The sequence below is a fragment of the Steroidobacter denitrificans genome (genome assembly GCF_001579945.1).
Lineage (GTDB): Bacteria > Pseudomonadota > Gammaproteobacteria > Steroidobacterales > Steroidobacteraceae > Steroidobacter > Steroidobacter denitrificans.
On sequence record NZ_CP011971.1, the window covers coordinates 2,031,070 to 2,261,755 of the forward strand.

General features: G+C 61.6%; 196 protein-coding genes, 5 tRNA genes, 4 pseudogenes and 1 riboswitch (2 of these 206 running past the window's edge). Of the genes and pseudogenes, 54 read left to right on the plus strand and 151 right to left on the minus strand.

The window, feature by feature from the left end; translation table 11 throughout:
• The 22 genes from ACG33_RS09335 to ACG33_RS17055 all read right to left on the minus strand — a co-directional run.
• Positions 1–163, minus strand: partial view of a diguanylate cyclase domain-containing protein gene (locus ACG33_RS09335; protein ID WP_066920632.1) — the start only. It extends 821 nt beyond the left edge of the window; 163 of the gene's 984 nt are visible here — the first part of the coding sequence; it begins with the start codon at positions 161–163; the stop codon falls past the left edge of the window.
• The gene (gene nagZ, locus ACG33_RS09340) at positions 164–1,216 is read right to left on the minus strand and encodes a beta-N-acetylhexosaminidase (protein WP_066920635.1); all 1,053 of its coding nucleotides are present in this window, start codon (positions 1,214–1,216) and stop codon (positions 164–166) included.
• A 7-nt stretch (positions 1,217–1,223) separates the two neighbouring features.
• The gene (gene rlmD, locus ACG33_RS16745; protein WP_237392604.1) at positions 1,224–2,717 is read right to left on the minus strand and encodes a 23S rRNA (uracil(1939)-C(5))-methyltransferase RlmD; all 1,494 of its coding nucleotides are present in this window, start codon (positions 2,715–2,717) and stop codon (positions 1,224–1,226) included.
• A complete protein-coding gene (locus ACG33_RS09350) occupies positions 2,714–3,532 on the minus strand; it encodes a 3'-5' exonuclease (protein WP_066920637.1) in 819 nt (272 codons plus the stop codon). The genes rlmD and ACG33_RS09350 overlap by 4 nt, the downstream gene beginning before the upstream one ends.
• Positions 3,533–3,626: 94 nt before the next feature.
• Positions 3,627–4,007, minus strand: a complete 381-nt coding sequence (gene acpS, locus ACG33_RS09355; protein ID WP_066920638.1) for a holo-ACP synthase — start codon at positions 4,005–4,007, stop codon at positions 3,627–3,629.
• 13 nt (positions 4,008–4,020) lie between these two features.
• Positions 4,021–4,773: a pyridoxine 5'-phosphate synthase gene (gene pdxJ, locus ACG33_RS09360; RefSeq protein ID WP_066920641.1), complete on the minus strand. Its 753-nt coding sequence runs from the start codon at positions 4,771–4,773 to the stop codon at positions 4,021–4,023.
• A 7-nt stretch (positions 4,774–4,780) separates the two neighbouring features.
• Positions 4,781–5,557 (minus strand): DNA repair protein RecO, encoded by a 777-nt coding sequence (gene recO / locus ACG33_RS09365; RefSeq protein WP_066920643.1) that lies wholly within the window; start codon positions 5,555–5,557, stop codon positions 4,781–4,783.
• A gap of 9 nt (positions 5,558–5,566) precedes the next feature.
• Positions 5,567–6,481: a GTPase Era gene (gene era / locus ACG33_RS09370; protein ID WP_066920645.1), complete on the minus strand. Its 915-nt coding sequence runs from the start codon at positions 6,479–6,481 to the stop codon at positions 5,567–5,569.
• On the minus strand, positions 6,478–7,170 hold the full coding sequence (gene rnc / locus ACG33_RS09375; RefSeq protein ID WP_066920647.1) for a ribonuclease III: 693 nt from the start codon (positions 7,168–7,170) through the stop codon (positions 6,478–6,480). The genes era and rnc overlap by 4 nt, the downstream gene beginning before the upstream one ends.
• A 6-nt stretch (positions 7,171–7,176) precedes the next feature.
• Positions 7,177–7,542 carry a DUF4845 domain-containing protein gene (locus ACG33_RS09380; RefSeq protein WP_168160057.1) on the minus strand — a complete coding sequence of 122 codons (366 nt, stop codon included), beginning with the start codon at positions 7,540–7,542 and terminating at the stop codon, positions 7,177–7,179.
• Between the two features lie 161 nt (positions 7,543–7,703).
• Positions 7,704–8,495, minus strand: a complete 792-nt coding sequence (lepB, locus tag ACG33_RS09385; RefSeq protein ID WP_066920651.1) for a signal peptidase I — start codon at positions 8,493–8,495, stop codon at positions 7,704–7,706.
• Between the two features lie 2 nt (positions 8,496–8,497).
• Entirely contained in the window at positions 8,498–10,294 is a 1,797-nt protein-coding gene (gene lepA, locus ACG33_RS09390; RefSeq protein ID WP_066923126.1) for a translation elongation factor 4, read from the minus strand.
• Between the two features lie 299 nt (positions 10,295–10,593).
• Positions 10,594–10,902 carry a glutaredoxin family protein gene (locus ACG33_RS09395; RefSeq protein ID WP_066920653.1) on the minus strand — a complete coding sequence of 103 codons (309 nt, stop codon included), beginning with the start codon at positions 10,900–10,902 and terminating at the stop codon, positions 10,594–10,596.
• 13 nt (positions 10,903–10,915) lie between these two features.
• Complete coding sequence (locus tag ACG33_RS09400; RefSeq protein ID WP_210398988.1) at positions 10,916–11,917, minus strand: MucB/RseB C-terminal domain-containing protein; 1,002 nt, start codon at positions 11,915–11,917, stop codon at positions 10,916–10,918.
• 5 nt (positions 11,918–11,922) lie between these two features.
• Positions 11,923–12,540 (minus strand): sigma-E factor negative regulatory protein, encoded by a 618-nt coding sequence (locus ACG33_RS09405; RefSeq protein ID WP_066920657.1) that lies wholly within the window; start codon positions 12,538–12,540, stop codon positions 11,923–11,925.
• A 128-nt stretch (positions 12,541–12,668) separates the two neighbouring features.
• On the minus strand, positions 12,669–13,244 hold the full coding sequence (gene rpoE / locus ACG33_RS09410; protein ID WP_066923129.1) for an RNA polymerase sigma factor RpoE: 576 nt from the start codon (positions 13,242–13,244) through the stop codon (positions 12,669–12,671).
• 285 nt (positions 13,245–13,529) lie between these two features.
• The gene (locus ACG33_RS09415; protein ID WP_066923132.1) at positions 13,530–13,775 is read right to left on the minus strand and encodes an FAD assembly factor SdhE; all 246 of its coding nucleotides are present in this window, start codon (positions 13,773–13,775) and stop codon (positions 13,530–13,532) included.
• Between the two features lie 33 nt (positions 13,776–13,808).
• Positions 13,809–14,591 carry a succinate dehydrogenase iron-sulfur subunit gene (locus ACG33_RS09420; RefSeq protein ID WP_066920659.1) on the minus strand — a complete coding sequence of 261 codons (783 nt, stop codon included), beginning with the start codon at positions 14,589–14,591 and terminating at the stop codon, positions 13,809–13,811.
• Between the two features lie 63 nt (positions 14,592–14,654).
• The gene (sdhA, locus tag ACG33_RS09425) at positions 14,655–16,439 is read right to left on the minus strand and encodes a succinate dehydrogenase flavoprotein subunit (RefSeq protein WP_066920662.1); all 1,785 of its coding nucleotides are present in this window, start codon (positions 16,437–16,439) and stop codon (positions 14,655–14,657) included.
• An 8-nt stretch (positions 16,440–16,447) separates the two neighbouring features.
• A complete protein-coding gene (gene sdhD / locus ACG33_RS09430; RefSeq protein ID WP_066920664.1) occupies positions 16,448–16,843 on the minus strand; it encodes a succinate dehydrogenase, hydrophobic membrane anchor protein in 396 nt (131 codons plus the stop codon).
• Entirely contained in the window at positions 16,840–17,199 is a 360-nt protein-coding gene (sdhC, locus tag ACG33_RS09435; protein ID WP_210398989.1) for a succinate dehydrogenase, cytochrome b556 subunit, read from the minus strand. The genes sdhD and sdhC overlap by 4 nt, the downstream gene beginning before the upstream one ends.
• Before the next feature lie 160 nt (positions 17,200–17,359).
• Positions 17,360–17,587 carry a DUF1674 domain-containing protein gene (locus ACG33_RS17055; protein ID WP_066920668.1) on the minus strand — a complete coding sequence of 76 codons (228 nt, stop codon included), beginning with the start codon at positions 17,585–17,587 and terminating at the stop codon, positions 17,360–17,362.
• A 264-nt stretch (positions 17,588–17,851) separates the two neighbouring features.
• Between ACG33_RS17055 and ygfZ the strand changes: the two genes are divergently transcribed.
• Entirely contained in the window at positions 17,852–18,733 is an 882-nt protein-coding gene (gene ygfZ, locus ACG33_RS09445; RefSeq protein WP_066920670.1) for a CAF17-like 4Fe-4S cluster assembly/insertion protein YgfZ, read from the plus strand.
• A gap of 310 nt (positions 18,734–19,043) precedes the next feature.
• On the opposite strand, the gene lysS is transcribed toward ygfZ, so the two are convergent.
• From lysS to ACG33_RS09465, 4 genes are all read right to left on the minus strand, one after another.
• Positions 19,044–20,540 carry a lysine--tRNA ligase gene (gene lysS / locus ACG33_RS09450; protein ID WP_210398990.1) on the minus strand — a complete coding sequence of 499 codons (1,497 nt, stop codon included), beginning with the start codon at positions 20,538–20,540 and terminating at the stop codon, positions 19,044–19,046.
• Positions 20,540–21,635 (minus strand): peptide chain release factor 2 gene (gene prfB, locus ACG33_RS09455; RefSeq protein ID WP_157071736.1). Its coding sequence is split into 2 segments (ribosomal slippage): positions 20,540–21,562 and positions 21,564–21,635, totalling 1,095 coding nucleotides; the frame shifts between segments, so codons are not numbered across the junction. Before prfB ends, lysS begins: the two co-directional genes overlap by 1 nt.
• A 149-nt stretch (positions 21,636–21,784) precedes the next feature.
• Positions 21,785–23,554, minus strand: a complete 1,770-nt coding sequence (gene recJ / locus ACG33_RS09460; protein WP_066923140.1) for a single-stranded-DNA-specific exonuclease RecJ — start codon at positions 23,552–23,554, stop codon at positions 21,785–21,787.
• Positions 23,548–24,591: a hypothetical protein gene (locus tag ACG33_RS09465; RefSeq protein ID WP_210398991.1), complete on the minus strand. Its 1,044-nt coding sequence runs from the start codon at positions 24,589–24,591 to the stop codon at positions 23,548–23,550. Before ACG33_RS09465 ends, recJ begins: the two co-directional genes overlap by 7 nt.
• 60 nt (positions 24,592–24,651) lie before the next feature.
• Between ACG33_RS09465 and ACG33_RS09470 the strand changes: the two genes are divergently transcribed.
• Positions 24,652–25,038, plus strand: a complete 387-nt coding sequence (locus tag ACG33_RS09470; protein ID WP_210398992.1) for an Mth938-like domain-containing protein — start codon at positions 24,652–24,654, stop codon at positions 25,036–25,038.
• Between the two features lie 776 nt (positions 25,039–25,814).
• Here ACG33_RS09470 and ACG33_RS09475 read toward each other — a convergent pair.
• From ACG33_RS09475 to ACG33_RS09550, 15 genes and pseudogenes are all read right to left on the minus strand, one after another.
• Entirely contained in the window at positions 25,815–26,669 is an 855-nt protein-coding gene (locus tag ACG33_RS09475) for a peptidoglycan DD-metalloendopeptidase family protein (protein WP_083536665.1), read from the minus strand.
• Positions 26,670–26,695: 26 nt separating this feature from the next.
• Positions 26,696–27,391, minus strand: coding sequence for a protein-L-isoaspartate(D-aspartate) O-methyltransferase (locus ACG33_RS09480; protein WP_066920680.1), 696 nt, complete (start codon positions 27,389–27,391; stop codon positions 26,696–26,698).
• Positions 27,367–28,134, minus strand: coding sequence for a 5'/3'-nucleotidase SurE (surE, locus tag ACG33_RS09485; RefSeq protein WP_066920682.1), 768 nt, complete (start codon positions 28,132–28,134; stop codon positions 27,367–27,369). Before surE ends, ACG33_RS09480 begins: the two co-directional genes overlap by 25 nt.
• Positions 28,135–28,353: 219 nt before the next feature.
• Positions 28,354–29,490 (minus strand): tRNA pseudouridine(13) synthase TruD, encoded by a 1,137-nt coding sequence (gene truD / locus ACG33_RS09495; RefSeq protein WP_066920686.1) that lies wholly within the window; start codon positions 29,488–29,490, stop codon positions 28,354–28,356.
• Positions 29,487–30,035 (minus strand): 2-C-methyl-D-erythritol 2,4-cyclodiphosphate synthase, encoded by a 549-nt coding sequence (ispF, locus tag ACG33_RS09500; protein ID WP_066920688.1) that lies wholly within the window; start codon positions 30,033–30,035, stop codon positions 29,487–29,489. Before ispF ends, truD begins: the two co-directional genes overlap by 4 nt.
• 63 nt (positions 30,036–30,098) lie before the next feature.
• Entirely contained in the window at positions 30,099–30,827 is a 729-nt protein-coding gene (gene ispD, locus ACG33_RS09505) for a 2-C-methyl-D-erythritol 4-phosphate cytidylyltransferase (RefSeq protein ID WP_237392605.1), read from the minus strand.
• A gap of 272 nt (positions 30,828–31,099) precedes the next feature.
• Positions 31,100–31,366 (minus strand): annotated as a pseudogene (gene ftsB / locus ACG33_RS16965) (cell division protein FtsB); the annotation flags it as partial.
• Between the two features lie 48 nt (positions 31,367–31,414).
• The gene (gene eno, locus ACG33_RS09515) at positions 31,415–32,713 is read right to left on the minus strand and encodes a phosphopyruvate hydratase (RefSeq protein WP_066920693.1); all 1,299 of its coding nucleotides are present in this window, start codon (positions 32,711–32,713) and stop codon (positions 31,415–31,417) included.
• Positions 32,710–33,543, minus strand: coding sequence for a 3-deoxy-8-phosphooctulonate synthase (kdsA, locus tag ACG33_RS09520; protein ID WP_066920695.1), 834 nt, complete (start codon positions 33,541–33,543; stop codon positions 32,710–32,712). Before kdsA ends, eno begins: the two co-directional genes overlap by 4 nt.
• 48 nt (positions 33,544–33,591) lie before the next feature.
• Positions 33,592–35,238, minus strand: a complete 1,647-nt coding sequence (locus ACG33_RS09525) for a CTP synthase (protein WP_066920697.1) — start codon at positions 35,236–35,238, stop codon at positions 33,592–33,594.
• Between the two features lie 84 nt (positions 35,239–35,322).
• Positions 35,323–36,834 carry a tRNA lysidine(34) synthetase TilS gene (gene tilS / locus ACG33_RS09530; protein WP_066920699.1) on the minus strand — a complete coding sequence of 504 codons (1,512 nt, stop codon included), beginning with the start codon at positions 36,832–36,834 and terminating at the stop codon, positions 35,323–35,325.
• 36 nt (positions 36,835–36,870) lie between these two features.
• Positions 36,871–37,830 carry an acetyl-CoA carboxylase carboxyltransferase subunit alpha gene (locus tag ACG33_RS09535; RefSeq protein ID WP_066920701.1) on the minus strand — a complete coding sequence of 320 codons (960 nt, stop codon included), beginning with the start codon at positions 37,828–37,830 and terminating at the stop codon, positions 36,871–36,873.
• A 374-nt stretch (positions 37,831–38,204) separates the two neighbouring features.
• Positions 38,205–39,140: a spermidine synthase gene (locus ACG33_RS09540; protein ID WP_066920703.1), complete on the minus strand. Its 936-nt coding sequence runs from the start codon at positions 39,138–39,140 to the stop codon at positions 38,205–38,207.
• Entirely contained in the window at positions 39,133–39,678 is a 546-nt protein-coding gene (locus ACG33_RS09545) for a fused MFS/spermidine synthase (RefSeq protein ID WP_066923143.1), read from the minus strand. The genes ACG33_RS09540 and ACG33_RS09545 overlap by 8 nt, the downstream gene beginning before the upstream one ends.
• 108 nt (positions 39,679–39,786) lie before the next feature.
• Positions 39,787–40,377, minus strand: coding sequence for a hypothetical protein (locus tag ACG33_RS09550; protein WP_066920705.1), 591 nt, complete (start codon positions 40,375–40,377; stop codon positions 39,787–39,789).
• A gap of 163 nt (positions 40,378–40,540) precedes the next feature.
• On the opposite strand from ACG33_RS09550, the gene ACG33_RS09555 reads away from it, so the two are divergent.
• The gene (locus tag ACG33_RS09555) at positions 40,541–40,939 is read left to right on the plus strand and encodes an SUI1 family translation initiation factor (RefSeq protein ID WP_066920707.1); all 399 of its coding nucleotides are present in this window, start codon (positions 40,541–40,543) and stop codon (positions 40,937–40,939) included.
• Between the two features lie 248 nt (positions 40,940–41,187).
• On the opposite strand, the gene ACG33_RS16905 is transcribed toward ACG33_RS09555, so the two are convergent.
• The gene (locus ACG33_RS16905; RefSeq protein WP_257721735.1) at positions 41,188–41,316 is read right to left on the minus strand and encodes a hypothetical protein; all 129 of its coding nucleotides are present in this window, start codon (positions 41,314–41,316) and stop codon (positions 41,188–41,190) included.
• On the opposite strand from ACG33_RS16905, the gene ACG33_RS09560 reads away from it, so the two are divergent.
• From ACG33_RS09560 to ACG33_RS09600, 9 genes are all read left to right on the plus strand, one after another.
• The gene (locus tag ACG33_RS09560) at positions 41,306–42,529 is read left to right on the plus strand and encodes a CaiB/BaiF CoA transferase family protein (protein WP_066923147.1); all 1,224 of its coding nucleotides are present in this window, start codon (positions 41,306–41,308) and stop codon (positions 42,527–42,529) included. The two genes, ACG33_RS16905 and ACG33_RS09560, sit on opposite strands and share 11 nt — an antisense overlap.
• A gap of 42 nt (positions 42,530–42,571) precedes the next feature.
• Positions 42,572–43,864, plus strand: coding sequence for a cytochrome P450 (locus tag ACG33_RS09565; protein WP_083536669.1), 1,293 nt, complete (start codon positions 42,572–42,574; stop codon positions 43,862–43,864).
• Between the two features lie 102 nt (positions 43,865–43,966).
• Positions 43,967–45,103: an amidohydrolase family protein gene (locus ACG33_RS09570; protein WP_083536671.1), complete on the plus strand. Its 1,137-nt coding sequence runs from the start codon at positions 43,967–43,969 to the stop codon at positions 45,101–45,103.
• Positions 45,104–45,192: 89 nt separating this feature from the next.
• Positions 45,193–45,603, plus strand: coding sequence for a putative zinc-binding protein (locus ACG33_RS09575; RefSeq protein ID WP_066920711.1), 411 nt, complete (start codon positions 45,193–45,195; stop codon positions 45,601–45,603).
• A 205-nt stretch (positions 45,604–45,808) separates the two neighbouring features.
• Positions 45,809–47,584 carry a 2-oxoacid:acceptor oxidoreductase subunit alpha gene (locus ACG33_RS09580; protein ID WP_210398994.1) on the plus strand — a complete coding sequence of 592 codons (1,776 nt, stop codon included), beginning with the start codon at positions 45,809–45,811 and terminating at the stop codon, positions 47,582–47,584.
• A gap of 41 nt (positions 47,585–47,625) precedes the next feature.
• A complete protein-coding gene (locus ACG33_RS09585) occupies positions 47,626–48,441 on the plus strand; it encodes a 2-oxoacid:ferredoxin oxidoreductase subunit beta (protein ID WP_066923156.1) in 816 nt (271 codons plus the stop codon).
• A gap of 44 nt (positions 48,442–48,485) precedes the next feature.
• Entirely contained in the window at positions 48,486–48,968 is a 483-nt protein-coding gene (locus tag ACG33_RS09590; protein WP_210398996.1) for a ferritin-like domain-containing protein, read from the plus strand.
• Between the two features lie 163 nt (positions 48,969–49,131).
• On the plus strand, positions 49,132–49,341 hold the full coding sequence (locus ACG33_RS09595) for a 4Fe-4S binding protein (protein WP_066920715.1): 210 nt from the start codon (positions 49,132–49,134) through the stop codon (positions 49,339–49,341).
• A gap of 29 nt (positions 49,342–49,370) precedes the next feature.
• On the plus strand, positions 49,371–50,321 hold the full coding sequence (locus tag ACG33_RS09600) for a flavin reductase (protein WP_210398997.1): 951 nt from the start codon (positions 49,371–49,373) through the stop codon (positions 50,319–50,321).
• Between the two features lie 94 nt (positions 50,322–50,415).
• On the opposite strand, the gene dnaE is transcribed toward ACG33_RS09600, so the two are convergent.
• The 16 genes and pseudogenes from dnaE to rpsB form a co-directional block, all read right to left on the minus strand.
• Positions 50,416–53,961, minus strand: a complete 3,546-nt coding sequence (gene dnaE / locus ACG33_RS09605; RefSeq protein WP_066920719.1) for a DNA polymerase III subunit alpha — start codon at positions 53,959–53,961, stop codon at positions 50,416–50,418.
• 75 nt (positions 53,962–54,036) lie between these two features.
• A complete protein-coding gene (rnhB, locus tag ACG33_RS09610; RefSeq protein ID WP_066920721.1) occupies positions 54,037–54,675 on the minus strand; it encodes a ribonuclease HII in 639 nt (212 codons plus the stop codon).
• Complete coding sequence (lpxB, locus tag ACG33_RS09615) at positions 54,672–55,862, minus strand: lipid-A-disaccharide synthase (RefSeq protein WP_066920723.1); 1,191 nt, start codon at positions 55,860–55,862, stop codon at positions 54,672–54,674. The genes rnhB and lpxB overlap by 4 nt, the downstream gene beginning before the upstream one ends.
• A gap of 39 nt (positions 55,863–55,901) precedes the next feature.
• The gene (gene lpxA / locus ACG33_RS09620; RefSeq protein ID WP_066920725.1) at positions 55,902–56,690 is read right to left on the minus strand and encodes an acyl-ACP--UDP-N-acetylglucosamine O-acyltransferase; all 789 of its coding nucleotides are present in this window, start codon (positions 56,688–56,690) and stop codon (positions 55,902–55,904) included.
• A 32-nt stretch (positions 56,691–56,722) separates the two neighbouring features.
• Entirely contained in the window at positions 56,723–57,154 is a 432-nt protein-coding gene (gene fabZ, locus ACG33_RS09625) for a 3-hydroxyacyl-ACP dehydratase FabZ (protein ID WP_066920727.1), read from the minus strand.
• Positions 57,155–57,246: 92 nt separating this feature from the next.
• Positions 57,247–58,470 (minus strand): UDP-3-O-(3-hydroxymyristoyl)glucosamine N-acyltransferase, encoded by a 1,224-nt coding sequence (gene lpxD / locus ACG33_RS09630; protein ID WP_083536675.1) that lies wholly within the window; start codon positions 58,468–58,470, stop codon positions 57,247–57,249.
• Positions 58,471–58,521: 51 nt separating this feature from the next.
• Positions 58,522–59,064, minus strand: coding sequence for an OmpH family outer membrane protein (locus tag ACG33_RS09635; RefSeq protein ID WP_066920729.1), 543 nt, complete (start codon positions 59,062–59,064; stop codon positions 58,522–58,524).
• 57 nt (positions 59,065–59,121) lie between these two features.
• Complete coding sequence (gene bamA / locus ACG33_RS09640) at positions 59,122–61,689, minus strand: outer membrane protein assembly factor BamA (protein WP_066920731.1); 2,568 nt, start codon at positions 61,687–61,689, stop codon at positions 59,122–59,124.
• Between the two features lie 8 nt (positions 61,690–61,697).
• Entirely contained in the window at positions 61,698–63,101 is a 1,404-nt protein-coding gene (gene rseP, locus ACG33_RS09645) for an RIP metalloprotease RseP (RefSeq protein WP_066920733.1), read from the minus strand.
• Positions 63,098–64,345: a 1-deoxy-D-xylulose-5-phosphate reductoisomerase gene (ispC, locus tag ACG33_RS09650; RefSeq protein ID WP_237392606.1), complete on the minus strand. Its 1,248-nt coding sequence runs from the start codon at positions 64,343–64,345 to the stop codon at positions 63,098–63,100. The genes rseP and ispC overlap by 4 nt, the downstream gene beginning before the upstream one ends.
• Positions 64,342–65,154: a phosphatidate cytidylyltransferase gene (locus tag ACG33_RS09655; protein ID WP_066920735.1), complete on the minus strand. Its 813-nt coding sequence runs from the start codon at positions 65,152–65,154 to the stop codon at positions 64,342–64,344. Before ACG33_RS09655 ends, ispC begins: the two co-directional genes overlap by 4 nt.
• On the minus strand, positions 65,155–65,859 hold the full coding sequence (gene uppS, locus ACG33_RS09660) for a polyprenyl diphosphate synthase (RefSeq protein ID WP_083536677.1): 705 nt from the start codon (positions 65,857–65,859) through the stop codon (positions 65,155–65,157). It lies immediately after the preceding gene.
• A gap of 156 nt (positions 65,860–66,015) precedes the next feature.
• A complete protein-coding gene (gene frr, locus ACG33_RS09665; RefSeq protein ID WP_066920739.1) occupies positions 66,016–66,573 on the minus strand; it encodes a ribosome recycling factor in 558 nt (185 codons plus the stop codon).
• A gap of 45 nt (positions 66,574–66,618) precedes the next feature.
• A complete protein-coding gene (gene pyrH / locus ACG33_RS09670; RefSeq protein WP_237392724.1) occupies positions 66,619–67,284 on the minus strand; it encodes a UMP kinase in 666 nt (221 codons plus the stop codon).
• Positions 67,285–67,549: 265 nt separating this feature from the next.
• Positions 67,550–68,449 carry a translation elongation factor Ts gene (gene tsf, locus ACG33_RS09675; RefSeq protein ID WP_066920742.1) on the minus strand — a complete coding sequence of 300 codons (900 nt, stop codon included), beginning with the start codon at positions 68,447–68,449 and terminating at the stop codon, positions 67,550–67,552.
• 261 nt (positions 68,450–68,710) lie between these two features.
• A pseudogene (rpsB, locus tag ACG33_RS09680) lies at positions 68,711–69,484 on the minus strand (30S ribosomal protein S2); the annotation flags it as partial.
• A 407-nt stretch (positions 69,485–69,891) separates the two neighbouring features.
• Here rpsB and map point away from each other — a divergent pair.
• The 4 genes from map to dapD all read left to right on the plus strand — a co-directional run bounded on the left by map (position 69,892) and on the right by dapD (position 75,574).
• The gene (map, locus tag ACG33_RS09685) at positions 69,892–70,668 is read left to right on the plus strand and encodes a type I methionyl aminopeptidase (RefSeq protein WP_157071859.1); all 777 of its coding nucleotides are present in this window, start codon (positions 69,892–69,894) and stop codon (positions 70,666–70,668) included.
• Positions 70,669–70,686: 18 nt separating this feature from the next.
• A complete protein-coding gene (gene glnD, locus ACG33_RS09690; RefSeq protein ID WP_066920746.1) occupies positions 70,687–73,380 on the plus strand; it encodes a [protein-PII] uridylyltransferase in 2,694 nt (897 codons plus the stop codon).
• Positions 73,381–73,404: 24 nt separating this feature from the next.
• On the plus strand, positions 73,405–74,658 hold the full coding sequence (gene dapC, locus ACG33_RS09695; protein ID WP_066920748.1) for a succinyldiaminopimelate transaminase: 1,254 nt from the start codon (positions 73,405–73,407) through the stop codon (positions 74,656–74,658).
• 70 nt (positions 74,659–74,728) lie between these two features.
• Complete coding sequence (dapD, locus tag ACG33_RS09700) at positions 74,729–75,574, plus strand: 2,3,4,5-tetrahydropyridine-2,6-dicarboxylate N-succinyltransferase (protein WP_066920750.1); 846 nt, start codon at positions 74,729–74,731, stop codon at positions 75,572–75,574.
• A 105-nt stretch (positions 75,575–75,679) separates the two neighbouring features.
• Here the strand turns inward: dapD and pstB are convergent, their stop codons facing one another.
• From pstB to pstC, 3 genes are all read right to left on the minus strand, one after another.
• Positions 75,680–76,579 carry a phosphate ABC transporter ATP-binding protein PstB gene (gene pstB, locus ACG33_RS09705; RefSeq protein WP_083537234.1) on the minus strand — a complete coding sequence of 300 codons (900 nt, stop codon included), beginning with the start codon at positions 76,577–76,579 and terminating at the stop codon, positions 75,680–75,682.
• A gap of 83 nt (positions 76,580–76,662) precedes the next feature.
• A complete protein-coding gene (gene pstA, locus ACG33_RS09710) occupies positions 76,663–77,580 on the minus strand; it encodes a phosphate ABC transporter permease PstA (RefSeq protein WP_066923171.1) in 918 nt (305 codons plus the stop codon).
• A gap of 50 nt (positions 77,581–77,630) precedes the next feature.
• Complete coding sequence (pstC, locus tag ACG33_RS09715; protein ID WP_066920752.1) at positions 77,631–78,512, minus strand: phosphate ABC transporter permease subunit PstC; 882 nt, start codon at positions 78,510–78,512, stop codon at positions 77,631–77,633.
• 532 nt (positions 78,513–79,044) lie between these two features.
• Between pstC and dapE the strand changes: the two genes are divergently transcribed.
• Positions 79,045–80,184 carry a succinyl-diaminopimelate desuccinylase gene (gene dapE, locus ACG33_RS09725; protein ID WP_066920756.1) on the plus strand — a complete coding sequence of 380 codons (1,140 nt, stop codon included), beginning with the start codon at positions 79,045–79,047 and terminating at the stop codon, positions 80,182–80,184.
• A gap of 89 nt (positions 80,185–80,273) precedes the next feature.
• Here dapE and ACG33_RS09730 read toward each other — a convergent pair whose 3' ends face one another.
• The 7 genes from ACG33_RS09730 to ACG33_RS09760 all read right to left on the minus strand — a co-directional run bounded on the left by ACG33_RS09730 (position 80,274) and on the right by ACG33_RS09760 (position 87,096).
• Complete coding sequence (locus ACG33_RS09730; RefSeq protein WP_066920758.1) at positions 80,274–80,777, minus strand: disulfide bond formation protein B; 504 nt, start codon at positions 80,775–80,777, stop codon at positions 80,274–80,276.
• Entirely contained in the window at positions 80,777–81,523 is a 747-nt protein-coding gene (gene phoU, locus ACG33_RS09735; RefSeq protein WP_066920760.1) for a phosphate signaling complex protein PhoU, read from the minus strand. Before phoU ends, ACG33_RS09730 begins: the two co-directional genes overlap by 1 nt.
• A 62-nt stretch (positions 81,524–81,585) precedes the next feature.
• The gene (gene phoR / locus ACG33_RS09740) at positions 81,586–82,932 is read right to left on the minus strand and encodes a phosphate regulon sensor histidine kinase PhoR (RefSeq protein WP_066920762.1); all 1,347 of its coding nucleotides are present in this window, start codon (positions 82,930–82,932) and stop codon (positions 81,586–81,588) included.
• 3 nt (positions 82,933–82,935) lie between these two features.
• Positions 82,936–83,631, minus strand: coding sequence for a phosphate regulon transcriptional regulator PhoB (phoB, locus tag ACG33_RS09745; RefSeq protein ID WP_066920764.1), 696 nt, complete (start codon positions 83,629–83,631; stop codon positions 82,936–82,938).
• 138 nt (positions 83,632–83,769) lie between these two features.
• On the minus strand, positions 83,770–84,438 hold the full coding sequence (gene tsaB / locus ACG33_RS09750) for a tRNA (adenosine(37)-N6)-threonylcarbamoyltransferase complex dimerization subunit type 1 TsaB (protein WP_066920766.1): 669 nt from the start codon (positions 84,436–84,438) through the stop codon (positions 83,770–83,772).
• 25 nt (positions 84,439–84,463) lie between these two features.
• Positions 84,464–86,614: an ATP-dependent DNA helicase gene (locus tag ACG33_RS09755; protein WP_083536682.1), complete on the minus strand. Its 2,151-nt coding sequence runs from the start codon at positions 86,612–86,614 to the stop codon at positions 84,464–84,466.
• Positions 86,615–86,616: 2 nt separating this feature from the next.
• Positions 86,617–87,096, minus strand: a complete 480-nt coding sequence (locus ACG33_RS09760; RefSeq protein WP_066920768.1) for a DUF11 domain-containing protein — start codon at positions 87,094–87,096, stop codon at positions 86,617–86,619.
• A 241-nt stretch (positions 87,097–87,337) separates the two neighbouring features.
• Between ACG33_RS09760 and ACG33_RS09765 the strand changes: the two genes are divergently transcribed.
• A complete protein-coding gene (locus ACG33_RS09765) occupies positions 87,338–89,080 on the plus strand; it encodes a phosphoenolpyruvate carboxykinase (GTP) (RefSeq protein WP_066920770.1) in 1,743 nt (580 codons plus the stop codon).
• Between the two features lie 132 nt (positions 89,081–89,212).
• Here the strand turns inward: ACG33_RS09765 and ACG33_RS09770 are convergent, their stop codons facing one another.
• Both ACG33_RS09770 and dusA read right to left on the minus strand, forming a co-directional pair.
• Complete coding sequence (locus tag ACG33_RS09770) at positions 89,213–90,124, minus strand: adenylate/guanylate cyclase domain-containing protein (RefSeq protein WP_066920772.1); 912 nt, start codon at positions 90,122–90,124, stop codon at positions 89,213–89,215.
• 192 nt (positions 90,125–90,316) lie between these two features.
• Entirely contained in the window at positions 90,317–91,303 is a 987-nt protein-coding gene (gene dusA, locus ACG33_RS09775; RefSeq protein WP_083536686.1) for a tRNA dihydrouridine(20/20a) synthase DusA, read from the minus strand.
• A 259-nt stretch (positions 91,304–91,562) separates the two neighbouring features.
• On the opposite strand from dusA, the gene ACG33_RS09780 reads away from it, so the two are divergent.
• The gene (locus tag ACG33_RS09780; protein WP_066920776.1) at positions 91,563–92,471 is read left to right on the plus strand and encodes a LysR family transcriptional regulator; all 909 of its coding nucleotides are present in this window, start codon (positions 91,563–91,565) and stop codon (positions 92,469–92,471) included.
• Positions 92,472–92,546: 75 nt separating this feature from the next.
• Here the strand turns inward: ACG33_RS09780 and ACG33_RS09785 are convergent, their stop codons facing one another.
• Complete coding sequence (locus ACG33_RS09785; protein ID WP_168160058.1) at positions 92,547–94,961, minus strand: TonB-dependent receptor; 2,415 nt, start codon at positions 94,959–94,961, stop codon at positions 92,547–92,549.
• A gap of 23 nt (positions 94,962–94,984) precedes the next feature.
• Between ACG33_RS09785 and ACG33_RS16350 the strand changes: the two genes are divergently transcribed.
• Positions 94,985–95,227, plus strand: coding sequence for a hypothetical protein (locus tag ACG33_RS16350; RefSeq protein ID WP_168160059.1), 243 nt, complete (start codon positions 94,985–94,987; stop codon positions 95,225–95,227).
• 47 nt (positions 95,228–95,274) lie between these two features.
• The gene (locus tag ACG33_RS09790) at positions 95,275–95,817 is read left to right on the plus strand and encodes a nuclear transport factor 2 family protein (RefSeq protein WP_066920780.1); all 543 of its coding nucleotides are present in this window, start codon (positions 95,275–95,277) and stop codon (positions 95,815–95,817) included.
• A 48-nt stretch (positions 95,818–95,865) separates the two neighbouring features.
• Here ACG33_RS09790 and ACG33_RS09795 read toward each other — a convergent pair whose 3' ends face one another.
• The 4 genes from ACG33_RS09795 to ACG33_RS09810 are packed head-to-tail and all read right to left on the minus strand — an operon-like array spanning position 95,866 to position 102,436.
• Positions 95,866–96,564, minus strand: coding sequence for a TetR/AcrR family transcriptional regulator (locus tag ACG33_RS09795; RefSeq protein ID WP_083536690.1), 699 nt, complete (start codon positions 96,562–96,564; stop codon positions 95,866–95,868).
• Positions 96,561–98,012 carry an efflux transporter outer membrane subunit gene (locus ACG33_RS09800; RefSeq protein WP_157071737.1) on the minus strand — a complete coding sequence of 484 codons (1,452 nt, stop codon included), beginning with the start codon at positions 98,010–98,012 and terminating at the stop codon, positions 96,561–96,563. Before ACG33_RS09800 ends, ACG33_RS09795 begins: the two co-directional genes overlap by 4 nt.
• Positions 98,009–101,191, minus strand: a complete 3,183-nt coding sequence (locus ACG33_RS09805) for an efflux RND transporter permease subunit (RefSeq protein ID WP_066920783.1) — start codon at positions 101,189–101,191, stop codon at positions 98,009–98,011. The genes ACG33_RS09800 and ACG33_RS09805 overlap by 4 nt, the downstream gene beginning before the upstream one ends.
• Before the next feature lie 12 nt (positions 101,192–101,203).
• Positions 101,204–102,436, minus strand: a complete 1,233-nt coding sequence (locus ACG33_RS09810) for an efflux RND transporter periplasmic adaptor subunit (protein ID WP_066920785.1) — start codon at positions 102,434–102,436, stop codon at positions 101,204–101,206.
• Between the two features lie 489 nt (positions 102,437–102,925).
• Here ACG33_RS09810 and ACG33_RS09820 point away from each other — a divergent pair, with 489 nt between their 5' ends.
• Entirely contained in the window at positions 102,926–104,023 is a 1,098-nt protein-coding gene (locus tag ACG33_RS09820) for a carboxynorspermidine decarboxylase (RefSeq protein WP_066920789.1), read from the plus strand.
• A gap of 46 nt (positions 104,024–104,069) precedes the next feature.
• Positions 104,070–105,311 (plus strand): saccharopine dehydrogenase family protein, encoded by a 1,242-nt coding sequence (locus ACG33_RS09825; RefSeq protein WP_066920791.1) that lies wholly within the window; start codon positions 104,070–104,072, stop codon positions 105,309–105,311.
• A gap of 42 nt (positions 105,312–105,353) precedes the next feature.
• Here ACG33_RS09825 and ACG33_RS09830 read toward each other — a convergent pair whose 3' ends face one another.
• From ACG33_RS09830 to ACG33_RS09890, 13 genes are all read right to left on the minus strand, one after another.
• A complete protein-coding gene (locus ACG33_RS09830) occupies positions 105,354–106,394 on the minus strand; it encodes a MobA/MobL family protein (RefSeq protein WP_066920792.1) in 1,041 nt (346 codons plus the stop codon).
• Entirely contained in the window at positions 106,361–106,897 is a 537-nt protein-coding gene (locus ACG33_RS17060; protein WP_210398999.1) for a type IV secretion system DNA-binding domain-containing protein, read from the minus strand. The genes ACG33_RS09830 and ACG33_RS17060 overlap by 34 nt, the downstream gene beginning before the upstream one ends.
• Before the next feature lie 24 nt (positions 106,898–106,921).
• Entirely contained in the window at positions 106,922–108,079 is a 1,158-nt protein-coding gene (locus ACG33_RS17065; RefSeq protein ID WP_066920795.1) for a type IV secretion system DNA-binding domain-containing protein, read from the minus strand.
• Positions 108,066–109,181 (minus strand): P-type DNA transfer ATPase VirB11, encoded by a 1,116-nt coding sequence (virB11, locus tag ACG33_RS09845; protein WP_083537236.1) that lies wholly within the window; start codon positions 109,179–109,181, stop codon positions 108,066–108,068. Before virB11 ends, ACG33_RS17065 begins: the two co-directional genes overlap by 14 nt.
• Before the next feature lie 31 nt (positions 109,182–109,212).
• Positions 109,213–110,598: a type IV secretion system protein VirB10 gene (virB10, locus tag ACG33_RS09850; protein WP_066920798.1), complete on the minus strand. Its 1,386-nt coding sequence runs from the start codon at positions 110,596–110,598 to the stop codon at positions 109,213–109,215.
• On the minus strand, positions 110,595–111,506 hold the full coding sequence (locus ACG33_RS09855; protein WP_066920799.1) for a TrbG/VirB9 family P-type conjugative transfer protein: 912 nt from the start codon (positions 111,504–111,506) through the stop codon (positions 110,595–110,597). Before ACG33_RS09855 ends, virB10 begins: the two co-directional genes overlap by 4 nt.
• Positions 111,503–112,249 (minus strand): virB8 family protein, encoded by a 747-nt coding sequence (locus ACG33_RS09860; protein ID WP_066920801.1) that lies wholly within the window; start codon positions 112,247–112,249, stop codon positions 111,503–111,505. Before ACG33_RS09860 ends, ACG33_RS09855 begins: the two co-directional genes overlap by 4 nt.
• Before the next feature lie 322 nt (positions 112,250–112,571).
• Positions 112,572–113,531 (minus strand): type IV secretion system protein, encoded by a 960-nt coding sequence (locus ACG33_RS09865; RefSeq protein ID WP_066920803.1) that lies wholly within the window; start codon positions 113,529–113,531, stop codon positions 112,572–112,574.
• Positions 113,532–113,590: 59 nt separating this feature from the next.
• Positions 113,591–114,328 (minus strand): type IV secretion system protein, encoded by a 738-nt coding sequence (locus tag ACG33_RS09870; RefSeq protein ID WP_066920806.1) that lies wholly within the window; start codon positions 114,326–114,328, stop codon positions 113,591–113,593.
• Positions 114,329–114,448: 120 nt separating this feature from the next.
• Positions 114,449–117,037 carry a VirB4 family type IV secretion/conjugal transfer ATPase gene (locus ACG33_RS16545; RefSeq protein ID WP_066920808.1) on the minus strand — a complete coding sequence of 863 codons (2,589 nt, stop codon included), beginning with the start codon at positions 117,035–117,037 and terminating at the stop codon, positions 114,449–114,451.
• Positions 117,031–117,486 (minus strand): type IV secretion system protein VirB3, encoded by a 456-nt coding sequence (locus ACG33_RS09880; RefSeq protein WP_083536693.1) that lies wholly within the window; start codon positions 117,484–117,486, stop codon positions 117,031–117,033. Before ACG33_RS09880 ends, ACG33_RS16545 begins: the two co-directional genes overlap by 7 nt.
• Before the next feature lie 5 nt (positions 117,487–117,491).
• Complete coding sequence (locus ACG33_RS09885; protein ID WP_066920810.1) at positions 117,492–117,839, minus strand: TrbC/VirB2 family protein; 348 nt, start codon at positions 117,837–117,839, stop codon at positions 117,492–117,494.
• A 101-nt stretch (positions 117,840–117,940) separates the two neighbouring features.
• Entirely contained in the window at positions 117,941–118,402 is a 462-nt protein-coding gene (locus ACG33_RS09890; RefSeq protein WP_083536695.1) for a single-stranded DNA-binding protein, read from the minus strand.
• Positions 118,403–118,925: 523 nt separating this feature from the next.
• On the opposite strand from ACG33_RS09890, the gene ACG33_RS09900 reads away from it, so the two are divergent.
• Positions 118,926–119,366 (plus strand): CopD family copper resistance protein, encoded by a 441-nt coding sequence (locus ACG33_RS09900; protein WP_066920813.1) that lies wholly within the window; start codon positions 118,926–118,928, stop codon positions 119,364–119,366.
• A gap of 28 nt (positions 119,367–119,394) precedes the next feature.
• On the opposite strand, the gene ACG33_RS09905 is transcribed toward ACG33_RS09900, so the two are convergent.
• The 3 genes from ACG33_RS09905 to ACG33_RS09915 form a co-directional block, all read right to left on the minus strand.
• Positions 119,395–121,251, minus strand: coding sequence for an ABC transporter ATP-binding protein (locus tag ACG33_RS09905; RefSeq protein ID WP_066920816.1), 1,857 nt, complete (start codon positions 121,249–121,251; stop codon positions 119,395–119,397).
• Positions 121,252–121,376: 125 nt separating this feature from the next.
• Positions 121,377–123,533 (minus strand): TonB-dependent receptor domain-containing protein, encoded by a 2,157-nt coding sequence (locus tag ACG33_RS09910; protein ID WP_210399002.1) that lies wholly within the window; start codon positions 123,531–123,533, stop codon positions 121,377–121,379.
• Between the two features lie 161 nt (positions 123,534–123,694).
• Positions 123,695–123,973, minus strand: coding sequence for a hypothetical protein (locus ACG33_RS09915; protein ID WP_157071739.1), 279 nt, complete (start codon positions 123,971–123,973; stop codon positions 123,695–123,697).
• A 222-nt stretch (positions 123,974–124,195) separates the two neighbouring features.
• Between ACG33_RS09915 and ACG33_RS09920 the strand changes: the two genes are divergently transcribed.
• The 4 genes from ACG33_RS09920 to ACG33_RS16130 all read left to right on the plus strand — a co-directional run bounded on the left by ACG33_RS09920 (position 124,196) and on the right by ACG33_RS16130 (position 129,855).
• Complete coding sequence (locus ACG33_RS09920; protein ID WP_066920820.1) at positions 124,196–125,326, plus strand: metallophosphoesterase family protein; 1,131 nt, start codon at positions 124,196–124,198, stop codon at positions 125,324–125,326.
• Positions 125,323–128,031: an AAA family ATPase gene (locus ACG33_RS09925; RefSeq protein WP_066920822.1), complete on the plus strand. Its 2,709-nt coding sequence runs from the start codon at positions 125,323–125,325 to the stop codon at positions 128,029–128,031. The genes ACG33_RS09920 and ACG33_RS09925 overlap by 4 nt, the downstream gene beginning before the upstream one ends.
• Positions 128,032–128,340: 309 nt before the next feature.
• Positions 128,341–129,051, plus strand: coding sequence for a hypothetical protein (locus ACG33_RS09935; RefSeq protein WP_066920826.1), 711 nt, complete (start codon positions 128,341–128,343; stop codon positions 129,049–129,051).
• A gap of 24 nt (positions 129,052–129,075) precedes the next feature.
• Complete coding sequence (locus ACG33_RS16130; protein WP_066920828.1) at positions 129,076–129,855, plus strand: META domain-containing protein; 780 nt, start codon at positions 129,076–129,078, stop codon at positions 129,853–129,855.
• 59 nt (positions 129,856–129,914) lie between these two features.
• On the opposite strand, the gene tadA is transcribed toward ACG33_RS16130, so the two are convergent.
• The 8 genes and pseudogenes from tadA to ACG33_RS09980 form a co-directional block, all read right to left on the minus strand.
• Complete coding sequence (gene tadA / locus ACG33_RS09945; protein ID WP_066920830.1) at positions 129,915–130,382, minus strand: tRNA adenosine(34) deaminase TadA; 468 nt, start codon at positions 130,380–130,382, stop codon at positions 129,915–129,917.
• 47 nt (positions 130,383–130,429) lie between these two features.
• Positions 130,430–130,648: pseudogene (locus ACG33_RS17070) on the minus strand (type II toxin-antitoxin system RelE/ParE family toxin); the annotation flags it as partial.
• A 61-nt stretch (positions 130,649–130,709) separates the two neighbouring features.
• Positions 130,710–131,630 carry a nucleotidyl transferase AbiEii/AbiGii toxin family protein gene (locus ACG33_RS09955; protein ID WP_066920835.1) on the minus strand — a complete coding sequence of 307 codons (921 nt, stop codon included), beginning with the start codon at positions 131,628–131,630 and terminating at the stop codon, positions 130,710–130,712.
• Positions 131,627–132,364, minus strand: coding sequence for a type IV toxin-antitoxin system AbiEi family antitoxin (locus ACG33_RS09960; RefSeq protein WP_066920837.1), 738 nt, complete (start codon positions 132,362–132,364; stop codon positions 131,627–131,629). The genes ACG33_RS09955 and ACG33_RS09960 overlap by 4 nt, the downstream gene beginning before the upstream one ends.
• A gap of 94 nt (positions 132,365–132,458) precedes the next feature.
• Positions 132,459–132,719, minus strand: coding sequence for a DUF2274 domain-containing protein (locus ACG33_RS09965; protein ID WP_066920839.1), 261 nt, complete (start codon positions 132,717–132,719; stop codon positions 132,459–132,461).
• 32 nt (positions 132,720–132,751) lie between these two features.
• Positions 132,752–133,018: pseudogene (locus ACG33_RS09970) on the minus strand (tyrosine-type recombinase/integrase); the annotation flags it as partial.
• 28 nt (positions 133,019–133,046) lie between these two features.
• Positions 133,047–133,394: a hypothetical protein gene (locus tag ACG33_RS09975; RefSeq protein ID WP_210399003.1), complete on the minus strand. Its 348-nt coding sequence runs from the start codon at positions 133,392–133,394 to the stop codon at positions 133,047–133,049.
• A gap of 122 nt (positions 133,395–133,516) precedes the next feature.
• Positions 133,517–137,077 carry an EAL domain-containing protein gene (locus ACG33_RS09980; RefSeq protein WP_168160060.1) on the minus strand — a complete coding sequence of 1,187 codons (3,561 nt, stop codon included), beginning with the start codon at positions 137,075–137,077 and terminating at the stop codon, positions 133,517–133,519.
• Between the two features lie 586 nt (positions 137,078–137,663).
• On the opposite strand from ACG33_RS09980, the gene ACG33_RS09985 reads away from it, so the two are divergent.
• Both ACG33_RS09985 and ACG33_RS09990 read left to right on the plus strand, forming a co-directional pair.
• Positions 137,664–141,293, plus strand: coding sequence for a DEAD/DEAH box helicase (locus tag ACG33_RS09985; protein ID WP_168160061.1), 3,630 nt, complete (start codon positions 137,664–137,666; stop codon positions 141,291–141,293).
• Positions 141,290–142,549, plus strand: a complete 1,260-nt coding sequence (locus tag ACG33_RS09990; RefSeq protein ID WP_066920849.1) for a hypothetical protein — start codon at positions 141,290–141,292, stop codon at positions 142,547–142,549. The genes ACG33_RS09985 and ACG33_RS09990 overlap by 4 nt, the downstream gene beginning before the upstream one ends.
• Positions 142,550–142,624: 75 nt before the next feature.
• Here the strand turns inward: ACG33_RS09990 and ACG33_RS09995 are convergent, their stop codons facing one another.
• The 5 genes from ACG33_RS09995 to typA form a co-directional block, all read right to left on the minus strand.
• On the minus strand, positions 142,625–143,014 hold the full coding sequence (locus ACG33_RS09995) for a type II toxin-antitoxin system VapC family toxin (protein ID WP_066920851.1): 390 nt from the start codon (positions 143,012–143,014) through the stop codon (positions 142,625–142,627).
• Entirely contained in the window at positions 143,014–143,226 is a 213-nt protein-coding gene (locus tag ACG33_RS10000; protein ID WP_066920853.1) for an AbrB/MazE/SpoVT family DNA-binding domain-containing protein, read from the minus strand. Before ACG33_RS10000 ends, ACG33_RS09995 begins: the two co-directional genes overlap by 1 nt.
• A gap of 25 nt (positions 143,227–143,251) precedes the next feature.
• Complete coding sequence (locus ACG33_RS16135) at positions 143,252–143,494, minus strand: hypothetical protein (protein WP_157071742.1); 243 nt, start codon at positions 143,492–143,494, stop codon at positions 143,252–143,254.
• Positions 143,472–143,615 (minus strand): hypothetical protein, encoded by a 144-nt coding sequence (locus ACG33_RS17075; RefSeq protein WP_407696452.1) that lies wholly within the window; start codon positions 143,613–143,615, stop codon positions 143,472–143,474. The genes ACG33_RS16135 and ACG33_RS17075 overlap by 23 nt, the downstream gene beginning before the upstream one ends.
• 219 nt (positions 143,616–143,834) lie before the next feature.
• On the minus strand, positions 143,835–145,670 hold the full coding sequence (gene typA, locus ACG33_RS10005; protein ID WP_066920855.1) for a translational GTPase TypA: 1,836 nt from the start codon (positions 145,668–145,670) through the stop codon (positions 143,835–143,837).
• 391 nt (positions 145,671–146,061) lie between these two features.
• Here typA and ACG33_RS10010 point away from each other — a divergent pair, with 391 nt between their 5' ends.
• Positions 146,062–146,436 carry a DUF6746 family protein gene (locus ACG33_RS10010; RefSeq protein WP_066920857.1) on the plus strand — a complete coding sequence of 125 codons (375 nt, stop codon included), beginning with the start codon at positions 146,062–146,064 and terminating at the stop codon, positions 146,434–146,436.
• 155 nt (positions 146,437–146,591) lie between these two features.
• On the opposite strand, the gene ACG33_RS10015 is transcribed toward ACG33_RS10010, so the two are convergent.
• The 3 genes from ACG33_RS10015 to ACG33_RS10025 all read right to left on the minus strand — a co-directional run bounded on the left by ACG33_RS10015 (position 146,592) and on the right by ACG33_RS10025 (position 150,437).
• The gene (locus ACG33_RS10015; RefSeq protein ID WP_157071743.1) at positions 146,592–147,314 is read right to left on the minus strand and encodes a hypothetical protein; all 723 of its coding nucleotides are present in this window, start codon (positions 147,312–147,314) and stop codon (positions 146,592–146,594) included.
• 89 nt (positions 147,315–147,403) lie between these two features.
• Positions 147,404–149,374 (minus strand): hypothetical protein, encoded by a 1,971-nt coding sequence (locus tag ACG33_RS10020; protein WP_157071744.1) that lies wholly within the window; start codon positions 149,372–149,374, stop codon positions 147,404–147,406.
• 64 nt (positions 149,375–149,438) lie between these two features.
• Positions 149,439–150,437: a serine/threonine protein kinase gene (locus ACG33_RS10025; protein ID WP_066923180.1), complete on the minus strand. Its 999-nt coding sequence runs from the start codon at positions 150,435–150,437 to the stop codon at positions 149,439–149,441.
• A gap of 118 nt (positions 150,438–150,555) precedes the next feature.
• Between ACG33_RS10025 and galE the strand changes: the two genes are divergently transcribed.
• The 4 genes from galE to ACG33_RS10045 are packed head-to-tail and all read left to right on the plus strand — an operon-like array spanning position 150,556 to position 155,076.
• On the plus strand, positions 150,556–151,551 hold the full coding sequence (gene galE, locus ACG33_RS10030) for a UDP-glucose 4-epimerase GalE (RefSeq protein ID WP_066920863.1): 996 nt from the start codon (positions 150,556–150,558) through the stop codon (positions 151,549–151,551).
• Between the two features lie 56 nt (positions 151,552–151,607).
• Positions 151,608–153,062: a HAMP domain-containing sensor histidine kinase gene (locus ACG33_RS10035; RefSeq protein ID WP_066920865.1), complete on the plus strand. Its 1,455-nt coding sequence runs from the start codon at positions 151,608–151,610 to the stop codon at positions 153,060–153,062.
• Between the two features lie 3 nt (positions 153,063–153,065).
• Positions 153,066–153,770, plus strand: a complete 705-nt coding sequence (locus tag ACG33_RS10040) for a hypothetical protein (RefSeq protein WP_157071745.1) — start codon at positions 153,066–153,068, stop codon at positions 153,768–153,770.
• Positions 153,739–155,076: a sigma 54-interacting transcriptional regulator gene (locus ACG33_RS10045; RefSeq protein ID WP_066920869.1), complete on the plus strand. Its 1,338-nt coding sequence runs from the start codon at positions 153,739–153,741 to the stop codon at positions 155,074–155,076. Before ACG33_RS10040 ends, ACG33_RS10045 begins: the two co-directional genes overlap by 32 nt.
• A 129-nt stretch (positions 155,077–155,205) precedes the next feature.
• Here ACG33_RS10045 and ACG33_RS10050 read toward each other — a convergent pair whose 3' ends face one another.
• The 8 genes from ACG33_RS10050 to ACG33_RS10085 all read right to left on the minus strand — a co-directional run bounded on the left by ACG33_RS10050 (position 155,206) and on the right by ACG33_RS10085 (position 163,132).
• The gene (locus tag ACG33_RS10050) at positions 155,206–155,814 is read right to left on the minus strand and encodes a PEP-CTERM sorting domain-containing protein (protein ID WP_066920871.1); all 609 of its coding nucleotides are present in this window, start codon (positions 155,812–155,814) and stop codon (positions 155,206–155,208) included.
• Positions 155,815–156,099: 285 nt separating this feature from the next.
• Positions 156,100–157,212, minus strand: coding sequence for an NAD(P)/FAD-dependent oxidoreductase (locus ACG33_RS10055; protein WP_066920873.1), 1,113 nt, complete (start codon positions 157,210–157,212; stop codon positions 156,100–156,102).
• Positions 157,213–157,276: 64 nt separating this feature from the next.
• On the minus strand, positions 157,277–158,638 hold the full coding sequence (locus ACG33_RS10060; protein ID WP_066920875.1) for a glutamate-1-semialdehyde 2,1-aminomutase: 1,362 nt from the start codon (positions 158,636–158,638) through the stop codon (positions 157,277–157,279).
• Positions 158,607–159,269: a PIG-L deacetylase family protein gene (locus tag ACG33_RS10065; protein WP_210399004.1), complete on the minus strand. Its 663-nt coding sequence runs from the start codon at positions 159,267–159,269 to the stop codon at positions 158,607–158,609. Before ACG33_RS10065 ends, ACG33_RS10060 begins: the two co-directional genes overlap by 32 nt.
• Positions 159,270–159,284: 15 nt before the next feature.
• Complete coding sequence (locus tag ACG33_RS10070; protein ID WP_066920877.1) at positions 159,285–160,085, minus strand: sugar phosphate nucleotidyltransferase; 801 nt, start codon at positions 160,083–160,085, stop codon at positions 159,285–159,287.
• The gene (locus ACG33_RS10075; protein WP_083536698.1) at positions 160,082–161,491 is read right to left on the minus strand and encodes a DUF4910 domain-containing protein; all 1,410 of its coding nucleotides are present in this window, start codon (positions 161,489–161,491) and stop codon (positions 160,082–160,084) included. Before ACG33_RS10075 ends, ACG33_RS10070 begins: the two co-directional genes overlap by 4 nt.
• 14 nt (positions 161,492–161,505) lie before the next feature.
• Entirely contained in the window at positions 161,506–162,099 is a 594-nt protein-coding gene (gene rfbC / locus ACG33_RS10080) for a dTDP-4-dehydrorhamnose 3,5-epimerase (protein WP_083536700.1), read from the minus strand.
• Position 162,100: 1 nt separating this feature from the next.
• Positions 162,101–163,132 carry an NAD-dependent epimerase/dehydratase family protein gene (locus ACG33_RS10085; protein ID WP_066920879.1) on the minus strand — a complete coding sequence of 344 codons (1,032 nt, stop codon included), beginning with the start codon at positions 163,130–163,132 and terminating at the stop codon, positions 162,101–162,103.
• A gap of 690 nt (positions 163,133–163,822) precedes the next feature.
• On the opposite strand from ACG33_RS10085, the gene ACG33_RS10090 reads away from it, so the two are divergent.
• Positions 163,823–165,559 (plus strand): ABC transporter ATP-binding protein, encoded by a 1,737-nt coding sequence (locus tag ACG33_RS10090; RefSeq protein ID WP_210399005.1) that lies wholly within the window; start codon positions 163,823–163,825, stop codon positions 165,557–165,559.
• Positions 165,560–165,808: 249 nt separating this feature from the next.
• Positions 165,809–167,425, plus strand: a complete 1,617-nt coding sequence (locus tag ACG33_RS10095) for an Ig-like domain-containing protein (protein ID WP_168160062.1) — start codon at positions 165,809–165,811, stop codon at positions 167,423–167,425.
• 158 nt (positions 167,426–167,583) lie between these two features.
• On the opposite strand, the gene ACG33_RS16550 is transcribed toward ACG33_RS10095, so the two are convergent.
• Positions 167,584–168,513: a hypothetical protein gene (locus tag ACG33_RS16550; protein ID WP_210399006.1), complete on the minus strand. Its 930-nt coding sequence runs from the start codon at positions 168,511–168,513 to the stop codon at positions 167,584–167,586.
• 1,046 nt (positions 168,514–169,559) lie between these two features.
• On the opposite strand from ACG33_RS16550, the gene ACG33_RS10105 reads away from it, so the two are divergent.
• From ACG33_RS10105 to ACG33_RS10130, 6 genes are all read left to right on the plus strand, one after another.
• Entirely contained in the window at positions 169,560–170,642 is a 1,083-nt protein-coding gene (locus ACG33_RS10105) for a hypothetical protein (RefSeq protein WP_066920887.1), read from the plus strand.
• A 266-nt stretch (positions 170,643–170,908) separates the two neighbouring features.
• Positions 170,909–172,156: a class I SAM-dependent methyltransferase gene (locus ACG33_RS10110; RefSeq protein WP_066920889.1), complete on the plus strand. Its 1,248-nt coding sequence runs from the start codon at positions 170,909–170,911 to the stop codon at positions 172,154–172,156.
• A gap of 44 nt (positions 172,157–172,200) precedes the next feature.
• Positions 172,201–173,406 carry a glycosyltransferase gene (locus ACG33_RS10115; RefSeq protein ID WP_066920890.1) on the plus strand — a complete coding sequence of 402 codons (1,206 nt, stop codon included), beginning with the start codon at positions 172,201–172,203 and terminating at the stop codon, positions 173,404–173,406.
• A gap of 77 nt (positions 173,407–173,483) precedes the next feature.
• A complete protein-coding gene (locus tag ACG33_RS10120) occupies positions 173,484–174,815 on the plus strand; it encodes a polysaccharide pyruvyl transferase family protein (RefSeq protein ID WP_066920892.1) in 1,332 nt (443 codons plus the stop codon).
• 3 nt (positions 174,816–174,818) lie between these two features.
• Positions 174,819–175,811: a glycosyltransferase family 2 protein gene (locus tag ACG33_RS10125; RefSeq protein WP_066920894.1), complete on the plus strand. Its 993-nt coding sequence runs from the start codon at positions 174,819–174,821 to the stop codon at positions 175,809–175,811.
• A 47-nt stretch (positions 175,812–175,858) separates the two neighbouring features.
• Complete coding sequence (locus tag ACG33_RS10130) at positions 175,859–176,917, plus strand: glycosyltransferase (RefSeq protein ID WP_066920896.1); 1,059 nt, start codon at positions 175,859–175,861, stop codon at positions 176,915–176,917.
• Positions 176,918–177,043: 126 nt separating this feature from the next.
• Here ACG33_RS10130 and ACG33_RS10135 read toward each other — a convergent pair whose 3' ends face one another.
• Positions 177,044–178,036, minus strand: coding sequence for a glycosyltransferase family 2 protein (locus ACG33_RS10135; RefSeq protein ID WP_066920898.1), 993 nt, complete (start codon positions 178,034–178,036; stop codon positions 177,044–177,046).
• Between the two features lie 167 nt (positions 178,037–178,203).
• On the opposite strand from ACG33_RS10135, the gene asnB reads away from it, so the two are divergent.
• Both asnB and ACG33_RS16145 read left to right on the plus strand, forming a co-directional pair.
• Positions 178,204–180,231, plus strand: coding sequence for an asparagine synthase (glutamine-hydrolyzing) (asnB, locus tag ACG33_RS10140; RefSeq protein ID WP_157071747.1), 2,028 nt, complete (start codon positions 178,204–178,206; stop codon positions 180,229–180,231).
• 7 nt (positions 180,232–180,238) lie between these two features.
• The gene (locus tag ACG33_RS16145; RefSeq protein ID WP_157071748.1) at positions 180,239–181,207 is read left to right on the plus strand and encodes a glycosyltransferase; all 969 of its coding nucleotides are present in this window, start codon (positions 180,239–180,241) and stop codon (positions 181,205–181,207) included.
• 8 nt (positions 181,208–181,215) lie between these two features.
• Here the strand turns inward: ACG33_RS16145 and ACG33_RS15745 are convergent, their stop codons facing one another.
• From ACG33_RS15745 to ACG33_RS16150, 3 genes are all read right to left on the minus strand, one after another.
• The gene (locus ACG33_RS15745; protein WP_083536708.1) at positions 181,216–182,325 is read right to left on the minus strand and encodes a GNAT family N-acetyltransferase; all 1,110 of its coding nucleotides are present in this window, start codon (positions 182,323–182,325) and stop codon (positions 181,216–181,218) included.
• Between the two features lie 61 nt (positions 182,326–182,386).
• On the minus strand, positions 182,387–183,490 hold the full coding sequence (locus ACG33_RS15750; RefSeq protein ID WP_083536719.1) for a glycosyltransferase family 4 protein: 1,104 nt from the start codon (positions 183,488–183,490) through the stop codon (positions 182,387–182,389).
• 170 nt (positions 183,491–183,660) lie between these two features.
• A riboswitch (cyclic di-GMP riboswitch) is annotated at positions 183,661–183,755 on the plus strand.
• 25 nt (positions 183,756–183,780) lie between these two features.
• On the minus strand, positions 183,781–183,954 hold the full coding sequence (locus ACG33_RS16150) for a hypothetical protein (RefSeq protein WP_157071749.1): 174 nt from the start codon (positions 183,952–183,954) through the stop codon (positions 183,781–183,783).
• On the opposite strand from ACG33_RS16150, the gene ACG33_RS16155 reads away from it, so the two are divergent.
• Positions 183,953–185,050, plus strand: coding sequence for a hypothetical protein (locus ACG33_RS16155; RefSeq protein WP_157071750.1), 1,098 nt, complete (start codon positions 183,953–183,955; stop codon positions 185,048–185,050). The genes ACG33_RS16150 and ACG33_RS16155 overlap by 2 nt on opposite strands.
• A 92-nt stretch (positions 185,051–185,142) precedes the next feature.
• On the opposite strand, the gene ACG33_RS15755 is transcribed toward ACG33_RS16155, so the two are convergent.
• The 17 genes from ACG33_RS15755 to ACG33_RS10220 all read right to left on the minus strand — a co-directional run bounded on the left by ACG33_RS15755 (position 185,143) and on the right by ACG33_RS10220 (position 209,326).
• Positions 185,143–186,558, minus strand: a complete 1,416-nt coding sequence (locus ACG33_RS15755) for a glycosyltransferase (RefSeq protein ID WP_157071751.1) — start codon at positions 186,556–186,558, stop codon at positions 185,143–185,145.
• Entirely contained in the window at positions 186,551–187,918 is a 1,368-nt protein-coding gene (locus ACG33_RS15760) for an O-antigen ligase family protein (RefSeq protein WP_157071752.1), read from the minus strand. The genes ACG33_RS15755 and ACG33_RS15760 overlap by 8 nt, the downstream gene beginning before the upstream one ends.
• A gap of 71 nt (positions 187,919–187,989) precedes the next feature.
• Positions 187,990–189,027, minus strand: a complete 1,038-nt coding sequence (locus ACG33_RS15765; RefSeq protein WP_083536725.1) for a polysaccharide deacetylase family protein — start codon at positions 189,025–189,027, stop codon at positions 187,990–187,992.
• Positions 189,017–189,940 carry a glycosyltransferase gene (locus tag ACG33_RS15770; RefSeq protein WP_083536727.1) on the minus strand — a complete coding sequence of 308 codons (924 nt, stop codon included), beginning with the start codon at positions 189,938–189,940 and terminating at the stop codon, positions 189,017–189,019. The genes ACG33_RS15765 and ACG33_RS15770 overlap by 11 nt, the downstream gene beginning before the upstream one ends.
• On the minus strand, positions 189,937–191,277 hold the full coding sequence (locus ACG33_RS16160) for a phenylacetate--CoA ligase family protein (protein WP_157071753.1): 1,341 nt from the start codon (positions 191,275–191,277) through the stop codon (positions 189,937–189,939). The genes ACG33_RS15770 and ACG33_RS16160 overlap by 4 nt, the downstream gene beginning before the upstream one ends.
• 255 nt (positions 191,278–191,532) lie before the next feature.
• On the minus strand, positions 191,533–192,699 hold the full coding sequence (locus tag ACG33_RS10165; RefSeq protein ID WP_066920911.1) for a glycosyltransferase: 1,167 nt from the start codon (positions 192,697–192,699) through the stop codon (positions 191,533–191,535).
• Positions 192,678–193,829 (minus strand): glycosyltransferase family 2 protein, encoded by a 1,152-nt coding sequence (locus ACG33_RS10170; protein ID WP_066920913.1) that lies wholly within the window; start codon positions 193,827–193,829, stop codon positions 192,678–192,680. Before ACG33_RS10170 ends, ACG33_RS10165 begins: the two co-directional genes overlap by 22 nt.
• Before the next feature lie 18 nt (positions 193,830–193,847).
• Positions 193,848–194,681 carry an XrtA system polysaccharide deacetylase gene (locus ACG33_RS10175; protein WP_210399009.1) on the minus strand — a complete coding sequence of 278 codons (834 nt, stop codon included), beginning with the start codon at positions 194,679–194,681 and terminating at the stop codon, positions 193,848–193,850.
• Positions 194,682–194,714: 33 nt separating this feature from the next.
• Positions 194,715–196,076: an outer membrane beta-barrel protein gene (locus ACG33_RS10180; protein WP_066920917.1), complete on the minus strand. Its 1,362-nt coding sequence runs from the start codon at positions 196,074–196,076 to the stop codon at positions 194,715–194,717.
• A gap of 29 nt (positions 196,077–196,105) precedes the next feature.
• Positions 196,106–197,194, minus strand: a complete 1,089-nt coding sequence (locus ACG33_RS10185; protein WP_066920919.1) for an AAA family ATPase — start codon at positions 197,192–197,194, stop codon at positions 196,106–196,108.
• A 10-nt stretch (positions 197,195–197,204) separates the two neighbouring features.
• A complete protein-coding gene (locus ACG33_RS10190; RefSeq protein ID WP_066920921.1) occupies positions 197,205–198,797 on the minus strand; it encodes an XrtA system polysaccharide chain length determinant in 1,593 nt (530 codons plus the stop codon).
• A 27-nt stretch (positions 198,798–198,824) separates the two neighbouring features.
• Positions 198,825–199,469: an XrtA/PEP-CTERM system exopolysaccharide export protein gene (locus tag ACG33_RS16355; RefSeq protein WP_168160063.1), complete on the minus strand. Its 645-nt coding sequence runs from the start codon at positions 199,467–199,469 to the stop codon at positions 198,825–198,827.
• A gap of 211 nt (positions 199,470–199,680) precedes the next feature.
• Positions 199,681–202,644: a tetratricopeptide repeat protein gene (locus ACG33_RS10200; RefSeq protein WP_066920925.1), complete on the minus strand. Its 2,964-nt coding sequence runs from the start codon at positions 202,642–202,644 to the stop codon at positions 199,681–199,683.
• A 20-nt stretch (positions 202,645–202,664) separates the two neighbouring features.
• A complete protein-coding gene (gene xrt / locus ACG33_RS10205) occupies positions 202,665–204,431 on the minus strand; it encodes an exosortase (protein WP_066920928.1) in 1,767 nt (588 codons plus the stop codon).
• On the minus strand, positions 204,428–205,795 hold the full coding sequence (gene prsR, locus ACG33_RS10210; protein ID WP_066920930.1) for a PEP-CTERM-box response regulator transcription factor: 1,368 nt from the start codon (positions 205,793–205,795) through the stop codon (positions 204,428–204,430). The genes xrt and prsR overlap by 4 nt, the downstream gene beginning before the upstream one ends.
• Positions 205,792–207,915: an XrtA/PEP-CTERM system histidine kinase PrsK gene (gene prsK, locus ACG33_RS10215; RefSeq protein WP_066920933.1), complete on the minus strand. Its 2,124-nt coding sequence runs from the start codon at positions 207,913–207,915 to the stop codon at positions 205,792–205,794. The genes prsR and prsK overlap by 4 nt, the downstream gene beginning before the upstream one ends.
• 7 nt (positions 207,916–207,922) lie before the next feature.
• Positions 207,923–209,326, minus strand: coding sequence for a TIGR03013 family XrtA/PEP-CTERM system glycosyltransferase (locus ACG33_RS10220; protein ID WP_066920935.1), 1,404 nt, complete (start codon positions 209,324–209,326; stop codon positions 207,923–207,925).
• A 418-nt stretch (positions 209,327–209,744) separates the two neighbouring features.
• On the opposite strand from ACG33_RS10220, the gene ACG33_RS10225 reads away from it, so the two are divergent.
• Both ACG33_RS10225 and bfr read left to right on the plus strand, forming a co-directional pair.
• Entirely contained in the window at positions 209,745–209,933 is a 189-nt protein-coding gene (locus ACG33_RS10225) for a (2Fe-2S)-binding protein (RefSeq protein ID WP_066920937.1), read from the plus strand.
• Between the two features lie 184 nt (positions 209,934–210,117).
• Positions 210,118–210,591: a bacterioferritin gene (gene bfr, locus ACG33_RS10230; protein WP_066920939.1), complete on the plus strand. Its 474-nt coding sequence runs from the start codon at positions 210,118–210,120 to the stop codon at positions 210,589–210,591.
• Between the two features lie 68 nt (positions 210,592–210,659).
• Here the strand turns inward: bfr and ACG33_RS10235 are convergent, their stop codons facing one another.
• Positions 210,660–211,208: a putative Ig domain-containing protein gene (locus ACG33_RS10235; protein WP_168160064.1), complete on the minus strand. Its 549-nt coding sequence runs from the start codon at positions 211,206–211,208 to the stop codon at positions 210,660–210,662.
• Between the two features lie 689 nt (positions 211,209–211,897).
• Between ACG33_RS10235 and ACG33_RS10240 the strand changes: the two genes are divergently transcribed.
• The 3 genes from ACG33_RS10240 to ACG33_RS15775 all read left to right on the plus strand — a co-directional run bounded on the left by ACG33_RS10240 (position 211,898) and on the right by ACG33_RS15775 (position 212,372).
• Positions 211,898–211,973, plus strand: a tRNA-Ala gene (locus tag ACG33_RS10240).
• Between the two features lie 21 nt (positions 211,974–211,994).
• Positions 211,995–212,070: transfer RNA gene (locus ACG33_RS10245), tRNA-Glu, on the plus strand.
• 137 nt (positions 212,071–212,207) lie between these two features.
• Positions 212,208–212,372 carry an addiction module protein gene (locus tag ACG33_RS15775; protein WP_237392725.1) on the plus strand — a complete coding sequence of 55 codons (165 nt, stop codon included), beginning with the start codon at positions 212,208–212,210 and terminating at the stop codon, positions 212,370–212,372.
• Between the two features lie 325 nt (positions 212,373–212,697).
• Here ACG33_RS15775 and ACG33_RS10255 read toward each other — a convergent pair whose 3' ends face one another.
• The 3 genes from ACG33_RS10255 to npdG all read right to left on the minus strand — a co-directional run bounded on the left by ACG33_RS10255 (position 212,698) and on the right by npdG (position 215,643).
• Complete coding sequence (locus ACG33_RS10255; RefSeq protein WP_066923186.1) at positions 212,698–214,188, minus strand: alanine/glycine:cation symporter family protein; 1,491 nt, start codon at positions 214,186–214,188, stop codon at positions 212,698–212,700.
• Between the two features lie 60 nt (positions 214,189–214,248).
• Positions 214,249–214,884: a 2-phospho-L-lactate guanylyltransferase gene (cofC, locus tag ACG33_RS10260; protein ID WP_168160065.1), complete on the minus strand. Its 636-nt coding sequence runs from the start codon at positions 214,882–214,884 to the stop codon at positions 214,249–214,251.
• Positions 214,885–214,965: 81 nt separating this feature from the next.
• Positions 214,966–215,643, minus strand: a complete 678-nt coding sequence (gene npdG, locus ACG33_RS10265) for an NADPH-dependent F420 reductase (RefSeq protein WP_066920948.1) — start codon at positions 215,641–215,643, stop codon at positions 214,966–214,968.
• A 192-nt stretch (positions 215,644–215,835) separates the two neighbouring features.
• Between npdG and ACG33_RS10270 the strand changes: the two genes are divergently transcribed.
• A complete protein-coding gene (locus ACG33_RS10270) occupies positions 215,836–218,331 on the plus strand; it encodes a heavy metal translocating P-type ATPase (protein ID WP_066920950.1) in 2,496 nt (831 codons plus the stop codon).
• A gap of 168 nt (positions 218,332–218,499) precedes the next feature.
• Positions 218,500–218,781, plus strand: a complete 282-nt coding sequence (locus ACG33_RS17080; RefSeq protein ID WP_066920952.1) for a HigA family addiction module antitoxin — start codon at positions 218,500–218,502, stop codon at positions 218,779–218,781.
• Here ACG33_RS17080 and ACG33_RS10280 read toward each other — a convergent pair.
• The 10 genes from ACG33_RS10280 to gltX all read right to left on the minus strand — a co-directional run bounded on the left by ACG33_RS10280 (position 218,765) and on the right by gltX (position 229,942).
• Positions 218,765–219,754, minus strand: coding sequence for a ParA family protein (locus ACG33_RS10280; protein WP_066920954.1), 990 nt, complete (start codon positions 219,752–219,754; stop codon positions 218,765–218,767). The genes ACG33_RS17080 and ACG33_RS10280 overlap by 17 nt on opposite strands.
• On the minus strand, positions 219,751–220,953 hold the full coding sequence (locus ACG33_RS10285) for an ATP-binding protein (RefSeq protein ID WP_066920956.1): 1,203 nt from the start codon (positions 220,951–220,953) through the stop codon (positions 219,751–219,753). Before ACG33_RS10285 ends, ACG33_RS10280 begins: the two co-directional genes overlap by 4 nt.
• 95 nt (positions 220,954–221,048) lie before the next feature.
• Positions 221,049–221,279, minus strand: a complete 231-nt coding sequence (locus ACG33_RS10290) for a helix-turn-helix domain-containing protein (RefSeq protein WP_066920958.1) — start codon at positions 221,277–221,279, stop codon at positions 221,049–221,051.
• Positions 221,280–221,509: 230 nt separating this feature from the next.
• Positions 221,510–221,585, minus strand: a tRNA-His gene (locus ACG33_RS10295).
• An 18-nt stretch (positions 221,586–221,603) separates the two neighbouring features.
• Positions 221,604–221,680: transfer RNA gene (locus ACG33_RS10300), tRNA-Arg, on the minus strand.
• Positions 221,681–221,722: 42 nt separating this feature from the next.
• A tRNA-Pro gene (locus ACG33_RS10305) sits at positions 221,723–221,799 on the minus strand.
• A 234-nt stretch (positions 221,800–222,033) separates the two neighbouring features.
• On the minus strand, positions 222,034–224,307 hold the full coding sequence (locus ACG33_RS10310; protein ID WP_066920960.1) for a TonB-dependent hemoglobin/transferrin/lactoferrin family receptor: 2,274 nt from the start codon (positions 224,305–224,307) through the stop codon (positions 222,034–222,036).
• 112 nt (positions 224,308–224,419) lie between these two features.
• Positions 224,420–226,501 carry a cytochrome D1 domain-containing protein gene (locus ACG33_RS10315; protein WP_083536735.1) on the minus strand — a complete coding sequence of 694 codons (2,082 nt, stop codon included), beginning with the start codon at positions 226,499–226,501 and terminating at the stop codon, positions 224,420–224,422.
• Between the two features lie 252 nt (positions 226,502–226,753).
• On the minus strand, positions 226,754–228,370 hold the full coding sequence (cysS, locus tag ACG33_RS10320; protein ID WP_066923191.1) for a cysteine--tRNA ligase: 1,617 nt from the start codon (positions 228,368–228,370) through the stop codon (positions 226,754–226,756).
• Positions 228,371–228,517: 147 nt separating this feature from the next.
• Positions 228,518–229,942, minus strand: a complete 1,425-nt coding sequence (gene gltX / locus ACG33_RS10325; protein WP_066920962.1) for a glutamate--tRNA ligase — start codon at positions 229,940–229,942, stop codon at positions 228,518–228,520.
• Positions 229,943–230,089: 147 nt separating this feature from the next.
• Here gltX and ACG33_RS10330 point away from each other — a divergent pair, with 147 nt between their 5' ends.
• Positions 230,090–230,686: the 5' portion of a peptidylprolyl isomerase gene (locus ACG33_RS10330; protein WP_066920964.1), read on the plus strand. The gene runs 3 nt beyond the window's last position; only the first 597 of its 600 coding nucleotides appear in the window; it begins with the start codon at positions 230,090–230,092; the stop codon falls past the right edge of the window.

The window sequence follows — 230,686 nt, forward strand, 5'->3', positions numbered from 1 at the left end:
GGGCCGATGCCTCGCAGCCCATGAGGCGTTCCATGGCAGGATTGACGAACACCACCGGCCAGCGCCCATCGCGCGCCTCGCACACGACCACCCCCTCGGGGGCGCAATCCACGGCGGTTTGCAGCAGGCCCGCATCGATACGCAGGGTGGCGTTGGCGCTCATTCAGGCATCCAGTTCTAGATCCGGCCGCTCCAGGCAGCCCTGGACGGCCCGTTCGCAGCTCAACCACTGTGGCAATGCACGCAGCGCCAGCCGGTCCAGGCGGGACTCCCCCCGCTTGCCATGCAGGCGTGCCATGCGAATCTGGCTGGAAGGATTCCCTCTTCCCTGCATGGCGTCGATGACTTGCAGCACACCTTGACGATTATTGCAACACGACAGGACGTCACACCCCGCCGCCAGGGCCGCCTGTGCCCGGGCCACCATGTCCCCGGCCACGCCGGCGCCCGCCATGGACAGATCATCGCTGAATATGGCCCCCTGAAAGCCCAGCCGGCCGCGCAGTTCCTCTTGCAGCCAGCGCGAGGAAAATCCGGCCGGATGCTCATCCACTGCGGAGAACAGCACATGTGCGGCCATGATGGACGCCAGTCCGTTCTCGATCAGGCGCCGGTAGGGATACAGATCCTCGGCCAGATCCGCCAGCGTCCGCCGATCCACCGGCAGCGCCACGTGGGAATCCGCCACCACCGCTCCGTGCCCTGGAAAATGCTTGGCCGTCGCCATCATGCCTGCCTCGCGCATGCCTCCCATGAAGGCGATCGCCAGTTCCGCAACGATATGCGGGTCGCGATGAAACGCCCGATCGCCGATGACCGAACTCATTCCATAGTCCAGATCCACGCAGGGCGCGAAGCTTATATCGATGTCCACCGCCCGCAGTTCCGCCGCCATCAGCCAGCCACACTGCCGCGCCAAAGTCCGGCCCGCCGATGCATCCAGATCATAGACCCGTCCCAGGACCCGCATGGACGGCAGCACCGTGAAATCGTGGCGGAATCGCTGCACCCGCCCCCCCTCATGATCCACGGTCACCAGCAAAGCCGGCGTGCGCAGTGCGCGTATCTCGGCCACCAGGCGCTCCAGTTGCCCGATGCTGTCGAAATTGCGGGTGAACAGGATGACGGCGCCGATCGACGGATGCTGCAACAGTTCGCGATCCTCCGGCGTCAGCTCGACCCCTTGCACATCGATCATCAATGGACCCAGCGTCATTGACACCTCAGCGCGTGAACAAGGCCATGGATTCGACATGTGCCGTATGCGGGAACATGTCCATCACTCCCGCCGCCTGCAGCCTGAAACCATGCTCATGCACCAGGATACCGGCATCACGCGCCAGGCTTGCGGGATGACAGGAAACATACAGCACTTTGGCGGCGCCGCTCTGCGCGATGAGCGGCAGCACATCCCTGGCGCCCGCCCGCGGTGGATCGAGCAGGATCTTGTCATAGGAGCGAGCCTCCCAGGGCCGCGCGGCCCAGGCTGCCTGTATCGCCGCCTCGTCCTGCGATGACGATGCGCCGGATGCCGGCAAGCCGCCGGCCCGCGCATCACGGCGCGCGCCTTCCCGGACACGCGCCGCCAGGATTTCGTCGGCCAGATTCGCCACATGGAACTCAGCGCTCGACAACCCGTTCGAGCGGGCATTATCGCGCGCCCGCGCGATCAGTGCCGCCTCTCCTTCCACCCCTACGACCTGTGCGCCGCGGCGTGCCAGGGGCAGGGAGAAATTGCCGGATCCGCAGTACAAGTCCAGCACCCGCTCCCCCGGGGCGGGCTCCAGCAATGCCACGGCGCGCTCCACCATCGCGACATTCAACACCGTATTGATCTGCACGAAATCGGTGGGCAGGAAGCGCACGTTCACATCGAATCCCGGCAGTCGGTACGACAGCAACCCCTGGTCCTGCAAGGCATCGGCTCGCGGCGCAACCTCTGCGGAATCCGCAGCGGGCAGCGGCGTCACGGTGTCATAGCCGCCGGGCTGCAGATGGATGCGTACCTGATGTTCAGCCGCGAACTGCCGCAGCGACGCGAGATCCTGTGGATTCGGCTGGGCCAGCACACGGATCACCAGGGCCGCCGCCGAATCTCCCGCCGCCGCCTCGACCTGCGGCACCCGGTCACGAATGCTCAGGCTGCTCAGCAACTGCGAAAGCGGCTCGATCAAGGCATCCAGCGGCGGCTGCAGCACCTCGCAGCGCGCCAGGTCGGCGACATAGGATGTATTGCGTTCCCGAAAACCCACGAGCGTACGTTTTTTTTGGGGCACCCAGCGCGCGCCAAGCCGGGCGCGGCGGCGATAATGCCAAACCCCTGTTTGCAGCGGCGCCAGGGTCTGCGCCGCCGTGACCCGCCCGATACGCATGAGGGCCTCGGTCAGCTGGCGCTGCTTGAACGCGATCTGTCCCGCCGGAGACAGATGCTGCAGGGCACATCCTCCGCAGATGCCGAAATGCGCGCACTGCGGCGCCACTCGCTCGGCGGACGGCTCCAGCACCCGCACCAGGTGTCCCTCATCGAAGCTGCGTCCACGCTTCAGCCGCACCCACTCGACCCGCTCGCCCGGCAGCGCCTCGTCGATGAACACGGCTTTGCCATCTACATGAGCGACGCCGCGACCGTCGTGCGCCAGATCGGCGATGAGCGCCGTCTCCACTACCCGCGGCGTACGCGTGCGTACCGGGGTGGCAGCCCGATCGGAACGGTTCAAGCGCCCCGCTCCGCGCCTGCAGTACCCTGAACAAGACCGGCGGACTCCTCGGGCCAGGCGGCCAGAAACTCCTGAAAATGCACCTGCGGCTGCGCCTTCAGCATCTCCCGGACGCGCACCACCTCCATTCGATATTCATCGAAGGAGAAGCGGCCTCGCATGAGTTCGAAACGCAAATAGATCAGATACGTATTCAGGACATCGGTTTCGCAGTAATTGCGGATGTGCTCGATCTGTCCAGCCAGCCAGGCGTCCCAGACCTTGTCGCCGCTCATGCCCAGCTTGCCCGGCAGGCCCAGCAGCAGCGCTGCCGACTGCAGACTCACGCGGGCGCGCGGCTGGTAGCTCGCCAATACATCCATGAGATCCAGATGACGGCGATGATAGCGACTCAGATAATTGTTCCAGCGAAACGCCTGATCGTTCTCGCCGCTCTCCCAGTAACGCGGCGCGGCGATACCATGACGCAGCGCACGATAATGCAATACCGGCAGGTCGAAACCGCCGCCGTTCCAGGACACCAGGTCCGGCGTGTATTTCTCGATACCGTCGTAGAATCGCTGAATGATTTCCGCCTCGGGTGCCCCCGGCTCTCCCAGCGACCACACCTTGAATCCCTCGCGCATGCGCAGTCCGACCGAGATGGCCACGATACGATGCTGTTCATAGGAGAGGAACTCGTTGCCTACTTCCTCACGGCGCTTGGCCTGCATGACGTAGCCGACCTGCTTGTCACTCAAGTCGTCCAATCCGTAGATGCGCCGTCCCAGCTCCACGTCGGGAATGGTTTCGATGTCAAAGGCAAATACGGTCATATCGATGTCGGCGCCTGTAAGGAACGTCGGGCGGCCCGATTCTACAGCGCCGACCACTCACAGAGGACTTTCAAAGGGCATCGGCCATCCCCGCTCAGCGCCGCATCAGCACCGCCACTGCGATGATCAGTTCCGCCTCGTCGGTCAAGGTAACGTGCCCCTCGCCGATGCCCAGGCGCTCGCATACCTGCTGTCCCTGTGCCGACCAGATGATCTCCGGTTTGCCCCAGTCGTTCGGCGCGACGCCGCAATCACGCAGCCACATGCCGTGGGCGAAGCCCGTGCCCATCGCCTTGACGACTGCCTCCTTCGCCGCGAAACGCATCGCCAGGAAGCGCGCCGAGCGCGAATCGTGGCGATAGGCCTGCAATTCCTGCGGCATCAGCAGATGTTTGGCGAAACGTTCCCCATGGCGCTCCAGGATCCGCTGGATCCGCTCCAGACGCACCACGTCGGTGCCGATCCCATGGATCATCGCCGCACCCCGGTCACGAGCCGTTCCCGATGCCGGCGACGCGCGCCGCCAGCATCAGGCGTTTCATTTCCCGTACCGCCTGCGTCAGGCCATCGATCACGGCGCGCGCAATGATGGCATGACCGATGTTCAGCTCCACGATCTCATGGATGGCCGCGATCGCCTGCACATTGTGATAGTTCAGCCCATGTCCCGCGTGCACCCGCAATCCCAGCCGCGTCCCATGACGGGCCGCCTCCTGTACGCGCCGCAATTCCCGCGCCTGCCGCTCACCGCGCCCCTCGGCATAGGCGCCGGTATGCAGTTCCACGACCGGAACGCCCAGCGCGGCTGCCGCCTCGATTTGCACCGGCTCCGGATCGATGAACAGCGAGACCCGTATCCCCGCCCGCGCCAGGCGTACGCACGCCGGCGCCAGCACCTCGCGCTGCCCCACCACGTCCAGCCCCCCTTCCGTCGTCAGCTCGGCGCGCCGTTCGGGCACCAGGCAGCAGTCCGCCGGCCGCACCTCGCAGGCGATCCGCACCATTTCCTCGGTCGCCGCCATCTCCAGATTCACGCGCGTCTGCAGTGCTTCCTGGCACATGCGCACGTCCCGCTCGCGGATGTGCCGGCGATCCTCGCGTAAATGGATGGTGATACTGTCCGCGCCCGCCTGCTCGGCGATGAGCGCCGCGAACAAGGGATCCGGATAAATCGTGCCGCGCGCATTGCGGAGCGTAGCGACATGATCGACGTTGACGCCTAGATGCAGGATGGAATGCATACAAACCTCAATTGCCTCTTCTGAGCGCCATCATCACCTGGCGGCTCTTCAATTCACGGCCTTCCAGGCAGCGATCGAGCGCCATGCGCAACAACCGGCGCGCAGCAGCGCAATCCGCCTCGTGCAGATCCTCGCGTGCCAGCGACATCAGCATCGCGCCGGAGTAGAGCATGGTGCCCGCCGGCCCGTCGTTCTGCGCCAAGTGTTCGTCGTGACCTTCGTCCGCGCCGCATTCAGACGCCCGCACCGCGCCCTGTTCGATCCGGTAGTGGTACATCGCCTGTGGCTCGAGGGGCTCGCCTGAGACCGCGTCGCGATCGAGCGCCAGTCCATAACCCAGCGCATCGAGCAGACGCTTCTCGAACAACCGCAACGGGCGCAGTGCCTCGGACCCGCTTTTCAGGGCCGCGATCGTTTCGTCGTAGAACGCGAATACCTCGGCATGCCCGTCATGGCGGGCAAACAGCTTCATCAGCAGTTCGTTGAGATAGAATCCGCTCACCAGATGCTGCGGGGGCAGACCCGACACCGCGCCGTCGAACTCCGCGTCCGTCAACCGGCCTGCCTCGCCCTGCCCCATCCAGGACAGCAGCAGGCGATTGAACGGCTGCAGCGTGGAGATCAGCGCCGCGCCGGATTTTCGCGCACTGCGCGCGCCTCGAGCAAACACCGATACCCGTCCGAAATCACGGGTGAACAGCTCCAGGATCCGACTGGTATCGCGATACGGCCGATGATGCAGCACATAGGCCGGCTGCAGTTGCACTCGACGTGCATCCGGCATGGCCACCGGCTATTCCTCGTAACCCAATTGGCGCAGCGCCTTTTCGCTGTCGGACCAGTTCTCCTTCACCTTCACCCACAATTCCAGGTGCACCGGGCGCTTGAACCGTTCGCTCATTTCCAGGCGTGCCGCACGCCCCGTCTCCTTGAGCTGCTCGCCGCCCTGACCGATGACGATGGCCTTCTGGCCGCTGCGCTCCACCCAGATCACGGCGTTGATGTACAGACGCCCCTCCTCTTCCTCGAACCGTTCGATCCCCACCGTAATGCCGTAGGGCAGTTCCTGATGCAAACGCAAGGTGAGTTTTTCGCGCACGATCTCCGCCGCCTGGAACTCATCGGATCGGTCCGTATGCTGCTCGGGCGGGAAATGCGGCGGCGATTCCGGCAGATAGCGGGCAATCAGCGGCGCCAGCGTATCTAGATTGCTGTGCCGGCGCGCCGACACCGGAATGACCTCGACGAAATGCGCACGCCGGCTCATTTCCTCGATGAAGGGCAGCAGGCGCGCCCGCGGCGTCACCTTGTCGACCTTGCTGAGCACCAGGATGATGGGCCGACCGATGCGCACCAGTTCATCGAGCACGCGCTGGTCCGCATCGGTCCAGCGCAGCGCTTCGACCACGAACAAATTGACATCGGCATCCTGCAAGGACGTCAATGCCGCGCGGTTCATATGACGATTCATCGCGCGCCGAGCGCCGGCATGCAGGCCGGGCGTATCGACGAATATGATCTGTGCCTGGGGCTGGGTCAGGATTCCCAGAATGCGATGGCGTGTAGTCTGCGGCTTGTGACTGACGATACTGATCTTGCGGCGCAGCAGGGCATTGAGCAGAGTCGACTTGCCTACATTGGGCCGGCCGACGATCGCTGCGAAGCCGCAGCGGTGGCCGCCATCGGATGGGGATGAATCCTGGTTCACGAATCCTCACGAAGCTTACGATCCAGATCTTGCAACAACTGCTGGGCGGCGGCCTGCTCTGCGCTGCGCCGGCTGAAGCCGCTGGCCGCAGCGGCGAGATCCAGCGCGGCAACCGCACAACGCACCTCGAAACGCTGATTGTGCGCCTCGCCGCTGATCGCCTCGACCGTATATATCGGCAAAGGCAGGGCACGCGCCTGCAAGGCTTCCTGCAGACGGGTCTTGGGATCCTTCAATTCCGAGGCGCTGGGCAGGCGTTGCAGGCGCGGAGCCATCAGATGCTCGATCACTTCGGCAGCAGCTTCAAAGCCGCCATCCAGGCAAATCGCCCCGAACAGCGCCTCCAATGCGTCTGCCAGAATGGATTTGCGCCGCGTGCCGCCGGACTTCAGTTCGCCCGATCCCAGCCGCAGCTGCCCGCCGAGTTCGATCTGCGCGGCGATGGCCGCCAGTGCCTCCCCGCTGACCAGGCTGGCGCGAAAGCGCGATAGCTCGCCTTCGTCGGCTGCTCCGAATTCACGAAACACCAGCATGGCGACGACACAGTTGAGTACCGCATCGCCCAGAAACTCCAGGCGTTCGTTGTGCTGTCCGCCCGCACTGCGATGGGTCAGCGCGGCGCCGAGCAGCGCCGGATCACGACAGCGATAACCGAGCGTGTCGTGCAACCATTCAACCGCGGTCTTCAATACGCCCTACTGGTTTACGTCGACGGTCTTGTCGAAATCGACCACCAACGACACATTGCCGATGAACGGCGCCTCGGCGCGATACCAGGCGCGCATGCTGTAGCCGTTGCCGCTCCTGCGAATCTCGACCTCCTTGGGCTGCAGGCTGGTGATGTCCTCGATCGTCCAGCGCCGATCCAGCGAACTGCGCAGTTCTCCCGGGCTGGTACGACTCCCGGCGGCTTCCTTCGCCGTCTGGTCCAGGGCGCGCGCGACCGCCATGAATTCCATATACAGCGGAACCAGGCGAATGGCGCCATACAACCCCAGGCCCAGTATCGCGACGATGACGAGCATGCCGATGAACGTGGCGCCACTCTGATGATCTCGCATTTGTTTTGCTTCCTGGTTGGTCCTGGTTTTTTTGACGTTGTCTGGACGTCGAGGCCCGGTTCGCTGCACTCCGGTTTCCCCCAGCGCCGGATACAAGATACCGCAATCACCGGTCATTCATCACCGGCGGCCACCCCCGACCCTCGACAAGTTATCCTTCCCTACCCAATAGGCATGCCGATTCGTCCCCAGAGCGGCGCGGACGGAAGCTTCCAATTCAACCATATACGTACCGCCTTGCCGACGAGGTTGCCCTCCGGCACGAAACCGACTTCCGGATAGCGGCTATCGCGGCTATTGTCCCGGTTGTCGCCCATGAAGAAATAATGCCCCGCGGGCACCACGTCATCGTACTCGCGCGCATAGCGTTCCGGGATATAGAGCACCTCATGAGTGGCCTGACCCAGCTTTTCCACACCTATACGCGCACCGGTGTGGCCATGCCCCTGATAGACCCCGTCAAGCTCCAGCCGCACCGCCTCACCGTTGATGAAGACCTGCCGGTCGCGCACCACCACATGATCGCCCGGCAGCCCCACCAGGCGTTTGATGTAATTCGTCGCCGGGTCGGAAGGCAGCCGGAACACGATGACATCGCCGCGCTGCGGATCGCCGATCGATACGACCTTGGTGTTCAGCACCGGCAGGCGCAGACCGTAGGAGTACTTGTTGACGAAAATGAAATCCCCATCGAGCAAGGTCGGCATCATGGAATCCGAGGGGATGCGAAACGGCTCGAACAGGAAGGAACGGATCAACAGCACGATCAGGATGACAGGAAAGAACGAGCGCGCATACTCCACGATCACGGGATCGCGCGCTTCCTCGGCGGATGCGCCGCGCGCCGCCGCAGACTGCAGACGCCTGGCCTTGAACAGCCAGCTGTCCATGCCCCAGATGATGCCGCTCACCAGGGTGGCTGCCACGAGAAGGAATGAAAAATCGAAGATCATGCTTATTTTTCCTTGCCGATCTGCAGCACCGCCAGAAATGCCTCTTGCGGAATTTCGACCGAACCTACTTGCTTCATGCGCTTCTTGCCTTCCTTCTGCTTCTCCAGAAGTTTGCGCTTGCGTGAAATATCGCCGCCATAGCATTTGGCGGTGACGTTCTTGCGCAATGCCTTGACACTGGCACGCGCCACGACATGGCTGCCGATGGCGGCCTGAATCGCGATCTCGAACATCTGGCGCGGAATCAACTCCTGCATCTTGTCCACCAGTTCGCGGCCGCGCTGATAGGCATTGTCCCGATGCACGATGATCGACAGGGCATCGACACGATCGCCGTTGATCAAGACATCCAGCCGGACCAGCGGCGCGGTCTCGAAACGATTGAATTCGTAGTCGAACGAAGCATAGCCGCGGCTGACCGACTTCATGCGATCGAAGAAATCCATGACGACCTCAGCCATCGGGATTTCATACTGCAGGGACACCTGGTTGCCCAGATACTGCATCTTGATCTGCCGGCCGCGCTTCTCCGCGCACAGCTTCATGATTGCGCCGACGTAATCCGAGGGCAGCAGGATATTCGCCGTGATGATGGGTTCGCGCAGATCCTCGATCTCATTGCTGGGCGGAAGTCTCGCGGGATTATCGACGTACACCACGGTACCGTCGGTGCGTTCCACCTCATACACCACCGTAGGCGCGCTGGTGATCAGATCGAGGCCGTATTCGCGCTCCAGCCGCTCCTGCACGATATCCATGTGCAGCAGGCCGAGAAATCCGCAGCGAAAGCCGAATCCCAGCGCCGTGGATACTTCCGGCTCGTAATGCAGGGCCGAATCGTTCAACCTGAGCTTGGACAGGGCGTCCCGGAAGGACTCGTAGTCCTCGGAATTGACCGGGAAAAGGCCGGCAAACACCCGCGGTTGCACCTGCTTGAATCCCGCCAGCGGCGCACTCGCCGGCCGGCCGTCCAGGGTGATCGTATCGCCGACCGGTGCGCCGTCGATGTCCTTGATACCGGCGATGACGAAACCCACCTCGCCGCTTTCCAGCGATTCGGTGCGCACGGACTTGGGCGTGAAGCGCCCGACCTTGTCGACCTGATGGGCGCGGCCCGTCGACCATACCCGGATCTTCGCTCCGGTACGCAAAGAGCCGTTCACCACCCTCACCAGCGACACGACGCCGACGTAGTTGTCGAACCATGAATCGATGATCAACGCCTGCAGCGGCGCCTCGGGATCGCCCTTGGGAGGCGGCACCCTGCGCACCAGCTCTTCGAGCAATTCGGTGACATTCAGGCCGGTCTTGGCACTGACGCGCAGGGCATCATGCGCCTCGATACCGATGATTTCCTCGATTTCCTTGATGACTCGGTCCGGATCGGCCGACGGCAGGTCGATCTTGTTCAAGACCGGTACCACTTCCAGCCCCTGCTCGATCGCGGTGTAGCAGTTCGCGACGCTCTGCGCTTCCACGCCTTGGGCGGCATCGACCACCAGCAGCGCGCCTTCGCAAGCAGCCAGCGAACGTGATACCTCATAGGAAAAATCCACGTGTCCGGGCGTATCGATCAGATTCAATTGATAGGTCCGACCATCCCTGGAGAGAAACTGCAGCGACACGCTCTGCGCCTTGATCGTGATGCCGCGCTCGCGCTCCAGGGCCATGGTATCGAGTACCTGGTTTTCCATTTCGCGCTGCGCCAGCCCGCCGCACAGCTGAATGAACCGGTCGGCCAGCGTGGACTTGCCGTGATCGACGTGGGCGATGATGGAGAAGTTCCGTATGTGATTCATATATGACGGAAATTTACGCAGCACAATGGCGCCCGCAGCCCGTGACCGCAGGAGCATTCGCACTCTGGCGCTGAATCCTGAATGATACCTCACCGGCTGCGGTCACACGGCGGGAGATGCATACTCCGTATATGGAGAGCGTTGTCTCGGCCATGATGGATATTCTTCCCATTTTCACGGTGGCGCTCCATATCTAAAAATCGGCTTCATCAGTGGCGCCCGAGCAAAAGTCGGCGGCTCCAGGTAGAGGTAAGCGGTAACGGAGCAAGCAATCGCCGCTCCATGGACCGCCCCCGGAATCAGCCCAGATAAGCCCGGACGCGCTCTACGTCCAGCCGATAGGCGCAGACGAATTCTTCGTCGGCCATCAGCACGGGAATGCGGATGGCGTACCTGCGCTCCAGCACCGGATCCAGGGAGATGTCGACGATCCTGATCCGCTGCACATCCTGCGGCGGCAGCAGCTGCACCAGCTCGGCCAGCAGCTCGTCGCACAGGCTGCAGTCGGGGCGGCTGTACAGCGTCCATTGCGCGGGCCGCGACGAGGCGCCGTCCGGCACAGGATTGGCAACAGGCGGATCGGTGCAGGAAGGATCGGCGGAAGACATCGAGACTGTGGATTCAGGGAACCGGGGCCACATCCGGCGAGTGTACCGCCGTAGCGCCGTCCTTGGTCACCCCTGCCGCGATTGCCTCGACCGTGGCGGGCGGAACCTCACCCACCGCCGTCACCTGATGGCCGTCCAAGCGCCGGGAAAATGCGAATGCGGCACCCACCTTGCTCAGACCATTCATGGCCTCGGTGTCAGGATTGCGCGGCTCGATGAATACCGACACAGTGGCCAGACCGTCGGAATACACCAGATGCTGCACCGGCGTATTGGAGCCGGCGACGATCTGCAGGCGCCAGGCCGTGAGACGAAATCCTGCCGGCAGGCGCATCACGCTCCATTCCACGCTGCGCGACAAGCGTGGAGACTGCACATCCTGCCGGATCCAAGTATAGCCCTCACCCGACACGGCGGACTCGAGCGCCGCGGCGGGAATGCGCTCCTTGAAATTCACCTCGGCGAACAGGATCTGTTCGATCACATTGCCGTGGCTGTCGCACAGCTGCGATTTCAGCGGCATGGCGGTCTCGTGATCCAGCCACAGACGATAACCGTAGCGAAACTGATCGCGCGGCTGTACGGAGATGATCTGCGTGCGCCGCCCTAGCATCTTGGTGGAGGGTCCTCGCTCGATCTTGTAGTGGACCTCCAGATCCTCGCTGTAGCGAGGCACCGTCGAGATCAACGTGCCGGTCTCCTTGCGCCGGTCTACGAGCACCGTGCGCCGGTCGGGCAGATAACAGATGACCTCGTTCTGGGTGCGAATGACCTCCCGGCCGCTGCCATCCAAGGACACCAGCCTTTCGGTGACTCTACCCCGGTCCACACGGTGAATGATCCGCATGGTCTCGGAACTCGAACCGCGCAGATGAAAAAACCGCCCATCGTAATTGCGGGTGGAAATAGCCTGCGACATGCGCTCCAGCCAGGCGCGTGCCTCGCGATCCCCATCATCACCGCGTGCCCCTGCAGCCGACACCAGTAGCAGCAGCAGCAGAGAATACTTGTGCATGGACATCAAGGTGCCTGCAGCGGAGTATCGGCGATCGTATCGAATCCCGCGCCGCCCAGCCCGGCCTGCGGATAGCCGGCCTGGGAATCCAGATCGTCGGCCAGCACACCGGTCAGAACCGAGCGGCGCCCCAGGGGCGATGAATACTCGCTATGCGCTACCACGTAGTTCGTCAGGCGTGTCGCCGGGGCGGTTGCCGTGCCGCGTATCTGGGCGACCGGTTCAAAGACCTCGACCGGCTCGAAAACCGCGGCATCATCGAATACCGCCTGGCCCGGCATCCATCCCAACTGCTGTACGCCCAGCACGACCGCGCCCGCCACACCCGCCGCGACGGCCATGCTCATCACAGGCCGTATACGACGGACCAGCGCGGCGGACCAGCGCATCGAGGTGCGCAGCGTCGGTTCCTGTTCCAAAGCTGCCATGACATCCGCGGCGAAGCCGCGAGCCGCCGCCACCGGTTTATCGCTGCGCAGCGCCTCGCCGATAAGTGCGTAACGCCGCATGACCTCGCCCAGATCAGCATCCCGCGCCACGCGCTGCACCAGTAAATCGATCTGCGCCTTCGACAACTCGGCATCCAGGCAAGCGGAAACCTGTTCCTTCACCGCATCGCTCATGACTGCATCACCCGCTTCCGCAACATCTTCGGCTTCCTCGCGGCAAATCGCTCGCCAGGCCGCCCCCCGCGGTCCAGCACATTCCTGTTCATCGCTTCAGCCATCGCTCCGGCGTCAGCCTTGATTCTTCAGTCCAGCAAGGGTTTGAGCTTCTTGTCGATCGCCTCGCGAGCACGAAAAATTCGTGAACGCACCGTACCGACCGGGCAATCCATGGCATCCGCAATCTCCTCGTAGGACAGGCCCTCCAGCTCGCGCAATACGATGGCGGTGCGCAGATCCTCGGGTAATTGCTCCAATGCACGCTCCACCACCTCGCGGATCTCGTCCGTCAGCAGCACCCCTTCGGGCGTATCTGCCTCCTTCAATTTTGCATGGCGGTCGTACTGATCGGGATCCTGCAGATCCAGATCGAAATCCACCGGCCGGCGCCGGTTCGACACCAGCGCATTCTTGGCCGTATTGATGGCGATGCGGTACAGCCATGTATAGAAAGCGCTGTCGCCGCGGAACGTACCCAAGGCCCGGTAAGCCTTCAGAAAAGCCTCTTGCGCCACGTCCTCCGCCTCGGCAGGATCGTTGAGGAAACGTCCCACCAGCTTCAGTACCCGATGCTGATACTTCAGCACCAGCAGATTGAAGGCCGACTTGTCGCCTGCCTGTACCCGCTCCACCAACTGCTGGTCGGTGTCCTCCGCGGTCATCGGCCTGCTTCTCCGGGTGGCGCATGCGCAAGCCATATCGGCTGCCCGCGCACGCACAGCCGCTGCTCCATCCTCCTGCGAACCGAGCCGGCCGCAGCCCGCATGACTGATGGCCACGCCGAAGCGGTGCGGGCGGCACCCGTGAACAGATACTGGCTAGACTGATATCGAGTGGGAAAGTTCTGCGAAAAAAAACGGGCACCCGGGGTCGCGACGCGACCGCTATACCCCCGGCGGGAATCCCCGCCGGCCGGACCGCCGGGACACATCCCGGGCGCCGATCGTTCAAGTATGGGCTGCGCAGAGCTGGTCGATGACATGAACCCATTCCGGATCGGCCGGCACCTCACGGCGCACCAGGTAAGCCTGTAGTTGCGGATCCGGCAGGTCCAGCAATGCCTCGAATGCCTGTCGTTCGCCTTCCGGGGCGCAAGGATAGCGTTCCCGCAGATAGCGTTCGAGTAGAACATCGAGTTCGCGCATGCCGCGCCGGCAGCGCCAGCGCAACAAACCGATGGGTGTAGAGGTCATCTCGGCCCTGCCGAGAATACCGCCGGGCGGCACTCAGTGTTGCCGCTCGGCGATCTTTTTCTTGATTTCCGCGATGGCCTTGGCGGGATTCAGACCCTTCGGACAATATTGGGTGCAATTCATGATCGTGTGGCAGCGATACAGGCGGAACGGGTCCTCCAGATAGTCCAGACGCTCGCCGGTCGCCTCGTCGCGCGAATCGACGATCCAGCGATATGCGGCCAGCAGCACCGCCGGGCCGAGATACCGGTCGGGATTCCACCAGTAGCTGGGACAGGCCGTGGAGCAGCAGGCGCACAGGATGCACGCGCTGGGACGATCGATCAGTTCCTGATCTTCCTTGGACTGCAGGCGCTCGCGATCCGGCGGCGGCGGGCTGCGTGTTTGCAGCCAGGGTTTCACCGCCGCATATTGCGCATAGAAATCGGTGAGATCCGGGACCAGATCCTTGATCACGGGCATATGCGGCAGCGGATAGATGTTGACGGTGCCCTTGATGTCCTCGGTCGCCTTGGTGCAGGCCAGAGTATTCATTCCGTCGATATTCATTGCACAGGAGCCGCAGATGCCTTCGCGGCAGGAGCGGCGAAACGTCAGGGTCGAATCGATTTCGTTCTTGATCTTGATCAGTGCATCCAGAACCATGGGACCGCAGGCATCCATATCGATCTCATACGTATCTACGCGCGGATTGGCGCCGGAATCGGGATCGAAACGATAGATCTTGAAATTGCGGATATCCTTGGCCCCGGCAGGCGCCTTGAACGTCTTGCCAGGGGTGATTCTCGAATTCGCGGGCAAGCGAAACTGGGTCATTTTTGCTCTATCCTCGCCTTCGGCGTCTGGTCTCCGCTCCGGAGGCCGTGAGAACGCCCTGGTTCAGTACACTCGTGCCTTCGGCGCCACGGTCTCGACTTCGTCGGTCAACGTATTGAGGTGCACCGGCCGATATTCGAATCGCACGCCACCCTTCTCATCGACCCAGGCGAGCGTGTGCTTCATCCAGTTTTGATCGTCGCGCTCCGGATAGTCCTCGCGCGCGTGAGCGCCACGGCTCTCCTTGCGGTTGACGGCCGAGTTGATCGTGGCGACCGCCTGGCCCAGCAGGTTCTCCAGTTCCAGCGTCTCGATCAGATCCGTATTCCAGATCATGGAACGATCGCTGATGCCGACATCGGCGAACGACTGGAACACTTCCCCCAGCTTCCCGATGCCTTCCTGGAGGGTTTCCCCGGTGCGAAACACAGCGGCATGCGCCTGCATGACACGCTGCATGTTCAGGCGAATCTCGGCCGTCTTCAACGGCCCATTCGCATTGCGCAGACGGTCGATACGGCTGATCGCCTGTTCCCCGGCATCCGCGGCAAAGGGGCGGTGACGCATCCCTGGCTTGACGGTCTCGGCGCAATGGCGTGCCGCCTCGCGGCCGAACACGACCAGGTCCAGCAACGAATTGGAGCCCAAACGATTGGCGCCGTGCACGGAGACGCAGGCGGCCTCGCCCACCGCCATGAGGCCGGGCACGACACTGTCCGGATTACCATCCTTGTAGGTCACCACGTCGCCCTGCACGTTCGCGGGCACACCCCCCATGTTGTAGTGGACCGTGGGCAGCACCGGAATGGGCTGGCGGGTCACATCCACGCCGGAGAAGATCTTGGCCGTCTCGGCGATGCCCGGCAGGCGCTCGTGGATGACATCGGCCCCCAGATGTTCGAGATGCAGAAAAATATGATCCTTGTGCGCGCCGACGCCGCGGCCTTCGCGGATCTCGATCGTCATCGCCCGGCTGACCACGTCGCGGGAGGCAAGATCCTTGGCGTTGGGCGCATAGCGCTCCATGAAGCGCTCACCCTCCGAGTTGCGCAGGATGCCGCCTTCGCCGCGCACGCCTTCCGTGATCAGGCAGCCCGCCCCATAGATGCCGGTCGGATGGAATTGCACGAATTCCATATCCTGCAGCGCCAGGCCGGCGCGCAGCGCCATGCCGCCGCCATCCCCGGTGCAGGTATGCGCCGAGGTACAGGAAAAGAAAGCACGTCCGTAGCCGCCGGTCGCAAGGATAGTCTTGTGGGCACGAAAACGATGCACGGTACCGTCGGCCATATCGATGGCCACCACGCCGCGGCACTCGCCGTTCTCCATGATCAGATCGACGGCAAAATACTCGACAAAGAATTGTGCCTCGTGACGCAGCGCCTGCTGGTACAGGGTGTGCAGCATGGCATGGCCGGTGCGGTCCGCGGCGGCGCAGGTGCGCTGTGCGGTGCCCTTGCCGAAATGCGTGGTCATGCCGCCGAAGGGACGCTGATAGATGCGTCCGTCGTCGGTCCGCGAAAACGGCAGACCGTAATGCTCCAACTCGATGACTGCGCCCGGCGCCTCCTTGCACATGAACTCGATCGCATCCTGATCGCCCAGCCAGTCCGATCCTTTGACGGTGTCGTACATATGCCAGCGCCAGTCGTCCTCACCCATATTACCCAGCGCCGCGCTGATGCCGCCCTGCGCCGCCACGGTGTGACTGCGCGTCGGGAAGACCTTGGTGATGCAGGCGGTCGACAGGCCCGAATGTGCCAAGCCGAAAGTGGCGCGCAAACCGGCCCCGCCGGCGCCTACCACGATGACGTCGAAAGTATGATCGATGAACTGATACGCGCTCATACCGCCCCTCAAACCGTCAAGGGGCCCACGCCCGCAAAAGCGATGCGCAGCACCGCGAAAATACCGAAAGCCGCAACCACGACGTGCAGGAAGGCGGCCAGTAACAACGCTCCGACCTTCAACCCGCCATGGACATAGTCTTCGATGACGACTTGCACGCCGAGAAACGCATGCAGCGCAGCCGTGCCGGTCAACAACACCAGCAGCACGGCGTTCACCGGCGCACCGATCCAGGCGAGCACCGTCGCATAGGCGAAATCGGGCATGCGCAGCAGCGCCGTCACGAACCATAGTGCCAGGAGTGCCAAGGCGATGGCCGAGACACGCTGCGATGTCCAGTGCGCGACACCGCTCTTGGCCGAGCCGTTGCCCAGCGCGCGAGCCATGGGAGTGCGCAGACTCATGCCGCACCTCCACCCAGGCACAGCAGCGCCCAGAAGCAGATCGTCACCGTCACCGCGGCAATGAAAACGCTCCAGCCGCTGATCCTCGCGGTGCGTTTCTCGAAACCGCGGCCGGTGTCCCATACGAGATGGCGAAAACCGTTGAGCAGGTGATAGAAAAAGGCATAGGAGAATCCCACCAGTACCAGCTTCATCAGCGGATGGGCGAATACTCCCTGTAGCCGTGCATAGCTGTCCTCACCGCCGGCGGCGCTGATCAGCCAGCAGACGAACAACAACTGGCCGACGCTCAAGGCACAGCCAGTCACGCGATGCATGAAGGACAGCACCATCGTGTATTGGAAACGGTATGTCATGAACGGCGATAGGGGCCGTTGATGCCTGGTCGTGCTGCTCAAGTTCACCCCCATCCGGCCGCTGCTCGAGCGGCACCGGTACTCATCCTCTTAAAACCAGCCGATGCCGTACAAACCGGCAGGCTACGAATCACCCCAAAACCCAAAACCTTGATGGCCTTCAGAAATCGATGCAGCGGCCCGCCTTTTCCCAATCGCCGAAGCGCGTGGGCTCCGGTCCTTCCGGACCACCATGCTCCCGGCTCCGCGGAGCCTCTCCCGAGGCCGTCTGTGCAGCTATCGGGTCTTGCGCCGGCGCCGTGATGGGCGAAGCCGACATCTGCTCTGCAGGAGCTCCCCCGGGTATGATCGCCTTCCGGTCCCCGTCCTCGCTCACGGCATCTCCCATAACGCGAACATGGCACAAACGGCGGGATTTGTGCCGGCGAAGGATTCGGAGGATGATTGTCGATTACCCAGCGCCATGTGGGTAGTGTGCCAGATATGCATCGAGGGCGAAACCAGGCTACTTTCGTATGTGGCGAGGCCTGTATTCATATTTTGCGAACGACTTGCGGCGTACCGCATGTCGAGACCCGATGCCTCACGAACCGTCTGCGTGCGACGCCGCACCGATCATCCATGACCCGAACCGCTCCATGACCTGTCTGCCATGACATCGACCTCCAGGACACTGCTGGGCACCCTTGCAGTCACCGGCGCAGATGCACGCACCTATCTGCAAGGGCAACTCACCGCCGATCTCGATCGACTCGAGGCCACGCAGGTGAGGCTGGCCGGCTGCAACTCGCCCCAGGGCCGCGTGCAAGCGGTCCTGTGGATGATCGAGCGCGGCGATGACATCGTACTGATCCTGCCGGATGCGATGATCGACTCGACGGCGGCACGACTGCGCAAGTACGTGCTGCGCAGCCGGGTGAACATCCAGATGCGGCCGTTGCAAGTCCGTCCAGCCACGCTGCCCGCGCCGCTGGCGGCGTCCCTGCGGACGCCAGCAGCATCCATCACTGATGCATCTCGGGAACCCACGCATATCGAGCATGGGACCGACAGCTACGTACGTCTGCCCGGCCTGGAATCCTGGCTGAGACTAGCCGGCGAGGCGCCCATCGCACCGGATGAGGCGGCGCAATTCGATGTACGGCTGGCGTACCTGCGTGCCGGACTGCCGCAAGTCTATCCGCAGACCCACGAAGCGTTCGTTGCCCAGATGCTCAATCTGGATCTGCTCGATGGCATCAGTTTCTCGAAGGGCTGCTACACGGGCCAGGAAATCATCGCCCGGGCGCATTATCGCGGCGCCGTCAAGCGGCGCATGTTCCGCTTTCACGCCGCCTGTCCGCCGCCCGACCCCGGCACGCGCGTTCTCGCCGGCGCCAGCCATGCCGGTGATGTCGTGGACGCCGCCGCGGCAGGCGATGGCTGCGAGTTGCTCGCCGTGATCAGCCTGGCGCAGCTCGAGCAGGCACTGCATCTGGAAGGCCAACCCGCCGCCGCGCTGGAGCGCATGACGCTGCCCTACCCGGTCGCCTGATAGCGCGGCTCCCGCTCGAAGTCTGTGCCCTCCATGTCTTCAAGATTCCGAGGGCCCGATCCAGATGCTGAGAACCGTACGGTGGATGCGGCTCCGCTTGTGAGAATCTGTAACGATTGCGCGGCTCCCGCTCCAGGTCTTCGTCATCTGTGCCTCGAAATCTTGAGGGCACAGATGACGAAGACCTGGAGCGGAGCCGCATCCACCGTACGGCTTTCAGCATCGAGAGCAGGAGCAAGAACGGAAATCGGAAGCCGGATGGGGTGTGAGATGCATTGTCGACAAGCACCCTGGGCGACATCGGACCGGCCTATCCCTCCGGCCGCATGTAGGGGAACAGCAGAACGTCGCGAATCGATGCGGAGTTGGTCAACAGCATCACCAGGCGGTCGATGCCGACACCCAATCCCGCGGTCGGCGGCAGGCCATACTCCAGCGCACGCACATAGTCGGCGTCGTATTGCATGGCCTCCTCATCGCCGGCGTGCTTGTGCGCCAGCTGCTCCCGGAAACGGTTCGCCTGATCTTCCGGGTCATTGAGTTCCGAGAATCCATTGGCGATCTCCCGGCCGCCGACAAAAAACTCGAAGCGATCCGTCAGGAACGGATCGGCATCGTTGCGGCGCGCCAGCGGCGAGACTTCAGCCGGATAGGCGTATACGAAAGTCGGCGCGCTGAGGCGATGTTCGGCCGTCTTCTCGAAGATTTCGATCTGCAGCTTGCCGGCGCCGTGGCCAGGCGTATAGGCGATGCCCAGGCGATCGCAGTGTCCCCGCAGATACGCCACATCACGCAGCTTCGCGCGCTCGATGCCCTGATTGAAGTGCACGATCAAGTCCTCGACCGTCACGCGCCGGAAGGGCTGTGAGAAATCGAAGGTTTCTCCCTGATACTCGATGTACCGGGTGCCTTTCAGCACGTCGCACAGCCCCTGACACATGCGCTCCAGCATATTCATCAGGTCGATGTAGTCGGCATAGGCCTGATACAGCTCCAGCATCGTGAACTCGGGGTTGTGCCGGGTCGAGATACCTTCGTTACGGAAATTGCGATTGAGCTCGTAGACGCGCTCGAAGCCGCCGACGACCAGTCGCTTGAGATACAGTTCGGGCGCGATGCGCAGATACAGCTGCAGATCCAAGGCATTGTGATGGGTCACGAAGGGGCGTGCCAGCGCACCTCCGGCGATGGCCTGCATCATCGGCGTTTCGACTTCCAGGAAATCCATCGCGTCGAGAAAGCTGCGCAGGTATTTCACCAATTGGGTGCGCAGGCGAAACACCGCTCGGCTCTCGGGACTGATGATGAGATCGACGTAGCGCTGACGGTAGCGGGTTTCCTGATCGGACAATCCATGCCACTTGTCGGGCAGCGGGCGCAGCGACTTGACCAGCAGCCGCAGCTTTTCCACTCGCACCGACAGCTCGCCGGTGCGGGTCTTGAACAGCAGGCCCGCCGCGCCTACGACGTCGCCGACATCCCAGGTCTTGAATTCCTCGTAGGTCTCACCCAGCGCATCGCGCTGCAGGAACAGCTGGATATCTCCCGAGCGGTCCGTGATCTTGGCAAAGCTGGCCTTGCCCATGACCCGCTTGGCCATCATGCGTCCGCCCACCGCGACACGGACGGGATTGGCGTCGAACCACTCCGGGGCACGATCACCGTAGGCCGTCAGCAGCTGATCGGCGAGCGCGTCACGCCGGAAATCATTGGGAAACGCCACCCCGGCATCGCGCAGCTTCTGCAGCTTGGCGCGCCGCTCGGCAATCAGCTTGTTCTCATCTGCGGACATCACATCTGCGGACATTACAGCCCCTGCTTCAAGCTCGCTTCGAGAAATTCATCCAAGTCGCCGTCCAGCACGGCGGTGGTGTTGCCGACCTCGACGTTGGTGCGCAAATCCTTGATGCGCGACTGGTCGAGCACATAGGAACGGATCTGATTGCCCCAGCTTACATCGGACTTGGCGTCCTCCAGCACCTTCGCCGCGGCATTGCGCTTGTTCACTTCCAGCTCATAGAGCTTGGCCTTCAGCAGCTTCATCGCTTTATCGCGATTCTTGTGCTGACTGCGCTCGGCCTGGCAGGCTACGACGATGCCGCTGGGTTCATGGGTGATGCGTACCGCCGATTCCGTCTTGTTGACGTGCTGACCGCCGGCGCCGCTGGAACGATACACATCCACGCGCAGGTCGGCCGGATTCACATCGATAGCGATGTCCTCGTCGATCTCGGGCGAAATGAACACCGACGCAAACGAAGTATGCCGCCGGGCATTGGAATCGAAGGGAGACTTGCGCACCAGCCGATGCACGCCGGTTTCGGTGCGCAGCCAGCCGTAGGCGTGATCGCCGCCGAAGCTGACCGTCGCACTCTTGATCCCGGCGACCTCTCCCTCGTTGCAGTCGATGATCTCGGTCTTGTAGCCATGCGCGTCGCCCCAGCGCAGATACATGCGCAACAGCATGTGCGCCCAGTCCTGCGCCTCGGTGCCGCCGGCGCCTGCCTGGATGTCGAGAAAGCAGCTCCGGGAATCCATCTCGCCCGGGAACATGCGCTGAAATTCGAGCTTCTCGATATCCTTTTCGATGCGCGCGACGTCCTGTTCGATCTCGCCGATGGCGAGTTCGTCGTTTTCCTCCACCGCCATGTCCAGCAATTCGCCGGCGTCGGCCAGCGCCCGCCCGATCCGCTTCAGGTTCGCGACCACCGCTTCCAGGCGGGCGCGCTCGCGCCCGAGTGCCTGCGCCTTCTCGGGCGTATTCCAGATCTCGGGATCCTCCAGTTCGCGGCTTACCTCGTCGAGACGTTCGCTCTTGGTATCGTATTCAAAGAAACCCCCTGAGCGCCTCGCTGCGCCCGGCCAAGTCTTCGAGTGAACGGCGGATATGATTGATTTCCATGGTGCCTGGCTTGCTGGGTTGGTTGCGGGTTCATGCGCCGGTCTTGCCCGTCCGGCAGCGTGCCTGTCCGGCGCCGAGCAAGTCGTGGATCGCGATCCGAAACGGCAATGTTAGCATGCGGACATACAGGTACAGGCCGAAAGCGTCGATCAGCCCTCGTCTGCCAGATCCCGCGGTGTGCGCGTCCGCGACCTATCATCCAGGATGCGCAGATGCTCCGCGATCAGCTGCAGCCTGCCGGTGCCGCCATAGTGGTTGACATCCAGCCGATAGGCCAGCTCGATCCACGCGCCGAGCTGCACCTGCGGCGCATCCTCCTGGTCGAAATGCCGGAAGACGATCGCCTCACAGCAAGCGTCGAGTCCGTCATGCACCTCCAGTTTCAGGTGCCGTCCGCCGCCCAACACCCGCAGCCGGCGCACCTGGAAACGACCATCGAACAACGGCTCGGGAAATCCCTGCCCCCAAGGTCCCGACTCACGCAGCAGCTGCGCAATCTCGAGCGTCAGCTCATCGCTGCGCAGGGCGCCATCGGAATGCACGATGCCGACCGCCTGATCGATGCTCATCCACCGGCGCACCTCCGCATCGAAGGCCTCGCGGAACCGATCCAGACCCTGCGCCGGCAATGTCAGGCCCGCAGCCATGGCATGGCCGCCGAATTTTTCGATCAGCTCGGGATGCCGTACCGCCACCGCCTCCAGCACGTCGCGCACGTGGACCCCGGGCACCGAACGCGCCGATCCCTTGAGGGAGTCCGCGTCGGCGCGCGCCAGCGCAATCACCGGACGGTGCAGCTTGTCCTTGACCCGGGAGGCGACCAGGCCGACCACGCCCTGATGCCAATTTTCGTCGAACAGACACATGCCCAGCGGTAGTTGCGGATCTTCCGCGCGCATGTTCGCCACGCTCGCCATGGCATCCTGTTGCATCTGGCGTTCCAGTTCGCGCCGATCCTGGTTGAGCTGTGTCAGGCGCGCGGCAAGCTGGCGTGCCGTCTGCGCATCGTCGCTCAGCAGGCACTGGATTCCGATCGACATGTCGTCGAGCCGTCCGGCCGCATTCAGGCGCGGACCGACCTGAAACCCCAGATCCGCCGCCAGGACGCTCTCCGGGAGGCGATTGGCCGATTCAAGCAGCGCGCGGATGCCGGGCAGGCAACGGCCGGCACGAATGCGCCGCAGGCCTTGATATACCAGTATGCGATTGTTGCGATCCAGCGGCACCAGATCCGCCACCGTGCCCAGTGCTACCAGATCGAGCAGATCCGCCACCGGCTCGGGATGCAAACATCGTCCGCGCGTCTGCATTTCTCGAGTCAGCGCCGCCATCAAGTAAAAGGCCACGCCCACGCCTGCCAGCATCTTGCTGGGAAAACCGTTCTGCGCATTGGGATTCACGATCGCGTTCGCTGCCGGCAGGGTTGCAGCCGGCAGGTGATGATCGGTGATCAAGATATCGATGCCCAGCATGCGCGCCTGATCCACGCCGGCATGACTGGAAATGCCGTTATCGACGGTAATGATCAATCCCGGCTGCTGTTGCGCGGCCAGTTGCACGATCGGCGGCGTCAGGCCGTAGCCGTACTGGAAACGGTTCGGCACGATGAAGTCGACGTCCTGAAATCCGAGGCGCCGCAGCTGGCGTACCACCAGCGCGGTACTGGTGGCGCCGTCGGCATCGAAGTCCCCGACCACGATGATGCGGCTGCGTCTCGCGTGATGGACGCACAATAGTTCCACTGCGGTACCGATACCGTCCAGCCGGCCCACCGGTATGAGCCCGGTCAGTTCCAGATCGAGTTCTTCGGCCGCGCGCACGCCGCGTGCCGCGTACACACGCCGCAGCAGCGGATGCAGATCGGCCGGCAGGGTATCGCGCTCCGGCACCGACCGGCGCCGGATGGTACGTGTCAGCATGTCGGCCACTGCTCCGCCGCAAGCGGTCTGCGCCACAGCGCATGGCGTGCACCGCGCCCCACGAGGATCCGCCAGCGATCCAGTACCAGTTCCAGCCGCGAGATGCCGCCCGGCACCAGCGCAGCCGCAAGGGGGGCCAGCCAGGCGGATTCCAGGGTGTCCAGGTCGTCGGTATCCACGACCACCACTGCGCCGGCCTTGGACGGCGCCGGCAATGACGCCGCATCCATCGGCGCCGGCGCCACCGTCAGGCCATACAGGCGATACAGACCGCGAAGATAGGCATCCCGGCCAAACGCCAGCGGCAACGCCGTACGCCGCGGCAAGCTGTCCAGATCCAGGACACCTTCGCCGTGCAGCCAAAGCGCATTCACGGGCAGCGCGCCTCGCGCCTGGCGCTGCGCATTCACGGGATGCTCATGCAGCAGCATCTGCAGTTCGGTCATCAGGCGCCTGAGCATCGCAGCATCGCGTCCCTGCGGCATGGCCTCGTCCAGCGGCATGGACACGGCATGCTCGGGACTCACGCTCATGAATTGCCAGGCATGCGCGCCGCGTACCAGCCATTCGCTATCGCTTTCCTGTCTGCCGAGCAATTCGAAATCCGACGACTGCAGATGCGCCGCCAAAGATGGCATCAGTGCAGCTCGTTCGGCGGGCAGGAGGCGATTGTGTTCGCACAAGAGCATCGCCGACAAATGCTGCATGCCCGCGGCGAAATACAACGGCTGGGCGTGCATCCAGAAACCAGCGGCCGGCTCCCCGAGCTCACCGGTGCGGATCAAGGCGGCGCTGGGAAAATGCGCGGCCGCGCCGCCGAGTCCTACCGCCTCGAGCAGCGCGCTCTGCCAGGGGGCCAGGGCGCCGGGCCGGAACGGACGACAGGCCTGTCGCGATGCCTCATGCCCGGTTCCGTCCGCCTCCAGACAGCGGATCGAGCCGCGACCCGCGAGCAGTGCCAGCTGCCGCCAACGCACCTGGCGCTGCTCGCGGGCGCGAGCCAATGCGGGTCCGATCCGGGGGGCAATCAGGGTCAAGGAGCGGGATAGGGACATCTTCACGCGGCGATGGCGGCGGTAATGCGCTATCGTAACCGAATGAAGCTGACAGACGATGGAATTACGGGCGCGAACCTGGTGCACTCCTATGCGCGCGGCCAAGTGCGGGTGGCCGGCGAAGTGATTCGTGGCAGCTGCCTGATCAGCCGGGATCGGCTCGTGCGGGCATGGCGCCCTCGCTCGATCGCCCAACTCACCGAGGAAGACTTCGAGGCCGTGCTGGCGCTGGAGCCGGAGATCGTCGTACTCGGCTCGGGCGCAGACCAGCAATTTCCGGATTCGCGCCTGCTGGCCACGCTGATGTCCCGTGGCATCGGCTGCGAAGTCATGGAGACCGGAGCAGCCTGCCGTACCTACAATGTCCTGGTCAGCGAAGATCGCCGCGTCGTCGCCGCTCTGTTGCTGGAGGACGATGAGGAATCATGATGTATCGGCTGATCGCTGAGGCTCGGCAAAAACACCGGAATTTGCTTCTACCGGTGCAGGATCACCGGTAGGGCTCTTTGATTTGCTTCTACCGGTGCAGAATCACCGGTAGGGCTCTTTAGATTTGCTTCTACCGGTGCAGGACCACCGGTAGAAGACGCGAGGGACTGAAGTTCGTTCGACCCAACTCGTCATTGCCGGCGCATCAAGCGTCGTGCAGGTGACGAAATATTCTTGTTGTTCTGTTTTGTTCTTCTTCGCGCTGTTTCCTCGAATCCCCCTCCGCCCCCGCGTCTTCTACCGGTGATCCCGAAAAACCATCCGCTTACTCCCTCTCCTTAAGGTTCGCTCTCCTTGGACTCGCTTTCCTTGGACTGCCTCTCCTGGCTCCACTCTGCCTCCTTTCTCCTTATCTCCTTATCTCCTTATTTCCTTAATTTCCTTATTTCCTTTCTCCTCTCCCCCTTGGCGGCGACCAACCTTGTAGGCAGCTGCCGGACTCGGTCTTGATTTAGACAGAGTCCAGATTTATTCGTCGCCACACCGCGACATCGCGGGACGGATGTTAGACACACGATCGCATGCAGTGCAACTCTTTATTGACAAGTTTTTGCGGAATATATCCTCAGGGAGAACGTGCAATCCGCTCCCTAGCATCCATTGTCATTCATGGCTGTCACTCATGAATGCCGCGCGTGACCGCCGTTCATGAGTGCCTATGCGTACGACATGCGTCTCATCGCCGCCATTATTCGCATCATTGCCGCATCACCAAGCTATCGTTGCGGAAGCAACGTCAAGGGATTGTGCGGCTCGCCGTGAATCCGAATCTCGAAATAGAGCATCGGCGTTCCCTGCGGGCCCGCCCCCATCGTCGCGATACGCTGTCCCGAGGAAACGGTGTCGCCCTCTCGAATTTCGACCGAGCGCGTATGACCGTAGGCGCTGAGATACGTATCATTGTGCTTGATGATGACCAGCTGTCCGTAGCCGAGCAGGCCCGTACCGGTGTACACGACCTTGCCCGGACCGGCGGCGCGGATTTCATCGCCGAGGCGTCCGCTGATCGTCAGGCCATGTCCGCCGTTGGGCCGCGCCGTCAACGTAGCCGTACCGCTGCCGACCGGCCATTGCCATTTTACCGGTGGGCCGAGAGGCCGGGCTGCGGCTGACGGAACACCTCGCCTGGCAGCCGGACCGCTCGATCCCGGTCTGACGGCCGCACCGCTCCCGGTAGCGGCACGTGTATCGACGGCTTTCCTGCCGCGCGATGCGGAGCGCGGGTACAGCTTCAGCACCTGCCCCGGATAGATCACATAATCCTTTCCAATACCGTTCCAGCGAGCCAGATCCTTGTAGCTGTACCCCAGCCGCGTACCGATGGAAAACAAAGTATCGCCGCGCTTGACGGTATAGGTGCCGGCGCGTTCGGGCGTGGATGCGCAGGCGCCAAGCAGCAGCGACACCCACAGAATTACAATGCCGGCGCGCAGCGCACGATAAGGGACGTTCACGCCGCGGGCGGATCGGGCATCGGGTGCAGATGCCGCCGGAGCCTTGGCGATGGAAGACTGAAACCAGTGTATCCGTGGAGCATCCTGAGGGCATTCGAGATCGGACATCCGGGACATTCTGGCATCCGGGGCCGAGCGTGCCTTTAAGCCGTGCCCTTGACCAGGGGCACGAAGCTCACCAGCCCCAGAGTTTCGGTCTTCAGCTCATCGTTGTGTCGCGTGATCCGCAGCAACTGCTGATGCCCTTCAGGTCCCACCGGAGCGATGAGCCGCCCGCCCGGCGCCAGTTGCTCGAACAGCGTCTCGGGTATCGCCAGCGGCGCCGCAGTCATCAGGATACCGTCGTAGGGGGCATGCGCAGGCCAGCCCTCGAAACCGTCTCCATGACGTAAATGGACATTGGTGATCTTCAATTCCCGAAGACGCTGGCGCGCGCGATCCTGCAGGCTGCGGATACGTTCGACGCTGAAAATGAAACGCACCAGCGGCGCCAAGACTGCCGTTTGATAGCCGCATCCCGTCCCCACTTCCAGCACCTTGCCCAGCGTGCTCCCCTCGATGAGGGCTTCCGTCATGCGCGCCACGACGAAGGGCTGGGAAATCGTCTGCCCCTGGCCGATCGGCAGCGCCGTATCCTCATAGGCGCGCGTGGCCAGTGCTTCGTCGACGAACAGGTGGCGTGGAACATTGCGGATCTGCTCCAGAACGCGAGCATTGGTGATGCCTTGCTCGCGCAGGCGCTGCACCAGACGTTCGCGGGTGCGTGCCGAGGTCATGCCGATACCGGCACGCTTGCTGCCATCCTGAAATGATTTCACGGCTCGCGTCCCTGCAGCCATTCCCGCATGTCATCCAGCATCGAGTGCCGGGTGAGGTCGATTTGCAGCGGCGTCACCGACACTCGATTGTTCGCGATCGCATGAAAGTCCGTTCCCGGACCTGCATCATCGCCGCCACCGGCGGCGCCGACCCAGTACACCGGCCGGCCGCGCGGATCCTCGGAACGAACGATGGGCTCGGAACGGTGCCGAAATCCCAGGCGCGTCGCCTCGTAGCCGCGCAACTCCTCATAAGGCACGTCCGGCACATTGACGTTCAGGATGGTGGCCCGATGCAACGGGCTGCGCTGCACCCGCATGACCATCTCCACGGCGACGCGTGCGGCGGTCTGATAATGCCTGCCGGAATCCGCCCCCACGACCAGCGACATCGCGATCGCCGGCAGACCCAGGAAGCGCCCCTCCACGGCAGCTGCGACGGTGCCGGAATACAGCACATCGTCGCCAAGATTCGCGCCGTCGTTGATGCCGGAGACCACCATGTCGGGTTCCGGCTCGGCGGCGAACAGCCCGGAAATCGCAAGGTGTACGCAATCGGTCGGCGTACCGTTCACCACGAAATAACGGCGCTCGCCATACGGCAGCACGCGCAGCGGCACCTCCAGCGTCAAGGAATTGCTGGCACCGCTGCGATTGCGATCCGGCGCAACGACGGTAATCTGCGCCAGAGGGGCAAGCGCCTCGGTGAGCGCACCGAGACCGTCGGCTCGGTAGCCGTCGTCATTGCTGATGAGAATCTTCACGAATCCACTTGATATTAGCTGGAAATCATTCTGTACAGACCCCATGCCTGCGGCGCGGAACTATACTGCAATCCCCCCACGATCACATGGCCGGGGTCATTGTCATGAGCTATGCGGACGACGGCATGCAGCCATGCGCGGCCTGTAAGCCCTACGGCGGCTGCGGCACGCCGCATGTCGCTGGCCGCCGGTCCGCTCATGGCGGCACGCCGGGCGCCGCTATTCCTGATCCTCGGGCATATCCTGGATGAAAGCATTATCCAGCAGTTCATGCATGACGGCTGTCGCGAATGCGCCGCGCGGCAATCGAAAGGCGAGCCGGATCTGTGTCTTCGTAGTCTGCGTGTCCGTGACCTGCATATCCGCAGCCGGGTCGCCCGCAGTGTCGCAACGTGCCGCGGTGATGGACCAGGTCAGCTCGCCGACTCTCGCTCGCAAGGTGCGCCGCTGCGCTTCCATTCCTTCGCGAGCCAGGCCTTGCGCCAGTATCGGGTAGAGGGCGGCAACCTGCCGTTCCAGCGACGGCATCGGCTCCGGCGCGCCGCGCTCCGCACCCCATAATGGCCCCGTCGGGTGAATATCCAGCTGCCGGCAGCGCTCGCGCAAAACCTCATCGACGACGGGTACGGCAAAGATGCTGGCACTGCCGTCCAAACCGGCGATATCGCCATCGCACAGACGATTCCAGCTGCCCTCGGCCACACGTTGCGCCAGTACGGCATTGAAGATCGCAGCGCGCGCCGCCGACAGTGCGAAACCACGTTGGGTGCGATCCCGAGGTACGGCCTCACCTGCAAACCAGGCCTGCGCAAGTTTCAGGTTTTGTCCGGCATGGCCGAAGCGCTGGGGTCCGAAGTAGTTCGGGATGCCTTCCAGCGCGATCGTTCGCAGCCTCGCCTCCAACAGCGCGGCATCACCCGCGAAATCACGCACCAGGATCTCGAACTCATTGCCGCGCAAAGCGCCGCGTCTCAGCTTGCGACGCTGGCGGGCCACCGCGATCACTTCGAAACCCTCGCCCGAGACGGCCAGCCATTCCTGGATGTCGTCCCGGCCGATCGCCGAACGCGCCGGCACGGTGAACGACTGCTCGGCCACGGCGTCGCGATCCTTCAAGCCGGCGAAACCGACATCGCGAACATGGATCTTGGCGATGCGCGCCAGCTGTTTCGCAACCCACAGGGTATTGGCCCCACGCTTGCGCAGCTTCAGCAGCAGATGGTCGCCCTCCCCGTCTGCTTCGAAACCCAGCCATTCGCGCACCACGAAATCCTCCGGTACGGTGCGCAGACGCGCACGGCCCGCCGGTCCGCCGTGGGCGCGCGGCAGGTGGGACAGGGATTCCGGCTCGATCATACGGGTACGGCCTCCGAACCGGTCTCCGGACCGGCTCCTTCGCGCGGGCCGGTTCCTTCGGGAGCGTACTCGATCAGCGCAATGGCCTGGCAGGCAAGTCCTTCACCATGCCCGATGAAACCCAGGCCCTCGCCGGTCGTCGCCTTGATGTTCACACGCGCGGTCTCCAGACACAGGTCAGCAGCGATATTCGCGCGCATCGCAGCGCGGTGGGCGCCCAGGCGCGGCGCCTCTGCGAGGATCGTGGCATCGACATTCACAATGCGATAACCCTTTTGTTGCAGCAGTTCGCGCACATGGCGCAGAAAACCACGGCTGTCAGCGCCACGCCAGCGCGCCTCCGAATCCGGGAAATGGATGCCGATATCGCCCAGGCCCGCAGCGCCCAGCAAAGCGTCGCACAGCGCATGCAGCAGTACATCGCCATCGGAATGGGCCTGCACGCCGCGAACATGGGGAATCCGCTCGCCGCCCAGGGTTACATAACTGCCGGCAGTGAACGCGTGCACGTCATAGCCTTGACCGATACGCAGTGCAACGCTCATGCACCTGCCTTTCCGGATTCGTTCATTCCAACGCCTTCATTCATTCCAGATACGCTTGCGCGTTTACTCGGGTGTCGCATCCTGCCCGGAGGCGTCGAGGATCCGCGCAGCGCGTACCAGATCCTCCGGCAGGGTGATTTTGATATTATCGGCATCGCCGGCCACCACCTGCGGGCGCAGGCCCAGCGCCTCGATGGCCTGCGCCTCGTCGGTCACGGCGAACTGCCGCTTGGCACAATGCGTCATGGCACGCATCAGTATGCCGAATCGGAACAGCTGCGGCGTAAGCGCCCGCCACAAACGCTCGCGCGGCACGGTCTGCACGACACGCTGCGACTCATCCACTTGCTTGAGCGTGTCCACGACCGGCGTGGCGAGTAATCCGCCGACTTCGTCATCCTGTAGTTGCTCGAACAACCGTACCAGATCGGCAGCGGCCAGGCAGGGACGCGCGGCATCGTGCACCAGTATCCAGTCGCGCTCATTCGCCTGGACGCACGCCGCCGTCAGCCCGGCACGCACCGAATCCGCACGCTCATCGCCGCCGATGGCGATGGCGATCTTGGGATGATTCGCCACCGGCAGGCTCGCCCAGTGGACATCATCCCGGGACAGCACCACGATGATCCGCCGGCAGGCAGCATGATCCAGCAGCGGCGCAAGCGACCATTCGATGACCCGGCGGCCCGCCAGCGCCAGATACTGCTTGGGCATGGATTGCGGCCCCATGCGCCGCGACATGCCCGCGGCGGGAACGATCGCCTGATAGCCTGTCTGGCTGTCGGAGTCCACCGGTGTGCCTCGTCCTACCGCGTACCCACCGGTGGGGCGGCCGCGCGGCGCACATCCGCGCGATCGGATCTACCCGCACCCTCGCCGTCATCGCCTCGCGGTGCAGCGGGCGCCGGCTGCGCCCCCGGGCGCTCTTCATGAGACGGCAGGGATGGACTGGAACCAGGCATGCTACCTGGATGTCGTCCCGGCCGATCACGCTTCCGATCCTGTGGCCCCTCGTTCTGCGAAACATCGGCATCGGCGTGGGCATCGGCCGCCGCACGCCTGGGCTCGATGACCTGGTAGAAGGTCTCGCCCTGCACGATCATGCCTAAATCGGTGCGGGCACGCTCCTCGATCGCCGTCGTACCCTTCTTCAGATCCTGAACCTCGGCGGCCAAGGTGCGATTGCGCTCGCGAAGAACAACGTTTTCCTCGCGCTGCGCGGAGATTTCGCCGCGCAGTTGCTTCACCTCGCGCATCCCGCTTTCCCCCAGCCACAGCCGATACTGCAAAAATACGAGCAGCAGCAACAGTCCCGCAGCCAGGAATTTCATGCTTCAGTGCGGCACGTCGACCGAGGACCGTCAGCAGGCAAGGACGGGTCAGCTGGACAGGCCCGGAAGCGGCACGGGGAACGCCTCTGTACCGGCATAACGAGCCTCATCGCCCAATTCCGCCTCGATACGCAACAGTTGATTGTATTTGGCGATGCGATCCGATCGCGACATGGAACCGGTCTTGATCTGGGTGGCCGAAGTCGCCACGGCAAGATCCGCAATCGTGGCATCCTCGGTTTCTCCGGAACGATGCGAGACGACCGAAGCATAGTTTGCCGCAGTTGCCATCTCGATCGCCGCCAGCGTTTCACTCAGCGTACCGATCTGGTTGGGCTTGATCAGGATCGCGTTGGCGATGTGTTTATCGATCCCTTCCTTGAGTATTTGAGTGTTGGTGACGAACAAATCATCCCCCACCAATTGCACGCGACCACCCAGGCGCCGTGTCAGCAGCGCCCAACCATCCCAATCGTCCTCGCTCATGCCGTCCTCGATCGTGATGATCGGATAGCGGCCCACCAGGCCTTCCAGGTAGTCGGCAAACTGTGTGGCGGTGAATTTGCGATTCTCGGAGGCCAGATCATAGATTCCGGCATGGTGGAATTCGGTGCTTGCCACGTCCAGCCCCAGGAACACTTGCCGCCCGGCCTGGTAGCCGGCGCGCTCGATGGCCTCCAGGATGGTTTCCAATGCCGCCTCGTTGGACGGCAGATCCGGTGCAAAGCCGCCCTCGTCGCCGACCGCGGTCGACAGCCTGCGCTCGTGCAGCACCTTCTTGAGCGTATGGAAAATTTCCGCGCCGTAGCGCAGCGCCTCGGACAGCGAAGGCGCGCCGACGGGCAGGATCATGAACTCCTGGATATCGACGCTGTTGTCGGCGTGAGCCCCGCCGTTGATGATATTCATCATGGGCACCGGCAGGATCTTCGGACCCGGTCCGCCAAGACGGCGGAACAGCGGCTGCCCCGCTTCACGCGCCATCGCATGCGCATTCGCAAGCGACACCGCCAGCAAGGCATTGGCGCCCAGCCGCGCCTTGGTCGGCGTGCCGTCCAAGCCGATCATCAGGCGGTCGATCTCTTCCTGAGCGGACGCCTCGCGTCCCAGCAAGGCCTGGCGAATTTCCGTGTTGACATTGGCCACCGCCCGGGTGACCCCCTTGCCCAGGTAGCGGCGCGGATCACCATCGCGCAGTTCGACTGCTTCGCGCGTACCGGTGGACGCACCGGAGGGCACCGCGGCGCGGCCCATGGCGCCGGAATCCAGCAGCACATCGGCTTCCACGGTGGGATTGCCGCGCGAGTCGATGATTTCGCGCCCGCGGATGTCGACGATCTTGCTCATAACAGGCTTTCCTCATAAGGCTGACGTTTGACGATTCGATCGAGTTCTTTGAGCGTCGTCAGCAGCGCCTCCATGCGGCCCAGGGGCCACGCGTTCGGGCCGTCCGACAAGGCCTTGTCCGGATCGGGATGAGTTTCCATGAACAGTCCCGCCACACCCGCACCGATGGCCGCGCGCGCCAGCACCGGCACGAATTCGCGCTGCCCGCCGGAGGCACTGCCCTGTCCGCCCGGCAGTTGCACGGAATGGGTCGCATCGAACACGACCGGGCAGCCGGTGTCGCGCATCACCGCGAGCGAACGCATGTCCGAGACCAGATTGTTATAGCCGAAACTGAAGCCGCGTTCACAAACCATGATCTGCTCGTTGCCGGTCGAGCGCGCCTTGTCGACCACATTGCGCATCTCCCAGGGCGAAAGGAACTGTCCCTTCTTGATGTTCACGGGACGCCCCTGCGAGCAGACACTGACGATGAAGTTGGTTTGCCGGCACAGAAATGCCGGCGTCTGCAGCACATCCACGACCGCAGCCACCTCGGCAAGCGGCGTATCCTCGTGCACGTCGGTCAGCACCGGCACGCCAAGCTGCCGCTTGACCTCCGCGAGGATACGCAAGCCCTCCTCCATGCCCGGACCGCGAAAGCTCGCACGCGAGGAGCGGTTCGCCTTATCGAAGGAGGATTTGAAAATGAACGGTATGCCCAGATGCGCGGTCAGCTCCTTGAGCCGGCCTGCGGTCTCCAGGACCAAGGTCTCGCTTTCGACCACGCACGGGCCGGCGATCAAAAAAAAGGGCTGCTCGGCACCGACGGTATGATTGCAAAGTTGCATCGTGACTCGTATGCATGGCGCCAGATGCTGACGCCGGGAAGTCGTCCTTCAGGCGTTGACTGCCGCCGGCAATTGCTGATGGCGTCGAGCGCGCGCAGCCTGGACGAAATGTGTGAACAACGGATGGCCGTCGCGCGGCGTGGAGCGAAATTCCGGATGGAACTGGCTGGCCACAAAAAACGGATGCGAGGGCAGTTCGATCATTTCCACCAGACCATCGCGCGAGAAGCCGGAAAAACGCAGACCCGCATTCATGAGCTTCTGCAAATATCGGTTGTTGAATTCATAGCGATGGCGATGACGCTCCATGATCAGGTCCGCACCATAGATCCGATGCGCGAGCGAACCATGCGACAGCCGGACTTCCTGTGCGCCCAGGCGCATCGTGCCGCCCATCGCGGATTTATCGGTACGCTGCTCCAGCGTACCCTTCTCATCCTGCCATTCGGCGATCAGTGCCACCACGGGGTGGGCCGTGCTGCGGGCGAACTCGGTGGAATGCGCACCCTGCATCCCGGCCACGTTGCGGGCGAACTCGACGACCGCCAGTTGCATGCCCAGGCAGATACCGAGGTAGGGAAGCTGCCGCTCGCGCGCGAATTGGATCGCCTGCAGCTTGCCGTCGACGCCGCGTTCACCGAAACCGCCGGGCACCAGCACCGCATCGGCACCCTCCAGGCAGCCGACGCCGTGCTTTTCGATATCGGTCGCTTCCACGAATTGGATGTTCACCCGCGTGCGGGTGCGCACGCCCGCATGAGTCAGCGCCTCGGTCAGTGAAATATAGGAATCGCGCAGATTGACATACTTTCCGACCAGGGCGATCGTCACCGCCGCATCCGGATTCGCCTTCGCCGCCACCACCTCGCGCCATTCGTGCAAGTCGGCCGGCGGTACGTCCAGGTGCAGCTTGCGCACCACGATGTCATCCAGCCCCTGCTCGTGCAGCAACAGCGGGATCTCATACAGATCGTCCGCATCCACGGCCGTGATGACCGCGCGCTCCTCCACATTGGTGAACAGTGCGATCTTGCGGCGCTGCTCGTCGGGCAGCGGATCGGTCGAGCGGCACAACAGGATATCCGGCTGGATGCCGATCGAGCGCAGTTCCTTGACGGAATGCTGTGTCGGCTTGGTCTTGATCTCGCCTGAACTCGGTATATAAGGAATGAGGGTCAGATGCATATAGAGCACATTATCGTGCCCCAGCTCCACCCCCATCTGGCGGATCGCCTCCAGGAACGGCAGGGATTCGATGTCACCGACCGTACCGCCGATTTCCACCATGCATACATCGGCGTCGCCGGCACCCATGCGGATGCAATGCTTGATCTCGTCGGTGATATGCGGGATGACCTGGACGGTCGCACCCAGATAGTCGCCGCGGCGTTCCTTGCCGATGACCCGCTCATAGATCCGCCCGGTGGTGAAATTGCTGTTGCGCGAAGTCGTGGTGCGCACGAAACGTTCGTAGTGACCCAGATCCAGGTCCGTTTCCGTACCGTCGGTAGTGACGAACACTTCACCATGTTGGAAAGGGCTCATGGTGCCGGGATCGACGTTGATGTACGGATCCAGCTTCACCATGCTCACTCTGAGCCCGCGAGCCTCAAGGATGGCGCCCAGGGAAGCCGCCGAGATGCCTTTTCCGAGTGAGGAAACGACACCGCCGGTCACACAGATATAACGCGTCATCACAGGCACCGTCGCTTGAATAAGGCAGACTGGAAAAGGTGTCGCACCGCAGGTGCGGCACCGTCGTCACGACGGGAGAACAGTCTATCCGAGTCGCCCCGTCGATGAAAGCAGGTCGGGTCCCGCTTCCCATACGATTCTTGCCGAAGGTTCCCCCTCGCCGGCGGCGAATTCCTGTGCGATCCACAGATCGGCTACCGCCGCCAGACGGCCGGCACTGTAGATCAGCGGTACGTGCGGACGCCACCAGGGCAGCACGCCGCGCGACTGTAAGAGCTTCTTGAGGGTGCGCCGATGAGGATCGCCGGCAGGCCGCAGGAATTCTCCGCCGCGGCGGGCACGAACCTCCAGCGAGGGTGCAAGCCGGGTAACGGCCAATCCGGTAATAGGCGGTCCGGTGACAGGCGGTCCGGTGACAGGCGGTCCGACAAGGCCTGGTCCGGACATCCCGATCTCGGCCATGACGGTCTCGTGCCCGCCGTTCTCACGGCTGCCGCAATGCTCGAGACGCAGACGGCCCAGGCCGCCTGGCAGGACCAGCGGCTGCGTGGCCGGCCAGCGCACCGGCCAGCGCAGCGGTTCGAACGCCGCCGCGGGTACCTCGCCCGGGCGCAGTGCATGGATCAGGCCCGCATGCCGGCGCAGTTCCCCGCCCTCCCAGGCGACGCAGGGAACACGATCTTCGCGCGCCCGAAGCAGATCATGCTCGATCGCCGCAAGCTTGCGCGTGGAGGGTGCGAGCAGGCCCTGCTGACGGATCCAATAACGCAGCAGGTTGCGGCGGCGCGCCGGATCGAGCGAACGCAGGGCTTCGAGAGCCACGCAGGCCCCGACACCAGCCGCCGCGTAGTCCCGGGCCGCGAGCGCGTCCAGCACTGCGCCTGCCTCGCCAAGATGCGCAGCACTGCGTACGGCGCTGCGCGCCGCCGCGGGCCAGCGCTCTTGCAATGCCGGCAAAACACGGTGGCGCAGATAGTTTCGGTCGAAACGGGTATCCGTGTTGGACGGATCGGTGAGCCATTCCAATCGCTCCTGGCATGCCCACGCCTCCAGTGCCGTCCGCGTGAATCCCAGTAACGGCCGCACCAGCCAGCCTCGCGCGAAACGCTGGCCGGACGGCATGGCACTCAGGCCGCGCAGCCCGGCGCCGCGCATGAGAGCCAGCAGCACGGTCTCCAGCTGGTCATCGGCATGATGTGCCGTCAGCAGCAGCTCTCCCGGCGCCAGCAACGCTCCCAGGGCGTCATAGCGTGCGGCACGTGCCGCTGCCTCCAGCCCCTGGTCCGGCCGTCGCGGCACCTCGACCGTGACTTTCTGGAATGCCGCACCCAGGCGCCCGGCAAAAGCCTCGCAGTGCGTGCTCCAGCGCGCCGAGTCGTCATGCAGTTGGTGATCGATATGCACGGCGCGTAAACGATGACCGGGATGGTCGGCGCACAGGCGGGCCGCGGCATGCAACAGCACGGTGGAATCCAGCCCGCCGCTGTAGGCGATGCACAGGCGGCGTGCAGGGACGTCGCCGGCGACGTCCGGTTCCAGGCCCCGAAGGCCGGCCTCGATGCCGGCCAGCAGTGCCGATGGAGAGAATTGCAGCATAACCTAGCCGGGTGCCGTCGAGCCTCGCCGGCGCATTTACGCCTGGCTGAACACGCCGTAGGCGCGCAAGCGTTGCTCGCGGCTCCTGAGCAGTTGTTCCAGCGGCTGCAACTGCAGTTCGCCCAGATGCCGCAGCAGTGCGTCCTTGAGCGTATCCGCCATGGCCTGCGGATCCCGATGCGCGCCGCCGAGCGGTTCCTTGAGCACCTCGTCGATGACACCAAGCTTGGCGATGCGCTCGGCACTCACGCCCATCGCCTCAGCCGCCAGGTCCTTCTTATCGCCGCTGCGCCACAGGATGCCTGCGCAGCCTTCCGGTGAAATCACCGAATAAATGCTGTACTGAAGCATCAGCAGCCGGTCGGACACGCCGATCGCCAGCGCACCGCCGGAGCCGCCCTCGCCGACCACGACTGCAATGATCGGCACTTGCAAGCCCGACATCTCGAACAGGTTGCGGGCGATCGCCTCGCTTTGGCCGCGCTCCTCGGCGCCCACGCCGGGATAGGCGCCGGCGGTATCGATGAACGAGATCAGCGGCATCTGGAAGCGTTCCGCCAGATGCATCAGGCGCAGCGCCTTGCGATAGCCCTCCGGCTTGGGCATGCCATAGTTGCGGCGCACCCGCTCCTTGGTATCGCGCCCCTTCTGCTGGCCGATCACCATGACGGGCCTGCCCTCCAGTCGCGCCAGTCCGCCGATGATCGCCTGATCGTCGGCATACATGCGGTCGCCGTGCAACTCCTGGAAATCGGTGAACAGGGCTCCGATGTAGTCCATCGTATAGGGACGCTGCGGATGGCGTGCAAGCTGGGCGATCTGCCACTGCGTCAGGTTGGAAAAGATGCTGGTGGTCAGCGCGCGGCTCTTGGCGCGCAGGCGGGAAATCTCCTCGCCGATATTCACCTCGGTGTCATCGGAGACGAATCTCAGCTCATCGATCTTGGCTTCCAGCTCGGCGATCGGTTGCTCGAAGTCCAGAAAGTTCATCGCCATGCGGCATCAGGCTCCCATGAAAGAAGGCGGAACATAACGGCCGCTCCGCCCGAGAGCAAGACGATTGCAACTGGACACGACTCGCCGGCTTCCCGGATGAACGCGCAAATTGCCGTCGCGGCGCCGGCTCCCAATGATCTCAAAGCATTGCAGCGCGCACCGGAATGGATCAAATCCATTCTTGAGGCCGCGCTTCGGGGCTGATGGCGAGCGTGATCGATCTCATGATCGTCGTCAGCCGATCGAGGATGAGTTCGCCTTTCACCATGACTGCGCGCTACCGCGCTTGACCTCCCCAAGTTTTCGGCGATCTCGGAAACTTCTCCCATGCAGGCCTTCGCCGAGAGTTCAGAGAGATTCATGAATGATGCCCGCTAACGGCCGGGCGAATCCTTTTTGTACGGCCTGAGCCTGCGCAGATTGAGCAGATTGGCCGGTGAATACTGATCGGTCAGCACGCGGGCATTCTCATCCCAGTCGGCTTGCCTGGAAAACAAGGACAGCAGCCCTGGGGCATCCAGTCCGAACTCGGCAAAGGCATCTTTCAACTGCATGCTGTGGCGTTGCAGTACCGCGTCCTCCGGAAGATCGCCGTTGACCGCGATGATCACCCGGTTTTCACATTTCAGGTTGAAGAACTCGTTGAATTCGGCCGCATAGGTCACGGACTCATGATCGTACAGGCGGCTGGTCGAAAATGTATTCGCGGCCAGCACGCCCTGCGGCACCAGCAGCGATTTCACCTCGGCAATGAATTCACGCGTCAGCAGATGCTCGGGGATATATTCGTGGTCGAACGCATCGAGCATGATCAGATCGTAGTGCTGCGCCCGACGAATGGCGCGCTTGACGAAAACACGCCCGTCCATCTCGAACACCTGTATCCGCCCCGCATCGCGAAAGCCGAAGTATGCTCGTGCCACGCGCACGACGGCAGGATCGATTTCCACCGTATCGATGCGCGCCAGCGGGAACATCCGCGCCAATGTCATGGGCAGCGTACCGCCCCCCAGGCCGATGATCAGGATCGATTCGGGTGCGGGCTGCACATACAATGAAGCCAGCATCATGCCTATATAGCTCATGACGATGCGCTCGGGCCGCTGGCGGTCCATGCAGCTCTGGCGTCCGATACGGCAAGCACGAGTGAAGCACATGCAGCGTATGTGGCCGGCGTCATATACCATGACTTCGCGATACAGCGACCGCTCGGAGTGCAGCAGGCGCATCGCCTCCGCCGGCGCGGTCAACCCCAGCAGCAGCAACGCGAAGGCGACCGGCTTCAAGGCTGCCGGCAGCGGCTCACGCATGCCCGCGTCTTCCGCCGAACCAGGCCAGGATCCCGATGCATCCCGAAATCAGCAGCATGACCAGCAGGATATGATTCACTTCCATGATCAGCACCAGGTAGAAGGACGTCAGCAGGGTACCCGCCGCACTGCCGAACGTCGACGCGAAGTACAGCTGGCCTGCGTGACGTCCCGAACTGCTTCGATCCTGTACCAGCAGGCGCACGGCATACGGGGAGACCATGCCCGAGAAAAACGTGGGTACGAAGAACAGCAGGCTCGCACCCAGCAGCGAACCGAAGCGTGGATCCGGCACCCGCTGCGCGACGGCATCCAGTATGCCCTCTGCAAACATCAGCAGCGGCGACACGCTTGCCGCGGCCACCAGCAGGATGAGACCGAGCCGCCGCACGCTCGGAGCATGCACCGATAACCGGCCGCCCGCCAGATAGCCCAGCGACAGTGCCAGCATGAACACCGTGATGATGGCACCCCATACGTAGATGCTGCTGCCGAAGGTCGGCGCCAGCAGGCGCCCACCCAGCAATTCGATGGCCATCACGAAAAAGCCGGACCACCCCGCGATCAGGTAGCTCAGGAAGACTTGCACGCGAATCTCTACCTCTCCATATCCGCCGGCTCACGCGGCGGCGGACAGGTGCATTACTTACTCCGGATTCCGGGACCCGCCTGTCTCGGCCGGTACGGTCGGTGCGGCCGGTACGACCGGCTCGCCGGTCGCTGCGATGATCTCGAAGCGATCATGAATGGTCCCTCGCGCCCGGGGCGCGCCGCCGCGGCGCCAGATGGACGAGGCGAAGTCGCGCGACTGCTGCGGCGGCACCGACACCGCCGTCCAGTGCTGCTCCTGCCAGATCGGTTCGCAGCCGCTGGGATCCAGCGCTCCCTCGTAGCAATCCAGCCGTGTCAGCCGGATCGTTATCGTCTTCAGCAGCATGTCCCGGGTCTGGTTGCCGATGCGCCCATGCAGTTCGAAGGGCGCACCGCCGCCGGTCAACCGCATGCCGTCAAGGTGCACCGATTCCACCGGCACCGAGCGCAACTGCGCCGCCGGCGAACTCGGACGCCCACGCTCCTGCACGAGCGCCGGCGTGGCCGGGTCAGGGCCGCGCCAGCGCTGTACGATTCCCCACCCCAGCAGGATGCTCAGTACCACGAATCCAGCGATCGCCACCGGCCGCAGCCGCGGCACGGCGATCGCAACATAGAGAAATGCAGCTGCAAGTATCCAATACATGCGCCAAGGATAACCGCAGGCTGCCGCAACCAGACAGCTAAAACCGCCCGGATATAAAAGATACGCTTGATCCGTGCCGCGAACATGCCAAGATCATCGTTCCCCGCTCCCGCGAAAACGATGACCAACCCGCCACCGCGCGGATGATGAACGCTTTTCCACCATGAAACCGCGCCCCAGCCGATCCCGCAGCCGCGACGATGGCGGCATCGTGTACAGCACCGGCATCGGCGAGCGCTGCCCGAACTGCCTGCGTGCCCGCCCCGAATGCGTCTGCCGCAAAGGCACACCCGGTAAAGGCGCGTCCGGCAAGGCGGCTGCCGACGGCGTCGTACGCGTCAGCCGCGAGACTCAGGGGCGCAAGGGCAAGGGTGTTACCGTCATCGCCGGACTGGGCCTGCCCGAGCCTGAATTGCAGCTGCTTGCCACCGAACTCAAGAAGCACTGCGGCTGCGGCGGCTCGGTGGAGAATGGACGTATCGAGATCCAAGGCGATCATCGCGATCGCCTCGTCGAGGATCTCACCCGGCGCGGCTGGGCGGTGAAACGCGCGGGAGGCTGAGCATCTTTTGCTTACTGGTGCCGCTACTCGCGGTGCGGCGCCATCCGAGTACCTCATCCATCACTTTGGGCCAGGCCGGCCGGCTTCCGAATCGGAAAAAGCGTTGGAATCAAGGCGTGCATTGTTGCGGTGGAATGACAGTGTGTCGCACCTTGGAGTGCTTGTCAGCGGCTGGAGTTTATTCCTACACTTGGTCGTAGTTGATTGAAAATTATCCGACTTCATACGGTGGAGAAACTGCATGCAGCTTAACGACTGGGCGACAACCCGTCTTCGGGACACTCAAGCTCGATGCCAATGGCATGCTGGACGACCGGCAAAACCGCATCCGCCGAAATCGCTTCGTTGCGTGAGCGCGTGAAGACGATGACTGCCAAGAATCTTCCCCTCGCCGGAATCAAGGTCGTCGAAGTCTCCATGTGGGCCTTCGTGCCGGCGGCAGGCGCCGTGCTTGCCGATATGGGTGCCGAGGTAGTAAAGATCGAGCCGCATACCGGTGATCCGATGCGCGGACTCACTTATCAGGGCATCGCTCCTGGTACCGGAGGTTTCACCTTCCTCTGGGATATTTTCAATCGCGGCAAACGCAGCGTCGCGATGGACCTGAACGTCGAGGGTGCCACGGATGTGTTGCACCGGCTCTTGGAAGATGCCGATGTTTTTCTGGTAAGTCTACTGCCGTCGGCGCGCCGGAAACTGAAGATCGACATCGAGGATATCTGCAGCCGCCATCCCAGGCTCATTTATGCTGTGGGCAGCGGGCAAGGCGCCCATGGTCCCGAGGCGGACAAGGGCGGCTATGACGCGCTCTCCTTCTGGGCGCGCGGCGGTGTAGCCTCTGCGGTAACGCCGGACGACTCGCCGCACGTTCTCCTGCAACCGACCGGCGCCTTCGGCGACAGCATCAGCGGCGCGATCCTGGCCGGCGGCGTTGCAGCGGCACTCGCGCAGCGGGCAATGACCGGCAAGATTTCAGTCGTCGATACCTCACTGCTCGGTACATCCATGTGGGTGATGCAGACCGGCATCATCGGCGCAACGCTCGCCGGCGTAAACGAGTTGCCCAAGCTAAGCCGCGACATCGTGCCGAATCCGCTGGTGAATAGCTACCGCACATCCGATGGACGTTTCATTGCCCTCTGCATGCTGCAAAGCCAGCGCTATTGGCCGGGCTTCTGCAAAGCCGCCGGCCGTCCTGAGCTGATCAACGATCCACGTTTCGATACCGACGAGAACCGCACCGCGAACCTGAAGGCCTGTGTGACCATGCTCGATGAGCTGTTTGCAACACGCACGCTGGCCGAATGGGAGACGATCCTTGCAAGCCAGGAAGGCCAGTGGAACATCGTGCAGCAGGCCGGTGAACTTGCACGGGATCCGCAGGCAGTGGCCAACCGCTTCATCCAGGAGGTCGATTACGGCGACAGCCGGGCACTCAAGATGGTCAGCACGCCCCTGCAGTTCGACCGCCAGGCACTCAATGCCCGTCCGGCCCCCGATCTCGGGGCGCATAACGACCAGGTGCTCGCCGAGCTCGGCTATGACGAGGAACAGATTCTCAACTTGAAGATAGCCGGCATCGTTTCCTGAGACGGCAGCCGACGCACCGAAGATTCGCGTAAGGAGCATTCGATGGCTGAAAGCCTACGACGGTCGACCAGTCCTTTGGCCGAAAAGCTATCCCGAGAGGATTCCTGTCCGCACAAGGGAACTTCGGCATTGGCATCCAACCAGGCCGATCAGGCTGCATCGCATACGGCGGCCGGCGTTCCCAATGGGATCGAGACCGACTGGGATCCAAGGTCTGCCGAAGTTCTGCGCGATCAACGCGCCGCCTATGACTCCATGCGCGAACGCTGTCCCGTCGCCTTCAGCGAGTTCATGCACTGGTCTTTGTTCCGTCACGAGGACATCGAACGTGCGCTCCTGGATCATGAAACCTTCAGCAATGCGGTATCCCAGCATCTCACCGTACCGAACGGCATGGATCCGCCTGAACACACGGCTTACCGCGCCATCATTGATCGCTGTTTCACACCGGAACGCGTCGATGCATTTGCACCCGTCTGCCGCGGGATCGCTGCCGACCTGGTGCGCAACATGCTGGGACGCGACGAGGTGGAGTTGATAGCGGATCTGGCCTTGCCGTTCTCGGTATACGTGCAGTGCGCTCATCTCAACTGGCCGACGACCCTGCATGAGCCGTTGATCCGCTGGACGCGAAGAAACTACGAAGCCAATCTCAAGCGGGATCGGCATATCACCTCGGAAATAGCCCGGGAATTCGAGGCGCTCATCGACGACATGATCGAAGCCCGGTCGCAAGGACAGTCGAAGCCTGAAGACGATCTTACCGCCGTCCTGCTCAATGAGCGCGTGTGGGGACGGCCGCTCAGCAACGAGGAAATCGCCAGCATCCTGCGAAACTGGACTGTCGGTGAGATCGGTTCCATCTCAGCGGCAGTGGGCATCGTGGCCTACTATCTGGCGCAGCATGTCGACTTGCAGCAGCAACTCAGGACACAACCTTCCCTGCTGGATGCCGCTATCGATGAAATCCTGCGCATGTTCGGCCCGTTGGTGGCCAATCGGCGGATCACGACCCGTCCGGTAGAAATCGGCGGCCGGAAGATCGGCGCCGGTGAACGGATATCGCTCATGTGGATCGCCGGCAACAGAGACGGGCGCGTCTTCGATGATCCCGACAGCTTCCGTCTGGATCGCGACCCGGCAAAGAATCTCCTGTATGGGGCGGGCGTTCATGTCTGTCCAGGTGCGCCGCTGGCCAGGCTGGAGTTGCGGATGATCACCGAGGAACTGCTCAGACAGACCACGGCGATCGAGCCAGTGCCCGGTAAAACCCCTGTCAATGCCATTTTCCCTTCGAGTGGATATGCCACGCTGCCGCTGTGTATCAAACGTTGATTACAGAATTTGCTGGCTTGCCGAGCGAGCAGGTTTCCTGAAGTTCCAGATCCTGCAGTTCGGTGCAGGCAATTGTCAGTCAAAGATAGAGGAGTTTCTGAAATGAGTGCCATCCCCGTAAAACTATTATCGTGCGACACCCACCTTGAGCACTGGGGTACGGTGCTCGAGAATTACATTCCGCAAAAACATCATCCTCTGTTCGAACAGGCGCCCTACAAGATCAAGATTCACGGCCACACTCCCTGTTATGGGGACGATGGCGTGAACGTCGCGGCCATCGGCGGCTATCGCGACTACTGGAAGATCAGAAAGGGAACCATCGACATCAAGAAGGACAAGATTCCAGGAACCTATGGCGGACCGGATGAATATGCCGAATGGATGAAGATCGACGGCATCACGGCGGCCGTACTGCTTCCCGGCGGGCCGACGGGCTCTGTCATCGGCGTGGCCCGCGGCACGCTCGATCGGGCTGAATATCTGGACGTGCTGCGGGGTTACAACAACTTCGCCAGCGATTTCTCCAAAGCCTATCCCGATATGTTCCTTGGCGGCGCCTGTATTCCGACGACCGGAATCGATGATGCCATCGCCGAGTTGCAGCGGGTAAGCAAGTTGCCGGGTATTCGTACGGTCGCACCGGCTGCCTTCCCCAATGGTTCGGCCAGTCCGCAACCCGAAGACGATCGTTTCTACCAGGAGGCGATGAATCTTGGCATGCCCATCACCATGCACGGCGGCTGGTCCAGCCCGATCGGCGGCTGCAAGAACGACCAGGACGTGGCTGCCTGGATCATCGGTCATATCGAGGTCGTCACCGGCGGACCCTACAGCGCGACGCAGATGATCCTGTCAGGCGTGTTCGACCGTCTGCCGAACCTGCGCATCATCGTGCTTGAGGCCGGTGCCGGTTGGCTGCCCTTCTCCATGGATGTCATGGATCACTTCTACGATCGCCAGCGCCATTGGGCGGGTATCGACCTGAAGAATCCTCCCTCCTGGTACTGCACCAGCGGCAATTTCCTATGGAACGTCATTGCCGACAGGCACGCCATCAAGATGCGGAACTTCATCGGTGTCGACAACCTTTCCTGGGCATCGGACTTCCCGCATGGCAATTCCGAGTTTCCGGAAGATCGCGCCCGGGCCATGAAACTTGTCGCGGACTGCACTGCCGAGGAGCGTAACAAGATCCTCTGGAGCAATGCCGCCCAATTCTACGGGCTGGAGACCTGAGGTATTCCCTTGGCGGGAAGGCGGCGCCCGGACTTCATCCTATGATCCGGGCTGCCGCTCCCGTCTTCTGAACCTTGTGAGGATACTGTATGAACACCGTGCATAGTGCAGATACGGGTACGGCAACTGTCGATCGATCGAAGCTGCCGCTGGTTTATTCCTGTTCCGGTTGCTCGAGCGCAGCCCAGACCAGCAATAGCGTGGCAATCGCGCTCGATCGCCGCAACCTGGCGGAGATGTCCTGCATCGCCGGCGTGGGTGGTGATGTCAAGAAGCTGGTCAAGGTTGCCAAGTCCGGCCGGCCGATCATTGCGATCGACGGTTGTCCCTTGGCCTGCGTGAAGAACTCTCTGGCACGTCACGGGGTGGAACCGGCAGTCTGGCACGAACTCTCCCAGTATGAGGTGGAAAAGGTCTATCAGGCCGATCCGAATCCTGAACTGGTGAAGAAAGTGATAGGCATCGTGACCGACTCGCTGAGTTCGATACCGCAGAAGTAAGCCTTTGCCGCCCGGGATGCAGTCGCATCCCGGCCGGACTCGAGATCTCGCCGCCGGCATGAAACCCGTAAGCCGTTTTCGCTCCCAAGCTGTTTTCGCCATGAAAGATTCGAGTTCGAGGGCGAATATGCATGGGATCGCCGTGACCTGCACGGTCGCGGACAAGGGCTTATCAGACGAAGGAATCTGTTGCTAAACGACACTGATGATGACTACGAATATTCAGGATAGAAATTCAGCGCGTTTGGAAGGAACCGGTTCCTCGATTTCCGTCGCACTGGCCGGCAGCGGTGGAACAGGCGCCATCTCGGCAGCCACCATGCTGGTGGATGCCGCCGGAAAGGCGCAGTGGTACGCGTTGATGACCCGATCGGTCGGTGCGCAGATCCGGGGCGGTGAGACCGCTGCGCTGATCCGCTTCAGCACCGATCCCGTGGCGGGTCACGGCGATGATTTTCAGGTTCTGCTGGCCTTTGACTGGCAGAATCTCGAACGCTTCGCCAGTGAAATCCCCTTATCGGCGAACAGCCTGGTCATTGGCGATCTGGACCATGGAGCGGCGCCGGAGGTGATCGCCGCAACCGGCGCCCGCTATGTCGGGCTGCCGCTCAAACAGCTTGCCAGGACGATTCCCGGCGGGCGTCCGAATATGGTGGGCATGGGAGTCGTTGCCGGGCTGATCGGGCTGCCGCTTGAGCCCTTGTATTCCGTACTCGAGAATTTTTTCGCCGATAAAGGCGATAAGATCCTGGCCGTCAGCAAACAGACGGTAGCGGTCGGTTATGAAGCGGCGGCAGCGCTCGGCGATGAATATCGGCTGCCGCCGGCTCATACACCGTCATCGGGAAAACGCTGGAGTATCAGCGGCAATCAGGCTACGGGCCTGGGCGCCCTCAGGGGAGGCATCCGCTTCGTTGCCGCATATCCCATCACGCCGGCCACCGAAGTTCTGGAGTGGATGGCGGGGGCATTGCCCGGGGTCGGAGGCGCGCTGGTCCAGGTCGAAGATGAACTGGCGGCAATCAACCAGATCGTCGGCGCCTCATACGGCGGTACGCCGGCACTCACCGCCACCGCCGGTCCAGGCCTGTCATTGATGATCGAGTCGCTGGGTCTGGCCGTCGCTGCGGAAGTCCCGCTGGTCGTGGTGGATGTCATGCGCGGCGGTCCATCGACCGGCATCCCTGCGAAATCGGAGCAGGCGGATCTCAATATCGCGATTTACGGCCTGCATGGAGATGCCCCGCACCTGGTGCTGGCACCGAATTCCGTAACGGACTGCATCTTCACTACACAATGGGCCACGCATCTATCGGAGACTCTGCAGGCACCGGCGATCGTGCTTTCCGATCAATATCTCGGACAGACGAAAGCGGTGTTGGACAGGCCTCCCGATATCGTTTTTCCGACCCGGCGTGAATTGGCTAGCGAACCTGCCGACGGCCGGAAGTATCTGCGCTACGCGGATACGCCTTCCGGTGTTTCGCCCATGGCGACCCCGGGTATGCCGGGTTGTCAATATACGGCGGACGGTCTCGAGCATGATCAAAGCGGTGCGCCCTCCTCGCGTGCCGAGGACCATCTTGCTCAGATGAACAAACGTGCCCGCAAGCTTGCCGACCACGACTACGGAGACTACTGGGCGGATCTCGACGGCGAAGGGGATCTGGCCATCGTTACCTGGGGCTCATCCACCGGCGCGGTACGAGAAGCGGCGAGTAGATGGCGAAAGGAAGGCGGCAAGGTCAGAGTGCTCAGCGTTCGCCTGCTGGCGCCGGTACAGCCGGAAAAATTTCAGCAGGCCCTTGCCGGCGTATCTCGCATACTCGTGGTCGAGCAGAGCCACGGTGCACAGTTCTACCGCTACTTGCGGGCTTATTACGACCTGCCGCAGCAGACCAGGATCCTGCATCAACCCGGTCCGTTACCGTTTCGGCCGCACCAGATCTGCGAACAACTTTCCAGCTGGAGAGCGACGTGATTCATGAACCCTTGCTGCAGCAGAAAGAACCCGATGCCGTCATGAAGGATCCGGACAGCTATCGTTCCGGGGTCAAGCCGGTCTGGTGTCCCGGATGTGGCGACTATTCTGTGCTGAGCGCTCTGACCAACGCCATGAGTGCGCTGCAGCTGCCGCCTGAACAGGTCGCCTTGATTTCGGGCATCGGCTGCTCATCGCGAATACCGACATATGTCAACGTCTATGGTTTTCATGGCGTGCATGGGCGTGCCCTGCCGCTGGCCACCGGACTCAAGCTGGCGCGGCCCGATCTGACCGTACTGGCAGCCGGAGGCGATGGTGACGGTTTTTCGATCGGCGGCAATCATTTTCTGCACGCCTGCCGCCGCAATGTGGACATGACCTATATCATCATGGACAACGAGGTCTACGGCATGACGAAAGGCCAGGCCTCGCCGACCACCGCGCCGGACTGGACCGGAAGCGATCTAACCCCGGCGGGAACCGGCTTGACCGCTTTTCAACCCTTGTTGCTGGCATTGGTGACCGGCGCCAACTTCATCGCCCGCTGCTTCAGCGGCGACCCGGCCAATTTGGCGGAAATTCTGGTCGAGGCGATTCGACACCCGGGCTTCTCGGTCGTACAGATCCTGAGTCCCTGTCCGACTTTTCGCCCGGAGCAGCGCCAGTGGAAAAATCAGGTGCGTGAGATCCCCGACAGCGCAACAGCCGATTTTCGCAGCGCCGCCCGTTTTTTGATGGAAGATGACGGCCTGAGCGTGGGGCGGATCCTTTATCGCACAGATCGTAAGCCATTCGCGCTCTCGAAGAACCGGCGCGGTGATATCAGCGAGTTAGACATGGAATTCGTACTATGACTGCAAGCGGCAATATCAAACCGGAGCGTTCCCTCGAGGATCTGTTGGCCTATGCCGAGATCATGGAACGTGCTGCCGCCAATCGTTATGCGGAGTTGGCCGATATCATGACGGTCCACAACAACCCGGAGGTCTCGGAATTATTCCGCAAGATGGCTGCCATCGAATGGCTGCATGTGAATAATGTCAATGAACTGTCACGTGAACTGACGACCCCGGTTGATGCGGTGCAGGCCGGCGGCGGTGATCGCCTGCGCGGCGCCGAGATTCCGGATTCGGAAGACATGCATTATCTGCACACGCCGCACCATGCATTAAAACTGGCGCAGAAATATGAGCAAAACGCTCTGGATTTTTATCGCCAATTGGCCGAGTCGGCGAAGAGCGACGAGTTGCGTGCCGCGGCGCTGCGGCTGGCGGCCGAGGAGGAATCTCATCTGCGTGAATTGGATAGCTGGCTGCTTCAGTATCCCGAACCGGAACCCGGTTGGGATAAGGACTTTGATCCGCCGAATGCAATTGATTGACTCGTACAAGCACAGCAGGACAACACCGGCACCCGCTGTCCAGGTGATGATCTGCGGATACACTTGATGTTCATGCTGGATCGGCAGGCCAATGCGAAGTCTGTCGCAGCAAATCGCCGGGAACGCTCGGCATACTTCGATATTGACCGATAGGTGGCAAGTCATGAGTCTGAGAATCACGGAACTGTGCAGCGCCTGTGATGCGTGTCTGTCTGAATGCCCTACGGAAGCCATTACCGCCGGAAGACCCTACGTAATCGATCAGGACAAGTGCGTCGAATGCGTCGGCTTCTTCGATGAACCTCAATGCATGGATGTCTGTCCGGTCAACGGAGCAATCGTGCCGGCAACGATGCAGTCCGGTGCCGGTTGACGAAGATATCGCCGATGCAGGCAGTCGCCATGAGCACCGACCCGGGAGATCTGCGCCGGGCGTTCGGTACCTTTGCCACCGGAGTGACGATCGTTACCGCCCGCAGCGTGACCGGACAGGACGTAGGCTTGACGGTCAACAGCTTCAGTTCCGTTTCGCTGGATCCCCCGATGGTGCTCTGGAGTCTCGCCAAAACCTCGGGAAACCGTGCCACTTTCATGGAAACGGACTCTTTTGCCGTACATATCCTGGCCCAGGAACAGGCTGATCTCGCCGCGATATTCGCCCAGCGCGGTGTTGATAAATTCGCCGGGCTCGAGCTTGATCGCGGTATCGAACAGGTCCCTTTGCTCGATAACTGCAGTGCCCGCTTCCAGTGTAAGACGGTTTTCCGCTTCGATGGCGGCGATCATGACATTCTAGGCGGCGAGATCGTCGCCTATGAGCATTTCGAGCGCCCTCCCCTGGTCTTCCTCTCCGGCCGGTATGCGATTGCCATGGAGCATCCCGAGGAGGGCCCGGCAGCCGAGGATCAAGAGCCGTTCGCCACCAGTACACTGATGTCGTTGCAGTATCTGGTGGCCAAGGCGCACTATCAATGTCAGCTTGCTCTACGGCCCGAGCTGGCCCGGGCGGATCTCACCGAGGTCGAGTTCTATCTGCTGGCGGTTGTAGCAATGACCAGTCCCTGTACAGTGGATTATCTCCTGCGGCGGGTAGAAACCTCGGGGGCCGAGGTCAGCAAGGTGAATATCGACCGTCTCGTGAATCGAGGCTTTCTGGTCAGGCAGAGCGCGGCGCGGGAAGATTTACGTATCACTATCGAAGGCGGCAAAATTCTGATGCGGCTCGCCGCCGTCAGAAAGACCATCGAAAGCGATGCCCTCAAGGACTTCAGTTTGACCGAGATCGGCGTCTTCAAACAAATGCTGCGCAGGGTGGTCCAGCGAACCATGCCGGCAGAGCACAGCCTGGCATGACGGCTCCCGCCGGAAATCGCCGTTCCCGATCCTCGGCGATCCCTGCCTCCTCGACCTCCCGCCCGAACCGCTGATGCCGCCGCGAGGTTGGATGCTACGCATCCAACCTCGATGCATACACCAGCCGCAGGCCGTCATGGCCGAATAATCGACTCAAACGCTCGGTCAGCTCGCAGGTCGGCGTCACCGACCATTCATCCGGCAGCACCACTTCCGCGCGCGCCTCGATATTTCGGTAGCGTATCGCCACTTGGCAGCGTCCGCCGCGAAACGGCTGCAGCGTCTCGTGCAATGACTCGACGAACCGGCGATCGACCCCGCGGTCGGCCTCGCCATCGGCATTGACGGGCCAGCGCAGCACCAGGCGGCGGCCATATCGTTCACGCGCCTGATCGATGTCCATCACGTGTTTGGCAGTCAGGCGCCAGTCCTCAATGTAATCATCGAAGCGCAGCGAGCCTTCGACTATCAGGATCGCACCCTTCGCGACCCGGCTGCGGTACTCCTGCCAGACATCCTCGAACATGGAGACCTCCATGCGGCCGCTGCGATCATCGAGCGTAAAAGTCGTACGCTGGCCGCGCTTGCCGGTTTCGAACACCATGCCGGCCACGGATACGGGTCTGCCCTTGAAATGAAATCCCTCGTTGCTTCCGGGTGCCGGCCGCTCTCCGATGATATCGGCGATGCGGCCGCTGATGATGGGACGCAGTTCGGCGGCGAATTCCTCGAATGGATGTCCGGTGAGATACAGCCCCAGAGTCTCGCGCTCCCCCTCCAGGCGCACGCGGGAACTCCAGTCCGGCAGCACCTCCACCGGCACCGGCGCCTCGCTCTGTGTATTCGTATCCAGGAGGCCGAACATATCGTCCTGGCCGACGGCGCGTGCACGCAGAGTCTGGTCCGCAAGCTGCATCGCCGCCGGCAGACTGTGCATCAAGGTGGCACGGTTCGGCCCCAATGAATCGGCGGCGCCGGCGCGGATCAGCGCCTCCAGCACGCGGCGATTCATGCGATTGATATCGGAGCGCCGGCATAGATCGGCCAGGTCGCGATAGGGACCGCCGCTGTCGCGTTGGGCAACCAGCATTTCCACGACGCCCTGGCCGACGCCCTTGATCGCACCGAGTCCATAGCGAATACGGCGTTCGCCCGATACCGTGAACATGTAGTGCGAAGCGTTGACATCGGGCGGCTCGACCTCGAGCCGCATACGGCGCGCCTCATCGATCAGAGTCACGACCTTGTCGGTCTTGTCCATGTCCGCCGACAACACCGCTGCCATGAAGGCGGCTGGATAATGCGTCTTGAGCCAGGCGGTCTGATAGGACAGCAGCGCGTAAGCGGCGGAGTGGGACTTGTTGAAGCCGTACCCCGCAAATTTTTCCATGAGATCGAAGATATGTTCCGCCGTGCGCTGTGCGACACCACGGCCGGTCGCGCCGGTCACGAAGATCGAACGCTGCTGCGCCATTTCCTCGGGCTTTTTCTTGCCCATCGCCCGGCGCAACAGGTCGGCTCCGCCCAGCGTATAGCCGGCCAGCACCTGGGCAATCTGCATGACCTGTTCCTGGTACAGGATGACACCGTAGGTCGGGGCCAGTACAGGCTGTAGATCGGGATGCAGATAGTCGATCGGCCCGGTGATCTTGCCATGCTTGCGGGCGATGAAGTCATCGACCATGCCCGATTGCAGCGGTCCCGGCCGGAACAAGGCCACGAGCGCGATGATGTCCTCGAAGCAGTCCGGCTGCAGACGCCGGATGAGATCCTTCATGCCGCGCGATTCGAGCTGGAATACTGCAGTGGTTGTACAGCGCTTGAGCAGATCGTAGGTGGCCGTATCGTCCATGGGCAGTGCGGCCATGTCCAGCAACGCTTCGCCGTGCTGCAAGCGCTGCGCATTGATGGTCTTGACGGCCCAGTCGATGATCGTCAGGGTGCGCAGGCCCAGAAAATCGAACTTGACGAGCCCGACTGCTTCCACATCATCCTTGTCGAATTGGGTGACGACGCTGCCGCCGGAGGCATCACAGAACAGCGGGGTGAAATCCGTCAGCATCGAGGGCGCGATCACCACGCCGCCGGCATGCATGCCGGCGTTGCGGACCAGGCCTTCCAGCGACATGGCCATATCCAGCAGTGCGCGCGTCTCCTCCTCCTCGCGATAGCGGCGCCGCAGTTCCTCCTCCTTCTCCATGGCTGCCTTCAGCGTGATGCCGAGTTCAAACGGTATCAGCTTGGCGATCGAATCGGCGTAGCCGTAACTCTGGCCGAAGATCCGCGCGACGTCGCGCACCACCGCCTTGGCGGCCATGGTGCCGTAGGTAATGATCTGGGAGACGCGCTCGCGCCCGTAGCGCTGCGCCACATAGTCGATGACCCGATCACGGCCGTCCATGCAGAAGTCGATATCGAAGTCGGGCATGGAGACGCGTTCCGGATTGAGGAAGCGTTCGAACAGCAGATCGTAGCGCAGCGGGTCAAGATCGGTAATGCCAAGGGCGTACGCCACCAGGGATCCGGCGCCCGAACCGCGGCCGGGGCCGACCGGCACACCATTGTCGCGTGCCCAGCGAATGAAGTCCGCTACGATCAGAAAATAGCCGGCGAAGCCCATCGGGCAGATGACGCCGAGTTCCGCATCCAGGCGTTCCTGATATTCCCGCGGGGTGATCACGCGCGCCTTCATGGGTGCGGCACCGAGCCGGAGCAGTCTTTGCTGCAGCCCCCGCTGCGACTCCTCACGCAAAAAATCCTCCATGCTCATGCCGGAAGGCACGGGATACGGCGGCAGCACCGACTTGCCGAGGGTCAGTTGCAGGGTGCAGCGCCGGGCGATCTCGACGGAATTCGTCAGCGCCTCGGGCAGCTCCTTGAACAAGGCCGCCATTTCCTGCGGCGACTTGAGATACTGCTCGCGGCTGTAATGCCGCGACCGCTTGGGATCATCGAGCAGGCTGCCTTCCTGGATGCATACGCGCGCTTCATGCGCATCGAAGTCCGTGGGCCGCAGAAAACGTACGTCGTTCGTGGCGACGATCGGCACACCCCGCTCGCAGGCGAGTTCGAGCGAGCCCTGGATGAGCCGCTCTTCCGCCTCGCGGCCGGTACGCTGTAATTCCAGATAAAAGCGATCGCCGAACAGATCGAGCCAGAAGCCCAGTGCCGTGCGGGCGTCCTCGGGACGCCCGTTGACGATTGCCCGGCCCACATCTCCCGCGCGCGCGCCCGACAAGGCGATCAGCCCGGCCAGGTCTTCGCGGGTCAGCCAGCCGCGGTCGACCATCGGTATGCCTTTGCTTTGCCCTTCCTGCCAGCTGCGGCTGACCAGGCGCGTGAGATTGCGGTAACCGGTCTCGTTCTGGCACAGCATGACCAGCGTCGAGGGATCCGCGCGCTCGTCCGGTTCGCGCACTCGCAGATCGACGCCGATGAGCGGCTTGACGCCGCGGGCGAGCGCCGCCTTGTAGAACTTCACCATGGCGAACAAATTGCCCTGGTCCGTCAGCGCTACCGCAGGCATGCCGGCGGCTGCGACCGCGTCCATCAATCCGCCCTGTTGACCCTCGCTCGTGATCCGCACCACGCTGTCGGCCAGCGAGTATTCGGTATGCAGATGCAAATGGATGAAGTTCATTTCATATCGTCGTTACTGCTCATGGCCATCATCTTCCCGGGTATGCGCCGGATAACGGTGCCTTGCGAGCGAATCTCAGGCGCCAGGCCAACTCGCGGGTCTTCCCTCCAGAGCAAGCCTGACAGGCGCGAAACTGCGCCGGTGTATCGGACTCGCGCCCCAGCGCGCCAGTGCGCGATAATGCATTGCGGTACCGTAGCCCTTGTGCTTTGCCAATCCGTAATGCGGATAAATCGTATCCAGAGCCGTCATCATGTGATCGCGGGTGGATTTCGCAAGAATGGAAGCCGCGCTGATGCATTGCTCCAGCCGATCGCCGCCGACGATCGCCTCGAAGCTGCAACCCAGCGCCAGACCCGCAAACGACGGACAACGGTTACCGTCGACCTTTACATGTGCCGGACGCACCCGTAGCCCCAGCAGCGCCCGTCGCATCGCCAGATGGGTCGCCTCCAGGATATTGAGCGTATCGATTTCCTCGACATCGGCCCACGCCACCGACCAGGCCAGCGCCACGCTGCGTATCTTGCCGGCCAGATGCCGGCGTGCCTGCTCGCCGAGCTGCTTCGAGTCACGGATGCCACGAATACGCCGGCGCGGATCGAGGATCACCGCCGCCGCTACGACCGGTCCGGCGAGCGGACCACGGCCGGCCTCATCGACACCGGCCAGCAGCCCCTCGCGAGCCCGATCCAGCGCCCATTGAGAGTTCATGCCCGCCGTTCCCCGTGCGCCTCGCACTCGGTCCCATCATCGATCAGCGCAACGATCGCCGCCGCCGCGCTGGCGCTCGCGTCACGCCGCAGCATGCCGTGCATGTCTGTGAAAGTTTGCATCAGCTGCTCGCGATCCGCACGCTCGAGCTGTGCCAGCAGGGCCGGTCCGAGCACCTCCGCGCGCACTTGCCGGTTGAAGTACTCGGGAACGATCTGCCGGCCCGCCAACAGGTTGGGCTGAGCAAAGAAAGGAGCCCTGAAAAGCTGCAAGGTCTTGAGCAAAAAGCTGGTCGGCCAGCCCAGGCGATAGGCCACGACCATCGGTCGCTTCACCAAAGCAGCCTCCAGGGTGGCCGTGCCGGACGCCAGCAGCAGCACATCCGCGGCGGCCATCACCTGCTGGGCCTGCCCGTCCGCCAGGCGCACCCGCTCCGCCACGCCAGCCTCGGCCAGTGCGGCGGTCAGGATCCGGCGGGCCGGTTCATTCGCCGGCGCCGCGATGAACTGCAGCTGTGGCCTTCGCTCCAGCAGCCACTTGACGGTCGCCGCGAAGGGCGGTGCCAGACGTGCCACCTCCCCTCGCCGGCTGCCCGGCAAAAGACCGATGCAAATTTGCTGCCGGACCAATCCCAGCGCATCGCGCGCCTCGTAAGGGTCCAGATGCAGGGGAATCCGGTCGGCCAGTGGATGACCGACGAAAACCGCGGGTACACCATGCGCGTCATAGAATGGCTTCTCGAACGGCAGCAGGCACAGGATGAGATCCACGGCGCGTCCGATCGTGCGTACCCGGCCCTGACGCCAGGCCCATACCTGCGGGCTGACATACTGGACGGTGGGGATGCCATGCGCCTTGATGACCGGTGCCAGGCGAAGATTGAACTCCTTGGCGTCCACGCCGATGTATACGTCGGGGCGCTGCTCCAGCACACGTGCCCGCAGCCTGCGGCGGATACGCAGCAGGCGCGGCAAATGCGGAACGATCTCGAACAGCCCCATCAGGGCCAGTTCCTCGGCGCGTTCCCAGGGCTCGCAGCCAGCCGCAATCATCCGCGGTCCGGCAATGCCGGCGAAGCGGGCCTGCGGCAGCCTGGCGCGCAAGGCATCGATCAGCTGGGCTCCGAGGTTGTCGCCGGAGGCCTCGCCGGCCACCAGAACGATGAACGGCGCTGCCCTACTGGACACGGTCGCAGAGGTGCCTGTCGAGGCCGGGGGAACCTGTGTTCACCGAACGATTCCGACCCGCTCACGCCGGGGCGTGGAGTCGTTCAGGAAGTCCACCAGGGGCAGGAGCTCCGGCTGGCGGGCGCTGCGCTGTACGAGTTCGGCGCTCGCCTGGGACAACTTGAGTTTCGAGCGATAAAGGATCTTGTAGGCATCCTTGATGTTGCGGATCTGCTCCGGCGTATAGCCGCGCCGCTTCAGTCCTTCGGCATTGACGCTATGCGGCTCGGCCGGACGTCCGACCGCCATCACGAACGGCGGCACGTCCCGCGTGACCGCCGTATTGTTGGCGATGAATGCATGCGGTCCGACCTTGCAGAACTGATGCACACCGGAGAACCCGCCCATGTGCACCCAGTCGCCTAACTCGACATGCCCGCCCAGAGTCGCATAGTTCGCGAACACGCAATGCGAACCGATAACGCAATCGTGTCCCACATGCGCCCCCGCCATGAACAGATTGTCATTGGCGATGCAGGTGACCAGCCGGTCCTTGGTCGTGCCGCGGTTGATCGTGCAGTTTTCGCGAAAACAATTGCGATCGCCGATTTCCAGGCGTGTCGGCTCGCCGCGGTACATCAGATCCTGCGGCGCCGCGCCGATCGAGGCAAACTGGAAAATCCTGTTATCGCAGCCGATCGTCGTGGGACCGTCGATCACGACATGTGCGCCGATCCAGGTTCCCGCGCCGATCTTCACGCCGGCACCGATCACCGTGTAGGCTCCGACCTCGACTCCCTCCGCCAGTTCGGCGTCCGGGGCGATCAATGCAGTCGAATGGATCGGCATGTAGCTGTCTCGATATTTCGCGAACGGCGCCTTCAGGAACCCAAAGCGATCATGATTTCCGCGCTGGCGACTTCCTCGCCGTCGACATCGGCTATCGTGGAAAATTTCCAGATGCCGCGCAATGAGCGCTCCAGCTTCGCCTGGAGAATCAGCGAGTCGCCCGGCACCACGGGACGCCGGAAACGCGACTTGTCGACACCTACGAAATACAGCTGGCTCTGTCCATCCGGATAGATTCCGGCGGTGACGAAACCCAGGATGCCCGCGGCCTGGGCCAGCGCCTCCAGAATGATGACTCCCGGAAACACGGGACGATTGGGGAAGTGGCCGGTAAAGAACGGTTCATTGAAAGTCACGTTCTTGAGCGCACGGATGCTCACGCCCGGTCGGCATTCCAGCACTCGATCGACCAGCAGGAAAGGATAGCGATGCGGTAGACGCCGCATCACTTCCTGGATATCCATGGTCAAGACTTCTGACGTCAAGGCTTCTGACATTATGACCTCGTGTCTGATCGTTGAGCCGGAGGGGCCAAGGCTCCGGCCATCGGAACCGTTCATCGGCGGCGACGGGCGATACGATTTCGCTTCCTGCCCTTGGGATCGGCTCCCGCGCCCGCAGAGGGAGCAGCGGGCGGCTCCGGCGGCGGTTCGAAGAGCGGTCGATGCGATGATTCCGGCGAGGATTCCTGGGACGATACGGCCGGTGATCCACGGGGCGTGGCGCGAACCGCATCATCCGGAAGATCCGTGGGTGCATCCTGAAATCGCGAACGCAGTTTGCGCACGGTGCGCGCCAGTTCATCCAGTTGATAGAACCGCGCGGCATTCCGTCGAAAGCGGCTGGTGGGCTCCACCGGCAAGCCGCTCGAATAATAGCCTGGCTGATGAATGCTGCTGGAAACGAACGACCGGCCGGTCAGCACCACATCGTCACAGATGGTCAGGTGTCCGGCGATGCCGACCTGTCCGCCGACCATGCAGCGCCGCCCGATGGTGGTACTGCCCGACACTCCGGCGCAACCGGCGATGACGGTGTGTGCACCGATGCGTACGTTGTGCGCGATCTGGATCTGATTATCCAACTTCACCCCATCCTCGATGACCGTATCTTCGATCGCGCCGCGGTCGATCGTGGTATTCGCGCCGATCTCGACATCGTCGCCGACACGCACGCTGCCTACCTGCGGCACTTTGATCCACTCGCCTTGCTCGGGCGCCAGGCCGAAGCCGTCGGCACCGATCACCGCCCCCGGATGCAGCAGGCAGCGCTTTCCGAGCCGCACGTCCTCGCACACGGTCACACGTGCGACCAGACGAGTATCCGCACCGATGCGCGCATCGTCCAGAACGATACAGCCCGGACCCAGGACGACATGCGCCCCGATCACCACCCGTGGCCCCACCATGCAATGCGGACCGATCGATGCACTGGGATCGATGCTCGCCGATGGATCCACGATCGCACTGGGATGACGGCCTGCCGGACGCGCTGCGGGAGGATGCAGCCACTGCGCGATGCGTGCATACACCGCACGAGGATTGGAGCAAAGCAGTGCCGGCACCGGACATTCGTCGGCATAGCGTGGCTCCAGCACGACGGCACCGACGCCGGTGGATGCCAGGACGCGGCGATGACGTGCCTCCGCCAGAAAACTGATCGCATCGGCATCGGCGCTTTCCAAGGTAGCCACGCGTCTGACGCGTGCTTCCGGATCGCCTCTGAGCGTGCAGCCGAAGCGGACCGCCAGTTCTCCCAGGCTCGTACCCGTCTCGGTCATGAGGCGCCAATCATGAAGGTTACTGCCCGCGCCGATGGCACGGGGTGGATATCAAGGCTTCGATGCGGGCTTGGCCGCGCCGGAGCGAGCCTGCAAGGCACTGAGCACCTGCGGGGTGATATCCAGGGATTCGTTCACGTACAACACGCCGTCGCCGACCACCAGATCGTAGCTGGAAGAGCGCGCGAACGTCTGCACCTCCTGCAACAACGAACGCTGCAGCTTACCGAGTTCTTCATTACGGCGCAGATTCAGATCCTCGACATACTCGTTCTGTTTGCGCGCCAGATCGCGCTGCCCATCCCGCAGTTCCTTCTCTGCATTGCGACGCTCGTTCTCGGCCATGACCGCGCCGTCGCGCTGCAGTTTTTCCTCCTTTCCCTTCAGATTCTTCTGCTGCGCAAGGATGTCGCGCTGACGGGGAGCGAACTCGTCCTGCAGCGCCTGCATGGCCTGCTTGGCCTGCGGCGCTTCCTCCAGCAGCCGCGGGATATTGACCACTGCGATCTTGGTCTGCGCGGACGCGGTACCCCCGGACGCCAGCAGCACCGCCGAAATCAATGCGACCGTACCCAGTCTGCTCAAACGTGCCATAAGCGATGGACCTCGAAGTTCGATATTGAGAAATAACCTAGTCCAGATGGCCCGGATTCAAAATGCCTGGCCGATCGAGAACTGGAAACCTTCACGCTCATCTCCATACTTGATGCCATCGCCGCTCTTGGCATTGAGCGCGACGGCATAGCTGAAGCGAAACACGCCCAGCGGCGCCAGCCATTGCACGGCGATACCCGCCGACTGCTTCAGATCATCATAACTGAACTTGTAATCCACCGGGGTGCCGACCCGGTTCCCATCGCTGTCGATCGTCTGATCGGCACCGAGAAAATTGATGTGCTGGTCGGAGAATACGTTGCCGATATCGAAGAACAGGCTGAAACGGGCGCTGTTGGCCCATTTATCGGGCATCGGCAGCAGCAATTCGGTCTGTGCCACGAGCTTCATGTTGCCGCCGTAGGGCCGGCCGAAGCTGTCCTTGGGTCCCAGGCGCGACTCGCGGTAGCCGCGTACCGAGTCCGGGCCGCCGGCAAAAAACTGGCGATACGGCGGCAACGCCGTGGCATCACCCAGCGCCCTGCCGTAAGCCGCCTCGAAATTGAACATCAAGGTGAGGCCGCGCCAGACCGGTACGAACTGCAGATAGTCATAGGACGTCGTCCAGAACTCCACCTCGCTGCCGGGCAGCGTATAGCCCACGTTGAAGCGATGCCGCGCCCCGCGCGTGGCGAAAATCGCCCGATTGCGCGAATCGTAACGCCAGCCCAGGTTCAGCTCGAAGGTGTCGAACTTGCTGCTGACCACCTCGTAGTCGTACTCGTCGTCGCAGTCACCGTCGATCGTCACATATTCGATGCAGCGTGAACGCGGATTGCCGTTGTTGCGCACCCAATCGACCGCCTCCATGGCGCTGCCGCCTTCCGTGGTCGCCAGTTCGGCGCGCTGAGCCGATACGCCGATGCCCAGATACTGGAATTCGGTAATCGGCCAATCATAATTCAGCCCCAGAGTAATCGTCTCGGTACTGAAATCCGAGGCTGCGGAAGTGAACTGCGTCACGTCACGATAGCCCAGGGAAACGGAGCGCTGCATTTCATCGATCGTGGTATAGCGATCGGTGTGCGAGAAGCTGAAGGACTTCGCGTAGCGGCCTGAATTGATTTCCGCAGCGATCCGATTGCCCGTGCCCATGAAATTCGAATGCACGAAGTTGCCGTTCAGGATGACGGACTGGGATTCGGAATAGCCCACGCCGCCGCCGAACTGGCCCGGCAATCCCTCTTCAATCTGGAAGTTCACGTCCACCAGGTCGGCTGCGCCCGGCACCTGAGCCGTCTCCACATCCACCTTCTGGATGAAAGGCAGCCGTTGAATACGCACCTTGGAGCGCTCCACCGCCGCATTGGACAGGTAGGCGCCTTCCAGCTGGCGCATTTCGCGCCGGAAGACTTCGTCGTTCACGCCGCTGGTGCCGTTGAAGTTCACGCGCCGCACATACACCCGGCTGTGAGGATCGACGACAAAGGTCAGCGAGATCTCCTTGGTTTCCGGATCGCCCTGAGGCACCGGATCGATCGTCGCGAACGCGTAGCCATCCACGCCCAGGCGCAGCTTCATGGCCTCGCTGGAGCTGGTGATCTGGCGCAAAGAATAAGTGTCGCCGGGCTTGATGAAAATCAACCGACGCAGCTCTGATTCCGGCACGACCGTGTTACCGGCGATCTTGATGTCCGAAATCCGGAATACATCGCCTTCATGCACGTTGATCGTGATGAATATGTCGTCCTTCTCCGGTGCGATCGCCACCTGTGTGGAGGTTACGCCGAAGTTGGCATAGCCGCGATCCATGTAGTAGGAGCGCAGCTTCTCCAGATCGCCCGACAGAGCCTCGCGCGCATAGCGATCGTTCTGTTTGTACCAGGAGAGCCAGTACGGGGTTCGCAGTTCGAACTGTTCCAGGAGCTCCTTGTCGTCAAAGGCAGTATTGCCGGCGATATTGATCTGGCGAATGCGCGCACGCTTGCCTTCGTTTACATCGATCGTCAGTTTCACCTTGTTGCCCGGAACCTCCTCGACCGTCGTATCGATGCGCACGGCATACTTGCCCCGGGAGAAATACTGGTCCGTGAGGTACTGCTTGACCTCATCGAGCACCGACTGGTCGAAGGTCTTGCCGGTCGCCAATCCCACGTTGCGCAAGGACTTCTGCAAGTCCTCGGTCTTGATATCCTTGTTGCCCTTGATCTCGAAGCTTTCGATCGAAGGCCGTTCGAGAACCGCGATCACCAGGGTGCCGCCGTCGCGGCGAATCTCCACGTCGCGAAAAAATCCGGTCGCGTACATCGCTCGCAAGGCTTCGGCGATACGGCGCTCATCCAACCGATCACCGATATTGACCGGCAGGTAGTTATAGACCGTACCTTCCGAAATACGCTGCAGACCCTCGATGCGGATGTCTCCCACGACGAAACCGGGCGCCGCGGGAAGCGGCGCGGCGGGCGCCGCAGATCCCTGGTCGGATATTTGGCCGGATATTTGGCCGGATGTCTGGCCTGATATCTGCTCCGGACCGGCAACGATGCTTTGCGCAAGCGTGCTGTCGGCACACGCGCCCGAGGCGGCGACCGCCAGCGTCGCGTGGATGATGGCTCTCAAACGCATGCGGCGCCTTAGTTCAAATGTCTTGCGATATCGTTATAAAAGGCCAGGCTCATCACCAGTATCAGCATCATGATGCCGATCTGCTGACCTAGCAGCTGTGCACGCTCTGAGACCGGTCGCCCCTTCACCAGTTCCGCGAGTTGGTAGACGATCTGTCCGCCGTCCAGAATCGGTATCGGCAACAGATTCAGCACGCCCAGGCTGATACTGATCAGTGCCAAGGTACTCAGGAAAATACGCCAGCCCTGACGCGCGGCATAACCTGTCGTTTCGGCGATACTGATCGGGCCGGAAATCGCTTTCAGCGATACGTTGCCGGTCACCATGCGCCCGATGATGCGCAGCGTGAACAGGGAGGTATCCCAGGTCTTCGCCGCCGCCTGCCTAACCGCCGCCAGCATCCCATATTTTTGCACGGCGAGCATATCCTGTACCGTCAGGCCGCTTTCGCTGGGCAACAGCTGGTTGGCCGGCGCAATGCCGATACGCCCGACCGGTCGGCCGGCCACGAAGTCCTCGCCGATGGTGATCGGCAGTTCCAGGATCCGGCCATCCCGGCGCAGTTCGAGTTCGACGGTCCGGCCCATACCGGGTTCGACCAGTCCGACCAGGGCTGCAAAGTCGCCGACCGGCTCGCCGTCGAACGCCAGGATTTCGTCGCCCTCGCGCAAGCCGGCGCGCTCCCCTGCGCTTCCCGGCATGACCCGCCCGACGATCGCCGCCACGCGCGGACGCCAAATGTCGAATCCCAGTCCAGCCAGCAGCGCGCCGGGCTGGGTCAGTTCGCGGCTGCGATCCCCCGCATACAGCGTGAGCGTGCGCTCCTCGCCTGCCTTGCCGCGAACCCGCAAACGAATCGTACCGTCGTCGATCAAGTCCTCGAGGATGCGCAGCCCGACGGCCTCCAGGGTCGGCGTGGGTGTTCCTGCAACCGCCAGGATCTCGTCTTCTTCGCGCAGGTCGGCGCGCGCGGCGATGGAATCCGGCGCCACGACCCCCACGATCGGCCTGAGTCCAGGCACGCCCGCCGCGAACAGCACCCAGTACAGCAGTATTGCGAAGATCAGATTGGACGCCGGGCCGGCGAGCAGCACGATGATGCGCTTCCAGACAGGCTGACGATTGAATGTTCGCGGCAATTCATGCGGCGCGACATCACCCTCGCGCTCGTCCAGCATCTTCACGTAACCGCCCAGCGGAATCGCCGCCACGACGTACTCGACCGCATCCCGGCCATGGACGCGTTTCCACAGCGGCCTGCCGAAGCCGATCGAGAATCGCAGTACCCGGATCCCCAGGCGGCGAGCGGCCCAGAAATGTCCGAACTCATGCACCGCCACGAGCACGCCGATCGCCACCACGAACGTGACGATCGCGATCAAAAATTCCAGCGGACTATCGGTCGATATCATGCACTTACTCCTGCCGCGGCGATCACCGCGGCCTGCGCCTCGCGCCGTGCCCAGGCGTCGGCGGCCAACACGTCGTCGAGCGAATGCGCCGCTGCCTCATCATGGCGTTCCAGGACCGTCTCGACCACCACCGGGATATCCATGAACGCGAGGCGCCGCTCCAGGAAAGCTCCCACGGCGATCTCATTGGCTGCATTGAGCGCCGCCGGCGTGGTGCCTCCAGCCTCCGCCACCGCCCGCGCCAGCCGCAGACTCGGAAAGCGCTCGAGGTCCGGTGCCTCGAAATCCAGCGGCGCCGCTCGCAGGATATCCAGGGATTCTACACCGGAGGCCAGCCGTGACGGCCACCCCAGCGCGTGAGCGATCGGGGTGCGCATGTCGGGATTGCCCATCTGCGCCAGCACCGAGCCGTCCACGTATTCGACCAGCGAGTGCACGATGCTCTGCGGATGCACGACGATCTCGATCTGCGCGGGCGGCAGGTCGAACAGCAGACAGGCTTCGATCAGTTCCAGCCCCTTGTTCATCAGAGTCGCAGAATCCACCGAAATTTTGCGGCCCATGACCCAGCGGGGATGTGCGCAGGCCTGCTCGGGCGTGACCGTGCGCAGCGCCCGGACCGGGGTGCGCAAAAAAGGTCCGCCGGAAGCCGTCAAGAGAACCCGGCGTACCCCTTGCGGTGCCCGCCCCGAGCCCGGCAACCCGCCGGCCATGCATTGAAAGATGGCATTGTGCTCGCTGTCCACCGGTACCAGGGTGGCGCCGCCTTCACGCACCGCCTGCATGAACAGAGGGCCGGACATGACCAGCGCCTCCTTGTTCGCCAGTAGGATGCGCTTGCCGGCGCGTGCCGCGGCCAAGCTGGACGCCAGCCCCGCTGCGCCCACGATGGCGGCCATGACGATCCCGACATCCTCATGCGCCGCGATCTGGATCAGCGCCTGGGCGCCCTGCAGCACCTGGGTGCCGGAACCTGCAGCACGCAGCGTCTGCGCCAGGACATCGGCGGCGGCGGCATCGACCACTACCGCAAAGCGCGGCCGATACATCAGGCATTGCTGGCGCAGACGCTCGACATTGCTGTTCGCCGCCAGCGCCACGACACGATAGCGGTCACGATGCCGCCCCAGCACGTCCAGCGTATGTACGCCGATGCTGCCCGTCGATCCCAACACGGCGACGCCGATGGGCTCCGCTGGATCGGCCGGCTCCGGTACGGTGGACAGGATGCGATTCGGCTTCACTTGAGCAACAGCCCCAGCCGTTCCAATCCCAGCAGGAACATGGGTGCGGCCGCCGTGATGCTGTCGATGCGATCCAGGACGCCTCCGTGTCCCGGCAGCAAGGTTCCGCTATCCTTCAATCCGGCGTGCCGCTTGAACATGCTTTCAGTCAGATCTCCGATGATCGAGGCCGCCACCACCGCCACGCACAGGCCGATGAACCCGGCCGGATTCGTCAAGCCGGGATCCGCCGAGAACCATGCCACGCCGATCGCCGCCATCCCTGCAGAGGCCAGCAACCCGCCGCACACGCCTTCCCAGGTCTTACCCGGACTGACCTGCGGAGCCAGCTTATGGCGCCCATAGCGGCGGCCGACGAAATAGGCGCCGATATCGGCGGACACCGCCAGCAGCAGTAGAAACAACATCAATGCAGGCGCCATCGCATGCAAGCGAACCAGTGCCAGCCAGGCGGGTACCAGCACGAACAGTCCGGCGACCCCGGCGCTGAGCCGGTTCACGCGGCGCGGCGCCACGACCACCCAGATCAAGGCAAGCAGCCACCACGCCAGCGTGACGTACAACAGCCCGTGCAGCGCTCCGCCGCGGTCCAGCCACCACCACGCGGCTGCCAGACAGACGGCGATGCAGCCTACATAGGCCCATCGAGCTGAATGCCGCGTGAAGCCGGGAAACACGGACCATTCCCATGCGCCGGCCAGCACTGCCGCCGCCAGTACCGCCATCAATATCATCTGCGGCAGAAACAGGATCGCCAGGACAGCCGCGGGTCCCAGGATCAGGGCCGTGATGACGCGTTGGCGCAGCATCTAGGGGTGCTCGTCCGCACGGCGGACGGAGGGTCCGGGAACACGTCCGAAACGCCGCTGGCGCCCGCCAAAGTATTCGATCGCGGCATCCAGTTCCTGTTCGTCGAAATCCGGCCAGAGCGTGTCGCAAAAATACAGTTCCGTATAAGCCAGATTCCACAACAGGAAATTGCTGATACGCCGTTCTCCGCCGGTACGGATCAACAAGTCCGGATCCGGCAGTCCGTGCAATGCCAGTTGTGCCTCCAGGCAATCCTCATCGATCGCCTCGATCGCCAATTCGCCGGCCACGCAGCGGCGCGCCAGCGATCTGGCCGCCTGGGTGATATCCCAGCGTCCTCCGTAGGCGATCGCGACGACCAGGATCATGCGCCGGTTGCCGGCCGTCAGTGCCGCCGCCGCCGCCATGCGCTCGCGCAGTCCGGCATTCAACTGCTGCGCATCACCGACAAAACACAGGCGGATATCGTTGCGATGCAGTTGTTCGACTTCCTGATCCAGCGCTTCGAGAAAACGCCTCATCAGCATGGAGACTTCGTCCCGCGGCCGTTGCCAGTTCTCACTCGAAAACGCGAACAGGGTGAGTACCTCGACGCCGCGTCGAGCGCAGTTCTCGACGATCCGCTTGACCGCCCGCACCCCCATGTGATGACCGGCGGGGCGAGGCAAGGCGCGTGCCGCGGCCCAGCGGCCGTTGCCGTCCATGATGACCGCTATATGCCGCGGTAGCGCGCGTGTCCTGCCAGTCACCGTACGGGATCCGCTGCTTCGAGCGCTGGGAGGATCTGCCTCGGTGAGCTGTTTCGGCCGGAATTCGTCATGAGAATCCTCGGGGAGGGAGGCGAGCGGAAGTGCGAGCCTTCAAACCTGCATCAGTTCTTTTTCTTTCTCTTCCAGAACCTGCTCGATCTCGGCGATGTGCTTGTCGGTCAATTTTTGTACATCTTCCTGGGCTCGCCGTTCATCATCCTGCGACAGCAGCTTCTCTTTTTCCATTTCCTTGAGATCGCTCATCACGTCCCGGCGTACGTTACGTACGGCAACGCGAGCATTCTCCGCCTCGTGGCGCACGACCTTGGCCAGATCGCGGCGGCGCTCCTCGGTCAACGGCGGCATGGGCACGCGAATGACCGTGCCCGCGGTCGCCGGCATCAATCCCAGGTCCGATTTCATGATGGCTTTTTCGATGGCCTGCACCATGGTCTTCTCCCACGGCGTGACCGTCAGCGTCCGCGCGTCCTCCAGTGCGATATTGGCGACCTGTGTCAGCGGAACGTCGCTGCCGTAGTAGTCCACCCGGATATGCTCGAGCAGGCTGGTGTGGGCCCGGCCGGTACGCAGGCGCTTCAGTTCGTTGCGCAGGGAGGTCACGCACTTCTGCATGCGCTCCGCAGCGTCTTTCTTGATGTCATCCAGCATGACTGTTCTCCCGGGGCGTTCGGTGGGGGCGTTCGGTGAGGGCGTTCAGGCGTTGGTGACGAGCGTGCCGACATCCTCGCCGCGCACGATGCGCAGCAATTCCCCTGGCGCCGTCAGGTCGAACACTCGCAGCGGCAGATCGTTGTCGCGGCACATGACGATCGCGGTGGCATCCATGACATCGAGACGATCGGCCAGCACCTGATCGAAAGTCAGGCGCGAGTAGCGTGTGGCGGCCGGATTGCGCATGGGATCATCGGAATAGATGCCGTTCACCTTGGTCGCTTTCAGCAACAGATCGGCATTGATCTCGATCGCCCGCAGGCTCGCCGCGGTATCGGTGGTAAAGAAAGGATTGCCGGTTCCTGCCGCCATGATGGTGACCCGGCCTTTTTCCAGATGCCGTACGGCGCGGCGGCGAATATATTCCTCGCATACCTCGTTGATGCGGATCGCGGACATCACTCGCACATATGAACCCAGGGCCTCGAGAGCATCCTGCATCGCCAGGGAATTCATCACCGTGGCCAGCATGCCCATGTGATCGCCCGTGACCCGGTCCATGCCGACGCGGGCCAGGCCGGCACCGCGAAAAATATTACCCCCGCCGATGACGACGGCCACTTGCATGCCCAGGCGGGTGACCTCGCGGATCTCCAAGGCGATACGCTTGAGCATCTTGGGATCGATGCCGTAATCCGCCTCCCCCATCAGCGCCTCGCCGGACAGTTTGAGCAGAATGCGCTGCAGTCCCGCGCCCCCTGCGGATCCCGACCGCGATCCCTTGCTCGGCTGCGTACCGGTCTGTCCTGCCTGGACCGTAGTGCTCATCGTGAATGCCCGCCCGACCTGTGAATCATTGCGCCATGGTATCCCCGTCATTATATGAAGAACCCCGCCGCGGCGGGGTTCTTCATATCGGTTGCGGCTCGCAAGGTCGCTCTTCCGAGGCGCCGTCCGCCGGCCCCGTGAGCCGCTAGGGCGTCGACTTCGCGCTTTCCACCTGTTTGCGGACTTCCTCGGCGAAGTCCTCCTGTTTTTTCTCGATGCCGGCACCCACCTCGTAGCGCACGATCGATGCGACTTCTCCGCCCGCGTTGCGCAGGTATTGTTCGACCGTCTGCTTGTCATCCTTCACGAAAGGCTGGCCGAGCAAGGTGATCTCGCCGAGCCACTTGCGCACCTTGCCCTCGACGATCTTGTCGACGATCTCCTGGGGCTTGCCTGCGCTCTTGGGGTCGTTGCGTGCCTGTCCGGCAAAGATGTCCCGTTCACGGGCGATATCCTCGGCGGGTACTTCGGCGGCGGAAACGCGCAGCGGATTGGTCGCCGCCACGTGCATGGCAATGTCCTTGGCCACGGCGTCATCGCCGCTCTTCATGGCGACCAGCGCGCCGATACGCGTACCGTGCAGATAGCTGCCGACGATCGCCGCCTCCACCAGTTCGAAACGGCGCACGCTCATGTTCTCACCGATCTTCGCGATCAGCGCCCGGCGCGTATCTTCGATCGAGGACCCGCCGTCGACGGGCAGTGCCGCGAGCGCCTCCAGATCCGCCGGCCGGCTCGCCAGCGCCGCGCGGGCAACGGCCGCGGCGAACTGGATGAAGTCGTTCTCGCGGGCGACGAAGTCCGTCTCGCAGTTGACCTCGACGATGGCGGCACATTTGCCGTCCGTGGAGCGTTCGATGGCGATGACGCCTTCGGCAGCGATCCGCGAGGCTTTCTTGTCGGCTTTCGCCAGGCCGGCCTTGCGCATCATCTCGGCCGCGGCATCGAGATCGCCCTGGGTTTCGACCAGCGCTCTCTTGCATTCCATCATTCCTGCGCCGGTGCGTTCGCGCAGCAACTTCACCGCTTCAGCTGTAACGGCCATGGATCACTCCGCTCCCGCATCACCGCCGGCCGGAGCCGCGGGGACGCTCTCAGCTGCCGCGGCCTCAGCTGCCGCGGCGGCCGGCTTGTGCTTGGCCAGCGCCGCCTGGCGCCGCGCCATGAACTCTTCCGGCGAGACATCCGCCTCGACGTCATCGACTTCCGCCGCCACGACCGCCTCGACCGGCTCACCGACCGCCAGTTCCGGCGTCTTGCGGCGCGTCGGCGTTTTCTTTTTCACGGCGGCGGTCCTGGCCGGCGCGGCACGGCGTGCCGGGGCACCCGGCTTGGCCCTGGGCCGACCTTCCTCGTCGAGCTCGACAAATTCATCCTCGCCCGCCGGCACTTCCGGCAGTGCCGAACGGCCCTCCAGCACGGCATCCGCCATGCCTTCGGCGTACAGTTGGATGGCGCGCATGGCATCATCGTTGCCCGGTACGACGTAGTCCACATCGTCGGGCATGCAGTTCGTGTCGACGATCGCAACGACTGGAATGCCCAACTTCCTTGCTTCGTGGATCGCAATGCGCTCGTGGCCGACGTCGATCACGAACAACACGTCGGGCAGGGATTCCATGGCCTTGATGCCGCCCAGGCTGCGCTCGAGCTTTTCGCGCTCGCGGCGCAGGCCCTGTGCTTCGCGTTTGCTGTGCTGCTCGAGCAGGCCGTTGCTGGCCATCTCGTCCAGCGTCATCAGGCGCTTGATGGACTGACGCACGGTCTTGAAGTTCGTCAGCATACCGCCCAGCCAGCGATGGCTGACATGGGGCATGCCGCAGCGATTCGCCGCTTCCCGAACGGCTTCGCGCGCCGAGCGCTTGGTGCCGACGAAAAGAATCCGTCCGCCGTCGGCGGCGACCTGGCGAATGAAAGCCGCGGCCTCGTTGTACAGCGGCAGGGATTTTTCCAGATTGATGATATGGATGCGATTGCGTTCCCCGAAGATGTAAGGCGCCATCTTGGGGTTCCAGAAGCGGGTCTGGTGTCCGAAATGGACACCCGCTTCCAGCATCTGCCGCATGGACATGCTGGCCATGAGAAAATCTCCTTGCAGGGGTTGAGCCTCCACCCGCCCCATGCGACGACCCGTCCGGATTCGCGCGTTCGAACCGCGCATTCCAGGGTGGGCACCCCGTCGCATGTGCCGGTCAGGTGTGAGAGTTGATGAAGTGAGAATTCATTGCGAAAAAAGCGCGCGCTTTATACCATGAACTCCATGATCATCCAAAAGTTTTTTGAGTCGGACGGCAGCGGCCCGCCGGGGTGGGCCGATAGCTGATGCGCGATCTGCTGAAATCTCTCTCGCGCCGGTCCGGCGCCTTGCCCGCCGAGCAGGAATCCCAAGCCGTTGCGGCCCGGGCAGGTGAAATTCGAACCGGCGCAGACGCACCGGCGGGCTCACCGGTGAACGACCCGGCAATCGTCTCTCGCCCAAGAACCCTGTTGGAGACGATGATCAAGACCGATACCGAACAGGAGCAAATGCGCCTCGCCGGACGCCTGGCAGCCGACGTCCTGGATATGATCACGCCCCATATCGTCCCGGGCGTGACGACGGAAGAGCTGAACACCCGCTGCCACGACTATATCGTCGGGGTGCAGCAGGCCGTCCCTGCGACGCTCGGCTATCGAGGGTTTCCCAAGTCGATCTGCACCTCCATCAATCACGTGGTCTGCCATGGCATTCCCAGCCCGGACAAGCGCCTGAAATCCGGCGATATCATCAATATCGACGTCACGGTCATCAAGGACGGCTGGCACGGCGACACCAGCCGCATGTATACCCTCGGCAAGGTATCCCAGGCCGCCCAGCGGCTGGTGGACCTGACTCGGGAGGCGATGTGGCTGGGTATCCGCGAGATCCGCCCGGGCGCGCACCTCGGCGATATCGGCGCGGCGATCCAGGCATTTGCCGAACCCCGGCACCTGAGCGTCGTGCGGGAGTATTGCGGGCACGGTATCGGCCGCGCCTTTCATGAGGATCCGCAAGTGCTGCACTATGGACAACGCGGCCAGGGTATGGAACTGCGGCCAGGCATGATTTTTACGGTCGAGCCCATGCTGAATGTGGGCAAACGCCATGTGCGCCTGCTGCCGGACGGCTGGACGGTCATTACCAAGGATCATTCTTTGTCGGCGCAGTGGGAGCATACCGTGCTCGTCACCGACGCCGGCTACGAAGTGCTCACGCTCGGCGCGGCCGAGCGTGAGCAGTCGTAGCCGCAGTTCTTCTCCTGCATGCCCGCCGTCACTCCCGAGGACCTGGAAGATCCGGTCCCCGCCTGCGGTGACCCTCCCTGGGACTACCTCGCCTCGCTGCAATCGCTCACGGCGGCGCCGGCCCGGAACGTAGCGGCCTTTCGCCAGGCGCTGCAGGAAGGCGCCGAGCGGCTCAAGAAGCGTTTCGGCGACGACGAACCGGTGGAACGGCTGGTGCGCGACCGTGCCTGCCTCGTCGACACCCTGCTGAAAAGCGCCTGGACACTGCATGTCGGGGAGTACGCCCAGGAAGTGGCGTTGATCGCGGTGGGTGGCTATGGCCGCGGCGAGCTGAACCTGTGCTCGGACATCGACCTGATGATCCTGATGCCCAAGAGCGCGGCCTGGCCCTGGCAGTCGCGCATCGAGCAATTCCTGGCCTTCACCTGGGACATCGGGCTGGAGATCGGCCACAGCGTGCGCACGATCGACGATTGCCAGCGCGAATGCGCCGCCGACGTCAGCGTGGCGACGACCTTGATCGAGGCGCGTCTCCTGACCGGCCCGCAAGCTCTGTTCGAGGCCATGCGGCGTGCGTTGGCGCCGGCACGGGTATGGCCGACTCGCGAGTTCTTTGAAGCAAAAGTCGCCGAGCAGGCGGGCAGGCATCGCCGCTACCACGACACCGCCTACAATCTGGAACCGAATGTCAAATCCAGCCCCGGCGGGTTGCGCGACATCCAGACGATCGGCTGGGTCGCCAAGCGGCATTTCGGCGCGGAATCCCTCGATGAACTGGTCGATCATGGTTTTCTGACTCGCGCCGAACTGCGCAAACTGAAGACCGCCCAGGCTTTCTTGTGGAAAGTTCGCTTTGCGCTGCATGTGCTGACCAACCGGCGCGAGGACCGGCTGCTGTTCGATCATCAGATCCGGCTGGCGGCCATGTTCGGCTACGAGGATGCCACCTACACCCTGGCGGTCGAGCAGTTCATGCAGCGCTATTATCGCACGGCCATGGATGTGAGCCTGCTGAACGAAATGCTGCTGCAGCTGTTTCGTGAGGCGATCCTCTCCGCTCCCAACAGCGCACCTCGGCCCGTCAACGCACGCTTCCAGATCCGCAACGATTTTCTGGAGATCAGCAGCGAGGATGTCTTCGACCGCTATCCGTCGGCACTGCTGGAACTGTTCGTGATCACCGGGCAGCATCCGGAAATTCACGGTGTGTGCGCCCAGACCGTGCGGCAGGTGACACGGCATCTATGGCTGATCGACGAAGAATTCCGTCAGCATCCGAGAAATCACCGGCTGTTTTTCGAGGTCCTCAGCGCGCCGACAGGTGTGACGCACGAACTGCGACGCATGAATCTGTATGGCGTACTGGGCCGCTATATCCCCACCTTCGGCCGTATCGTCGGCCGCATGCAGTATGACCTGTTCCATGCCTATACGGTCGATGCCCACACCTTGTTCGTGGTGAGCAACCTGCGGCGCATGGCGATGCCTAAATACGATCATGAGCTGCCGCAGCTCTCGCGGGTCATGCAGTCGCTCGAACAACCCGAGCTGGCCTACATGGCGGCGCTGTTCCATGACATCGCCAAGGGCCGCGGCGGCGATCATTCCGAGCTCGGAGCGGTCGATGCGGAAGCCTTCTGCCTGGAGCAGGGGCTGTCCCGATATGATGCCCGCCTGGTCGCCTGGCTGGTGCGCCATCATCTGGTCCTGTCGGTGACCGCGCAAAAGAAGGATATTTCCGCTCCCCATGTGGTTCATGAATTCGCGCGCCTGGTCGGCGACCAGACGCACCTGGACTACTTATACGTGCTGACCGTCGCCGACATACGCGGCACCAACCCGAAGCTGTGGAACAACTGGAAGGCATCGCTGTTCGCTGAGTTCTATGAACGCGTACGCCAGGCGCTGCGGCGTGGACTGGAACGCCCGATCGATCAGGAAGAGTTGATCGCCGAGATACAGGCGCGCGCCCATGAACTGGCCGCCCGGGAGAACCTGGATGAGGCCATCCTGCAATCGGTATGGCGGCACTTCACGGACGCCTACTTCCTGCGCCACACCCCCGGGGAAATCATCTGGCACACGCGCATGCTGGCTGGACGTGCCGCCGGAGACACCAGCGCCCTGATATCGGTACAACAGCAGTCCGGGCGCGGCGGCACCGGCATCTCGACCTATACGCCGCAATCGCAGCACAGCTTCGCCCGCACGACGGCCCAACTCGACCAGCTCGGACTGAACATCGTCGATGCGCGCATCACCCCCATGGCGGACGGCTTCAGCCTGGACGTCTACCACGTCCTGGAGGATACCGGCGCGGCGATCACCGATACGGCTCGAATCCTGGACATCGAACAAAAACTGACTCGCGCCCTGGAAAGGCGCGACGATGACGATGCGCCCGTCAATCGCCGCACACCGCGTCAGGTACGGATGTTCTCGACTCCGACCCAGATTTCTTTCAGCGAGGATCCGGACAACCAGCGTACGATCCTCGAACTCATCGCGGGTGACCGCCCTGGACTGCTGTCCAGGGTGGCGCGTGTCTTCATGGCGCAGCACATCGACGTGCATGCCTCGAAGATCATGACGGTCGGGGAACGCGCCGAGGACGTGTTCTATGTCGCCGATGAATCCGGCCGTCCGCTGAGCGAGGAAGCGCTCGGGCGCCTCTCGCTCGGCCTGCACAAAGCGCTCGATAACGACGCCTGAATCCTGACCGATGACCCCTGACCGATGAATCCCTTTCTACAGAAACTGCACCCCTATCCTTTCGAGCGCCAGCGCGCCCTGCTTGCCGGTGCGAACCCGCCGCACGATCTGGCGCATATTTCCCTATCGATCGGCGAACCGCGGCACGCGCCGCCGGAATTCGTCCTGCGCAAGCTCATCGACAGCCTTCAAGGCCTGGGCAGCTACCCTCAGACCGCCGGCATCGCGCCGCTGCGCGCCGCGATCGCCGCCTGGCTGACGCGCCGTTTTCATCTGCCCGCCGGTTCCTTGGATCCGGAAACCATGGTGTTGCCCGTCAACGGCACGCGCGAGGCCTTGTTCGCCTTCGCACAGTGCATGGTCGATCCTGCGGGAGGAACCGGCCGGCCCGCCGTGGTGATGCCCAATCCCTTCTATCAGATCTACGAAGGCGCAGCGCTCCTGGCCGGTGCGGAACCCTGCTTCATGGCCAATCCAGGCACAACCGGCGCCGCCTCCGCACAATGGTTGCCCGATCTGACATCGGTGTCCGAGGCCATCTGGCGGCGCTGCCAATTGCTGTATCTGTGCTCACCGGGCAATCCGACCGGTGCGGTCGCCGGCATCGATTATCTGCGCCAGGCATTGGCACTGGCGGACCGGTATGACTTCGTCATTGCCGCCGATGAATGCTACAGCGAAATTTTCATGGACGAATCCCGGCCGCCGGCCGGTCTGCTGCAGGCGGCACTCGCAGCCGGACATACGGCCTACGAGCGCTGCATGGTTTTCCACAGCCTCTCGAAGCGTTCCAGCGTTCCCGGTCTGCGCTCAGGATTCGTTGCCGGCGATCCTGCACTGATCGCCGCCTTTCTGCTCTATCGCACCTATCACGGCTGCGCGATGCCGCTGCCCACGCAGATGGCCAGCATGGCAGCATGGAACGATGATCAACATGTCATCGACAACCGCGTTCTATACCGGCGAAAGTTCGAACAGGTGCTGCCGATTCTGCGCAGCGTCATGCCGGTCGAAGCGCCGCAGGCAGGCTTTTATTTGTGGCCTGATATCGGTACCGCATCCGGGGCCGGTATCGAAACCGGACTCGGGGATGACGAACGCTTCACGCGCGAACTGTTCGAACGCAAGCATGTGACGGTGCTGCCGGGCAGCTACCTGGCACGCTCGACCCCGCATGGCAACCCGGGACGCGGGCGGGTACGCATCTCGCTCGTAGCCACCCTGGAGGAGTGTGTAGATGCCGCAATGCGCATCCGGGATTACATGATGGAGCGTTGAACGGCTACACTCCTGCTTCGCAGCCGGCTTGCGCCGCCGACCATCCACGACCGACGATAGTTTCAATACCATGCCCGATACCGCCGCTCATTCCGTTCATGCCGCCCTGGCCGATACGATCGGCTCCGCTTTCGAAGATCGCGCACGATTCAGCCCCGACAATGCCCCACAGGAGGTGCGCACCGCGGTCGAACAGGCCCTGGATCTGCTCGACCGCGGCCAGGTACGCGTCGCCGAGAAGCGAGATGATGGTTGGCAAGTCAATCAATGGCTCAAGAAGGCCGTACTGCTGTCGTTTCGGCTGCAGGACAACCGGCCGGTCGATGCCGGTTTCACCCGTTTTTTCGATAAGGTGGCGTTGAAGTATGCCGACTACGATGAGGCTCGCTTTCGCGCCGACGGCGTTCGCGTCGTGCCGCACGCCATAGTGCGTCGCGGTGCATTCGTCGGCGCCAATACGGTATTGATGCCCTCCTATGTCAATGTCGGCGCCTATGTCGGCGAGGGCACGATGGTCGACACCTGGGCTACCGTGGGATCCTGTGCGCAAATCGGCCGGAATGTCCATCTGTCCGGCGGTGCCGGCATCGGCGGCGTACTGGAGCCGCTGCAGGCGAATCCGACGATCATCGAGGACGATTGTTTCATCGGTGCACGCTCCGAGGTCGTGGAAGGCGTCATCGTGGAACAGGGCGCCGTCATTTCCATGGGCGTATTCATCGGCGCCAGCACCCGCATCTATGATCGCGAACGCGATGAGGTGCTCTATGGCCGAGTGCCTGCGGGCGCGGTCGTCGTACCGGGCAGCCTGCCTGCCGCCAACGGCAAGTACGGCTTGTACTGTGCCGTCATCGTCAAGCGAGTCGATGCTCAGACACGCGCCAAGGTCGGTATCAACGAATTGCTGCGTGAATGAGGCCGAGTCTGGAGGACGGCGGTACATTGTGCATCCAGTTGCGAATCCCGGTTGCGCACACCCCGTGCCGGGGATTCGCCGGCCTCATCGAATGTACCCCTCCGCTCAGCCATAGCGCCCGGTAATGTAATCCTCAGTAGCCTTCTTGCTAGGGTTGGTGAAGATTTTCGCCGCCTCGTCGAATTCGATCAGCTCACCGAGATACATGAAGGCCGTATAATCGGACACCCGTGCAGCCTGCTGCATGTTGTGAGTGACGATCAGCACGGTGACCTGATCGCGCAATACGGAAATCAATTCTTCGATCTTGGCCGTCGCAATCGGATCGAGTGCGGAAGTCGGCTCGTCGAACAACAGGATTTCCGGTGTCGTAGCCAGCGCCCGGGCGATGCACAGACGCTGCATCTGTCCGCCGGATAGTGCCAGTGCGGAATCCTGCAGACGATCCTTGACCTCGTCCCACAAGGCCGCTCCGCGCAAAGCCTTCTCGACCTCGTCCGCCAGGATCGCTCTGTTGCGCACCCCGCGCAGGCGCAGGCCGTAGGCGACATTCTCGAAGATCGACTTTGGAAAGGGATTGGGTTTCTGAAACACCATGCCTATACGCATGCGGACCTCGATGGGATCCACACCGCTGCCCACCAGGTTCAGATTATCCGGGTGCAGCATGATGCTGCCCTCGTAGCGTGTTCCCGGCTGCAAATCGTGCATCCGGTTGAAACAGCGCAGGAACGTGCTCTTACCGCAGCCCGACGGGCCGATCAGCGCGGTCACCTGACGGTCCGCGATCGGAATCGTCAGATTCTTCAGTGCCTGAGACTGTCCATAATAAAAATTGAGATCCTTGACGGCCGCCTTGATGGCGAACGGACGCGATTGGCGCGCTTCCCCCACGGTCACGGAGATGCGTTGCGGTGCGCCGGGCGGCGGTGCGGAACCATCGCCGCCGGTGCGCGGCGTGCCCGGGGATGCCTGAGCGATCGAGGAGCGGACGGTGGATTCCATGGGCAGGACCTTCAGCACAATCAAAGACTCTTCGGCAGCGAGCCGTCACCCGGTGAGGCTTGCGGACCAGCCTCATTCCGGCCTCACCAATTGATCTTTTTTCGAAAACGATAACGGATCCAGATCGCCACACCGTTCATGATCAAGGTCATGCCCAGCAGGATCGCACCGGCAGCCGCCGCATTCGCCTGAAACGCCTGGTCGGGCCGTGAAATCCAGTTAAACATCTGAATCGGCATGGCCGTGAAGGGATCGTTCAGCCAGTCGAAGGAAATGAAGGGAAACTCGCTCTTGAACGGCGACTCCGGCAGGAAGGCGATGAAGCTCAAGGCACCGATGGTAATGATGGGAGCAGTCTCGCCGATGGCACGCGATAACCCCAGGATCATGCCGGTGAGAATGCCGCCGGTGGAGTACGGCAGGACATGATCCTTGGTCACTTCCCAGCGAGTCGCGCCCAGTCCATACGCCGCTTCCCGGATCGCCTTCGGCACCGCACGGATGGCCTCGCGCGTTGCCACGATCACGATGGGCAGGATCAGCAGCGCAAGTGTCAGGCCCGCCGCCGCGATACTTTGACCAAGATCGAATTGATAGACGAACAGGCCCAGCGCCAGCAAGCCGAAAATGATGGACGGCACGCCGGCAAGATTCGTCACATTGATCTCGATGATGGCGGTCATCCAGTTTTTGGGCGCGTACTCCTCCAGATAGATCGCCGCCGCCACCCCGATGGGCACGGCGCATATCGCCGTCACCGCCATGATCAGGGTGGTGCCGACCCAGGCGGCGAGAATGCCGGCACGCTCGGCGTGCCTGGAGGCGAAATGCGTGAAGAAATCCCAGCTGAAGCGTTCCCAACCATCGCGCACCAGGTCGATGAACAGCACCGCCAGGATCATAAGACAGGCAAGCATCACTACCAGGCCGGTCAACACGAATATCCGGTCGAGCACCTCACGGCGCGCAAGATCCCGCCGCATGCCTTCCATCGTCACCATCGCGGCGATACCTGCCGGTTGCTGCGCGTTTGGGAACGCCTGGCGGCTCATCAGTAGGCCTCGCGGAAACGCCGCGTCAGGAAGAACCCGACGACGTTGAACACCAGGGTCATCAGGACTAGAACCAGACCCGCCGCAAAAATACTTTGATAGCCGATACTGCCGTGCGGCAGATCGCCCAGACTCACTTGTACGATGTACGCCGTGATGGTCGCGGCGGGCTCGCGCGGATCGAACGTGAAATTCGGCTGCATGCCGGCAGCGATGGCCACCACCATGGTCTCGCCCACGGCACGGGAAATGCCGAGAATGAAAGCCGCCGCAAGGCCGGAGAATGCGCCCGGCACGACCACCCGCAATGCCGTCTGCAGGCGTGTCGCACCCATCGCATAAGATCCTTCGCGCATATAGCGCGGCACCGCACGCATGGCGTCCTCGCTCAACGAACTGACATAAGGCACGATCATCAGGCCGATGACCAGGCCGGCGCTGAGCATGTTGAAGCCCGGCAGTTCGGGCATCAGCACCCGCAACGCAGGCGTCACCATCGTCAAGGCGAAATAGCCGTAGACCACGGTCGGCACGGCGCCCAGCAGTTCGAGAATCGGCTTGACGGTCTCGCGCACTCGGTGCGGCGCGAACTCACTCAAGTAGATTGCGATCGTGATGCCCAGCGGAACGGCCACCAGCAGCGCGACCAGCGTGGTCGTGAGCGTGCCGGCCACCAGCGGCAGAATACCGTAGTGCGCATCGGCAAACAGCGGCGTCCACATCGTGCCCGTCATGAACTCGACGATCGAGACATGCGCAAAGAACGCCATCGATTCGTACAAAAGCACGGCCACGATGGCCAGCGTCGTAAAGACCGCCACCAGGCCTGCGACGAGCAGCAATGTCTCGACGATGCGATCACGCAGCCTGCGATAACGCAAGACATTGCGCGAAACGACCGATCGGAACGCCGACTGATCCGTAAACGGCCCCGGCGGCGAACCGTGAGGCGAACCGTGAGGCGAACCGTGAGGCGAACCATGGGATGAACTCAGCGATGAATTCAAATGCTTGCTCTTTCGTGCGGGCATATCCCGTGCGGCGTTTCACACCGGCGCGGCGGACGTAAACGCAACCGGAAACGCAACCGGAAACGCAGCCGGAAACGCAGCCGGAAACCCAGCCGGTCCGGCACCGGAAAATCATGCTGCGCGGGTACGGCTGGCGCAGCACCGGTTCGCCCTGTACCTGGTGCTTCCAGTGTGCCGCGGCCGGATGACAGTATTGTTACAACGCGGCCGTTACGCCGCGGAGGCGCCGTAATGAATTTTCACGCAACGAGCACCGATTCCTTCGCCTGGCACCGGCAGCCGCGCGGCCGCGCGGCGCACGACCGTGCCATTCTCGCGTAATATAAGCAGCCCGCTCGGAGCAATCTGATCGATCGTTCCCTCGCCCCTGGAGCCGATACCCTTGCCGACCGCCGATCCCGCGCTCGAACTCACCCAGGAACTGATCCGCCGCCCGTCCGTCAGCCCGGAGGATCATGGCTGCCTGGAAATCATTGCCGAACGGCTCCAGGTGCTGGGTTTTCGCCTCGAACGCATGCCTTTCGGCCCGGTTGCGAACCTGTGGACCATGCACGGCGAGGCGGCACCCTTGCTGTGTTTCGCCGGCCATTCGGATGTGGTGCCCAGCGGACCGCGGGAAGAATGGAAAACCGATCCCTTCGAACCGGTCGTCAAGGACGGCATATTGTACGGACGCGGCGCTGCCGACATGAAAAGCGGCCTGGCCGCCATGGTGACCGCCGCGGAACGCTTCATCCAGGCGCACCCCCGGCACAACGGCACCCTCGCCTTCCTGCTGACCAGCGACGAGGAAGGCCCGTCCGTGGACGGAACACGGCGCGTCATGTCGGTCCTCGAGGCGCGCGGACAAAAAATCGACTGGTGCGTCGTGGGTGAGCCGAGCAGCAGCGAGATTCTCGGTGACACCGTGAAGATCGGCCGCCGCGGCTCGCTATCGGGAAAACTGACGGTACATGGAGTCCAGGGCCACGTAGCCTATCCTCATCTGGCCGACAATCCCGTGCATGCCCTGGCGCCGGCACTGGCCGAACTCAGCTGCCGGACCTGGGATCGGGGCAACGAGTATTTCCAGCCCACGACCTTGCAGTTCTCGAATCTCAATGCCGGCACCGGCGCGCCGAACGTGATCCCCGGGGAGCTGCGGGCACGGTTCAATGTGCGCTTTTCGACCGAACAAACCGTCGAAAGACTACAAAACACCATCACGGAAATCCTGGATCGCCACCAAGTGAACTACACCCTGGAATGGTTCATCTCCGGACTACCCTTTTTCACTCCCCGGGGCCGGCTCTCGGAGGCGGTGGAACGCGCCGTGCGGGAGATCTCCGGCATCGAGCCGCAGCTGTCCACCACGGGCGGCACCTCGGATGGCCGCTTCATCGCACCGACCGGCGCGCAAGTCGTGGAATTAGGCGTATGCAACGCCAGTATCCACAAGGTCAACGAAAACGTACGCGTGGCCGATATCGGCACACTGTCCATGATGTATGAGCGCATCATGGAACTGCTGCTCACACCCTGAAATCCGCCGGATCCTGCGGCCGGGCCGCGCCATGCAACGAGTGCGGCGCTCGAAAGGTGCATACCGGCAAGGCCGGCAGCCGGGCGAAATCAGCGGGATGACAGGCGGCGTAAATTCAGCCACAACGCCCAGATGCCCAACCCCGCCAATGCGATCAGGACCCACCAGGGCATCGACAAGCCCAGCAGGGTCCAGTCGATCTTGCCGCATTCACCCGAACCGGTGAGCACCTTGGCGATCACTTCGGTGACCGGCATGATTTCCAGTAGATAATCCAGATCCGCGCCGCAGGCGGCCACGCTGCCCGGCGGCTGCGCCTGAATCCAGACATGGCGGCCCGCGACCAGCATACCGGCCAGCGCCGCCAGCCCCAACAGGACTCCATAGATGCGCGCACCGGCCCGCCCGGGGTTCTGCAGCGCAGCGAGCAGAAACAGCACACCGAGCACGATCACGGCCACACGCTGAAAGATGCACAGCGGACAAGGCGCCAGCCCCAGCACAAGCTCGGCATACAGTGCATAGGCCAGCAACACGACGCAGGCAAGAAAACCCAGGGCATTGCCCAGGCGGCGAAAGGATACGGCAGCCATCAGCTGGACGCCGCTTCGTCGCCGCTCTGGGTACGCGTGCGCAGGTGACGTTCCACCTCGTCCACGGACAAGTGCCGGATATCCTTGCCATGCACCATGTAGACGACGTATTCGCAGACATTCTTGGCGTGATCGCCGATACGCTCCAGTGCCCGCGCCACCCACAACACATCCAGCGCGCGCCGGATGGTGCGCGGATCCTCCATCATGAACGTGATGCACTGGCGCTGCAGCGCCTCGTATTCCTCGTCGATCAGCCGATCTTTCCTGGCCACCTGGACCGCACCTTCCGGATCCAGCCGCGCGAATGCGTCCAATGCCTCGTGCAGCATCTCACCCACCAACCGGCCTAGATTCTTGATCTCGCGATACCGGTCCGCAGGCCGTTCGACCGTTGCAAGCCGCGAACCGATGTAGCCGATCTTCTCCGCCTCGTCACCGATGCGCTCCAGGTCGGTGATCGTCTTGATCACCGCGACGATCAGGCGCAGATCGGATGCAGCCGGGTTGCGAGTCGCCAGGATACGGCTGCAGTCATCATCGATCGCCACCTCCATGGCATTGACTTGAGCGTCACCGCGCGCCACCTGTTCGCCCAGGCGGCTGTCGCCTTCCACCAGCGCGGCCACGGCCTGTTTGAGCTGCTCCTCCACGAAGCCGCCCATCTCCAGCACATTGGTGCGCACCCGCTCCAGATCATCGTTATAGCGGCTGAGGATATGATGTGACAGATCGGATTTTTCCATGATGCATCCAGTATGGCCTGACGTATGGTTGCACAGGATCGCGCGGCCAGATATCGGATCCTTCAGGAATCCTGTTTCGCGCCGCGTGTTTGCACGGGCGCCGGCAGGACGCGCTGCACGGGAAAATGGCAGGTGAAGGTGCTGCCCCGCCCCTCCTCGCTTTGCACCTCGAGCACCGCACCGTGGCGCTGCAGCGCATGCTTGACGATGGCCAGCCCCAGGCCTGAACCGCCAAGCTCACGCGAGCGGCCCGAATCCACCCGATAGAAGCGTTCGGTGAGCCGCGGAAGATGCTCTGCCGCGATACCCGCGCCGGTGTCTCGCACCGCCAGATGGCCGCCGAGTTCATCCGTCCACCAGCGCAGTTCCACCGTACCCTCCGGCGGCGTGTATTTCACCGCGTTCGACAATAGATTCGCCACCACCGAGTGAATGTCGCTTTCGGCGCCCTCGAGCCAGGCATCGCTGTCCAGCCTCAGGGTCAGCTCGCGCGGATGATGCTCCTGGGCCATCAGGTCCCGGCGCATCAGCGTCAGCATCGCAGCAATATCAACCGGCCGATCCTCGGGCCTGTTGTCGTTGGATTCCAGCTTCGAGAGCTCCAGCAGATCATCGATGATGGTCTGCATGCGGACCGCCTGGCGGCGCATTTCCATGACCGGCGGGCGCCATGCCGGATCCAGTGCTTCATCATCCGCCAGGGTGTCCAGATATCCGCTGATCACGGTCAACGGCGAACACAGTTCGTGCGAGGCGTTGGCAACGAAATCCTTGCGCATCGATGCCAGCCGATGCTCCTGAGTGACATCGCGGACGATCAGCAACTGACGCAATTTTTCATCGGTGCGCACCAGATGAAACGAAAACCAGCGCGAACGATCGCCGCCGGCTCCCTGTATGACGACGCCCTCGGCCGGCAGCCCGGTACGCAGATAGTCGACGAAATCGGGGTGCCGCACCAGGTTCTCGATCCGAAAGCCCAGATCACGCTTGCGCCGCAGCCCCAGCCAGGCGGACACACGAGGGTTGAACCAAAGAATTTCATGCTCCGGTCCCAGCAATACCGCACCCTCGGGCATGGCATGGGTCAAGCGCCGGAACTCTCGCAGCAGATCCGTGACATGCGCCTTGTGGTATTGCTTGCGCCGATCGATGCGCCCGACGATCGCCACCACCTCTGCCCATGAGCCGCGCATATCCGGCGCCGCCTCGATACGCCGATGGCTCAGCCAATATTCCACACGCAGTAGATTCACGATTTGCGCCGTCAGGTAGATTGCCAGAACCATGGCAAGCACCGCGGCAGTCCGGCCTATGATCAGGCCGATGAGCAGCGCGACGAACAATACGACGCCCAGCCGCAGGATCGTGCCCCAGCCTGCCGGGGATATCGCACCGATAAACTTCAAGGCTTACTCCATACGAGTGGAAAACCGATAGCCGGCTCCGCGCACGGTTTGAATGAAACCATCGTAATCGAAGGCTTCGAGCGCCTTGCGCAGACGACGAATATGCACATCTACGGTGCGCTCCTCGACATAGACATTGCCGCCCCAGACCCGATCCAGCAATTGAGCACGACTGTATACCCGCTCGGCATGTGTCATGAAGAATGCCAGCAGGCGATACTCGGTCGGTCCCAACGGGATCGATCGATCCCCGACACTCACCCGGTGACCCGCGGTGTCCAGCACCAGACCCTGCGCCTCGATCAGTTCCTCGCCGCCGCCCGGACTCGAACGGCGCAGCACCGCATTGATACGAGCCAGCAGTTCCCGGGGCGAAAACGGCTTGGTGACATAGTCGTCCGCGCCGCTGTCCAGACCCATGATCTTGTCCTGTTCATGCGCACGCGCCGTCAGCATGATGACCGGGATGTCCCGTGTTTCCCGGTCACGCTTGAGCAAGCGCGTCAGCTCCAGCCCGCTCATCTCCGGCAGCATCCAGTCGATCAGCACCAGGTCGGGATGCCGATCGACGATGCTGGCGCGTGCCGCGCCGACATCCGCGGCCTCACGGACTTCGAAGCCGCCGCGGCGCAGGCCAAAAACGATCATATCGCGTATGGGGCGTTCATCCTCGACCACCAGAATTTGCTTGGCTGACATTATCCTATCGAATTCAACGTGTTGGTAAATCTCGTTAGATTGCACCGCAGCATTATTGCAGTTCATGTCATGGCATTCGTGAAAATGCCTTCCGAGCCGGTACGGATATCGAATATTCATGAATGATCCAGTTCAGGATCAGCCCGGCGGCTTGGGAACGGCGACCCGATCTCGTAGATACACCGGTGCAGCCAGGTGCGCCGGCTCGCCCTGGCCGGCCCGCAGCTTCGCCACGGCAAGTCTGGCGATATCGCCGGCCAGCGGCAGCACGGCATCGTGGATGGGTGCGCCTTGGGCGAGCAGGCGCAGTTCCGGATAGACGGCGAAACCGCTGCCCGCGAACATGTCGGCGCCCGCCGCACTCACCGCGGCGGGAGAATCCACCCGCTCGGGGCCTGCCGCCTGCACCAGAGCGCTGTCATGCGGCTGCTCGAACAGGCCCCGGTAGACCTCCGACATGCGCGCATCCATGCACACCAAGATTCGCGCCCCGGGCGCCGAGACCTGCTGCGCGACCGCCGCCAGATCGGAAATACCCACCGTCGGCAAACCGGCTCCGAACGCCAGGCCCTGCGCCACGCCCACGGCGATACGCACCCCCGTGAAGGCGCCCGGTCCCCGGCCATAGGCCAGCGCATCCAGATCGCGTAGCCGCAGCCCCGCCTCCGACAGCACCGAGGCCACCATCGGCAGGATCAGATCCGCATGCCCGCGGGGCGCATCCGCACGGCGCTCGATGAGGCGATCATCCAGCTGCAACGCGACGGAACAGCGCTCGGTCGCCGTATCGATGGCGAGAATTCTCATCCGCTCTCCCGGGTTCCCATCCTCATCATCCCTGCTCCTGGCCATTCTCGTTGCCGCACTGCGAGTCGCCATTCGGCCTCAAGCCTGGCGTATCCGCCGCGATCGGCACCGCTGCGGAAGGCGGCGAGTCCACTGTATGCTGAAAAAACCGCTCGACATCTTCGAGCCGCCGCGTACGCGGCATCGGCGGCAGGCTATCCAGGAAGATTCTCCCATAGGCACGGGTGTGCAGCCGCTGATCACACAGCATGATCACACCGGCATCTCCCGTATCGCGGATCAGGCGCCCCACACCCTGCTTGAGGGTGATCACCGCCTGGGGGATCTGTTCCTCGAAGAAGGGATTGCCGCCGCGCCGTTCGATGGCCTCCAGGCGGGCCTTGAGCACCGGATCATCCGGCACCGCGAACGGCAGCTTGTCGATCACCACCAGCGACAGCGCCCCGCCCTTGACGTCCACCCCCTCCCAGAAACTGCTGGTGCCCAGCAATACGGCGTTGCCTAAATCCCGGAAGCGGGCCAGCAGGGCTTCACGCGGCGCATCTCCCTGAACCAGTATCGGGAAGCCCGGCGGCGGCGGCGTCCGGCCGCTCAGATGCTGCGCCGCCTGGCGCAGCGCACGATGACTGGTGAACAACAGGAATGCACGGCCGCCGCTGGCCCGCAGCACCGGCAGCACCGCCTGCATCAGCTGCTGGGTGTAACGCGGCGAGGATGGTTCGGGCAGGCCGCGCGGCAGGTACAGCAACGCCTGGCGCGCATAGTCGAACGGACTGCCGAAACGTACCGTGCGCGGATCCTTCATGCCGATGCGACCGATGAAATGATCGAAGCGTTCGCCCACCGCCAAAGTTGCCGAGGTACAGATCCAGGTGCCGGCCTGTGTTTCGATCAGCTCACCCAGCTGTTGCGCCACATCGACGGGCACATAGTGCAGCGAGGTGCCCTGGTGGCCGCTTTGCGCCCAGCGCACGCCGGCAGCCTGCCCGGCCAGCTCCGTCTCGTTCGCCAGCATGGCCCTCAGCCGCGTGGAGGATTCGAGGCTGCGCCGGCGCAGACTCGCCAATCCCGCATGATCGTGGGCCGCCTCGGCCAGCGCATCCGACAACTCATCCAGCAACCTCTGCAGCCGCTCCAGGGATTCGATGACGCCTGCCGGCCAATCCTTGAATTCGATACGGCTACCCGGGGATCTACCGGCTCCCATGCCGGCATGGGACGATTCGCCCGTCCCGCCTCCAGGCGCCCCCCGGCCGGATGAGACATCGCCGCGCCAGGTGCTGCCCGAAGGCCGCCGCTCTCCCAGGGCATCCTGCAGATCGGCCAGGCATCGATCCATGGTCTGCGCAAAGCTGGCCGGAATCTCGCCGCGCACCTGGCCACTGACGACCTCCGAGGCCAGATCCCGCCCCAGGGATTGCAGCTGGCGGCTGGAGACCATGAACCCAAGAAAGCCTGCGGCCACCTCCGGCAGCTGATGAGCCTCGTCGATGATGATGGCATCCGCCCCAGGCAACAGGTCGCCGAAACCCTCCTCCTTGAGCAGCAGATCGGCCATCAACAAATGATGACTCACGACCACCACATCGGCGGCCTGGGCTTCGCGGCGTGCCTGTACCAGGTGGCAGCCATCGAAAGACGGGCACTCCGGTCCCAGGCAGTTCTCCCGGGTCGAGGTCACCCAGGGCCACAGCGGATCCGCATCGCCGAGACTGCCGAATTCGGCGATATCCCCCCGACGGGTGAATTGCGCCCACTCCCGCAGCCCGGGCAAGGCCAGGGCGACCTCCCGGGGCAGTCCGCGTGCCACCGCCTGCTGTTCGGCCAGTGCCAGCCGGTGCAGGCACAGGTAGTTGGCACGCCCTTTCAACAAGGCGACATGCACCGGGCGGCCCAAAGCGCGGGTCACCACCGCCAAGTCGCGATGAAACAACTGGTCCTGCAGGTTGCGGGTACCGGTTGCGATGATTACGCGCCGTCCCGACAGCAGTGCCGGCACCAGGTAGGCGAATGTCTTGCCGGTACCCGTGCCGGCCTCGACGATGAGCCGCCCGCGCGTGCGCAGGGCGTGCTCCACCTCGATCGCCATATCGATCTGCTCGCGGCGCACGGCGAATCCGGGAATCGCGGCCGCCAGGGGGCCCTGCGCGCCGAAGATATCCGCCAGATCGACCATACTCAGTTGAAAATCGCCTGGAAACGCGCCAGCGCCACGGCCCCCGGCGCCAGCGGGTGACGCAGCTGCCAGCGGATATGGGTATAGCGCTCGGGCGGCGCGAGCCGTGTTCCGCCCTCATCCGTCACCTGCAATCCCCTGGGCACGGCGAAGCTTTGTCCGCCATCGATCGAGAACTCGACCTGTGCGCCGGGCGCCGCGGCGGAGCCGGCGACATAGGCTGTGTTGGCGGGGATCTTTTGGACCACCATCACCTCGGCGGCGTAGACTATGGAAGGGTTGCGTATCCGCAAGGTGTAATACACGACGTCACCCTGGGATAAATGGGTCGCAGGAACGAACGGACGAAATTGGCTGCCCGGTGGGCCGTCCAGTGGTGCGAGGGGATCGCGGCGCACCTCGGCCACCAGTTCGCATTCCAGTTGCACGCCCCCGGCGGCAGTACTGTCCGCAGCCTGCGCCAAGGGTATGAAAGCAGACATTAACCCACTTAGAAACAATAGCTTTGCTATCATATATAATCTATTTTCACACTAAATTTCCGACCTAGACAATGATCCAGGGCAATGTACCGTGCTGGCGCTGCAGACTGCAGCAGACGTGAGCAGGTCGTCATGACAGGCCGCCGCAGCACGGTATAATTTGATGTTTCCACTTGATCGACTTGAAGACCATGCATCCTGCCAGAACGGGTGCCGGGTATTGCTGGAGGATGCAGTTGTAATGAGTACGTCCAACGTATCGCTGAAAAATTGGGTAGATGAGGTCGCGCGGCTGACCCAGCCGGCATCGATATACTGGTGCACGGGATCGGATGCCGAGAACTCCAACCTGATCGAGGCGATGCTGGAAAGCGGCGATCTTATCAAGCTCAACCAGACCACCCACCCGAATTGTTACTTGCATCGATCCGATCCCTCGGATGTTGCCCGCGTCGAGCATCTGACTTTCGTATGCACCCGCTCGAAGGAGGATGCCGGGCCGAACAACAACTGGATGGAACCCGGCGAAGCCCACCGCAAGGTAGACGCCTTGTTCGCAGGTGCGATGCGCGGACGCACGCTGTATGTCATTCCCTACTGCATGGGGCCGATCGATTCCCCCTATTCGCGCTGCGGCGTGGAGATCACCGACAGCCCCTACGTGGTCGCAAACATGCGCATCATGACCCGTATGGGTACCGAGGCGCTGCGCCGGATCGAGCGCGAAGGTTCATTCGTGAAGGGCTTGCATTCCATCGGCGATCTGAGTCCCGAGCGCCGCTACATCATGCATTTTCCCGAAGAACTGACGATCAAAAGTATCGGCTCGGGCTATGGCGGCAACGCGCTGCTGGGCAAGAAATGCCATGCTCTGCGCATCGCCAGCTGGCAGGCGCGTGACGAGGGCTGGCTGGCAGAACACATGCTGATCATGGGCCTGCAAAACCCGGAAGGCCGCACGCATTATATCGCCGCAGCCTTCCCCTCGGCCTGCGGCAAGACGAATCTGGCCATGCTGGTGCCGCCGGCAAGCATGCCCGGCTGGAAGATCTGGACCGTGGGCGACGACATCTGCTGGATGCAGGTCGACGATGAGGGCCGGTTGCGCGCCATCAATCCGGAAGCCGGCTATTTCGGGGTTGTACCGGGCACGAACAGCAAGACGAATCACAACGCCTACGACATGATCCGGCGCGACACGATCTTCACGAACGTCGCTGTGACGGCCGACGGCCAACCCTGGTGGGAAGGCCTGGAAGAAGGCACGCCGACGACCAACTGGAAAGGTCAGCCCTACACGCCCGGCGATGGTCCTGCGGCGCATCCGAACTCCCGCTTTACGGTATCGGCAAAACGCAATCCCATCTATTCCACCCTGGCGGACGCGCCGGAAGGCGTACCCATCTCCGCAATTCTGTTCGGCGGCCGACGCCGCGAAGTCGCCCCCCTGGTGTATGAAGCGCATGACTGGGCGCACGGGGTGTTGGTCGGCGCCGGCATGGCCTCGGAAACCACCGCCGCCGCCGTAGGCCAGACAGGCGTAGTGCGTCGCGATTCGATGGCCATGAAGCCTTTTTGCGGCTACAACTTCGGTGATTACTGGCAGCATTGGCTGTCGTTCGAGCACAAGGCGAAACAACTGCCGCGCATTTTCCATGTCAACTGGTTTCGCCGCGATGCCCAGGGGCGGTTCATGTGGCCCGGCTTCGGCGAGAACCTGCGCGTCCTGCGCTGGATTACCGAGCGCTGCGAAGGCAAGGTCGGCGCACAGGAAACGGCCATCGGCCATCTGCCCCGCCGGCAGGATTTCGATCTCTACGGCCTGGATGTCGACACAGCGACTCTGGACGCGCTGTTGTCGGTCGATGCGGCCGCCTGGCGCACTGAAATGCAGGAAATCGGCACCTACCTCGATCAGTTCGGAGCGCGGGTACCTGACGCCTTGCGGGCACAACAGCGCAAGGTACTGGCGGCATTGGGCTGATACCGAAAGTGCTTCCGGCTCCGGGAGGGGTTCGCCTCCCGGAACGGTTCTTTCCCGGAACCGGTGCCAGGCACCCTTCCCCGGGAAAACACCCTTCCAAGGCTCCGCAGGGACCGGCCACAGCCGGCCGGCTCATTCTTCGCAGATGTATCGCAAGATCAGGGACGAGCCGCTCTCGGGCGCGCGGCCGAAACCGATCAGACCCTCTCCCTTCAACTGCGCCGTGTCGCGGCGGACGAAGGACTCTTCCCCCTCATGCGTCGTCACAAAAGTGCCGTTGGTACTCTGGTCGACAAGCACGAACTTGTTGCGGTTCAGCTCGATACGCGCATGCAGACGCGAGATCAGATTGCCCTTCACGACCACATCGTTTTCCTCGGCACGTCCGATCGCCAGCGTGGGGTTGGCGTCATCCACCAGCACTTCGCGTCCCTGGAAGCGTATCCTCAACCGGCGGGGCCGCTGCCTCTCGCGCGCGACGCCCGAGCCCAGGGCGATTGCCGGCAGCATGCTCGTGGCATCTTCCTTCTGCCACAATACCTCGAACAATTCGTCCTCATTGCTCTTGCCTTTGAGTGTGGCCACGTCGATCTGGCGCACCGCGGACCTCCACTCCGGCGCCAGACGCTGCACCACTGCGCTGGTCACCATGATCTGCCCGGCCTTCGCCTGGCTGGTCATCCGATTCGCCGTATGCACGGCGGCACCGAAGATATCGCGGTTCTCCAGCACCACCGGGCCGAAATGCCCGCCGATGCGGATCGCCACGGCCTGACCTTCGACCTTGAGCTCGCTGCGGGAGTTGATGTCGTGCTGCATCCTGCTGGCGGCGTTCAGCGCATCGTTGGCGGTTGGAAACGTCGCCATGATCTCATCGCCGATCGTCTTGATGACCGTGCCGTGATTCTGCTCGGTCGCCGAGCGCATGATCTCGACGCAGGTCAGCACCATGTCACGGGCGAGCAGATCGCCCATGACTTCATAGATACGAGTGCTGCCGACCACGTCGGCAAACAAAATGGCCAGTTCTATGTCTTTGCCCATGTGCCCTTATGCGCTCGCCGCCATCCTGGTCCGCCGATGCGGGAGGAACCGCGCGAGGATATTATATACACACCGGACGCTACATAATGCCGCAGCGCTCCCGGTCAACGGAGTCTTTTGCGCCACCTTGGCATACACCCCAATTCCGCCCGACATGACCGGCACCGGCCTTGCTGCGGTCTGCCTCCGCCCTTATGCCGCCGCCCGCACGATACGCAAAGAATCGACCAGCACATCCGTGTCGGCTGCCGGGCGGGCTGCCTGCTCGACCAGAAAACGGCGCCAGGAACGCGCCCGCGGCAGGCCCGCATACAAGCCCTGGATATGGCGGATCATGCCGCTCAGGCGATGGCCCTCTTTCAGTCGCGCTTGCACATAGGGCACGAACTGCTCGATCACCTGCTCCCGCGAGGGCGCCGTCCATTGCGGATCACAGACCGCCTGGTGCAATTGCGCCATGAGGTAGGGATTCTGATAGGCCTCGCGTCCGATCATCACGCCATCGAATACCCGCAGGTGCTCGCGCACCGCCTGAAGCGTACGCACGCCGCCGTTGAGGATCAGCGTCAGCGCAGGAAAGTCCGCGCGCAGACGCTCGACCACGTCGTACTGCAACGGGGGAATCTCGCGATTCTGCTTCGGACTCAGGCCTCCGAGCACCGCCCGGCGCGCATGAACCACAAAAACATCGCAGCCGCTCTGCGCGACACGGTGTATGAACCGCGTAAGGAAACCGTACTCATCGGCGGCATCCGCAGGCATCGGATCGATGCCGGTACGGCACTTCACCGTGACCGGAATGTCCACGGCCTCGCGCATCGCCTGGATACAATCCGCGACCAGCGCCGGCTGGCTCATGAGACAGGCGCCGAAACGGCCGCTGCGCACCCGGTCGCTCGGGCAGCCGCAATTCAGGTTGATCTCATCATAGCCGAACTGCTCGCCGATGCGCGCCGCCTGCGCCAGTTCGCGCGCATCGCAGCCGCCCAATTGCAGTGCGAGCGGATGTTCGGCCGGATCGAACGCCAGCAGGCGCTGCGCATCGCCACGCACGATGGCTGCTGCCGTGATCATTTCCGAGTACAGCAAGGCCCCGGGAGTGAGCAACCGTAAAAAATATCTGCAGTGACTGTCCGTATACGCCAGCATGGGCGCGACGCTTATCTTCGGTCGTGCCATGGGGCATGTTGACTTCCCTATCGATTTTCCTGCATCGATCCAGGAGGCCGCGAGTTTCACCGGTATTTGCATGCTGTCATCCACGACGACATTATAGCGATTAACCGTGCTACCGGCCTTCCACAGGAGTCGTTTTCCAGCCGCAGCGGCGCTGGAATTCGCCAGCCGAACAATTCGCTTCCCGGTCCAGGCATGCCGCCTGGCTGAAAACCGCCGGTGAGTTGCACCACCGTACAATCAGCCGCTACCATCGCCTGACATGTTCCACTGGGATGATGTTCGTTATTTTCTAGCACTCTATCGTGCAGGAACCGTTTCCGGCGCTTCCAAGCGGCTATCCGTCAACTATACGACGATCATGAGGCGGATCCGTGTGCTGGAAGCCTTCGTCGGCGCACCGCTGTTCAAGAAACAGGCTTCGCATTACTCGCTGACGGGTAAGGGGCAGGAACTCCTGTCGACGTTCGAAGAAATCGAAAGATCGTTCACGCGGCTTGAACAACATGCGATCCAGCCCTGCACATCGCTACGCGGCGTAGTGCGGATCTCGCTGTCGGAATCCATGTTGAGGCTGATCGCCCTGCAGCTGGCCGGATTTCAGCAGCTGCATCCGGAAATCGTCTGGCAACTCGACATGACCAACGATTTCGTGGACGTCAACAAGGGTCTCGCCGATCTTCACATATTTCCGCGCTTTGCTCCGTTTGAAAACATCGACCGCTTCGAGCGTATCTCGCTCGGCCGCTACCGCGTCCGACCCTACATTCATCGCAACTATCCCGGCCGCCGCAGCAAACCGCTTTATGCGCACGATGTGGACTGGATCGCCTGGGATACATCGCAGATCACCGATGAATTGTCGCGGCGGCCTTCTTCCTCACTCGACGTCGGCCTGAAGATCGTCGCCATGGCATCTTCCGGCACGGTCACGCTGCAGTTGGCCCGTGCCGGCCTGGGCGCCGCTCTGGCGTGGGACTTTCTCGCCGGTGACGATCCAGAATTGGTGTCACTCGATCTTCCGGAACTCACCCGCAGCGTGGAGATCTGTCTCTACGCGCTTCCCGAGACGCTGCGTCGAGCCGCAGTCCGCGCCTTTGCGGACTACCTGACCAACGAACTCGCCACAAGGAATTCACCGGGACATCCAACCGCCGCCAGCGGCAGCTGAGGACATTCGTGCGGCCGCCTATCAGGTCCATACCGCAGCGTTCGATGCCGCAGCGGCTCGACAACAAGGCGACGCTCAGAACTGGTATCCCGCCTCGATACCGAAGGTGCGTTCGGGGCCGAAGGTGCTGATAGCCCAGCCCATGGTGCCGAAGTCGATGCTCCATTCGCGCACCTTCTTGTTTGCCAGGTTGCGGCTCCAGAGCGCAACGAGCAGATTGCCTTTTTGCAGCGGAATATCACGCAACGTCAGGCGCGCATCGATCAGGGTATGCGCCGGCGTCGCGGTGTACAAATAAAGCAACGGATCGAAGTCCCGGTGGCTGGCGTAAGTGGCCCCCGCCCACAATGCCCAGGTACCGTAGCTGGTCAGAGGAAATGTGTACTCGGCGCTTGCCGCCCCGGTATGCTCCGGCGCGTGCACCAGCGTCGATGCGCTGGCGGAAACATCGGCGGTGACGCCGGTACCGAGCCCGGTCACCGGATCGGAAATCGCAGTGATGTATTCATCGTACTTGACATCGAGGTAGCCGTAGCTCAACCGCAGTTCCAAGCCTTCGACAGGCAGCACTGTGAAGTCCATCTCCACTCCTCGTGCGCTGCTCTTGCCGGCGTTGACGAAGCGCTGCGATGAGCCGCCGGTACCGGCCTCGAACTGCTTCACTTGACGATCCTTGTAGTCCATGTCGAACAGCGCCACATTGAAGCGGGCGCGGCGATCCCAGAATTCGGACTTCAAGCCAAGTTCATACGCCACCACCGTTTCGGCATCGACCGGAGACAGGAACGAGGCCACGGTCGTCGCGCGGGCATTGAAGCCGCCCGAGCGATAGGCGCTCGAAACCTTGAAATAAGTATTGAGGCCATCCCTGATCTTCCAGGACAGATTGCCGCTCGGACTGAAGTCGCTCCAGGATTTGCTGCCTGCCACCGTCTCTTGTATGCCGCCGAACAGGGTGGTCAGGGTCGCGGACCTGCGGTCCCTCGACCAGCGGCCACCGAGCGTGAAATCGACGGCATCATTGATCCCCCAGGTCGCCTGCCCGTAAAGCGCATAGGCTTCATTGTCGACCGCATAACGAAACACCGGATTGCCCAGACGTACGCTCTTGCCCAGACACGGCGTCGCCGAGACGAAATCCGCACACAGGAATCCCTGGGTTGCGGGCGGCTGACTGCCGAAGGCGAACTGTGCGGGCAGCACGTACGCCGTCGGATTGAATTCCTTGCCGTCCTCGCTGAAGTAGTAGGCTCCGAGGGTATACGTCAGCCGATCTTCGAAGGCCGAGCCCAACAACTGCAGTTCCTGGCTCCACTGATCCTGATCGTCCCGGCGCGTGGAGTAGAAGCTCGAAACCCACTCTCCGGCCGGGATGTAGGTTCCGGTCGAGCCATTGAGCACGGTATCGGCCTCGGCGACGACATCACCGAAACTGCTGCCCCGCTCGTTTTCTTTCCAGGCCCGGTATGAACTGATCGATTTCACGGACAGGTCGGCTGTCGGGCGCCATTCCAGAGTCAGCGCATGGCCATAGACATGAGACGAATTTTCATCATCGCTGTCCTGGATCAGGGGCAGCCTTTGCATGCGCCGCGGCGATGAGACGGCTGCAAGCTGCTCATAGAAACGGCCGCCGAGGTTGATCTGCAGCGGCCGCACATGCACCAGCTGCGCGAATGCGTTGTTCGCCTGACGCTGCGACCAGTCGAATGCATAGTCGGCCGTGAAGCGCTCACCCGGCGTCCAGCGTAGAGCAAGGCGTGCAGCATCGGATTTGAAACCGCCGAGATCCTTGCCGCTGTACAGACTGTCTACATAACCGTCACGCTGCGTGTGGTTGTACGACAGCGAGGCGGCCAGCTGTTCAGACAGCGGCAGATTCACCCGGGTCGTGCTGCGAAGGAAATCCTCACTGCCGTAAGTCAAGGTTTGCGCAAACGCCAGTTCGTCACCCGGCCGGCGCGTCACCAGATTGATTGTACCGCCCGTCGAGTTGCGCCCATAAAGAGTGCCCTGGGGGCCGCGCAGCACCTCGATCCGCTCGAGATCGACAATATCGAACACCGCGCCGGTATGCCGGCCGATATATACGCCGTCGAGATAGATGCCGACCGCGGGATCCATGGCGAGCTGGGTATCCGTCGCCGAGACGCCCCGGATGCCGATGCCGATGTTCGACTGCGATCCGGCGACCGAATTGATGCGAACATTCGGTATCTGATCAGAGATGTTGCGGATCTCGAATGCGCCTATCGCCTTGATCTGATCGACTCCCATGACAGCGAGCGAGATCGGCGTATCCTGCAAGGCCGTCTCGCGCCGTTCGGCGGTAACGACGATCTCCTCGAGCACCGCCGAGCCGGCCGAACCGGCTGGAATCGAGGTCTGCGCCTGCGCCGCCATGCTAGTGGCAGCCAGCGCCAGCGCAAGCAGTGACCTTAGAAGCTCCGGACTCGTGTTGCAACTGGCGCTTGGGCGATCGTTGATCATTACGTCAGCTCCTCGGTAACCCCATGGAAAACGGCATCGCGGAGATGCTCTATCGTCGCCGAAATCAGCATCGGCGCCTGACCCGCGGCATGGAAAGGCTATGCCGGGCATATTGCCGCGCCAGCCCCTTTACCGTGTTCTACCGGCAGCTAAGCTTAAGCAGCCGCCACAAGGTCGAAAACAGGAATTTTTGCAGAAATTCACTGCAGAATTGCTTGATGGACTGCATTCCATCCGCGGCGCTTCTGCCTCATTCTGATGAGTGAACGGACCTGGTCCGATGGCACGACGATGATTCGAAGCGCTCCTGGCGATGAATAGCAGATATCTGTGGGCAATCACGGCGGTGCTCTGCGCCGTCATAGGCTATGCGGCCGCCGGCGTCGATCGGGAGAGCGTAGAGGAGCGGCTACGCTCGGAAGCCGAGATAGGACGGCTAGCCGTCAACTATGCCTGGGCCGTCGACGAGAAAAAGATCGATGCCATGATGGCGCTATTCGCCGAGAACGCCGTGTACGATCTGTCCGCCTACGGACATGCGAGCGTAGCCGGACGAGCGGCCATCAGGGAGCTTTTCCTGCAGTCGGTCTTTCGTGCGGAACAATGCTCCTTCAGCAGTATTTCGAACCTCAGAACCGATATCCAAGGAACGCGGGCGAGCGGCGCCGACTACTTTGTGCACCTCGGCTACAACAATCCGAACCACGGCGCCAACACCCGGCACTATGTGGAAGGCCGGCACTATTACGACTTCGTCAAAGAAAAAGGCGAATGGAAAATCTCGCGCATGCAGGGTCAGCCAACGTTCGAGAGGATCGAAAGTTTCCCTCCTGCCGCCATGAAACACTGTCCGTAGCAGCCGCGCGGGATGCAGGCGGTTACGGCCGACGCAGACCGCGGGTCGTTACGGCCGGCGCGAGCTGCCGCGACAGCGGCGTGTCAGCGGCGCGGTCTTCGATACGGTGCCGGCAGGAACGAGCGGTCCCTCCTCGGGCTCCAGCAGCGCCGGCAGGATGAGGTGCAGCGCATCCTTGAGCAAGGCCTGATCGATCTGGGGCTCGCGGATGAGCCGCATCTTGATGCCCTCGAGCAGGCAGGTAAACAACAATACCCGCGTCGGCAAGGTGCTCTTCGGCAAACCGTACCCGCCCTGCGCCGGGCTGCCGCTCAGCCAGTTGCCGATTTCCACGCCCAACACGGTATCGAATTCGGCGAGCGCGGCGGCGGTCTGCGGATCGCGCGTGGCCTGCGCGGATATCTCCAGGAACAATGTGGTGCCCATCGAATCCTCATCGACGGATTTGCGCTCGGCCAAAGACTCGACGATGCTCTCGGCCAGGTCGCCGGAGGGAACATGGACCTGAGCTAGTTCACGGCGAATCACTTCGAGCTGGCGCTCGATGATCGCCTGGATGATCTCGCTCTTGCTCTTGAAATACCGATAGATGAGCCCAGCGCTCATTTCCGCGGTATCGGCAATCATCGCCATGCTGGCGGCGTGAAACCCATGCTCGGTGAAACACTTCTGCGCAGCGGTAAGAATCCGGCGGCGCTGTGCTTCAGCCCTGGCGTCGATTCTGGACGTCTGCGAGTGCGACGTCATATGCTGTTCTCGTTCCACCCGCCTCCCAGCACCTTGTACAGAACGACCCGATTGGATTGCTCGGCGAGCTGAGTGGCGATGAGCGACTGCTGGGCGGCGTACAGGGTGCGCTGCGCATCCAGGAGCACCAGGTAGCTGTCGCTGCCCGCCTCATAGCGTGCCCGCGACAGCTCCTCGCCGCGCGTCGCAGCAGCCACCAGCGCTTCCTGGGATGCCTTCTGCTCGGCCAGCGTCCGGGTCAATGCGAGCGCATCAGCCACTTCGCGAAAACCAGCCTGAATCGACCTTTCGTACTGAGCCAGCGCGATGTCGCGATCCACCCTCGCCACGCCAAGACTGCCGCGCAGACGGCCGCCCTGGAATATCGGCAGATTGACCTGCGGTGAGAAGCTCCAGAATTTCGTGCCGTCGTCGAAAAGATCCGACAGCTCGTCGCTGGCATGGCCGACGGCACCGGTCAGCCTGATCGAGGGAAAGAACGCGGCGCGAGCGGCGCCGATGCTGGCGTTGGCCGAGCGCAGCAGGTATTCGGCCTGCAGCACATCGGGACGGCGCAACAACACCTCCGACGGCAGGTTGGCCGGCAACGGACTCAGTCCGCTGACCTGCAGTTCGAATCGGGTCGGCAGCGACGCCGCTTCGATCGGGGCGCCGACGAGCAGGCTGAGCGCATTGATGTCCTGCGCCACGAAGCCGGCATAGCGCGACAAGTCGGTGCGTGCGGTCTCCACCGAAGTCTGCGCCTGGCTCAGATCCAGCGCCGATACCGCCCCCAATTCGTAACGCTTCTCCGTCAAGCTCAGCGCCTGCTGGCGGTTGATCAACGCTTCACGAGCGACACGCTGCAATTCCTGGTCGGCGATCAAGGTCAGATAGGCGTTGGCGATCTCCGCCACCAGGCTGAGCTGCGCGCTGCGGCGCGCTTCCTCTTGGGCAAAGTATTGCTGCAGCGCCGCTTGACTGAGGTTGCGCACACGGCCGAACAGATCGAGTTCGAAATCGACGATCCCGACGCTCGCGGTAAACTCGTTGCTGGGTGAACGATCGTCCCCGCCGATGCGTGTCATCGTCCCATTGATGCCTACCGACGGCAGCCGGTCGGCACGTTGGATCCGGTAGCGTGCGCGGGCGCGCTCGACATTGAGCACTGCTGTGCGCAGATCCCGGTTGTTCTCGAGGGCCCGCGCAATCAGTTCCTCGAGCCTGGCATCGACGAAGAAATCTCGCCAGCCGATGTCCGCGGCATAAACCTGAGTGAAATCCTGCGTCTGGACGGCTCCCGGCGTCGCCGCCATCGCCGTGGTCGGCGGCAACGGCCATTGTGCCGGGATCGCTGCATCGGCCTCGGGCAGTTTGGGTTCAAGGATACCGCAGCCCGCGACAGCCAGGCTCGCCAGCATGGCGAGCATCGGCACGGGAGCACGCTTGATCGTCAGCAAGTCACTCATGGGGTGTTGCCTCCTCCAGCCGGCGAACCTGCCGGGGCGGCACTCGCACCGGCCGATACGGCCGTGTGACGCCCGCCGAACAGACGCTGCACGACCACGAAAAACAAGGGGACAAAAAACATGCCCAGCAAGGTGCCGACGATCATGCCGCCCAGCACACCTGTACCGATCGCGCGCTGCGCGCCGGAACCCGCGCCGCTGGCGATCGCCAGCGGCAACACGCCGAGGCCGAAGGCCAGCGAAGTCATGATGATCGGGCGCAGACGGATGCGGACCGCCTGCATGGTTGCCTCGATCAACCGCATGCCGCCTTCCAGATTGGCCTTGGCGAATTCGACGATCAGGATGGCGTTCTTGCTGGTCAGGCCGACCGTCGTGAGCATCGCCACCTGAAAGTAGACGTCGCGCTCCATGCCGCGCAAGGTATTGGCCAGCACCGCGCCGAGGATGCCCAGCGGCGCTACCAGCAGCACCGCGGAGGGCACCGTCCAGCTCTCGTACAGCGCCGCCAGACACAGGAACACGACCAGCAGCGACAAGGTATACAACAGCGGTGCCTGCGCGCCCGAGCGGCGTTCCTGATACGACACGGCAGTCCACTCGATACCGAAACCCGCCGGCAGATCGGCCACCAGCCGCTCGATCTCCGCCATGGCGTCACCCGAGGCGACGCCGGGTCTGCCCTCACCCTGAATCTCCATCGCCGGCACACCGTTGTAGCGTTCCAGCCGCGGCGAGCCGTACTCCCAGCGATAGGTGGCAAATGCCGGAAAGGGCACCATTTCGCCCTCGTCGTTTCGTACCGACCACAAGTTGAAGTCCTCGGGGACCATGCGGTAGGGGGCATCGGCCTGCAGATAGACGCGTTTCACGCGGCCGCGATCGATGAAATCATCGACGTATTGGCCGCCCCAGGCCGCCGCCAGCGTCGTATTGACGTCGGCGATCGACAACCCCAGCGCACTGGCCTTCGCCTTGTCGACTTCGATCCGCAACTGCGGCGCGTCCCCCTGCCCGTTCGGGCGCACATTGACGATCAGCTTGCTGCGGGCCGCGGCGCCCAGCAGCTGGTTGCGCGCGCTCAGGAGTGCCTCATGACCGAGGCCGGCATTGTCCTGCAGGAAAAAGTTGAATCCTTGGGCGGTGCCGAGTTCCGGCATAGCCGGCACATTGAACGCAAAGGCGAGCGCATCCTGGATCCCGCCCAGGGCCCGCTGGGCTCGTTCGACCACGGCATCGATGCCGAGTTCTTTCGAGGTGCGCTCGCTCCAGTCTTTCAGGTCGATGAAGGCCATGCCGTTGTTCTGCCCCATGCCGGCGAAGCTGAAGCCCTGGATCGCGAACATGGATTTGACGGCATCCTTCTCGTTCTCCAGGTAGTGCTGCTCGATCTTCTTGATCGATTCCATCGTGCGCTCCTGGGTGGCGCCGACCGGCGCCTGTAGCATCGTCATGAATACGCCCTGATCCTCCAGCGGCAGGAACCCGCCGGGCAGGCGCATGAACAGAAGACCGGCCACGACGGCCAATGCGCCAAACACGGTCATGAAGCGCGCTGGCCGGCCGAGGATGCCATGCACGCCGCGCTGATACCTGCCGCTGGCATCGTCGAAGGTACGGCTGAACCAACCGAAGAACGTCCCGAGGAGACCTTTCTCGTCATAGTGTCCGACGCTGTTCGAAGGCTTGAGCAGGGTGGCGCACAATGCCGGCGTCAGCACGATCGCCACCAGCACCGACAAGGCCATCGCAGTCACGATCGTGGCCGAGAACTGCCGGTAGATGATGCCGGTGGAACCGCTCATGAACGCCATCGGTACGAATACCGCCGACAGCACCAGACCGATGCCGACCAGCGCCCCGGTGATTTGATCCATCGACTTGCGGGTCGCCTCCAGCGGCGAGAGCCCCTCCTCGCTCATGATTCGTTCGACGTTCTCGACCACGACGATCGCATCGTCGACCAGCAGGCCGATAGCCAGCACCATGGCGAACATGGTCAACATGTTGATCGAGAAGCCGAGTACGGCCAGTACGCCGAAGGTTCCCAGCAGAACCACCGGCACCGCGATCGTCGGGATCAGGGTGGCGCGAAAATTCTGCAGGAACAGGTACATGACCAGGAACACCAGCACGATCGCTTCTATCAGCGTCTCGACCACGTTCTTGATCGACACCTTGATGAAGGGCGTCGTATCGAACGGCACGATCGCTTTCAACCCGGGCGGGAAGTAAGGAACCAGTTCATCGAGAGCGGCGCGCACATTGGCGGCCGTCTCCAGCGCGTTGGCGCCGCTCGCCATGGCGACACCGATACCGCTGGCGGGCTGGCCGTTGAAGCGGCTCAAAATATCGTAGGTTTCGGCGCCGAGTTCGACTCTGGCGACATCGCCGAGCTTGAGCACCGAGCCGTCGCGGTTGCTGCGCAAGATGATGTCGCGGAACTGTTCGGGCGTATGCAGGCGATCCTGCGCATTGATCGTGGCGTTGAGTTGCTGTCCCGCGGCTGCCGGCGTACCGCCGAGCTGACCGACAGCGACCTGCGCATTCTGGCTGCGCAGCGCGGCAATCACGTCGGTGATCCCGAGCCGATAGGTATTGAGCTTGTTCGGATCCAGCCAGATGCGCATGGCGTAGCTCGAACCGAATACATGCAGATTACCGACGCCGGGAACACGACTGAGCGGATCGACCAGATAGGTGGCGGCATAATCGGCGATATCGCTGCGCATCATGTCGCCGTCTTCGGAAACGAAGGCCAGCACTATCAGGAAGCCCGATCTGGTCTTGGTGACACTGATGCCCTGGCGCTGCACTTCCTGCGGCATCAGCGGCATCGCCAGCTGCAGCTTGTTCTGCACCTGCACCTGTGCAATATCCGGATCGGTGTCGTTCTCGAATGTCAGCCTGATCGTGGCCTGGCCATTGGCAGCGCTGTTCGAGGAGAAGTACATGAGGCCGTCCAGGCCCTTCATATTCTGCTCGATGATCTGGGTCACGGAGTCTTCGACGACTTTGGCCGAGGCACCGGGATACAGCGCATGGATCTCGATCGAGGGCGGCGCGATGGTGGGATACATCGACACCGGCAGGGTAAAGACCGCCAGCGCGCCGGCCAGCATGATGACGATCGCGATGACCCAGGCGAAGATCGGGCGATCGATGAAGAAGCGTGCCATGGGGACTCCGGATCAGCGTCGAGGGGCCGCTGCGACGATCGTCGGGTCGATCCGGGATCCGCCGGCGTTCAGCGCCCTGGGCGTATCCTCCGGCATCTCCATTTCGGTGGCCTGCACGAGTGCGCCCGCCTGAACCTTCTGCAGGCCCGCGACGATCACCCTGTCCCCGGCCAGCAGACCACCCTCCACCAGCCACTGATCGGCGATCGCGCGGCTGACCTGCACCGATCGCACCTGGACCGTGTTGTCCTCGCCGACCACCATGGCCGTGGTGTTGCCGCGCGGATCGCGCGCCACGGCTCGCTGCGGCACCAGCAGTGCGTTCTGACGCACGCCATGACCGATGATGGCACGTACATACATGCCCGGAAGCAACACATGGTCCGGGTTGGGCACCACGACCCGCAGTGCAAAACTTCCGGTCGAAGGATCGACCGTAACCTCGGAAAATGCCAGCTTGCCGTCATGTGCGTAGCGCTCTCCATCCTCCAGCAGGATCGTCACCGGAAGATTCTCGGTACTTTCCAGCCGGCCGGTATCCAGCGCCTTGCGCAGTGCCAGCAGTTCGGCGCTGGACTGGGTCACATCGACATAGATCGGATCGAGTTGCTGAACGGTGGCCAGGGGAACGGTCTGATTGGCGGTCACCAGCGCACCTGCGGTGACGGATGAGCGGCCGATACGACCGCTGATGGGCGAGTCGATCCGCCCGTAGCCGACCAGGATCTCGGCGCTGCGCACCGCCGCCTTGGCAACCTCGACATCGGCCTCGGCCTGGCGCAATGCCGCGATCGCATTCTCCTCGTCCTGCTGGCTCACGGCATCGATCTTGGCCAGCTCCTGTGAGCGCGTGGCCGTGAGGTGTGCAGACTTCAGCGTCGCCTCGGCACGGGCAAGCGATGCCTTCGCCCTGGCCAGATCGGCACGGTAAGTGGCGTCATCGATCTGGTACAGCCCCTGACCCGCCTTGACCCGGCCGCCTTCCGTGAACAGGCGCTGCTGCACGATGCCGGTGACCTGGGGACGCACCTCGGCCACCAGGAAGGGATGGGTTCGCCCCGGCAGTTCACGGGTCAGCGTAACCGAGGCCGGCTGTAGCGTCACCACCGTGACGGGGATGGCGGCGGGCGTCCGGGCATCCGGCGCCTGCCGGCCGCAGGCGCCCAATACGGCAAGCGCGACGCCGCTCGAAAGGACGAAGACTGTGCGGCGCAGGAAAAGGCGCCAGGACGTTGAACGTGACATGGGGGTCTCGGAGCTATGGACAGGGACAGAGGGCATCGGAATTCGATGAATTGCGCGAACTCAAACTGCCGCCGATGCAAAGAATGAACGATCATTCTCCCTTCTGTCAATCGGCTGTCGGTGAATATTCGCCGGATCTTGGTTCAAGCAGGGCTTTCGGCACCGCCGGATGCGAATACAGTGATCGGCTTCACACTGAAAGGCCGCCGGCCGGGATCGGGCCGGAGCCGCGGCGGGGCCGGCTCGAGACCCGTCATACCGGGAAGACGTGTGCTTGTATTTGCATCGAATACCCCCAGATTGTAACCTTCGCGCCCCCGAAGGGCCGCGGATTCCGTGGAGTCGACCGAACTCACCACAGCGTGAGTTTTCTGGGCCTTTCATTCAGGGCCCGCAAGAGCCGCGGTACGCATGATGTACCGGGCACGGTTTCACCCAGATCCCCAGCCGAATCCTGGTGGATCGCGTAAGAGATCCTCCGGCGCCGAAATGATTCAGACCCCGTATTACCTCATCGACAAGCAGGAGCTGCTGCGCAATATGCGCATCCTGCAGCTCGTGCGCGAGCGTTCCGGCGCGAAGCTGCTGCTGGCCCTGAAATGCTTTGCGGCCTGGTCGGTGTTCGATCTCATGCGCCGGCACATGGACGGCACCACCTCTTCTTCATTGTATGAAGTCAGGCTGGGCCGCGAGAAATTCGGCGGCGAGACGCATGCCTACAGCGTGGCCTATGCGGATCATGAAATCGACGAAGTGATCTCGTACGCCGACAAGATCATTTTCAATTCCATCGGCCAGCTGGAGCGTTATATGGATCGCACCGGCGAGCTGCCGCGCGGTCTGCGCCTGAATCCCGGCATGAGCAGCTCCAGCTTCGATCTCGCCGATCCCGCGCGCCCCTACAGCCGTCTGGGGGAGTGGGATATCGCCAAGGTCGAACCGTATTGCGAACGGATTTCCGGCTTCATGATCCACAACAATTGCGAAAACCGCAGTTTCGAGCTGTTCGATGACATGCTCGGCCGGATCGAGGCGCGCTTCGGCGCCTTGTTCGAGCGCGTCGAGTGGGTCAGCCTGGGCGGCGGCATACATTTCACCGGCGCGGATTACCCGCTGGAAGCATTCTGCGAGCGGCTCAGGATGTTTGCACAACGCTATGGCGTACAGGTCTATCTCGAACCCGGCGAGGCGGCCATCACGCGCAGCACGACCTTGGAAGTGAGTGTGCTGGACACTTTGTACAACGGCAAGCACCTGGCGATCGTCGACAGTTCGGTCGAGGCGCATATGCTCGATCTGCTCATCTATCGGGAACGCGCCAGAATCGAGTCCGATACCGGTGCGCACACCTATATGGTCTGTGGAAAATCCTGCCTGGCGGGAGACATCTTCGGCGAGTTCCGCTTCGAGAATGCGCTGCAGGTGGGTGACCGGCTGTCCATCCAGGACGCTGCCGGTTACACGATGGTAAAAAAGAACTGGTTCAACGGCGTTCGCATGCCGGCGATCGTAGTTCGCGAACTCGATGGCACCCTCGAGGTACAGCGGGAATTCTCGTTCGAGGATTACGCGGCCAGCCTTTCCTGAAGACTGGCCGGCTTTCGTCAACTCCCAAAGGAGGTTCACACACGAAATGAAAAAGAATGTTCTGATCATCGGCGCAGGCGGAGTCGCCCAGGTCGTGGCTCACAAGTGCGCACAGAACAACGATGTGCTTGGCGATGTGCATATTGCTTCCAGAACCGTGGAAAAGTGCCGCAAGATCGTCGAATCCGTCCACGAAAAGAAGGCTCTCAAGGTGGACGGCACGCTCGCGGCGCATACGCTCGATGCGCTGGATACCGAGGCCGTCAAGGCGCTGATCCGCTCCACGGGCAGCCAGATCGTGATCAACGTAGGCTCGGCCTTCGTCAACATGTCGGTGTTGTCCGCCTGCATCGACACGGGCGCCGCCTATCTGGATACCGCCATTCACGAAGATCCTCTCAAGATCTGTGAAGCACCGCCGTGGTATGCCAACTACGAATGGAAGCGCCGCGAGGAATGCGCGCGCAAGGGCATCACCGCCGTGCTAGGCGCGGGTTTCGATCCGGGAGTCGTCAACGCCTACGCGGCCCTCGCGCGCGATGAATATTTCGACAAGATCGAATCGGTGGACATCATCGACGTCAATGCCGGTGAGCATGGTCGTTGGTTCGCGACCAATTTCGATCCTGAAATCAACTTCCGTGAATTCACCGGGCAGGTCTGGTCCTGGCAGAACCGCCAATGGGTTTCGAACCAGATGTTCGAAGTCAAGAAGGTGTGGGACTTGCCGGTGGTGGGCGAGCGTACGACCTATATGACCGGCCACGATGAAATTCATTCCTTGTCGAAAAATCTGGACGTGCCGCATGTGCGCTTCTGGATGGGTTTCGGCGAGCGCTACATCACTGTCTTCACGGTGCTGAAGAATCTTGGTCTGCTATCGGAACAGCCCATCACGACCGCCGAAGGCCAGCAGGTCGTGCCGCTCAAGGTCGTCAAGGCCGTACTGCCCGACCCCTCCTCGCTCGCCCCCGAGTACAAGGGCAAGACTTGTATCGGCGATCTGGTCAAGGGCATCAAGGACGGCAAGGAACGCGAAGTGTTCATTTACAACATCGCCGATCACGAGGAAGCCTACAAGGAAGTCGCCAGCCAAGGCATCTCCTATACGGCCGGTGTTCCGGCCGCCGCCGCCGCCATCCTGATCGCCCGGGGAGACTGGGACGTCAAGACGATGGCGAATGTCGAGGAACTGCCGCCACGGCCCTTCCTGGGTCTGCTGGACAGGATGGGATTGCCGACCTGCATCAGGGATGAACAGGGCGAACGTCGGCTTCATTTTGCCTGACGCGCCGCCGTACGAGCAGCGATGGCAGTGCATCACCACGCGTCACAAGGAAAAGTCGTCGCCGCGCCGCGGTCCGGCACTCATGGAGCGCGAACGCTCTTCGCTCGCATTCCTTTGTGCCGCTCCCTGGCCAGTTGCCGCCGACCCGGCGCGCAGGCGCAGCCAGGCCTCACGCGCCTGCCGGCGAATGGTTTGCGGATCCCTGGTATCGGACAGCGCAGCGCTGCGCTCCAGACGGGCCCGCACCCTGGCGTGATAGGCCTCGCGCAAGCGTTCCGCCGCGACACTGCGCACCCCGCGGCGCTCCATCTGGAAGGCGGCGAATGGAATCCTGACCTGCGGCTCCCGGTCGATGCCCTGGGCCTCCAGGGAGCGATGATCGATGCGCACATCGATATGCGCTTCGCGCAATGCCTCGTTCGCCAGATTCGCCCATTGTTCGCGAACCACACGATACTCGTCTCCGCCGGCCGGCAGCCCCAACTGACGTCGCCGGCCCCAACTCATATCCATTCCTGTCTTGGCGCCCAGTCCTCGCTCGGTCAGCTCCCGCGTCGTCGTCAACAGGTGTGCATGGTGATTGCGCGGATCGGCGCCCTCGCGCGGCATATGGACCGCCAGATCGACCGCCACGTTGTAGCGGTCGGCCAGCAGACTCGAGAAATTCCGTGCCAGCACGATGCGCTGCCGAGTATTCAGTTCATACGGTAGCGCCACCATGAATTCGCGCGCGACGCGCGAATCGCTGCGTTGCTCGGCCCATTCCACTGCGTTCCACAAACAGGAGCGGTTGCGCGCCCAGTCCATGTCGGAACCGGATTCATACGCCGCCGCACGCACACCGGTCCGGGTATCGATCCGGGCATGAATTTCGGCAACGGCCCCGTGAGCCTGGACGGGAACGCCGAAGCAAGCAGGCAATACGATCTGCGAGTGATATACATCAAGGCGTGCGGAATGATCGAACCAACGGCTGCTGCGCTCATCGCGGATGCGCTCGCCGGCACGATACGCCGCGGCAGCCGTGGCACGGCGCCCGGCGCTGCGGCTCAGGGACCGAATATCGAGCTGATAGATGGCCATGCGCCCACCTCCTGTGCTGGCTGCCGCGATCCGTTCGGCGGCTGCAGTGCGACCCGTAGCCACTGCGGACGGGAGGCGAACTTCAGATAACCCTGCAGATCCGCCAACTGCTCGATCTGCGAATCCATCACCGCCGGTTCGATGGCGAAGTGTTCGGCACGCGTCGTCGAGCCCGTCCACTGTGCCGAATGACGCGTGTGCGACACCGATATGCGCCGGATCTCGCGCTGTCCGATGAGCCGTGATGCAAAGTGAGAGGTGCCGCCATGCTCGCTGCCCGAACAGCGCAGAATGAGCGTGTTGCCGCAATTCTCCACGATGGTCTGCGCCTCGCCGGCGCCATAGGTGCTCGACACCTGGGCGATGGATTGGAAACCCAGCACGCAGCGGCCGCCGAATTTGCGCAGCCGCGCCAGCGCGTCCTTCAATCCATCGATCTGGCCGATCGCATCGAGTTCATCCACGACGAACCACAGACGCTGATCGCCTTCCCCTTGATTCATGGCTTCAAAGATGGCGAGCCGCATTCAGGCCGATACCGCCGAACGCAAGGCGGCGATCTGGCCGGCCCGATAGGGAATGAACAACACGCCCGAGCCGTCCACAGCCGCCCCCGCGACCTCCCGTGTCACTCCCCGTGCCACCCCCCTTGCTACCCCCCTTGCTACCCATTGCCGCACCGAGAAGGGCTGCGCATCCTGTGCGGCGACATGCTCCAATGCATCGACCGCCGAGCTGGTGACCGAACGGATCGAGTCGAACATGCGCCCGTTGTGCTCCTCCAGAAAGGGCTGTGCCGGCGTCCCGGCCACCAGGCCTTTGAGCTCCGCAGTATCGGCGCTCACCAGCAGACGATAGAGTTCGGCCGTGTCACTTATGCCCGCGGCGTGCGCCTGGCGCGTCACGGCGCAAAAGAACGTGCGTGCATATGCTCGCCAACTCCGATCCGGACCGCCATGATCGGGGATCAAGGAACGTGCCAGTTGATCGATGTCGTAGCTGGTCTGGATTTCTCCGAATAGATCCCACTTCACCGAAGCCGGCTCGAAGGGGTTGAGAATCACATCCCCGCGCCGCGGATCATGAAAACGCCGGAGGTAGCCGCCATCCGGATCGGCGATCACCGCGCGGTCCCCGCGGGCAAGCGCCCCCTGCAATAGTTCGCGAATCGCCGTGCTTTTGCCGGTACCCGTGGTGCCGATCAGCTTGAAATGCTTGGTCTCATCCATCGGCGCCAGCGCAAACCCGGCCAGGGTGACCGGTGTATTTCGCTCTGCCCGGGCGCGAGAGTGCGCGGCGCGCTCCTCGATGATCGTGCCGCGATGATGCCGGTCTACCCCGGCCTCGCCGCCGCGTGCCCAGCGCAGGCCGCCGGCGTAGCCCACACCGGCGCTCAAACAGATGCCCACCGAGAGCGACCACAGGCTGCTGCCGGACAAGGGGGGCAGAAACGAACCGACAGCGGCCAATCCGGCTGCGGTCACGCCGGTCAAGGGCGCCGCCAGGAGCGGCGAGAGCAGCCAACGGCGCCAGGATGCCCGGGCACGCATCAACCCCACCAGCATGGGGCCCTGAACGCTGGCATAGGCCAGCGCCAGCGCCGGCCCGCCGCGCAGCTGTGCAGCCCACTCGGCCATGCCGGTCAATCCTGCACCGAACACCGCCGAGGTTTCAGGGATGAGCATCGACCTGTTCCTGTCGAGCGCCCCGGATGCGGCGACGGCGCTCGCAGCGGCGGCAAGAGCGTGTACCTGCCGCCGCCGCGGCATATTTGCGCCGGGGCTCATACCAGATCTCGCGAATGAAACGCTCCTGGCGCTCCACCGCGCACTGAATGACCACATCCACCAGCATGTACAGCAGACTCTTGATGGCGCCTCTGGCGAGCGAACGTCCGCCACGACTTTGCTTGACCAGCAATACGAGCTGTTCGAAGGCCAGTTCGGCGCTGCCGGCATGGATGCTGGTAATGGATCCGGGATGTCCCGAGTTGACGTTACGCAGGTAGTCGAAGGCCTCTTCGGCACGCAACTCGGCCAGCAAGATCCGGTCCGGTCTCATGCGCAAACAGGATTCCAGCAATTGTCGCGGCACCACCCGCGCCAGTCCCTGATCCTCCTTGCTGTAGAACAGCCTGACATGATTGGGATGGCGATCGAGCACCAGTTCGCGCGCATCCTCGATCGTTACCAGACGTTCCTGCGGCGGAATCTCCTGGATCAACGCCTTGGTCAACGTGGTCTTGCCCGAGCCGGTCGGTCCCGATACCAGGATGTTCTTGCGGCTGCGCACGGCCAAACGCATGAAGGCTTCGTAGCTGCGCGCGGCAAGCAGTTTCTGCAAGTGGGTTTCCGTGTCATCGGGCGCATCGTCTGCACTCCGGGTGGCGCGAAACATTCCGCGGCCCGCCAGCTCGCCGACGGACCACACTTCCTCGGCCGGGCGGCGCAAGGTGATGGCGACGCAACCCGGGGTGGTTGCCGGCGGAATGACGATTTGCACCCGCTCCCCGCTGGGTAGCGAGGCGCACAACAACGGAGAGGTTGCATCGACGCGCTGACAGGTGGCATTTGCAACCAGCTTGGCAAAGCGCAGGCACCAGTCGAAATCCGCGAACGCAAGTATCTCGCGACACCATCCCGAGCGAGTCTCGATGAAGGCCTCGCCGGGCCGATTGATGCACAGCTCCGTCACCTCCCGGTTCGCCAACAAAGGACGCAGCGCATCGAGCGTATGATCCAGGGAGGAGAATGCCGCCCTGGATTGCGGCCGCTGCACGGCAGGCATGGCACATCCGCGGTCGGTACCTGCCTTCATGTCACCCCTCCCCAGCCGCACCGGGTTCATACGCAGGCGACTGCGGGCGTTGCCGGCGCACCTGCAGGTCATAGACCGTGCTGAAATCCAGATCGCGCGCGACCAGCACCTGGATGCGCTCGCCCTGTGCCTTGGTAATGGTGGGTGGGATATCGATCGTCCCTCTGAGCACCTCGGTGAGGATGTCGCGCGAGGAAGAAGGGTTGTAAATGACCGTTGCATTGCCGGAACCGGCAGACTGCACCGCCGCCTGCATGGCGCCATCGATCATCGAGATCAGGATCGCGGCGCCGAACCGGTCCCAGAAATGCCGCTCGACCTTGCCGGGCAATCCGGAGCGCCCCAACTCATCGGTGCCCGGAGAGTCCAGGGCGACGACTACGCCGGTCGGAGTGCGTGCCTCGGTCCAGACCACGAACACGCGCGCGGCGCCCTGGCGGACCTGCCCTCGAGTTTCCCCGACCAGCTTCGTGCCGCGCTCCAGCAGTACGACCTTGCCATCCGCGCCGAAGGTATCGATCGCGGTGATGCAAGTGGTCATGCCGGGAAGCGTGGAATCGATCGCCGTCTCCAGGGTGCAATCGATGAACGCTCCCTTGGGCAGCAGCAGCCTGCGGGTCGGCAACACTTGGGCACGGACCACGGCGGCGACATCGTGCCGCAGCAGCTGGCTCATGGCGCCGGATTCCCTGCCCCTTGCAGACGATGCGTCGTCGGCGCGCAGACTGCCGCCATCCGGGTCATCGAAAGGATCTGCCGCGGCGCCCCGCGCAGAACGAAGCATGAACGGCGCGCCGGCCAGTCGACGCTCCAGCGCACGGCGCGCCGGCGTCATGGTCTCGGCAGCGCATGATCCAGCCTCCGGGAGGCAGGCCATTCCCACCGTTCCCGCAGTCGCCTCCAGCGCCATGCGCGGCAGGGAACCCAGGTCGATCCCGTTGTCGCCAGATGGATGCGCCGTCTCTGCGGCATGGGCAACGGCCACCATGCGCGGCGGTTCGATGGGCGCCAGCGGCGGCAGGCTCGGCGTATCGATCAGTTCCGCCGAGGCCGGCGCCTGGGCGTGCGCATGCCGGGTGATCACTCGTGTGTAATACCAGCCCAGCAGACCCAGTCCCATGGCGATCATCAAGGCCGCGCTCATCATGCTGCTGGTTCGCGACTGCAGAGAAACGGCCTGGCTGACGGACGGCGTGCCTCGTTCGCCCGCGACAAAACCGCGCCGGATCCAACCGGATGCTGCCGACTGCGTCTCGGGCTGCGGCGGCCGGCCGGAACCTGGTAAACCGGAGCCTGGCGAAGCCGCCTGCGCGCCGTGTTCTCCGGCCGGTTCTGGAGCCGTGAATCCATCGGTCTGGAGCTTCGGATCCTGGTCGGCCGGATTCATGGCCGCGCGCTCCGCGTCGAGCGAGTCACCTCGGCGGCTACCGTACCGGACTGCAATCGCTCACTGGTACCGCCGAAACGCTTGTTGACGATGCAGCCGGCGAGCTTTCCGCGCCGAACGATGAGCCGCCGGACGACGCGATGCAGTATCACGTCGCTCGCGTCCATGCTGAAATTCAATAGCGACTCTGTTCCATCGTCGTTGCGAACGAAGATCGCCGGCTGCTCGGAGCGCGCGCCGAAGCGCAGGCGCGTGTGGATACCGTCGTCGGACGCGGCATCGGGCCTCAGGGCAGGATGACCGCAGTACCAATAATCCAGATTGACCGCGCGGACACTGTTGCGCAGTTTGGCATCCGTATCGCCAGCCTCACGCGGCACACCGCCGGACGGACGGTTCGCCGGCCGCCCGGAGGAGTCTTCCCCGATGGCGGACGGATAAGCGAAGCGCAGCACATAGGTCACCTCTTCCCGGGCGGGATCGGGCGGCCTGCTGCCGGCAACATAATCGAATTGATAATGGCGCCGGTTGGTCAAAACCGTCAAATTGGTGCGAACCTGCGTCGCGCCGGGCTTGAGAAACAAATGATTGTCCTGCGCACTGAACGACAGCCCTTCCAGATCGCCGGCGCCCAGACCGATGAAATATTCACCGGCCTCGAACTGCAGGTCGATCTGGTAGCCGACATGGCCTAGAAGACGGTAGACCTGATCATCGCTGTAGACAGCGGTGCGAATCCGGCTATCGAGCCGGCCCCGGCTCGGCCAGGCCTCGGCGGCCGCCTCGTAGGCGCTCAGGCACATGCCGAACAGCAGGATGGCGCCCAGAAAACCTCCCGGCGCCGCAAGGCGATACACCCGGCGCAGCCTGCGGCGCGGCGCCGACCCCGGACTTGGAGACGCGATCATGATGTCTCTCCGCCGGCTGCGGCTGTAGATACGGCCGGCGATGCATCGCGCGGGCGCGCCAGCACTTCCGGCTCAGCGACGAACTCCATGATCTTGAAACCCAGCGGATTCCATCGGCGTGCACGGGGATCCTTCGGCACCTTGCCATAGGTGTATTGCAGTGTCGCAATCCAATGAGTGAACTGCGCCTGGCTGCCGTTGCCCGGGCGCTGTGCCTTGACGTAGCGCACTTGCGCCAGGTCCGTCACGCCGCTGCCGCGCTCGAAAAAACTGATGGACTCCACCTGCGTGTGCACCGTGCCGCCGTCCTTGTGGACGTTGAGCGGCGAATCGGGATTGGTCAGGCTCCATTGCGAGGACCATTGCTGATTACGCCGGGCTGCATGGAACGCACCGCATTCCTCATAGTCGCTTTCGGCCGTGGCAAAATTGAATCGCTCGCACACCCTGATGTAGTGCGATAGAAAATAACGGGTCACCGCCTCGTCCATGGTCGCCTCACCCGTATACACCGGTACGACATCGACGATGCCGGTGCTCTTGTCCATCCGTACCACGAAAGGTTCGACGCGTTTGAGCGGCATCAGCAGCATCAATGCCGCAGCAGCGGAAATCGCGCATATCCACCCCGCACCTGCCACCCTCCAGGCCACGCGTGCATCGCGCCGCAATGAGGCGGCACGGTCCTGGTCCCAGGACATCGCGTTCCTGAAATAATCCTGCAGCGGCTCATCCGCCTTCATGGCTGATCCGACACGCGGCTTACCGCCCGCACCGTCCTTTCATCCCGCCTGTCGAACGTAGCGGCGGCCGGCGCCGAGCCAGTGCCGGATCTTTCCGCGGCCGGCGTTGCGGGCGGGTTGATCGGCCGCAGCGCGCGTTCGCATTGAGGCGCAGGCGATGCACAACCGCCGGCCATCCATAGACTCAGAAACATGGGCGTACAAAGGTTCATCCCGCGCCGGCGCGGCCTCCCCCCGGAAAGCCTGGCGATCCATGTCCTAATCATCGGCATCCCTCCTTGTTGGACCTGCAGCCGCCCTCAGCCGGCGTTCCCGGCATTCTTCATCCACTCCGACGCCAGGCCGCCGCCGGCGATTTCGGCTGGACGGCGCCGCTTCGTGCTCCATCGCCCAGCTGCATCGCCACGGCGCCGGCACCGCTCATCAATGCCGTACCTCGATGCATGCTCCAGGCGGCGAGCCGGCTCATGCTGCCGAAGGTGCTGAGCGCCACTCCGCTGGCCAGCCCTGCCGCGACCGGCATTACTTGACGCATCAAAAGAAACACCAGGGCGGCCACCAGCACCATGTTCAAGGCATCGACGGTAACGATCGTGTCGCCGCGCGCGGCGGTCTGCTCGGCGTAGGATTGAACGATCTGCAGCATCAACGCCGCGACCAGCACCGTCATGATGGTGATCAAGGCATAGTTGGCGAGTTGCGCCAGCCAGGCATGAAAAAACCGGCGCGTAGCATCGAAAAACAGCATGGCAATGAACAACGGCCCCAAGGCCAGCAATACCGCCAGTGCGACACTGGACAAGGCGATCAGAAACATGGTGTAGATGCACAACAACCCCATGAGCACCCACACCACCGCACCGGCGACGTAGTATCCGACATCGCCGCTGAAGACTCCGCCGTTGTCCCACAGAAATGCGGCGACCGCACCGCCCCGCGCCCAGATCGTATCGATGACGGACACCGGATCGGAGGTGCCCGCGACCGCCGCCGCCAGCTGCGCCGGTGCCTGGTAGAACGTGTTGACGATCAACGTGTTGTAAAGCCACAGCCGCAACGACACCGCCATGACCACGACCAGGGTGATGATGCGTTTCAAGCCCGTGAGGAGCGGGGCTTCCAGCTGGCCGGTAAGCTGCAGATAACCCCAGATCATCACATACACTACAGCGACGGTGACGATGGCCGGCTCCAGAGCACCGGCGACCCGCGCTGTGTTCTCGCCGATGTAGCCGGCAAGTTGTGCATTCAACCATACCCAGAATGTTGCGAAGAATCCCATGGAAACTCACCCGGTATTACATCAGCCTCGTTCCGTGAGGGTCGATACCGCATCAGGTGTCACGGCGAGGGAAAAGAATCGGGTGTCGGCTGAAAACGCCGTTCGAATCGGCCATGTCCGGCAATCACGTTTTCCCGCTGTCGCTGGCGATCCACCAGTGTCTGGGCATGCGCCGCCTGGTAGAGCGTCTGCAGCTTGTTCTGCTCGTTCTGCAGCATGCCCTGTTCCGCGCCGATACGCGCCTGCAGGTCCAGGATGGCCTTCGGATCGGCTGCATCGGGAATCGCATCGATCAGACGCTGGAGCGACAGGAACCGGCCGCTGATCGTTGCCAGCGCCTCATGCGTCAGCACCTGCAGCACCGCGGCTGACCAGCGCACCGCCTCGATGTGTTCGCGCGTGTTGCCCGGAAAATCTGCCAGCCGGGCCTCGGGCAGCAGCGTATTGGCAGCGAGCGTCTGGCGCAAATGAAGGGAGAGCGACGTATACGCCGGCTCTCCCGACGACAAAAGCGCCTGGATCTGACGCCAATCCTCTGGCAGATAGTTGCGCTCCGTACCGGCCAGAAGCCGCTCCATGCCGCGCGTGCCGTGCAGGGATCGCAGCTGTTCTTCGGCGCGCGCCAGATGATCGCGCGCGGTCGAAAGCTGATCCTGCAGCATGCGCGCCTGGGTGATGAGCTGGGACACGGAGGCTGTGTCGATGACCGACAGCTGCGCATCCGCGGCGGGCGTACCCAGCAGGCATACAGCACACAAACCCAGGTGGAAATGAACGGTACGGCGCTGTTTCGGCATGAGATCCTCCCTGACCCGTCACGGCAATGAAACATCCCTGAGTGAAACAGGCAGCGCGGCGCATGCGCACGGTATCCCGCGAGGCAGCGCCGATGCTGCGGTTTGATCATGTCGATGCTTCTATTCATGCGCAGCATTTGTCGCCATGAACGCCGGCAGCCATCGTCCGGGCGCGGCGCCGCGCGCGGCGATGAGCCGCTGCATGTATTCCAGCTGCCCGGCCCGGCCGGAAATCACCGCCAATTCCGCATCGAAACCCTTGAGGTCCAGCTGGCACACGACACCATGGCGTCCCTGCTTGACCAGGAACATCCGCGAGCCGGGTTCCAGCCCTTCCTTGATGAGCAGATGCTCCCGTCCGCTGAGGCCGAACCCCTCCAGGTGCTCCACCTCGCTGGCGTTCGGATTGGGGAAGTACACCTTGGTCGGCGTCTGTTCGATGATCGTACGGCTGATCGGACTGCTCAATACATCGCTGGCGCTCTGGGTCGCCAGACACATCACGGCATTCAGCTTGCGCCAGGTTTTCGGTCCATCCTTGGCGAAGCTTTCGAATGCGGGATCGGCGAGCAGCCGCCAGAATTCGTCCATCCAGCACACCAGCCGGCGGCCGTCCAGGAGCCGGCGCACCAGGTGAAACAGATAAAGAGTGACCGGCGCACGCGTCAGCTCATGATCCAGAAACTCGGTGACATCGAACCCGATGAGCGCCTGGGCATCCAGGCGCGCCACGACCGTATCCCGCGCATTGTCGAAGACCCAGGCATAGTCGCCATGGCCGGCCTCGCACCAGCGCGCCAGGCGCGCATGGACCCCTTCCGGATCCGTGGGGTCCAGGAACTCGATCAGCCGGGACAGACGCCTTGCACGCGGTGCCAGCGCCAAGGTGCCGCGCAGCGCCTGATCGAGATCCGCCTGCTCGCGTGCGCTGAGCGCCTGCCCGGGCGCACGGCGCACCAGCATGCGCAGCCATCCTTTCAGGAACTCCAAGTGGTCCTCGAACGGCGTGAGCTGCAGCGGATTGAAACCCGTCGGCCTGCCGTTTCTCAAGGGCAGATATTCACCGCCCATGGCGCGCACCAGTATCTCCAGCCCTCGATCCTTGTCGAAGATGATCTGAGTCGCCCCCTGGCGCTGGAGCATCGCCACCAGGAAGCCGATGAGCACCGTCTTGCCCGAACCGGTCGGACCGCAGATGAACGTATGCCCCGTATCCTTGCGGCTGCCGCCATCGGGCTCCCTGGGATCACTGGCGTGCAACGAGAAATAGTAGGGAGAACGTGCGCGGGTCATGAGCAGCGTGAGCGCATCCCCCCAATGGTTTCCGGCGGCGCGGCCGGCCGGGTAGTTGTGGAACGGAACCATCGCCGCAAAATTATGCGAGGTGATCGGCGCCTTCCTGGGACGCAGCGGAAAATTGCCGGGCAGTTGCGCCCAGAAGGCCGGTTCCAGCGCCAGATCCTCGCGCGCCACCGTCATGCCGGTGTCGGCAAGAATACTGCGCGCCAGGGCGATGTGATCGTTCAAGACGCCGAGTTGGCGGGATGCCAGGCCGCACGGCGTCCCCTGGCCGAGCGCCCTCTTCCGACGTCCTGTAACGCGGCGTGCGCCGTAAGGGACGGGAGCGTTTGGCGTGCGATATGCCGATCCTTGTTCGCAAGTCTGCTCCGCGGAGGCATCGGCCAGTACCTGCAGCGAAAAATGGTGATCGCCCATGACAAACTCGTTGCTGGTCAGCGCATCCAGCGCCTCCTGCAGCAACGCCGCCTGCGATACGGCGAAATCCCCAGCATTCGCCATGCGAAGATACTGGCGCTGCAGCACTCCTTGCGCGGCCGCTTTGCTGAGAAATGCGAATGACTGCGTCAGCACGAACGGAAACGGCGCTGCGAGCAGCCGGTTGTACATGCCGGCGACACAGGGCGTCGAGTATTCCTTGATGCCGAGCATGGCGCCGAAGCGGGTCCGCGTAGGCGTGCGATACTCGATCGTCTCGGCGCCGAACAACAGCCGGCTCGTCGCCAGCACCTCATCGAGCGGCGCTGTGGGAAGCGGCATGCGCTGCGATTCGCCATTCACCAGCAGCCCGAGATACTCCAGCAGGGAAGAACATCGCCGGCCCTCCGCCATATAGGTACCCAGCAGTTCGGGCTCGTAGCGGGACAGCGAGGCCAGCAGTATGCGAGCGAGTTTTCCGCAGGCGTCCAGCGCATCCATCAACGCCAGGTGCGATTCGCCCGGCTGCCCTCGAGACAATATTCGGGCCGCGGCACTGCTCGCCAGGTCCGCGGCGGGCCGATAAACGACCGCCAAGAACAATTCATTCATCATCAGAGCCTCACCCGCCAGGTATTCCTGGTACTTGCGGCTCAGTGCATCGGCAAAGCCGGATTCCGCGGCGAGCGTTCCTGCAGCACCTTGCGCCTGCCGGCCGCGCAGGGTGTCGCGCTCGCGGCGCCGAATCACATGAGTCCACAAGGCCACCTGGGGACTGGCGATGTTGCGCCACAGAACATTGAGGCGTTCATGCCAGGCGTTGATCTGCTCATCATCGGCGCTTTCGAAACTGGCGCCGCCGATGCGAAAGGCCTGCAGATAGTCTCCGAACGAGGTTCTCAGGACATGCTCGGAGACATGGGCGCTGAACGGAATGCGCTCCGCGGCCATGCGCTCACGCCTCCATGCGGTCTTCCGGGCTGCTCTCAACATGACGGCGCTCCTTCGCCGGCACGCCGGCGGATCGGACCGCAAGAGGATGCCGCATCCCAGTCCACGATCCGTCCGCTCATTACCTGAGCCGGCATGCAGCGAAGGCGAAGGCGAAGGCGGCCGCGCGCGTCCGGCAAATCGATTTCCAAGGGGCTGTAACTACCGGCCTGCCAATAGCGCAGATTGCCGAGCAAGGCAGGCAGACGCACGCGCCCCCACAGCACGATCAGATCGAAGTACCTGGCATCCCGTGCGCACAACAACATGCAAAGGCCATGGATCGGGATGCTCAATAGCAGAGTCAACAGGTTCCTGGTGAGCAGGAACACCTCCATGGTGAAAACGAGATTGAACAGCAGCGCGGCATAGGTCACGCCCCAGCGCATGGGAGGCCGCGTCGCCGCCACGAACAGCGGCACGGCAGTCAGACCGGCATTACGAGTTTCCATGAGCGCTACACCCCGAACATGCCGCGTACCCAGGTCACGATCTGGGGTGCGCCAAAGGCGATGGCGATACCCAGAATGGCCGCAATGCACCATGCCCATGAAATACGATTGGCCATCGCCATGGCGCCGAGCGCCATCACCAGGATGATGGCGATCGGCGTCAGCCACGCCAGGATGTTCGCCTGCAGCGCGGTTGCTCCGGTCAGGAAGGGCGATGTTTGCGAAAACGCCGGCAGAGACACCGAAAACAGCACCGCCGCCAGCGCGGCACACCAGCCGCGGCGGCGTGGATCCGGATGACGAAAAACGATGCGACAGACATCGAGGCAAATGGATTCGAAACCATCTTTCATGACCAACCTTCCTTGTCCGAGACGAACCTTCCTTGTTCGATATGACTGCCGGCTTGCCGGCTTGCCGGCTTGCCGGCGGAATCCGGTGGATCGATCGATAATCAGGCTGAGGCGCGATCCAAGTGCTCGCGCCGGGCATCCAGTTCCCCGCGCTTCATTCTTCCCGGCGCACCGAACCGGAAACCCTGTACGACGAACGAATAGTCGTACTGTTTTTCGCCGTGACGATCGATCCAATTGTTGGCCCGGATACGGGCATCGATGATGAGCTGATCGCCCTTGCGCGCATTCCGGGCAATGGCCTCGCCGAGCGTTCCAAATGCCACGAACCACACGCTCGTGACGGCCTCGCGCACGCCGCCGCCCTCGTCCCTGCCGGCATAGTCGTTGCCCACGAGGCAGAAGCGTGTATAGAGGGTATCCTCCCTGGCGGCAGGCTCCCTGGTCGTATCGTTCCTGGCCGTATCGCTTCCGGCCGTGTCGCCTTTGGCCGTATCGCTTTTGGCGATCAGTTCCGGATCGGCAGCCAGGTTACCGATCGCCGTCAAAGTGAAGCTGTTCATACCAAATCCTCCGTGAAGCCCCGTAGCGGCAAAAATCCGTTTCCCTTCCGGATGTTTCCTCATCCGGCGATCGCACTGAAGTCGATAACCCGGCGAACCGCTCGCAAGCAGTCTACTCGCTACAGATGACAGGGGAAGTCGATTTGACTGCGAATTCGACCAGAAACATCCACTGGACAAACATCTCGGGCAGGTATATGCGGCCGGTGCATGGCGATCTTCCAACCACAGGCAACCGCGGATACGCACCGCTTGGGACCCGGAACGACACCGCGCCCCTGTTCCAATGCCCGCGCCTTCGTGTATCGTCGCTTTCGCGCGCGGCTTACCGCATCGCCCAGGAGACATGGATGTCGATATTCGAAACGGATCCTGTCTCGGAATGCATCGACACAATCGACGAGTTCATCACCACGACGCTCGCAACAAGAAACTCCGCAGATTTCACGGCAGTGGCCAACTCGATCGTGGATCCTTGGAAGTCATCGGACGACGCGGACACTGACAGATCCGGAAATTCCACATGAGCTACCTGCTGCTGCTTATCCTGCACCTGCTTGCCGCCATCGCCTTCATCGGTACGGTGTTTTTCGAAGTCGTCATGCTCGAGGGCATACGCAGGCATCTGCCGCGCGAAACCATGCGCGAGGTGGAGCGGGCGATCGGCAATCGCGCCGTGCGCATCATGCCCTTCGTCCTGCTGGTGCTCTATGTTGCCGGCTTCGGGCTGGCCTGGCGGCATCACGGCGCGCTCTTCCAACTGCAGCACAACAGTTTCGGACTGCTGCTGGCGATCAAGATCCTGCTGGCCCTCAGCGTGCTCGGCCATTTCGCCGCCGCCATGATCTGGCGGCGGCAAGGCCGCCTGGGCGGACAGCGCTCGCGGCGGCTGCATCTGAGCGTCTTCACTCATGTCATCGTCATCGTGCTCCTGGCGAAAGGCATGTTCTATCTGCAATGGTGAGCGCTCGGCGGCAGGTGTTCTCCAGGCACTAGCGATAGCCGGCCGCCTGCAGCTCGAACAGCTCGGCGTAACGTCCCTGCTGCGACACGAGTTCTTCGTGCGTGCCCGCCGCTTCCACCTGCCCATCGGCCAGCACCAGGATGCGATCGGCCATGCGCACGCTGGAGAAGCGGTGCGAGATCAGGATCGCCGTCTTGTTGTCGCTGAGTTCCTTGAACCGCTTGAACACTTCGTACTCCGAGCGGGCATCCAGTGCCGCGGTGGGCTCATCCAGGATCAGCACCGCCGCCTCGCGCATGTAGGCGCGGGCGATGGCAATCTTCTGCCATTCCCCACCGGATAGCTCGACGCCGTTCTTGAAGCGCTTGCCGATCATTTGCTCGTAGCCGCCGGGCAGCCTGGCGATTACCTCGTCGGCCTGGCTGCGCGAGGCGGCCCGCTCGATCCGCGCGCGATCGTGCCGTGCGTCGATGCGCCCGACGGCGATGTTGTCGGCGGCGCTCAGGTTGTAGCGCACGAAATCCTGGAAGATGACGCCCATACTGCCGCGCAGCGCCTCCAGGTCGTATTCGCGCAGATCGTGCCCATCCAGCAGGATGCGGCCTTCATCGGGATCGTAAAGACGGGTGAGAAGCTTCACCAGGGTGGTTTTTCCCGCACCGTTTTCCCCCACCAGCGCCACCACCTCTCCGGCACGCAATGAAAAGCTTAAATCGCGCACGGCCCAACGCTCGGCGCCGGGATAGCGGAAGCCGACACCCTCGAAAACGAAGCCTGCGCGGATCGGCCGGGGAAACGATCGCGCATGCTGCGGCGACAGAATTTCCGGTTCGACCTCGAAAAACGTGAACAGGTCATCCAGGTACAGCGCCTGTCCCGCCGTGGTGGAAAAGCTCGACAACAATCCTTCCAAGAGATTGCGCAAGCGCCGGAACGAGCCGGCCAGGAAGGTCAGGTCGCCGATCGAAAACACCCCCGCCAAGGTGCGCCAGGCGATGAAGGCATACGCGCAGTAGTAGCCTGCCGTGCCGATCGCCGCAAACAGCCCGCCCCAGCCTGCCCGCCGGCGCGCCAGCCGGCGATTGGCCGCATAAAACGCCGTGGCCAGCTGGGTGTAGCGATCGATCAGAAAACCGTGCAGCCCGAAGATCTTCACTTCCTTGGCGGTTTCGGCGCTGGCCGCGGTCTGGCGCACATAGTCGAGTTCACGCCGCTGCGGCGTGCGTGCATAGTCGAGCGAATAGCTTTGCGCATTGAAATGCGCCTCGCCCAGAAAGGCCGGCACCAAGGCCAGCAGCAACAATACGATGAGCCAGGGTGCATAGATGATCAGGCCGGCGGCGAAGCTGACCACCGTGACGATATCCTGGGCCTGGCCCAGCAACTGGCCCAGCAGGGACATGCGCCCGCTGGTCTGGCGCCGCGCACGCTCCAGCCGGTCCTGGAACTCCGCATCCTCGAAGTCTTCCAGATCCAGCGTGGCGGCATGCTGCATCAGGCGAATGCTCGAGGCATTGGAGACGCGTTCCGAGAGCAGGCTATCGATGAGCGAGACGACCCGTCCGAGCACATCCGACAGGACGGCCAGCGCAAACTCGATCAGCAGCAGCAGGCCCAGCCCGGTCGCCAGGCCGCTGTCCAGCCATCCCTGCAGCGTCCCCGGCTTGTTGGACAGCTGCACCAGCAGGACCACCTCGTCGATGATCAACTTGCCGACATAAAGCGTCGCGACCGGCAGCAGCGCTCTACACAGGCGCAGCACCAGCGAGGCCGCCGTCAGAGATGGGCTGGTGCGCCAGACCATCGACAAGAACGGCCCCAGGTTCTTGAGTGCTCCCAGCCGCTCCCGAAAAGAGCGAACCTGCGGCAACGGCGGCCCATGCATCCGCGCCGTACTTCCCGGAGACACCCGGCCCCCATGGCTATAGTGTCGTGGCATCCACCCGGTCCTTTGCCTGTCAGCGAATCTCCTAGTAGATGCCGGGACGCCGCAAAGAACAAGCGTCGCTTTCAGAAGGCCAGGCGCATGCCGATGCTCAGACTGCGGCCGGGCAGCGGCACCACGTTCGCCAGGAACGAGCTGTGATTCCAGATCTGCTCATCCAGCAGATTGCTGCCGCGCAGGAAAACGCTGTAGCCCGTGTGATCGCGCGGACTGTAACTTACACTCAGATTGAGCATGTCGTAGCCCGGCGTGACCGTTTCGTAGTCGGCGATATCATCCTGGGCCTCGACCCGATAGTACTCCAGCTCGGCGCGGTAGCGGCCGGCGTTCAAATCGATGCGGCTGCCGTGGCGCGCGGCGGGGATGCGCGGCAGATCACCGCCGCCGGCCAGCTCGGCACGCACATAATCGCCGAACAACGTCGCGGAAATACCGGCGCCGAAACGATAGCTCGCCTCAACTTCCAGACCCATGAATCTGGCGTCCTGCTGGGTGTACTTGATCAGGCGAAAATCCTCGAATCGATCGAGGGTACGCGCATAGATGTAATCCTCGACATCGTTGTAATAGCCGCCGATGCTGAACGTCAGATCGCCGGTGGACTTGCGCAGCGACAGTTCCACATTGTTGGACGTCTCCACTTTCAGGCCGGCGTCGTTCTGCACTCCGCCACAGGTCAGGGTATGCGGCATGAGACCGCACTCATAGGTGTTGCTCGCCAGATGAATACCGCGCGCATACAGTTCCTGCACATGCGCCAGGCGCTCCGAGCGTGCCGTGGACAGCGTCAGGAAATACTCCGGTGCCACCTCCCAGATGGCGGCGGCGGACAGCGACGTCGCCGAATCGCTGAATTTCGGCCGGCCGTACGAATCGTTCGACGGCCGGTATTTCTGCCACTCCTGGCGCAGGCCCGCCTCGAAATGCCAGGCGCCGTCGAGTTCGTAATGCTCCACGACGAACAGGCCCAGCGTGCCGCTTTTCGTAGCGGGAATGAAGGCCTCCGCACCGATGACGCTGGATTTCGTGTTGCTGTACTGGATGCCGCTCACGCCGCGCCAGCCCAGCAGCGCGGCATGCTGCACCTCGATACGAACTTCATACCCCTCATTGAGGAACGTGGCACTGATCTCGTCCGCCTCGATTTCATGATGACGATAATCGGTATGGTTCGCCCGCAGACGAATCCGCTCCACGCCGGCGAACGGCTCATGGATCTCACCGCGCAGATCCACTCGCTTGTTCAGCAGCGCGACCCGCGGCACCGCTTCGTGCTCAGGGTCGTGATCGTGATCCTCGCCGTCTTCATCATGACTGCCGCAATGCAAGACACTGCCGTACGGATGACACTGTTCATACTCATGACTGTGGCCCGGCAGCCCGTAATCCTCGTCGCGATACGAATAGGCGAGGCCTAGATAGCCGCTGTCGGCCACCCAGGATAGTCCTACGCCGGCGTTACCCGCTCTGGCGTACGTACCCTCGATCCGCCCTCCTGGCGAGCCCAGGGCGGGCGCCCGATAGTCGCCGGCATCGCGAACAGCGCCTTCCGTATGCATCACCAGATGTTCGCCGGCCTGCGCCGTAAGCTCCACCAGCGCCGCCTTCTCGCGCGCGGCGCTGGCGCCGCGGACCGCCATCGAACCCTCGAGGCCATTCTCCGGCCGCGCATCGGGAATCTTCTTGTCGAGCACATTGACGACGCCGCCGATCGCGCCGCTGCCGTACAGCAGTGTCGCCGGCCCGCGCAGTATCTCTGCCTTCTTGATCAGGAGCGGCTCGATCGTCGTCGCGTGGTCGGGGGAAATATCGGACACATCCAGCAACGAACTGGAATCCGACAGCAACTTGATGCGCGAGCCGCTTTGGCCCCGGATCACCGGACGCGAGGCGCCGCCGCCGAAGGTATCCGCATGCACGCCCGGCAGCCCGGCAAGCGTATCGCCAAGCGTCGCCTGCGTACGCTGGAAAAGCTGCCGGCCGTCGACGATGCTGAACGAGGAGGCGATATTCCAGGGATCCTCATCCAACGCCGTTGCCGATACCCGTACCGTCTCCAGCACCGGGCCGGCATCGTCGGCTGCAACAGACGCGCTTGCGAGGATGCTCGTGAACGGCACGCCGAGCATCAGCCGGGCAACCCATGCCAGGCGCATTAGAGAATACATGCCTGAGCCGGGGCGCATCCCCGGCTTGATACGGAAATCGATATCAAAGTTCATGCTCAGTTCCCAACCGGCGGCCGCACCGCGCTGCGCCCAAACGGCAGGTATCGTGCTGTGCACGCGGCACAAGTCGGTAGGCCGCAGACGCGCGCAGAATCTTTCCGCATCTCGCGTTCGACGCGAGGCGCGAAAGTGCTATAGAAGCTCAACGAGGAGGGTCAAAGCGCCGGTGGAGCCCGGCTGAGATAGAACGAGTGGACGTATCGGGCGGGCAGTGGCGCGATGCGCGCCGCGATGAGCTTGCCTGCAGTCCACACCGCGGCGGGATTCGCGCATCGCGCCGGCGGCGGCGCTCCGGCAGACAGCGACAGACAGACGCCGCAAACAGCCGGCGGCTTGCCTGCATCATGCGCATCGCCGGCGTGGATGTGCATCGCGGATACCACCATCCACAGACACATGGCACCCGCCAGCAATAGAACATTACCGGCGCGCACTCTGCGAGACGTCCTGAAGAGATGTGCGAATGCGCCTGGCATCCTTGTTACTATGTTGTTGCTGGCGAATCGAGTCAAGCCGGATATCGGCAAGGCATGGCCCTCATACCGATCGATGCGATCGTTCGCCATGCGGCAGCGATATCAAACAGACAAGCAACACGGATAAACGAAACAGACCGGCGCGCCGGATAGGGCAAGTCGAACAGGCGAACGATTCCATTGCTCAAGCTATTGCATACCGCCGATTGGCAGATCGGCAAACTGTTCGGGCAATTCACACCCGATGTGGCGGCACTACTGGCCGAAGCGCGCTTCGAGACCATCGAGCGGCTGGCGCAACTGGCGACGCAACGCGGCGTCGATCTGGTGCTGGTGGCGGGCGATGTATTCGACCTGCAGGGCGTCGCGGACAGAACCCTGTATCGCCTTTTCAAGGCCATGACGGGCTTCGCCGGACCCTGGGTGGTGATTCCCGGCAATCATGATGCGGCGCTGGCCGAGTCGGTGTGGACACGGGCGCTCAGGCTGAAGGCGATTCCCGACAACGTGATGCCATGCCTGCAGCCGCAACCTGTGCTGCTCGAATCGCCGGGTGTGGCCGTGCTGCCGGCGCCGCTGACCCAGCGCCATACCTACACCGATCTCACCGAATGGTTCGCCGGCGCCGAAACGCCGCCCGGCATGCTGCGCATCGGCCTGGCGCACGGCTGTGTGCAAGGTCTGCTCGCAGCGGATATCGACGCGGCCAATCCGATTGCCGCCGGACGCGCCGCCCAGGCACGCCTGGACTATCTGGCGCTGGGAGACTGGCATGGCGCACGCCGGATCGATGAGCGCAGCTGGTATGCCGGCACCCCCGAAACCGATCGCTTCAGGAACAACGACTCAGGGCATGCGCTGTTGGTCGAGCTGGCCGCGCCAGGCGGCGTACCCCAGGTGGAGGCCGTCGCAACCGGCCGATACCATTGGCACAGCCTGGAACCGGTGCTGCAGGTTCCCAGCGATCTGACCGAGCTCGTGCAACGTTTGGCGGCCTTTGCCGCCAATGACGTGGTGAACCTCTCCGTCAGCGGACGCATCGATCTGGAAGGTCATCGACGCTTGCACTCGGCGATCGAACAGGCACGCGGCACGGCCCGTGGCGTACTTGTCGACCTGACCGGGCTACAGCTGGATCCCAGTGTCCAGGACATCGAAAGCCTGCAGGCCGACGGCTACCTGGGGTTGACCATCCAGGAACTGCGCGCAGCACAGGATGGGCCGAATGCCGCACTGGCTCGCGACGCCCTGGTGTTGCTCACCGGCCTCCTGAGCGACCGGCGAGCCGCTGCGGCACGGACGCGTCCATGAAACTGACCCGCATTCGTATCGAACAGTTCAAGCAATTCCGCCAGGCCCTGGAAATCGACGGGCTGGCACCCGGCCTCAATATTTTCACCGGTCCCAACGAGGCCGGCAAAAGCACGATCGCCGCGGCCATCCGCGCGGCGTTCTTCGAGCGGCATCGCTCCGGCAGCGTCGGGGATCTGCGCCCCTGGGGCGATTCATCGGCCTCTCCCAAGATCACGCTCGAATTCCAGACCCGCAAGCAGCATTACCGGCTGACCAAAAGCTTCCTGGGCAGCAGGCGCTGTGAGCTGGAGGCCGGCACGTTGCGGCTGGATGGTGCCGAAGCCGAGGATCATCTCGCCTCGCTGCTGCGCTACGAGCATGCCGGCAAGGGTGCCAGCAAGGCGGAGCACTGGGGCATTCCGGGTTTGTTGTGGATCGAGCAGGGCCGTACGCAGGAATTGCGCGAAGCGGTCGCATACGCCGCTGATCATTTGAGTGCCGCCCTGAACGAATCCCTGGGGGAAATCGCCGGCACCGGTGGCGATGAGGTGCTGGCCACGATCGAAGCCCAGCGCAATGAACTGCTGACACCCAGCAGCGGCGCCGCCCGCGGCGCCTATGCCGAGGCTCGCAGGCACGAAACGGCATTGGCGGGACAGATTCGGACGTTGACCGAACGAATCGATGTTTATCGGCACAATGTGGACACCTTCGCCTCGATGCGCCAGGCGCATGCCAGCGATGAAGCCGGCAAGCCCTGGGAATCCCTGCGCAAACGTCAGCATGAAGCCGAAGAGAGCCTCAAGGCCATCACCGGCATGCAGCAGGCATTGAATACGGACAGGCAGCGCGCCGCCGAACTCGATGAGCGCCTGGGACTGTTGCGTGCGCAGCTGGAAGCGTTCGACAACGAGGTGCAGGACCTCACCCGGCGCCGCGAAGCCCGCGATGCGGCCATGCAACTGCAGGCAAGCGCCGCCGAGCAGGTCAGGCAATGGCAGGAAAAGAACGCCCAGGCGCTGCTGCGCGATACCCGGGCTCGTGCCGCGGCGCGCCTGGCACGGCAGGAACATGCACGGCACGCCTTGAACCGGGAAGCCCGGGAGGCGCGCGCAAAAGTGGCCGAGCTGGCGGCGATGTTGGCGAAGGCCGATGCGCAGTTGGCAAGCCGGCTGGCGCTGCAAGCGCAGGCTGCGGCAAGCGAGATATCGAGCCAGGATCTGGAGAGGCTGCGCCGGCAGGCGGACCGCCGGCGCGAACTGCGCATCCAGCAACAGGCAGCCGCCACCCGGATGCATTTCGTGCTTGCACAGGACTGTGTCATCCATCTCGGTGAGGAGATCCTCAGCGGCGAAGGCGAGCGTCTGCTGATCGAGCCGGCTTCGCTCGCGCTGCCCGGCCTGGGCACGCTGCAAATTACGCCCGGCGGCATGGACCTGGCGCAGCTGGAGCGGGAGGCTGCCCGTTGCGAGGAACAACACGCCGCTCTGCTGCGACACCTGGCCGTCGACTCGCTCGAGGCCGCGCAAGAACGTCACGACCAGTATCGGCAACTGGGAGCCGATATCAAGTCGGCGGATATGACCCTCAAGGCACTGGCGCCGCAGGGGATCGATGAATTGCGCGCCCGGCTGCTCAAGCATCAGGCGCGCGCCGCGGACATCGACACGGCGCTGGGCAAGCTGCCGCCGGCACCGGCGATGATTGCCGGGGCGGCCCCCGGGATAATTTCCGGGGCAATTTCCGGCGCTCCCTCCGAAGCGCCGATCCCCGGAGTCGAGGATGCCGAGGCGGAAGAAGAAGCATCGCGACACGCGCTCGAGCAGTTCGCCCAGGCGTTGAACCAAGCGCAGCTCGCGGCCGCCGGCGCCCACCATGTGCTGGAGTCCGCGCAGCACGAACTGGCGCGTGCCCAGGCGTTGTTCGAGGCTCCACAACGCGCCGACCGCATCCGCGAAGTCAATCAGCAACTGACCGATACGCGCGCGGAGCGTTCGGCCCTCGATGAGCGCATACACCAGCGTACCCTCGCCATCGAGCAGGCACGCCCGCAGATCCTGGAGCAGGATGTGGATCGATACCGGCGCAGTGCCGAACAGCAGGAGAAACAGTTTCGCGAACGCCGCGAGGCGTTGCTGCGGCTGGAAGTCGAACTGCAATCCGCCGGAGCCCTGGGACTGGAAGAACACCGTGCCGAGCTCGAACGCGACCACACCCAGGCACTGCGCCGGGTCGAGGAACTGCAGCAACGTGCCGCCGCGCTGGATTATTTGCTGATATTGCTGAGGGAAAAACGCAGTACCCTCACCCGCCGCCTGCGCGCGCCGCTGCAAAAACATCTGGATCATTATCTGCAGCTCCTGTTTCCACAGGCGCATGTGCAGATCGACGAAAATCTCTCACCGGGAATGCTGACGCACACCGACGGCCAGGGTACCGGCGGCGGCGATTTCGAGTCCCTGAGTTTCGGGGCGCGCGAGCAGATCGGCCTGATCAGCCGACTGGCCTATGCAGACTTGCTGAAGGAAGCCGGCAATCCGACCTTGATCATCCTGGATGATGTCCTGGTGCACAGCGATGAGGCCCGCCTGGTCCGCATGAAACGGATCTTGTTCGACGCCGCCACCCGGCACCAGATTCTGCTGTTCACTTGCCATCCCGAACGCTGGCGCGACATGGGTGTGACGGCGCGCGATCTGGACATGCTGCGCAGACAGACCTGAGGCCCCATACGCCCGAACCGCGAGTCGCTTGCTGACGCCTCACTGACGATGCATGACGGGTTTACGTCAGCAGGACGCGACTACAGTCAGCCATGACCGCAACGGCCATCACCCAAACGCATCGCAAGAGTCACGATCGGAACGACCGCCCGCCAACTGTCACCCATGACCATTACCACCCTAGTATCCATCGCCGCACCCACCGCATCGTACCGCGCACATCCGCCATCCGGCGGCCAGCCTGCCGGACCCGCGGCCGACCCAGCCGTGTCAGGCCGATCCAGCGCCGCATGGCTGGTCATATCGGGCATGGCCGCGCTACTGGCATGCGATCCCGCCACCGCGGCACCGTTCACGGTCAGTTCGACCTCCGTCAGCAAGGCGCCCAAGGTCAAGATGACTTTCGAGGAAAAGGACAGCAGCGTGAAGAGCAAGATCGCGATGCCGAAGCTGGGTTTCGAAACGCCAGTCATCGACGGCGTGCTGGAGTTCAAGATCGCCGCGACCTATGCTCGGCTCGAACAGCACGACACCTCCGTGGAAGGACCGGGCGACTCCGAAGTGAAACTCAAATGGGCCGTTGCGCCGGGCGATGCCGCGCGCGGCATTCCCGCCTTCGCCATGGAACCCAAGCTGGTACTGCCGACGGGCGATGAGGCACGCAGCCTGGGCAGCGGTTCCACGACGCTGGAGATCCCCTTCATTCTCGGCTGGAAACTGGGCAAGACCGATCTGGGTATCGAGTTCGGCTACAGCCATACGTTCGGCGAGCACGACGGTACCGTGCCGCTGGCCATCCTGGGCATGCGTCAGATCGCCCCGCGGTTGCGCCTCGGCCTGGAGTTCGTGGCGGAAGCTCCCACGAATCGTTTCAGCGACTACGAACTGGAGTGTAATGTCGGCTTCAAATGGAAACTCGCGAACGACATCGAGATCGACGGCCTGTATGGACGTACGACCACCACGCCGGACGACCACCGAACCAACAAGGCCAAACTGGTATTCACGAAATCCTTCTGAAAGACCCGCTAAGGAGTGGATTCAATGAGGTTCGACGCCATGAACATGCCTACGGCCTTGATGCTGGTCACAGTCCTGATCGCAGGCGGATGCGCGGCACCCGCGACGAACACGGCCGTTCTCAATCCCGATCCCGCACACAATGCGCGCAATTCACTCGACTGGGCAGGCGCCTATCGCGGTGTGCTGCCCTGCGCCGACTGCCCCGGAATCCAGACCGTCGTCGTGCTGAAGAACGACGGCACCTACCGCACGCAGTCGAGGTATCTGGAACGGGGCGACCAGGTATTCCCGGCGCGCGGACACTTCACCTGGAACGAGGCGGGCGACACCGTCACCCTCGATGAGCAACCGCCCGAGCGGTATTTCGTGGCTGAGAATCAGCTCCTTCGCCTCGCTCTGGACGGCTCGCGCATCACCGGCGGTCTCGCCGGGCACTATGTCCTGACCAAGCTCGCCGGCATAACGAAAACATACTGGAAGCTGGTCGAATTGAACGGCCGGCCCGTACCGGCGCTGAAACGCGAACCCTACTTCATCCTCAAGATCGAGGATGGGCGCGTGAACGGTTTCGGCGGCTGCAATGGCTTCACCGGTACCTATGAACTGGATGAAGCCGCCTCCCGCATCCGCTTCGGCCATCTGGCCTCCACCATGATGGCGTGTCCGGACATGGAGCTGGAGACCGCTTTCCATGAAGTGCTGCGCAGTATGGACAACTATTCGCTCGACGGCGACAGCCTCACTCTGAATCGCGCGCGCATGGCTCCGCTGGCACGCCTGGAGGCGGTGTATCTGCGTTGACCGGGATCCGCGCCGAATCGACGAGCGACGCCGGAGCGTCGTCAGGCGAAAAGCGAGCTTCAGCGCCGCGCCGCGAAGAATGATCGCAGCATGGCCGAGCACTCCTGGGCGAGGACGCCGCCGGTACATTTCAGCCTATGGTTCAAGGCAGGGTGCTGGACGATGTTGAATACCGAACCCGCCGCCCCCGCGCGCGGATCGGTCGTGGCGTAGACCAGCCGCTTCACCCGCGCATGGACCATGGCTCCGGCGCACATCGCACAGGGCTCCAAGGTGACATACAAGGTGGTATCCAGCAGCCGGTAGGTGCCCAGGGCCGCGGCGGCGGCGCGCAGCGCAATGATTTCGGCATGCGCGGTCGGATCCGACGTGCCGATGGGCCGATTCCAGCCCTCCCCGACGATAGTCCCGTCCTTGACCACGACCGCGCCCACGGGCACTTCGCCGGCCCGCTGCGCCTGGCGCGCCAGCTCGCAGGCACGAGACATGAATTCGATATCGAGAGAGCTTGGATCGGGGACGGACATCACGCACCTGGCAGCGGACCCGCGATTTTAGCCGATGCCGCTGCACCTCAGGGCGAGTCATCCTCCGGCACTTCGAACGAGCACTCGCTACGCCACGCTCGGACGATACGCACGTGCTTCGGATCACGACGGTAGACGATGCGAAACGGCGGCCGGATCAGTTCGCGCAGAAAGGGCTGGTCAAATTCCGGGACGATTCGGCCCATACTCGGATAATCGGCCAGCGTCTCGATGCTGGCAACGATCTCACCAAGCAGGCGCTCGCCAGAAAGACACGCCCTTTGCTAGCGCGGGTTTGCACGGCATCGGCTCATCATCAATCACCTCTTAGGATAGCGCAGCCAATCGCGTGGCGAGCAAGTCGGCCTGCTCGGCGAACTTCCTCGCATCGGCCTTCTGCAATTGCGCCAGGTTGTGCAGCTTCCAGCGGAGGCCCGGCAGTTGTTCGAGGTGCGCGATACCCAGCAGCGACCACTCCGGCGTGCCGGCGGCCAGCGACAGCAGGAAGCGTCGCTCGTTGTTGTCCAAGCCCTGCTGGAGTTCGCGCACCATGCGTTCTCGTGCGGCGAGCAGCGCGTCGAGCGGCACCGGTTCGGCCGTCATGCCTTGGAAGTTGTGGTCGTAGTCGTACTGGATGTCCCGCAGCGGCGTGAACAGCACCTCATGAATCGGCCGGTTGCTGCTGGACAGATAGACTACGAACGCGCGCCGGATGCCGGGCGTGATCCCTTCGTGTGCAAAGAGCTGCATCACGTCGAATAGGTCGCGCGGGTGCTGCCGATCCAGCGCCGCGACAAGCTTGCCGCCGTACACGTCCTCCAGCGATACCACCGGGATTTCCAGGTCGACCATCAGCACGTCGCGGGCGACCGGCGTGAGCGAAGCGCGACGCACCGGCTGCACGGTGCCGCGCATGACAAAGTTGGCTTCGACCTTGACCTGGATCGAACCTCGGCGCATCAGCAGCTTCGTCTCCCCTGCCGCTGCCGCCGGCGCATGCGTCTGGAATCCTCGCTTCTTCAACCGCTCAGCGGCTTGCCTGACGGCTTCGTTGATGCGCGCCAGCGCTTCGCCGCGCGGCAGCGTGTGATCGAGAAAGACCAGATCGAGGTCCACCGACAAGCGAGGCATGTCGCGCACGAACAGGTTGATAGCCGTGCCGCCCTTCAGCGCGAAGGTGTCGTCCATGAACACCAGCGGCGCCACCTGCGTCAGCAGGCGCGCGGTGTCGAGATAGGTCTGGTTCATGGCTTGAGCACCAGCAAGCCATCGGCCGATCGAGACACCCAGGGCCGGCCGCTGCCCGTCGGCAGCGCGGCCGGGTCGAGCTTGGCCGCCCAGGGCAACGACGCCTCGCGGCCGAGTTGCAGGCACAGCCGCACGGTCTTGACGCTCGTGCAGTGCTGCAACAGCTCGTGCAGCACGCCGGCGCGCAGGCTGTACGCGCTTTCGACGAGTTCGCGGGCTTCCTGCAAGGGCTGGCGCACACCGACTTCGCTCAACAGTTCCAGCAATGCGCGCTCCGGCGACGACACCTGTGGCGCCCCGCTGCGTTGCTCGAACGGACCGACGTGCAGCAAGGCGTCCGGCTGCTCGTCGAACAGACGCTTGCGGTGGTATTCAGCCGGGAAGCGTTCAGCGAACCATTCCGGTAGACGGGCCGCCGTCCAGCCATACAGATGCAGAACGGGCTGCTGCGGCACATAATGGCGCAGGCCGTACCAGTCCAGCGCCGACTTGCCGCCGACGTGCAGCCCCTGGAACCGGCGCTGCAACAGCAGCAAGCTGGGATGGAGCGCCAAGTCGTCGTTTGGACGGCCGTACACCCCGCGGGCCAGGCGCGTGAGCCAGCCCGCTCGGACGTAGTGGACGGCTAGGTCGGCGGAGATGCCCAGCGCCGCCAAGTCCTCCGAGGTCAGCGGCGTTCCCGGTGCCAGCCGGGTGTAGAGGGCATTTAACTTGCTGGAAGTAGTCGTAGCCATACTACGATTTCTACAACTTTTCCAAGAATAAGTCAATTTAATATTACGTCTACAGTCGTAGTCTGAGTACGACAGTGACAATATATCCAAACGATCACCCCTTGGGCGTAGCAGCGCGGGAAGACGCTCGGGTGTCGTCTCCCCTGCCCCGCCTGAACCCTCGATCGCCGGCCATGAACGCTTCAAGCATGTGCGGGATCAGTGTCGCCGCGTCTGTCGCCTCGCCATAGGTCTGCGCGTGCAGCGCGACGTAGCGGTCGAGGTCGGCCTTGAGGCTGGCCGGGCACGTGAAGGTCAGCTTGACGCTCTCGGTCTTGGGCAGCGGCCCCAGCCGCAGCTTGCGTGTCGTGCTCATCGTGGTGTCCCTCGATCGAAGAACAGCGGTTGATAGACCATGTGCGGGTTGCGCCCCTTCATCCGCTGCTTCGGGATCGTCCAGGTCTTGCTCTCGAAATCGACCTCATCCCAAGTGGCCTGGATCAGTTCGCTCTTGCGTACCAGCGTCAGCAGGATCAGACGCAGCGCCAGCTTGATGGTGGGATAGGTCGCCACCGACCCCATCTGTTGCACAAACAATCGGATTTCCAGCGGCGACAAGGCGCGGTCCTTCGGGACGAAGGTGGCGATCGACGCCGCGCCCACGCTGTTGGCGGGGATGCGGCCAGCAGCACGCAGGACGTGATCAAGCTGCCGCTTCTTCATGGAGCCTCTTCACCTCATCCTGCGACAACAGGTCGACAAAAGGCATCGATTGGCGCAGCCGGTTGGCATCCTCGTCGTGCCCGAGCATCGCCGCGAACAATGCACCATCGTCATCGCAGCGAGCGATCTCCTGCCACTCTTCGTATGCCGGCCCCCAGACACCCTGCTTCCGCCAGCGATACAGATTCGCGAGGATCAGCGTACGGTCCGTATCGCAGCACACTCCGATCCGCTTTTGAGTTCTTCTAGTCAAGTGGTGGAACAGATCCGCCCATGATCCTGCGCCAGCCATGCATTTGCCCGGGATGCATGGCCGGCGCAGGATCATGGGCGGACCCCCAACTCCACGACGAATTTATGCCGGATGCCTGCCGAACGGGGGTGAATCCCGTCCCGCGCCGCGGATTGCGCGGACGGATCAGGACGGGCCGTTGCGGCCCTTTGCTTTTGCTATGCCGAATGCACCAGAGGCAGCTGCGGATAAGTACGGGTGATGCGGCTCAAAGCCTCCACGGACTGAGGCACGGCGATATAGAAGCCCTGGGCGTATTCGATCCCGATCTGCGCCAGGCAGGTCAGCACCTCCGCCGACTCCACCCGCTCGGCGATCGTCTTGATGCCCATCGCACGGCCGATCCGGCTGATCGCCTCGACCATGGTGCGATCCACACGATCGGAGGACATGTTGTGGATGAACTGGCCATCGATCTTCAGATAGTCGACCGGCAAGGTCTTGAGATACATGAACGACGACAAGCCGCTGCCGAAATCATCCAGCGAGAACAGGCAGCCGCGCGCCCGAAACTCCTGCATGAAATGCACCACTTTCGGCAGGTTGTAGATCGCTGCCGTTTCGGTGATCTCGAAGCACACCGCTCCCGGGCTCAGATCGTAGGTCTGCAGTTCGTTGATGAGGAATTCCAGGAAACGATCGTCGTTCAACGACGTCCCGGATAAATTGATGGACAGCGTGTACCCGAAACGCGCATCGCCGTCGGTGCGATAGTGCGCCAGCGAGCCCAGCGCCTGGCTCACCACCCAACGATCGATCATGGGCATGACATTATAGCGCTCCGCCGCCGGAATGAACTCCGCCGGCAGGACCAGCTGGCCGTTCTCGCCGCGCATGCGCACCAGCAGTTCGTAGTGTCCGCGGGTATCATTGTTGGTGCCGATGGGCACGATGGGCTGGTAGTACAGCTCCAGCCGGTTTTCCTCGCAGGCACGCGTCAGGCGCGAGACCCACTGCATTTCCCGATGCCGCTCAGGGGCCGTGCCATGCTGATACATGTGCACCCGGTTGCGTCCCGAGTCCTTGGCCGCATAGCAGGCCACGTCCGCCGCGCTCATCACGCTGCCGATGCTGTCGCTGCCGGCGCTGATTTCCACGATGCCGATGCTGACGCCCACGTTCATCGCACCATCGTCCCACTCGAAACGATACTCGTGGATCGCCTGGCGCATGCTGTCGGCGATCTTCACGGCCCGCTCCGCCGTGCAGTCCTGCAACAGCACCCCGAACTCATCGCCTCCCAGGCGCGAGATGGTGTCGCTGGTGCGTATGCAGGTCTGCAGGATGCCGGTGATCTGCTTGAGCAAACGATCTCCCGCCTGGTGCCCGCAGGTATCGTTCACCAGCTTGAACTGGTCCAGATCCAGATAGAGCAACACATGCGTGGTATTTTCATCCGACCGCGCGGTCAACAAGGCCTCGTTGAGACGGTTCTCGAATTCGCGGCGGTTGATCAGTCCCGTCAGGGCGTCGTGGCTCGCCTGGAATGCCAGCGCACGACGCAGGCGACGCTCCTTGCTCACATCATGGAACACCATCACCGCGCCGATGATCGTGCCGGCGCGATCGCGAATCGGCGCGGCGGACTCCTGGATCGCGATCTCCTGGCCGCGGCGATTGACCAGGATCGTCTGGTCCGTCACGGTGACCATCTGTCCTTCGCGCATCAAACGCGCCACCGGATCCTCCAGCGGCTCGCGCGTCACCTCGTTCAGAATCTTCAGCACTGCATCCAGACGCTTGCCCTGCGCCTCCGCAGACTCCCAACCGGTGAGATCTTCGGCCACCGGATTGAGATATTCGATACACCCCTGGGCATCGGTGGTGATGACCGCATCGCCGATGGACTGCAAGGTGACCTGCGCCTTCTCCTTTTGCTCGAAAATCGCCGTCTCGGCCTGCTTGCGTTCGCTGATGTCGGCGATCGTGCCCTCGTAGCCCACCAGCTTGCCGCCGGCGTCGTACACCGCCCGGGCATTCTCGATCACCGTCAAGGTCGTGCCATCGACGCGCTGCAGCTGGAATTCCGCATTACGAATCTCACCCTGGCGCTCGATTACCGCCAGGATGGCCTGGCGTTCCTTCGGGTCGTGATAAATGCTGGCATTCGGCCGCGCCAGCAGCTCGGCGGGCGTCGCATGGCCCACCATGCGCGCCAGTGCCGGGTTCACGGACACGAACCGGCCTTCGCGGGTCGAGCTGTATACGCCCTCCATGACATTCTCGAACAAGCGCCGGTAGCGTATCTCGCTGGCACGCAAAGCCATTTCCGCCCGGCTGCGCTCGATGGCGATGCCCGCCAGTTGAGTCATGCGGGACATCAATTCGAAATCCCGCCGCTGGGGACTGCGCGTGCCGTGAAAATACAGGGCCAGAGTGCCCAGCGTGCGCCCGTCCGCTGCATGGATCAGCGACGACCAGCAGCTGTGCAGCCGCGCCGCCAGCGCCGGTCCGCGCAGATTTTCCCACAAGGCATCGCGCGCAATGTCCGCCACGATGACCTGCCGGCGCAGATAGACGGCGGCGGCGCAGGAGCCATTGCGCGCCGCCACCGTGATACCGTCGGTGGCGGCCACATACTCGGCCGGCAGCTTCGGACCAGCGCCCAGCCTCAGGTGCTTGCCGCTCTCGTCCAGCATGCGGATCGCACAGATCGATTCGGGGCACACACGCTCCACGGCATCGGTGATCGCCTCGAGCGTGACCCGCAGTTCCACGTTGGCCGCCAGGCGCTCGAACACCCGGCGTTCACCCGCCGCCAGCGTCTCGCTGCGCTTGCGTTCGGTGATGTCGGTGATGCTGCCGCGGATCAAGCGGGCATTGCCGGAATGCAGCCGCACCCAGCGTACCTCGCAGGAAATGTCCGTGCCCGCCCCGTCCCGAAACACCCACTCCAGGACCGGCGTCTCCCCCGCCAAGGTGCGTTCGAACTGCGCCCGATGGGCATTGGCGGACAATGAACCATCGGGTTGATGCGGCGGACTGAGGCTGTCGGGGCTGTTCGCCAGCAGCGCCTCGCGGGTCATCCGGAAAAAGCGCACCGCATTCTCGTTGACGTCGACCAGACGGTTCTGGTCCAGGTCCGCCACCACGATGATTTCCGGCGCCTGCTCCACCAAGGTGCGATAGCGCGCCTCGCTGTCGCGCAAGGCGGCCTCGGCCAGCTTGCGCTCGCTGGTATCGCGCAGACACACCACGAAGACCGTCTTGCGATTGACGCGCGTCTTGCTGACCGCGATCTCCGCTGCGAACGATGTGCCGTTGGAGCGCAGTCCCAGCGTCTCATGCGGCGTCAAGTCGATCTGGGTGTCATCCTGGCGCGCCGCCATCCGCTCCAGGATTTCCGGCAGGGGCTTTTTCTCGGCCAGCCGCGGCAAGAGGAAACTCAAGGGACGCCCATCGACATCCGGTTCGGTATGGCCGAAGACGCGCTGTCCCGTCACGTTCAGCGAAGCGATATGCCCCATTTCATCCACGGTCAGGATCACATCCTTGACGTGGTCCACCACGGCCTGCAGCTGGCTTGCAGTGCTTTCCCGCAGTTCGCGCGTCAGCGCGGTCGCCTCATCGGACATGAGCTGCATCGAACGCACGATGCCGCGGCGCTCCTGATCGGTGCGTGCATAGGTATCAGCGACCGATGCCAGAAAACTGGCGAGATCCAACTCGCCGTTCACACCGGTGGCGTCTTTGAGTTGCTTATCCAGCAACCGATGCATGATCTCGCGTCCCATCATCCTGGTACTTCGAAGCTGCATCCCTCCGCGGCGCCGACGGTGCCGCCCCATCCGCCGACGGCGCTCTCCAGACGGTCAGCGGCTGTCGGCGGCACAAGCCGCCAAACGAAGGGCAATTCCCCGTGACAGGCGACACCCCTCAAGGTGGTTCGGCAAAATCGGGCCGCCCGGCCTTCGGCCAGCCTCATTGCCGCCTGCCGTCATCTGTGTGTCGATACTAGGAGGCAGGTCGTTCCCGGGGTGTGAAACAGCTCGCGGTTTTATGTGAAAGTCGAGCGGTTTTCCCCGAAGAAACCAAGGCTTATGTCATATAGCTAAGCGAAAATACTCACGCTCACGGCCAAGTGATAGCGACAATGACGAAATCTATACCATGCTTTAAATATTAAACCTTTTAATATCAATAATATGTGATATTTAATTAATGTTTAATGTAAATATACAATGAGGCTCGATCACGCCGTACTGCCGGCCGGGCGCAACTGAATCAGCCATCGGTGTGTTGTTGATGCCGCGGCCAGCCGAGACACCTGTAAAATGGATCGTTTCGACTGCAGGCAGCGACGCCGTGACCGATCCCTTCTCCAGCGATGCCGACTCGCCGCAGAATTTCCTTCTGCGGCCGGATTGGCTGCGGACGCTGTTTGGCGATCGTCTGTATACCCAGGCCCAGCGGTGGGTCGAGGAAGGCCGGGTCTACGGGTTACGCATCGCCCAGGCCGGCCGCATCATTACCGGCTTCGCGGCCGGTGCCCCATCTCCCGATGACACTGCCGGCGATGAGCGCCGCGAGCCGATTCGCGAGCCAGGCGATGGCGCCGTTCGATGCGATGCCAGGAGGGTTTACATCCGGCTGACACCCATGCCGCCGGTGTCCCGTGCCGCCGTATCTCAGGCGCCGGCCTCCCCCGCCCTCCGAGCGGGGGGCACGGACCGTGAAACATTCCAGGGTGAATGCAGCTGCGGGGCGCGCAGTCCCTGCGTGCATATCGCCGCGGTATCGATTGCCGCGGCCGGCCGATCCGCCGCAGCATCCGATCCCGGCCGACACTCCGGCCTGTCTCGTGCGGCGGATACGCCCGCGCATCCGATACCGGCCGAAGCCGCGAAGGCGATGGCACTCCATGCCAACATGCCTGCCGGGACAGCCCCACAGCAACAGCTGTGCTATCTGCTTCAGCCCGGCACCGGCGGCACGCAGCTGTCGCTCTGGGTCGGTCAGCGGCGGCTGGAATCGGATTCGGCTCGCCGTGCCCGCGCCGAGGAGCGGCGCATCGACGCCCGCGGCGCCTGTGCGTTCGTGCCTCGCCCCACCGGCGCCACCGGCGAGTTTCCACGCTATGTCGATGCACAGGATCGCGCACTGCTGCGCGAACTGCTGCATGTGGATACCGACGGTCCATGGCCGCTGGGCGATCGTCTCGGCGGAAAATCCGGCGGCGTCCTGCTGCAGAGGATACTGGCCACCGGACGGGTCTGGTGGCGATCCCTGAACGGTCCACCGCTGCGTGCCGGCAGCCCGCGCACCTTGCCGCTGGTTTGGGAAGTCCTGCCCAGCGGGGATCAGCAACTGCGCCAGCGCCCCGACGGCACTGCCCGGAGCTCCGGGAACGAGGCCGGCGAGCACCAGGCAGCGCTGGAACTGCTGCTGGAAGTCACCCCCGCGTTGTGCATCGACCCCATCCGTAATGAATGGGCCGCCTTGAGACTGCCCTACCCCGAGGCATTGCTGCGCGAACATTGGAACCGCCCCATGCGCGCGCAAGACGTCGAGATTCTCAACGAGGATATTGCGCGCCAGGATCCCCACGCGCACTTCCCGAGGCTGCGCATCCTGGAGGTGCGGCGCGAGCCGCTACAAGAAGTACGTGCCCGCTTGCTGCTGGGACCCGGCGAGACGCATCCGGCCTCGATCCATCTGGAATTCCTGTACAACGGCCTGCCGGTGGACAGCCGCCAACTGCGGCAGGGACAAGCCACGGTGCGCTGTGTCGTACCGGCGGCGCGGAACGCCGCGGTTGCGGAACATGGATCCGGCATGATTCTCGAGATCGACCGCGACCCGATGCTGGAACAGCAGCTGCAGGAGCGGCTGGAACAGGCGCTGGCGCAGCATGCGCCCGGACTCGCCGCGGCGGATGATGCATCCTGGTTGGCGTTCATGATGACGGGTGTCCCCGCTCTGCAGGCTGCCGGCTGGGAGATCGTGCTCCTGCCGGGCTTTCCCTATCGGCTCGCCGATGGCCAGGGCTGGTATGCCGACATCGATGCGCAGCGCAAGGAGGCCTGGTTCGACTTGCGGCTGGGCGTGGTGGTGGACGGCCGGCAGATCAATCTATTGCCGGCGCTGGTCGATTATCTGCAGGGCCGAATAGAGGCGCCTTGCGCCCCAGGCGCCTCTCCAGGCGGCTCTGCCACCATCGCTCATTGCCGCAGCGGCGGACAGGTACTGATCCGCATGGAGGACGGACGCTGGTTACCGGTGACCCTGGAACGCATCGAACGTATCGCGAACACCCTGGTCGAGTTGCTGGATCGCACGGCGTTGAACAAGCGGCAGGCCTTGTCGCTGCCCGTGATACAGGCCGGCCGCCTGGCTCAGCTGTCCATGGCGCTGGATGGTCCGGCGGTACGCTCCAACGAGCGTTCCTTGCTGAGATTGGTCGAGGATCTGGCGAATTTCCAAGGCATCCGGCCGCTGCCTGCGCCGGCGGGATTTCGGGCGGCCTTGCGCGGCTACCAGCAGGAAGGCCTGGGATGGCTGCAGTTCCTGCGCCGCTACCGGCTCGGCGGCGTGCTCGCCGACGACATGGGACTGGGCAAGACCGTGCAGACCATTGCCCACCTGCTGCTGGAAAAGGCGGCGGGACGCCTCGACAAGCCGGCGCTGATCGTCGCGCCCGTCAGCGTCATCGGCAACTGGCAGAACGAGTTGCGGCGCTTCGCCCCGCAACTGAAGGTGCTGACCCTGCACGGCCCGCGGCGCAAGGCCCTGTTCGCGGACATCGGCTGCAGCGATATCGTCATCACCGGCTACCCTTTGCTGGCGATCGACGCGGAGGTTCTGTGCGCGCACGAATTCGGCTTCGCGATCCTGGATGAAGCCCAGATGATCAAGAATCCGCGCGCCAAGGTCTCGCAGGCCGCACGCCTGCTGCGCGCCGAACATCGGCTGTGCCTGACGGGCACGCCCATGGAGAACCATCTCGGTGAATTATGGTCGCTATTCGATTTTCTGCAGCCGGGACTGCTGGGGCAGGAACAGCAGTTCCAGCGCCACTACCGCTCGCCCATCGAAAAAAGCCGCAACGAGCAGCGGCGCGAGGCGCTGGCTCGACGTATCGCACCCTTCGTGCTGAGACGCACCAAGGACCAGGTAGCCAAGGAACTGCCGCCGAAGACCCAGATCGTCGAAACCCTGGTGCTGGAAGAACGTCAGCGCGACTTCTATGACGGCATCCGGCTGGCGATGCATCGGCGGGTGCTGGAAATCATCGAGCGGCGGGGTCTGGCGCGCAGCCGGATCACGGTGCTGGACGCCCTGCTGAGACTGCGCCAGGCGTGTTGCGATCCGCGCCTCGTCGGCACCGGCGCCCCGAACCAGGATCGGAGCGAGGGTCCGGACAACCTCCAGAGCCGGAACACGGATCCCTCCGCGGAGCATGCGCCTCCCGCCGACCAGGAGCATATCCCGTCCGCGAAAATGGACTGGCTGCGCACAGTATTGCCCGAACTGGTGGCGGAAGGCCGGCGCATCCTGCTGTTCTCGCAGTTCACCGCCATGCTGGCGTTGATCGAGGACGCCGTGAAGGAGCTGAACATTCCCTACTGTCTGTTGACCGGCGCAACGCGCGCGCGCGATGAGGTCATCCAGCGTTTCCAGGCGGGCGACGCGCCTTTGTTTCTGATCAGCCTGAAGGCCGGGGGTACCGGTCTCAATCTCACGGCCGCCGACACCGTCATCCATTATGATCCTTGGTGGAATCCGGCGGTGGAGACCCAGGCCACCGATCGGGCGCATCGCATCGGCCAGGACAAGCCGGTATTCGTCTACAAGCTCATTGCCCAAGGCACGGTGGAAGAAAAAATCCTGGAACTGCAAGCCGGCAAGCATGAACTGGCCAGCCGGCTCTACTCCCAGCGCAATGCCTCCCCGGCGCAGCTGAGCCGCGCGGACCTGGAGGCCTTGTTCACTTGAGCAGACCCCCGATCGATCCCGAACTGCAGGCGCAGATCGATGCACAGTTGCTGGAGCAAGGCGCGTTCACACCGCTGGACCTGCTGTTCAACAGCGGCCGCTTGTTCTACGAGGACTATGAGCGCTGGCGCCGCCGCGAGATCGATCTGCTGGAGACGGCCTTGATGGGCGCGATCGACAAGATCAAGGAGCAGCTCAGCCACGCTGCCGGCTATGCCCGCAGCATCGGCCTGCAGGAACAAACTCAGGAGTTCACCGCCTGGCTCGCGGCCGAGACGCATCCGTTACGCATCAGCGCCGACGCACAATTGCAGCGCCTGATCGCGGCGCGCTATGTTCCGGCGCAGAACGCGCCGCAGATGGACCTGTTCTTCGACAACCCCGTCGTCGCCCTCATCAACGGCATCGCCGCGGCGCTATGTGCACGGGATGCCGTTGAAGCACGCCGGCGCCTGGATCGGCTTTATGTTCAGGCACCCACCCATGCGGATCTCGCCACGTTCGATCAGTTGCTGGCGGCCCTGGAGCATCTGGAAAGTCCTGTGGCATCGCCCCGGCAAGAGATGCAGGCGCTGCTGGGGATCACCCCCGGCGCCAAACGCCTGCTGGGCACGCAGGCGCGTGACCTGCTGGCGCCGCTGTGGAGCCGGATCGGCCAGTCGCTCGCCACCGTGGCATTCGCACCGCAAGAACCCGAACTGCATGCCAGCTTCGCCTTTGCGCAGGCCCAGGACTGGCGCAACGTCGAGTTCAGCATCCTGGGCGAGCCGCAATGGTGGCTGTACGCGCCGCTGTGCCTGCACCTGGCGTACAGCGCCGTCCATCGGGGTCGGCGCATCGAGGCCTTGGCGGCCTGGGCACAACTGTGCTGGCTGGCACCCGAACATGCCGCCGCGGAGTTCGAACGGCGTCAGCAGCCCGACCGCGGCATCGCAGCGCTGTGGCAGCGCTTCCTGGAAATGGAGGATGCGCTGGAGCGCCAGACCGGGCGCTCCGGCAATGATTCCCTGTGCCTGGAGGAATGTCTCGACGCCCGCGATTTTCCGGCCTGGCTGTTGATGCACGAGCCCGGACTGGTCCAGCAGCTGCCCGAGGATCTGCCGCGCAGCGACGGTCCCGGCGAACGGCATTATCGCTGCGTCCATCGTCTGATCCAGGCCCGGCGCGCCGAACGCGCCGATGAGGAATTGGCGCTGCGCACGGCGCTGCGCCATGCCCACCCCGCGCTGTTCGCCTGCCTGAAGCGGCTGGTGTGATTTGCCGGGCGCAGCACGAGGCCGTGCTGCCGCTGCGGAACGAACGTTGACGGACCGAGAACCCCCTTCGCGCGCTCAAGCGTTCTTGGCGAATAGCGCTACGCCAGGCAGACCCTCGAAATGAGCATCGCAGGTAAGTAGTACTGCGTCCTGGTGGCGCGCCGTCGCGTAGACGATGGCGTCGGCGGTGGCCAGCTTGTGTTCGCGGTGCAGGTCCGCCGCGAGCAGTGCAAGGGTGGTATCCAGAGGCAAAACGACGCACTTCTGCGTGTAGGCGATCACCTGGTCGGCTTGATCCTCGCCCACTTCACGCACCAGCCACTTCGACAGTTCGAGTTGCACGATGGTCGGCACGATGCACTGCGGCTTGTCCGGGAACTGCTTGCCCAGCTTCTTGCCGAGCGTGCTGCCCGCGAGCCATTCGATCCAGGCCGAGGTATCGACCAGCCGCAGCGACGCCGCCATCAGTAGCGGTCCTTGCGGTCGCGGTAGTCGTCCTTGCGCGCGCCCTTGGCGATACCGGCCAACTGGTCCAGTTCGGGTACCGGCATCACCAACACGCCCTTGCCCTTGGGGATAAACACGAATTCCTGTCCGGCCTCCCAGTGCTGTTCCTCGCGAACGGCCTTGGGAATGGAAATCTGGAACTTGCTGGACAGGGTGGCGGTCGCAGTCATTTTCGTACCCTCATAGTATCGATTACTATTTGGTAAGAATACACTGTTCTACCTTGGAAGGCCACCCACTTTTTCGTCGCGGTAGTCGTCCTTGCGCGCGCCCTTGGCGATACCGGCCAACGCTGATCGCGCGTGCTGCCTGCGCTGCAGACAATCCATTGCGTTTCATCCATTCGTTGAAGCGCGCCACCGGGAACGCCTTGCTACTGGCCAACGTGACGCGCAGGCGGGCATCGGACAGGGCTTCAACAGCAGTGACCTTCATCATCGTGCCATCTTCGCAACGTCGGGTTGTGTTCTTTCCACTGCGCCTGTGCGGTCTCGCGGTTGGCGGCTAGCCACTTCTGCGCTTCGGCCAGGATCACCGGTGGAACAGAACCAGCCAGCACCGTGCCCGTGGCAATCTCCAGCGTCGCGGCAAAATCTGGTCCGGTGACATGTGCGCAGAAATGCGACTTCTTAATCGTTTCAAGCGAGTGCGGCGGTCAGATGGCGCCAACCTGAGACTCGACGCGGATCGGCACGAGGCCGTGCTGCCGCTGCGGAACGAACGTTGACGGCCGAAAAACAGCGCTCAACCGACCGCCACCGCCCTTGCCGCCACCTGCTCAACCCACGCTTTCTTCGGCCATCCTGCCGCCGGCGCGCTTGCGCTCGTGCTCCTTGAGCAAACGCTTGCGCAGGCGAATGTTGTTGGGCGTGATTTCGACCAATTCATCATCGGCGATGAATTCCATCGCCTGCTCCAGGGTGTAACGGATCGGCGTGACCAGGATCAGGGCTTCGTCCTTGCCGGCGGCACGGATATTGGTGAGCTTCTTGCCCTTCAGCGGATTGACCACCAGATCATTGTCGCGGCTGTGGATGCCGACGATCTGGCCCTCGTACACCTCATCGCCATGCGACACCATCAACTTGCCGCGCTCCTGCAGGCTGAACAGCGAATAGGCCAGTGCCTTGCCCTGTGCATTGGAAATCAGCACGCCGTTGCCGCGTTGACCGATCTCCTTGTCCAGCAACGGGCCGAAGTGATCGAAAATGTGATGCATCAGGCCGGTACCCGAAGTCAGAGTACGAAAATCGGTCTGAAAACCGATCAGGCCGCGCGAAGGAATCACATAGTCCAGGCGGACCCGGCCCTTGCCATCCGGATGCATGCCGGTGAGCTGACCGCCGCGCTCTCCCAGCGCCTGCATGACCGCTCCCTGTGAACTCTCGTCCAGATCGACCGCCAGCGTCTCGAACGGCTCGCTGACCACCCCGTCGATGCTCTTCACCACGGCGCGTGGCCGTGAGACGCCCAATTCGTAGCCCTCGCGGCGCATGTTCTCCAGCAGCACGCCGAGATGCATCTCGCCGCGCCCGAACACCCGGAACTTGTCAGGATCATCGGTATCCTCGACACGCAGTGCCACGTTGTGCATCACTTCACGCATCAGCCGTTCGCGGATCTGGCGACTGGTGACATATTTGCCGTCACGACCGCAGAACGGCGAGTTGTTGACCTCGAAGGTCATGCTGATGGTGGGCTCGTCCACCACCAGCGGCGGCAGCGCCTCGGGGCAGGCGGGATCGCAGATCGTATCGGAAATTTGCGGCCGCTCGATGCCGGCAAAGGCGACGATGTCGCCGGCGCTCGCCTCCTCCACCTCGATGCGCTCCAGGCCCAGAAAGCCCAGCACCTGCATGATGCGCTCGTTGCGCACCTTGCCGTCGCGATCCACGACCGCCACCGGACTGTTGCGGCGAAGCCTGCCGCGCTTGATACGGCCGATACCGATGGCGCCGACATAGCTGGAATAGTCGAGCTGACTGACTTGCAGCTGCAACGGTCCGTTCTCATCGACTTGCGGCGGCGGGCAATGCTGCACGATGACCTCGAACAGCGGCGTCATGTCGCCGGCGAGATGCTGCGGATCCAGGCCGGCGAAACCGCGCAGCGCCGAGCCGTACACCACCGGGAAATCCAGCTGCTGCTCGCTCGCCCCCAACTTGTCGAACAGATCGAAGGTCTGATCCAGCACCCAGTGCGGACGAGCCTCCTCGCGATCGATCTTGTTGATCACCACGATGGGGCGCAGCCCATGCGAAAACGCCTTCTGGGTGACGAAGCGCGTCTGGGGCATCGGCCCGTCGACCGCATCCACCAGCAGCAGTACACAGTCCACCATCGACAGGACGCGTTCGACCTCGCCGCCGAAATCGGCATGCCCGGGGGTGTCGACGATATTGATGCGATAGTCACCCCAGCGCAGCGCGGTGTTCTTGGCCAGGATCGTGATGCCGCGCTCGCGTTCCAGAGGATTGGAATCCATCACCCGCTCGGCGGCGACCTTGCGCAGGTCCAGGGTGCCGGATTGGCGCAGGAGCTGATCGACCAGGGTGGTCTTGCCATGATCGACGTGCGCGATGATGGCGATGTTGCGTAGCTTCGAAGTAGACACAGTCGAGACCTAGGGCGGCAAGCCGCAGCGGACAGGATGACTCCCTCGATTGCGACCGGATACCCCAAAGACCATCTCGGACGCTCGCCGGAGACGGCACGATCTGCCAGACAGGGAGTGAAAAACAAACGAGCCGAGTATTGTAGCGGTTCTGACTTCTTACAGCCAGAAAACTTCTTACAACCAGAAAAATCCGGATACATGCCTCCAGCTTCGCCAGATGCATGCTCCCGCGGTGATGCGCAACATGGGAAGTGCAGGGTATTCACGCCGGCCGGGGAAGGAGTCCGTGCGGCATGTCGAATTTCATTCTTGCAAGATTTATATTGTTCGCTAATATACGAATAATTATCATTACCATTCAATCCACGGACTGCTCGACGGAAAATCGATGAAGAATTTGTCCCTACTGTTCGCCGGCGCCCTGCTTGCCCTGAGCCTGACAGGCGCCGCACAGGCGGAGCGCCCGGATCATTTTCGCGGCAAGCCCGCCGCGACACTGAGCGAGGCGGTGAGCAACTTCTCGGAATACAACCAGAAGCTTGCCGCCCTCGTGGCGCAGAACGACCTGACGCCGGCGGACATGGTCAAGGTACATGAGCTGACCTACACCCTGGAAAATGCGTTGAAGAAAATCAATGCGGAGCTGGCCGGTCTGGCCGAAGCCCTGGAAGAGGTGCACCTGGCCTCGGAACGGCTGGACGCCGAGACCCTGAAGACCCAGGGTCAAAAATACTTGCAGACGGCTGGCGAGATCATCCGGTAGCCCGGTCGTCCTGGACTGCTGCCCGAGGCCGCAAACGGCCAGGGTCGCGGATCATCGGGGACGGCTGGGCTCTCGGACGGCAGGGAGCGGCTCGGCACGGGACGGGCCGGCGCGCGGCGGACTCGCTGCAAGCCGCACCGCCGGACCCCCCCCCCCTATTCGCCCCGGTTCTCCTGAGCCGGCATCGACTCGATCGTCTCGCCGGTGGTATCCCGGAAGGCATTTCCGGTAGCCTCTGCAACAGGCGCCGATGCCTTTTGTTGCGCCACAGCCTCGCCGACGGCGAAGGGAATGGAGAATGTCCGGGCCAGGTCCTGGCCGTGAATCTGGGTGGTGGCGGTCACCGTGACATAGAAGATTCCGGTGCGATCCGGCAGCAGTGACACGGTATGCCGATAGGACTGGCCGGGCTCCACCTGCTCGAAACGCACGCTCAGATCTCCCGCCAAGGTGATCCCATCCATGCCGCCGATCTTGGCATCCAGCGAATCCACTCCGACGCTGGGCACCAGCGCGATCTGCATTTCCACCGGCACGCCCACGGCCGGCTTGTTCAGGATCTCGTAGCGTATATCCACGGCAGCCCCCGGCTTGGCCGCACCGACCGCCCGGGCCATCCGTGAAGTCGTCTCATCCACCCCGGCATCGGACCGCGATGCGCTCGCGCCATCCCTTGCCCCCGCCGGGCCCGCCGCGCCATCGGTGACCGAGCGCGCCGACCCGGCGTCGGCGCCGACGCCGGCTCCGGGTCCGGCCTCGGAACCAGAACCGCCGCCGCAGCCCGGCAGGGCTGCCAGGGCAGTCAAGGCAGCCAGCATCAGCAGCCTGTTGGCCGATGCGCGACGCGCCTTCCCGATCATTGCTGTCTTGTCATCCACGAACGAATCCTTCCCGGCCTTTACGGCCGCGGTCCCGACCCTCATGCAACGATTCATTCTGGTCATGCCTGATGCACTGTTGCAAGCCGCTACGACTGACCGGTGATGGACACGGTCATGCAGCGCGGCGGTGTGTTGGTCCCCGTCAGGTCCCAGTCATGCACCTCGATAATATAAGTACCGACGCTCAGCGGCAGATGGGCAATCGTCTCCGCACCGACCGTATCACTGAGGCCCATCGCGACCGGCGCGCCGCGGCGATACACGTAAATGACCGGATCGGTGGCTGCAACCGTGGACGGATCGAGCGCCGCGCCCACGGCCTGGATGGTCACGATCCGCTCGGCGCCGTTATCGAAACGCAGGAAACGGTTGTTGCCTAATTTGTTGCCATCCTCGCTGCCCGCCGTGGCACGGCTGCATAGATTCGTGACCGGCCCATCCAGGGTGATGTCCCGGTAGATCGGCAACACATCCACATCCCCGCCGGCATTGGTTTCATTCGAGCCGAAGGCATCGGTGCCGGAAATTCCCTTGGTGGACAACAGATCGCGGATGGCCGTGGAGGATGCGGGATTGGCGCGGCGCAGGGCGTCAGCGAAAGAGAAAATGCTGGTCAGCGCCTCGGTATTCACCTGTGCGCCGGTCATCACGGCATGAATGGGCGTAAAGCCCAGCGCCACCGGATCGCGCAGTTCGGCATCGTCGTCGAACACATCCCACAGGATCTCACCCACCGACATTTCGGAAAACCATCCCTGCGGCGCAGGCGCAAAGCCGCTCTCCAGATCGAAATAGAAATCCCGTGTCACTCCCGAATGGGAATCCCGGTAGACGGGATCGTTCAGAGCCATGCCCGCGAACGCGTTGCCCCAGCCCTCGCTGAACGCCACGCGCAGATCCAGACGATCCAGCGGGCCATGCGCCCCGCCGATGGAATCCGAACGCGACAGGCGATCCTCGTAGTAATGCCCGAATTCATGCGCGATCACGTGCGGGTCGAATTCGTCGGTGTCGCCGGCACCGCCGTCGAAGGCGCCCAGCAGATAGATGCCGGCGGGCAGTTCGCCCGGCGTTGCGCATCCGTCCCTGAAGCCCGCTCCCACATAGAACGACGTGCCGATCGAGCCGGTGGCCGGACAGAACTCGCCCACTATGCCACGGTTATCCGGACTCCAGTAGAAATTCAGGGCGGGCAGCACCGCCGCGGGGGCGGCCGACAGGATCAAGGCCTTGGCTTGGAACGCCGTATCCAGGATGGCAAACGGGGCCGCCGCGCGCACGCCGGTGTAACTGCTGCCGTCCCAGCCGGAGGACGCGTGCAAATCCAGCATGCCGCCGCTATCCCCGGTGTCGAATGTACTGCTGTCCAGGGCATACAATCGATCGTTGGTATTGTTGCGCACGGCAAAATTCCAGCTCGAAGCGCCGGCCGTGCGCAACATCTGCGCCTTGACGCGTACCAGGATGCTGCGATTGACCGGAACACGCAGCGCATAGTGTCCGTCCAGATGCGATAGGGTCGAAGCGAGAATTTCATTTCCCGCCAGTGCTTCGACGATCGCCTGACGTACCGGTGAGACGACGGCAGCGGCAGGATCGAGTCCTGAACCGACCGATTTGAACACCACGCGATCGAAGGTGATTCGTCCACTGACGAGCGCCATGCCGGGCGGCAGCGGCTCGATCTCGATCCTCAACGAACCGGTACTGTTTCCGCCCGGCCCGTGACAATCCAGCGCGAAGCTCGTTGCAGCACTCAACGGGCCGACCGTCTGTGCTCCAGCAAGACTCTTCGGCCCGCTCCAGCCACCGGAGGCCGAGCAACTGGTGGCATTGGCAACCGACCATTCCAAAGTCGCGAATTCGCCGGCAACGACGGTCTTGTGCTCCGAGCCGATGGAGATCGAGGGTGGTGACGATCCATCTCCACCCCCGCCATCACTGCCGCCACCACCGCCGCATCCCCACAGGCCCGCGGCGAGAAATATCGTAACGGCGGCCCGTCGAGACCGGTTCCCGGATATCCTGGTCAGAATGAAGTCCACGTTCGGCGTCATAGGTATACTTCGACGGGTTCGCCACACCGCACGAACGCTATCACAGACCCGCAGCACGGCGCGCCTACAGCTCCAGCGGCCCTTCCGCCAGCGCGCCCAGCTGCTCGCGCAGGGCCAGCACCTGTTCCTCCCAGTAGCGCGGCTCGATGAACCAGGGAAAGGCGGCGGGAAACGCCGGATCGCTCCAGCGCCGGGCCAGCCATGCCGAGTAATGAATCATGCGCAAGGTGCGCAGGCTTTCGATCAAGCCTGTTTCACGATAATCAAAGGGAGCGAACTGCGTATAGCCCTCCAGCAGATCCGACAACTGCTGCGCCATCTCGGCGCGCGATCCCGACAGCAGCATCCATAAGTCCTGGATGGCCGGTCCCATCAGGCAATCGTCCAGATCCACGAAGTGCGGCCCCGCGTCGGTCCACAGCACATTGCCCCGATGACAGTCCCCGTGCAGCCGCAGGGAGCCGGGCTCCGTCTGTTCGAAAGTCGCCGTGATGACCTCCAGCAGGTCGGCGGTCAGGGTATCGTACGCCGTCTGCAGATGCGCCGGTATCCAGCCGGACTCCAACAGGAAATCACGCGAGGCGCCCCCCAAACGCTCGATGTCCAGCCACTCGCGCTGCTGAAACGCCCGCCGGCGCCCCACTGCATGGATGCGTCCCAGGAAGCGCCCCATCCAGGCCCGCTGCGCCTGCGTATCCAGTTCCGGCCAGCGCCCGCCGCGGCGCTCGAACAAGGCAAAACGAAATCCCTGGTACTCGAACAGGCTGCGTCCCTCCCGGAGCAGCGGCGGCACCACGGGTATTTCCGCCTGCGCCAGTTCCAGTGCGAAGTCATGCTCCTCCAGGATCGCCGCCTCGCTCCAGCACCCCGGGCGATAGAACTTCGCGATCAACGGCGCCCCCGTCTCCATGCCCACTTGATAGACCCGGTTCTCGTAGCTGTTCAAGGCCAGGATGCGCCGGTCGGACAATCCACCGCAGGACTCGACCGCGGCAATGATCACATCGGGCGTCAGGCGATCGTAGGGATGCGCGGAGGTGGTCAAGGCGTCACACGAAATCATGGAATCGGAGCCATCACGGTAGCGAAATGCCTGCGAGCGCACAATTTGCACTAGAGCGGACTGCTAGAATTTCCTGGAATCAGTCATTCCTGTTCATTCTGAAGAGCCCATCGAATCCATGTCCATCCTCATTACCGGCGGCGCCGGCTATATCGGCAGCCATGTGGCTCGCCAGCTCGGCGAGCGCCAGGAAAAGATCGTGATCCTGGACAATCTGTCCACCGGCTTTCGCTCCGCGGTCCTGCACGGCGAACTCATCGTGGGCGATACCGGCGATCGCGAACTGGTGGCGCGCGTGCTGCGCGAGCATGACATCGACACCGTGATGCATTTCGCCGCCCACACCATCGTGCCCGAATCGGTCAGCGATCCGCTCAAGTATTACGGCAACAACACCTGCTCGACCCGCAATCTGTTGCAGTGCAGCCAGCAGGCCGGCGTGCAGCATTTCGTGTTTTCCTCCACGGCCGCCGTGTACGGCATCCCGGAAGGCGGCATCGCCGCCGAGGACAGTCCCACCCAGCCCATCAATCCCTACGGCACGTCCAAGCTCATGAGCGAATGGATGCTGCGCGATCTGGCCGCCGCCAGTACGCTGCGCCATGTGGTGCTGCGCTATTTCAACGTCGCCGGCTCGGATCCCGGCGGCCGCATCGGCCAATCCACGCTCAAGGCGACCTTGCTGACCAAGGTCGCCTGCGAGGCGGCGGTGGGCAAGCGCGCCCACATCTCGATCTTCGGCACCGACTACGACACTCCGGACGGCACCGGCGTGCGCGACTACATCCATGTCGAGGATCTGGCCGCCGCCCACGTCAAGGCGCTGGACTATCTGCGTGCCGGCGGCGCTCCGGTCACCCTGAACTGCGGCTATGGCCACGGCTACAGCGTGCGTGAACTGATTGCCACCGTCGATCGCCTCAACGGCACGCCGCTGAAAACCCTCGAGGAACCACGCCGGGCCGGCGATCCTCCCACGCTGATCGCCCGCGCCCAGCGGGTGCGCGAGGTTCTGGGCTGGATTCCGCGGCATGACGATCTGGATACCATCGTGCGCTCCCAGCTCGCCTGGGAACGCCGGCTCCTGGAGACGCCCGAACTGCAAAAAAATTGAGGTGTCGCGCGAAGGTCCGGGAGGCGGCCCGCCGGAAACGGCTAGAATAGATTTTCATGCGCTGGCCTCGCCCCAAATCCCTGACCGCCCTGCTGCTGAGCGGCTTCGCCCTGGTCTCCGTTCCTTTGCTGCTGGCCGTGGTCATCGGCGCCACCAAGGTCCGTCATCTATCGGATGAAAGCACCATACTGGTGCGCTCGGGCGTGGAGATCACCCACCACACCCAGCAGCTGTTCCAGCAGATCGCCTCCGTGGAGCGCAGCGTCAAGCTCTACCAGGTGCTCAGCGACCCCGGCCTGCGCGAGGTCTACCAGGACAGCCGCGAGCGCCTGCGGGTCACCCTGGGCAGTATCGAAAGCATGACCGACGATCCGCTGCGCCACACCCAGGTGCAGGCGCTGCGCGTGGCGCTGCGGCGCATCGATGCAGCCTTCTCGGCATCCTCGCCGGCCTCCGTCGAGAGCATGCGTGCAGCTGTCGACTCCATCGCCTCCATGTGGGAGGCCGCCTTCGCCCTGTCCGCCGCCACCGGCGAGCAAGTGGAGTCCGGTCTGTCCCGGCTCCAGGCGTCCACCGTGGAGACCCAGCAATACTTGATCTGGCAGTCTGCAGGGCTGATCCTGCTGACCGCCGCGCTGGTGACGATCTTCACGCTGCTGCTGATGCGTCCGATCCGTCAGATCGATCGCGCCATCAGCCGGCTCGGCAAGGGCACCTTTTCCCGGACGATCAAGGTACGCGGCCCGACCGACCTGGTGCATCTGGGACGACAACTGGAATGGCTGCGCCTACGGCTGCTGGAACTGGCCCAGGAGCGCAATCGCTTCCTGCGCCACATGTCACACGAACTCAAGACGCCGCTGGCAAACATCCGCGAGGGTACGGAACTGCTCATGGACGGCGCCGTCGGTGAACTCGACAGCGCGCAGCGCGAAGTCGCCACCATCCTGCGCGACAACGGCATCAAGCTGCAGCAGCTGATCGAGAATCTGCTGTCCTTCAGTGCCTGGCAAACACGCCATACAGGGCTGGAAATCAGCGAGTTCCGGCTGCGCCCGCTGGTCAAGTCGACGCTGGAGACGCATCAACTGGCCTTGCTGGCCCAGCGCGTACACCTCGACCTGAAGGTGCAGGACATCGAACTGCGTGCCGATCGCGCAAAATTGAAATTGATCCTGGATAATCTGTTGTCGAATGCACTCAAATATGGTCCGCGAGGCGGTACGATCTACATCCATGCCCACGCCGATCAGGAAATGCTCGTGCTCGACATCGCCGACACCGGACCCGGAGTCTCGCAGGAAGAGCGCAAGGCCATTTTCGAGGCCTTCTACTCGGGGCGCGCGCCCATGGCGGGACACTTGAAAGGCACTGGTATCGGGCTGTCGGTGGTCTCCGAATTCGTCCAGGCTCATGGAGGCTCGATCGAGATCGTGAACGGCAAATTTCCAGGGGCGCATTTCTGCGTCCGGCTGCCGCTGGCACCCCAACTCGAGGCGGAGCCGGCCTAGCTCATGACGCAACCTCCCACCGAATCAGCCGCCGATGCAGCGACGCTCCCAATGAGCTGGATGGGACTTTCACCGCTGGTCTTGCTGATGGTCTTGCTGGGCGGCTGCACGTTGACCGGTCAGCTGGGCCGCCCGACGACAGCCTACGCGCCGCCCGCCGCGGATGCCGGCGCCCTGTACATCTACCTGGAAACCATGAATGCACTGGGCAACGCCGATCCGGCCCGCCAGGCCACCATGTTTCACGAGGTGGAGCATGACTTCATCCATGCCCCGACCACCGCCAACACCCTGCGTTACGCGCTCGCCTGCGTGACACCCGGCCACCCCGCCACGCATCCGGACGAGGGCAAGCGCCTGCTGGAGACCCTGCTCGCCGCGCCCGAACACATGACCCAGGAGGAACGCACGCTCGCCGCGGTAGCGCTGAATGAAACCAATGCCCGCCTGAAACTGGAGACCGAAAATCGTCGGTTGACGGCGACACTCGACGGACAGAGCCGCTCGCAGGCAAACTTCGACAAGCGTGTCCAGGCCCAATACGACGAGAACATCCGATTGCGCCGCGCCCTCGCCGAGGCGCAGCAAAAGCTGGATGCCATCAAAGAGATCGAGAGGTCCATCATTGAACGTAGTTCCACGCCCTCTGGCAATCGTGACGCCACCACCCACCCTGATGAAGCGCAAAGCTCGTCTACTCGTCGTTGACGATGACCCCGGGTTACTGCGACTGCTCACGATCCGCCTGCGCGCCGAAAATTACGAGGTCGAGGCTGTAGAAAGCGCCGCCCTGGCGCTCGCCGCCCTGGCGCGCGTGCGTCCGGACCTGGTCATCACCGACCTGCGCATGGATCAGATGGACGGCATCGGCCTGCTCAAGGAAATCCAGAGCCGCGCACAGGGACTGCGGGTCATCATTCTTACCGCGCATGGCACCATCCCCGATGCCGTGCAGGCCACTCAAAGCGGTGCCTTTGCCTTCCTGACCAAGCCGGTGGACAAGCAGGAGCTGCTGGACCAGGTGCAAAAGGCCCTCAAGGTTTCCGGCTTTGCCGATACCAGCGAAGACTGGCGCAGCGAAATCATCACCCGCAGCGCCGTCATGGAGGAACGTCTCGCCCAGGCGCACATGGTCGCCGGCACCGATGCCCGGGTCATGATCACCGGCGAGAGCGGCACCGGCAAGGAATTGCTCGCTCGCGCCATCCATCGCGCCAGCCCCCGCCGCAATCGTCCCTTCGTGGCGATCAATTGCAGCGCCATGGCCGAGAACCTGCTGGAAAGCGAATTGTTCGGGCATGTCAAAGGCGCCTTTACCGGTGCGATCCGCGAACATCGCGGCCTGTTCCAGGCCGCCGACGGCGGCACCTTGATGCTGGATGAGATCGGCGACATGCCGATGCGCCTGCAGGTCAAGCTGCTGCGGGTATTGCAGGAGAACCAGGTGCGTCCCGTGGGCAGCACGGAGGCGACCATCGTCAATGTACGCATCATTTCCGCGACCCATCGCGATCTGAAGCAGCTGATCATGGGCGGGCTGTTCCGCGAGGATCTGTACTATCGTCTGAACGTGGTGCACATCGACATTCCGCCGCTGGCGCGCCGCCGCGAGGATGTGCCGCTGCTGATATCGCATTTTCTGGAAAAGATCGCCAAGGAAATCGGTGCACAGCGCCACATCTATGCCCCCGAGGCCGTGGAACTGCTGGTCAGCGCCGAATGGCCCGGCAATGTGCGCCAGCTGGAAAATGTGGTGCGTCAGAATGTGGCGCTGGCCACCAGCCCCATCATGAGCGCCGAACTGGTTCAGGCGGCCCTCGGCGGGGGGCCCTCCCGGCTGCCCTCCTTCGATGAGGCGCGCGACGAATTCACGCGCAACTACCTGTCGCAGATCCTGCAGATCACCGGCGGCAACGTCAGTCAGGCCGCGCGCCTGGCGAAGCGCAACCGCACCGATTTCTACAAGCTGCTGGCCCGGCACTCGCTGACGCCGGAGGATTTCAAGCAGCGCTGAGGCAGCGAAACTCGAGTAGAGACCGGACACTGACCGGCAGGCATATTGAATATCCGAAAACGAACAAGCCCCGCATTGCGGGGCTTGTTCGTTTTCAAACCGGCGTTTCGAGAAACGTTAGGCAGCCATCTAGCGCCGCCGCCGGCGAGCCAGGAAACCGACCGCCAGCAGGCCCAGACCGAACAGGCTCAGAGTACCTGGTTCGGGCACGCTCACCGCGCTGGCACCCTGCAGCAAGGTGATCGTGGCGCCGACCACCGCGGAGCCGACGGTCAACCCCGACAGGTTGGCAAAGGTCACCGAGTACTGGCTGCCATCACTCAGCGAGAACGCGCCGGGCTGCGTCATCCAGGTCAGGCTGCCACCGGTGATGAGGCCCAGGAAGGTGCCGAAGCCGCCCTCTCCCGTACCCGCCGCCACCGGCGCATCGGTGGGCAGGTCGAAGCCCAGGCTGGCCGAAATGGTGCCGGTACCACTACCTAGACCTTGAAAATCCAGTGTGAAGAAATTAAAGCTCCAGGACTCACCGACATCCAGCGTGCGGTTGAGTGAGCCCAGCAGAGGATTCAACGTCGCCGTCACGCCACAGCCGCTGATATCGCACAGGAAGCCGCCATCGAAGTCGACGACCTTCACCGACGAGGTCGGCGCACCCGCCAAGTCGAAGGTGACCGGCGTAGCCTGGGCCGACAATGAAAAGCAGGCCAAAATTCCAGCTGCCAGTAATGCTCTGATCATCAATGCATCTCCCTAAAGGGCACATCCTGCATGTCGACAAATATCAAAGCAACTTCCATGCCTCTAAAGAATTCATCTCTATAAACAATTACTTGCTATATATATTTTCTTAAGCATACGCTGACAGGAGCCTCAAATGTAAACTCTACCGACATATCACCTCGTACAGTTCTTGCCACCGGCTCCTGGCCGCATGACGATGCGAATGTGCAGCGCCTGACACTCAGCAGACGCATTTCCGTAATGCCATCAGCCTAGCCCAGTGAACCAGCCGGTGCAGCCGGATCAGTTCGGTTTCCCGGAAATGATGAGAGCGACATGCTCACCGATGGCCAGCGAAGACGTCAGGCCGGGAGACTCGATACCGAGAAGATTGATGAGTCCTGGAATGCCATGTGCGGCCGCATCTTCGATGTCGAAATCGCCCGCCGCGAATCCTGGGCCGACGAGCTTGGGCCGTACGCCCGCATAGGCCGGTTGCAGCGAGCCGGCGGGGATCGTGGGCCAGTACTCGCGGATGGCGGCATAGAATGATTCGCCTCTTTGCGGATCGACCCGATAGTCCGGCTGTTCCACCCACTCCACATCCGGACCGAAACGTGTCGTTCCATCCATATCGAGCGTGGCATGAATGCCCAGGCCTGCCTCATTGGGCATCGGGTAGACGAGCCTGCGAAACGGCCGCACGCCGTGACAGGCGAAGTAGTTACCCTTGGCGTAGTACGCCTGACGCAGCCTGGATCGCGGGTAGCCTTGAATATGCTGAAGCAGCGAGACGGCGGCAAGGCCGGCGCAGTTCACCAGCCATTTGCAGCGAAGTTCGCTGACCGAGTGGTCGCTTTCGACCATGACCACCAAAGAGTCAGCGGCGAGCCGCACTGCGCGGACGGTGGATTTCAGGATCAACGAGCCACCTGCCGCTTCCAGGTCGGCCAGCAACGCCAGCAACAACTCATGAACGTCGATGATTCCCGTGGAAGGGGAATGCAGCGCGGCGACACATCGAACCTCGGGCTCCAAGCGCCCGACCGCCTCGGCGTCGAGTTCGACCAGATCCGTAACGCCATTGGCGCGGGCGCGCTCGTGCAACGCGTGCAATGCGGCCACCTGCGACTCGCCCGCCACGATCAATTTTCCGCAGCGCCGGTGGCTTACTGCGCGGGTCCGGCATAAGGCATAGAGCATCTCGCGCCCGCGTACGCACAGACGTGCCTTGAGACTGCCGTTCGGGTAATAGATGCCGGAATGAATCACGCCGGAATTGCGCGACGTGGTCTCCTCGCCGGGGTGGGCGTTGCGCTCCAGCACCAGCGTCTCCAATCCCAGGGCGGCAGTCGCCCTGGCTATCGCCAGACCTACGACGCCGGCACCGATAACAGCAACGTCGATGGAGTCCATACTAACGAGCACGCCTCAGAGGCACCGATTAGGAACCTCGATGACCAAGTACCGGCACTGCGCATCATCCATGCGCGCGAAACACCGGCTTCAGAGGCCGTCCTACCAGGTAGCGTTCCACGCCGTCCTCGAGGGCTTTCCTGTAGATCTGCAGCGACTGACCGACAGCCTCGATCGTCCGATCGATGTCCTGATCCGTATGCGAATAACTCACGATGAAAGATGGTGCAAGCACGCCGCGGCGAATGATCTCCTGCAGAAACAGCGCCCGAAACTCCTGGCTGGGATGCCCCTGTTGATCCCGGGTGGTGAACAGCACCGCGCAATCGCGCCCCAGACACTCCACCTGACTGGAAACCCCGGCAGCCCGTGCCGCCTCGCTTACCCCCTCGCGCAACCGCTTTCCCTGCCGGTACAAATGACCCACGACATCCTCGTCGCGGTAGGTGGTCATGGTAGCTATCCCGGCGGCCAAGGCATGCGTTTCCGCGCCGTGCGTCGTCGACAGCAGGAATACCCGTTCCCGATCGTGATCGTAACCGCCGAGTTCCATGATTTCTCGCCTGCCTGCCAGTGCCGACAGGGAAAATCCGTTGGCGATGGCCTTGCCGAAACTCGACAGATCCGGAGTGACACCGTAGACGTGCTGCGCACCCGAGTTGTGCCAGCGGAAGCCAGTGATCATTTCATCGAAGATCAGCAAGGCTCCGTTGCGGTGACACAGATCCTTCAGCGACTGCAGAAAGCCCGGTGCCGGCTCATCTAAGCGGGCCGGCTCGAGAACGACGCAGGCGATCTCGTCCGGATGGCGGTCGAACAACGCCTGCACACTGGCCAGATCATTGAAACGAAACTTGATGGTACGCGAACGCACCCACTGTGGAATCCCTGCGGGCATCGGCGTCGAGCCGATGAACCAGTCAGAGACCGAGAAGAACGGATGATCGCCGCAGATGGCAATATAGTCGCGGCCGGTATGCGCACGAGCCAACCGTACGGCGCCATCCAGCGCATCCGATCCATGCTTGCCGAACTTGACCATTTCGGCCGTGGGAACCAGTTCAATGAAACGCTCGGCACATTCGACCTCGATAGGCGCGGGTCGAACGAAATTGGCACCCAGACGCATCTGCCGGGTAGCCGCCTCGATGACCGGCCCATAGGCATGTCCCAGGGTCACCGCGCGTAAGCCCATGCCATACTCGATGAATTCGTTGCCATCCAGATCCCAGACGTGGCAACCCTGGCCGCGCGCGATGAATGCCGGCGCCTGCTGCGGATACTGATCATCGCCCTTGGCATAGGTATGCGCGCCGCCTGGAATCAGCCGATGAGCACGTGCGCTCAACGCCCGCCCGGTATCGAAACGCTCACCACCCAATACCGAGGTTGCTTCAGAACCGAGAGATTCGCAATTTGCGTCCATAAAATGCCTCCGCTAAACCACTGGGCGCCCGGCATTCGATGCCTCGCAACCGCAGCATCGCCATGAACGTCTCGGCCGTAAACCAGTCCCGATTCGACTGTGTCCGATAAGCCCGCAGCAAGGCACGCACCTTCTTCTGCGCCTGTGCCGCCGTAACGGGAACGTAGACGTTGGGCTGGCCCAGCCCCCCATCCCACTTCGGTATTTCGTACTCAAACACCAGGTGGTCGCGGAAGCTGTTCCAGACCATTTCATTGACGATCCTGTGGTCCTGGTGCCGATCCTCGCGCTCGTGGCACAGGATCAGATCCGGCCGCGCAAGAGCCTTGAGCGACTCGAAGAACTCCTTGACCTCCCGGTATTGCGCCGGCAGGCGCCCGTCCTGGAAGTTGCCGAACCGAATATTTCCGCGCGCCTTCGGACCGATCAGTGATGTCATGGCGCCGCGGCTCTCTCGCTGCCGCTGCTCGCTGCCGCTGAGTATCGCCCAATCGATCTGGACCCGCCCTGCGCGTTCCTGCAAGGCCAGCAGCGTCGCCCCGCATCCGATCTCGATATCATCGCAATGCGCGCCCACGCAGAGTACGCGAAGCGCGCCACGGCCGCGCAGAGCAGGAATCAGATCGAGCATGTCGAGGCCTGTCCTTCAGCACTCAGGGGCAGACGCCGGATGCCGTCGCCATACCAACCATGGGCATTCCCCGCGGGCCTCCATGCGATCGAAACCGATCTTGTCCTTGAAGGTATCCATGCATTGCCAGAATCCGTCCCAGCGCAGCGCAGCCAGCTTGCGCTGGGCGATCAGGCGAGCGAACGGCTTCTCGACCAATTCATCTCCTTCCTCGATGTAATCGAAGATTTCCCGCTTCAGGATAAAGAAACCACCATTGATCCATAACTGTTGATCGGGCATCGCCCCCATACCGGTGACGGTATCATCCGCTCCCCACTGTACCGCATGAAAGCTCTGCGAACTGCGCACCGCGGCGAAACTTGCGATGACCTCGCGCTTGTTGAAATCTGCGATATGCCGATCGAGCGGCAAGTCAGATAAGCCATCCGCATAGTTGGCCAGGAAGACCGGTTCATCCTGCAGATATTTTCGCACCCGCAGCAAACGCTGGCCGATGTTGCTGTGCAGGCCCGTATCGACGAAGGTGATTTTCCAGTCGTCCAGATCCCGAGAATGCAACTCGACCTTCCCATCCTTGGCATGCAGCGTGAAATCGTTCGTCATCGCTTCCTGATAGTTCAGAAAATATTCGCGAATCAGATCGCCTCGATACCCCAGACACAGCACGAACTCGCGATGACCGAAGTGCGCGTAATAGCGCATCAGGTGCCAGAGAATCGGCCGGTGGCCGATCGGCACCAATGGCTTGGGAATCGTATCGGAGTGCTCGCGCAGGCGTGTACCCAGCCCTCCGCAGAACAGCACTACTTTCATCGTCTTTCTCCCTTTTTCGACCCCGCGCGGCGGGCGCCGCGGACCGCCGCCGATGCCGTTCGCCGTACCGGCTTCCGCCCAGACTTCGGTTGCGTGGCTTCGTTGTTCTGACGCCTCGTCCGGGCCACTTCCCGTAGCAGCCCCGCCGACTCCAGCGCGGTAGCGGCATCGCAGATCGTATCGAAACCGACCCCTGCACGCTGTGATACATCCAGCAACGAATGTTCGCCATCCGACTGATTCAACACCCAGAGCATCGCGTTCTCACGGGCCGCCGGACTCTGCCCGCCTACCGTACCATACAAGCCACGCTTGCCCAGGCGCGGCTCTCCCTTGGGCATGAGGTTCACATATCTGCGGTCCGCCTCGAGCACCTCGAGGATGCGCCGGCACGCGGTCAGGCTGCGCTCGAGCGCCTGTGGACGCACGAGCGTCAGATCATCGGCCGAGCTGTGATACTGCGGATAGCCGCCGTTGATCGAGCGCGTCAGGCGTCCCACCGGCAGATTGAAGCCTGGAGAACACAGTTGCCGCTCGTCGTAGCCGTAGGGTTCGAAATCCATGATGCGGCTCGCCGGATCCAGATCGCTGATCACATATTCGGCGATGGCATCGATCCGGGTATCACCACGGCGGCTTTTCTTGTAGGTCCAGGGCGCTGGATCACCGAGCAGGCCGAGCACCAGCCCGTGCTTGATCCGGGCCAGCCGATTCTCGTTGCGCTTCAGCCAGCACAGCGAACCGATCGTGCCGGGCGCGAACACCAGCCGGTACGTGTAGCGCCGCTCGCGCCCGGCAAGCCATGCGCCCAATGCCGTCGCGATGGCGATGCCGCTGGTATTGTCATTGGCCAGCGAGGGATGACACACATGCGTGAATATCACGACTTCGTCGCGACTCGCCCCGGGCAGGACCAGCTCGCCATAGGTCAGGGAGCCCGTAGCCAGGGTGCTGGAAATCTCGACGCGATAGATGCCATCCCGCCATCGCTGCAGATCATGTGCCCGCAGACAGAATCCCCAATTACGCTTGTAGTAGCTCGTCCGGTACGGGATCCAGCCGGGATTCTGGTTGGAAACGTGCAACCGGGAACGCAGCTCCGCCAGCTCGAGCGATACCGATACCGGTTCGGAATAACTGACGATGTGAAGATTGTGCGCCTGGAAATCGACCACTCGCCGACCATCTGGATCGAGCACGCACGCATCCTCGATGTTCCATTCGAGCGGCACTTCCCAGTCGAACACCGAGGTTCCGGAACGCACCTCATGGATCTTCAGCGGAATTTGCTCACCGACGATTTTCAGGGTCTGACGTACCCCGCCACCGGTGATGCTGCGGCAGATCGGATACAGGCGGGAGGCGAATGCATGCAGTTCGTCCCCGGTACTCAGCGGCCCGCTCATGGCAACAGCGACACTCAGGCATCCCTCCCGGTCGTTACCGCGATCCCCTTGCGATGCCGAAGTTCGGTTTCGAAACGGGCACGATCGAAATCCGGATAGCCGGCATCGCGCTCGGCGATGATGGGCTGCCCCAGTGGCCATGGGATTCCGAACATCGGATCATTCCAGCGTACGCCGCCAGCCAGGTCCGGCGCATGGACATCCGTCATCTGGTAAAGCACCTCGGTGTGATCCGTGAGCGTCTGGAATCCATGGGCGACCCCGGCCGGAATGAATACCGCAGCGCGATTGTCCTGATCCAGCAACAAGCCCTGATGCTGCAGATATGTTGCCGAATCCGGCCGCAGATCTATCAGCACATCGAACAGCTTGCCGCGCAGGCATCGCACCAGCTTGCCCTCGTGGGAAGGCGGCCATTGAAAGTGCATGCCACGCACGGTGCCTAGTTTCGCATTATAGGAAATGCTGGCCTGCAGGGCTTCGGTCGGCAGCCCGGCGCGAGCAAACTCCGCCGTGCAGAAAGTGCGCGCGAAGAATCCGCGATGATCGGTATGGGGCTCGATGCGAACCCGCATCGCACCGGCAATCGTGAGCGGCTCGAACTGCATTTCAGCGCCAGAAGAAATCGCCGTCGATCTGCTGCGTCGCCTGCAGGTACTTCAATTGTTTGAGGCGCGTGAATGCACGAAACTGATAAGTGTCGCTCGACATCTGGATGCGTTCGAACACTTCCCGCAACTGCCGGGCTCCGTCCCTGGCCGTGAAGCGGCAACTGAAACCCGGCAGCTCGGCATGAATCCGGTCGAAATTGACGCGATAGCTGCGATTGTCACCGCTGGGTGGACCCGCCGTGACCTCGCACCCCGGAAACTCTGCGGCGACGATCTGGGCAATCTCGCGGATCCGATAATTGTCCGCGTTCTGACCGACGTTGAAAATCTTTCCCCGCACGGCCTCCTCCGGCGCAATCAGAGAGCGATAGATTGCCTCGCAGATATCCTGCACATGCACCACCGGACGCCAGGGGCTACCGTCGCTGATCATCGCAATTCTCTTCGTCGTCCAGGCCAATGCCGACAAATCGTTGATCACGACGTCGAAGCGCATGCGTGGTGAAGGACCATAGGCGGTGGCATTGCGTAGAAATACCGGAGAGAAGTCCGTATCCGCCATCCGGCCCACGTCACGTTCGACGAGCACCTTGCACTCCGCATAGGCGGTCTGCGGATTGACTTGGGCGGTCTCGTCGAGAAAATCACCCGTTCCTGCGCCGTACACGCTGCAGGATGAGGTATAGACGAAGCGCCGGATGCCGACCGCCCGAGCCTTGCGGGCCAGCGATACCGATCCCGCATGGTTGATGGCATGGGTCACCTGCGGATTGTTCTGGCCCAGCGGATCATTCGACAGCTCGGCAAGATGAGCAACGGCATCGCAGCCCTGCAGGTCTTGTTCAGTGATGTGGCGCAGATCCTTGTTGAGCGTCAAAGGAGTGCTGGCCAAGCGCCTATCATCGCTGTACAGCCAGCCATCGCGGTAGTACCCGGCGTCCAGACCCAGAACCGTCATCCCCCGCTCCATGAGATAGGGAGCAAGGATGGCCCCGATATAGCCATTGACACCGGTTACGAAGACCTTCATCGATATTCCCCTATACCCAGCCTCGAGATGTAAAAATTATACGCGGCCGCCGTAACCAAATATTGACGCGCACCTCGTTTGAGCATGCTCGCTGCCGTCCCAGCCATATCCGATCCTTGAGGAACCTAGCTATCCCATCTTGCTTATTGTGCCCGAGCTGCAGATCACGACTTTTATCCAGGGCTGCTCCGTTACGATTCAACCCATGTTCGCCAGGGCAGTGTGTACACCAGCAGCACCGCATGGGTGACCGCCAGCAGGACCGTTCACGGTACCGTCGATTCCACGATGATGCTTTCTATGAGAATATCCGCCAAAGATATTTTGTTTGACATAATATATGTCCAATATCTGAATACCGGAAAATCTCAGTGTAAGCTGTGTCCGAGAGCTTCAAAGCGGCCGGGAGCCGCCCGTTGGTGGCAAAGCGTAGCCACATCTTCCGATCCGCCTGTTGAGTCACGGTCAGTGGCAACACCTGCAGGTAGAGTTGAACGATTGTCCGCTGCGGCAATGCAATAAATCATACCGCCGGGAGATCATGAGCGGTCCCGAACCGGCTGCACGGCCAAACCGGCCCGTATGATGGGAAATTATCCAAAATCGACGCAATGGTGAGTGATGCCGTCAGTACTAAAGAAGCTTCTTGCACTCCTCGACACGCGCGACCGGACAGCGGCCAGTGTCGTCATGGCCTCACTCGTTCTCGTTGCCCTGTTCGAAGTGGCGGGGATCGCATCCATCATGCCGTTCATGGCCGTGGTAATGAATCCCGAGATCATCCATACGAATCGTTTTCTGGAGTGGACTTTCCAGGAATTGGGGTTTCAGTCTGATCAAATATATCTCATCGCACTCGGACTGCTGGTGCTAGGACTTCTGATATTTGGCAATGTGGTAAAAGCCGCAAGTATGTGGATCACGCTACGTTTTCACAACGGGCTGTACTACAAACTCGCCCGTCATCTACTCGCCCGTTATATGTCACTGCCGTACACCTTCTTTCTCAACCGCAATACAGCCGAACTGAGCAAGAACATTCTAGGCGAGGTTCAAACAGTCATCGGTGGTGTACTCGACCCCATGACCAAGGCGATTTCCAGCCTCCTGGTTTGCACTGCAATCCTCACGCTTCTAATTGTCGTCGATCCATCGGTTGCGCTGGCGATTGCCCTGGTCCTGGGAGGATGCTATGTCTCAGTCTATAAACTAGTGCGTCGTAAGCTTCAGTCCATCGGTCGGCAACAAGTAGAAGCCAACGCGCAAAAATTCAAATGGGCCAGCGAATCCCTGAGCGGCATCAAGGATCTCAAGGTGCTGGGACGCGAACATACCTTCCTGCAGCGTTTCTCCCTGCATGCTTCAAGGCATGCGCATAACAACATCACGGCGGGGTTGATTTCTTCATTGCCCCGCTTCGTACTCGAGAGCGTGGCATTTGGCGGAATCCTGCTGGTAGTGATCTATCTCGTCGCGCAGGGTAAGGGAATCAGCCAAATGGTGCCCTTGCTTACTTTATACGCTTTCGCGGGCTATCGCCTGATGCCCTCCTTGCAGGAGTTGTTCATCGCCTTCGCAAAATTGCGCTTCAGCGCTGCCGGACTTGACATCGTACATCACGATCTCATGCTCGGCTCACAGCAGCCCGGTGACCTCGCACAGCATCTGCCACCCGTGAACCGGGCACCGCTCCCGTTCAAGGAACGCTTGGAGCTACGCGAAGTTTCGTTCAGCTACGAAGGCACCCTCGAGCCAACTCTGCGGCATCTCAATCTTCGGGTCATGCCCAATACCTCTATAGGCCTTGTCGGACCCACGGGCTGCGGCAAGTCGACTACCGTCGATCTTATCCTGGGGCTGATCTCTCCCAGCGGAGGAGAATTTCTGGTTGACGGAACGCAGATTACGGCTGCGAATATTCGGCAATGGCGGCAGAACGTAGGATATGTGCCACAAACAATCTATATTTCCGATGACACTATTGCGCGAAATATCGCTTTCGGTGTACCGGATGAGGAAATCGATATAGCTAAAGTACGCGAGGCAGCTCGCCTGGCAAAACTTGCCGAGTTTGTCGAGAACGAACTCCCAGACCACTACGACACGGCAATCGGTGAGCGCGGTGTGCGTCTCAGCGGTGGACAACGTCAACGCATAGGGATCGCTCGCGCTCTGTATCGTGATCCGTCCATTCTCATTATGGACGAGGCGACCAGTGCACTGGATGGCGTCACCGAGGAACACATTATGGACGCGGTGCGCTCCTTGTCCGGCAAGAAGACGATCATCCTGATTGCTCACCGCCTCACGACCGTAAGGGATTGTGACGTCATCTACCTACTGGAACACGGCTCCATCGCCTCTCAGGGTACCTTCGATGAGCTTATGCGCGATTCCTCCTGGTTTCGAGTATCGGCTGGAGGTTGATCGGGCTGTGCGTGGAAGATCAAGACCTCACCCGATACATTAGGATGCATCCATCGATGCGCCGTCTCCGTGGAACGCTGCTGCACTATCGAAAGGGGCTTCGTCATGCGCAAATCCATGCTGACCACTGCACAGCTTCTATGCCTGCTTGGCTTGATGGCCATTTTACAGGCATGCAGTTCCGGGGGCAGCACGACAGCTGCAACCAGCGCTCCGCTCCCTTCGGATGATCCGCCACCGATACGCAGCTTGAGCATCGCCCCCCTCGACGGGAAGCTTGAGATCAGCGAAACGCTGCAAATGTCCGCCCGCCTCCTCTATCCGGACGGAACCAGCGAGGATGCAACGACGAGGGTGACATGGCAGTCCTCGGATGACCACATTGGATCGTTCGATACCACGACGTCGAACGGACGATTAAGCGCCAAGGCGCCCGGCTCGATCCAGATCACGGCGTCCCTCGATGACCTGTCCGCGCAAGCCATTGTGACCGTGCTCTTGTCGCCCGGGACGACACGGGGACCTTTACGGGTCAGTAGCGTGAATCCCCGCTATTTTGAAACCGACCAGGGAGTTTCTATTCTTCTCGCCGGTTCGCATACCTGGGCCAGCTTGCAAGACAATGGAACGACCAGCACCCCACCCCCCTTCGATTACACAACCTATCTACGTTTTCTGAGTGATCATGGCCATAACTTCTTTCGGCTTTGGGCCTGGGAGCAATCACGATGGGTCGTGACGGCAACGAATGACCAGAACTGGCTGGCTCCATCGGCCTTTGAACGGACTGGACCTGGCCTCGCGCTGGATGGCTTGCCGAAATTCGATCTGACGCGCTTCAATCAGGGTTATTTCGATCGCCTGCGTGAACGGGTAGAGCAGGCTCGAGAACAAGGTATCTACGTTGCGGTCATGCTGTTCAATGGCTTCAGCGTCTCCAAGTCGAAACCGTCATCGCCACCCGGCAATCGGAATCCCTGGCATGGGCATCCCTTCAACGCAGCCAATAACGTCAACGGCGTCAACGGCGATCCCGATGGCAATGACAGCGGCGAGGAGACGCATGAGCTGGCTGTGGAGTCGGTAACGACCTATCAGGAAGCCTACGTTCGCAAGATGATCGACACACTAAACGACCTGGACAATGTGTTATACGAGATCAGCAACGAGAGCCATGGCAATTCACAGGATTGGCAATATCACATGATCGAGGTGATTCACTCCTACGAGGCAACCAAGTCAGCGCAGCACCCGGTGGGGATGACGGTGGAATGGCCGGGCGGCGACAATGATGAGCTCTTGGCCAGCCGGGCAGCATGGATATCGCCTCTGGGTGAAATAAAAAATAGGCCGGTGGCCACCGGTGCAAAGGTCATCCTGGCCGATACCGATCATCTTTGCGGGATCTGCGGAGACCCTGGCTGGGTGTGGCGATCCTTTACGGCTGGAGAAAACCCACTGCTGATGGACCCTTATGATCTCTCGAATATCGTGGGTGGACTGCCGAACGTGAATATCGACGATCCGGGGTTGGTCGGTGCGCGCAGGAATCTAGGCTACGCCATCCGCATGTCACAGCGAATGAACCTGGGGCGAGCCTTACCGAGACCTGAGTTGACGAGCACCGGCCATTGCCTCGCCGATATGACCGGGCCAACCCCAACGCTGTTAGCGTACTCGCCAGGAGACGAGGAGATCATCGTGGACCTGGAACAGCTGCCGGAAGATCTTTTGCTCAACGTCGAATGGCTTCGACCGGCTACAGGGGTGAGCATCGGTGCCGGCACTACCACCGGCGGTGCGCAGCGGATGTTCCGGCCGCCGTTCCCTGGCGACGCCGTACTGTTGCTTCATGGTGCCCCGTAAACGCGATCTGTCTCGGCATCCAAACACCCTGAATGAACGAGGCATGGATAGCAAGCCGGGAACCGAAACGCAACTCGCGGCGCGAGCGGATATCCGACTCGCGCCGCCTTTGAATATCACCCCGCTCCTTCTGAAGTCCGACTAAAGACAACTGACTTCTAAGGCAAGGGCTGCGGCGTGCAGTTTCTTACCGAGACGCTGAAGCCGCCCTGCCAATCATCAGACTCGATCAGCACGCCGTCTTCCGGCGCCGTCAAATTGATGACATGGGTATCTCCCGGCCCAAGCCACTTCTCACGCCACACATTGCTGCCGCGCTGCCATTCGACGATCAAGGCCGTACCGGATGTAACCGTAACCTCACAACCGTTGGCCCAGGGTCCCATATACGGATAGAGCAAGGCACCTGAAGAGGAATAAACCGTCCTCAACTGATCGCCGGTTCGCGCATTGTCCGAGTACGCAGACCAGTACGGCCAATTGATCACGGTACCGTTCCAGTCCGGACTGTTGTTGCAGCCGAAAGTCTCGCAACGCCAGGATGCGGCTACCGATTCCATGCTCTCACCGCCAGGCGGTACGGGGGGCATCTGCGGCACATCGATCCGATAGGTAAAGGCGGCAGAACTCTGTACACTCAGTACTTCACCCGAGGCAAGTCCCTGGACGAAGTAGGAACCACCGGCGCTCAACGTCGCCAGCGGGCGGTGGTTGCTATGAGTCGGCAGCCCGGCGTACAGAGTCGCCGACCCGCTGTCCAGCATCACGAAAGTACCGTTGGCCACTCTCGACGGCAGGTAGGCGCCACTGGACAGACTGTAGCCCAACCAGCGATGCAGCGGCTGGGCACTCGACGGCCACACCAGCGCGTGAGCGCTGACGGAAGGTCCGTAAGGGCAAGGGCTACCGACGCACGCCCCGCTCACCGAGGCGGAAGCAAGCGACTCTTCATCCTCATCCTCATCCGGCTCCGGCGGAAGCTGCGGCGTGGGCAAATCGATCTGATAGGTAAAGCCTTCCCCACTGCGCACACTCAGCACTTCACCCGGCGCGAGTCCCTGGACGACGTAAGAGTTGCTACCGCTCAACGTGGCTAGTACGCGGTGGTCAACCGAACCTGAAAATCCTGCAAACAGCATCGCAGTACCACTGTCGACCGAAATCACTGCTCCATTTGCAAGCTCCGATGGTAAAAACATCGCTTCGGATGCCGTATACCCTATCCAATGATCCACAGCCTCGGCGGCAGGCCATACGACAGCATGAACACTCACGGACGCCCCCAGTGGACAAGGACTGCCGGTACAGGTGCCGGTCACCAGCGCTGAAGCGACTCCTGTTCCTGGAGGTTCCGGCAGCGACGGTTCGGACAGGATAATTTGATATGTAAAGTCGGTGTAGCCCTGGACGCTCAATACTTCACCCTGGGCGAGACCTGAAACGGCATAGGAAGCGCCGCTGCCGAGGGTAGCCAAGGTGCGATGGGTAGCAGCGTTCGGCGCCCCTGCGAACAATGCGGCAGTTCCTGTCTGAATCGTAATGGTGGTTCCATTGGCGACGACCGCCGGGAGATAGATTGTCTCCGATGTCACATAGCCCAGCCGATCACTCAACGCCTCAGCCGACGGCCACGCGATCGCATGAGCACTGAGCGACGGCCCCCAAGGGCAGGGACTTCCACTACACGACCAAGTCACGCCTTCCGAGGTACCCTGAATGCCGGTTTGCGCAAAGCTCGAGAAGCTCAGCAGCACCCCTGACAAGAAGGAGGTCAAGATAAAAGGAACATGTCGATGTCGGTTTTTCATACAGTTACTAAAAGCCGATGGTTACTGCCAGAGACCTAAAGCAAGTATCACGCCAATCTCGTTATAGCTAGGTTCCATGGGGTTTTACGGGATCTCTAGGAGGACTCGGCAAATCAGGCTGTCAAGAAAATCGACTACGGGAACATCCTGGCGAAACCAGAGGCAGTGCAACAAATGTGAAGTGAGTATCACTTCCGGAGACCTGACGCCTCGGCGCCTACCCGAACACATCGAAGTGTGTGATACACGATAGCGACAGTACCGCCTCGTTTACTTCACCATTTGATTTCACATCCCCGAACGCCGATCGTTTCTGACGTAATCATGTGGCCAAGCAATATCCAAATATCATCCATGATGGCTCTGCCGTGAACGAAATAGCTTATCTGCAGCCCGTCAAACGTCTTCTCTCGGCGCCGTATTGGGCGCTGCGCGGACGATTGGCCCAGTTTCCCGTGTGGCTTGGCGATGCTACAAAGGCTCTTGTCATACTGATCATCCTGAGGCCAGCGGCAGACTGGCTACCGCGAAACTGGGCCTTCGCGCTGGCCAGGCTGTGTGGGCGACTGCATGCTGCGACGCCATTCTATGGACGCGCCAAATGTCGTGCCGTCAGGCGGACCCTGACGAACGATCCGGCGGAAGCAAAGCGCTTGGCTGCCCGTATTCTATCGCGGCATTTCCTGGACTTCGTAATACTGCGGAGATATCTCAACGGTCGGGAAAATATTAAGGAATGGCCGGTCGTCGAATCCAATACACAGATCGTGGACACACTTAGATGCTCCAATTCGTCATACATCATCGCCCTCGGTCATTTCTCCCGGCATGCATTCATGTCGATGTACGATCGTCGCATTGTTCCCCAGCGGGTCATTTCGATCATAGACCCTCCGGTTCCAAGGTCCCTGAACCCCCAAAAAATATGGCTTCGCGCTCATTTCGGGCAGATGTGGCAATATCTCAAACACGAGCGGCCCGACATGCAGTTCGTGTCTCCTGGAAACAGCAATCTACTCAAGACGCTTATACGCGGCATCAGGGAGCCCGGTAATGCGCTATTTGTATCCGTGGATGCTCCATGGGCGCGTGATCGCTCCGGCAGCATCATACGACCGTTTGCCGGACGGAAAAACGCGAGCTTCGCCACAGGAACGGCAAGGCTATCCAGAATGACGCAATGTCCGATGGTTCTGTGCATTCCGTACCTAGACGATCGCGGTCAAATCCATCTTGACTGGGTCAGATTGATCGAGCCTCCCGATCCGAAGGATGCGGAAGCCGACGTTATCAATACCAACCTTCTACTCGACGATATCGAACGCGCTATCGGATTGTACCCTGATCAGTATGTCATCGATGTTCTCAAAGACAGGAGATGGGATGCCCAGGCACAGCGCTGGGAATAATCAATGAAAATAATGGATGCAACGTGCGAGAGCGGCACTGGAGAAACAGGCCAGGGGATTCGACCTCAAATCGTTCAATCGGCTGTTCTTCGAACCCTTGTGAGCCCACTGATCCCCACATACCGTAACCAGGCTGCATCCTCGTGACGGGCATCACATAGCATCCATTTGCACATGGCATACTGTTGCAATCGAGGTTTGTCCCTCGCTTCCTCGTCCAAGATTTTCCTATGAGTGACATGAGAACTGCTCACGCCGCGCCGGACATGACTCAAACCAGGTACCATACTCCGCCATGTCGGTTTTGCGGGCACGCATTGCATGTGAGTTTCATCGATCTCGGCATGTCGCCGCTTTGCCAGACACACATCACGGCCGAGCAACTCAACCAGATGGAGCCCTTCTATCCCTTGCATGCCTACGTCTGCGAGAAATGTTTCCTGGTGCAGCTCGAAGAGTTCGTCACGCCGGATGATATCTTCACGGAGTATGCGTATTTCTCCTCGTATTCGGACTCCTGGGTAGCGCACGCCAAGCGTTATTGTGAAGCGATGCAACAGCGCTTCTCCCTCGGGCCGACGAACCTGGCCGTCGAGATCGCCAGCAACGACGGGTACCTGTTACAGCACTTCGTTGCCATGGGCATCCGGACTCTTGGTGTGGAACCCGCCGCGAACATCGCCGAGGCAGCCAGAACGAAAGGTATACCGACGGTGAACCGCTTCTTCGGCCGCGACAGTGCCGCTGAGCTGCGCGCGGAACATGGTCCCGCCAATCTGCTACTCGGGAACAACGTACTGGCCCACGTTCCCGATCTCAATGATTTCGTGGCCGGCATGAAGGTCATGCTCGCCGACGATGGCGTCATCACCATGGAATTCCCCCACCTGCAACAGCTCATGGACCAGAATCAATTCGACACGATCTACCACGAGCATTTCAGCTACTTCTCGTTTACGACGGTGGAACGGGTCTTCGCGGCACATGACCTGGTGCTGTTCGACGTCGAAGAGCTACCCACCCACGGCGGCTCGCTACGTATCTACGGACGACATACCGCGGATACTTCGAAACCGGTCGGTACACGTGTGACAGCGTTGCGACAGCGGGAGGCCACGGCGGGTTTCACCACGCTGGCGAAATATACTGGGTTCAGCGAGCAGGTCAGGGAGACCAAGCGGCGCATCCTCGAATTTCTGATCGAAGCGAAGCGCGCTGGAAAATCCATCGCCGGCTACGGCGCTCCCGGCAAGGGCAATACGCTGCTCAACTATTGCGGAATACGCACCGACTTTCTGGACTTCACCGTCGACCGGAATCCTTACAAGCAAGGCAAGTTCACCCCCGGAACCCGGATTCCCATCCTGTCACCGGATGCCATCAAAGAGCGACGGCCTGATTATCTCTTCGTACTGCCTTGGAACCTGATCGACGAAATAGCCGCGCAGTGCGAGTACATTCGCGAGTGGGGCGGCCGGCTCGTGGCGCCGATTCCTACCGTACACGTGCTTTAACGAAATTGATGATTCCGGAATCATCTGGATCTGCATCGCAGCCGATGGACGTCTACGACCCCGCCTTGCCGCGCCGCCGAATCGTCCTCCTGACAGCCGCTGCCACTTGGAGCGGCGTCGAGGTACATACCTTGGGCCTGGCACGGGCGCTGCGAAAGCATGGCCACGATGTCGTAATCGTCGAACTGGGTCGTGATATCTATTCCGCCTCCTCGGGTCCCGAGTCCAGCAAGATCGTACGGGTCGATATTGGTAACGAGCCCATCAACGCCCTGTCATCCTCGTCATTTTTGACATGGGTAAAGCTATTTCGCAGGATCGACTGTGATATAGCCATCTCGATCAAGGGAACATTCAAGTTCGGCAGTCTCTCCATGGAGGCTGCTGCGCTCTGGTGCTTCAAGAAATTCATGGTCATCGAACACATGCAGGCCCCGCTCGGCAAGCGAACCCATACGAGATATCTCGGTGGCTTGATTCCTAGTGTCGGCCTATGGTGGTATCGCGGAAGATTAGCAGGATACTTGCGATCGATTGCTCCGCAAAAAATCATCTGTGTAAGTCACGCGGCAGCACTCACCTTGCGTGAGGACTACAGATATCCGCCAGCAAAGCTCGTTACCGCACATAACGGGGTTGACACCGACGTGTTCCTACCCGACGCCGCCGCACGGACACGAAGTCGGCAGAAGTGGAATATCCCTGACGATGCCTTCGTCTTCGGCTCCGTTGGACGCCTCAGTCCGATGAAAAACCACGTGCAACTCGTGCGCGCATTCCATCGCTTATGCACTGACGGTATTCCGCGGGATCTGCGGCTTGTCATTGTTGGTGAAGGTCCGGAAAGAGATTCGATCGAAATGATGATCCGTTCACTCCGCCTCGAGGATAAGGTTACGCTTGGTGGATTCTCCGCCAGCCCTGAGGCCATCGTTCCCGCGTTCGATGTATTTTGCCTCTCAAGTCTTCCCGGAGAGTCATTGCCACTGTCCCTGCTCGAAGCCATGTCGTGCCGGATTCCAGCCATCGCATCTACCGTAGGCGGCATCCCGGAAGTGCTAAGCAATGAAAGTCTCGGCTGGCTGATTCCACCCGGCGATGACAATGCATTACTGAATGCCATGCGCAAGGCTGCCATACACCCCCCTGTGTTGCTCGAGCAGATGGGTACAAATGCTCGCCAGGAAGTCCAGAACCGCTTTCGGGCCTCTGAAAAATGGGCAGAGCTGGTCGAGATCATCTGTCGATAGGCAGGAACTCACGTGTCATTCCGCCCGCGACGATATCAAGTCTTGTCACTGCCGCACTATTTCAGTGAGCTCTACTAATGAAGGCGGTCCTCATCACGCCCTATGGCGGGGCTAACCTGGGGGATGCCGCCATACAGGAGGCGGTGATCTACAATCTCCGTGCACGAATGGATGGAGTCGGCATCCGGATGGCGACGCTCGCGCCGGAACGCACCGAGGCTCTGCACGGAATACCTTCATTCCCCTTGACGGCACTGGAGATTCCCCACTATTCCGAGGGCATCCGGGCGCGGCTACTGCCGCAGCGGCCATCCCACGCGAATGCTGACCCCACGAAAGCCGACCAATCTTCGTGGCGTTCCCAGGCAAAAGCTCTGCTGCGCAAGATGCCATGGATCTTCCATGTGCTTCGCTCGGGCAAGCAGATCCTTCGGACGTGCATTGGATTTCCCGGCCTTTTATTCCGCGAGATGCGGCATCTGATCGCGGCGCAGCATTTCGCGCGTGGCGCCGACTATTTCATCGTGTCCGGGGGCGGCCAGATCGACGACTACTGGGGCGGACCATGGGGCCATCCGTATACCTTGATGAAATGGAGCTTCCTTGCACGCCTGACCGGAGCACGCCTCGTGTTCCTGAGCATCGGCGTATGCTCGCTGCAATCGGCGCTGAGCAGGCAATTCGTGAAGTCCGCCCTGCGACGTGCCGCCTATCGTTCGTACCGCGACGAGATTTCCAAAAGGCTACTGTCGCACCTTGCTTTCACGCTCAACGATCCCGTCTGCCCTGATCTCGCCTTCTCGTTTCCCCCTGCTCGCGCGCGGGTTCAGGCTCCGCCGCGCAAGGAACGGGTCGTTGGCATCAGCCCCATCGCCTATCTCAGGTCGAACTGGCCCAAGCAGGACGGTTCTACGTACGACGCATACATGCGGGCGCTGACGGCATTCGCCATCGGCCTCATCCGGCGAGGGTATGCTGTCGTGCTGTTTTCCAGTGACGGCGCTGACTGGCACCCGGTCCACGAAATGCATGCCGCCCTGTTGGCCATGCCAGAGGTAAATCACGACAATCTCCGTTCGGTGCTCCCGACAACCGTGGATGAACTGTTCGCGGTCCTGGCACAAGTCGACGTCGTGGTCGCCAGCCGGCTTCATGGCATCTTGCTGGCACATCTTGCGCACAAGCCCGTAGTAGCCATCTCGTACGATCGAAAAGTCGACACTCATATGGCTTACATGGAACAGACATCGTACCGCCTCGACATCCACTCGGTGGACGCGGCAGCCATCGACAGAACCTTTCAGGATTTTCTCGGACAAACAAAAGAAAACAGCCGCTCCGTGTCGGCATCATCCGCACGCCTGTCCGAGTTGGTTGCATCTCAGTACGATACGCTTATCCAGGCGTAGTACATGAGCACTTCAATCCCTCTGGTCAGCGTGGTGACCCCGTTTTACAACACCGACGCGTATCTCGCCGACTGCATCAAGAGCGTGATCGTGCAATCGTACGGGAACTGGGAGTATATTCTCGTCAACAATAAGAGTACCGATCGATCTGCGGACATTGCCCGTGAATACGCCCGGACCGATAGTCGTATTCGTGTCGTCGAGACACCTGAATTTTTGTCCCAGGTTCAGAACTATAATTTTGCCCTGCAACAGATCTCTTCGAGAAGCGCTTACTGCAAGATTGTCCAGGCCGACGACTGGATATTCCCTGAATGCATCTCGCGTATGGTCGAAGTCGGTGAAACTCATCCGTCGACGGGAGTGATCAGCGCCTATCGGTTGTGCGGCACGCAGGTCAGAAATGTCGGCCTGGATTGCAGGACGGATTTCTTCATGGGCCGGCGCGCAGGCAGGGCTCAATTGCTGCACGGGGGTAATTATTTCGGCTCTCCCAGTTCTGTCATGTTCCGCGCGGAAATTGTCAGAAAAATGCAGCCCTTCTACAGGGAGAACATTCCCTGTGAGGACACAGCTGCCTGCCTCGATGTGCTGAAGAACCACGATCTCGGTTTCATTCACCAGATCGGCTCCTTCGAACGTGAGGACAATCCATCCATATCGGCTCGCCTGCGCTTGGTGGACCCGGACTGGCTTTTGTCACGGTTCATCCTGATCCTCGACTATGGCAGGGATTTCCTGACCGAGGCCGAATTCAGCGAAACATTCGCCGGCATCCGACACGACTATTTTCGTTTTCTAGCCAGAAATACCTGGCTCTTCAGAGAATCCGCCTTCTGGACCTATCATCTGGAAGGGATGCGTTCCAGCGGTTACGTCTTTCGATATCGTTCCATGATCAAGCCGCTGCTCATGGAATTTGGAAATATGCTCGGCAATCCGAAAAACTCCATTGCGAGCCTGTTGGCACGAATACGTCATCGGGCCGGAACCTGAGCTTTTCTGGAACGAAATATCTCTCTGGAACTCAAATCAGATTCAAAATGACCGGTACACCGGAAATTTCCTTCGCCAGCCTGCCGCTCGTCAGCGTCATCATTCCCACATTCAATCGGGCATCTCTGCTGCAATCCGCCATCGAATCCGTACTCGATCAGGATGGCGTCAATGCCGAAATCGTCGTAGTTGATGATGGATCAACGGACAGTACCCCGGAAATAGTGCGTCCTTATGTCGACAGAAAACAGATCATTTATCTACGGCGTACGGAATCGAAGGGACCTGCGGCGGCGCGTAATCTGGGTATCAATGCCAGCCGCGGAGATTACATCAGTTTCCTGGATTCAGACGACACCTTGAGCAGCGACAGCCTGTACCTCAGGTTGTCAGCACTGCAACACCGGCCGGAGATCGGCCTGCTGTTCAGCGACTACGACGAAGCCCGCCTGGAGAATGAGGGTCGCGTCGTTTTCCGCCGGAATGCCTTGTCGGCTCGCGAGCAGTTGCAACTGGAAGCCCGCAGTCACGTGGAGGAAGTCGATGGACGCCTGCATCTCTTCTCCTCGACAATATTCCACGATCTGCTCGTGCTTCGCAGGCTCGTATGGACGGGCACGGTCATGATTCCAAGGCATGCCTTGCAAGCAGTAGGATCTTTCAACGAGACCCATCGGATCGCGGAAGATATCGATCTGTGGTTTCGCATCGCGCGCCGGTACAAACTCGCTTATCTGGATAAGTCCACAGCCACATATCTTCTGCATGGAGATGGCATCACCAATAATTTCGGCCTGTACTACAGTTCGACGGTTTCCGTCCTGTCGAATTTCCTGGCGAGCGCGGAAATACCGCGGACATACAAGGATAAGATCAAGAAGAAAATAGCCGCCTATTGCTACACTCTGGGCGCTCATTATCTTGCTCAAGCCGATTACGCCCAGGCTCGCCGCTATTATCGCAAAGCGTTGCGGCACGACCGGGGCAAACTCGGTCATTATGGGTTCACGCTCTTTACACTCTTGCCTGCTCCCGTCATCGATACGGTACGATCCTTGCGCCGCTCAGCAAGGAAGCGGCTGGGAACCGCCGGGAACTCCACTTGAAATCATGAATGCGCCCTGGTCGATTGAAATCGACGCACCCTCTTCGCCACGGTAGATCAGGTATCGCACGGCCACCCGGTTTTTTTTCGCCGGCATATGAGCAACCTCGACGAGGTAAGCCGTGGTCTATGGCTTCACTGCACTCAGGACGCTTTTTACCAGCTCTTTGGCCACCCGCAAGTCAGGTGGATGCCCAAACTTCAGAGCAGTCCAGATATGGCGCAATGCCCGTCCGGGAGCGTTGGGATGATCGAATTCGGCAAAGGCCATGTGAAAATTGGCAATCTGGCGTTCCAGCAGGCGGCGATTCTCCGAACTCGCCTCGTCCACAAGCAACTTCTCGCGGCTGGCGATCTTGTACTGCAGTATGTGTCCGGTACGCCGGGACATGTTGGATTCATGCATGCGGCGCAAAAAACCGGTCGCTGCGATGATCCCCAGGCCGCCATCACGGGCCAAGCGGTAGATCAAATCCAGGTCTTCACTCGCGCGTAGATTCTCGTCGAAGGGCTGCACCCGCTCGAAGACGGATCGACGCATCATGGGAGATCCGGCGATGGCATAGTTCTCGGTAATGAGAATCCGGGTCGCAGTATATGCATCGAGCAGGAACTCCTCCCCACCGTATCGCGCCGCCTCTCGACGCAACTGGTCGCAGGATGCAAAGTGGGTCTGCGACGCCTCGCCATGCTCATCGAAGTTGCGATAGTCCATCAAGACCGTATCACAGCCGGGGTTACGGCGTAGAAAATCGACCTGGCGCTGCAACTTGTCCGGCACCATGAGATCGTCTGCGTCGAAAAACGTTACAAACTCTCCCTGAGCCAGGCGCAACCCGTGATTTCGCGGCGAGGAGCAACCACCGCTGTTGGGCTGCCACAGCAAGGTAACCTTGGGTGCGTATGCTCGAACGACCTCAGCGGTGTTGTCGGTCGAGCCGTCGTCGACGACAAGTACCTCGGTCGCATCGTATGACTGTCGGAAGATGCTTTGGAGCGTCTCGCCGATCAGGCCCGCAGCGTTGTATGCTGGAATGATGACGGAAACGAGGCCAAGCCTGCTCACATCACCGCATACCGGCGCCACGGAATCCAATTCGCTGCGAGATTCTCCCTCCATACCTCCTCCAGACATGATGAACATACACTCGCAGTTTTTCGCGACGTGCGGCGATACGCCATGATATCGCCGCCGATACTCGCTGGTGTGACGCAACTCTGAAAAGGTAATACTAGCTTCAGTGTATATTGCGCTCAGCTGTCATCGCCGAAGTCAAAGTAACCCGCTTGGGCGAGGAAGACGACATTGATGATCATACGCAGCGCCGCATAAGCAAAGTCTGGCCAAGCGGTCCATTTCCAGCAGGCAGATTCTCGCCCGGACACCAGCAAGGAATATCTGACCACATGTGTGGAATCTGTGGCTTTCTAGGGGTTGGCGCAGGCTTCAATGAGGAGATGCTGCACCGGATGAATGCCCGCATCGTCCGTCGCGGCCCGGATGGCGCCGGCCACTATTTTGACAGCCGAGTCGGCCTGGCCATGCGCCGCCTGGCAATCATCGACCTCGGCGGCGGCCAGCAACCCATATTCAACGAGGATAAATCAGCCTGCGTCGTATTTAATGGCGAAATTTACAATTACCGGGAAGTTCGACGTCAACTTCAGGCAAAGGGACACCGTTTCAGCACGGACAGCGACACCGAAGTCATCGTGCACCTCTACGATGAATACGGCGCGGACCTGCCTAGGTATCTGGAAGGCATGTTTGCGTTCGCGCTCTGGGACCTGCGCAGGCAAACCTTGCTCCTGGCACGCGACCGGTTGGGAATCAAGCCCCTTTACATCGCCCGGCTTCCCCAGGGAGTACTGTTCGGATCGGAAATGAAATCGCTGCTGGAAACCGGATTGGTTCCCAATGACATTGATCTGCAGGCGGTCGATGAGTACCTCACCTACACCAATATCCCCTGCCCTCGCACCATCTACCGGGCCATCACGCAGCTTGAACCTGGCACCACCCTGACCGTCCAAACCGACGGCACCGCAACAGCAACACAGTACTGGTCAGTACCCGAGGTCTCCGAGGAATCCCGCTCAGAAGCCGAATGGATCCTCGCCTGTGAGACAAATCTACGTGCAGCAGTCGAGAGCCACCTGGTGAGCGATGTCCCGGTCGGAGCATTTCTGTCCGGCGGCGTGGACAGCGGCCTACTGGTCGCTCTCATGGCCGATATCCTGGGCCGGCCGGTGGAGACCTTCACCGTAGGCTTCCAGGGAGCCGGTTCTGCCTTTATCGACGAGCGCACGTACGCTCGGGCACTGGTGGAGCGCTACGGACTCAGCCATCACGAAATCGATACCACGCCCAACTTCGAAGAGATCGTCTGGGACATCGTCGAAGCTTTCGACCAGCCCTTTGCAGACGACTCGGTCATCCCATCCTACTATGTATCCAAAGCAGCCTCCCAGCACGTCAAGGTGGCCATGACAGGCCTGGGCGGAGACGAACTGTTCGGTGGCTACCGCCGGCATCTTGGACTGCAACTCGGAGAGTACTATGCCCGGATACCATCCTTGTTACGTCGAGGCCTCATCGAACCGCTCATCCGCCAGCTACCGGATTCGCGAAACTCCAGTGACACTATCGATCATTTGAAGCGCTTCATCCGTTCGGCCGGTCAGCCTGCCGAGCTTCGCTATCAGGACTCGATGGCAACGCTGGCCTGGGAGCAGCGCCGCAAGCTATTCACGCCCGATGTCACGAGTGCTATCGATTCCCGCATGACTTCCAATATCATCACCTCAGCATTTGGAAGCAATGCCGACGGTAGCGTCCTGGAACGGGCGCTTCGAACAGACCTGCGCACCTACCTGCTAGACGATATATTGACGCTGACCGACAGGCTCAGCATGTGGCACTCCCTCGAGCTTCGAGTACCTTTCCTGGACCATCGGTTTGTCGAGCTCGCCGGACGAATCCCGGCGAACCTGAAGATACGCGGCTCAATACAGAAATATCTTCTCAAGAAGATTGCGGAACGGTGGCTACCCCGTGACATGATCTACCATAAAAAACAAGGCTTCGAGGCACCGATGGGGCGTTGGCTACGGGGACCGCTGCTGCCTTTCTTCGATTCCATAGTGAACGCCTCCACTTTGGCAAACATAGGGCTATTCAATACCGAAGAAATACTGCGGCTGCGCAATGAGCATATCGCCGGACGACAGAAAAACAATAAAGTGCTGTTTTCCGTTCTGATGTTCTGCCTCTGGCACCAGCGTGCCAACCATCCGACTCCTGTCACCGCTTAGCCAGATCATGTCGAATGTTCTGTTCCTGACCTGGATTCAACATCGTCGCACGCGACATCTGTGCGAACGCCTTGATATTCCTCTGGTAGAACTAGTCTCTAAACGTAGAGGCATATTTCGCTACATAGAACTTACAATAAGAACACTTCAATCCTTGAAGACACGACGGCCACGCGTACTTATTGTTCAGAGCCCATCCGTAGTTTTATCTCTGTTATGCTTACTACTACGATCAGCTTTTCGTTATCGACTGATCATTGACGCGCATAACGAGGCTGTTGAGCCTTACCTGCATTCTTCGATTTTGATGCGATTTATTACCCGTCTGATTCTCAACAAATCCGATACTGTTATCGTTACGAATAAACAGTTAGCGAACCGCGTCGCCCAACAAGGTGGGCATCCCATCATCCTACCTGACGGTATACCAACCCCCCCTCCAGTAACAAAGATTAAGCTGAACGGCAGGTTCAATATTGTTTTGATCTCCACCTTTGCAGGTGACGAACCTTTCAATATCGTCGTAGATGCAATGCATCTAGCAGAACCAGAAATCCAGCTCTACGTCACCGGCAATCCAGAGAAACTAACCGAAAAAATACGTAACTCTCTTCCAGAAAATATAACTCTCACCGGCTTTCTTAGTGAAAATAATTACTGGTCAATCCTCGCATCTGCTAACGCAATCATGGATTTGACAACGATGGATAATTGTTTGGTCTGCGGCGCCTACGAAGCTATTGCGCTAGAACAACCACTATTACTCTCAAAAAACGCTGCGAGCATGGAGCTTTTCTCCGATTTCGCCGTGTTTACAACAAACACAACTCAAGGACTAATTTCGGCAATTAACCAGCTTCGACTTCGCCACCAAGACATCCGCACTGCCTTTCCAATTGCACGGCAACTTTTTGAAAAAAAATGGAACGCTCATGCGGAGGAGTTACTACGTTTAACTCGGCCGAGCGATTTTTAATGATACTTCTATTGTCGCCCACCGAGTAACGCATCGTATGCGCGATATAAACAACTTCTAACCTTCCCATCAACGTGCTGAACTGATCGAAGCTCAATACTTGCCTGGCTCAGGCGCTGCTTATAGTCAGCCTTCTTACCCTCGCCTGCCAAGAAGTCATATATTTTGACGCCATCATGCGCAGCATCCTCAATCGAAAATCCCAAGTGAAGCAATCCTAGAGAGAGTTTATTATCGAAAGTCTGATCAAATCCCATTTGCAAATTGTATTGTCGTTTTTCAATCCTGACGTCATATAAAATTGAGATCGGTCGCCCCCCTACTAGCAGCCGTGACATCCTTAATATTCCACGCTTCATAGCTGCTAAGATAAAATTAGAATGAAACTCCAACCTCTCACCGCTAAAGGCGGGACTTCCCCATCGGGTGGCATGCAATAAATTTAGCTCATGCAACGCATGTAGCGCTTCCTCTCTCGTGTTGATAAACAAGAATTCCACCCTTCCATGTCTTTCTAATCTGCGCCTCAAATTAAGAAGCGATCGCCGTGCAGAGGCGCTTATGTTCGATAAATAAACCGAGAATCCTCCATCGATATCGGCCTGATAACTAATTGATGCGTCTACGGATCGAGTATAACTAGCGCAGCCAAATCGATGCTCCAATGCCTCCACCCACATATTTGGGGCACGGGTGGAGACAATTATTATTTCAGGATGCGCATACAGTTCCTTGATGTATTTTATACAAGCTTTTTGAACACCAAGGTAAGCGTCCTTCGTAGCAACAATATCCAGATATTCGCTAAGTTGCACATCGGGATTCCGCCAACTCATTCCTACAAGCTGAACAGTAGTCGTTGGAAAAAATACTTTTCTCGACTCACTCCGACAATAAAATGGCGCGATACCGACCAGCATATCTTTACAATATATCGCCAGAACGCATAACTTCGCCTCGAGCTTCGATCCAAAAATACGCCACCATAACGTTGTCCACATCCAAGAATTAAATAGTGGATCAGCATTAGATGCAGACATGATGCGATGGTATTCTTTATCGGATGCAAGCCAGTCGACCTCGCTCCACCGCTCGACCCTGTAATCAATATCAGTCATCCAAGATCTCGACGCCAATGATTCGCACCAGATACGTATTCGCCATTGGTTTTTCGGCGCTTCAATTTGACAAATACAAGTCGCGATAGAGGTTGATATACGCGTCTCCCATCGATTTCGATGAGAATCGTTCGGACAATTCTGCTTTTGCCGTTGCAGCCAACGATAGTCGAAACTTATCGTCGTTATATAGGCGAAGTATTGCTGAACGAATTGATAACGGGTTGGCCGGCGGGATCAATAGAGCCGTCCTTTCGTGCTGAAGAACTTCAGCTAATCCGCCTACGTTGCTAGCGCAAACTGGAGTGCCGGCACACACCGCCTCTAGCAGGGTATATGGCAATCCCTCATGCTGCGAAGGTATGAGGAGAAGGTCTGCGTGTGCCGCAAATCTTGCTCCATCTGATCTGAACCCGTGGAAGACAATCGATGCTTCCCGCGGGCCGCGTTTAGCCAAAGTAGTAAGTGTATAGTACAAGGGACCGTCGCCAACAATATGCAACTTGATCTTATCTGGAACGTCCAGATCTTGCATGGCATCAATCGCATATTGCACACCCTTCACATTCTCTAACCGCCCGAGCACCACTAAATTGAAATACTCCTTTGAGAACTCTTCAGGGCGTATAAGATTAGAAATTCGTGAAGAATCTATACCATTATGAATGATCCTAGAGGCCATGCCTTCGTGTTCGGTCAAACAGGATAGCCGTAGTTCCTCGGTTACATAGACAACGGTAGCTTCGACTCGTCGAGAAAGACTGTTCTCGAGTTTTCTATAAACATTGCTAGTCAGCCGCTGTAGCACACTCCCCCTTCCAACTTCAACTCGACCATGCTCGGTCTTTACAAGCGTGAATCCTTTACGAGGGCGTGCCAACGCCGCCAGAATGGTCGCCTTGTAACCATGCGTATGAACAACATTATAGGTTTGTAGAACAGACCGCAGATCGAACAAGGCTTGAAAATCGAAGCGCCTGCCATTTCCGGTTATGTATGGGTCCGCACCCAGCGCTCGTGCTTGTGTAGCCAACTCTCGATCATGCAACAAGATTAGTTTACATGTGATCGATTGATTTTGTAGATGATCGAGTAGGCTAAGAATCTGGCGTTCAGCGCCTCCAAAAAATTCGCCTGGTGCTACAATAGCTAGCTTGAGATTCATTTATTGGATCCTCTTCGCCGTTAACGCATCATCACCGTGTTGCCAATTAGCGACAGCGAAAACAACAGAACAACTGTGGACCCGAATAATTGACATGAGGCTGGTGGTGAATCTGCCTGTCGCATCAAAGATACTATTGCGCGCCCAAAAGTAGCCTTCCATACTCCGTTTCGCTCGAAGGGCAAAGCTGCTGTAAGGCGGTGACGCAAAGCTTCCGGTCAACCGGCCAGCTCACAATTGAGATCTAAGTTGTGGGGTTATTAGAGGGAATGGGTCATGGATCACAGATTTTATTCATGCTTTCTGCTTGAGTGCATACCATTGGTTGGACTGCGTCTTTCAATACCCTTCCCGATTTTATCGTGCGCATCGACACCAAGACCACTTTGAGCCAACTGGCTTAGTAGTTTGGTATTGATAACAGCCACAATTTGAACTGATAGCAAGTTCTGAGAAGTACTCATGACAAAATTTTCCTTATCCACAGGCATGGCTTCGGTCATATGCACCATTAGCTCGATCGTCCTTGTACCCACCACCCAAGCCGCGCCTACAATCACCACTGTCTCTGGAACCGCAGCTCACGGTGAATTGATCACTGTAAGTGGTTCGGGATTTGGCACCCGTGGCGCATATAACAATAGTGGCATATCATGGAAATCGGGTAAATTTCTCAATTTTCGGTTCAAGGATTTCGAAGATCGTCAACTCAATTCGGACGGCTTCTATGCGCAACGAGGCGGCAGTTCCTGGTCAGCAAATTCATCGGAGCTATCCGTCCAGTCTGGGGGCCCAACCAACTCAGGCGGTTATCTCCGCCGTGCCTTTTCTTCATCGGAGAGTGGGGGCGTCTCAACAGACGTATCTGGCGCGGGAAATCAGCTATATACGACCTTCAAGTTTATGATGCCATCCAACACGCAGTCTGGAAAATTTTTTCGATTTTACGCTAATTCACCTCAGAACAATATTTACCTCTCCGCTGGATGCGGAACCTCGTACCAGGTTCGCGGCTATTCAGAATGCACCGCCGGAACATGCAGCCCAACGACAGAATGGGGATCCGGCCCTTCACTTCAGGCTGGCAAATGGCACCGGATCGAAGTTTGGGCTGACGCTAGCTCCAACACGTTCTCAGTATCTGTAGACGGTACTCAGGCTTGGAGCAAGAACAACTGGCTAGCATCCACTCTTGGCCTGAATTCACATACCATAGATTATCCAAACATGATCGATAGCGCAGAACGAGGCTGCGGCACCGCTGGTTCTTACAACATCGATGATATTTTTATCGACTTCACGCGGGCTCGCATAGAGATAGGCGACGCAGCCACATGGTCGGCGGTTCGTCAAAAGGAAGTCCAGCTGCCTATTTCTTGGGCAAATGGATCCGTTCAGTTCCGCGTAAATACCGGTGAGTTTTCCTCCGGAAAGCAGGCATACTTATACGTGATCGACTCCAGCGGTAACGTCAACAGTCAGGGATATCCGATAACGATCGGCACCACCAGCAAAGCTTTGGCCTCGCCGACTCCTCCGACTAACGTATCTGTTCAATAGTTATTCTGCTTTGTTCACTATATAACAAGGCCCAGGTAGTCATACTTGGGCCTTGTTGTTTTACGAAATCTCTCCTACTCCCTGAGGCACTACTATACGCTGTCCCTAATGAACGATTTTAGAATTTCATACTCCGGCGTCAACTCTACCTGCTCTACATAAACATCATACACTGCAAAAGGTGCACTTTTAATGAGCGCAATATTCTTGGTGTAGGGTTCCCTATTATCTATAGCTAGTCCGCGGAGCTTTTCATTTAGGATGCGCCATGCATTCCGATATCCGGTATTGAGCAAGGCCCATTCCCTTGGCTTAAAAGTATGTGCCTCATCACGTATTCTGCACAGTGCGCTCGGAAGCTCATTATCACTCGCAAGTATTCCCGTCTCTGCCGTGATATGACTTTTGTTAAACCCCCGATTCTCGCGAGAAATAACAACTGGAACCCCCGAGAAAAGACATTCGTATACGCCTCGATTCGCCCCTTCTCTCCGCGTTAGCATTACACCTGCACGAGAACGACGAATTATTCTCGCCACCTCTTCTCTCGGAATACACTCGTGAAACGCAACATTGGTAAGTCCATAGGAACGAGCTAAATCTTCAATATGCGATTGATTCCGGCCTTCCCAGGGATACCCAATCAAGGCTATCGGAGCATCTGCAAGTCCTGCCTCTGCTAAGGCGGAAAAGAAGATTGAATGCCGCTTAACCGGCGACCAACTAGCAACCATTACGAAATCGAACTCCTTGTGCTCCGCTTGAGCCGAAAATACGTAAGGATCAATCCAGTCTCCCGCACCGATCCGAAGCGGGTGCAAATGGCCATTCAGAGACCTGACATACTCAAAATCGAGTTCATCCTGAGCGAGGATAACAACATCGAGGCCGGGATGAATCAGAAGAAGGAATGCATCATCTTGATAACCCCAGGAACTTGGCTCCACAACAATCCGGTAGCGGTTACAAAGAGAATCTAAATCAAACAGAGCGACGAAACTACTAATAGACTCTGTGTACTGGAGATAGAGAACCCCTTTCTCCCCGGTACCAGCATTGAATCGTTTAAGAACTAACAGATTACCCTGCCGGTGATCACTGTCGTTCTCTCGCGGAAATTTCATTGCTGCAGCTAGTGCACTGCCATGCCGAAGATATAGATTACGCCGACCGCGTGCCATTGAGCTCCTCAGATAAGACTGACGAACTCTATTCTCAATATTTTTACCACTATAGCCTTTCGCATCGCTGATCACGCATGCGTGTAAATAGGAAAGCTCAGAACTGATCTTGAAACCCTCCAACAGCCGTACAGCCCGACACACATACCGCGCACGACTGAACCAGTCGCCATACCACCCTGCTATTTTAGCTGTAGATACGGCGGCTTTCTCGAACAGATTACGACCAAGCGTCGACGCTACCGCATATTCCTTCAGCGCATAGCGACTCCATCCGTATTCCGCTAGAACGGATCTCAGATCAACAACCTTCGGATCGCTATTCACGAGTCTTACTCGTCACACATGTAGCAATAAAATGGCTGGTCTTGTCTCGCGCTACCTTATTGATCCTAACCATTGCTACTGTGACACCAGCCAAGAACCACCAGTAGACCTCATAAAGATCCATTCCAAATGCGCCGAGCGCCAGACGAATAACCAGGAAAGTCCACGTTGCTTTTGAAGCGGCCAATAAAAACTTCAGATCACTTGCATGAGAAGATACAAGTGAATTTTTCTCTACATCTGATAGGCTTTCTATTTGCTCAGTTGTATCTCGCTGTATGCCACGCAGAACCCTCCATATGCATAGCAAAAATCCGAAGAAAATCACCCCGCCTTGAATGCCTATATTTGTTAGAACTTCCAAATAAAGATTATGTGTATCCTGAAATCTTCCGAAAAGTTCCGTGCGAACGAGAGGAAACGCGCCAACCCCAATACCCCACGGATACCGGACAAACACATCGATAGCATCATTTAAAATTTCCTTACGCTGCCCGATCGAAGTGTCCTCGCCAGCTTGGGATTCATCTTCGAAGATACTCTCGAATCTACCTAAATAATCTTCGGAGATAAACGGAACCGACATAAGAAGCAGTGCACACATGACAAAAATCGACCTGAGTCGCTTCTTGGATAGCCAGACGATAGCCAATATAGCGACGATGAATGCCAAGTATCCCGTTCTCGATCCCGTCCTTAATATAACGTTTCCACAAAAAATTGATTGCACACCAAGAATTACCTGTCCGTACCATGGAAGCAAAGGGAAAAAATAGTATAGATAGGGTAATGTTCCAAGCTGAGTTCCCGAAAATGAATTTGGATGCATGTAGTTAGGAGTTGCTCCATGCAATCGTGGAATTTCCTGGTTGTACCAGATCAAACTACCGTCGAGTGATCCAACGAATCCTTCTTGACCCATCTTTAGAAAAGCCAATAAGAAGGCACCGAAGAACCATCGCAGATCTTTAGGTGTAGTAATAAAACTAGCGATACAAAGCCCAAATATCGAGAACTTGATTGTTCGATTCCACATCACGTCCCAAGAGTAAGCCACATATTGGGAAAGCAGAACCATTACCAGCATGACACTTAGCAATGCTACGGACCAAGCCAAGACGCTTCCTGTATCTTTATCTTTTCTGCGCAGGAATAATGTAAGTGCAGTGGGACCGAGAACCAGCCCCATTAACATTTCAAATCTGATCTGACCGAGGAATGGAAATCGCACACCGCCCTGCAAATACAGAAACAATGTGTAAAATAAAAATACATAAAATAGTATGCGCGGAACGCATGAATATTTTGGAATTAGCGATATACCCTCGCGACGCTTTGACTTGTATGTTATCGCGCTCACGCTAACTTACCTGGATTCATATTCTGAGACTCGTTCAAACTCGTATCTCGTGACGTATATGATTCACGACATCAGGGCACCTGTCTCTTTATCCGGCTTTTCACCACGGTGCTGACCCTCTTTAGGCCATCCGCAGCCTTAATGAAATCCCAGTAATCGTACCCCACACCAAAGCGGCGAACTGCATAGAAGTCATCTAGCAAACTGTCGTCAAAGTAGGCTACGCATGCCATCTTGTATCCGGCACCCTTCACAAGATTTCCGACGCCTTCAGGCTGGTCTTGCACTGCTCCGTATGGATACGCAAATGTATCTACGGGTATCTGAAGCCTATCCTCAAGCTCATACTTTGATTTCACCAGCTCTTTTACGGCATCGTCGGTCGACAGCGATGTAAATCGCCGATGAGAAACGCCATGAGAGCCAATATAGATCCCTGACGACTTCATCTCATTTAACGCGGACCACGTCACCGGCCGCGCACCAGCCGGCGGTTCTTGAGGAATTCTGACACCTGCCGATTTAGCCAGTGATGCTATCGTTTCAACCCGGACCGCCTCGGATTGCATAAAGCATCGATCACATATGTGATTCCAAGCGCTATCTATAGCCTCAGGACTATCGATAAAAATGCAGGTACTCCCAGCTGCATCTTCAATCTCAATCGAACTCTTACATGTGGTGGACAGAATGTAACGAATTTTGTCTGGCCAATGCCACATTCGTCCCGACACAAAATCGGTTACCACGAATAAAGAAGCAGGAATATCGAACTCCATGAACGCCGGGAATCCAACATCATAGACATCCTGGTAACCGTCATCAACGGTTACCGCTACTGTTGACGTCTTCCAGGAAACACCTTCCGTAAGGCCACGATATAATTCTTCAAGCGAGATTACATTGCATTTCGAATGCAAGAAGGCTAATTGTGATCGCAATTCATCGCGACTCACTTTTCCCAATGTCGGATGTTCACTGAATCGGTGATACATCAGAATGATTGGTTGGATATTCCATACGTTATCTATAAGGCGTTTCGCACCGCACTTGCGCAGCGCTGTCCATACCCGCATCTTAATCCGATCGAATTGCAGATTAATTGCCATTCTGCTTCAAACTCCTGGATCGAGATGGAAGAGCTAGCTTTGCAAGCTCTTGCCAGGCACGAAAAAACCTAGGATCAGTACGAATCGCATACAAATAGTTCAAAGCTGCTTCGCGTTTTAACCCCCCCAGTATTGCGCAGCAAATACCGTGCTCGACATGAGAATCCGCGTATGCCCGTCGAATCACCCGTTTCGAAAGCAAACCAGGATTATTATTTATAAATTTTTTCATTATTCGAAATGCATGCTCGTATCGTCCGCGCCAGTTTCTTGACATCTGTCCAGGCCAGACCCTATATAAGTACAGCGGCTCTCGAATAAAACAGAATCGCCAATGAACAGCAACTCGCAACCAGAGATCCCAATCAATCCCCATCGCCAGGTCTTCGTCAAATAGACCTAACGTATCCAGAACATCTTTCCGAACTATGGCTGAGCCGAACGGTACGAAATTTTCGACAAATAATTTATCGATAACATCACCACTCGGACCATTACCTGTAATCTCTCCTGTACGCCTCCCTTCTGGATCGATCGTGGCAACTTGGCTATATACCACCCCGATCCTGGCGTCAGAATCAAAGGCAGGTAACTGCTTTTCCAGTTTATCTTTGACCCACAGATCATCCGCATCGCAAAACGCTATAAATCGTCCCCGGGCGGCGCGCAAACCGGCGTTTTTAGCGCGAGGCTGACCTGCATTTTTTTGACGAATAAGATGCACACGGGGATCATGCATAAAAGATTCAACAACTGCAGCTGTATTGTCTGTCGACCCATCATCTACAACTATAATCTCTAAATCAGGCATGCTCTGTTCAAGAACAGACCGGACCGCTGCCTCAACGTAGCGCCCCGGGTTATAGGCTGCAACAACGACACTTACCGCAGGTGCAGCACCCAAAGATTTCATGATTGCATTACCTTGTTTATAGAAAATCTATACTTTCCAGTTTTCTCCTGAGGCAACGAGCTGAGCTCGTTAATTTGGATTCTCATTACATCGCCGAACACTCTCTTCAATTCATCATGCAGTAACACTTTTGACTGAGGAGTGTACAACCGTCCCGGAACAATATTTACCTGTAACTCATCTCGTAATTCCTGGATAAGCTGCATCTGATCGAGGCCCTTGATATCTGTCAGGGTGCGCTCAACAAGCGAAACACCAGCTACTAGTGTTCCATCGGCCTTCTGCAAAAAATCCGCTACTCTTCCAATGATTTTATCAATCATAGGAAGCCCTCGACCGCAATCACAGACACCTTCCACACCTACCGCCATATCTTCGACGCGATACCGTATCAGAGGCATGGTGTAATTTATGAGGTCCGTGACTACGACTTCGGCTTCTTCACCAGGCAGCGCAGGCTGCCCATCTCGTCGGAGGAGTTCGACAATGACATGCTCGCTGTTGACATGCATCTTTCGGTGCTCTGGACACTCTGCCGAAATTAGTCCAACTTCCTCACATCCATATCGATTGCTTACCTTGCAGCCCATCACCTGCTCGATGACCGAGCGCTCATGATCAAGCAACATCATAGAGGTCGCGATGATCCCAACAGGCCTTACCTCTTCTACTCCTAAATTCTCCAGGTAGCGCGCTAACATGTATATCGAATGTGAATGCCCGAAAATTACTTTCGGACGCTGCCTTTTCCACATTGATACGAAGTTGCATACCGATTGTTCATTAATTGCCATCGTATCGAGATATACGAGCCTGTTCAGAAAGGAGCTTCGCACCCAATCTTTAAATCCTGCCGTCCGAGGTGGATTTCCCCAAATTCCAGCTGTCTTCGTACCCAGGTCGCGGCCTGCCCAACGGTCACTCCGCATAGCTGCTGCATTTCTATGCTCTTGACATCTTTTATCAAAATATAGAGTCAGAGCTCGCCCAGTAGAACCTCCTGTACGTGATTCATAGATCGTTTCTTTCCCGAACGACTTCGACAAGAAATCATTCAGCCCCTCGCGTACATCACTTTTTGATACAAGCGGCAATTTACGTAGATCTGCTATATCTTCAATACGTAAGTTTAGATCTCGATAGAAATTTGCGTAGAACGGACAGCTTTTGAAAGCATGCTGAACGATGGATTGGAGACGATTGATTTGTAGCTCTCTAAGCCGCTCAGGTGACCAATACTGGGATTTTTCCAGGCGCTTTAACTCTGCCAGTCGGTCAGCACGTTCTCTGATATCCCACAATGGGTAGAACACATGTTTTGAAAGTGCCTCCATCATTGCCGCTCTCCTACCTTGATAAGACCCATGAAGTTCCTTACCGGCTTCACGCACCTTCGAATAACAAGAAGCCGATCGCAGTTTCGGCTGTTCGCATACCATTCGTTAGTAACAATCGAAGATAGTTACTCAAATCTCTCGGCAGGCCATAGTTAAGACCTGCGATATCCTAGAACCACAGCACAAGCCCAATATACGGACGAAATCCATCTCAGAAGATTAACCGGGCTGCGATATTCCTGATCGTTCGTTGACCTATGTCGTCACTGCGTGAAGTTGCAGATATAGATCCATGTGATGCCTCACCATTTCGGCTGGATTAAACATACTAAGTGCACGTACAAAAGAAGCTTGCCCCATCTGTTGCATCAAAATCGGATCGGCCAGTAAACCATCTATGGCACCGGCGATAGAATCCACATCGCCTATAGGAACTACGAATCCATTTTTTTTGTGCTTCACTAACTCCGAATTTCCTCCCGCATTGGTACATACGACGGGCTTACCAGCCAGCATGTACTCGATGATCGCATTAGAGAGACCTTCAGTCTCAGAACACAACAAGCAGATATTTGCTAAGGATAATATCGGCATGGGATCTTCTATCTGGCCGATCATATGGAGTTGTTGAGAAATCTTGAGTGAAGCCGCAAGGGACTTCAACTCTGCCTTATGTGAAGGACCATCGCGTCCAGGACGATCCTCGCCGATCACGATAAGATGCGCGTCTTGCTTACCATTTCCTCGCTTCGCTAATGCATTGATCACATCGTCAATGCGCTTCAGCGGTCGCAAATTAGCAACGACGATAAGTATAGGAGCGTTCTCTGGAATTCCTAACGACCTTCTAAGAGCATCATCAGGGCTAAGGCGATCTCGTCTGAGACCGTTATAGATGACGCGTATTTTTTTTTCGGGATAATCCTCCCGACTTTCGACAACTGATTTAACCGCGAGAGCGTTAGCAATAACCGTATCTACGAATCGCCGGTTGAATCGTAACAGCTTCAGATTAGCCTTCGTATACCAGAACCCCAGATCGCGACGAGATACGATCACTTTGATACCTGCCAGCTTCAGCAGCGGCGGAAACACGATCGCACTGTCGTTGAAAAAAATATGCGCGATACGGTAGCCTTCTCGACGTGCCCAACGCACGATCTTCAGGATGCGCCACAGCCCGCCGGGGCTACGCAGACTGTGCACGTTCAGCACTCGTATCGGTGCGTCCTTGACGTGTTCCAGCAGCCAGACAGAAGGCCGCAACAGCACGATCGCGGGGTCCACCTGGCTGCGATCCAGCTGATTGAACAACAGCCAGAACTGTCCTTCCGTGCCCGCCTGAGGATCGGTAAAGGCGTCCAGGATGTACAGCAGCTTGAGCTTCTCCGACGGCCGGCTCATCCCACCCTCGGCTGCCACAGCACCTGCTTCTGGCCGCGCAGGAAGCGGATGAACGCCACGGCGGAGGCCCAGTTCAGCAGCGCGAAATAGAAACAATAGCGGCCCAGTGCGGACTGGCCGATGACACGCGGTCCGGTCAGCGAAGCCAGAACGAACAGGGCAAAGATGATCTGACCGGCTGCACCGACGCGATACACCCACCCCGCGGGCAGCAGCCACCAGTTCAGAATCACGGCAGCCGCCAGGGGAAGGAAACTCAGATACCGCAGCAGCTTGTGCGACCAGAGCTGCCAGGCGAATATCCCGCTACGGAGCGGATTGAGCAGAGCTCTCTTGTCCCACAAGGCCCATAATGCACGCAAGGCTACGCGTACCCGCATACGATACTCCGAGCCTCCCGTGGACAGCGCATCCTCGGCAAGCTGCGCCTGCGGCTCGAACACCACCCGGTAGCCCTGCTCCACCACGCTCAGCGGCAGCACGAAATCGGGCAGCTGATCCGCCCGCATCGGGCGATACAGGCTGCGGCGCACGGCGTCCACGCCGCCATCCACACCCACCACCGAGCCGATTCGGGTTTCAGCCTCTCGCAACGCATTCTCATAGCGCATGAACGCGCTGCAGCCGTCCCCGACCATGGAACCGTCGGGATTCACATAGATCATCCGGCCGGTGACATAGCCGATCTCGGCGTCGGCAAAGTTGCGTACCAGCTTGCGAATCGTGTCCGGGCGATAGATGGAGTTCGCATCCGAAAAAACCACCACGTCACCGCGCGCCGCCGGAATCGCCAGATTCAGACCGGCGGTCTTCCCCTGGCGCGGAACCTGGCGAATCAGCCGTAGCCGATCATCCTCGGACGCGATGCGCGCCACGATTTCATCCGTGCCGTCCACGGATTCGTCGGATACGACGATGACATCGAGCTGCTCTCGCGGATAGTCCTGCTCGAGCTTGTTGCGAACCGTCGCTTCGATGTGAGCCGCCTCGTTGAAGGCCGCCGTGATCACCGTGACTTTCGGCCAATGGTCATCGCGGGCGGCAACGGGCCGGGCACGAATTCGCCCCGCCAGCCCGACCGCTATCGGGTACAGGACGTAGGGGTATACGCCCAGCAGCAATACAATCCAGAAGATCCATTCGAGCATAGGGAGCGTAGTTTGGCCTCACGCGGCCAGCAGGCCTGTGTCCGCCAGCACATTCCGGACCGTCGTGAAGGGGAATTGGCCGATCAGCTGCCGCAGGCGATCCTCGGTCCGGTGCAGGTTGGTGTAGTGTCTGAACCGTGAAAACCAGCTCGCCTCGATGCGCGGCTGTGCGGGGTCCACCTCCCAGGGATGCAGGTAGAACATGAATGCGCCATTGTCGCGATTGACCTGGCGCAGTCCCCATCGGGTCAGCCAATAGGGCAACAGCCGGAAGTAGCCGCCGCCGGCGACCGGCAGACTTGTCCCCAGGATTCTGGCCGTCGACGGTGGAAATTCCACCAGCTGCTTTCCTGCCGGCGTACGGATAAGCTCGGGCCTCCTGGGCGCATCCGGGATGCCATAGACATCGTGCCGAATGGGAAAGATGCTTGAATCATATTCGAAGCCCAGATCATGAATGATGTCCAGTGCCCATAGGGACTGCCGGGTGATGGACCAACTCGCCGCTCGATAGCCCTGGATCTTGACGCCGAGGATCTGTTCCAGCAGATCCTTCGACTCGCGCGTCTCGGCGGCGAACACTTCCGGTGTCTGCCGATACACCAGTTCGTGGCTCATCCCATGACAGGCAACCTCGTGACCTGCACCGTGGATGGCACGAATCAGATCCGGACTGCGCTTGGCCACCCATCCAAGGATGAAGAATGTCGCCTTGATGTCGCATTCGGCGAACAGTTCCAACAGGCAGCGCGTACTGCTCTCCGCACGATATTCCATGCTGGACCAATCCTCCCGCCGGATTACGCGTGACAATGCTGCAACGTGGAAATAGTCCTCCACGTCGACCGACATGGCGTTTCTGGGCGAGTTCGCAGGATGCATGCCTCAGCCGGCACCCAGGGAATATACGAATGTCATGCCTACGCGATTTTCTGTGGAGCCGCTGGTCACATTGGATGCTTTCCTGTGAAAATACTGATAGTTGAATGTCAGTCCCATCCTTCTGCCCAATCGCCACAGTCCCCCTAGGCGTGCTTCGATTTCATCGTCATCGAAGCCTGACGCATCATATTCCTGCTGGTAGTAGCGGCCTTGCAGCGAGACGGAAAGCGTCCGGCTGAGCTCACGCCTGATAAGGGTGCTCCAGGTCACCACGGTACGATCGAGATCGGTCGCTCTTTCGTATCGCTCCTCCGACCATTCGACTCCGAGCCGCAAGGTGGTGCGGTTTCTTTGCCAGTTATAGCCGGCGCCGAACGACCGATACTCGAAGGCATCGTCCGTTGCCTGCGTGAGCGTCGCATCGCGTAACTGCCCCTCGAAACGAGTACGGCGATCCAGTGCATCACGGAACACATCTCCCGCATCGGAAAACCGTGTTCCGGCGCTCAGAAAGACGCTGGATGAAGGTGACAGCCTGCGCGTCAAATCGAGTTCGGCAAGCAAGCCGCTCGAAGTCTCTCCCTGTATTTCCACTTCCGTATAGCCGACACTGGCGTTCAGTCCGGTCCGTGCCCCTTGAGCGGAATAATTCAGGTAGGCGGCTTGACGATCGATATCCGTATTGATCGATTCCTTATCGAACTCGACGCGGTCGCTGCTGACATTGATCGACAATACATTGGTGTCGGTGAGCCGCCGGCCTAAAGTCAACGTGCCGCTATAACGGGTATTGTCGAAAGCCAGATCTTCATAGGTGTTGTCCGAGTATCGTCCCGACAGGCGCAGGAAATTGGCGCCACCCAGTCCCAGCGTGAAATCGGGACCGGTGGTAAAGTAGTTGACATATTCGCGATTGTCGGCAGTCTCGGCCGACAGGGGATCGGTACGGATCTGGCCGAAGCTTTCCAGGAAAACCCACTGGATGCGCTCCGGTACGAGCTCGAGCGTAAGATCACCGTCGAAATAGCCTACGACTTCGTCATCGAAGGTGTTGTCGAAATAGTTCAACCAGGCCAGATCGGCGGCCACATTCGATCGTACCCGCCGCCCCTCATGGTCCAGCATGAGCGTAAAGCCCACCGAGCCGATGGTCTCCTCGATTTCATCCCCGCTCGCCAGCACCCGCGTGACGTTGTCGGAATAATCCACGCCGGCGTTGAGGTCCAGGGCGTAGATGGTCCGTCGCGACCTTTCAGCCTGCAGCGTATCTTGCGCCTGCGCCTGGACAATGCCGACGGTCAATCCGAACGCAACCGCACCGATGCGCCAGTGCGTCCTTCCACGATGCCGATTTGATTTAGCCATGCTGATGAAACCTTGTGTTCTTATAGGCGTCACGTTTTTGAATCGCCATACCCATAGTAATATCCCGCCGAGGCAGCGTCCGTGCTCTGATTGAGCAACAGGCCGATCGATTTGTCCTCGCCGAGATGGCTGATGGCATCGAGCACCGACTGCTGCGGCGTACAGTTCGCCCGCACCACCAGGACAACCTGGCCGGCGACCTCAGCCAGTACGCGCGACTCGCTGGTCAACAGCAAGGGTGGCGAATCGATCACGATTATCCGCCTCGGATTGTTGCCGGCCAGCTGTTTCATGATCTCTTCCATGCGATGACTGGCCAACAGCTCTGTGGTGGTCTCCGAACTCGTGCCGATCGGCAGCATGGCCAGCGTCGGCACATCGGTCGGGATGATCAATGTTTCCGGATCCAGCGATTCGTCGCGCAACAGTTCCAGCAGACCGGGTTCGCCGGCGACGCCGAGGGCGCGGTTCAAATGAGGCTTGGGCGCATCGGCGTCGATGAGTAGCACCGACAAGTCCTTCTCCAGCGCCAGACTCAGCGCCAGGTTCACGGAGGTGAAGGTCTTGCCCTCCCCCGGCATGGCGCTGGCCACCATGATGAGCTGGCCACGCGGTAATTTCTCGGCGCCGCCGCGTCCGATGGCATTGGCGATCAAGGGACGCTTGATCTGCCGATACTGATCGGCCAGGGTCCGCTCCTGGTGCTCGGGTGGCAGCAATCCCTGGGAGCGCAGCGCCTGACGATCGATCTTGACCACTCGGTCGCTGCGCATCCGAGTGCGCTCGGCAATGCTGGTCGAGTTGACATCATGCGTCATTGCGGACGCGACACTCTCCATCCGGGTCGTTTCCAGGAACGCAGCAAGTGCAGCCCCCGGCTGGTCGAGTTCCGCCAGCCGCATCGCATCGTCGTTCGCTTCGGCTGCATGGGTATCGATCGATGCGAGTGCGCCCGCCGGAAATATCGGCTTGAGCCGTGCCGTATCATCCAGCGGGGAGGTGCTCTGCATCGGCGTGGGAGAAACCACTGGCGTGCCGGGATGGTGACCGGACTGCGGCAGTGACGCTTTCGCAGCCGCCTTCTGCATCTTCTTGAGGGCCTGTTCTACCAGACTCATGTCGCAGCCCTCAGCCGATCAGCCGTTGCATCAGGCGGGCGCCCGTGCTCTGGAACAGCAGCACGCCGGCGAACATCACCAGCAGCATCACAGCCGCTCCTCCGAATGCGAGTTCCCGCCTGCGATCCTGGGATTTCTGCCGATCCAGCCAGGTCATACTGACCGCGCCGAGCACCGGCAGGCCCGTCACCTCGTTCAGCACGCGTACATTGGTGAACACCGGACGCATCTGGTGCAGCAGGTAGGCCAGCCCGCCGCCGGCACCCAGAGCGGCCACCAGCACCATGGCCAGCAGGCGCGGACGGTTCGGTGCGGCGGGATTGAACCCGGCGGCCGGCGGGTCGATGACCTCGAAGCGCACCACGCCGGTCTCCTCGGCCTGCTCCGACAGCTTGGCCTTCTCCAGCCGGTCGACCAGCGCAGTGTATTGCGCGCGCGTCACGTCATAGTCGCGATTCAGGCGCGCGAACTCGGCCTCCACTTCCGGCACGGTATCCACCATCTGACGCAGCCGCGCCACTTTTCGCTGACTATCGGCCAGCTCACCACGCAGCGCCGCGATCTCCACTTCCGTCTGGTTCAGACTCAGATGGATGCTTTGATAGACCGGATTGGCGGCCGCGCCGGCCGAGGCGGCAACACTGGAATCGCCGCGCTGCAAGGCGGCGATCTCCTCGCGATGACGTTCCTTGAGCTGCTCCAAGGTTTCCCGCGTGGCCAGCACGTCGGGATGCTTATCGGTAAAGCGCAGCAACAGATCCTCCAACCTGGCCTGCGTCTCCTGAATACGGCTGGCAGTGTCGCCGCCGCTGGGCCCCCGGGCAGCGGCGGCGGGAGCAGCGACGCTGGCGACGAACGGAGATTCACCGCTGAGTTGACGCTGCAATTCGTCACGCCGGCTGATCGCAACACCGAGAGCCGTCTGCGCCTTGCGCACCGCATCCATTTCGTTCTGCAGCCGTGAAAAGTAATCGCCCTGTTCGCCCGGCATCAGACCGACATTGCGCTTCTTGAAATCCGCCAGTCGTGTCTCAGCCTCCGACAGCCGTCGTTCATAATCGCCGATCTGCTCGCGCAGGAAGCGCTGCGCCGTCTCCGAGCCCTCGCGCTTGCCGCCGAGCGTGTCTTCCACGAAGGTGTTCAGCAGCTTGTCCACCACCTGCAGACTCTTGTCGCGGCTATGGTCCTGGTAGGAGATCACGAACAAGCCGCCGCTGGCATCGCGCCCCTGCGCACCCCCCTGGATCACGATTCGACTGCGCAGCCTGTCGATCAGGGCGGCGCGCTGCTGGGGCGTGATCGCAGTGGAATCCAGATCCGTCTCACGGGCGACGCGCTCGAGCTGCGGACGGCCCAGCATGGCCTGACGCACCATGTTGAGCTGGGAGTCCACATCGCTCTCCACGGCCAGCCCCTGCAACAGCGGACGCAGCGCAGTGCGCGTATCGACGAATACCCGGGCGCTGGCCTGATACATGTCGGGCATGGCAAACACCGCCACCCAGCCCAGCAGGCAGACGGCCCACGCCACGCCCAGGGCCAGCCAACGAAACCGCCAGGCTCCGCGGACCTCGTCCAGGGTTTGTTCGATGATCGGGCTCATGGCGAGCTCATGGTTGTAAAGGCGACCCTAGAAAAACGATTCCGGCACGACCAGGACATCCCCAGGCCGCAAGGCGAGGTTGTACTTCATCGCACCGCGGTTCACGAGATCATCGAGCTTGACCCTGATCTCCTGCTGCCCGCCAGCCTCCATGCGCACGATCTTGGCGCGATTGCCCGCGGCAAAGGGTCCCAGCCCACCCACCGCCAGAACGGCATCCAGCACCGTCATGCCTTCACGATAAGGCAGGGATTGCGGCGTGGCGACCTGGCCGATGACCTTGACCTGGCTGAACGTGCTGACCGCCTGGGTCACGATGATGTTGACCTGCGGGGAGCGTACATACTCGCCCAGCACTCCTTCGATGTCGCGCGCCAGTTGCGAGGGCGTCTTGCCCACGGCGATCATGTCTTCCACCAGCGGGGTGGAGATCTTGCCATCGGGCCGCACCGGCACGGTGGTGGACAATTCCGGATTGCGCCAGATGAATACCTGGAGCGTGTCACCCGGACCGATGATGTATCGATTGTCCTCGGCCGGCGCAGCCTCACCCGGCGCTGCGCCAGCGGACGTTTTCTGGGCAATGCTGTGTGCCGGCGCGATGGCCAGCAGACAGAACAGGATGCCCGCACAGGCTCGCCGGGCAGCGAACAGGCAACGATTGGCCATCATCGACATTGCAGTGCCCATACAGGAAAAACCGAGACGCCTGGAAAACCTTGAATTTATCAGATGCCCGAGGCTACCGGAGGGCGTCCTTGGTGAACTACTTCTCATTCGTCGTATGCATTCGTGCAGGTGCATGGCGGCCTCGTGACTGAACATGCGAATGACTCGCGAGCATTCGGTAAGGGCGTGAAAAAACTGCTTCGTGACATGAGCGCTACGATTGCGGCAGGCTGTCCAGCAACTCGCGCGCCTGCGCCTGACTGGCGAAGGGTGCGGCATCCGCCCGTACCCGCAGCATCGCTTCCAGGCGCTCGCGCGCCTGACGTGGCGAGCCGCTCGCCGCCAGGGCCGCGGCATGGTGATACTCCAATTCCCGGTAGGCAGGATCGGCGCGCGCGGCCTGCTCGCTTCCTGCGGCCTGACGGGCAACCTGGAGCGCGGATTCCAGCACCTTCAAACCTGCCGCCGGCTTCTGGTTGCGCACCAGGATCCAGCCGTAGGTATCGGCGACCGCGGCAACCTGCGGCGCCAGGACATGCGCCCGGCGCGCCGTTTCTTCGGCACGGATATCACCCTGCGTCTGGTAGAGCCAGGCCAGATTGTTCAACGCCAGCGCGTCGTCGGGACGTTCGCGGATGACGATCTCATATTCGCCGATGGCGCGCTCGGTCAGTCCCATGTCGAGATACGCCTGCGCCAGCACGGTGCGCACGGTATTGTCGCCCGGCTGATATTGCAGCCAGGTGCGCAGCGGCTCGGTCGGCTCGCGCAGCCCCCCCTGCTGCCTGGCGCGGTAGGACTTCAACGCCAGGGCGGCGGAGAGCTGTCGCGCCGAGGCGGCGTCGTAGGCGGCGCTGGCCTGGGCGTGGCGCCCCAGCGCCATCAGTACGTCGCCCTCGAGCGTGATCGCCGCGGGATCGCGCGGCAGCGCCTGTCGCAGCGCGCTGGCGCGCGACAGGGCCACCTCCGGCCGCTCCTGCCGCAGGTCGATCGCCGCCAGCATGCCGACCGTAGGCGGCCACTGCGGTTGCAGTACCAGGGCTGCGTTCAGCGCCTCGCGGGCAGCGGCGGCATCCCCCATCGCCAGCTGCGCGCGCGCCACGTCCAGCCAGTAGCGGGCGCGATCCTCGTTACTGCTCTCCATCCGCGCCGCCAGGTCGGTCGCCTGCCGAAAACGCGCCAACGCCTCGCCATGGCGCCCGGCCTCCAAAAGAATTTGGCCGACGGCGTCGGCGATCTCGGCGTGCTCGCGGGCGGCTTCGGCTAGTTCCTTGAGCACCGTATCGGTCTTGGCGGGATCGTGTACCTGTGCATACAGGCGCGCCAGCCTCAATCTGGGTGCGAACGCATCCACGCGCAGGCGGCGGGCCTGCTCCAGCAATTCGATGGCGCGTGCCGTCTCACCGTTGCGCACTGCCAGGTCCGCCAGCACCAGGCGCACCGGCATGTTGTCCGGATGGCGCCCCAGCAGATCTTCCAACCATTGCGCGGCCGCTTTGGGCTGGCCTGCCGCCACTTCGATACGCGCCCGGTTGATGAAGGTGGCCGTATCTTCGGGTGCTATCTGCGCCGCCGCCGCCAGCAAGGCCCGGGCTTGATCGAACTGTCGCTGATGGCCATGGAATTCGGCTGCAAAATTCAGCAACGCGGCGTCTCCAGGATGGCCGGCCAGCAGGTCTTCGATTCGGCGCTGTGCAACCTGCGTGCCCTGTACCATGCCGATCGCGGTGACGCGCAAACGTTCCAGCGGCATATCCAGAGGCGACTGCGGCACACCTTCCAGCAATGTCAGTGCCTTGCGATTTTCACCGTTGCGCAGATAAGCCGCTGCCAGTTCGAGCTTGAGCTCGCGGTCCCGCGGCCGGCTCGCCACGGCCTGCTCGAGACGGGCGATACCCGCGCGGGTCTGGCCCTGCTGCAATTGCGCGATGCCCAGCAGTGCATCCAATTGGGGATCGCGTCCGCCCCCCGCTTCATCCAACGCCGTGAAGTTCTCCAGCGGCCGCCCCGCGGTGCCCCCACCCCCTGCGACCAGGCTGCCCGGAGCCGCCAGCAGTACCTGCATGGCCGCCTCGGGCCGCCGCAGGCGCAGCCGCACCTGGGCCAGCAGCTTGCGCGCCTCGATGTTCTCGGGGGTGCGCTGCAGCGCCTGCGCCAGCTGCAACTCGGCCTGGTTGAGAGTGCCCTGAGCCAGCAACGCCGCACCCAGCAGGAAGCGTGCCTGGGCTAGTTCGGGCGCCGCGGCCACCAGGCGCTGCAATTCGGCCACCGCTGCGTCATAGTCCTGCGCGGCCATGGCCAGACGCGCGGCGAGCATGCGCGTCACAGGTGCCTGCGGAAATACCGACTGTAGTTCGCGCTGAGCCGCACGCGCCGCCTCCAGATTGCCCCGGGCCATCCGCGTTTCCGTCAGGCTGACCAGCAGGCTCGCCCGTTGCAATGCATCCAGCTGCGTGGCGGCATGAGGACGAGCCGTCTCCAGAACCCGCTCGGCCTGTTCGAAGTCGCCGCGCCGCACATACAGGCCTGCCATGATCAGTCGAGTCTCCGCCCACCGAGGCTGCGATTCATCCAGCTTCTCGACCAGCCGCTCGAGTTGGGCCAAGGCCGCTGCCAGCTCTCCCTGGGCGGCACGCGCCATGGCCAGGCCAGTAGCGGCCTCCACCGAGGCCGGATGCGTCTGCAGCGCCTGTTCGAAAGTCTTTTGCGCCTGCTCGGGCTGTTGGATATCCAGCAGCGCGCGGCCTCGGTAGATCAGATCCAGCGGCGCCGGCAGCGGCAGCTCGTCTGCATCCATCTGCGCCAGCAGCTCGCGCGGCTGGCCGCTCGCCAGGCGAAGCTTCGCGGTCAGCTCCACCGTCTCGGCAACAGGCGCGCCCGCCTGGATGGCGCGTTCCAGCTCGCGCCGGGCATCGATCAGCTCACCCCGCCGCAACAGTACACGCGCAAGCAGCAAGCGGGCCTGCGCATGGTCGGCCTGGGACTGCAATGCATTGCGCAGCTCGATTTCCGCGGCCGCGTAGTCATGCTGCGCGATGCGCTGCTCGGCGCGTTCCAGCCGTGCGTTCGCATCCAGGAACAGCTCGCAGCCGGCCAGCAGCAGCGCCGCTGTACACAGCGCGGCAGCGATGAATCTGCAACGTTCGCGCCTCGCTCCAGGCATCTTGTCTTGCTTCATCGGCCTGCCTTCAATTGGCTTCACTTCAATCGACCCGCTGCCGTTGCAAGCGCATCGGCCGAGACATTGCGGCTACCGGTCTGTCCGGCGGTTCGCAGCGCCGTCAAGATGCGGCCCAGACGTTCGCGTCCCAAGGACTCATCGCGCACCGACTGCTCATCCACCCGGCACGAGGATCCGCAGACCGTGCCCAGGGCAATCACCCTCGAGACCGGCGGCGACCACAGCGAACCTACCCCATAGGCCAACTGCGCACCGGGACCACGCATCAATCGGCGGGGACCGACTTCGTAGTAGTACCAGATCAGGCTTTGGCGGCCATCCGCCCCCTGCAGCACCAACTCGTTCACCCCGAGTTCGCTGCGCCGCGTGCTCGCCAGGATACGCAAGGCCGAAGATCCCAGGATCGAGTTGTCATAGCCGATCAGTTCCTTGCCCTGACGCTGGTTGACATAGATCGCCTCATAGACTTTCACCCACTCGGACGGGCTCTCGGGGTGGCCGCCTGTCGCATCACCTGTCGCATCACCTGTCGCATCGCCTGTCGCACCATCGCCTGCGACGCCGGCCTCGACATCATTCAGGATGTGGAAGGCAACGTGATCCGCGCCGGGATAGCGCGGCAACCAATCTTTCAGTGGCCAGTCTGCCGGTGCTGGGAACCCCGCCGACACGCCGGCCTGCACCGGCAGCCTCTGCAATACGGATAACGCGGACGACGGCTCGCGCTGCACGGGTGTGAGCACGGACAGCAACGGACCTGCAGCCAGCGCACCCAGCGCCAGCGCACAACCGGCCGCCAGGCCGTCGCGGTGCGCGAACTTCGGCATCACCTTCCGCTGGCCGCTCGATATGCGATCAGGATCGCCTCGGCGATGGATCGGCCGGCCGGCCTGGCCATTCGGTCCGGACACAAGATTCAGACGTGAATCCAGTATTCGCGTCGCCAGCCGCAGGAACAGCGCGATCACGATGGCAAACAGCACCCAACCGAAGTAGTAATGATCGACCTGGATCAGGAAATGCTGCATGTCGGTGAGATAGCCGGCCACGATGATCGTGAATACCCGCAGCCAATTGCTGATCATGGCCAGTACGGCCGCCAGGATCAGCAGCAGCCCGCGAGCCTTGGGCGTCGCGCCCTGCAACTCGCCATGCAAGGCGGCGATCGCCAGTGCGACGATGAAAAAATGCAGCCCGCTGCAGCCGCCGGCGATCTCGAAGGAACCGGCGGGGATGTGGACCAGGTTGCCCACCACCAGCGCCGGTATCGAGGTCATGGCCAGCAGTATCCGCACGGCATGGACCGTAATCTCCTGCAAGATACCGTTGCCGAGGCTCCACAATGGAATGGCCAGATACAAATAGGCAAAGGGGAAGGCGGCGGCGCGCGCGACACGTCTTCCCATCGCCGTGTATATCACGCACCAGCCGATGAGCGGCAGCAGCATCTGGTGGGCCAGCTGCACACCTGCTCGATACAGGATCAGCCAGGCCACGCTCAGCAGCGCCGTCAGTACACCCGCCCGCCACTCTCCCCGGACAGGCTGGGCGCCCAGCACCTCGACGCGGCGCCACAGCAGCCATAAACCCACCAGCGCCACCAGCGAACCGTGGGTATAGGTCAGATTGTCGGTGTCGTGCCATTCCTCGAACAGCGATTGGGCGGTCGGCCACAACAGCCCCATCGTGGCCAGTGCAAGTACAGCAGCGAGTGCGGCAAGCACGCGGCCTTCGCCGGCCGGCCACTCCGCCGCTGTCACGCCTTCGTCCACAGTCACATTCATTGGGCCTGCACCCGCACGCCATACTTGTCCATGAGGTCATACAACGTCGGGCGGCTCACGCCGATCAATTCGGCCGTGCGCGAAATGTTGTGATCGGTGATCGCCAGCGCCTGCTGAATCGCCTGGCGCTCGGCGCGCGTGCGCACCTCCTTGAGATTGAACAGCAGGCCGCTGGAGACCGTCTCCTGCAGTCCCAGGTCCTCCGCCGTGATCAACGCGCCCTCGGCCATGATCATGGCGGTCTTCACCTTGTTCTCCAGCTCGCGCACATTGCCCGGCCATGAGTAAGCCTCCAGCGCGGCGATGGCATCCTCCGTGAAGCCGCGCCGCGGCCGTCCATGCGAGCCGCCGAACTTGCGTAAAAAGGCATGCGCCAGCACCGTGGGCGCGCCGCTGCGCTCGCGCAGCGGCGGCACGTTCACCGTGACTTCGCTGATGCGAAAATACAGGTCCTCGCGAAAGCGCTGCTCCTCGATGAGCGTCTTGAGGTTCTTGTTGGTGGCGCAGACCACGCGCACATTCACCGGGATCTCCTGGCGCCCGCCGACCCGCTCGATGACCCGGTTCTGCAGGAAGCGCAGCAGCTTCGCCTGCAGCGCCAGCGGCATATCCCCGATCTCATCCAGAAACAAGGTGCCGCCGTCGGCCAGCTCGATCTTGCCGAGCGTCTGCTTGACGGCGCCGGTGAAGGCACCGCGCTCATGGCCGAACAGCTCGCTCTCCAGCAGCTGCTCCGGGATGGCGGCGCAGTTGATGGCCACGAACTTCTGTGCGGCCCGGGCACCGCTCTGGGTATGGACGGCCCGCGCCAGCAACTCCTTGCCGGTGCCGCTTTCGCCCAGGATCAGCACGGACACATCGGCGGGCGCGACCTTCTCCACCATGCGGCAGACCTTCAGCATGGCCTCATCGGTGGCGATCAACCCTTCCAGCGGCGCGTGGAACTGGGAGGCGCGCAGCTGGCGGTTCTGCTCCTCCAGCGCATGCATGTGGAAGGCGCGATCCACGATCAGGCGCAGCACCTGCGTATCGACCGGCTTTTGATAAAAATCGTAGGCGCCCAGCGACACCGCGCGCACCGCGTTGTCGCGATCGTTGTTGCCGGTGACCACGATCACCTTGGTCTGCGGCGCCAGCGCCAGGATCTCCTTCAAGGTCGTCATGCCTTCGCTGACGCCGTCGGCGTCCGGCGGCAGGCCGAGATCCTGCAGCACCACCGGCGGCTCGAAGCGGCGCAGCTGCACCAGGGCCTCCGCCCGGGTGCCCGCCATCAGCACTTCGTGCTCGTCGAAACACCACTTCAGCTGCTTTTGCAGGCCGAGATCGTCCTCGACGACCAGAAGCTTCAGCTTGTCGTCACTCACGTTGTTGCTGCCTCATGTGCATCGGCCGGGCCGGCTGGCTCATCGTGTACCGTATCGAGGTGCGCCGTCTCGGCCCAAAGCGGCAGGGTAACCGCAAAACGAGTGCCCTGTCCGGGACTACTGCATACTTCCACCTTGCCGCCGATGGAGCGGACATACTCGCGCGCCTGATAGGCGCCGATACCCATGCCCTTGGCGCCCTTGGTGCTGTCGAACGGCCGGAACAGGCGCTGGCGTAAAAATGTCGCGTCCATTCCCGCGCCGGTATCCTGCACGATCAGCGTAGCCTGCGAATTCGAGGAATCGAGGCTCACCTCCACCCGCCCATCCTCGCCGGTCGCATCCTGCGCATTGCGCAGGATATGCTCGATGACATTGGTCAGCCGCTCCCGATCGGCCTGCACGAACACCTCGCCGGCGCTCCGCACCGCCGGTGCCGGCCGGCGCGATGCACAGCGACGGACGGCCTCGAGCGTGAGCTCCGCCAGATCCACCCGCAACGAACGTTCGCTCGCCGCTGTGCCGCGCAGCTGCTCCATGAGACGGGTCATGCGCGCCACCGTATTGTCGATCGTGCCGAGAGCATCGTCGATGAACTCCGGTTTGTGCCGGTGGCGTTGAGCGTTGTCGATGATCAGCTGCAGTTGCGCGATCGAGTTCTTCAGATCGTGCATCATGAAGGCGGTCAACCGGTTGTAGGCTTCGAACTGGCGCGCCTCGGCCAGCTTGCGGTCGGCCTCATGCTGCGCGATATGGGTGGCCACGTGGCGTCCCACGGTCTTGAGCAGATCGCGATCCTCATAAGTCAGCTGGAACGGCGGTGGCGGCTCGTACAGGACCACGAAACCCACCAGCTGATCGAGCTGCAGCAGCGGCGAGACGATGCGCATCTGCGGATGGTTCCTCAGCCAAGCCGGCAATATCAGGTTCTCGTACAGGACCGGCTGTTCGCGAAGCTCGCGCGTATCGATGATCCATTCCGTGCGCGCCAGAAAGCGTGGCAGCGCTTCGCTGGAATCGATGGCGGCGAGTTGCGCCATGCTGTCCAGCCGCATGGGCCAGGCCGCGTGGGGCACGAAGCTGCGTCCCTCCTCCTCGCGCAGGAACAGCAGCCCTCCGGGACTGCCAAAGATCTGCGCGATGGCACGCAGCGCCGTACGCGGCACATCCGCTTCATCCTGTGAAGACAGCGTCTTGATGAAGCGCAGCCACTCCAGGCGATAGTCGTACTTGTTGCGATAGAAATGCTTGCTGATGAACACCTGGGCGCGCCGGCGCAGCATCGGCGAGCCCAACAGGCTGGCCAGCACCACCGCGGCGCCGGCAAGAAAAATGATCTGGGCCACCCTGCCCCAGCTGCCGCCGACCATCTGCACGTAGTAGCCGCCGATCGACATGAGCACCAGGTAGACGCCCACGGCCATGAACGTGGTGGTATAGAACACCACCTGGCGTGACACGAACACCTCCAGCGACCAGTGGGGATTGCGCCGCGCCGCGATGGCGATCAGCGGCACGGCGAACGCATTGATCAGCCCGCGCGCATTCCAGCTGTCCACGGCGATGTTCCCCAGCAATTCACCCTGGGAATACATGAACAAGTCGTAGGCGAACAAGCCGCCGACGCCGATACAGAAATAGCGCAGCGAACCGCGGGCTGCCTCGCCCGCATTGCGATAGATCTGCTCCAGCAGAATCAATGCCGCCAGCGACAGTATCAATCCCGCCCGCGACAACAACAGGGTCGGATTGAGCCGCACACCGGCCTGGGCCAGCAATGGTGCCGACAACAGCAGGACCAGCAGGACCCCACACGACACACGGGCCGCAAGACTCAGACTCCGTGGCAGTGCGGCGCCCCCCACGCAGGTCAGGGCATAGATCCAGGCGGCATCGCGCAATATTTCCACGGCATACAGCAACAGCACCGGGATCGCGCCGCTATGGTGCTCCACCGTCAGCACCGCGGCCCATACTGCCGTCATGGCGCTGGCCGCGATCAGCCAGGCGCCGGTGCGCCTGCCGTTCCAGCTCGTCGCCAACAAAACCGTCAACAACATAAAACCGAGCCCGGCGGTGCCGTAACTGATCATGCCCGCCAGGTTCATGACACCGTTCATGGCGCTTTTAGCGAGCGCCCTTTCGCCACAGGATCACCTCGACCGTCTGCACCAGGATGGCAAGATAAAACAACAGGCTGTGATTCTTGACGTAGAACAGGTCGTATTGAAGTTTTTCGATCGCATCCTGCTCCGAGGATCCGTATGGATAACACAGCTGCGCCCAGCCGGTAATCCCCGGCTTGATCGAATGGCGCTCGCGATAATACGGGATGCGCTCGTTGAGCTGACCGACGAACTCCGGGCGTTCCGGGCGCGGTCCCACGAAGCTCATTTCCCCGCGCAGAACGTTCAGGATCTGCGGCAGCTCGTCGATGCGTGTGGTGCGGATGATCGCCCCGACCCGGGTCACCCGGCTGTCGTTCTTTTGCGCCCAGCATGCTCCGTCGCGCTCGGCGTCCTGGCGCATGCTGCGGAATTTCAATAGCTGGAACGGCTTGCCATGTTGTCCCACGCGCACCTGGCGATAGAACACCGGCGCACGCAGTCCCTCGGTCAGCTTGATCGCCAACGCCGTGACCAGCATGAACGGTGCCGCCACGATCAACAGCGCCAGGCTTGCGCCGATATCGAAGCTGCGCTCCAGGGCGCCGTGCAGGCGTCCCTGGCGAAATCCGTCCGAGAAAATCATCCAGGAGGGATTGAGGATGTCCAGATGCAGCTTGCCGGTTTCCCGTTCCAGGAAACTCACCAGGTCCACGACCTCGATGCCTTCCAGGCGGCATTCCAGCAGCTGCTCCATCGGAAAGTGCCGGCGGCGATCGTCCATCGCCACCACGATCTCATCGACCCGCCGGCTGCGGCACCAGGCCAGCAGACTTTCGTGTTCCTGCAGACGAACCAGATGCGGTACGCCGATGTGGTCATCGCCATCCGCGGGAATGTAGCCCACCACATTGAAGCCGCGACGGTCTGAACGGCGCCGCAGCCCTGAAATGCTTTCCGCCCGCCGGCCGGCTCCGTAGACCAGTACGCGGCGCTTGAAAACATCATCCTTGACCAGGGTGTCGAACAAGATCCGCACCACCATGACGCCGCCCAGCGCCAGTGCCGTCGCCAGCAGCAATGCGCCGCGGCCCATGTACAGACCCGGCATCAGGTAAAACATCACCGCCACCACCAGCGCGCCGCTGATGACGCTGGCGGCGACTCGCGCCAGCATGCCGGGCAACCGGGAGCGCTGGCGTGAGTTGTACAGGCCCATGGCGGCCATGCTGATGAACATGACGCCGGCAAACAATATCGCCCGGGACAGCAGGGACCCCAGTCCCTGCTCGACCTCCTGGATGTGGACGGTCTCGAAGCGCGCCAGCGCCCCCGCATAGGGCGCCAGGAAAAAAATGACCGCTTCCACCGCAGCCAGAATCGCCAGGTGCAACTGCCAGTAGTGCTGAAAAATCCGGATCGCCACGAAACGTTCAATCCTCGGGACCTGGGAATGATGGGAACCGCCTCTGTGCCGAGGCGCAGCAGCATCCATTGCCATCGAGCGGCGGTATCCGCGGATATCGTCACCCGCTCGCCGCCCGATACCGTCGCGAACCACCGCGCTTATCAAGTCTAGGCGGTTGCGCAATCGGAGCACGTGAATACAGTCACATCATGACCGTCAAATAACCGGCAGTCATTGCCGCGACACCGCGTTGGTTCCCCTTGGGTCTTGCAAATTCCATTGTTTCGGAGCCGAAGTAACTGCACGACCGGCCAAATGATTGACAATCATTCTCATTTGTATCTACGATACCAACCGACCCTGGAACCAGCCCGACACTCGCCCGCGGAGCACTGCCTTTCGCGGCGGACGAGGGCCCTCGAAGAGGCCGAAGCGAATGTACGTCTGCATGTGTCATGCGATCAGCGATCGACAAATTCGTGAAGTCGTCGAGCGCGGTGCAGTGTCGCTGAGCGAGGTTCAAGCCCATCTTCCGGTGGCGGATTGTTGCGGCTGCTGCGCCCAGACCGCGCAGGACATCATCGACACCCACCGGAACACCATCCGGCAGGCGATCGCCGCCTGAGGCCATCCACCCCGCGCCTCCGCCCACTCGGCGCACTAATCAGCTGATCGGTATCGTCCTTGGCATTGAGGCCCGGACTTCGATCGATACAGCCAGCTACGGCACTCCCTGTTGCCAATCAATCTTGATTTGCCCAAGATTGAACTGACGCGCATCACCTCAGGAAAATTCCAAGGAGCTCGACATGCAAGGCAATCCCACCGTTCTGCGTCATCTCAACGCCACCCTCAAGAATGAGCTGACCGCCGTCAACCAATATTTCCTGCATGCGCGCATGTTCGAGAACTGGGGCCTGAAGCATCTATGCGAACACACCTACAAGGAATCGCTCGATGAAATGAAGCATGCCGACATGCTGATCAAGCGCATCTTGTTTCTCGAGGGGCTGCCGAATCTGCAGGACCTGGGAAAGCTCCTGATCGGCGAGGACGTCAAGGAAGCGCTGGAATGCAACCTGAAGCTGGAAATGCAGGGCCATCCGGAAGTGCGCAAGGCGATCGCGGACTGCGAGCAGGCGGGCGACTATGTGTCCCGGGAATTATTCGAGAAAATCCAGGAGTCGGAAGAAGAACATATCGACTGGCTGGAAACGCAGCTGGAATTGATCGAGCGGATAGGCATCCAGAACTACTGCCAGTCGCAAATGGAGCCGGGTTGAGGACCAACGAGCAACCGGCCCGGCCGATGTGCCGGCCGCAGCCGGTCGGCCGATTCAGCCGATGATGTTCAGCCGATGGTCTTGGAAGCTATATTCGACAATGCGCTGGTCAGACCCTGCGCATTGACCGCAACCACCGCAAAGTACCAGGTTCCCTCGCTCAGATTCTCGACCATGTAGGAATTCAGCGACGGATTGTTGAGCACGATCGATAGATCCAGAGCCCCGGCGGCGCGGCCATAATGCAGCTGGTAGCCTGACAGGTCGGTCAACACGCTGCCGTCGCTATTCTGCGTCGGCGGCAACCAGGAAACGGTCGCCACGCCCGAGGCGACCTCGCTCACGGTAATCGAGAAAGCCCCCAGGGAGGCACGGGCTTGACCGTCGGATACCTGGATCCTGATGCCGCTGTAGATGCCGACATCGGCGCTGCCGGGCGTACCGGTCAGCCGCCCTGTGGCCGCATCGAAACTGGCCCAGCTCGGCAGATTCGACACTGTGAATGTCAGCGCATCGCCATCCGCGTCGCGAGCGGTCGGCTGGAAGCTATAGGACTGGCCGGCGAGGACCACTCCCCCCCGGCTGCCCCTGGATGGTCGGTGCGGAATTCGCCTCATTCCGGCCGGCATCCGCAGGCGACTCGGTCGCCATCGCCGTATCCCTGGAACCGCCATCGCCTGCGCCACCGCCGCCACCGCAGGCAACGAGCATCAGGCTGCTCAACAGCATACAGACAAATTTCCCAGCCGGTCTCTGCATCGATCGCATAAGGCTCCGCCAAAGTGGATTCCGACCGGCATCCGGCTGATCGTCTCCAGCGGCTCGGTGCTTGCTCGAGCGCCAGCCGAAGGGTTTCGATCAAATCCGCGGGGTCGATCCGGATCGTTGTAATCACGGCCACCCGCACCTGGTGAATCATGGTCGGCGGCAGTCTGCGGAAATCATTATCAAGATTCATGCCATATTGATTTATTATTTGATATTCAATCAGTTATGCTAAACTCACCCTACCTGTCATGCCAATGCATAACCTTTTTGTCGGCGAACGGAGACAGCAGACCTCAAGCCTGTCTGAAAGATAATCGTAGCCTATTGATTTCAAACAGAATCAGAGTATGTCGCCAATGCCAGACATGAAATTCATGACCTTCCCTGACTGCGCCGCCTGCGGCGGCTTGCCACATACCGGCGGCTTGTCGCATGCTACAATGTTACATCTACGTATCGTACCAGGCGCCGCCGAGCAAAAACCCCGGCTTTCCTTGACAGCACCCGGACCCTCCAATACATTGCGCGCCTCTCGCGTGGGGCCATAGCTCAGCTGGGAGAGCGCTTGCATGGCATGCAAGAGGTCGGCGGTTCGATCCCGCCTGGCTCCACCACGTCATTGTTGATGATCCTGCGTCCCCATCGTCTAGAGGCCTAGGACACCGCCCTTTCACGGCGATAACGGGGGTTCGAATCCCCCTGGGGACGCCATTTAAAACAAGTTAGAACTTGTTAGAACCTGGAGCGCAAAGCTCATCCATCCTTGATAGCTGCTACGAAGAAGATATGCTGGCCTCATGAGTACGTTGGCTATCAAACAGATGTCTTGGGATGAGAAGCTTCGTGCGATGGAGGAGCTATGGGAATCTATAAGTCGTGAGGAATCTCGGCTGCCCCCCCCTTCTTGGCATGGAGTTGCCTTGCAAGAAACGATCGCGCGCTACGAGGCTGGACAAGAACAACCGCGCGACTGGTCCGATGCGAAACGCGAATTGCGCCAGCACGTCGAGTAAAAATCAAGATTCTCCCTTCGGCGATCTTCGATTTAGACCGCGGCCGGATGTTTTATGCCCGGCAGGGTAAGAACGTCGGCGACTATTTTCTCGACTCTCTATTCTCTGACATCGATTCTCTAGAGCTATACGCTGGCGTGCATATGAAGGTATTCGACCACCATCGGATGCTCGCCAGACGTTTTCCCTATGCGGTGTACTACAGGATCAATGCCGACATGTGCATTGTCTCTCGTGTCCTTGATTGCAGACAGGAACCGAACCAGGTGGCAGAGACCCTGAAATAAGGCTTTACCGCATCAGCATTTCTCAGCACCGCCGATGTTCACACCTCGTCGGCAACGGATGCGTCAAGACACTGCCCGGCCCGAGGTGTCGCCGCAATCGCGCGCCGGCTCCAGAATTCTGCATTCCTGATGCCGAGCGCATCCGGATCGAACTGCGGATCCAGACCCGCTTTCTTCTGCGCCTCGTAATCCCTGAGCGCCAGCAGCGCCGGCTTTTGTAGAATAAGGATGGCGCCAAGATTCAGCCATGCCATCAAGCCCACGCCGATATCGCCCAGCCCCCAGGCAAGCTCGGCGCTGCGCATGGCGCCATAGGTGACCGAGGTCATGATGGCGAGCTTGAGCAACAATATCGCCCAGCCGCGATGCACTGATCGATTGATGTACTGCACATTGGTTTCGGCCATGTAGTAGTACGCCACGATCGTAGTGAAGGCGAAAAACGTCAGCGCCAGCGCCACGAAACTTGCGCCGAATCCCGGCATCACCGACTCGACCGCCGCCTGCGTATAGCCGGGTCCCGTCTCCATGCCCGGCAGGCTGTTCACGATCATGGAACCATCCGGGTGATTCACATTGTACTGGCCGGTGGACAGGATCATGAACGCCGTCGCCGAACACACCAGCATCGTATCGACATAAATCGAGAATGCCTGCACATAGCCCTGCTTGGCCGGGTGGGAAACCTCCGCCGCGGCCGCCGCATGCGGACCGGTGCCCTGGCCGGCTTCATTGGAATAGACACCCCGCCTGACGCCCCACTCCACCGCCAGGCCCAGTACCGCACCGAACGCCGCTTCCGCGCCGAAGGCGCTGCGAAAAATCAGCGCCAGAATATGCGGCAGCTCACTAATATTGATAAGCATGATGACCAGCGCGGTAAGGATGTAGGCGAGCGCCATGAACGGCACGACGACCTGCGCAAACGCGGCGATGCGTTTTACCCCACCCAGAATGATCGTGCCCAATACGATCACCGTCACGACCGCGGTCACCGCGGTCGGAACACCCCATGCATTCTGCATGCTCACGGCGATGCCGTTCGCCTGCACTCCGGGCAGCAGTATGCCGGTGCCCAGGACGGTAACGATGGCAAAAGCGGTTGCGTACCACTTCAGCCCCATGGCCTTCTCGATGTAATAGGCCGGACCGCCCCGATACTGGCCCTGATCGTCCTTCTCCTTGTATATCTGCGCAAGAGTCGATTCTATGTATGCCGTGGAGGCGCCCAGAAACGCGACCACCCACATCCAGAAGACGGCGCCAGGCCCACCGAAGGTGATCGCCGTCGCGACACCGGCGATATTGCCGATACCGATGCGCCCCGACAGCGATATGGTCAGCGCCTGAAAAGGCGATACACCGGCCTCGGAGCGATGACCGGCCAACATCAGCCTGATCATCTCCTTGAAACCGCGCACCTGCATGAAGCGCGTTCGTATGGAGAAATACAAGCCGGCGCCCAGACACAAGGCAATGAGCGCCTTGCTCCAGATAAGGCTGTTGAGAAAATCCACCGCTGCAATCATCGGCATCCTCCCTCGATGTCCGAGACGAGCTTCTTGGTTCTTATACGCGCCGCCTGGTCCTCATACGCGGATCCGCGGCACTGCCGCCTGCGTGCAGTCGCACCCGTGCGGAACATGGATTTCCGTGGAGAGCGGCTCGTCCGGCAAATCATCGGGAACATCCACGTCATGCGACAATCCCGGCAGATGCTCGACCGTTACGCTCGCCCCGCAGGCCCTGGCCGTTTCCAGATGTGCTTCCAGACTGGCCACCCCGAAGTGCGGCTGAATACGCGCCGGCAGCCGCAGCCATAAGGCGTTCGTTCCTTCCTTGTGCCGATCCGGGACGACGACGACGTCGTGATCGCGGCCGACCTCGATCAGCCGTTCGATCTCCGCCGCCGTGACGTAGGGAACATCGCCGGCAACCACGATCGCGGCATCGAAGCGATGGGTGATGTGCGTGAGCGCGAGTTCGACAGCCGCATTGAGACCCCTGCCTTCATCGCGGATGCGTTCCACTCCTGGTAGATTCAGGTCGTCGTCGGACGTCACGAGCACGATCCGCTCCACACCGCGCGCTGTGCGCAGCACGCCGACCACATGCTCGAGCATCGAGCGGACCAAGGAGGCGCGCTGGTGTGGTGACAGGACGGCAGACAGCCGCGTCTTTCCCTCGCCAAGGGCTCGCACAGGTACGATGGCGCATACGTTCACGATGCCCTCCACAAACGTACCTGATCCGCTACGGGACGCCGCTGGCGCAGCATGGGCGGCGCCGCTTGCCGCCCCATTCATTCAGGCCGTAGGACGCTCGTTCAGTGTACCCGTGATCTCGATGCCGGCGCCATCGCTGCTGTAGGTCTTGTTGATGAAAATGAGCACCGAGGTCAGCGCCTCCGCGGCAGCCGAATTACAGAGCGCACCGCCATGCAGGCCGCGCAGCCCGCAACGGCTCACCACGTCGATGGCGACATCACGCGCTGCTCGTTCGTCGCCGAAAACCAGTACATCGCAGGCGATCTTTTCATCCGTCGCCAGCTTATGTGCCGGGACATTGTGGAATGCGGAAACGAGGCGCACCGACGGACCGAGAATCTTCTGTGCGGCCACGGCCGCACTGCCCTCCTCCGGCAGCTGCACGCGCATCACCTTGGGCGGCATCAGCGGTACCGTTGTATCGATCACGATCTTGCCGGACACCACGCCGGCGATCTCCGTCAACGTGGCGCGCTGCGCCGCATATGGAACCGTGACAATGACTACATCCGCCGCGGCGGCCGCGGCGGCATTGGCATCCGCTGCGACCTCCTTGCCGGTTTCGGATGCCAGGGCCTTGGCGGCCTCCTGCGCCCTGCCCGCATCGCGCGAACCGACAATGACTTTCGTGCCCGCCAGCACGAGGCGGCGAGCGATGGCTGCACCTAGTTGTCCGGTGGCCCCGATCACCGCGATCACGTGGTTCGACGTCGACATGCAAGTCTCCTGTTTTTTCCTGTGCTGTCCGGTGGGGCCCGCGCCTGCTCCGCCGCCTGGACGAGACACCCGATCCTTTCAGTTTACGTCATGGATTACCAACATGCGACCTGCGCCAGGGCAACTTGACCTTCCCGCGATGGTAAGATTCAGGCTGTCCGCATACGAACTTCCGACATTGGGAAACAAACCATGAGCATGTCCGGCATCCGCAGTGCTGGTGCCGCGTCGGCTGCGATCAGTCTGCCCATCGAGGGGATGACCTGCGCCAGCTGTGTGCGCCGCATGGAGGCCGCTCTGGCCAAGGTCGACGGCGTGAGCAGCGTATCCGTCAATCTTGCCACCGAACGAGCCGATATCCGCCTGGATGGCCCGGCCGATCGCATGGCGCTGATCCAGGCGGTGCGGCAAGTGGGCTATGAGGTGCCTGCCGGCACCGTCGAGTTGACGGTCGAGGGAATGACCTGCGCATCATGCGTGGGTCGCGTCGAGCGGGCGCTGCAAGCCGTTCCCGGCGTCGCACAGGCGACAGTGAACCTGGCGAGCGAGCGCGCCACCGTGCGCGGCGTGGCTGCCCCGGCGGACCTGCTGGCGGCCATCGAGAAAGCCGGCTACGAGGCCAGCCTCATCGACCCGACCGCCCCGGCCGGGGAGGCCGAGGATAAGAAGGACGCCGAGTTGCTCGGACTCAAGCGCGACCTGATCCTGGCCAGTGTGCTGTCGCTGCCGGTATTCGTGCTGGAGATGGGCTCGCATCTGTTCCCCGGCATGCACGACTGGATCGCAGCCGGCATCGGCATCCAGACAAGCTGGTATCTGCAATTCATACTGACCACGCTGGTCGCGCTCATGCCGGGCCGGCGCTTTTATACGAGCGGATTTCCGGCGCTGCTGCGCCTGGCGCCGGACATGAACTCGCTGGTTGCGGTCGGTACGGCAGCCGCCTACAGCTATTCGGTCGTCGCCACCTTTGCCCCCGGCCTGCTGCCTGCCGGGACGGTAAACGTCTACTACGAGGCGGCCGCCGTCATCGTGGCCCTGATCCTCCTGGGACGCTTTCTCGAAGCACGCGCCAAGGGGCGCACTTCGGAGGCCATCAAGCGGCTGATCGGCCTGCAGGCCAAGACCGCACATGTCACGCGTAATGGCCGCATCCTGGACATTCCGATCAACCAGGTGGTCCTGGGCGACAGGGTCGAAGTGCGTCCCGGCGAGCAGATTCCGGTCGATGGCGAAGTCACCGAGGGTCGCAGCTTCGTCGATGAGTCCATGATCACCGGCGAACCGGTTCCCGTCGAAAAGACGGTTGGCAGCACCTTGGTCGGCGGTACCGTCAACCAGCAAGGCGCCTTGACGCTGCGTGCCACCGCCGTGGGCGGCCAGACCATGCTGGCGCAGATCATTCGCCTGGTCGAACAGGCGCAAGGCTCCAAGCTGCCGATCCAGGCCGTGGTGGACAAGGTGACCCTGTGGTTCGTACCCGCGGTCATGTTGGCCGCATTGTTGACTTTCCTGGTCTGGCTGATCTTCGGCCCCTCACCGGCGTTGACCTTTGCCCTGGTCAACGCCGTGGCCGTACTCATCATCGCCTGCCCCTGCGCCATGGGCCTGGCCACGCCGACCTCCATCATGGTCGGCACGGGCCGCGGCGCCGAAATAGGCGTGCTGTTCCGTAAAGGCGAAGCATTGCAGTTGCTCAAGGATGCCCGGGTGGTGGCCGTCGACAAGACCGGCACCTTGACCGAAGGCCGTCCCGTACTGACCGACCTGCAGATCGCCGCAGGCTTTGATCAGCGCGAAGTACTGGCCAAGGTCGCTGCGGTGGAGTCGCGCTCCGAGCACCCGATCGCCCGCGCCATCGTCACCTCCGCCGCGGAACAAGGAATCACACTGCCTGCACTGGCCGGGTTCGAGTCGGTCACCGGCATGGGCGTGCGAGCCATGGTGCAGGATACTCGCGTGGAAGTGGGTGCCGATCGCTTCATGCGCGCATTGGGTCTGGACGTCAGCGAGTTCGCCGACGCCGCCGAACGCCTGGGCAGCGAGGCCAAGTCGCCGCTGTATGCCGCCATCGATGGCCGGCTGGCGGCCATCATCGCCGTAGCGGACCCGATCAAGTCCAGCACACCCAAGGCGATCGCCACCCTGCATCAACTTGGCCTGAAAGTGGCCATGATCAGCGGCGACAACGCGCGCACTGCGCAAGCAATCGCCAAAAAATTAGGTATCGACGAAGTGGTGGCCGAAGTATTGCCCGAAGGCAAGGTCGAAGCAGTACGCCGGCTGAAGTCGACCCACGGCCGGACCGCCTTCGTGGGTGACGGCATCAATGACGCACCGGCGCTGGCCGAAGCCGACGTGGGGATGGCGATCGGCACCGGCACCGACGTGGCGATGGAATCCGCCGACGTGGTGCTGATGTCCGGCAATCTGCAAGGTGTTCCCAATGCCATCGCCCTGTCCAAGGCCACCCTGGGCAATATTCGCCAGAACCTGTTCTGGGCCTTTGGCTACAACACGGCGCTGATTCCGGTGGCCGCGGGCGTGCTGTACCCCGCCTATGGAGTGTTGTTGTCGCCTATCTTCGCAGCCGGCGCGATGGCGCTGTCCAGCGTCTTCGTGGTCACTAACGCCTTGCGCCTGCGCCGCTTCCAGCCGCCGCTGGCAATAGCCGATACCGTTCAATAGGCAACAAGCAACAAGCAACAAGCAATAGGCAACAAGCAATAGGCAATAGGCAATAGGCAATAGGCAATAGGCAATAGGCAATAGGCAATAGGCATGCTTCAGGATGAAGCTTCCGTTGTCCACTCATCAAGCGTCAATCCGCCGGACGCACGCACTCGTGGAATCGCCATGCCGACTCGTCTTCGAACGGGTCTCCATCCTGGTGAAGAGCTCCGCGAGTGGCTTACCGATATCAACGTGACGGACGCCGCGAAGCAGCTTGGCGTGACGAGTGTTGCGCCCTCACGCGTGCTCAATGGCGCTGCGGCCATAAGTGCCGATATGGATCTGCGGCTTTCGAAGGCGCTCGGGACCACGCCCGGTACGTGGTACTCGATGCAGGCGCAGCGACGATTTCGTGCGAAGGTGCAGCCGCTGTCCCTCAATTGGTGCATCAGGCCACCTCCTTGATACCGGTACGATTTGCAATTGCTGTCACCAGCGCAGAAAAATCGTCATAACACTGCTGCACATTGGCCTGGTGGGCACCGATAGCCCCATCAGCACTACGCAAGCTGAACATTGGCTTGCGCGCCTCCATCGCCATCGGCATCAAGCTGCGATAGTGCTTGATCCGCTGAATCTGGTTGTCATCGGCACCCGTTAAATCTCCAGAGTCCACGTCCAGAACGCTCTCCCGGTAGGTGATCGGCAATCGCTTCTGCCACTTGGCGTAAGCTTTAGTGGGGCGTCCGAGCCGCTCGGCATGCTGCATCAATACATAGCCCACCGGGCTCATTTCACCCTGCGGCATTGCTCCTAGAGCATTTGGTGCTTGAGGTAGTGCCGATGCCCAAGTGCCGCGCCACTTACGCAAGGTCGGCCCCAGATTCTTTAAGCCCTGAAGTGAAAACAAATCTGGTGCCACCGGCATCACGACATGACTGGAAGCCACCAGTGCCGAACGGTTGATCGCACCCAAATTTGGCCCAACATCGACCAACACTAGACCAGCCTGATGTCTTCGGGCCGCCTCCTCGATGATCCGCCAGAATGCAGTGGTGACACGAAACGCCCGTGTATCTCCTTCAAGGCAGCGTGGCCATTGAATAGAGAGATCATCTTCAATACGGGACAAGGCCAGATCACCCACCAGCAAACCCAGACGGCTGCTCAAAGGCTCGATATGCGCTGCACGCACATCTCCCGTGCCTTCGAACAAGGGCGCAAGTGCGCCATTGATAGTAAGCGGATGGTCATTATCCGGCCACAAAGCCTCAAGCCGTGATTCATCCAGCGCCATGATCGAGAGATTGGACTGCGGATCGAGATCCACGGCCAACACACGCTGCCCCTGCTCGGCAAACATGAAAGCACAGTGATAAACCAGCGAGGTCTTGCCGACGCCCCCCTTGTTGTTGAAGAACGCGATACGAGGCGTCATGATGTTTCCCCCTGGATGATCGCAGCCACCACGCCGGGTTGCACCTCAAAGCGTAGTCTCTGCCCAAGCGCCTTGCGGGCAATGGCAATGCCCGCGCCGAAGCGCTGTACATAGCCGAGCGCTCGCAACGCCTCAGCCAAATTGGGATTACGGTAATCCGTGATGCCGGGCTGACCAAAGTTTTCCGGCGTTACGCTGCCAAACGGCCCCCCGGGATTGTGGATTTCGATGCAATCGTCAAACCAGTACACCCGCACCGGTGTGTTGGTCACTTCGTAACTGCGGTGCATGAAGGCGTTGCGCACCAATTGACGCAAAGCCTCCAATGGATAGGCTTCGCGTCTATCCTCGGTGTCGACGTCGCTGAAGCGCACACCGCGCTGGTTGTGCGCCGCGAGTTTTTCTTCCAGCCTTCGAATCTGGTCCGCCACCGTGCCGTGAATCGCCTCTTCATCGGAAACGGGTGCGGTCAGATCGTTACCCGCCAATCGTAGAAATTGCGTATACGCCCCCGGCAACCAATCAGCGGGCGACTTGCCGATTACCAGGAAGCCGAGCACCGTAGGCACCGGCTCGCTGTCGTTCAACACCATCTTGGTTGCAGCCAACTTCTGCTCGTAGCTGCGCTCGTTCGCCTCCAGCACGTCTCGGGCCACAAGCGCGGGCAGGTATTCCTGTTCAAAACGCAGCCGATCAAGTTCGATCAATTCTGCATCATGAATAGGTTGAACATCGAAAGGCCGATCTCGGTGGCGGCGTCGCTCGTTGAGGATGCGCTCATCCTGCGCTGTGGCCAACCCTCGCCGCGGCCCCCAGCGCACGTGGACACGCCCTTTGTACCGAACTGGAGGGGTGTCGCAAGGCCAGACAGTAATCACCGCAATTTCTGCGTCCGAAAGCACTCGCTTTTCTGCCAGAAGCGTTGGCGGCGGCACGATGTTACCGTCCGTCTTGATGTCGGCAAGGCTGCGCAGCAGCTCGTCCGTGACAGCGAAGCCAGGCATGGGCGTGCCCTTGTCATGCACGCCGATCAACACCACACCTGGCGCGTTATGCCCGGCGAGATCGTTGGCAAAGGCACACACAGCTTCTCGAACCTTTTGCGGAGAATCTCCCTGGAAGGATTGCTTGCGCTCGGCACGATCCGATTCCAGATCAGCCATCATGACTTCGAGTTGTGCATCGCTAAAGTAGCTCATCGCTTGTACCCCCCATCGTCATCGAACAAGGAACCCTGCGCGTGCTGGACTGAGGCGCTTGCCCCGGAATTCTTCTCGTAGCATCAGTCCAAGCATTACTTCCGATCCTCCTTGTTCGATGCCTTACTCGCGGCGCGTTCGGGCCTGCCCGCCGATTGCTGCTTGATCCAGCTCTCGATGTCACCGCGCGAGAACCGCCACGTTCCACCGAGCTTGAACGCAGGGATCTCCCCGCTCGCTGCGAGCCGATAGATCGTGCGTTTGCCCGCCTTCAGGTAGGCTGCAACCTCGTCCAAGGTCAGGATGTCGCCATCAGGCTCTGCCATTGCCGTTCCTATGCAGACGTTGAAATATAATTGCCAAGTCTTGCCGATTCTCACACAAGACGGCGACGCCGACCAGCCGAGGCCTGTGCCCGAACTTCAATCGTTTTCAGGGTGGATCGTGTAATGGTGGAGCGACCGCACACGGATAGGCCCATCGAAGGGCTGCCGGAATACGGCGCCGAACATACTTGGCGCCGCACTTGCCGCGGCTGTAGATAACTTGAAAAAGTTGGGGTGGACGATGGGACTCGAACCCACGACGGCCGGAATCACAATCCGGGGCTCTACCAACTGAGCTACGTCCACCATATGCCTGCGCGCTGATGGCGCGCCCGGCAGGACTCGAACCTGCGACCCTCGGCTTAGAAGGCCGATGCTCTATCCAGCTGAGCTACGGGCGCACAAGCGTTCAAAGCTTGGCCGGGTTTGCAGGATTCGTCAAATGGTCGGGGCAGCAGGATTCGAACCTGCGACCCTCTGCTCCCAAAGCAGATGCGCTACCAGACTGCGCCATGCCCCGTCCGCCGCCCGCTCGAGGGCAGCTTCAACGGCCATAGCTCGCACGGGCGGCGCATGATACGTATGACACGCAGAAGCGTCAATTTTCGTCCCTCGAGGCCTGCTCGGCACCGCATCATATCGTTTTCAACGTGATCGGCGCCTTCGTTGCGCTCCTGCGGGAGTCGTTTCCCTGAACAAGACCACCAAGCGGCGGGCGGCGTCACTCGCTTCGCGGCAGGCGCGATCCGAACCGCTACCTGCCGAACGCCCAACTCAAATTCACGGACAGGCTGCGTCCGGGATGCACGGCGTAAGGGACCAGCGGATCGTCGGCGGCGCGATTGCGCACATCGATCCAGGTGATGTAGCGTTCATCGGTGAGATTCGTCAAGGCGAGATTGAGCCGGCCGCGCGCACCGATCTCGACATATGCGAACGCATCGAGCGTCATGTAGTCATCGGTACGGTACAGCGGCACGTCGATCTGCGTCACCCGGTTCTTGGCAGCCACGGCAGTCGCCGCCAGACGTGCGCCCCAGCCGGACGGCGCGTCGTAGTTGACGATCAGATTCACCTGCATGGGATCGACCGAATTCAGCGGCTGATTCGCGGTGAGGTCATCGCCACGCGCCCAGGCGGCGTTCAGGTTCAGTGACCAACCCTGCAGCGGCGAGGCTCCGGACGGCTCGGCGAACCGGTCCAGCGCCGCCAGATCGAGGCGGGCGGCCAGATCGATCCCGTAGATGCGCGCGCGCGCCAAGTTACGCGACTGAAACAAGGTCATGCCGGTCGCCGGATCCAAGCCGATGTTCATGCGCGATTCGATGAAATCCTCGAACCGAGTGTAGTGTCCACTCAAGGTTGCACGCCAGGCATCACCGCGGGTACGCAAGCCGATCTCGTAGCCGTCGCTGGTTTCAGCTTTCAGATCCGGATTCGGTACCGCGCGATAATTGAACAGCGCGATCTCCAGGCCGATGTTCACTTCCTCGAGCGGCGGCGCACGAAAACCACGCGCATACTGGGCAAAAGCACTGGTGCGCGGCGTAAGCTCATAGGAGACAGCCAGCTTCGGCGCCAGCGACTGATCGTCCAGCTTCACCGGACGAGCGCTGGGGTTGTCTTCGCGATACATCGCATCTTCGCGCGGACGCAGCCGATACAGATCCATTCTCAGGCCCGGCGTGAACCGCCACCGGCTGTCGGCCAAACGTAACTCGTCCTGGATATAGATACCCGCCTCGACGCGCCGCGTGATCGGAAAATCGCGCAGCGGTAACACCTCGCCCAGGATCACATTGCTGACCAGGCCGGTGTCGAGGTTGCGCTCCCAGCCATCGCGTTTCTCGGTCGCCTGTCCCATTTCGAAATCGATGCCGTAGACCAGCTGATGCAACCAGCTGCCGGCATTGACAGCCTTGGTAGCAATGACGCTCGCCCCCCAGGCCTCGTCCCGAAAGGTGAAGCTGCGATGCAGTTCTGTCGACGCACGCGGCGCAGCAGGGCGCCTGGTCTCATCCGTCAACTGCTCGGTAAGCGTACGCATTACGTGCAGGCGCCAGGTCAAGTCATCCGCCCAGGCCGCTGCGGGCGCCAGGGATTGCTCTACCGCAAACCGCAGATGCTCGGCCCTGTCGTCGCCTGTCATGGCCGTGGTGTTCACGAAACGCGGCGGCGTCCCCAACAATGCGTTGACGACCGTCTTGTCGCGCGTACGCCCCGTCTCCAACGTCACTTCTATCGTGTTGCCCGCCCCCCCGGTTCCGAACCCCGGCAACACCAGTTTTGCAAGCACCTGATCCATGCGGCTGCGACGCGGATTCGGCTTCAGACCGCCGGCGATATCCGCCTCATGGTTGTCGCGATGCACATAACCGAGCAGCATTTCGGCGGATCCATGCCGCCAGGCATTCAGAGCGGTGGCCGACCAGCCTTCGGTTTCACTGCGGTAGCCCGCGCGCAGTTGCGCGCCCATCGTCTCCGATGCCGACAACAGATCACGGGGATCGATGGTCTGCATTTGCACCACGCCGCCGATGGCGTCGCTGCCATAGAGGGCGGAGGCCGGCCCGCGCAGGATTTCCACGCGTCGAATGAAATCGGTATCGGTGTAGATACGGCCGCTGTCGGCAAGCGCACCGATCGAAAAACTTTGCGAGACCGGCACGCCATCGACATGGGCAACGATACGATCGCCGCCGATACCCCGGATCGCAAAGCTGTCGATGCCGAAGCGTACCGGATCGTTTCGAACCGTAATACCGGGCTCGTAGCGCACCAGGTCACGGATGTTGGTCGTCAGGACCCGCTCTATTTCATTGCGATCGATGATCGTGACCGTTGCCGCGGCATGCTGCAGCGGCGTGTAATGCCGCGACACGACCATCACTTCCTCGAGAACGGCACGCCCCGCTTCCGCAGAAGAGCCGGCCTCGGCTGCCCCCGCTCCGGCGCAGCACAGCAACCAAAACGCTGCCGCCGCCACGGATGCCGTCAGTGCAGACACCCGTGATGACAGCAGCGTCATGGATTTCATATATCGACTCACACGCTCACCCCGTGCCTTCAACCTCCCTGGCGGCGGTGGCAAGGAGCGGGGGCGGATCGTTGCGATCCGCCCCTCATCACCCGAACTTGAATCAGTAAACGTCCTTGACCGTGTTGTACACGTTGAACTTGCCCGTCGGCGTAATCAATCCGGGCGCTTTGATGACCTGCTTCAATTTGAGCGTCTTGTCATCGACGATCACGATCGCGGAAACCTCTTCCTTGCCGTTCCATACCGAGAACCATACCTCGTCACCCGCCTTGTTGTACTCGGGCTGCACGACGCGCTTGGGTCCCGGACCGACCTTCGCCCATTCTCCGATGGGCAGGACCTTGTAGCCGGCTTCCAGATTCCTGATGTCGAACACTGCGATGCTCTGGCTGATCTTCTCATCCGGGTGCAGCGTGGTGTCCACCCACAGGTTATGCGACTTCGGATGAGTCTTGACGAACAGCGAGCCGCCGCCCTGACCCTTCAGCACCCGCACCACCTTCCAGGCATGTTCCGGATGATTCTCCGGGTCGGTACCGATGAGCGTGATCTTCTCATTGCCCAGCGCACTGGTTACCCAGACCGGACCATACTTGGGATCGACGAAGTTCGCGCCGCGTCCCGGATGCGGGATCTTGTCCACGTCCACCAGCGCCGTGAGCTTCTGGTCGCGCGAATCGATCACCGCAATCTTGTCGGACTGGTTCGCAGCCGTGAGGAAGTAGCGCTGCGTGGAATCCCAGCCGCCGTCATGCAGATAACGCGCCGCACCGATCTGAGTCACCTTGAGGTGTTCGATGTCCCGGTAGTCGACCAGCAGAACCTGTCCGGTTTCCTTGACGTTGACGATGAACTCCGGATGTTCATGCGAAGCCACGATGGCGGCAACCCGGGGCTCGGGGTGGTACTCCTGGGTATCCACCGTCATGCCGCGGGTGGACATGATCTTGAGCGGCTCCAGAGTCTCGCCGTCCATGATGGTGTACTGCGGCGGCCAGTAGGCACCGGCGATCGCATACTTGTCCTCGAAGCCCTTGTACTTGGAGGTTTCGACCGAACGCGCCTCCAACCCGATCTTGATTTCGGCGACGCGCTGCGGCTCCTTCATGTACAGATCGATCAGATCGATACGCCCGTCGCGCCCGATCGTGTAGACATAGCGCCCGGAATGCGAGATGCGCGAGATATGCACCGCATAGCCGGTCGGAATGATGGAAACGATCTTCTTGGTATCGCCATCGATGAGCGCCACCTCGCCGCTGTCACGCAAGGTGACGGCGAAGATATTCTCGATGTTGATCTTGTTCTGCTTGGTCTTCGGCCGCTGCTCCGGCGGCACCAGCACCTTCCAGCTGGCACGCATCTCCTCCATGCCGAATTCCGGCGGCAACGGCGGTTCGTGCTGCAGGAAGCGCGCCATGATGTCGATCTGGTCACGCGTCAGCAGGCCGGATGTTCCCCAGTTCGGCATGCCCGCGGGGGAGCCGCGATCGATGAACACCTTCAGATACTCGGTGCCCTTCTTTTGCGTGAGATTGGGCGTCAGCGGCTTGCCCGTCGCCCCCTTGCGCAGCACGCCGTGACAGCCTGCGCAGCGTTCGAAATAGATGGACTTGGCCTGCTCGAACTCCGCCTCCGTCATGTTGGGCGCGCCGGGGGTGATGCGTACCTGCGCGCTTCCGGCCGGCACCGGCGACGGGGCGCCCTGGTAGGTTTCCTCCACGACCATCGTGCCCGGATGCTCGGTGGGCGAGGCGGCGCTCTTGGCCTCGGCCAGCACCTGGGTACGCACCGCAGCAACCTCGGTGGCGTTGATCGAACCGCCATCGTTGCCCCAGCTGTTGAGGGCGTAGGTGAGAACGTCCGCGATTTCCTTGTCGGTCAGCTGCGTCATGGCGGGCATGACGGAGTTGTACTTGACGTTATTGACGACGATCTCGCCTTCCAATCCCCGCAGCACGATGCTGATCGCGCGCTTGGGATCCTTCAGGAGATAGTCGGACTTCGCCAGCGGCGGGAATGCTCCCGGCAGGCCGAGACCGGTGGGCTGATGACAGGCCGAGCAGGCGTTGGTAAACGCCTCTTCGCCGTCCTTGATCTGTTGAGTCAGATCGCCGGCGGAGGCGACCTCGGCCTGGTGCACTGCCTGGGCAAACGACGGTGCCGCCGCAAACAAGGCCATCACGCCGAACGGAAGTAGAGCTGAACGCAGCGTCGATTCTGGGTTTATTCTCACGGGGGTACCACCAAAATAGCTATCTGTGCATATGGGCAGGTGCGAATTAGAGGCGCGCACATCACACTCAGGAGACGCGGACCTGCGGACGAAAGCTTATCGCAACGCCCAGGTGCTGTCTGCGCGAATTTCACCTGCGGATTAAGGGATGGCACGTGGGGGATGGCACGTGGGGGGATGGCGCATCCCCCTTCGGAGCTAATCCCTGCGCCAGCGAGTCGTACCGTCGGGTCTGTCCTCCAGGGAGATGCCGGCCTGCGCCAGCTCATCCCGAATCCGGTCGGAAGCCTTGAAATCGCGCGCTGCGCGGGCGGCACGGCGCGCCTCGATCGAGCGCTCGATATCCTCGGCACCGAGCGGCGAGACCATGCGCGCGCCGGTCAGATCATCTGTTTCCCTGATGGCGACATCCGGCGCTCCCTCACTCGCTACCGCCTGGACCGTCTTTCCACCGTCCGCCTTTTCCTGATATCCCTTTACCGGGTCGGTCTTTCCCGGATCGGTTTTTTCTGCACCCGTCTCTTCCGGATCGGCCTTTCCTGGGATCTTTTTTGCCGGGATCGCCGTTGCCGGTATCTTCGCAGGTATCGATCTGGATTTATGCAGGAACACCTCGGGCGGCAACTGCAATACACCCAGCACACCGGCGAGACGCTTCAGTTCCGCGGCAAGCGCACCGGCGGTGGCGGTCTCGCCTGCGCTCTTGGCCCGATTGATCCGGGTCGCCAGCGTCTGCAATGCCGCCAGCGCCTCCGGCGTATTGAAATCATCGTCCATCGCCGCCTCGAACGCCCGCGTCGCCTCGCCAGGCTCATGGCTGGGAGCGGGTTCGACATCGCGCAAGGCGGTATACAGACGCACCATTGCCGCATCCGCCTGCTCGATCTGGGACAAGGAATAATTCACCGGTCCGCGATACTGGCTGGACAGCAGGAAAAAACGCAGCACTTCGGGATCGCGCACGTAGCCGGAATCCAACACATCACGAATACGAAAAAAATTGCCCAGCGACTTGGACATTTTTTCGTCATCGACATTGACGAAACCGTTATGCATCCAGAAATTCGCGAAGTCCTCCCCCGTGGCGGCGCAGGACTGGGCGATTTCGTTTTCATGATGCGGGAATTTCAGATCCATGCCGCCGCCGTGGATATCGAACCGCGGTCCCAGCAGGTCCAGCGACATGGCCGAGCATTCGATATGCCAGCCGGGCCGGCCCTTTCCCCAGGGCGAGTCCCACGCCGGCTCACCGGGCTTGGCCTGTTTCCACAAGACAAAATCCAGCGGATCGCGCTTGGCCTCGTCGACCGCCACGCGCGCACCCGCACGCAAATCGTCGAGCTGGCGGCCCGACAACCGCCCGTAGGGCTCGAATGCCGCAACCGAATACATGACATCGCCGTTCGACGCCACGTAGGCGTAGCCCTTGTCGATGAGCCGGCGGATCATCTCGATGATGCCCGGCACATGTTCGGTGGCTCGAGGCTCGTGATCAGGACGCAGGATGCCCAGACGATCGTAATCCTCGTGCATGGCGGCAATGAAGCGGGCGGTCAGCGCCGTCACGTTCTCGCCGTTCTCAGCCGCGCGCTGGATGATCTTGTCATCGATGTCGGTGATATTGCGCACGAATATCACCTTGTAGCCACGATAGCTCAAGTAGCGGCGCACCACGTCGAAGGCGATCTTGGAGCGTGCATGGCCGATATGGCAGAAGTCATAGACCGTATCGCCGCACACATACATGCGCACGATGCCCGGTTCCAGCGGACGAAACGTTTCCTTGCGGCCGGTATAGGAATTGAATATCTGCATGAGACTCTTATGACTGCTTGCCGCGGGCCGTTCGCACCGCGGATCGTTCTTGCGGACCTGTCGTGACGCCGCCTTGACTCGCCATTGGCCTTGATTCGCCGTTGTTTGACTCGTCATTAGATCGCGGCACGCACCGGCCGCGCCGTATCACCCGCCGGCACCCGCCCGCTGCATCGCCGCAGCGAGACGAGTCTGCACTTCTTCATCCGGCACCAGCGACAACAATCCCGCCAGTTCCGGACCATGAGTCGCGCCGGTGAGCGCAGCGCGTAGCGGCATGAACAGCGCGGGCCCCTTGCGGCCGCTGGCCTGTCCCAGCTCGCGCAGCCGTTGCTTGAACTCCAGTCCCGGCCGGGCGAAGACCTGTGCGGCCATGGCATAGAATGCTTCGCCGGCCGCCTCGATCGCCGCCACGGCGTCCGGCATGAAGTTCGTGAGCCGCCCAAAAGCCACCTCCGCCCAGGGCTGGGCATCCCGGGCGAATTCGACATTCGGCCGCACGGCGGCGGCGAACGCGGCGGCGCGCGGCGCCTCCAGACCGGGCGGCAGAAAGGCGCCGATCCAGCGCAGGAAATCTTCCTGGGACAGCTGTGCGACCGCCTCCTTCTGCCAGTGGTGCAATTGCGCCGCATCGAATCTCGCCGCGGCCTTGCCCAGGCGCGACAGCTCGAACTCCGCGCACATCGCCGCATCGTCCAGCCAGCCGTCGTGCTGACAGGCGTGCCCCAGACGCACCAGGTGATTGCGCAGCGCGCCGGGCAGAAACCCACGTTCGCGAAATTCTCCCAGACTTTGTGCACCATGGCGTTTGGACAACGGCGCGCCATCCATGCCCAGCAGCAGCGCCACATGCGCATACTCGGGCACCGGCAGATCCAGCGCCTGCAGGATCAGGATCTGGCGCGGCGTATTGGTCAAATGATCGTCGCCGCGCAACACCAGAGTGATTCCCATCAGTGCATCGTCGATGGCATTCGAGAAAAAGAAGGCGGTGCTGCCGTCGGCGCGGCGAATGATGAAATCGCCGATATCGTCGGTGGCGAAACGCTGCTCGCCATGCACCAGATCACCAAAGGCGACGATCTGTCCGGCCGGCACCCGAAAGCGCAGCGCCGCCGGCTCTCCGGCAGCCAGGCGAACAGCGCGCCGGTGCGCATCGAGCGCGCGACAGGTGCCGGCATAGCGCGGCGGCTTGCCGGCAGCCAACTGGCGCTTGCGCGACAGGCTGAGTTCGGCCGGCGTACAAAAGCAGGGGTAGGTCAAACCGGCGGCATCCAGCTTCGCCAGCCAGGTTTCATGGATCGCGCGCCGATGCCGCTGGCGATACTCATGCGGACCGCCCACATCCGGACCCTCATCCCAGTCCAGGCCGAACCAGCGCAGATCCTCCAGCAGCGCCTGGACATGAGCCTCCGTGGAACGCGCCTCGTCGGTATCCTCGATACGCAGGATGAAACGTCCCTTGCCTTTGCGTGCGGCCAGATAGCTCAACAGTGCCGTACGGGCATTGCCGAGATGCAGCAGGCCGCTGGGACTGGGAGCAAAGCGGGTAACGTACGGCTGGTTCGGCATCGGGAGTTCCTTGGGGTCGGGCATTCTATCAGGATGCGGCGCTGGCTTTTCCCGGGCTGCGCACCCGGCGAACCACGCCGCCGTATCTGCTCCCGTACGAGTCTTTGTTACCATCTGCGCCTTTTCACGGCTCACAGGCGAACAATCATGCGTTTACCGGCATTAGCGGCCATTCTGTCGATCGCCCTGTCGATCACCGGAGTCATCGCGGCGCTGCCGGCGCCGGCGGCCGCACAATCATCCGCGGCAAACGCCCCGCGCGTGCGCGTGGATACCAGCCTGGGCAGCTTCGTGATCCAGCTGGATGCAGAACGCGCACCGTTGACCGTCGCGAATTTTCTACAGTATGTGCGCGAGGGCCACTACCAAGGCACGATCTTTCACCGCGTCATCGGCAATTTCATCGCCCAGGCCGGCGGCTACGATAGGAACTTCGTCGCCAAACCTCGGCGCCCCACCATTCCCAACGAGTCGGGCAACGGTTTGTCCAATCGCCGCGGCACCGTGGGTCTGGCGCGCACCGCCGCGCCGCATGGCGGCGATGCCGAATTTTTCATCAATCTGGCCGACAACGCACCGCTGGACCCTCAGCCCAGCCGCTGGGGCTATGTCGTGTTCGGCCTGATCGTCGACGGCATGCGCGTGGTGGACGAAATCGGCGCCGTCGCCACCGGAGCAGGCGGCCCCTTCGAATCGGATGTGCCCTTGAAACCGATCGTGATCGAGAACATCGAAGAACTGCGG

What these genes read in the sequence shown, in the direction of transcription:
- nagZ (WP_066920635.1), bottom strand. Translation starts at nt 1,216, where the DNA reads ATGACGCTGGGTCCATTGATGATCGATGTGCAAGGGGTCGAGCTGACG.
- ACG33_RS09350 (WP_066920637.1), bottom strand. Translation starts at nt 3,532, where the DNA reads ATGACCGTATTTGCCTTTGACATCGAAACCATTCCCGACGTGGAGCTG.
- acpS (WP_066920638.1), bottom strand. Translation starts at nt 4,007, where the DNA reads ATGATCCATGGGATCGGCACCGACGTGGTGCGTCTGGAGCGGATCCAG.
- pdxJ (WP_066920641.1), bottom strand. Translation starts at nt 4,773, where the DNA reads ATGCATTCCATCCTGCATCTAGGCGTCAACGTCGATCATGTCGCTACG.
- recO (WP_066920643.1), bottom strand. Translation starts at nt 5,557, where the DNA reads ATGCCGGATGCACGTCGAGTGCAACTGCAGCCGGCCTATGTGCTGCAT.
- ACG33_RS09380 (WP_168160057.1), bottom strand. Translation starts at nt 7,542, where the DNA reads ATGCGAGATCATCAGAGTGGCGCCACGTTCATCGGCATGCTCGTCATC.
- lepB (WP_066920651.1), bottom strand. Translation starts at nt 8,495, where the DNA reads ATGATCTTCGATTTTTCATTCCTTCTCGTGGCAGCCACCCTGGTGAGC.
- lepA (WP_066923126.1), bottom strand. Translation starts at nt 10,294, where the DNA reads ATGAATCACATACGGAACTTCTCCATCATCGCCCACGTCGATCACGGC.
- ACG33_RS09395 (WP_066920653.1), bottom strand. Translation starts at nt 10,902, where the DNA reads ATGTCTTCCGCCGATCCTTCCTGCACCGATCCGCCTGTTGCCAATCCT.
- ACG33_RS09400 (WP_210398988.1), bottom strand. Translation starts at nt 11,917, where the DNA reads ATGCACAAGTATTCTCTGCTGCTGCTGCTACTGGTGTCGGCTGCAGGG.
- ACG33_RS09405 (WP_066920657.1), bottom strand. Translation starts at nt 12,540, where the DNA reads ATGAGCGATGCGGTGAAGGAACAGGTTTCCGCTTGCCTGGATGCCGAG.
- rpoE (WP_066923129.1), bottom strand. Translation starts at nt 13,244, where the DNA reads ATGACCGCGGAGGACACCGACCAGCAGTTGGTGGAGCGGGTACAGGCA.
- ACG33_RS09415 (WP_066923132.1), bottom strand. Translation starts at nt 13,775, where the DNA reads ATGACCTCTACACCCATCGGTTTGTTGCGCTGGCGCTGCCGGCGCGGC.
- ACG33_RS09420 (WP_066920659.1), bottom strand. Translation starts at nt 14,591, where the DNA reads ATGACCCAGTTTCGCTTGCCCGCGAATTCGAGAATCACCCCTGGCAAG.
- sdhA (WP_066920662.1), bottom strand. Translation starts at nt 16,439, where the DNA reads ATGAGCGCGTATCAGTTCATCGATCATACTTTCGACGTCATCGTGGTA.
- sdhD (WP_066920664.1), bottom strand. Translation starts at nt 16,843, where the DNA reads ATGAGTCTGCGCACTCCCATGGCTCGCGCGCTGGGCAACGGCTCGGCC.
- sdhC (WP_210398989.1), bottom strand. Translation starts at nt 17,199, where the DNA reads ATGACATACCGTTTCCAATACACGATGGTGCTGTCCTTCATGCATCGC.
- ACG33_RS17055 (WP_066920668.1), bottom strand. Translation starts at nt 17,587, where the DNA reads ATGGGAGATGCCGTGAGCGAGGACGGGGACCGGAAGGCGATCATACCC.
- ygfZ (WP_066920670.1), top strand. Translation starts at nt 17,852, where the DNA reads ATGACATCGACCTCCAGGACACTGCTGGGCACCCTTGCAGTCACCGGC.
- lysS (WP_210398990.1), bottom strand. Translation starts at nt 20,540, where the DNA reads ATGTCCGCAGATGTGATGTCCGCAGATGAGAACAAGCTGATTGCCGAG.
- recJ (WP_066923140.1), bottom strand. Translation starts at nt 23,554, where the DNA reads ATGCTGACACGTACCATCCGGCGCCGGTCGGTGCCGGAGCGCGATACC.
- ACG33_RS09470 (WP_210398992.1), top strand. Translation starts at nt 24,652, where the DNA reads ATGAAGCTGACAGACGATGGAATTACGGGCGCGAACCTGGTGCACTCC.
- ACG33_RS09475 (WP_083536665.1), bottom strand. Translation starts at nt 26,669, where the DNA reads ATGTCCCGGATGTCCGATCTCGAATGCCCTCAGGATGCTCCACGGATA.
- ACG33_RS09480 (WP_066920680.1), bottom strand. Translation starts at nt 27,391, where the DNA reads ATGGCTGCAGGGACGCGAGCCGTGAAATCATTTCAGGATGGCAGCAAG.
- truD (WP_066920686.1), bottom strand. Translation starts at nt 29,490, where the DNA reads ATGATCGAGCCGGAATCCCTGTCCCACCTGCCGCGCGCCCACGGCGGA.
- ispF (WP_066920688.1), bottom strand. Translation starts at nt 30,035, where the DNA reads ATGAGCGTTGCACTGCGTATCGGTCAAGGCTATGACGTGCACGCGTTC.
- eno (WP_066920693.1), bottom strand. Translation starts at nt 32,713, where the DNA reads ATGAGCAAGATCGTCGACATCCGCGGGCGCGAAATCATCGACTCGCGC.
- kdsA (WP_066920695.1), bottom strand. Translation starts at nt 33,543, where the DNA reads ATGCAACTTTGCAATCATACCGTCGGTGCCGAGCAGCCCTTTTTTTTG.
- ACG33_RS09525 (WP_066920697.1), bottom strand. Translation starts at nt 35,238, where the DNA reads ATGACGCGTTATATCTGTGTGACCGGCGGTGTCGTTTCCTCACTCGGA.
- tilS (WP_066920699.1), bottom strand. Translation starts at nt 36,834, where the DNA reads ATGCTGCAATTCTCTCCATCGGCACTGCTGGCCGGCATCGAGGCCGGC.
- ACG33_RS09535 (WP_066920701.1), bottom strand. Translation starts at nt 37,830, where the DNA reads ATGGCGATGAACTTTCTGGACTTCGAGCAACCGATCGCCGAGCTGGAA.
- ACG33_RS09540 (WP_066920703.1), bottom strand. Translation starts at nt 39,140, where the DNA reads ATGCGTGAGCCGCTGCCGGCAGCCTTGAAGCCGGTCGCCTTCGCGTTG.
- ACG33_RS09545 (WP_066923143.1), bottom strand. Translation starts at nt 39,678, where the DNA reads ATGGCCATCGAATTGCTGGGTGGGCGCCTGCTGGCGCCGACCTTCGGC.
- ACG33_RS09550 (WP_066920705.1), bottom strand. Translation starts at nt 40,377, where the DNA reads ATGTATTGGATACTTGCAGCTGCATTTCTCTATGTTGCGATCGCCGTG.
- ACG33_RS09555 (WP_066920707.1), top strand. Translation starts at nt 40,541, where the DNA reads ATGAAACCGCGCCCCAGCCGATCCCGCAGCCGCGACGATGGCGGCATC.
- ACG33_RS09560 (WP_066923147.1), top strand. Translation starts at nt 41,306, where the DNA reads ATGACTGCCAAGAATCTTCCCCTCGCCGGAATCAAGGTCGTCGAAGTC.
- ACG33_RS09565 (WP_083536669.1), top strand. Translation starts at nt 42,572, where the DNA reads ATGGCTGAAAGCCTACGACGGTCGACCAGTCCTTTGGCCGAAAAGCTA.
- ACG33_RS09570 (WP_083536671.1), top strand. Translation starts at nt 43,967, where the DNA reads ATGAGTGCCATCCCCGTAAAACTATTATCGTGCGACACCCACCTTGAG.
- ACG33_RS09575 (WP_066920711.1), top strand. Translation starts at nt 45,193, where the DNA reads ATGAACACCGTGCATAGTGCAGATACGGGTACGGCAACTGTCGATCGA.
- ACG33_RS09580 (WP_210398994.1), top strand. Translation starts at nt 45,809, where the DNA reads ATGATGACTACGAATATTCAGGATAGAAATTCAGCGCGTTTGGAAGGA.
- ACG33_RS09585 (WP_066923156.1), top strand. Translation starts at nt 47,626, where the DNA reads ATGAAGGATCCGGACAGCTATCGTTCCGGGGTCAAGCCGGTCTGGTGT.
- ACG33_RS09595 (WP_066920715.1), top strand. Translation starts at nt 49,132, where the DNA reads ATGAGTCTGAGAATCACGGAACTGTGCAGCGCCTGTGATGCGTGTCTG.
- ACG33_RS09600 (WP_210398997.1), top strand. Translation starts at nt 49,371, where the DNA reads ATGAGCACCGACCCGGGAGATCTGCGCCGGGCGTTCGGTACCTTTGCC.
- dnaE (WP_066920719.1), bottom strand. Translation starts at nt 53,961, where the DNA reads ATGAACTTCATCCATTTGCATCTGCATACCGAATACTCGCTGGCCGAC.
- rnhB (WP_066920721.1), bottom strand. Translation starts at nt 54,675, where the DNA reads ATGAACTCTCAATGGGCGCTGGATCGGGCTCGCGAGGGGCTGCTGGCC.
- lpxA (WP_066920725.1), bottom strand. Translation starts at nt 56,690, where the DNA reads ATGCCGATCCATTCGACTGCATTGATCGCCCCGGACGCCGAACTGGCG.
- fabZ (WP_066920727.1), bottom strand. Translation starts at nt 57,154, where the DNA reads ATGGATATCCAGGAAGTGATGCGGCGTCTACCGCATCGCTATCCTTTC.
- lpxD (WP_083536675.1), bottom strand. Translation starts at nt 58,470, where the DNA reads ATGACCGAGACGGGTACGAGCCTGGGAGAACTGGCGGTCCGCTTCGGC.
- ACG33_RS09635 (WP_066920729.1), bottom strand. Translation starts at nt 59,064, where the DNA reads ATGGCACGTTTGAGCAGACTGGGTACGGTCGCATTGATTTCGGCGGTG.
- bamA (WP_066920731.1), bottom strand. Translation starts at nt 61,689, where the DNA reads ATGCGTTTGAGAGCCATCATCCACGCGACGCTGGCGGTCGCCGCCTCG.
- rseP (WP_066920733.1), bottom strand. Translation starts at nt 63,101, where the DNA reads ATGATATCGACCGATAGTCCGCTGGAATTTTTGATCGCGATCGTCACG.
- ACG33_RS09655 (WP_066920735.1), bottom strand. Translation starts at nt 65,154, where the DNA reads ATGCTGCGCCAACGCGTCATCACGGCCCTGATCCTGGGACCCGCGGCT.
- uppS (WP_083536677.1), bottom strand. Translation starts at nt 65,859, where the DNA reads ATGGACGGCAACGGCCGCTGGGCCGCGGCACGCGCCTTGCCTCGCCCC.
- frr (WP_066920739.1), bottom strand. Translation starts at nt 66,573, where the DNA reads ATGCTGGATGACATCAAGAAAGACGCTGCGGAGCGCATGCAGAAGTGC.
- pyrH (WP_237392724.1), bottom strand. Translation starts at nt 67,284, where the DNA reads ATGGGGGAGGCGGATTACGGCATCGATCCCAAGATGCTCAAGCGTATC.
- tsf (WP_066920742.1), bottom strand. Translation starts at nt 68,449, where the DNA reads ATGGCCGTTACAGCTGAAGCGGTGAAGTTGCTGCGCGAACGCACCGGC.
- glnD (WP_066920746.1), top strand. Translation starts at nt 70,687, where the DNA reads ATGCCCGCCGTCACTCCCGAGGACCTGGAAGATCCGGTCCCCGCCTGC.
- dapC (WP_066920748.1), top strand. Translation starts at nt 73,405, where the DNA reads ATGAATCCCTTTCTACAGAAACTGCACCCCTATCCTTTCGAGCGCCAG.
- dapD (WP_066920750.1), top strand. Translation starts at nt 74,729, where the DNA reads ATGCCCGATACCGCCGCTCATTCCGTTCATGCCGCCCTGGCCGATACG.
- pstB (WP_083537234.1), bottom strand. Translation starts at nt 76,579, where the DNA reads ATGGAATCCACCGTCCGCTCCTCGATCGCTCAGGCATCCCCGGGCACG.
- pstA (WP_066923171.1), bottom strand. Translation starts at nt 77,580, where the DNA reads ATGGTGACGATGGAAGGCATGCGGCGGGATCTTGCGCGCCGTGAGGTG.
- ACG33_RS09730 (WP_066920758.1), bottom strand. Translation starts at nt 80,777, where the DNA reads ATGGCTGCCGTATCCTTTCGCCGCCTGGGCAATGCCCTGGGTTTTCTT.
- phoU (WP_066920760.1), bottom strand. Translation starts at nt 81,523, where the DNA reads ATGGAAAAATCCGATCTGTCACATCATATCCTCAGCCGCTATAACGAT.
- phoB (WP_066920764.1), bottom strand. Translation starts at nt 83,631, where the DNA reads ATGTCAGCCAAGCAAATTCTGGTGGTCGAGGATGAACGCCCCATACGC.
- tsaB (WP_066920766.1), bottom strand. Translation starts at nt 84,438, where the DNA reads ATGAGAATTCTCGCCATCGATACGGCGACCGAGCGCTGTTCCGTCGCG.
- ACG33_RS09755 (WP_083536682.1), bottom strand. Translation starts at nt 86,614, where the DNA reads ATGGTCGATCTGGCGGATATCTTCGGCGCGCAGGGCCCCCTGGCGGCC.
- ACG33_RS09760 (WP_066920768.1), bottom strand. Translation starts at nt 87,096, where the DNA reads ATGTCTGCTTTCATACCCTTGGCGCAGGCTGCGGACAGTACTGCCGCC.
- ACG33_RS09765 (WP_066920770.1), top strand. Translation starts at nt 87,338, where the DNA reads ATGAGTACGTCCAACGTATCGCTGAAAAATTGGGTAGATGAGGTCGCG.
- ACG33_RS09770 (WP_066920772.1), bottom strand. Translation starts at nt 90,124, where the DNA reads ATGGGCAAAGACATAGAACTGGCCATTTTGTTTGCCGACGTGGTCGGC.
- dusA (WP_083536686.1), bottom strand. Translation starts at nt 91,303, where the DNA reads ATGGCACGACCGAAGATAAGCGTCGCGCCCATGCTGGCGTATACGGAC.
- ACG33_RS09780 (WP_066920776.1), top strand. Translation starts at nt 91,563, where the DNA reads ATGTTCCACTGGGATGATGTTCGTTATTTTCTAGCACTCTATCGTGCA.
- ACG33_RS09785 (WP_168160058.1), bottom strand. Translation starts at nt 94,961, where the DNA reads ATGATCAACGATCGCCCAAGCGCCAGTTGCAACACGAGTCCGGAGCTT.
- ACG33_RS16350 (WP_168160059.1), top strand. Translation starts at nt 94,985, where the DNA reads ATGGAAAACGGCATCGCGGAGATGCTCTATCGTCGCCGAAATCAGCAT.
- ACG33_RS09790 (WP_066920780.1), top strand. Translation starts at nt 95,275, where the DNA reads ATGAATAGCAGATATCTGTGGGCAATCACGGCGGTGCTCTGCGCCGTC.
- ACG33_RS09795 (WP_083536690.1), bottom strand. Translation starts at nt 96,564, where the DNA reads ATGACGTCGCACTCGCAGACGTCCAGAATCGACGCCAGGGCTGAAGCA.
- ACG33_RS09800 (WP_157071737.1), bottom strand. Translation starts at nt 98,012, where the DNA reads ATGAGTGACTTGCTGACGATCAAGCGTGCTCCCGTGCCGATGCTCGCC.
- ACG33_RS09805 (WP_066920783.1), bottom strand. Translation starts at nt 101,191, where the DNA reads ATGGCACGCTTCTTCATCGATCGCCCGATCTTCGCCTGGGTCATCGCG.
- ACG33_RS09810 (WP_066920785.1), bottom strand. Translation starts at nt 102,436, where the DNA reads ATGTCACGTTCAACGTCCTGGCGCCTTTTCCTGCGCCGCACAGTCTTC.
- ACG33_RS09820 (WP_066920789.1), top strand. Translation starts at nt 102,926, where the DNA reads ATGATTCAGACCCCGTATTACCTCATCGACAAGCAGGAGCTGCTGCGC.
- ACG33_RS09825 (WP_066920791.1), top strand. Translation starts at nt 104,070, where the DNA reads ATGAAAAAGAATGTTCTGATCATCGGCGCAGGCGGAGTCGCCCAGGTC.
- ACG33_RS09830 (WP_066920792.1), bottom strand. Translation starts at nt 106,394, where the DNA reads ATGGCCATCTATCAGCTCGATATTCGGTCCCTGAGCCGCAGCGCCGGG.
- ACG33_RS17060 (WP_210398999.1), bottom strand. Translation starts at nt 106,897, where the DNA reads ATGAATCAAGGGGAAGGCGATCAGCGTCTGTGGTTCGTCGTGGATGAA.
- ACG33_RS17065 (WP_066920795.1), bottom strand. Translation starts at nt 108,079, where the DNA reads ATGCTCATCCCTGAAACCTCGGCGGTGTTCGGTGCAGGATTGACCGGC.
- virB11 (WP_083537236.1), bottom strand. Translation starts at nt 109,181, where the DNA reads ATGCCTGCCGTGCAGCGGCCGCAATCCAGGGCGGCATTCTCCTCCCTG.
- virB10 (WP_066920798.1), bottom strand. Translation starts at nt 110,598, where the DNA reads ATGAATCCGGCCGACCAGGATCCGAAGCTCCAGACCGATGGATTCACG.
- ACG33_RS09855 (WP_066920799.1), bottom strand. Translation starts at nt 111,506, where the DNA reads ATGATCGCGTCTCCAAGTCCGGGGTCGGCGCCGCGCCGCAGGCTGCGC.
- ACG33_RS09860 (WP_066920801.1), bottom strand. Translation starts at nt 112,249, where the DNA reads ATGAAGGCGGATGAGCCGCTGCAGGATTATTTCAGGAACGCGATGTCC.
- ACG33_RS09865 (WP_066920803.1), bottom strand. Translation starts at nt 113,531, where the DNA reads ATGGGATTCTTCGCAACATTCTGGGTATGGTTGAATGCACAACTTGCC.
- ACG33_RS09870 (WP_066920806.1), bottom strand. Translation starts at nt 114,328, where the DNA reads ATGCCGAAACAGCGCCGTACCGTTCATTTCCACCTGGGTTTGTGTGCT.
- ACG33_RS16545 (WP_066920808.1), bottom strand. Translation starts at nt 117,037, where the DNA reads ATGTTGAGAGCAGCCCGGAAGACCGCATGGAGGCGTGAGCGCATGGCC.
- ACG33_RS09880 (WP_083536693.1), bottom strand. Translation starts at nt 117,486, where the DNA reads ATGGAAACTCGTAATGCCGGTCTGACTGCCGTGCCGCTGTTCGTGGCG.
- ACG33_RS09885 (WP_066920810.1), bottom strand. Translation starts at nt 117,839, where the DNA reads ATGAAAGATGGTTTCGAATCCATTTGCCTCGATGTCTGTCGCATCGTT.
- ACG33_RS09890 (WP_083536695.1), bottom strand. Translation starts at nt 118,402, where the DNA reads ATGAACAGCTTCACTTTGACGGCGATCGGTAACCTGGCTGCCGATCCG.
- ACG33_RS09900 (WP_066920813.1), top strand. Translation starts at nt 118,926, where the DNA reads ATGAGCTACCTGCTGCTGCTTATCCTGCACCTGCTTGCCGCCATCGCC.
- ACG33_RS09905 (WP_066920816.1), bottom strand. Translation starts at nt 121,251, where the DNA reads ATGCATGGGCCGCCGTTGCCGCAGGTTCGCTCTTTTCGGGAGCGGCTG.
- ACG33_RS09910 (WP_210399002.1), bottom strand. Translation starts at nt 123,533, where the DNA reads ATGAACTTTGATATCGATTTCCGTATCAAGCCGGGGATGCGCCCCGGC.
- ACG33_RS09925 (WP_066920822.1), top strand. Translation starts at nt 125,323, where the DNA reads ATGAAACTGACCCGCATTCGTATCGAACAGTTCAAGCAATTCCGCCAG.
- ACG33_RS09935 (WP_066920826.1), top strand. Translation starts at nt 128,341, where the DNA reads ATGGCCGCGCTACTGGCATGCGATCCCGCCACCGCGGCACCGTTCACG.
- ACG33_RS16130 (WP_066920828.1), top strand. Translation starts at nt 129,076, where the DNA reads ATGAGGTTCGACGCCATGAACATGCCTACGGCCTTGATGCTGGTCACA.
- tadA (WP_066920830.1), bottom strand. Translation starts at nt 130,382, where the DNA reads ATGTCCGTCCCCGATCCAAGCTCTCTCGATATCGAATTCATGTCTCGT.
- ACG33_RS09955 (WP_066920835.1), bottom strand. Translation starts at nt 131,630, where the DNA reads ATGAACCAGACCTATCTCGACACCGCGCGCCTGCTGACGCAGGTGGCG.
- ACG33_RS09960 (WP_066920837.1), bottom strand. Translation starts at nt 132,364, where the DNA reads ATGGCTACGACTACTTCCAGCAAGTTAAATGCCCTCTACACCCGGCTG.
- ACG33_RS09965 (WP_066920839.1), bottom strand. Translation starts at nt 132,719, where the DNA reads ATGAGCACGACACGCAAGCTGCGGCTGGGGCCGCTGCCCAAGACCGAG.
- ACG33_RS09975 (WP_210399003.1), bottom strand. Translation starts at nt 133,394, where the DNA reads ATGATCCTGCGCCGGCCATGCATCCCGGGCAAATGCATGGCTGGCGCA.
- ACG33_RS09980 (WP_168160060.1), bottom strand. Translation starts at nt 137,077, where the DNA reads ATGCATCGGTTGCTGGATAAGCAACTCAAAGACGCCACCGGTGTGAAC.
- ACG33_RS09995 (WP_066920851.1), bottom strand. Translation starts at nt 143,014, where the DNA reads ATGGCGGCGTCGCTGCGGCTGGTCGATACCTCGGCCTGGATCGAATGG.
- ACG33_RS10000 (WP_066920853.1), bottom strand. Translation starts at nt 143,226, where the DNA reads ATGACTGCGACCGCCACCCTGTCCAGCAAGTTCCAGATTTCCATTCCC.
- ACG33_RS16135 (WP_157071742.1), bottom strand. Translation starts at nt 143,494, where the DNA reads ATGATGAAGGTCACTGCTGTTGAAGCCCTGTCCGATGCCCGCCTGCGC.
- ACG33_RS10010 (WP_066920857.1), top strand. Translation starts at nt 146,062, where the DNA reads ATGAAGAATTTGTCCCTACTGTTCGCCGGCGCCCTGCTTGCCCTGAGC.
- ACG33_RS10020 (WP_157071744.1), bottom strand. Translation starts at nt 149,374, where the DNA reads ATGACGCCGAACGTGGACTTCATTCTGACCAGGATATCCGGGAACCGG.
- ACG33_RS10025 (WP_066923180.1), bottom strand. Translation starts at nt 150,437, where the DNA reads ATGATTTCGTGTGACGCCTTGACCACCTCCGCGCATCCCTACGATCGC.
- galE (WP_066920863.1), top strand. Translation starts at nt 150,556, where the DNA reads ATGTCCATCCTCATTACCGGCGGCGCCGGCTATATCGGCAGCCATGTG.
- ACG33_RS10035 (WP_066920865.1), top strand. Translation starts at nt 151,608, where the DNA reads ATGCGCTGGCCTCGCCCCAAATCCCTGACCGCCCTGCTGCTGAGCGGC.
- ACG33_RS10040 (WP_157071745.1), top strand. Translation starts at nt 153,066, where the DNA reads ATGACGCAACCTCCCACCGAATCAGCCGCCGATGCAGCGACGCTCCCA.
- ACG33_RS10045 (WP_066920869.1), top strand. Translation starts at nt 153,739, where the DNA reads ATGAAGCGCAAAGCTCGTCTACTCGTCGTTGACGATGACCCCGGGTTA.
- ACG33_RS10050 (WP_066920871.1), bottom strand. Translation starts at nt 155,814, where the DNA reads ATGATCAGAGCATTACTGGCAGCTGGAATTTTGGCCTGCTTTTCATTG.
- ACG33_RS10055 (WP_066920873.1), bottom strand. Translation starts at nt 157,212, where the DNA reads ATGGACTCCATCGACGTTGCTGTTATCGGTGCCGGCGTCGTAGGTCTG.
- ACG33_RS10060 (WP_066920875.1), bottom strand. Translation starts at nt 158,638, where the DNA reads ATGGACGCAAATTGCGAATCTCTCGGTTCTGAAGCAACCTCGGTATTG.
- ACG33_RS10065 (WP_210399004.1), bottom strand. Translation starts at nt 159,269, where the DNA reads ATGCTCGATCTGATTCCTGCTCTGCGCGGCCGTGGCGCGCTTCGCGTA.
- ACG33_RS10070 (WP_066920877.1), bottom strand. Translation starts at nt 160,085, where the DNA reads ATGAAAGTAGTGCTGTTCTGCGGAGGGCTGGGTACACGCCTGCGCGAG.
- ACG33_RS10075 (WP_083536698.1), bottom strand. Translation starts at nt 161,491, where the DNA reads ATGAGCGGGCCGCTGAGTACCGGGGACGAACTGCATGCATTCGCCTCC.
- rfbC (WP_083536700.1), bottom strand. Translation starts at nt 162,099, where the DNA reads ATGCAGTTCGAGCCGCTCACGATTGCCGGTGCGATGCGGGTTCGCATC.
- ACG33_RS10085 (WP_066920879.1), bottom strand. Translation starts at nt 163,132, where the DNA reads ATGAAGGTCTTCGTAACCGGTGTCAATGGCTATATCGGGGCCATCCTT.
- ACG33_RS10090 (WP_210399005.1), top strand. Translation starts at nt 163,823, where the DNA reads ATGGCCTCACTCGTTCTCGTTGCCCTGTTCGAAGTGGCGGGGATCGCA.
- ACG33_RS10110 (WP_066920889.1), top strand. Translation starts at nt 170,909, where the DNA reads ATGACTCAAACCAGGTACCATACTCCGCCATGTCGGTTTTGCGGGCAC.
- ACG33_RS10115 (WP_066920890.1), top strand. Translation starts at nt 172,201, where the DNA reads ATGGACGTCTACGACCCCGCCTTGCCGCGCCGCCGAATCGTCCTCCTG.
- ACG33_RS10120 (WP_066920892.1), top strand. Translation starts at nt 173,484, where the DNA reads ATGAAGGCGGTCCTCATCACGCCCTATGGCGGGGCTAACCTGGGGGAT.
- ACG33_RS10125 (WP_066920894.1), top strand. Translation starts at nt 174,819, where the DNA reads ATGAGCACTTCAATCCCTCTGGTCAGCGTGGTGACCCCGTTTTACAAC.
- ACG33_RS10130 (WP_066920896.1), top strand. Translation starts at nt 175,859, where the DNA reads ATGACCGGTACACCGGAAATTTCCTTCGCCAGCCTGCCGCTCGTCAGC.
- ACG33_RS10135 (WP_066920898.1), bottom strand. Translation starts at nt 178,036, where the DNA reads ATGGAGGGAGAATCTCGCAGCGAATTGGATTCCGTGGCGCCGGTATGC.
- ACG33_RS16145 (WP_157071748.1), top strand. Translation starts at nt 180,239, where the DNA reads ATGTCGAATGTTCTGTTCCTGACCTGGATTCAACATCGTCGCACGCGA.
- ACG33_RS15745 (WP_083536708.1), bottom strand. Translation starts at nt 182,325, where the DNA reads ATGACTGATATTGATTACAGGGTCGAGCGGTGGAGCGAGGTCGACTGG.
- ACG33_RS15750 (WP_083536719.1), bottom strand. Translation starts at nt 183,490, where the DNA reads ATGAATCTCAAGCTAGCTATTGTAGCACCAGGCGAATTTTTTGGAGGC.
- ACG33_RS16155 (WP_157071750.1), top strand. Translation starts at nt 183,953, where the DNA reads ATGACAAAATTTTCCTTATCCACAGGCATGGCTTCGGTCATATGCACC.
- ACG33_RS16150 (WP_157071749.1), bottom strand. Translation starts at nt 183,954, where the DNA reads ATGAGTACTTCTCAGAACTTGCTATCAGTTCAAATTGTGGCTGTTATC.
- ACG33_RS15765 (WP_083536725.1), bottom strand. Translation starts at nt 189,027, where the DNA reads ATGGCAATTAATCTGCAATTCGATCGGATTAAGATGCGGGTATGGACA.
- ACG33_RS15770 (WP_083536727.1), bottom strand. Translation starts at nt 189,940, where the DNA reads ATGAAATCTTTGGGTGCTGCACCTGCGGTAAGTGTCGTTGTTGCAGCC.
- ACG33_RS16160 (WP_157071753.1), bottom strand. Translation starts at nt 191,277, where the DNA reads ATGATGGAGGCACTTTCAAAACATGTGTTCTACCCATTGTGGGATATC.
- ACG33_RS10170 (WP_066920913.1), bottom strand. Translation starts at nt 193,829, where the DNA reads ATGCTCGAATGGATCTTCTGGATTGTATTGCTGCTGGGCGTATACCCC.
- ACG33_RS10175 (WP_210399009.1), bottom strand. Translation starts at nt 194,681, where the DNA reads ATGTCGGTCGACGTGGAGGACTATTTCCACGTTGCAGCATTGTCACGC.
- ACG33_RS10180 (WP_066920917.1), bottom strand. Translation starts at nt 196,076, where the DNA reads ATGGCTAAATCAAATCGGCATCGTGGAAGGACGCACTGGCGCATCGGT.
- ACG33_RS10185 (WP_066920919.1), bottom strand. Translation starts at nt 197,194, where the DNA reads ATGAGTCTGGTAGAACAGGCCCTCAAGAAGATGCAGAAGGCGGCTGCG.
- ACG33_RS10190 (WP_066920921.1), bottom strand. Translation starts at nt 198,797, where the DNA reads ATGAGCCCGATCATCGAACAAACCCTGGACGAGGTCCGCGGAGCCTGG.
- ACG33_RS16355 (WP_168160063.1), bottom strand. Translation starts at nt 199,469, where the DNA reads ATGATGGCCAATCGTTGCCTGTTCGCTGCCCGGCGAGCCTGTGCGGGC.
- ACG33_RS10200 (WP_066920925.1), bottom strand. Translation starts at nt 202,644, where the DNA reads ATGAAGCAAGACAAGATGCCTGGAGCGAGGCGCGAACGTTGCAGATTC.
- xrt (WP_066920928.1), bottom strand. Translation starts at nt 204,431, where the DNA reads ATGAATGTGACTGTGGACGAAGGCGTGACAGCGGCGGAGTGGCCGGCC.
- prsK (WP_066920933.1), bottom strand. Translation starts at nt 207,915, where the DNA reads ATGAACGGTGTCATGAACCTGGCGGGCATGATCAGTTACGGCACCGCC.
- ACG33_RS10225 (WP_066920937.1), top strand. Translation starts at nt 209,745, where the DNA reads ATGTACGTCTGCATGTGTCATGCGATCAGCGATCGACAAATTCGTGAA.
- bfr (WP_066920939.1), top strand. Translation starts at nt 210,118, where the DNA reads ATGCAAGGCAATCCCACCGTTCTGCGTCATCTCAACGCCACCCTCAAG.
- ACG33_RS10235 (WP_168160064.1), bottom strand. Translation starts at nt 211,208, where the DNA reads ATGAGGCGAATTCCGCACCGACCATCCAGGGGCAGCCGGGGGGGAGTG.
- ACG33_RS15775 (WP_237392725.1), top strand. Translation starts at nt 212,208, where the DNA reads ATGGAGGAGCTATGGGAATCTATAAGTCGTGAGGAATCTCGGCTGCCC.
- ACG33_RS10255 (WP_066923186.1), bottom strand. Translation starts at nt 214,188, where the DNA reads ATGATTGCAGCGGTGGATTTTCTCAACAGCCTTATCTGGAGCAAGGCG.
- npdG (WP_066920948.1), bottom strand. Translation starts at nt 215,643, where the DNA reads ATGTCGACGTCGAACCACGTGATCGCGGTGATCGGGGCCACCGGACAA.
- ACG33_RS10270 (WP_066920950.1), top strand. Translation starts at nt 215,836, where the DNA reads ATGAGCATGTCCGGCATCCGCAGTGCTGGTGCCGCGTCGGCTGCGATC.
- ACG33_RS17080 (WP_066920952.1), top strand. Translation starts at nt 218,500, where the DNA reads ATGCCGACTCGTCTTCGAACGGGTCTCCATCCTGGTGAAGAGCTCCGC.
- ACG33_RS10280 (WP_066920954.1), bottom strand. Translation starts at nt 219,754, where the DNA reads ATGACGCCTCGTATCGCGTTCTTCAACAACAAGGGGGGCGTCGGCAAG.
- ACG33_RS10285 (WP_066920956.1), bottom strand. Translation starts at nt 220,953, where the DNA reads ATGAGCTACTTTAGCGATGCACAACTCGAAGTCATGATGGCTGATCTG.
- ACG33_RS10290 (WP_066920958.1), bottom strand. Translation starts at nt 221,279, where the DNA reads ATGGCAGAGCCTGATGGCGACATCCTGACCTTGGACGAGGTTGCAGCC.
- ACG33_RS10310 (WP_066920960.1), bottom strand. Translation starts at nt 224,307, where the DNA reads ATGACGCTGCTGTCATCACGGGTGTCTGCACTGACGGCATCCGTGGCG.
- ACG33_RS10315 (WP_083536735.1), bottom strand. Translation starts at nt 226,501, where the DNA reads ATGGCCTTGTTTGCGGCGGCACCGTCGTTTGCCCAGGCAGTGCACCAG.
- cysS (WP_066923191.1), bottom strand. Translation starts at nt 228,370, where the DNA reads ATGCAGATATTCAATTCCTATACCGGCCGCAAGGAAACGTTTCGTCCG.
- gltX (WP_066920962.1), bottom strand. Translation starts at nt 229,942, where the DNA reads ATGCCGAACCAGCCGTACGTTACCCGCTTTGCTCCCAGTCCCAGCGGC.